The following is a 167,991-nucleotide window of genomic DNA, read 5'->3' as shown; positions in this document are numbered from 1 at the left end:
GAGCGTCGCGCTGGCCGGCTGGATCTGCGACATCCTCGACCACCTCGGCGACGCCGATGTCGAGGCCCAGGTCGCCAGGCAGGTGGCGGGCCTCTGCGCCGATTTCCCCGTGTACCGCTGATCCAGGAGCACGCGCATGCAACGTTATTCCGGCTTCGGCCTGTTCAAGCATTCCCTGAGCCACCACGAGAACTGGCAGCGCATGTGGCGCAACCCCACGCCCAAGCCGGTCTATGACGTGATCGTGGTCGGCGGCGGCGGCCATGGCCTGGCCACGGCCTACTACCTGGCCAAGGAATTCGGCGTGAAGAACGTCGCAGTGGTCGAGAAGGGCTGGCTGGGCGGCGGCAACACCGCGCGCAACACCACCATCGTCCGCTCCAACTACCTGTGGGACGAGTCGGCGCACCTCTACGAGCATGCGATGAAGCTCTGGGAGAACCTCTCCCAGGACCTCAACTACAACGTCATGTATTCCGCCCGTGGCGTCTACAACCTCTGCCACACCCTGCAGGACCTGCGCGACTCCGAGCGCCGCGTGAGCGCCAACCGCCTCAACGGCATCGATGGCGAGCTGCTGGACGCCAGGCAGGTGGCCGAGGAGATCCCCTACCTCGACTGCAGCAAGAACACCCGCTACCCGGTCCTGGGCTCCACCGTGCAGCGCCGTGGCGGCGTGGCCCGCCATGACGCCGTGGCCTGGGGCTATGCCCGCGCCGCCGACGCCCTGGGCGTCGACCTGCTGCAGAACACCGAAGTGATCGGCTTCCGCAAGCAGGACGGCGTGGTGATCGGCGTCGAGACCAACCGCGGCTTCATCGGCGCCAAGCGCGTCGGCGTGGTCACCGCCGGCAACTCCGGGCACATGGCCAAGCTCGCCGGCTTCCGACTGCCGCTGGAATCCCATCCGCTGCAGGCGCTGGTGTCCGAGCCGATCAAGCCGGTCATCCACAGCGTGATCATGTCCAACGCCGTGCATGGCTACATCAGCCAGTCCGACAAGGGCGACCTGGTCATCGGTGCCGGCATCGACGGCTACAACGGCTACGGCCAGCGCGGCTCCTACCCGACCATCGAGCACACCCTGCAGGCCATCGTCGAGATGTTCCCGGTGCTCTCGCGCGTGCGCATGAACCGCCAGTGGGGCGGCATCGTCGACACCACCCCCGACGCCTGCCCGATCATCGCCAAGACGCCGGTGAAGAACCTGTTCTTCAACTGCGGCTGGGGCACTGGCGGCTTCAAGGCCACCCCCGGTTCCGGCCACGTGTTCGCGGCGAGCCTGGCCAAGGGCGAGATGCACCCGCTGGCCAAGCCCTTCTCCATCGAACGTTTCCACAACGGCGCACTGATCGACGAGCACGGCGCCGCTGCCGTGGCTCACTAAGGAGACCCGCCATGCTGCACATCTTCTGCCCCCACTGTGGCGAGCTGCGCTCCGAAGAGGAATTCCACGCCAAGGGCCAGGCGCACATCCCGCGCCCGCTGGACCCCAACGCCTGCACCGACGAGCAGTGGGGCGACTACATCTTCTTCCGCGACAACCCGCGCGGCATCCACCACGAGCTGTGGGTGCACGCGGCCGGCTGCCGCAAGTACTTCAACGTCACCCGCCACACCGTGACCTACGAAATCCTCGAGACCTACAAGGTCGGTGAGCGCCCTGCCATCACCGAAGCCGGGCCCCAGGAGAAGAAAGCCGTGGACCAAGGAGTAACGGCATGAGCCAGCCCAACCGTCTTTCCAAGGGTGGCCGCATCGACCGCAGCCAGCCCCTGACCTTCACCTTCAACGGGCAGAGCTACCAGGGCTACGCCGGCGACAGCCTGGCCGCCGCGCTGCTGGCCAATGGCGTCGACATCGTCGGCCGCAGCTTCAAGTACTCCCGTCCGCGCGGCATCGTCGCCGCCGGTGCCGAAGAGCCCAACGCCATCCTGCAGATCGGCTCCACGCCCGCCACCCAGGTGCCCAATGTGCGCGCCACCCAGCAGGCGCTCTACGCCGGGCTGGTGGCCGGCAGCACCAACGGCTGGCCGAGCGTCAACACCGACCTGATGGGCATCCTCGGCAAGGTCGGCGGGCAGATGATGCCGCCCGGGTTCTACTACAAGACCTTCATGTACCCGCAGAACCTCTGGCTGACCTACGAGAAGTACATCCGCAAGGCCGCCGGCCTCGGTCGCGCGCCGACCGAGAACGACCCCGACATCTACGACCACATGAACCGCCACTGCGACGTGCTGGTGGTGGGTGCCGGCCCCGCCGGCCTGGCCGCCGCCCTGGCCGCTGGCCGCAGTGGTGCACGGGTGATCCTCGCCGACGAACAGGAAGAGTTCGGCGGCAGCCTGCTCGACACCCGCGAGACCCTCGACGGCAAGCCCGCCGCCGAATGGGTGGCGCAGGCCATCGCCGAACTCGAGACGCTGCCGGAAGTGACCCTGCTGCCGCGCGCCACGGTCAACGGCTACCACGACCACAACTTCCTCACCATCCACCAGCGCCTCACCGATCACCTCGGCGAGACCGCGCCCATGGGCCAGGCCCGCCATCGCGTGCACCGCGTCCGTGCCAAGCGCGTGGTGCTGGCCGCCGGTGCCCACGAGCGCCCGCTGGTGTATTCGAACAACGACGTGCCGGGCAACATGCTCGCCGGCGCCGTCTCCACCTACGTGCGCCGCTACGGCGTGGCGCCGGGCAAGGAGCTGGTGCTGTCCACCAACAACGACTACGCCTACCGCCTGGTGCTGGACTGGCTCGACGCCGGGCAGAAAGTGGTCGCCGTGGCCGATGCCCGCAGCAACCCCCGTGGCGCCTGGGTCGAAGAGGCCCGCGCCCGTGGCGTGCGCATCCTCACCGGCAGCGCCGTGATCGAGGCCCGTGGCAGCAAGCGCGTGACCGGTGCACGCATCTGCGCCATCGACGTCAAGGCGCACAAGGTCACCAGCCCCGGCGAGGTGGTCGACTGCGACCTGATCGCCAGCTCCGGCGGCTACAGCCCCGTGGTGCACCTGGCCTCCCACCTGGGCGGCAAGCCGACCTGGCGCGAGGACATCCTGGCCTTCGTGCCTGGCGAGGGCGGCTTCCAGAAGCGCATCTGCGCCGGTGCCGTGAACGGCGTGTTCGCCCTGGGCGACACCCTGGCCGACGGCTTCGAGGCGGGCGCCAAGGCGGCCGCCGAGGCCGGCTTCAAGGAAGTCACCGGCACCCTGCCGAAGGCCGAGAAGCGCCACGAGGAGGCCACCCTGGCGCTGTTCCAGGTGCCCCACGACAAGTCCACCGCGCGTGCGCCGAAGCAGTTCGTCGACCTGCAGAACGACGTCACTTCCGCCGGCATCGAGCTGGCGACCCGCGAGGGCTTCGAGTCGGTCGAGCACGTCAAGCGCTACACCGCGCTGGGCTTCGGCACCGACCAGGGCAAGCTGGGCAACATCAACGGCCTGGCCATCGCCGCCCGTTCGCTGGGCATCAGCATCCCGGAAATGGGCACCACCATGTTCCGCCCGAACTACACCCCCGTGGCCTTCGGCGCCGTCGCCGGCCGCCACTGCGGGCACCTGTTCGAGCCCAAGCGCTACACCGCCATGCAGCGCTGGCACCTGGCCAATGGCGCCGAGTTCGAGGACGTCGGCCAGTGGAAGCGCCCCTGGTACTTCCCCAGGAGTGGCGAGGACCTGCACGCCGCCGTGGCCCGCGAGTGCAAGGCCGTGCGCGAGAGCGTGGGCATCCTCGACGCGTCCACCCTGGGCAAGATCGACATCCAGGGCCCGGACGCCCGCGAGTTCCTCAACCGCGTCTACACCAACGCCTGGACCAAGCTGGACGTGGGCAAGGCCCGCTACGGCCTGATGTGCAAGGAAGACGGCATGGTGATGGACGACGGCGTGACCGCCTGCCTCGCCGACAACCACTTCCTGATGACCACCACCACCGGCGGTGCCGCGCGCATCTTCGAATGGCTGGAGATCTACCACCAGACCGAATGGCCGGAGCTCAAGGTGTACTTCACCTCGGTCACCGACCACTGGGCCACCATGACCCTGTCCGGCCCCAACAGCCGCAAGCTGCTGGCCGAGGTCACCGACATCGACCTGGACAAGGACGCCTTCCCCTTCATGAGCTGGAAGGAAGGCCTGGTCGGCGGCGTGCCGGCGCGGGTGTTCCGCATCTCCTTCACCGGCGAGCTGTCCTACGAGGTCAACGTCCAGGCCGACTACGCGGCCGGCGTCTGGGAAAAACTCATCGAGGCCGGCAAGAAGTACAACCTCACCCCCTACGGCACCGAGACCATGCACGTGCTGCGGGCCGAGAAGGGTTTCATCATCGTCGGCCAGGACACCGATGGCTCCGTCACGCCGGATGACCTCGACATGGGCTGGGCGGTCGGGCGCAACAAGAGCTTCTCCTGGATCGGCTGGCGCGGCATGAACCGCGAGGACTGCCTGCGCGAAGACCGCAAGCAGCTGGTGGGCCTCAAGCCCCTGGACCCGAACAAGGTGCTGCCGGAAGGCTCGCAGCTGGTGTTCGACCCGAAGCAGTCGATCCCCATGACCATGGTCGGCCACGTCACCTCCAGCTACATGAGCGCGGCGATGGGGTATTCCTTCGCCCTCGCGGTGGTGCGGGGCGGCCTCAAACGCATGGGCCAGAAGGTCTTCGCCCCGCTGGCGGACGGCAGCGTGATCGAGGCGGAGATCGTCAGCTCGGTGTTCTACGACCCGAAAGGGGAGCGCCAGAATGTGTAAGCAGCAGGCCGAGACCATGGAATTCGACGGTGCCGGCGTGCACCAGGCAGGTGAGAAATGAGCGCAGTGAACGTGTACAAGCAGCGTCCGGACGAACTGGCCGGCGAGTCGCCGCTGTTCCATGCCGGGCTCGACGAGCTGGCCGGCAAGGGCGCCCTGGGCAAGCCCGGCGGTGCCGGCGTCACCCTGCGCGAGAAGAAGCTGCTCGGGCACCTGGTGCTGCGTGGCGATGCCCGTGACCCGGCCTTCGCCGGTGGCGTGCACAAGGCCCTGGGCCTGGAGCTGCCCGTGGCGCTGACCCTGGTGGCCAGCGGCGAGACGTCCCTGCAATGGCTGTCGCCGGACGAGTGGCTGCTGATCCTCCCCCGTGGCGAGGAGTTCGCCGCCGAGCAGCGCCTGCGTGAAGCCCTGGCGGGGCTGCACCACGCGGTGATCAACGTCAGCGGCGGGCAGACCGTGCTCGAGCTGAGCGGACCCAAGGTGCGCGAGGTGCTGATGAAGTCCACGCCCTACGACGTGCACCCGAGCAACTTCCCGGTGGGCAAGGCGGTGGGCACCACCTTCGCCAAGTCGCAACTGGTGATCCGCCACACCGGCGAGGAAACCTGGGAACTGCTGATCCGCCGCAGCTTCTCGGACTACTTCTGGCTCTGGCTGCAGGACGCCAGCGCCGAGTACGGGCTGGCGATCAAGGCCTGAAGGCAGGGTGGACGAGGCCGTTCTCGTCCACCGCAGGACAGCGAAGGTGGATGGGTGAAGCGTCATCCACCCTACGCCCCGGATAGCGTGGATTACCGAGGTCCCGACATGAGCCGCACCCCCGATACCTGGATTCTCACCGCCCACTGCCCCAGCGTGCTGGGCACCGTGGACGCGGTGACGCGCTTCCTCTACGAGCAGCGTTGCTACGTCACCGAGCACCATTCCTTCGATGACCGTCTCTCCGCGCGCTTCTTCATCCGCATCGAGTTCCGCCAGCCCGACGGCTTCGAGGAGCAGGGCTTCCGCGCCGCCCTGGCCGAGCGCGTGGCGCCCTTCGACATGCAGGTCGAGCTGACCCCGCCGAGCTACCGCGCCAAGGTGGTGCTGATGGTCAGCAAGGCCGACCACTGCCTGAACGACCTGCTCTACCGCCAGCGCATCGGCCAGCTGGCCATGGACGTGGTGGCGGTGGTGTCCAACCACCCCGACCTGGAGCCTCTGGCGCGCTGGCACGACATCCCCTACCACCATTTCCCCCTCGACCCCAACGACAAGCCCGCCCAGGAGCGGCGCGTCCTGCAGGTGATCGAGGAAACCGGCGCCGAACTGGTGGTGCTCGCCCGCTACATGCAGGTGCTGTCCCCCGAGCTGTGCCGCCGCCTGGACGGCTGGGCGATCAACATCCACCACTCGCTGCTGCCCGGCTTCAAGGGCGCCAAGCCCTACCACCAGGCGTACCAAAAGGGCGTGAAACTGGTGGGGGCCACGGCCCACTACATCAACAACGACCTCGACGAGGGCCCGATCATCGCCCAGGGCGTGGAGCCGGTGGACCACGCCCACTACCCCGAGGACCTGATCGCCAAGGGCCGCGACATCGAGTGCCTGACCCTGGCCAAGGCCGTGGGCCTGCACATCGAGCGCCGGGTGTTCCTCAACGCCAACCGCACCGTGGTGCTCTGAACCAACAGACGTCGCCCGGGCTCCAGCCCGGGCGCGTGCCCGACCCCGGACTCGAGTCCGGGCTACAGCTTGCGGAAACCGCCCTGCCAAGGTTCATCGGCGGCTCCGGCAACAGACACAAGCTCCAGTACAAGGCCGCGTGGCCCAGGCCGCGCCTTTGTATCCACAACAACAAAGGAGATTCATGCATGTCTGGTAATCGTGGTGTCGTCTATCTCGGCGCAGGCAAGGTCGAGGTACAGAAGATCGACTATCCCAAGATGCAGGACCCGCGCGGTCGCAAGATCGAGCACGGGGTCATCCTGCGCGTGGTATCCACCAATATCTGCGGCTCGGACCAGCACATGGTGCGCGGCCGTACCACCGCCCAGGTCGGCCTGGTGCTCGGCCACGAGATCACCGGCGAGGTGATCGAGAAGGGCAGCGATGTCGAGAATCTGAAGATCGGCGACCTGGTCTCCGTGCCCTTCAACGTCGCCTGCGGCCGCTGCCGTTCCTGCAAGGAGATGCACACCGGCGTCTGCCTCACCGTCAACCCGGCCCGCGCCGGTGGCGCCTACGGCTACGTCGACATGGGCGACTGGACCGGTGGCCAGGCCGAGTACGTGCTGGTGCCCTATGCCGACTTCAACCTGCTGAAGCTGCCGGACCGCGATAAGGCCATGGAGAAGATCCGCGACCTGACCTGCCTCTCCGACATCCTGCCCACCGGCTACCACGGCGCGGTCACCGCCGGCGTCGGCCCGGGCTCCACCGTCTACGTCGCCGGTGCCGGCCCGGTCGGCCTCGCCGCTGCCGCGTCCGCGCGCCTGCTGGGGGCTGCGGTGGTCATAGTCGGTGACGTCAACCCGGTACGCCTGGCCCATGCCAAGGCCCAGGGCTTCGAGATCGCCGACCTGTCCAAGGACACCCCGCTGCACGAGCAGATCGCCGCCCTGCTGGGCGAGCCGGAAGTGGATTGCGCGGTGGACGCCGTGGGCTTCGAAGCACGAGGCCATGGCCATGCCGGCGCCCAGCACGAAGCGCCGGCCACGGTGCTCAACTCGCTGATGGGGGTGGTGCGCGTCGCCGGCAAGATCGGCATCCCTGGCCTCTACGTCACCGAGGACCCGGGCGCGGTGGATGCTGCCGCCAAGCTGGGCAGCCTGAGCATCCGCTTCGGCCTCGGCTGGGCCAAGTCGCACAGCTTCCACACCGGCCAGACCCCGGTGATGAAGTACAACCGCCAACTCATGCAGGCGATCATGTGGGACCGCATCAACATCGCCGAAGTGGTCGGCGTGCAGGTGATCAGCCTGGACGACGCGCCCCGTGGCTACGGCGAGTTCGACGCCGGCGTGCCGAAGAAATTCGTCATCGACCCGCACAAGCTGTTCAGCGCCGCCTGACCCACCCGCCAACCCCCGGTACCGCGCCTGCTACGTTGCGGTACCTGTTTTCGAGGAGCCCTTGGGCTCCTCTTTTTTATGGGGGAAGGCGGGGGGCACCTGGCCTCGCACCCGAAGGCCGGACGCAGGATGGGTAGAGCGAAGCGAAACCCATCACCTCGGAGCGATGGGTTTCGCGGGGCTCTACCCATCCTACGGACTGCTCCGTAGCCCGGGCTTCCTAGCTAGCGCACCAGGTGCAGGAACTGCAGGTGACGTTCGTACTGGTCGAGCATGTCGTTGATGATCTGTTCGCGGCTGTAGCCCACCAGGTCATAGTCCTGGCTGCCTTCGGCCAGGTGCACCTCGGCGCGGTAGTAGCGGCGGTTGCGCAGGTTGCGCGCGTCCAGCCCGGCGACGGCGAAGGAGGGCGTGAAGTAGCCACGCATCACCACCCGGTAGAGGAAGGGCGTTTCCTCGCCGTGGCCGACTTCCAGGCTGAGGCTGGCGTTGGCCGGGTCCAGCTCGGTCTCCACCCGCAGCGACTTCTCGCGGAACTGCTCGGCGACCGCCTCCATGGCCGGGCGCACCTGCTGCTCCATGAAGCGGTACACCTCGTCCCGCGAGGGGAAGTGCACGGCCTGGCTGAGACGCTGGCGCCACCCGCCCTTGCGCGGTCGCTGGTCCAGCGGCGCCAGGGAGTGCAGGCGCGCACGCTGGCGCTGGGACTCCAGGTAGAAGGCCTTGTGCAGGCCCCACATCATCAGCAGGAGGATCAGCGAGAAGGGCAGGGAGGTCAGCACCACCGCCGACTTCAGGGCGTCGATGCTGCCGGCGAACAACAGCCCGCTGGTGATCAGGGCGGTCATCGCGCCCCAGAACACCCGCAGCCACTTGGGCCCGTCCTCGCCTTCCTCGCCCCCGCGCGCGGAGAGGGTCGAGAGCACCACGGTGCCGGAATCGGCGGAGGTGACGAAGAACACGAAGCTGACGAACACCGTCACGGCGATCACCGCGCGGCTCCACGGGTAGGTTTCCAGCAGCTTGTAGATCACCATCGACGGGTCTTCGATGGCGCCGACGGCGAGCTCGGTCATGCCGTGGCCGAGCACCAGTTCCAGGGCGCTGTTGCCGAAGATCGACATCCACGCCAGGGTGAAGCCGAGGGGGATGAACAGCACGCCGAAGACGAACTCGCGGATGGTGCGCCCGCGCGAGATGCGCGCGATGAACAGCCCCACGAAGGGGGCCCAGGCGATCCACCAGGCCCAGTAGAACACCGTCCAGTCTCCCAGCCAGCCGGAGGGGCTGTTCCAGGCATAGAGGTCGAAGCTCTTGGCCGGCACGGCGCTGAGGTAGTCGCCGACGTTCTGCACCAGCATGTTCAGCAGGTGCTGGGTGGGCCCGGCGAAGAGCACGAACAGCAGCAGCGAGCAGGCCAGCAGCATGTTGACGTCGGACATCACCCGCACGCCCTTCTCCACGCCGCTCACCGCCACCAGCACCGCCGCGCCCATCATCAGGGCGATCAGCAGCACCTGGATCCACTGGTTGTGAGGGATGCCGAACAGGTAGTCGAGGCCGGCGTTCAGGTGCAGCACGCCGAAGCCCATGTCCGCGCCCAGGCCGAACACCGTGGCGATGATGCCGAAGGCGTCCACCGTGTAGCCGATGGGGCCGTTGATGCGCTTGCCGATCAGCGGGTAGAGCGCCGAGCGCAGCGCCAGCGGCAGGTTGTGGCGGTAGGCGAAATAGGCCAGGGCCATCGCCACCAGGGCGAACACGCCCCAGCCGTGCAGGCCCCAGTGCAGGAACAGCAACTGCATCGCCTGGCGCGCGGCCTCGGGCCCGCCGGCCTCGCCCTGCGGCGGTTGCAGCAGGTGGGTCAGCGGCTCGGAGACGCAGAAGAAGAACAGGGTGATGCTGATGCCGGCGGCGAACAGCATGCCGGCCCAGGACAGGTAGCTGAATTCCGGCTCGTCGTGGTCGGCGCCGAGCTTGATCTTGCCGTAGCCGGACAGCGCGGTGACGACCACGAACACCAGGTAAAGGGTCATGGCCAGCAGGTAGTACCAGCCCACGCTGTTGGCGGCCCAGGCCTGGGCCTGCAGCAACCAGGCGCCGGCCTGCTCGGTGAAGATCGCGACCACCAGGCCGAAGATCAGGACGAAGCCCGCCGATCCCAGCAGGACGGGCGTGTTCATGCGCAGCGGCAGGCTGCCGGGGGGATTGGGCACGCTCATGGTCGGGCGGCCCCGTGGCGGAAGGGGGAGGGGGTCGGCAAGAAATGCTCCTTTGACGCAGGTTCAGGCACGCGCCTGATGAGAAACGGAAGAGGGCGTCGAGGTTCCTTTTAAATTGATCGAGTGTTCAATATAAACACGGCCGGCCCCTTCGCGGCCAATCCCATGGCCGTCTAGCGCGCGGCTGCGCCGCCCCCTGAGCCAGTGCTCAAGGGGGCTGTGCCGTTTCGTCGGAAAATGCCGAGGGAGGGCGGCGGTGGCCGGTTCAGCCCTGCAGTTCACCGCGCAGCTGCTCGATGCGCGCGTCCTTCTCGGCCCAGAGGCGGGTCACCCAGTCCTGGATGTGCTGGCGGAATTGCGGGTCGTTCTCGTAGTCGCCCTGCCACAGCGAGGGATCGATGTCGCGGGTCTGGATGTCGACGATGACCCGTGGCACCTGGCCGGACACCAGGGCCCAGAAGCCGGGCACCTCCTTGCCGGGGTAGATCAGGGTGACGTCGAGCATGGCATCGAGCTGCTCGCCCAGGGCGGCGAGCACGAAGGCGACGCCGCCGGCCTTGGGCTTGAGCAGGTGGCGATAGGGCGAGGATTGCTGGGCCTGCTTGGCCGGGGTGAAGCGCGTGCCCTCGAGGTAGTTCACCACGGTCACCGGCAGGCGCTTGAACTTCTCGCAGGCGGCCTTGGTGATCTCCAGGTCCTTGCCCTTCATCTCCGGGTGCTTGTCGAGGAAGGCCTTGGAGTAGCGCTTCATGAAGGGGTAGTCCAGCGCCCAGAAGGCGAGGCCGATGAAGGGCACCCAGATCAGCTCCTTCTTGAGGAAGAACTTGAAGTAGGGCGTCTTGCGGTTGAAGGCCTGCACCAGCGCGGGGATGTCCACCCAGGACTGGTGGTTGGAGACCACCAGGTAGGAGGTGTCGCCGCGCAGGCCGTCGCCGCCACGGATGTCCCAGGCGGTGGGGGTGAGCAGGGCGAAGATGCGCTTGTCGTTCTCGGCCCAGGTCTCGGCGATCCACATCACCGCGCGGGAACAGGCGTCCTTGAGCGCCTGGCCCGGCAGCACGAGCTTCAGCAGGGCGATCAGCAGCATGGGGCCGATCAGCACCAGGGTGTTGATCAGGATGAGCAGGATGGTGGTGATACCGGTCAGCAGCGCCCGCATAGGTCCTCGGCTCCTTGGCCTGTGGGTGGCGCTGCCATGATACGCAGCGGGCCTCGCTTGCCAAGACGTGACGGGGTGCGAAAGTCCCGTTCGGGTGGCTGTCCTGGCAGCTGGCCATCAGGCATGATGGGGCCGCATTCGCGTATTTCCATCGAGTGGTCATCGTGCTCAAGAAGATCGCTGTGTCCGACCTGCGCCTGGGCATGTACGTCCAGGAATTATGCGGTTCATGGATGGACCACCCCTTCTGGAAGAGCAGCTTCCTGCTGAAATCCGAAAAGGACCTCGCCCGCATCCTCGACAGCGCCGTCACCGAGGTGTGGATAGACACGTCCAGGGGCCTGGACAGCGACGCGGGCTCCGCCAATGGCGGGAGCACCGCCGAACAGGTGCAGCAGGAAGCCCAGGCGCGCCTGCTGGAGGCCGCCAAGGCGCCACCTGTGGTGGTGAGCCCGGCGACCATGGAAGAGGAGCTGTCCCGCGCGGTGCAGCTCTGCGCCCGCTCCCGCGAGGCGGTGATGGAGATGTTCAAGGACGCCCGCCTCGGCCACGCCATCGAACTGGGCCACGCCGCCGAACTGGTGGAATCCATCACCACCTCGGTGCTGCGTCACCCCAACGCGTTGATCAGCCTGGCGCGGCTGAAGCGCTCCGACGAATACACCTACATGCACTCGGTCGCCGTCTGCGCGTTGATGATCGCCCTGGCGCGCCAGCTGCAGCTCAGCGAAGCCCTGGTACGCGAGGCGGGCCTGGCCGGCCTGCTCCACGACATCGGCAAGATGGCCGTGCCGCTGGACCTGCTGAACAAACCCGGCGCCCTCACCGACGCCGAGTTCGCCACGGTGCGCTACCACCCCGAAGCCGGCGCGCGCATGCTCATCGACAGCCGCCAGGTCAGTGCGCTGGTTCTGGATGTCTGCCTGCACCACCACGAGAAGTTCGACGGCAGCGGCTACCCCCATCGCCTGGGCGGCGAGCAGATCAGCCTGCTGGCGCGCATGGGGGCGGTGTGCGACGTGTACGACGCCATCACCTCCGACCGCCCCTACAAGAAGGGTTGGGCCCCGGCCGAGGCCTTGCACAAGATGGCCGAGTGGACCAAGGGGCACTTCGACCCCCAGGTGTTCCAGGCATTCGTCAAGACCGTCGGCATCTACCCCACAGGCTCCCTGGTGCGCCTGGAGAGCGGCCGCCTCGGCGTGGTGATCGACCAGAACGCCCGCTCACTGTTGCTGCCCCGGGTCAAGGTGTTCTTCTCCGCGCGCTCCAAGGTGCCGATCCCCCAGGAGATCATCGACCTTTCGGCCCTCGACGGCCGCGACCGTATCATCGGCCGCGAAGCCCCGGAAGACTGGGGCTTCCGCAATCTCGACGCCCTCTGGGGCGGCGAGCGCCTGCCGCCCGCCAAGGCGAAGTGACGCGAACGAATGGGCGGCCATCCAGTCCTACTCCCTGCACCCTGATTCGAGGACAACCCGTTGAAACGCTTCCTAGCCCTGCTGACCCTGGTCGCCCTGCCGGCCTTCGCCGCCGAGGACCCCGAGCTCTATGGCCGCTACGAATACATCCGCCTGCCGGAGATCGGCCAGACCCTCAAGGCCAAGATGGACACCGGTGCCCTGACCGCCTCGCTGTCGGCCAAGGACATCGAGCGCTTCGAGCGCGACGGCGAGGACTGGGTGCGCTTCCGCCTGGCCACCAAGGACGCCGACGACACCCTCTACGAGCACCGCCTGGCGCGCATCAGCAAGATCAAGACGCGCGCCGAGGAAGCCGGCGACGAAGAGGACGACGAAGGCGAGAAGGCCGACCCGACCAAGCGCCCGGTGATCGAGATGGAGATGTGCCTGGGCGACACCAAGCGCACCGTCGAGGTCAACCTCACCGACCGCAGCAGCTTCAACTACCCGCTGCTGATCGGCGCCAAGGCCCTGCGCGAGTTCCGCGCCGCGATCTACCCGGGGCGCAAGTTCACCGCCGGCAAGCCCCAGTGCTGAGCCGCGCCGGCTGAGGTGACGGCCTCGGCGGGATTGACGCCGCCCGAGGCCTGCGGCACCGTGCCGGCTATTTCCCCGCCTGCACGGACGCCATGCCCAACATCCTGATTGTCGAAGACGAAGCGGCCATCGCCGATACCCTGGTCTATGCCCTGCAGGCCGACGGTTTCGGCGTCACCTGGTCGAGCCTGGCCGGCGAGGCCCTGGAGCTGCTGGCGCGCGAGCCCTTCGACCTGGTCATCCTCGATGTCGGCCTGCCCGACATCAGCGGCTTCGAAGCCTGCAAGCGCCTGCGGCGTTTCTCCGAGGTGCCGGTGATCTTCCTCACCGCCCGCGACGCCGAGATCGACCGCGTGGTCGGCCTGGAGATCGGCGCCGACGACTACGTGGTCAAGCCCTTCAGCCCGCGTGAGGTGGCCGCCCGGGTGCGCGCCATCCTCAAGCGCACCGCCCCGCGCGAGGCCGCGCCCGCCCCGGTCGCGGCGCCTGCCGAAGGCCCCTTCGTGGTCGACGTCGAGCGCTTCCGCATCCACTACCTGGGCCAGCTCCTGAGCCTCACCCGCCACGAGTTCCGCCTGCTGCAGACGCTCCTGGCGCAGCCCGAGCGGGTGTTCAGCCGCGAGCAGCTGCTCGATTCGGTGGGCGTGGCCAGCGATGCCGGCTACGAGCGCAGCATCGACAGCCACATCAAGAGCCTGCGCGCCAAGCTGCGCCAGGTGAACGCCGAGGCCGAGCCGATCCAGACCCATCGCGGCCTCGGCTACAGCTACGACCCCAGCGCCTGACCGGAGCCCCGCCATGCCGCTCGGCGTCCGCATCTTCCTGGTGTACTTCCTCTTCGTCGGCCTGGCCGGCTACTTCGTGCTGAGCACGGTGATGGACGAGATCCGCCCCGGCGTGCGCCAGTCCACCGAAGAGACCCTGGTGGACACCGCCAACCTGCTGGCCGAGATCCTCCGCGACCCGGTGCGCGACGGCACCCTGGGCCAGAGCAACCTGCCCGAGCTGCTCAAGGCCTACGGCAAGCGCCAGCCCGGCGCCGAGATCTGGGGCGTGCGCAAGACCGAGGTGAACCACCGCATCTACGTCACCGACGCCAAAGGCCGCGTGCTGCTGGATTCCAGCGGCCTGGCCGTGGGCCAGGACTATTCCGGCTGGAACGACGTGCTGCTGACCCTGCGCGGCCAGTACGGCGCGCGCTCCACGCGCGAGGACCCGAGCGACCCGGACTCCTCGGTGATGTACGTGGCGGCGCCGATCCGCGACAACGGCCAGATCATAGGCGTGGTCTCGGTGGCCAAGCCCAACCGCTCGCTGCAGCCCTACATCTACCGCTCGCAGATGCGCCTGGCCTGGCTCGGTGCCGGGCTCATCGTCCTCGGCCTGCTGATCGGCGGGCTGCTGTCCTGGTGGCTCAGCGGCTCCCTGCGCCGCCTCACCCGTTACGCCCAGGCCGTCAGCGAGGGCCAGCGCGCCGAGCTGCCCACCCTGCGCGGCGGCGAGCTGGCACAACTGGCCCGGGCCGTCGAACGCATGCGCACCGAGCTGGAGGGCAAGGCCTATGTCGAGCGCTACGTGCACACCCTGACCCACGAGCTGAAGAGCCCCCTGGCGGCCATCCGCGGTGCGGCGGAACTGCTGGAGGGCGAGATGCCCCCGGCGCAGCGCCAGCGCTTCGTGGCCAATATCAGCGGCGAGAGCGCGCGCCTGCAGCAACTGATCGAACGCCTGCTGTACCTGGCCCAGGTCGAGCAGCGCCAGGGCCTGGAGGAGCGCGTACCGGTGCCCCTGGCACCGATGGTGGAAGACCTGCTGCAGGCCCAGGCGGCGCGCATCGAGGCCGCCGGGCTGCGCATCGAGAATGCGGTGAACATCGGCCTGGAGGCATCGGGCGAACGCTTCCTGCTGCGCCAGGCGCTGGCCAACCTGCTGGACAACGCCCTGGATTTCACTCCGGCGGGCGGCCTGATCCGCATCGCCGCGAGCCGCGACGGCCATGAGCTGGACCTGCGCCTGTACAACCAGGGCGAGGCCATTCCCGACTATGCCCTGCCGCGCCTCACCGAGCGCTTCTATTCCCTGCCGCGCCCCGGCAGCGGCCGCAAGAGCACCGGCCTGGGGCTCAACTTCGTCCAGGAAGTGGCGCAGCTGCACGGTGGCAGCCTGCAGGTCTGCAACCTCGACGGCGGCGTGGAAGTGCGGCTGCGCCTGCCGGCGGCCTGACTTCGCTCAGGCACCATTGTGGTGCGCCCGTTTCGGCGCGGTGTCCGGCGGGATGCGGGGTGGATGGCGCTCTTCCATCCACCGGCGGAGCCCTCCAGGCGCTTCGCCGGGGCGACTCCGCGTGATCCACCTCAGTGCGGAGGAATCACTCCGCCGTGGCCGGTGCGCTCTTGGCGTACTTCGCGGTCACACCCTTCCAGAACGCCGGGAAGCCTTCGCTGAAGCGGGCGAACGCGGCCTTCTCGGCGCGGCTCTTCGACTCGGTCACCGCGTCTTCGGTGGACCAGGTGCTGGAGCGCTGTTCTTCCTGGGCGGTGGCCTCGGTGGAGCCGTAGATGTAGCCGCTGCGCACATCCACCAGGATGCCGGCGACGGTGGCGGTGACATGCGCCTGGTGGTTGGGCAGGAAGCCCAGCGAAACGGCGGTCAGCGGACCCAGCGGGGTGCTGTCGACATAGAAGGTGGTGTCCACGGTGTAGACCAGCAGCAGGTCCGAACGCATGCGCGCGGCGGGCAGGCGCAGGTCCTTCAGGCTCTTCATGTCGCTGGGAACCAGCAGGCGGCTCAGGGGCGCGGTCTGGCTGATCAGCGGCTGTTCGGCGATGCGCGCCAGATCGGCGTCGGACTCGATGTCGCGGGTTTGCACCACCTCGAACCCGTCCCGATAGGTACTCGTGACACGGACGATGCTCAACTGCGCCGGGAAGGGGCTGGCAGGTTTCTTGCTGAACAGCTCTTCGATATCGGCGTCGTCGATGCCGGCCAGGGGAACGCCATGGCTGGGCGTGACATAGCTCTTGCTGGAGCAACCGCCGAGCATGAGCAGCGAGAGGGCGGTGAGGGCAAAGAGGGTCTTGCGGGGGAGCATGGGAACGTCCTTTTCCAAAGGGCCGGGAGGCCCGACTGGCGGCGATTCTGCCGCGTCTTGCGGGTGCCCACAATTGACTATTCTCAAACCGTCGCCGTGCATGGAACGCGGTGCACATAACAACGAGAAACCGGGAGCAGCCAATGAAGAGCGTCGCCGAAATACTGCGGGGCAAGCCCCACACGACCATCTACCGCGTCGACCCCACCACCACCGTGCTGGAGGCGGCCGAGCTGATGGCCGAGAAAGGCATCGGCGCGGTGCTGGTGATGGAGCGTGACGAGCTGGTGGGCATCGTCACCGAGCGCGACTACGTGCGCCGCGTGGCCGCCAAGGACCGTTCCTCCTACGGCACCGAAGTGCAGGAGATCATGACCTCCAACCTCTTCGTGGTCGGCCCGAAGGACAGCAACCAGTTCTGCATGCAGCTGATGACCGAGAAGAACCTGCGCCACCTGCCCGTGCTGGACGACGGCAAGGTGATCGGGCTGCTGTCCATCCGCGACCTGGTACGCGACATCACCGCCGAGCAGGAAAGCCTGATCCACCACCTGGAGGACTACATCCGCGGGTCGTGCTGATCGCTGGATGTGGACGCCGGCCCCTTGTGGGAGCGAATTCATTCGCGAATGGGCCTGTAGGGTGGATGACGCTTCACCCATCCACCGGGCGGTGTTCCGTCTCGCGCATTACGAATTATCGGGCACCTCGTAGGGTGGGCCGGGCGGCGTTCTGCGAATGAAGCGAAACCCATGGGGCAACGCCCGACTTCGCTGATGGGTTTCGCTTCGCTCTACCCATCCTGCGATCCCCGCATGAGCGATCCCCCCTCTCCACCCAATCCCCACACAAACTCCACATTCTCCCCATAACCCCACCTCGGGCATTCCCCAGACTTTCCCCATCGAGAACACATGAGGAGAGTCCGAGATGACCCGTACCCTGGGTTTCAAGCTGGGTGCCATCGCCCTGCTGATCCTGTTGCTGCTGATTCCGCTTCTGATGATCGACGGCCTGATCGACGAGCGTCAGCAGGCGCGCAACGGCGTGCTGGAGAACATCGCCCAGAGCTCCAGCTACAGCCAGCAGGTGACGGGGCCGATCCTGGTGGTGCCTTACCGCCGCGTGATCCGTGAGTGGAAGACCAACGAGAAGACCGGCCAGCGCTACCTCGACGAGAAAGAGGAACGCAGCCGCCTGTTCTTCCTGCCGGAGCGCCTGCGCCTGGCTGGCGAGGTGGACACCGAGCTGCGTGCCCGGGGCATCTACCAGGCGCGGTTGTACAAGAGCGATAGCCGCATCACCGGGCAGTTCCTGCTGCCGGCCAACTACGGCATCGGGGAAGGGCTGGCCGACTACCGCTTCGAGGCGCCCTTCCTGGCGGTGGGCATCAGCGACATACGTGGCATCAGCAATGCGCTGAAGCTGGAGCTCAACGGCCGCAGCTTCGACTTCCAGCCCGGCAGCGGCGACCCGGTCCTGCCCGGCGGCGTGCATGTGCCGCTGCCGAACCTGCAGGCGGGCGAAGTGCAGAACCTCGACTTCGGCTTCGACCTCAAGCTGCAGGGCACCGAGTCGCTGAGCATCACCCCGGTGGGGCGCGACAGCCAGGTGGAGCTGAAGTCCGGCTGGCCGCATCCGAGCTTCGTCGGCGAGTTCCTGCCCGCCGAGCGCGAGGTGCGTGACGACGGCTTCAGCGCCCGCTGGCAAACCAGCTTCTTCGCCACCGACATGGAAGCGGCCCTGGCCAACTGTGCCTACGCCGAGCGGTGCGAGGCCTTCAACAGCAAGGTGTTCGGCGTCAGCTTCGTCGACCCCGTGGACCAGTACCTGAAGACCGACCGCGCCATCAAGTACGCCCTGCTGTTCATCTGCCTGACCTTCGCCGGCTTCTTCCTCGTGGAAGTACTCAAGCGCCTGGCGGTGCACCCGGTGCAGTACGCCCTGGTGGGCCTGGCCCTGGCGTTCTTCTACCTGCTGCTGCTGTCGCTGTCCGAGCACCTGGAGTTCGCCCTGGCCTACTCGCTTTCCGCAGCGGCCTGCGTGCTGCTGGTGGGCTTCTACGTCAGCCACGTGCTGCACAGCTGGGCGCGTGGCGCAGGCTTCACCGCCGGGCTGGCGGCGCTCTACGGGATGCTCTACGGCCTGCTCAGCGCCGAGGACTACGCGCTGCTGATGGGCTCGCTGCTGGTGTTCGGCCTGCTGGCCTGCGTGATGGTGCTGACCCGCAAGCTCGACTGGTACGGCGTCGGTGCCGTCAAACCCGCCCAGGTCCAGGGCTGATAACCCCGGGCGCGGCCACCGCCGCGCCCTTCAGGAGGAAGAAACGATGCGTGCAATGGTGCAATTCACAGCCTGCTTCGCCCTTGGCCTGGTGGTCTCGGTACTGATACTCGGCGGCCTGATGTTCGCCGGCAATTTCGGCTTCATCGATCTCTGGCTGATCACCGGCAAGCCGGTGGCCAACCTGGCGCTGATGGTGCTGCCCGAGTCCTTCTGGCATGCGCTGACCGGCGTCATCGACCCGCGCAACAACCCCTCGGTGAACTCCTTCCTGCAGCTGTGCGTGGCGCTCTCCCAGGGCGCCCTGTTGCTGGCGGCCGGGTTCTTCCGCCTGTGGTACCGGCGCCGTGACGAAGAGGAGGACAGCCGTGATGCGCGGTGAACTGCATGAAGAGCGTGCCGCCAGCCGACGCCTGGCGGCCCGGATCGCCGAACTGTTTCCCGGCTACCGGGCGGAAAGGCAGGGCGTGGTGATCGGTTTCGAGCCCTGGCCGGGCCGCCAGGAGCCCACCGGGCAAGCGCGGCGCCAGGCCCGATGAAGGACGCATGCCAGGGACGGCGTGGCCTGGAGCGGTGCGAGGAAGCAGAAGGAGGAGAGAGGACGAGGGAATGTCAGTGTCTTGTAAATATTTCGATGCAAATGACTATAAAGATCAAATGAAAATAAATATCATCCGCAACCGATTCTTTTACTCTCCACCAGGATGCGGACCTGCCCCATGTCGACCCCTGCCAAACTGCCTGCCCTTTCACCCCTGGCCCTGAGCCTGGCCTCCCTGCTGCTGTCGCCGCTGGCCATGGCCGCCACCGAGCTGCCCGCCATCGAAGTCGACGGCAAGCGCAGCCAGGACTCGAGGGTGAAAGAGGTCTCCACCGCCACGCGCACCGCCACCCCGGTGCGCTACGTGCCCCAGGCGATCGACACGGTGCGCACCGAGGATGTGCTCAGCTACGGCACCCGCAACATCGCCCAGGCCCTCGCCGGCCTGCCCAACGTCAGCGACGCCAGTGACACCCGCTTCGACGGCCTGCGCATCCGCGGCTTCGACGCCAGCAACGACTTCTACCTCGACGGCATCCGCGACGACAGCCAGTACACCCGCGACCTGCACAACATCGAGCGCATCGAGGTGCTCAAGGGCCCCGCGGCGGTGCTCTACGGCCGGGGCAGCCAGGGTGGCCTGGTCAACCGCATCAGCAAGCAGCCCCAGGCCGGGCTGGCCTCCACCCTGGAAGCGCAGCTGGGCAGCCAGGACTTCCGCAGCCTCTATGCCGACCTCAGCACCGACCCCAGCGAGAACATCTCCCTGCGCCTGAACATGGGCGAGCAGGACGCCAACAGCTTCCGCAAGGGCGTCGACTCCAGCCGCCAGCTGTTCGCGCCATCCATGAGCTGGCAGCTCAGCCCCGATCTCAACTGGCTGGTGCAATACGAATACAGCCGCCACCGCCGCACCCCGGATCGCGGCATCCCCGGGCTCAATGGGCACCCGGCGGACGTCGGCCGCGACACCGTCTACAGCGACCTGCAGCGCGACTACATCGACGACAAGGCACAGTCCCTGCGCTCGCGCCTGACCTACGACATCAACGCCGACTGGCAACTGCGCCAGACCCTGGGCGTGTTCAAGCTCGACAGCGACTTCGACAACACCTACGTCACCAGCGTCAACGCCGCCGCCCGTACCGTGGGCCGCGCCCGCTGGCAGCAGGACCTGACCACCCGCAACATCTTCAGCAACCTGGAGCTGGAGGGGCTGTTCCACACTGCGGGCCTCGAGCACCGCCTGCTCACCGGCCTGGAGCTGGGCAACCAGCACCGCGACCCGAAGCTCTACACCAACGCCACCGGCGCCGCGAACGCCGCGCCCTCGCTGGACATCTTCAACCCCGACACCACCCGCCAGCAGACCGGGCGCATGGTCGCCAGCAGCGACGCCCAGCACCGCATCGACAGCCGCGCCCTGTACATCCAGGACCAGGTGACCCTGAACGAGCAGTGGCAGGTGCTGTTCGGCCTGCGCTACGACCACTTCGACGTGGACTCGCAGAACCGCCTCACCCGCCGCAGCGAGCAGCAGGTGGACGACAGCTTCAGCCCGCGCGTCGGCGTGGTCTGGACGCCCCTGCTCGACCACTCCTTCTACGCCTCCTACAGCAAGACCTACTCCCCGGTCGGCGGCGGCCTGATCGGCGTCACCGCCGGCGCGACCACCAACACCAACGACACCGGCCCTGAACACACCCGCCAGTACGAAGTGGGCGTGAAGAGCGACTGGCTGGAAGACAGCCTCAGCACCACCCTGGCCGTCTACGAGATCGAGCTGTACAACCGCCGCACCTCCGACCCGCTGAACCCGGGCAACTTCATCCTCTCCGGCCTGCAGCGCTCACGCGGCATCGAGCTGACCGCCAGCGGCCGCCTCTACAGCCACTGGTACCTGCGCGGCGGCATCGGCCTGCAGGACGCGGAGATCGTCAAGGACAACAACGGCCTGGAAGGCAAGCGCATCGGCGATGTGGCCGAACGCAACGGCAGCCTGTTCCTCAGCTGGAAGCCGGAGCAGGGCCTGTATGGCGAAACCGGCCTGACCCTGGTCGGCGACCGCTATGCCGACAACGCCAACACCGTCGCGCTACCGGGCTACGGCCGCTGGGACGCCATGCTCGGCTACCGCCTGGAGCAGTGGGACCTCAAGGCCGCGCTGACCAACATCGCCGACAAGACCTACTACGCCACCGCCACCAGCGCCGTGCAGATCATGCCCGGCGACCCGCGCACCCTGATGACCAGCGCGAGCTACCGGTTCTGATCGGGAAGACCCGTAGGGTGGCGTAGAGCGAAGCGAACCCCATCGATGCCCGGCACGGAGATGCCTGTGGTGCTAGGACCCCAGCATGGGTTTCGCGGTGCTCTACCCATCCTACGAGAGCGCCGAGGCAGGGAGGAGGCCGGGTACACGCACGGCCCGTAGGATGGCGTAGAGCGAAGCGAAATCCATCGAAGCCCGGCACGGAGATGCCTGTGGTGCTAGGACTGTTCAGCCGGGATACATGGGTTTCGCGGTGCTCTACCCATCCTACGGCGGCACTGCGTGCCGCTTGGCGAATGAATTCGCCCCTACAGGTTGGTTCGTGGGCTGCTCAATCCCTGATCATCACCAGCCGGTCGAGGCCCGATTCCGCGCCCCAGACTTCGCCGATGCGCCCGGAGAGCTGCAGCACCCGGGCGTTGGCCTGGTCGCTGGGGAAGGCCGTGAAGCGCTGGCTGAAGGGGTTGAAGCGGAGGATGGCATTGCTGGCGAAGTCGCTGATCCAGATGCGGTCCTGCTCGTCGACGAACATGGCGTGGGCATCGGCCTTGTCGCCGGGCAGGGCCCAGCTGTTCCAGGCGTTGGCCAGGGGGTCGTAGCGGCTGAGCTTGCCACTGCCGCTTTCGCTGACCCAGAGGGTGCCCTTCGAATCGCTCCAGATGCGTTGCGGGCCCTGCTGCGCCTCGGGCGAGGCGATCACCTCGGCGTGCCCGGAGGCGGCGTCGATGCGGGCGATGTGCTTGCCGTCGAGGCTGGCGTACCAGATCTCGCCATTGGGCGTGGTGGTGATGCCGTAGGGCCCGGCGCCACCGGGGGCGGGCCAGACCTTGATGTCGCCGTTCTTCGGGTCCAGGCGCCCGTAGAAGCCGTTCTGCCCGGTGAACCAGAGCATCCCGGCCCGATCGAAGGTGGCGCTGTTGAGGCCGGCGTTGGCGGCGTTGCCCGGCAGCGGGTAGTGCTTGGTGGCGAGACGGTCCGGGTCGACCTTCACCAGGGCATTGAGCCCGGCGTCGGTGACCCAGGCCGCGCCGTCCTGGCCGACCACCACGCCGCGCGGGCTGGAGCCGGCGCCGAGGGCGACCTGCAGGCTCTGCCCGGTCATGGGGTCGAGCAGCCCGAGCAGGCCGAGCTTCTGCGCGGTGTACCAGACACGGCCATCGGTGGCCGGCGCCACGTCGCGCGGGCCGCTGCCCGGCGGCAGGGGGAAGTACTTCACCTCGGCGGCGAGCGCTGTCGTGCTGAGCAGGGCGGCGAACAGGGCCGCTACGGCGATGCGGAGCATGGTGACCTCCAGATCTGGGACACAGACGTATGGACGCCGTCACGCTCCAAGGGTTCGCCGCGAATTTCCCCGGTGGCTCAGCGCCGCAGCAGCAAGGGACGGATGCCGAGGATGGCGGGGATGCCCAGGCCGACCCAGGCCAGGGCATCCCAGATGCCGTCGCCGAGCAGGGCGCCCACCAGGCCGGTGGCGGTCAGCGCGGCCAGCAGCGCGGGCACGGCGAAGATGCGCATCAGGTTCATGCCGTGGTCTCCCGCCGGCGCGCCGGGACGCGGCGGCGCACCCACCACAGGTAGAGCCCGCTGCCGAGCACGATGATGGTCAGCACGTCCAGGGTCGCCCACAGCAGTTGCATGGGCCGGCCGCCGTAGTCGCCGAAGTGCAGCGGCTGGGACATGGCCAGGGCGTCCATGTACCAGGGGCGCTCGCCGACGGCCGTCACCTCCAGGGTGCGCGCGTCGATCAGCACCGGCGTCCACAGGTGCGAGGTGAGGTGGCTGCTGCCTTTCATGAACACCGAGTAGTGGTGCTCGCTGGAGAAGCGCGTGCCGGGGAAGGCGATGAAGTCCGCCGCCATGCCCGGCGTCGCCTTCGCGGCGATCTCCAGCAGGCGCGTGGCCGGGGCGCGGTCGGTGAGTGGCGGGGCGTCGCGGTAGGGCTCGACCATGGCGGCCAGGCTCTCGTTGCGCCAGGCGGCGATCACCAGGTCGGCGCAGGCGCTGATCACCCCGGTGACGCCCACCACCAGGGCCCAGGTGAGGGTGACGATGCCGATCAGGTTGTGCAGGTCCAGCCAGCGGGTACGGGAGGAACGGTCGCGGCGCACGGTGCCGAACTCCAGGCGACGCATGAAGGGCGCGTAGAGCACCACGCCGGAGACGATCGCCACCACGAACAGCAGGCCCATGAAGGCCAGCAGCAGCTTGCCCGGCAGCCCGGCGAACAGGTCCACGTGCAGGCGCAGCAGGGTCATCATGAAGCCGCCGTTGGCCGAAGGCATGGCCACCGGCTCGCCGCTGCGGGCGTCGAGCATGAAGGTGTGGGAGGCGTTGGGCTCGGTGCCGGCGGTGGCAGCGGTGATGGCCACCACGCCGTTGGGCTCGTCGTCCTCCCAGCCCAGGTACTGCACCACCTCGCCGGAGCGGTGGGCCTCGGCGGCCTGCACCAGCTGCTGCAGGTCGAGGCGCGGCGCATCCGCCGGCATCTCGCGCAGCACCGGGGCGTCGCCCAGCAGGTGGTCGATCTCGTGGTGGAAGATCAGCGGCAGGCCGGTCAGCGCCAGGAGCAGCAGGAAGGCCGTCGAGATCAGGCTGGTCCAGGTGTGGACGAAGGACCAGCGGCGGAGGGTGGTGGTTTTCATGATCCGTCCGGAAGCCCGAGGCCACCCAGCGGGCGGCCTCGGTGGTGCGTGGTTTGCGGAGAAGGGGTCACCACCGGTAGGTGGCCCTGGCGACGACGCTGCGCTCGTCACCGTAGTAGCAGTAGTAGCCGTCGCAGGTGGAGAGGTAGTCCTTGTCCAGCAGGTTGGTGGCGTTGAGCGCCAGCGACGCGCCGTTCAGGCTGCTGTCCAGGCGCCCGAGGTCGTAGTGCACGGCGGCATCGAACACGGTGTAGGACTTGGCGAAGCCGAGCTCGCTGTTGGCCTGGTCGCCGAAGGTGTTGCCGGTGTAGCGGGCGCCGGCGGCGATCCCGAAGCCGTCGAACACGCCGCTGTGCCAGGTGTAGTCGGCCCACAGCGAGGCCTGGCGGTTAGGCATCAGTTGCAGGCGCTTGCCCTTGTACTCGCCGTCCTGCACTTCGGATTTCGCCTGGGTGTAGGAGGCGATCAGCTTCAGGCTGTCGGTGACGTTGCCCACGGCTTCCAGCTCCAGGCCCTTGACCTTCACTTCGCCGTCCTGGCTGGTGACCGGCGTGCCGTTGATGCGGTTGGTGACCGAGACGTTCTGCTGCGTCAGGTCGTAGACGGCGGCGCTCAGCAGGATGTCGCTGCCGGGCGGCTGGTACTTCACACCCAGTTCCCACTGCTTGCCTTCGGTGGGCTTGAACGAGTCGGTCGGCGAGGCGGTGGCGTTGCTGGTGGGCTGGAAGGACTCGGCGTACGACAGGTAAGGCGTGAAGCCGGAGTCGAACACGTAGCTGAGGGCGGCGTTGCCGCTGAAGGCCTTGTCGCGCTCGGTGTTGGTGGCGTCGCCCTGGTTGAGGAAGGTGGTGCCGGTGTGCACCCAGTCCTCGCGACCGCCGAGGGTCAGGCGCCATTGGTCGAGGGCCATCTGGTCCTGGACGTAGAGGCCGGTCTGGATGGTCTTCTGGTTGTAGTCGTAGAACGCCAGGGAGCGCGGCGGACGGACGATCGGCTGGCCATATACGGGGTTGTTGACGTTGATGTCCGGCGGGGCGTAGCCGTTGAAGGCGGTGCCGAAGACCGACATGTAGTCGGTCTCGATGCGCTGGTGATCAAGGCCGAGCAGCAGGGTGTGATCGATGCCGCCGGTGGCGAAGTCGGCCTGGAAATTGTTGTCCACCGCGAACTGGCTGATGTCCTCATCGGTGTTGGTGCTGTTGCGACCGACGTTGCCATTGGCGTCGACCACATAGCCGAAACCGGCGAGCGACGGGATGTAGCTGTTGACGGTCACGGTCTGGAACGACAGCTCGGACTTGGTGTAGCGCAGGTTCTGGCGGAACTGCCAGACGTCGTTGAAGCGATGCTCGAAGGCGTAGCCCAGCGCGTAGTAGGTGCGGTCGTAGAAGTCGTAGTCCGGATCGCCCAGGTTCTTGTGGTGGGAGATCTTGCCGAACGGCATGTCGATCTTGGTGCCCTGGATCGGCCGGAACTGGCTGGTGGTGCCGGTATCGTCGCGGGTGAACTGCGAGAGCAGGGTCAGCGTGGTGTCGGGGTCGATATTCCAGGTCAGGCTGGGGGCGAGGTTGTAGCGCTTGTTGTCGACGTGGTCGATCTGCGTGCCGCTGTCGCGCACCACACCGCTCAGGCCGTAGAGGAACTGGCCCTGGTCATCGATCTGGCCGGTGCTGGCGAAGTTGATCTGGCGATGGTTGTCGCTGCCGTACTGCACCTCGATCTCATGGCGGGTCTCGGCGCTCGGGCGACGGCTGACCATGTCCAGCAGGCCGCCGGGTGGGGTCTGGCCGTACACGGAGGAGGCCGGGCCACGCAGCAGGGCCAGGCGGTCCAGGTTCCAGGTTTCCGGCTTCGGGTTGGCGTACACGCCACGGGGCAGCGGCAGGCCGTCGAGGAAGTGGGTCGGCTCGAAGCCGCGTACGCGCATCCAGTCGTAGCGGGTGTCGCTGCCGAAGCTGCTGGAGACGATGCCCGGCATGTACTTCACCGCGTCGTCGAGGCTGTGGACGCTGCGGTCCTGCATCTGCTCGCGGGTGGCCACGGAGATCGAGCGCGGGGTCTCGGCCAGGGCGGTGTCGGTCTTGGTGCCGGCGGCGGTGCGCTGGGCCAGGTAGCCGGTGGCGCCGCCCCAGGCGCTTTCGCCGACGCTGGCGGCATCGATGTTGGTTGCCGGCAGGGCCATGCCCGTTGCAGCCACGGGCTCCAGGCTGAAGGTGCCCGCCGGGCTCCTGACCAGTTGCAGGCCGCTGCCGTTGAGGGCGGCAGCGAGCGCGGCGACCGGCGAATACTCGCCCTGCACCGGTTGTGCTGTCTTGCCGGCTGTCAGGCTCGGGTCGATGCTCAGGACGATGCCCGCTTCGCTGGCGATGCGGCTGAGGGTGCTGGCCAGGGGCGCGGCGGGCAGCTTGTACTGCTGGGTGTCGGCGCTGGCCTGGGCGGACAGGCTGCCCAGGAGGATCGCGGCGGCGAGCAGGCCGGGGCGGAAACCGGGGCGGAAGGCGAAGGTCATTGCGAACGGCTCCTGTTAGGAAATAAGTCTCAATGACCTGTTGCCGGATCAGGATGGAAAAGTGATAGGGGCACCGCGAAATTTTTTTGAACGTCTGCCGGATGCCGGTTCTCCCGGGCTCAAACCCGGGCTAGCTGGGGGCGCTGGATGAGGCGCTAATGGTTGGCGGGCACCACGCGGGTCCACCAGCTGGTATGGCGTTCGATACGCACGGGCAGGCTGGGGGGCAGGGCGTCTAGGGCGAGATCGCTGTCATTGAGGGGGAAGCTGCCGCTGATGCGCAGGTCGGCGACTTCCGGGGCGACGCCCAGGTAGCCGCTGCGGTACTCGCCCAGGCGTTCCAGCAGGTCGGCCAGGCGCGCGTTCTCCACCACCAGCATGCCGCGCACCCAGGCGTCGGCGCCGACCGGCGCGTTCTGGCTGGCGTCCAGGCGGGTGCTGCTCATCAGCACCTGCTGGCCTTCCTCGATGATGCGCTCTTCATCGGCCCGCGCCGGGTGGGCGGCGACGGCCGACTGCAGGACGATCAGGCGCGTGCCGTCCTTCTCGGCGCGCACCAGGAAGCGCGTGCCGAGGGCGCGCAGGTCGCCGTCCCCGGTGCCGACCACGAAGGGGCGCGGGTCACCGTGTGCGGTCTCGACGAGGATCTCTCCGCGGCGCAGGTGGATGCGGCGCTGGGCCGGGTCGAACTCGATGTCCAGGGCGCTGCGGCTGTTGAGGCGCACATGGCTGCGGTCGGGCAGCAGCAGGTCGCGTTGTTCGCCGCTGGCGGTGACTTCGTCGGCCAGCCAGTCGCTCAATGGGCGCTGCGGGTTGGCCAGGCCCAGGGCGAGGGCACCGACCAGGACCAGGCCGAGCAGGCTGGCGCTGCGGCGCATGCGGCGCGGGGAGCGCAGCAGGGCGCGGCGGGCCGGGGCATTGCCGGCGGCGACGAACTGCTGGTCCAGGCCGGCCAGTTGCGCCCAGGCGCGGGCGTGTTCTGCATTGGCGGCGTGCCAGTGGAGGAACTCCGCCTGCTCGCCCGCGCTGGCTTCACCGGAGCCCAGGCAGAGTTGCCAGTGGATGGCTTCGTCGAGGACCTGCGAGGAGACCGGGGCGCGATTCACGTCGGTTCACCGTAGAGGGCGATGTAGCACTGGCGCAGGCCCTGGGCGAGGTACTGGCGCACGCGAGGCACGGAAACGCCCAGGCGCTCGGCGATCTCGGCGTGGCCGAGGCCGTCGACGCGGTTGTGGAGGAAGGCGGCGCGCGCCTTGCTGGAGAGCGTGCCCAGTAGGCGGTCGATCTCGCGCAGGGATTCGAGGATCAGCGCCTGTTCCTCCAGGCCCGGCTGCACGGCTTCGGGGACCCGGGCCAGTTCCTCGAGGTAGGCCCGTTCCAGGGTGCTGCGGCGGAAATGGTCCACCAGCAGGCCACGGGCGATGGTGGTGAGCAGCGCGCGGGGTTCGCGCACCTGGTGCAGGTCGGCTTTGCCGAGGATGCGCACGAAGGCGTCCTGGCTGAGGTCTTCCGCCCGATGGGGGCAGCTCAGGCTGCGGCGCAGCCAGCCGAGCAGCCAGTCGCGATGGTCGCGATAGAGCGCGCCCGCCAGCTCATGGTTCGTGGTTTCCCCAAGCGACACTGCAACCTCCGCCGCGCGAAGCAGGCTGGTAGGAAATGGAGCGAGAATGATTCGCAATTATGCCGATGCTGGCACCCGGCCGCAATCGCAGGCCGTCGGCTGGCGACGACCGTTCGCGTGGCGCTGGCTCAGAGACCCGGTTGTTGCTGGCGACGCTGCCTGCGGGTGAGGGCGGCGGCGAGGGCGGCGGGGCTGTCGAGGCCCTGCTGGCGGGCGCGGCTGAAGAGGATCAGGGCCATCTCGGCGGTGGCCAGGGCATCGGCGCTGGCGTGGTGGCGTTGCTGAACCTGCAGGCCGAAGTGCTCGGCCCATGGGTCCAGCCCGCCGTTGCGGATGCCGGCGTCGGGGCACAGCAGCGGGGCCAGTTCGGCGACGTCGAGGAAGGGATGCTGCAGGCGATGGTCGAGGTCGCGCTTGAGGGCGCGGGTGAGCATGCGCTGGTCGAAGGGGGCGTGGAAGGCCAGCAGCGGGCTGTCGCCCAGGTATTCCATGAAGGCCAGCAGGGCTTCGGCGGGCTCCACGCCTCCGGCCGATTCGCTGGGGGCGATGCCGTGGATGAGCACGCTGGGGCTGACCCGTCCGGTTTCGCGGTGCAGGGTGGCCTCGAACTGGTGGCCGAGGTCGATGGCGCCGTTTTCGATGCTCACCGCGCCGATGGACAGCACCAGGTCGCGGCTCATGTTCAGCCCGCTGGTTTCCAGGTCGAGCACCACGAAGCGCTGTTCGCGCAGCGGCCGGTCATCCAGGCCGAGCGGGGCGGCCAGGGCGTCGCGGCGGCGTTGCTGGGCCTCGCTGAGCTGTGGGCGATGGCGGCGGGTGAGCCAGGCGAGGGCGTTCATAGCTGGTAGCGCAGCGCGAGGCTGGCCTGCAGGCGCTGGGCCTGGCGGAAGGATTCGCGGAGGATACGCCGGTCCAGGTGGTTGAGGCTGTCCGGGTCGAGGCGGTTGGTGAAGGGCAGCCCTTGCCGGGCCTGTTGCTGGTGCTGCTGCATGCGGGTCTGCTGGATGAAATGGTAGGCCTCCTCGAAGGCAGCGCCGTCCTGGGCGTCGATCACCTCATGTGCCACCAGTTGGCGCAGGCGTTCGAGGGTGTTGCAGGCGTCGACGCCGTGGGCGAGGGCCAGCAGGCGGGCGCCGTCGACGAAGGGGGTGAGGCCCTGGACCTTGAGGTCGAGGGTGTCCTTCTCGGCGCCCTTGCGGGCCACCACGAAGTCACGGAAGCGGCCCACGGGCGGGCGCTGGCGCAAGGCGTTCTCGGCCATCAGGCGTTGGAACAGACGGTTGTCGGCGACCTGCGCGAGCACCTGGCGGCGCAGTTGCTCGCAGCCCTCGCGATCGCCCCAGACGGTGCGCAGGTCGAAGTAGATGCTCGAGCCCAGCAGGCTCTCCGGCGTAGCCTCGCGGATGAAGCCGGCGAAGCGGCGACTCCATTCCTGGCGCGACAGGCACAACTCGGGGTTGCCGGCCATGATGCGTCCGCGGCACAGCTCGAAGCCGCATCGGGCCAGGTCCTGGTTGATGCGCTCGGCCAGCGGCAGCAGGCGCCCGCGGATGGCGGCGGCCTCGGCGGCGTCGCGGGCCTCGAAGAGGATGCCGTTGTCCTGGTCGGTGTGCAGCGTCTGCTCGCGGCGCCCTTCGCTGCCGAAGCACAGCCAGGTGAAGGGTACGCCCGGGTCGCCCTGTTCTTCGATGGCGAGCTCGATCACCCGGCACACGGTGTGGTCGTTGAGCAGGGTGATGATGTGGGTGATCTGCGTGGAGCTGGCGCCGTGGGCGAGCATGCTGTCCACCAGGCGCTGGATGTCGCTGCGCAGGGCGGCGAGGGTCTCGACTCGGCCGGCATGGCGGATGGTGCGGGCCAGGTGCACCAGGTCGACGCGCTGCAGGGAGAACAGGTCGCGCTCGGAGACCACGCCGCGCAGGCGACCGTCCTCCACCACGCAGACATGGGCGATGTGGCGCTCGGTCATGGCGATGGCGGCATCGAAGGCGCTGGCATCCGGCGGCAGGTGGAAGGGCTGCTGGGTCATCAGCCCGGCGATGCTCTGGCCGAGGTCGGCGCAGGCGTCGGCGATCACCCGACGCAGGTCGCGCAGGGTGAAGATGCCCTGGGGCCGCTGCTGCTCGTCGACGATGACGATGCTGCCCACCTGGTTCTCGTGCATCAGCCGCACGGCATCGCGCAGGGGCATGTGCGGCGGGCAGGCGATGGGCTGGCGCACGGCGAGATCGATGAGGCGGGTGTCGAGCGAGTACTGGGCACCGAGGGTTTCCACCGCGCGCAGCTGCACCTGCTGGTTGACCTGGTCGAGCAGGCTGCTGACGCCGCGCAGGGCGAAGTCGCGGAACGGGCCGGAGATGGCGAACAGGCGCACGAAGGCGGGCTTGGCAAGGAGCAGGCAGAAGGTGTCTTCGCCGGCCAGGTGCTCGGTGCGGGTGGCGCGCTCGCCGAGCAGGGCGGCGAGGGGGAAGCATTCGCCGCCGGCGATCTCGAAGGTGGTCTCGGTGCCGCGCTTGGCCGAATGCGGGCGTTCGCCGACCACACGGCCCTGCTTGACGATGTAGAAGTGTTCGACCGGCCCGTCGCTGGGCTTGATGATGGATTCCCCGCGCCCGTAGAAGCGCAGCAGGCAGTTTTCCACCAGGTAGGCCAGGTGGGCGCTTTCCATCTGGTTGAAGGGTGGGAATTTCTGCAGGAACTCCATGGTGCCATGGACGTTCTGCATCACCGCCTGCTTGCCCGCCTGGGCGAAGGCGTCCGTCGTGCTCATGCTCTGTTTTCCACGGCGCTCTTGTTGTGGGTGCATGGTCGATGGCCGGGACGGCGCTGCACATTGGACGTAAGTATAGAGCGAGCTCGAACCCATTCCCGGCGCGGGTTGTCGGGGTGAGTTCCGCCTGGGAGGAGGAATTGCCGCCGCCCCCATTGTGCTGGTCAATTTTTGCACCGTTCGGCGGCGAAACGGGAACTCTTATGATTTTCCGCTATCACACACGCGTGATGCCGCGCACTCTGACTTTGCGCGGAGCAGCGTGCCTGCAATGGCCGCTACGAGGTGGAGCCCATGAATTACGGTGACTTGCTGAGCCAAGAGGAGATGAAGGCCCTGGATGAACTGGTGCGCGTGCCGAACGCCCAGCCCAGTGTGCTGCTGGTGGACGATGATGAAGCTGCCCGCGACTCCCTGGCCGATCGCCTGACCGCTCACGGCATCAGTTGCATCACTGCAGAAAGCGGCGAGCAGGCCTTGGCTCTGCTGCTGGCGCGGCCCTCCATCGACCTGCTGGTGACCGAACTGCACATGCAGTGTGGCAGTGGCCTGGAGCTGGTCCGCCAGGTGCGCCAGTCGGCGCGGGCGAGCCTGCCGGTGATCATCACCTCGGGTGATGCGGACGTTCAGGACGCCATCGAGGCCATGCACATGAAGGTGGTGGATTTCCTTCTCAAACCCGTGGATATCACCCGCCTGGTTACGTTGGTGCGCAACGAGCTGGGTACGCCGCCGAGCAAGCCTCCGGTGAGGGCGAGGCAAGCAAAGGCCGAAGTCCTGACGCTGAAAAGCGCCTGAAGCCGCCGCAAGGCGGTTTTTTCTTTTCTCCATTTACCCATCGATCCGCTGGCTGGCCCGGCATTCGCCGGCCTGATACGGGCTGCCGGCTGCTTGTAGCCGATCGATTTGTGATCAGAATAGTTAGACCGGTCTATATAAAAGCCGGCCACTTTTTCAGGAGGAAGCGTCATGAACCACGATCCGCGTTTGCAGGAACGACTCGAAGCGGTGATCCGCGCTACCCCGTTCGCCGCGCTGATGGGGGCGCGCGTCAACGCCATTGGCGCGGGCGCTGTCGAGCTGGAGGTCGAGGTGAAGCCGGAGGTGATGCACCAGCATCATGGCTTCGTACATGGGGCGGTGGTCGGCTTCATGGCCGACAGCGCCTGCGCCTGGGCGGCGGCCTCGGTGGCGGGGGATGTGGTGACCTCGGAGTACACGCTCAACCTGCTGGCGCCGGCGGTGGGCGAGCGCCTGGTGGCCCGGGGGCGGGTGCTGAAGGCGTCGAGCCGGACGCTGGCGACCTTCGCCGAGGTCTTCGCGATCAAGAACGGCGAGGAGAAGCTGGTGGCGGTGGCCCTGGCCACGGTGGCCAAGGTCGGCGGCGAGGGGGCGCGCTGATGGAGAGCGAAGTGCCTGACGGCTACGGGCCGCTGTTTCGCGCCAGCCCATTCCTCGATCTGCTGGGCCCGCTGTATTGCCGTCGCGACGAGAGTGGCGGCCTGATGATCGCAGTACATATCGGGGAGCAGCACTGCAACCTGCGGGGCACGGCCCATGGTGGGCTGCTCTGCACCCTGGCGGATGTGGCGCTGGGCTATTCCACGGCCTTCTCCCAGGACCCGCCCCTGGCGATGGCGACGGTGAACCTGAGCCTGGATTTCTGCGGCGCCGCTCGGCTCGGGGACCTGGTGGAAGTCCGCACGACGATCCACAAGGTGGGCCAGCGCCTGGCATTCGCCAGTGCGGACCTGCGCTGCGGGGAACACGCCGTGGCCCGCGGCAGCGCCGTGTTTCATATTCCCTGAGGCTCGGGCATGCTTTGCGCGCGCCGGGGGACCGGCGCGCGTCACTGCCCTGGAGAGGTTCTCTTGCCGAAGAAATCCAACGCCGCCGATCGCGTCGTCCGCGCCACAGCTTCACTGCTGGCGAGCAAGGGCTATTTCGGAACGGCCCTGGGCGACATCATCGCCCGCTCGGAGACGCCCAAGGGCTCGCTCTACCACTACTTCCCCGATGGCAAGCCGGAGATCGTCGGCGCCGCCATCGATTTCGTCTCCACCGAAGTGCGTGCGCATCTCGAGCAGGCCGCGAACCGGGCGCCCCATGCGCGCAACGCGCTGCTGGGCTTCACCGCGACGCTGCGCGGTTGGCTGGAGGCCTCGGACTACGCCGAGTCCTGCCCGATCTTCGCCACCACCTTGAGCATCGACGATGAGCTCGATGGTGTTCACCGGCGCTGTGGCGCCGCGCTGGGCGGCTGGCATGGCGTTTTCGAACAGGCACTGCTCGCCGACGGGCTTGCCGCCGCAGTGGCCGAACGCCGTGCCTGGCTGCTGATCGCCGCGCTGGAAGGGGCGCTGGGCGTGGCCCGGGTGCAGCGCTCGCTGCGGCCGCTGGCGCTGATCGAGGCGGAACTGCTGCCGCTGCTGCCCTGATCGCTAGGCTTTCTTAAGGCATGAAAAAACCGCCCCGAGGGGCGGTTTTTTCATGGAGCGGGGCTTACAGGCCGTTCTTCGCCTTGAACTCGCGGCGACGACGGTGCAGGACCGGCTCGGTGTAGCCGTTGGGCTGCTTGGTGCCTTCGACCACCAGTTCGACGGCGGCCTGGAAGGCCACGTTGTCGTCGAAGTTGGGGGCCAGCGGGCGGTACAGCGGGTCGTTGGCGTTCTGGCGGTCGACCACCGGGGCCATGCGCTTGAGGCTGGCGAGGATCTGCTCCTCGGTCACCACCTTGTGGCGCAGCCAGTTGGCCAGCAGCTGGCTGGAGATGCGCAGGGTGGCACGGTCTTCCATCAGGCCGACGTCGTTGATGTCCGGCACCTTGGAGCAGCCGACGCCCTGGTCGATCCAGCGCACCACGTAGCCGAGGATGCCCTGGGCGTTGTTGTCCAGTTCGTTCTGGATCTCGTCGGCGCTCCAGTTGGTGTTCGGCGCCAGCGGGATGGTCAGGATGTCGTCCACCGAAGCCGGCGCGCGCTTGGCCAGCTCGGCCTGGCGGGCGAACACGTCGACCTTGTGGTAGTGCAGCGCGTGCAGGGTGGCGGCGGTCGGCGACGGAACCCAGGCGGTGTTGGCGCCGGCCAGCGGGTGGCCGATCTTCTGCTCGAGCATGCCGGCCATCAGGTCGGGCATGGCCCACATGCCCTTGCCGATCTGGGCGCGGCCCTGCAGGCCGGTGGCCAGGCCGATGTCGACGTTGTTGTTCTCGTAGGCGCCGATCCACTTCTCGCTCTTCATGGCGGCCTTGCGCACGACGGCGCCGGCTTCCATGGAGGTGTGGATTTCGTCACCGGTGCGGTCGAGGAAACCTGTGTTGATGAACACCACGCGCTCGCTGGCGGCCTTGATGCACGCCTTGAGGTTGATGGTGGTGCGGCGCTCCTCGTCCATGATGCCGACCTTGAGGGTGTTGCGCGGCATGCCGAGCACATCCTCTACGCGACCGAAGATCTCGGTGGTGAAGGCGACTTCTTCCGGGCCATGCATCTTCGGCTTGACGATGTAGACCGAGCCGGTGCGGGTGTTCTTGCGGCTGGTGTTGCCGTTGAGGTTGTGCAGGGCGATCAGGCTGGTGAACAGCGCGTCCTGGATGCCTTCCGGGATCTCGTTGCCGGCGGCGTCGAGGATGGCCGGGTTGGTCATCAGGTGACCGACGTTGCGCACGAACAGCAGGCTGCGGCCGTGCAGGGTCAGCTCGGAACCGTCGGGCCTGGTGTAGACGCGGTCGGGGTTCATGGTGCGGGTGAAGGTCTCGCCGCCCTTGGACACGCTCTCGGCCAGGTCGCCTTTCATCAGGCCCAGCCAGTTGCGGTAGACCACGGTCTTGTCGTCGGCATCGACGGCGGCGACGGAGTCCTCGCAGTCCATGATGGTGGTCAGGGCGGCTTCCATCAGCACGTCCTTGACGCCTGCGGCATCGGTCTTGCCGATGGGGCTGTTCGGGTCGATCTGGATCTCGAAGTGCAGGCCGTTGTGCTTGAGCAGCAGGGCTTGCGGGGCCGCGGCATCACCCTGGAAGGCGATGAACTGGGCGGTGTCCTTGAGGCCGGTCTCGGTGCCGTCCTTCAGGGTCACGGCGAAGGCGCCGTCCTTGATGGCGTAGGCGGTGGCGTCGACATGGGAGCCGTCGTGCAGCGGGGCGGCTTCGTCGAGGAAGGCGCGGGCGAAGGCGATGACCTTGTCACCGCGGACCTTGTTGTAGCCCTTGCCCTTCTCGGCGCCGTTCTCTTCGCTGATCACGTCGGTGCCGTAGAGCGCGTCGTACAGCGAGCCCCAGCGGGCGTTGGCGGCGTTCAGGGCGAAGCGGGCGTTCATCACCGGCACCACCAGCTGCGGGCCGGCCATGCGGGCGATCTCTTCGTCGACGTTGGCGGTGGTGGCCTGGAAGTCGGCCGGCTCGGGGAGCAGGTAGCCGATTTCCTGCAGGAAGGCCTTGTAGGCCACGGCATCGTGGGCCTGGCCGGCGCGGGCCTGGTGCCAGGCGTCGATCTGCGCCTGGAGTTCGTCGCGCTTGGCGAGCAGGGCTTTGTTCTTGGGCGCCAGGTCATTGATGACCGCTTCGGCGCCGGCCCAGAACTTCTCGGCGCTGATGCCGGTTCCGGGGATGGCTTCGTTGTTCACGAAGTCGAACAGGACTCTGGCGACCTGCAGGCCACCGACTTGAACGCGCTCAGTCATTGCTTGCCTCACTCTGCTCAATATCCGCTGCGGACCGTGCTCCAGTGCTTGTAGTCCGAGCCGCGGCATACTACATGAAGCCGTCGTAAAAATCATGGGCGTGCGTCGCTATGCGACCAGAAAACGCCTTGCAGTCACGGCGGGGGCAGAATGTTCTCAAGAAACAGGTGGATTGTTCCAGAAAAATCTTAAAAACGTACACGATTAATGAAAAATCGTGTCTGCGACCCAGTGCCGCAGCCTGGAAACGCATATTCCGGGACTACCTTCAGCTCTTTTCTATACTGCCCACACTACAAAAAATGGAGTTTCCCATGGCCGTGCATGCCGTAACCGCTGCCGATATCGATGAACTGGCCGAGCTCTTTTCCGGCTACCTGGATTTCTATGAAGTACCGCGGCCGCTGGGCGAGGTGCGCGATTTCCTCGGCGACCGCCTGGCGCGTGGCGACTCGGTGCTGTTCATCGCGCGTAGCCTGGAAGGCAGGGCGCAGGGCTTCGTGCAGCTCTATCCCTTCATCTCGTCCCTGGCCCTGGCGCCCGCCTGGCTGCTCAGCGACCTCTACGTCGCCCCGCATGCCCGCCGCCAGGGCGTGGGCGAAGACCTGATGAACGCCGCTCGCGCCCACGGCGAGGCCACCGGCGCCTGTGGCCTGCAGCTGGAGACGGCGAAGACCAACCTGGCCGGCCAGGCGCTCTACGAGCGCCTTGGCTATGTGCGCGACCAGGTGTACCTGACCTACTGGCTGAGCCTCGCCTGAGGCGGCCCACTGAAGAGAAGGAGTCGAGCGTGGACCATCTGGTATTGACGGTGATCGCCCCGGACCAGCCCGGGCTGGTGGAACGAGTCGCCCAGTGCATCGCCGCCCATGGCGGCAACTGGCTGGAAAGCCGCATGTCGCGCATGGCCGGGCAGTTCGCCGGCATCCTGCGGGTGGCGGTGCCGGCGGAGGGGTATGACGAGCTGGTGGAAGGGCTGCAAGGCCTGGCGGCCCATGGCATCCGCGTGATGCTGGCGGAGAGCGGCATCGAGCCGTCCTGCACCTGGAAGCCGATCCTCCTGGACCTGGTGGGCAACGACCGCCCCGGCATCGTCCGCGATATCACCCGCTTGCTCTCGGAGCAGGGGGTGAACGTGGAGAGCCTGGTCACCGAGGTGAAGCCGGCACCCATGAGCAGCGAGCCGCTGTTCCATGCCGAGGCGGTGCTGGCGGTGCCGCTGACCCTGTCCCTCGATGTGCTGCAGAAGCGGCTGGAGGCGCTCGCCGACGACCTGATGGTTGAGCTGGACCTGCAATCGCAGGCGTCGTGACGGCTATCCCCGGAAAACCTGGGCAAGCCTGTGGATAACCTGGGGAGCGCCGGCGCTGGAGCAGGGCCTGCGCGGCCCGGGGCGTTCTGGCTGAAAAACGAGCGGATTCAGCGGCTTGTGCACAAAGCACGGGGACGGAGCTGTGGATAAGCTCTGGAGCGTCGGCTGCAGGCCAGGCGTGGCGCTGCCTGCAGCCGATCGTACGTTTTCTGCTCAGCCGATGTTGCGGCGCAGGGTGATCCAGGCGTCGACGCTGTAGACCGCAAGGCCGGCCCAGATGAAGCAGAACGCCAGGAGCTTGCTCGGATCGAAGTGCTCGTCGAAGAGGAAGATCGCCTGCAGCATCACCAGGGTCGGCGCCAGGTACTGGAGGAAGCCCAGCGTGGTGTAGGGCAGGTGGCGGGCGGCGGCGTTGAAGCACACCAGCGGCACCAGGGTGATGGGGCCGGCGGCGATCAGCCAGAAGGCCTCGGAGGTGCCCCAGAAGGCCGCCTGGCTGGTCTGGGCCGCCGGGTGCAGGACCAGCCAGCCCAGCGCCAGGGGCAGCAGCAGCCAGGTTTCCACCACCAGGCCGGGCAGGGCGGCGACCGGTGCCTGCTTGCGGATCAGCCCATAGAAGCCGAAGGTCAGCGCCAGGGTCAGGGACACCCAGGGCAGGCTGCCCACCTGCCAGATCTGTTGTGCCACGCCGACCGCCGCCAGGGCCACCGCGATCCATTGCAGGCGGCGCAGGCGTTCGCCGAGCAGGAGCATGCCCAGCAACACGTTCACCAGCGGGTTGATGTAGTAGCCGAGGCTGGCTTCGAGCATGCGCCCGTTGTTCACCGCCCAGACATAGACCAGCCAGTTGGAGGCGATCAGTACGCCGCTGGCGGCGAGGATGCCGAAGCGCCTGGGGTTCTCGCGCAGTTCGCGCAGCCAGCCGGGGTGCTTCCAGACCAGCAGCAGGAGGGCGCCGAACAGGGCGGACCAGATGGCGCGATGGACGATGATCTCCAGCGCCGGGACGGCCTGGATGGCTTTGAAGTAGATGGGGAAGAGGCCCCAGATGATGTAGGCGGTCAGGCCGAGGATGTACCCGCGACGCGGGTTGGCGGTGGCCATGTAAGGTCCTTGCTTAGGTCGCTAACGAAAGGTCCGACATTCTAGAGGCCGCCCGGCCGACTTGTCTGTCTGCCCAGGATCTTCCCGCATGGCCCGGGCCATTCCGGCGTAAGGATTACGTTACGCCGGACTTCCTGGGCCCCTGCCGCATCGTCCGCGTGTCAGAACAGGCGCAGCGGCTCCTCGTCCATCGCCGCCAGTTGCTCGCGCAGGATCAGCACCTGGTCGCCCCAGTAACGCTCGCTGCCGAACCAGGGGAAGCTCATGGGGAAGGCGGGATCGTCCCAGCGCCGCGCCAGCCAGGCGCTGTAGTGCATCAGGCGCAGGGCGCGCAGGGCTTCGATCAGCGGCAGTTCGCGCGGGTCGAAGTCGTGGAACTCCTGGTAGCCGTCCACCAGTTCGGAGAGCTGCGTCAGGCGCTCGTGGCGCTCGCCGGCGAGCATCATCCACAGGTCCTGCACCGCCGGGCCCATGCGGCAGTCGTCGAGGTCGACCATGTGGAAGGTCTCGTCGCGGCACAGGAGGTTGCCGGGGTGGCAGTCGCCGTGCAGGCGGATGGCGGTGTAGCGCACTTCGCCGAAGCGCTGGTCGAGGCGCTTGAGCAGGTCGCGGGCCACCGACTCGTAGGCCGGGAGCAGGCTCCTGGGGATGAAGCCGCCCTCCAGCAGGGTGTGCAGCGAGTCATGGCCGAACGCCTGGACGGTCTGGGTTTCGCGGTGCTCGAAGGGGCGCACGGCACCGACCGCGTGCAGGCGGCCGAGCAACTGGCCGAGGCGGTAGAGCTGGTCCATGTTGCCGGGCTCGGGCGCGCGGCCGCCGCGGCGGGGGAACAGGGCGAAGCGGAAGCCGGCGTGTTCGAACAGGGTTTCGCCGTCGCGGGACAGGGGCGCGACCACCGGCACTTCGTGCTCGGCGAGCTCGGCGCTGAAGGCGTGCTCCTCGCGGATCGCGGCGTCGGTCCAGCGCTGCGGCCGGTAGAACTTGGCGATAAGCGGCTGTTCGTCTTCGATGCCGACCTGGTAGACGCGGTTCTCGTAGCTGTTGAGGGCCAGCACGCGGGCGTCGCTGAGGTAGCCCAGGCCCTCCACGGCGTCGAGCACGAGATCGGGCGTCAGTTCGGCGAAGGGATGGGACATGGGCGACTCCGGTGGTTGGGCGGCAAGTCTAGCGCCTATGGCACCGGCGGGGCGGTCTATCGTTCGGCGCTTCTCAGAGCGGGGTGCCGAGCAGCACCAGGCTGGGGGCGAACAGGGCGCGGGCCAGGCTGCCCGCTCGCAAGCCATCGGCTTCGAGCTGGGCGGGTTCGGCCAGGGCGCAGAGGGTCTGGCCGTTGGCCAGGGCGATGCGGACCTCGCTGGGGCCCTCGTCGTCGGGCAGGATCGCTTCGATGCGTCCTTCCAGGGCGTTCATCTGTGGATCGGGCTGCACGCCGAGGGGCTGCACGCTGAGCCAGCCGGCCTTCATCAGGGCGATCACGCCGCCGCCGGGGGTGAGTTCCAGCTTTTCGCTGCTGTCGTGGGTGATCTGCGCGCGCATGCGGGCGCCGCCAGGCAGCTCGACGTCCACCAGGTCGTTGCGGCCCTGGGCCTGCACGGCGACGACCTTGCCGCTGAGCTGGTTGCGGGCGCTGGTGCGCAGCATCAGGCGGCCCAGGCGTTCCAGGTCCTGCTCGCTCTCGGCGCTTTCCAGCAGGTGCGCCTGCAGGCTTTCCATGCGCTTGAACAGGGCCAGCAGGCGTTCGCCTTCGGCGGACAGGCGTGCGCCGCCACCGCCCTTGCCACCGACGCTGCGTTCGACCAGGGGCTTTTCCGAAAGGTTGTTGAGCTCGTCGATGGCGTCCCACGCAGCCTTGTAGCTGAGCCCGGCCGCCTTCGCCGCACGTGTGATCGAGCCCTGGACGGCGATCTGCTCCAGCAGGGCCATGCGCTGCGGGCGGCGGGTCAGTTGCTGGGTCAGGGGCGTGAGCTGGCTCATGGTCGATGGCTGTTGCTGGACATGGCGCAGCAGGCTGAGTGAGTCGGGGGCGCCCGTCAAGCTATGCCTCAGGGCGGCGTGCCGGGCTTGGGCGTGCGCGCCAGGCAATAGATGTCGACCCGCTCGGCTCCTGCGCGCTTGAGCAGGTGGGCGAGGTATTGCGCGGTGGTTCCGGTGGTCAGCACGTCATCCACCAGCGCCAGGCGCAGCCCCTGCGGGCTGGCGTGCGGGGCCAGCTGGAAGGCGCCGCGCAGGTTGCGCTTGCGGGTGGCGGCGTCCAGGCCCTGCTGGGCGGGCGTGTCCCGTTGGCGCAGCAGCCAATCGTCGTGCGTCGGCACCCGCAGGCGGCGACCGAGCCAGCCCGCCAGCATCTGCGCCTGATTGAAGCCGCGCTGGCGCTGGCGGCGGGTTGCCAGCGGCACGGCCAGCAGGGCGTCGGGACGCGGCTCGCCGGTGCTATGCGCGTGCTCGATGTGGCGCGCCAGGAGTTCCGCCAGCAAGCGGCCAAGGGGCCACTGGGCCTGGTGCTTGAAGCGGGTGATCAGGCTGTCCACCGGGAAGTCGTAGCGCCAGGGGATGCAGGCGGCATCGAAGGCGGGCGGGCGCTTCAGGCATTCGCCGCAGGTCAGGCCCCGGGCGGGCAGCGGCAGGGCGCAGACCCGGCAACGCCCGGCCAGCCAGGGCAGGTCCGCTTCGCAATCGGTGCAGATGGGCAGTTCGCAGCCTTGCGCCCGCGTGCCGCACAGTGCGCAGGTCGGGGCGGTTCGGACGAGGTGGCGCAGCAGGTGGGCGAGCCGGTCCATGGCGCCCCTCCCTGGGCGAGGTCAGTGGATCAGCCAGCTCATGACGATCAGGCCGAGGAAGATGAGGATCAGGCCGCTGATGATGCCTTTTCGCAGCAATGCGCGTATGCCGCCGAAGAGCAGGAGCAGGCCGAGAATGAGTACGACGAAGCTGAAGATCGAGGCATCCATCCCGATGGCCCGCGCCAGGCCCCGGAGGAAGTCGTCCATCGCTGCCCAGATGCCGCCGAGGACGGTTGAAAGCAGATCGACGATGAAGCGGATCACCTTGCCGATCGCCTCGCCCAGCCAACTGAAGAAACCGTCGTTACCCATGCTCGTTCCTTATGCGTCATGACCGTCTGGGTGTTTGATCCAGGCGGCGCCCAAGGGTTCTGTGTGGTTGAAAAATAACCAGATGTAAACCTGTGTCGAGTTTTTGGTTGACAGCGTCATACCCCAAAATCAAGATGCCCAACAGCCTGAATTCCCGCGCTCGCCGTCGGGATTTCCCCCTACAAGAGGCGCGATCCACGCGTCGAAGGAAGCTCCCCATGAGTGCAACCGTAGCCATCTCCACCCGCCACGATTGGTCCCTCGCCGAAGTGCGGGCACTGTTCGAGCAACCTTTCAACGACCTGCTGTTCCAGGCGCAGACCGTGCACCGCGCGCACTTCGACCCGAACCGCGTACAGGTCTCCACCCTGCTGTCGATCAAGACCGGCGCCTGCCCCGAAGACTGCAAGTACTGCCCCCAGTCCGGCCACTACAACACCGGCCTGGACAAGGAAAAGCTGATGGAGGTGCAGAAGGTCCTGCAGGCAGCCGCCGAGGCCAAGGCCATCGGCTCGACGCGCTTCTGCATGGGGGCGGCCTGGAAGCACCCCTCCGCCAAGGACATGCCCTACGTGCTGGAGATGGTGAAGGGCGTGAAGAAGCTCGGCCTCGAGACCTGCATGACCCTCGGTCGCCTGGACCAGGAGCAGACCCGCGCGCTGGCCGATGCCGGCCTGGACTACTACAACCACAACCTCGATACCTCGCCGGAGTTCTACGGCAACATCATCACCACCCGCACCTACGGCGAGCGCCTGCAGACCCTGGCTTACGTGCGTGAGGCGGGGATGAAGATCTGTTCGGGCGGCATCCTCGGCATGGGCGAGTCGGTGGACGACCGCGCGGGCCTGCTGATCCAGCTGGCCAACCTGCCTGAGCACCCGGAGTCGGTGCCGATCAACATGCTGGTCAAGGTCAAGGGCACGCCGCTGGCCGAGGAGAAGGACGTCGACCCGTTCGACTTCATCCGTACCCTGGCGGTGGCGCGGATCATGATGCCCAAGTCCCACGTGCGCCTCTCCGCCGGTCGCGAACAGATGAACGAGCAGATGCAGGCCCTGGCCTTCATGGCCGGCGCCAACTCGATCTTCTACGGCGAGAAACTGCTGACCACCGCCAACCCCCAGGCGGACAAGGACATGCAGCTCTTCGCCCGCCTTGGCATCAAGCCCGAGGAACGCGAGGAGCACGCCGACGAAGTGCACCAGGCCGCCATCGAGCAGGCCCTGGTGGAGCAGCGCGACTCCAAGCTGTTCTATAACGCTGCCGTTTGAAGGCAGCTCCAAGCCACAGGCTGCAAGCCACAAGCCGGGATGCGCTTCCGGCTTTCACTTGCAGCTTGCAGCTTGCAGCTTGCGGCTTGCCGCTTGGAACTGACGTTATGCCCTTCGATCTCGCTTCCCGCCTCGCCGAGCGCCGCGCCGCCGATCTCCATCGCCAGCGTCCCCTGCTGGAAAGCCCCCAGGGGCCGTATGTGGTGGTGGACGGCCGGGCGATGCTGGCCTTCTGTTCGAACGACTACCTGGGCCTGGCCAACCACCCCGAGGTGATCGCCGCGCTGCGTGCCGGTGCCGAGCGCTGGGGTGCTGGCGGCGGTGCCTCGCACCTGGTCATCGGGCACAGCGGGCCGCACCACGAGCTGGAGCTGGCCCTGGCCGAGTTCACCGGGCGCCCGCGTGCGCTGCTGTTCTCCACCGGCTACATGGCCAACCTGGGTGCCGTCACCGCGCTGGTGGGCAAGGGCGGCAGCGTGCTGGAGGACCGCCTCAACCACGCGTCCCTGCTCGACGCCGGCCTGCTGTCGGGTGCGCGCTTCTCGCGCTACCTGCACAACGATGTGGCCAGCCTCGCCACGCGCCTGGAGAAGGCCGAAGGCGACACGCTGGTCGTCACCGATGGGGTGTTCAGCATGGATGGCGATCTTGCCGACCTGCCCGCGCTCTGCGCCAAGGCGCGGGAGCAGGGCGCCTGGGTGATGGTCGACGACGCCCATGGCTTCGGCCCGTTGGGGGCCACCGGTGGCGGCATCGTCGAGCACTTCGGCCTCGGCCTGGAGGATGTGCCCGTGCTGGTCGGCACCCTGGGCAAGGCCTTCGGCACCGCCGGTGCCTTCGTCGCGGGCAGTGAAGAACTGATCGAGACGCTGATCCAGTTCGCCCGCCCCTACATCTACACCACCAGCCAGCCGCCCGCCGTGGCCTGCGCCACCCTCAAGAGCCTGGAGCTCCTGCAGAAGGAAAGTTGGCGCCGCGAGCACCTGAACAGGCTGATCCAGCGCTTCCGCGAGGGGGCCGCCGAGATCGGCCTGAGCCTGATGGACAGCCCTACGCCGATCCAGCCGATCCTGGTCGGCGACAGCGCCCGGGCCCTGCGTCTCGCCGCCCTGCTGCGCGAACGCGGCATCCTCGTCGGGGCCATCCGCCCGCCGACGGTGCCGGCCGGCAGCGCTCGCCTACGGGTGACCTTCAGCGCCTCCCACAGCGAGGCCCAGCTGGAACTGTTGCTCCAGGCGTTGTCCGAAAGCTGGAACATTCTGGCTAAGGAAGGAAGAACCGATGCGTGACCGACTGATCCTGCTGCCCGGCTGGGCGCTCGGCCCGGGTGCCCTGGAGCCCCTGCGCGATGCGCTGTCCGAGCGTGCGCCGCACCTGAACATCGAGATCGAGCCGCTGCCCGACCTCGCGCAGCCTGAGGCCTGGCTCGACGAGCTCGATGCGCGCCTGCCGAGCGATTGCTGGCTGGCGGGCTGGTCCCTCGGCGGGATGCTGGCGGCGCAGCTGGCGGCACGGCGCGATGGGGCCTGCTTCGGGCTGATCGGGCTCGCCAGCAACCTGAGTTTCCGTGCCCGCGAGGATTGGCCGAGCGCGATGCCCGGCGATGTCTTCGCCGCATTCCACGAGGCCTTCGGTCTCGACCCCGAGCTGACCCTGAAGCGCTTCCGCCTGCTGGTGAGCCAGGGCGCCAAGGACCCGCGCACCCTGGTGCGGCAGCTGCAGGTCACCCAGCCGTCCACCCCGGTGGAGGTGCTCGAAGCCGGCCTGCAATTGCTGGCCGGGCTGGACACCCGTGGCGCCCTGCGCGCCTACAGCGGCCCGCAGTTGCACCTGTTCGCCGGGCGCGATGCGCTGGTGCCGGCCGGCGCCTGCCAGGCGTTGCTGGACTGGCTGCCGGACGTCGAGGCGACGGTGATCCGCGAAGCCAGCCACGGGCTGCCGGTGGAGTGCCCGGACGCGGTCGCCGAGGCCATGCTGGCGTTCATGTTCGAAGGTGAAGATGTCTGAATCCGTCGTCGTCCCGTTGCCCAGCCTATCGGTGGAGGCACCGCCCCTGCCGGACAAGCGCCAGGTCGCGGCCTCCTTTTCCCGTGCGGCGGCCAGCTACGACAGCGTCGCCGAGCTGCAGCGTGTCGTCGGCAGTGCCCTGCTCGACAGCCTGCCCGACGGCTTCGTCCCCGAACGCTGGCTCGACCTGGGCTGCGGCACCGGGCATTTCTCGCGCGTGCTGGCGGAGCGCTTCCCCACGGCCGATGGCCTGGCGCTGGATATCGCCGAAGGCATGCTGCAACACGCCCGCCCACTGGGTGGGGCCAGCCACTTCGCCGCTGGCGACGCCGAGCGCCTGCCTCTCGTGGACGGTTGCCTGGACCTGGTGTTCAGCAGCCTGGCGGTGCAGTGGTGCGGTGATTTCGCGGCGGTACTGAGCGAGGCGCGGCGGGTGTTGCGGCCGAACGGCCTGCTGGTCTTCAGCAGCCTGTGCGTCGGCACTCTGCAGGAATTGCGCGACAGCTGGCAGGAGGTGGACGGCTTCGTACACGTCAACCGCTTCCGCGAGTTCAGCCGCTATCAGGCGCTGTGCGCGGGCAGTGGCCTGCGTCCGTTGTTGCTGGAGCGACGTCCTCGCGTGCTGCATTTCCCCGACCTGCGCAGCCTGACCCATGAGCTCAAGGCGCTGGGCGCGCACAACCTCAATCCCGGTCGCCCCGGTGGCCTGACCGGCAGGGCGCGCATGCTCGCCCTGATCGAGGCCTACGAGCGTCGGCGCGATGCCGGCGGCCTGCCCGTCACCTACCAGGTCGTCCACGGCCTCTTGCGCAAGGAGCCCTGAATGAGCGCGGCCTTCTTCATCGCCGGCACCGACACCGAGATCGGCAAGACCACGGTGGCCGCGGGCTTGCTGCACGCCGCCCGCCTGGCCGGGCTGTCCACGGCGGCGAGCAAGCCGGTGGCGTCCGGCTGTGTAAAGACCCCCGCCGGCCTGCGCAACGAGGACGCCCTGGCACTGCTGGGCGAGTGCTCGCTGCCGCTGGCCTATGAGGAGGTCAACCCGCTGGCCTTCGCGCCCGCCATCGCGCCGCACCTGGCTGCGCGCGAGGTCGGCGTCGAGCTGGACCTGGCCGCGCTGGAGGGCCCGGTGCGGCGGATCATCGACAAGGGGGCGGACTTCACCCTGGTCGAGGGCGCCGGTGGCTGGAGGGTGCCGCTGGCCGGTGGCGCGAGTCTCTCGGACCTGCCGATCGCCCTGGGCCTGCCGGTGATCCTGGTGGTGGGCGTGCGCCTCGGCTGCATCAACCATGCGGTGCTCAGTGCCGAGGCGATCCTGCGTGATGGCCTGCCGCTGGCCGGCTGGGTGGCGAACCTGGTGGACCCGGCGACCTCACGCCTGGAAGAGAACCTCGCCACCCTGGCGGAGCGGCTTCCGGCTCCGTGCCTGGGTCGCATCCCCCGCCTGGTGGCCCCGACGCCCGCAGCCGTCGCAGCCTGCCTGGACCTGGCCCCCCTGGCGCTATAAGCAGAACGGCGTCCATAGCCTTTTGTTTGTACGTTTTTTAGACGTTTTCTGCTTCAATTACGGCGTTGATCTCTTGTTTCGAGGTTGGTGATGGAAATCTCCGGTAGTGCCTTCAGCGCAGGATTGAGTGCTCTGCAATCGGGCCAGCGTCGTATCGACCAGGCCGGTGCGGATATTGCGGGCTCGTCCGTGCAGCGCAACCAGCAGGCCCCCAGCGCCCGAGTCCAGGAATTCAACGATGTCGACCAGGCGAGCAACCTGGTGGACCTCAACGTCGGCAAGTTCCAGGCGGAAGCCGGAGCCCAGGTGATCAAGACCGCTGACGATGTACTCGGAACCCTGATCGACACCCGCGCCTGACTGACGGCTCCCCGACTGCGATAGCGGCGGTGGCCTGGCGCGGGCAGGGAGGGCCCCATGCGGATCGGCAGTGCTGCATATCTCCCTTCGTCGGCGATGGCGCTCCAGCCCTCGCGCGGCGCGGTGAACGGCGCTGCATTCGAATCCTCTTCCTCCCTTCGTGATCCTGCCTCTTCCGGCGAACTGGCTTCGTCATCTGAAACTCGTGCTGCCGATGCGCGCGGCGCAGGTGCATCCTCCACGCGCCAGACCCGTCAGCAGGAACAGCAGGACCTGCAGGAAATCGCCGAGCTGGCCGCGCGGGACCGTGAAGTCCGCGCCCATGAGCAGGCCCATGCCTCGGTAGGTGCCGCCTACGCGGGCTCACCCAGCTACAGCTTCAAGCGCGGGCCGGACGGCCAGTCCTATGCCGTGGGCGGCGAGGTGGGGATCGACGTCAGCGCCGTTGCCGGCGACCCCGAGGCCACCTTGCGCAAGATGGAGGTGGTGCAGCGCGCGGCGCTGGCGCCGGCCGACCCCTCCGCACAGGACCGCCGCGTCGCCGCCGAGGCCGCCGCGCAGGCCGGCCAGGCGCTCGTCGAGCTCGCCCAGATGCGCCGCGAGGAAGCCGCCGAGGAAGCCGCTCGCAAGGCCGAGGCGCGTGCCGAAGCGGACGACGCCTCCGAATCGTCCCCACCAGGCGCCAGCCAGGACCTCGGGCTCTACCTTAAGGTCGCTCGCTCCGACGCGCCCGGGCCCCTGCTGGATATTCGCGCCTGAACCGCGACAGGCGGATGCTTGACAAGGGAATGGCGTAAACGTATGTTTCAAACACCTGTTTGATTGTCGGGCGGCCAGCGTGCAACCGACAGCGACTACCGTGATGTTGTAAGCGACCGATGTGCCGGTCACCTTAACTAGGAACCCACCGTAGAGGTTTACTGCTATGCCTGATTACAAGGCCCCCTTGCGTGATATCCGCTTCGTTCGTGACGAACTGCTCGGCTACGAAGCGCACTATCAGAGCCTGCCTGGCTGCCAGGACGCCACCCCGGACATGGTCGATGCCATTCTCGAGGAAGGTGCAAAGTTCTGTGAGCAGGTGATCGCTCCGCTGAACCGCGTGGGTGACACCGAGGGCTGCACCTGGAGCGAGTCCGGCGTGAAGACCCCGACCGGCTTCAAGGAAGCCTACAAGCAGTTCGTGGAAGGCGGCTGGCCGAGCCTGGCCCATGACGTCGACCACGGCGGCCAGGGCCTGCCCGAGTCGCTCGGCCTGGCCATCAGCGAAATGGTCGGCGAAGCCAACTGGTCCTGGGGCATGTACCCCGGCCTGTCCCACGGCGCGATGAACACCCTGTCCGCCCACGGCACCGAAGACCAGAAGCACACCTACCTGACCAAGCTGGTATCCGGCGAGTGGACCGGCACCATGTGCCTGACCGAACCGCACTGCGGTACCGACCTGGGCATGCTGCGCACCAAGGCCGAGCCCCAGGCCGATGGTTCCTACAAAGTCACCGGCACCAAGATCTTCATCTCCGCCGGTGAGCACGACATGGCCGACAACATCGTCCATATCGTCCTGGCCCGCCTGCCCGATGCACCGGCCGGCACCAAAGGCATCTCCCTGTTCATCGTGCCGAAGTTCCTGCCGACCGCCGAAGGCGGCGTGGGCGAGCGCAACGCCGTGGCCTGTGGCTCCATCGAACACAAGATGGGCATCCACGGCAACGCCACCTGCGTGATGAACTTCGACGGTGCCACCGGCTTCCTGATCGGCCCGGCGAACAAAGGCCTGAACTGCATGTTCACCTTCATGAACACCGCTCGCCTGGGTACCGCGCTGCAAGGCCTGGCCCATGCCGAGATCGGCTTCCAGGGTGGCCTGAAATACGCTCGCGAGCGTCTGCAGATGCGTGCCCTGACCGGCCCGAAAGCGCCCGAGAAGCCCGCTGACCCGATCATCGTCCACCCGGACGTGCGTCGCATGCTGCTGACCATGAAAGCCTTCGCCGAAGGCAACCGCGCGATGGTGTACTTCACCGCCAAGCAGGTCGACATCGTCAAGTACAGCCAGAACGAGGAAGAGAAGAAAGCCGCCGACGCGCTGCTGGCCTTCCTGACCCCGATCGCCAAGGCGTTCATGACCGAAGTCGGCTTCGAGTCGGCCAACCACGGCGTACAGATCTATGGCGGCCACGGCTTCATCGCCGAGTGGGGCATGGAGCAGAACGTCCGCGACAGCCGTATCTCCATGCTGTACGAAGGCACCACCGGCATCCAGGCGCTGGACCTGCTGGGTCGCAAGATCCTCATGACCCAGGGCGAAGCGCTGAAGGGCTTCACCAAGATCGTCCACAAGTTCTGCCAGGCCAACGAAGGCAACGAAGCCGTCAAGGAATTCGTCGAGCCCCTGGCCAAGCTGAACAAGGAGTGGGGCGACGTCACCATGAAGGTCGGCATGGCCGCGATGAAAGATCGCGAAGAAGTCGGTGCCGCCTCCGTGGACTACCTGATGTACTCCGGTTACGCCTGCCTGGCCTACTTCTGGGCCGACATGGCCCGCCTGGCTGCCGAGAAACTGGCTGCCGGCGAAGGCGATGCCGCCTTCTACAAGGCCAAGCTGCAGACCGCGCGCTTCTACTTCAAGCGCATCCTGCCGCGTACCCGTACCCACGTCGAAACCATGCTGTCCGGCGCCAACAACCTGATGGACCTGGCCGAAGAAGACTTCGCTCTCGGTTACTAAGGCTCAGCGCTGTACGAAGGAGCCCGCCGCAAGGCGGGCTTTTTCATTGGCGCGCGAATAGGCCGGGAAAGGCTCGCGAAAGCACGACGATAGCGGCGTTTCGTCGCCTGGACGGGTGCGTGGCCCTGGTAGAAATGCAATCATATGGCCAGCTCCCCATTCCCTTTCGACACCTGTCTGGATCAGCATCAGTGCGGTCTCTCTCGTCATTTCGCGTCAGCCATTTCGTCCCGCCCCTGGCCCTGATCCTGGCCGGCGGCGTGATGGGCGCGCTGCCGGGCATGACCGAGTTCTTCGTCTCGCTGTTCAACGTACTGCCCACGCTCCTGCTGCTGCTCGGTGGCTCCTTCTGCGCCGCCTATGGCCGCCTGCGCCAGCTGTTCCTGCTGCTGATCCTCTACCTCGCCTACTACCTGCTCGACACACAGGTCGACTACTACCAGGCCGAGCGCGTGGTGCGCGAGGATGCGGCGCTGGTATTCCACCTCTGCAGCCTGCTGCTGCCGCTGCTGTTCGGCCTGTTCGGGTGCTGGCAGGAGCGCACCCACCTGCTCCAGGACTTCGTCGCCCGGGGGGCGGTGATCCTCGCCGTGGTGTGCGTTGCCGTCGCCCTCGGCCGCAGCTACCCCGAGTCCCTGCTGCCGGTGCTTACCGCCGTGCACTGGCCGCTGCTGCACGGCAGCTGGATGAGCCTGATCCAGCTGTCCTACTTCGCCTTCGTCGGCGCGCTGATCGCCCTCGCGGTCACCTATGCCCGCCAGCCCCGCCCGCAACACGCCGCGCAGCTGCTGGCCCTGCTCGGCGTCTGGTGGATGCTGCCCAAGGTCTTCGTCCTGCCCCATGCGCTGCACGCCATGAGCAGCCTGGCGATGCTCGCGCTGACCGCCTCGGTGGCCCACGAGGCCTACCAGATGGCCTTCCGCGACGAGCTGACCGGGCTGCCCGGCCGCCGCGCCCTCAACGAACGCCTGCAGCGCCTCGGGCGCAACTACGTGCTGGCGATGACCGATGTCGATCACTTCAAGAAATTCAACGACACCTACGGCCACGATGTCGGCGACCAGGTGCTGCGCATGGTCGCCGCGCGCCTGAAGAAGGTCACCGGCGGTGGCAAGGCATACCGCTATGGCGGCGAGGAATTCACCATCGTCTTCGCCGGCAAGACCATGGAGGAATGCCAGCCGCACCTGGAGGCGGTGCGCGAGGCGATCGAGAACTACGCCATGCAACTGCGCGACAAGGACAGCCGCCCCAAGAACGACGAGCAGGGCCGCAGCAAGCGCAGCGGCGCCGCCGGGCAGAGCGTCTCGGTCACCATCAGCATCGGCGTCGCCGAACGCGATGCCGAGCAGCGCACCCCCGAGGAAGTCATCAAGGTGGCCGACCAGGCGCTCTACAGCGCCAAGAGCGCCGGGCGCAACCGCGTGTTCCTCCATGGGCAGAACCGCCGTGGCGCGGTGCGGGTGCGCAAGGCCGACGCCTAGCGCAGCGGGTTATGGCGCTGCATTCAGCGCCGGCAGCTTCGTTGTCCGGGGCCCGGGCGCGCAGTAGGGTCGGACGATTGGCGCCGACCCTGGCGCTCGCCCAAGGAGAACCCTGCCATGCCCGAGTACAAGGCCCCCCTGCGCGACATGCGCTTTTTGATCGACGAAGTCTTCGATTTCCCGGCGACCTACGCCGCCATCGGTGCCAGCGACGCCACCCCGGACATGGTCTCGGCGATCCTCGAGGAGGGCGCCAAGTTCTGCGAGCAGGTGCTCTCGCCCATCAACCGCTCCGGCGACGAGGAAGAGTGCCAGTGGAAGGATGGCGTGGTGACCACGCCCAAGGGCTTCAAGGAAGCCTTCGCCCAGTACGTCGAGGGTGGCTGGAACGGCCTGGCCGCCGACCCGGCCTACGGTGGCCAGGGCCTGCCCCATTCCCTCGGCCTGATCATCAGCGAGATGGTCGCCTCCAGTAACCAGTCCTGGGCGATGTACCCCGGCCTCACCCACGGCGCCATGTCGGCCATCCACGCCCATGGAACCGAGGAACAGAAGCAGACCTACCTGACCCGCATGACCGAAGGCCGCTGGACCGGCACCATGTGCCTCACCGAGCCCCACTGCGGCACCGACCTGGGCATTATCAAGACCCGCGCCGTGCCCCAGGCCGACGGCAGCTACGCGGTCAGCGGCACCAAGATCTTCATCTCCGCCGGCGAGCACGACATGAGCGAGAACATCGTCCACCTCGTCCTCGCCAAGCTGCCCGATGCGCCCGCCGGCACCAAGGGCATCTCCCTGTTCATCGTGCCCAAGTTCATGCCGGCCGCCGATGGCGCCGTCGGTGCGCGCAACGCCGTCTCCTGCGGGTCCATCGAACACAAGATGGGCATCAAGGCCTCCGCCACCTGCGTGATGAACTTCGACTCCGCCACCGGCTACCTGATCGGCGAGGCCAACAAGGGCCTCAATTGCATGTTCACCATGATGAACCACGCCCGCCTGGGCACCGGCATGCAGGGGCTCTGCCTCGGCGAAGCCAGCTACCAGGGCGCGGTGCGCTACGCCAACGACCGCCTGCAGATGCGCGCACTGACCGGGCCGAAAGCCCCGGAGAAGGCCGCCGACCCGATCATCGTGCACCCCGACGTGCGCCGCATGCTGCTGACCATGAAGGCGTTCAACGAAGGCAACCGCGCGCTCTCCTACTTCACCGCCCAGCTGCTCGACATCGCCCATGGCAGCCCGGATGCCGAGCAGCGCCAGGACGCCGACGACCTGCTGGCCTTCCTCACCCCCATCTGCAAGGCCTTCATGACCGAAACCGGGCTGGAAGCCACCAACCTCGGCATGCAGGTGTTCGGCGGCCACGGCTACATCCGCGAGTGGGGCATGGAGCAACTGGTGCGCGACTGCCGCATCGCCCCCATCTACGAAGGCACCAACGGCATCCAGGCCCTCGACCTGCTCGGCCGCAAGGTGCTCGGCAGCCAGGGCAAGCTGCTGCGCGGCTTCACCAAGCGCGTGCACAAGTTCTGCCAGGCCCAGGCCGAGCACCCGCAGTTCAAGGGGCAGGTCGCCGAACTGGCGAGCCTCAACCAGCAGTGGGGCGAACTGACCCAGAAAGTCGGCATGGCCGCCATGAAGAACCCGGACGAAGTGGGTGCCGCCTCCGTCGACTACCTCATGTACTCCGGCTACATCGTGCTCGCCTGGTTCTGGCTGCAGATGGCCGTGGTCGCCCAGGCCAAGCTCGATGCCGGCACCAGCGAAGCCGCCTACTACCAGACCAAGCTGGCCACCTTCGACTTCTACTTCAAGCGCCTGCTGCCGCGCACCACCGCCCATCAGGCGGGGGTCGAGGCCGGCAGCGACTGCCTGATGGCCCTGCCGGCCGAACAGTTCGCGCTCTGAGCGTCTAATCTCGGTGTATCCAGGGGCCCGCCACGTGCGGGCCCTTTTCATCGGGGTTGCGATTTGTGACCGTGCAATAACATATGGTCACGCAACGACCCTATGTGTCTCAAAAGTTGTTCGGGTACACTGCCGGCCTGTTCCGTGAAACCGGCCTTCCCGGCCACCTGTAGAGTTCCTGCGAGGTTTTGCACATGGCTGACTACAAAGCGCCCCTGCGCGATATGCGCTTCGTTCTCAATGAAGTTTTCGAGGTCGCCAAGCTCTGGGCTGAACTGCCCGCCCTGGCCGAGACCGTCGATGCGGAAACCGCCTCCGCGATCCTCGAAGAGGCTGGCAAGGTCACCGGCGGCGTCATCGCCCCGCTGAATCGTTCCGGCGACGAGGAAGGCTGCCAGTGGAACGACGGCGTGGTCAGCACCCCGGCCGGCTTCCCCGAGGCCTACAAGACCTACGCCGAAGGCGGCTGGGTCGGCGTCGGTGGCGATCCGGTCTTCGGCGGCATGGGCATGCCCAAGGCGATCTCCGCCCAGGTCGAGGAAATGGTCAACTCGGCCAACCTGTCCTTCGGCCTCTACCCCATGCTCACCGCCGGTGCCTGCCTGTCGATCAACGCGCACGCCAGCGAAGAGCTGAAGGAAAAGTACCTGCCGAACATGTACGCGGGCGTCTGGGCCGGCTCCATGTGCCTGACCGAACCCCACGCCGGCACCGACCTGGGCATCATCCGCACCAAGGCCGAACCCCAGGCCGACGGCAGCTACAAGCTCACCGGCACCAAGATCTTCATCACCGGTGGCGAGCACGACCTCACCGAGAACATCATCCACCTGGTCCTGGCCAAGCTGCCCGACGCGCCGGCCGGCCCGAAAGGCATCTCGCTGTTCCTGGTGCCCAAGTTCATGGTCAATGCCGACGGCTCCCTGGGTGAGAAGAACGCCCTGTCCTGCGGCTCCATCGAACACAAGATGGGCATCAAGGCCTCCGCCACCTGCGTCATGAACTTCGACGGCGCCACCGGCTGGATCGTCGACGCCCCGAACAAGGGCCTGGCCGCCATGTTCACCATGATGAACTACGAGCGCCTGGGCGTCGGCATCCAGGGCCTGGCCTCCGGCGAGCGTTCCTACCAGAGCGCCGTCGAATACGCCCGCGACCGCATCCAGAGCCGTGCCCCGACCGGCCCGGTCGCCAAGGACAAGGCCGCCGACCCGATCATCGTGCACCCCGATGTGCGTCGCATGCTGCTGACCATGAAGGCCGCCAACGAAGGTGGCCGTGCCTTCTCCACCTACGTCGCCATGCAGCTCGACACCGCCAAGTACAGCGAAGACCCCGTCGTGCGCAAGCGCGCCGAGGAAATGGTCGCCCTGCTGACCCCCGTGGCCAAGGCCTTCCTCACCGACCTCGGCCTGGAAACCACTGTCCACGGCCAGCAGATCTTCGGCGGCCACGGCTTCATCCGCGAGTGGGGCCAGGAGCAACTGGTGCGTGACGTGCGCATCACCCAGATCTACGAAGGCACCAACGGCATCCAGGCCCTGGACCTCGTCGGCCGCAAGGTCGTCGGCAGCGGTGGCGCGTTCTACAAGCACTTCTCCGACGAGATCAAGGCTTTCACCGGCAGCGCCTCCACCGACCTGGCCGAGTTCGTCCAGCCGCTGAACGCCGCCGTCGCCAACCTCGACGACCTGACCGCCTGGCTGCTGGAACGCGCCAAGTCCAACCCCAACGAGATCGGCGCCGCCTCGGTCGAGTACCTGCACGCCTTCGGCTACACCGCCTACGCCTACATGTGGGCACTGATGGCCAAGGCTGCACTGGGCAAGGAAGGCCAGGACGAGTTCTACGCCAGCAAGCTCGGCACCGCGCGCTTCTACTTCGCCCGCCTGCTGCCGCGCATCCACTCCCTGACCGCCTCCGTGAAAGCCGGCAGCGAGTCGCTGTACCTGCTGGACGCCGCCCAGTTCTAAGCGGCCCCCGCAAACGAAGAAGCCCCGCCGATGCGGGGCTTTTTCATTTGAGCGTGGGAAATCGCGTCTTCAGGACCCGGTCATGAGTCATCGGCTCTGTGACTGTGACGGTTCGAGCCGAGGGCTGGCAGGGTGAGCCCGTGCCGCAGGGTGTGTCGTGCGCACCGCCGCTCGGTGCTTGCGGCGGGTCCCAGGTGCGCGCAGCACACCCTACGTCCGGAGCGCGCGGCGGTTGCGGGCTCCGAGGTCTGGTTGCCCCTTCAATCCGGGATCAGCCTGTCCACCAGGCCCGGGTCATCGATGAAGCGGTTGCGGGTGCCCTGCAGCGCGGCGATCTGCTCGTTGCGGGCGCGTTCCTCGGCGTCCACCGGGTCCAGGCGGTGCCACTCCTTGAACATCTGCACCTGGCCGACGATGGGCAGGCCGTACTCGATGTGCATGTAGAAGATCGCCCGGGCCACGTTGCCCTTGGCGGCATCGCGGGGCTCGACCAGCTGGAAGCTGGTCTTGAGATCGCACTCGGCGCCGAACTTGCTCGGCACATCGCCGACCATACCGAACAGCGCATTGCGCCGCGCCAGTTCGACCCGCGCCAGCTCCGGGTAGAGGTTGTGCAGGTCGGCGAGCATGAAGGGATATTGCGCGTTGGCGCTCTTGCACTGGCTGTCGGTGACGCAGCGCAGCGCGCTCTTGATCTGCTTGATGGAATAGACCGGGCTGGCTGCCAGCAGTCCGCTCTCGCCGGTGAAGGCCTTGCCGCAATACAGCGTGGTACCGGCGCCCGCATAGAGCTGTGGCCAGAAGACCTGGCTCACGGCCGCCTTGTGATCGGGGAGCCTGTCCTGGCCGCCGGCAAGGGCGGTGGTGGCGATGATAGGGGTGAGGCAGCAAAGGGCAATCGCAACTACGCGCATGGTCATGACCCCAGTCGACCGCACCGAAAAGGCCGGCCATATCATTCTTGTAGGACAACCGAGTCTATCAAGCGACTATTCTGAAGACAAAGCCTACCGATCGCTTGCTTGGTTGCCGCATGGCCTCTGGAACGGGGCATTCCGCCGAAGTGGTGGCCTTTTGTGATCATGTCGTCAAACCGCTATTTTGTAAGATATTGCTTACATCTTCTGAAGGCGTTCGCTGCTTCCGCCTACATGGTTGCAGGACTAATCTTCACTCCATAGGGACGTAGCGCAGGAAGCGCACTGAAAAACAGGGACTACGCCGGATTTCCGCCAGGATGGTGGGTAGATCAGGGATGTCAGGGATACAAGTCTGCAAAAACCTCGCTTCGGCGGGGTTTTTCTTTTTCCGGGCCCGGCATCACGCGACGGGGGGCACCAGGTTCTCCAGCAGGGCCTGCAGCAGCTCCAGCGTCGCCTGCTGGCGCTGGGCATCGCGGAATACCAACCCCACCTTCAACGGCACGCGGGGCTCGCTCAAGGGCTTCCACAGCAGCGCCTGGTTGGCATGCAACTGTCGCGCGCGGCCGGGCAGCACCGTGGCCAGGCGCGTATGCGGCAGGCTGTCGAGGATGCCGGCCATGTGGTTCAGTTCCGCCTGCACCTGCGGGCGGCGGCCGATCAGCGCCAACTGCTCCTGCCAGATCTGCCGTACGCGGAACTCCTCGCCCAGCAGCAGCATCGGCAACTCCGCGGCCTGGGCCAGCGAGACCTTGCGGAACTCCTTCAGCGGGTGCTCCTCGGGAATCACCAGCTGCAACTCGTCCTCGTACAGCAACTGGCTGTGCAGCCCCGGCTGGCGCGGCGGCAGGAAGCCGATGCCGATATCCAGGTTGCCGGTCAGCAGGCGCCGCTCGATGTCCAGGCCCGACAGCTCGTAGATCTGCACCACCAGGTGCGGCTGGGCCTCGCGCAGGCGCTCCAGCAGCAGCGGCACCAGGCTCGCGTTGACCGTCTGCAGCACGCCGATGGCCAGGCTGCGGGGTGATTGCCCGCGGAAGTTGCGCAACGCCTCGCGCGCTCGCTCCATGCCGTCGAGCAGCGGCAGCGCATGGTTGTAGAGCGTGTGCGCGGCGAGGGTCGGCAGCAGGCGCTTGCCGGTGCGCTGGAACAGGCTCACGTCCAGCCCCTGTTCCAATTGGCGGATTTGCTGGGAAAGCGCCGGCTGGGAAATGCTCAGGCGCTCGGCGGCGCGGCCGACATGGCCTTCCTCGTAGAGCGCGACGAAATAGCGGAGCTGGCGGAAATCCATAAGTCTTTCTTATCGAAGAACCTGAAAAATCGAAATGTCATGCGCAGCGGCAAGGTCCTAGTCTAGCGGCCATAGAACCTGGTTCAAGCGCTGGAGCACGACATGCAGGGCCTGGAAGTAAAAGGTGTATTCATAGGCAAAGCCGAAGATATCGGCGGGGGACTCAGCAGCGCCATCGACAAGCGCCCGGTGGAACACCGGCTCTGGCTCTGGCCCCAGGGCCTGGGCAGCGACGAGCAGGGTGACCCGCGATTCCACGGCGGCCCCGAGCGCGCCCTGCACCACTACCCGGCGGAGCACTACCGCTACTGGCGCAAGCACTACCGCCACCTCGCCTGGAAGGCCCCGTCCTTCGGCGAGAACCTCTCCACCTACGGCCTCACCGAAGAGCAGGTGTGCATCGGCGACAGCTTCCGCTGGGGCGAAGCCATCATCCAGGTCAGCCAGCCGCGCTCGCCCTGCTACCGCCTGAGCCGTCGCTGGGGCATCGAGGAATTGCCGCGCCTGGTGCAGGACACCGGCCGCTGCGGCTGGTTCTACCGCGTGTTGCGACCCGGCTTCGTCAGCACCGTGGATCGCCTCTCGCTGCTGGAGCGCCCGTACCCCGAACTCAGCGTCGCCCGTGCCGTGCGTGCCTACTTCCACGAACCCCTGGAGCGCGAGGGCCTGCAACTGCTGCAGGCCTGCGAAGCCCTGAGCGGCCGCTGGCGCGACGGTGCGGCGCGGCGCCTTTCCAGCGGCCAGGTCGAGGACTGGAGTGCACGCCTGCACGGCCTGCCGCTGGAGGGCATGCGCGCATGAGCGACTACCAGATCAACCTGGAACGCCACGGCGTGCTGCTCGCCACCCTGGAGGTGAGCCAGGCGCGCTACGTGGAGGTGACCGCCCTGCTGCGCGAGCGTTTCCCTCTCGCCGAGGGCTTCGCCCTGCGCATCCGCCGGCGCCGCGAGCTGCGCCGCATCCTCGAACAGGGCCCGCAAGGCCTGCGCCTGCTGGGCATCGAATACCGTCATGAAGAGGTCCCCGACCATGCGTGACCCCCTCGCCGGCCTGCGCCTGATGCGCACCGTCGAACGCCCGCCCCAGGTCTTCGTGCGTGGCCAGGGCTCCTGGCTGTGGGACGCCGATGGCCGCGCCTACCTGGACTTCACCCAGGGCTGGGCGGTCAACAGCCTCGGCCACAGCCCCGGTGTGGTGGTCGAGGCGCTCAAGCGCCAGGCGGAGGCCCTGATCAACCCGGGCCCGGCCTTCTACAACCGCGGCATGCTCAAGCTCGCCTCGCGCCTGTGCCAGGCCAGTGGCAGCGACCAGGTCTACTTCCTCAACAGCGGCGCCGAAGCCAATGAAGGGGCGATCAAGCTCGCGCGCAAATGGGGCCAGCTGCATCGTGGCGGCGCCTACGGCATCGTCACCGCCGGCAACAGCTTCCACGGCCGCACCCTCGCCACCATGTCCGCTTCCGGCAAGCCGGCCTTCCAGGCCCTGTTCGAGCCCAAGGTGCCCGGTTTCACCAAGGTGCCGTTCAACGACCTCGACGCCCTGCGCGCCGCCGTCGACGACAGCGTCGTCGCGGTGATGCTGGAACCGGTGCAGGGCGAGGCCGGGGTCATCCCCGCCACCCTCGAATACCTGCAGGGCGCCGAGCGCCTGTGCCGCGAGCGCGGGGTGTTGCTGATCCTCGACGAGGTGCAGACCGGCATCGGCCGCTGCGGTGCCCTGCTGGCCGAGGACCTCTACGGCGTGCGCGCCGACATCATCACCCTCGGCAAGGGCCTGGGCGGCGGCGTACCCCTGGCTGCGCTGCTCGCCCGGGGCAACGCCTGCTGCTTCGAGCCGGGCGAGCAGGGCGGCACCTACCACGGCAACGCGCTGATGACCGCCGCCGGCCTCGCCGTGCTCAATACCGTGCTGGAGCCGGGCTTTCTCGAACAGGTGCGCGATGTCGCCCAGCATCTGCGCGAAGGCCTCGCCCGCGTGGCCCGCCGCCATGGCCACGGCCCCCTGCGCGGCCATGGCCTGCTGATCGGCATGCCGCTGATCGAGCAGCGCGCCGACGCGGTGGTCCGCGCCGCACTCGACGAAGGCTTGCTGATCAACGGCCTGGCCAGCGACTGCCTGCGCTTTTCTCCCGCGCTCACGGTCAGCCACGCCAACGTCGACGAGATGCTCAAGCGCCTCAACCGCGCCTTCGCCCTGGCCAAGGGCAAACACAGGGAGCCCGCCTGATATGCGCGTCGCCATCCTCCAGCACGTCCCCTTCGAGGGCATCGGTCGTATCGCCCAATGGCTCGACCTGCGCTCGGCCCAGGTGCGCGTGCACTACCTGCATGCAGGCTGCCCGCTGCCGGAGCTGGATGCCTTCGAGCTGCTGATCGTCATGGGCGGGCCGATGAGCGTCCACGACGAGGCCGTGGTGCCCTGGCTCGCCGGCGAGAAGGCGCTGATCCGCGCGGCCCTGGCCGCTGAAAAGCGCGTGCTGGGCATCTGCCTGGGCGCCCAGCTGCTGGCCGAGGCCCTCGGCGCGCAAGTCCGCACGGGGCAGGTCGAGATCGGCTGGTGGCCCATGGAGAAACACGCCCACGCCGAGCACTCGCCGCTGGGCCGCATGCTGCCGCAGCGCCTCATGGCCATGCACTGGCACGGCGAGACCTTCGACCTGCCGGCCGGCTCCATCCCGCTCTACGGTTCGGCGGCCTGCGCCAACCAGGGCTTCGTCTGGAAGGAACGCGCCATCGGCCTGCAATGCCACCTGGAAAGCACGCCCGAAAGCATCCACGAACTGCTCGAAGCCTGCCCCGACGACCTGGCGCTGATGGGGTCGGTGGAAAGCGCCGCCGCCATCCGCGACGGCTTCCCCCACTGCAGCGCCCTGGCGCCGACACTGTTCCGCCTGCTCGACTACCTCACCGGCCCGCACGCCGTGCTGACCTGACCCTGTCCCCTCGAGTCTCTTTCTCAACCGCCCGGCGGCCCTGCCCTTTGCCCCGGGCGGTCTTTCATTCCAGGCACCGGTGAACGAGGCGCGCTGTTTCAGTGGGCCCCCGCGTTCGCGAGGGTGACGAGGGGGCGGGGAGCTGTCGGCACGCCCTCAACTCCGAGCCGGCGTGGATCGCGGAAGGGCATCGCGAGCGGAGTGCGCTCCTGCGGGAAGCCTGCGGGTGCAGCCCGACATCCCGAGCGCCAGGCCGCGCGGATTCGACCGTGGCTTCCACGTCCCACCCCTCCCGTCATCCCCGCGAACGCGGGGAACCACTGAACCCGCTTCGCCAGCCGGGCCCGGGGCGGTCAGGGCCGGTAGAGTTCCGGCCTGCGGTCGTGCAGGTAGGTGATGGCGGCACGCGAGGTCTGCAGGGCTTCGTGGGCAAGGTCGGCCAGCAGCAGGGTCTCGTCGCGACCGGCGCGGGCGGTCTGTTCGCCGTCCGGGCCGTTGAGGCTGGAGAGGCCGCAATAGCGGATGGCCCCCTCGGCGCCGCAGTAGTTGGCATAGGCGAGGTAGCACTGGCTCTCGTAGGCGCGGGTGCGCACCAGCACGTCGCAGACGAAGTCGTACGGCACCATGTTGGCGGTGGGCACCAGCACCAGCTCGGCACCGGCCATGGCCAGGCGCCGTACGTTCTCGGGGAATTCCACGTCGTAGCAGATCAGCACGCCGAGCTTCCAGCCTTCCAGCTCGATGATCGGGCAGGGCGCCTCGCCAGGGCTGAACATGCCCCGGTCCAGCTCGCCGAACAGGTGGGTCTTGCGGTAGTTGCCCAGGCGCTCGCCACGCGCGTCGATCAGTTGCGCCGAGTTATACAGCGCCCCGTCTTCACCGCGTTCCGGGTAGCCGTAGAGGAGGGCGATGCCCTGTTCGCGGGCGGTGGCCGCCACCCGCTGGGCCCAGGGGCCGTCGCCGGGCTGGGCCAGGGACTGCGCCGCCTCGCGGCCGATGTTGTAGCCGCTCAGGTACATCTCCGGGCCCACCAGCAACCGTGCGCCGCGCCGCGCTGCCTCGGCCGCCTGGCGGTGCAGGCGCGCGAGGTTGGCCTCCGGGTCCAGCGGCAGGGGCGGGCACTGGTAGAGGGCGATGCGCATGGCGTCTCTCCTGGTCATTCCGGCAGGGCGATGGGGCCGAGCTCGGCGAACACATCGCCCGGGCCGGGGTTGTCGGCATGGGTGGCGCCGCCGTAGTGCCTCATGATCCCCCACACGGCGTTGAGCGAGGTCTGCACCGCGCCTTCCACCCAGGCCGGGGTCCAGGACACGTCGTCACCGGCGATGAACATGCCCTTGTGCTCGGCGGGCATGTCGTCCTGCATGAAGTGCGCGTACATGCGCTGGTTGTAGCGGTAGTGGCCCGGCAGCGCGCCCTTGAAGGCGCCGAGGAAGTGCGGGTCCGCCTCCCAGGAGACGGTGATCGGGTCGCCGATGATGTGGCTGGCGATGTCCACGTCCGGGTAGATCTTCTTCAGCGCGTCCAGCGCCAGCTTCACGCGCTTCTCGATGGGCTGCGGGAGCATCTTCAGCGCGTCGCTCATCCAGGAGTAGGAGAGGCAGATCACCCCCGGCTTGTCGTCGCCGTTGTCGAACAGGTAGGTACCTCGGGTGAGGCGGTCGGTGAGCGTCATGCTCATGGTGTCGCGGCCGGTGACCGGGTCCTTGTCCTTCCAGAAGGGCCGGTCGACCATCACGAAGGTCTTCGACGACTGCATGTAGCGGGTGCGGTCCAGGGCCATCCACATCTTCTGCGAGAACAGCGATTCCTCGCACTCGATCTGGGTGGTCAGCAGCCAGCTCTGGCAGGTGGTCAGCACCGCCGCGTAGTGGCGGGTGTCGCCCCAGGCGTCGGTCACCGCCAGTTGGCCGTCGGCGGCGCGGGCGATGCGCTTCACCCCCGGGCGCGGCGCGCCGTTGTGCAGCGACGCCAGGCTGGTGCCGGCCGGCCAGTGGGCCATGCGCTCGGGCACGTGGCGCCAGATGCCCAGCGGCACCTGCTGCACGCCGCCCACCACCAGGTGCTGGTGGTCGTCGCAGTTGGTCATCACCACGCGGAAGATCTCCAGCATGGAGTTGGGGAAGTCCGAGTCCCAGCCGCCGGTGCCGAAGCCCACCTGGCCGAACACCTCGCGGTGGTGGAACGACAGCTTGGCGAAGGCCTTGGAGGTGGCGACGAAGTCGTAGAAGGTGCGGTCGTCCCAGAGCGGCACCAGGCTGTTCCACAGCTCTTTCAGGCGCTTGGTGTCGCGGTCGCGGATGGCCTGCTGGATCTCGCTGAACTGCGCGCCGTCCTCCAGCGCGTCGGCCCAGGCATCGGCCACCTCGCGGAACAGCGCCGGCAGGTCGGCCATCTTCTCGGCGTAGTAGGTCTTGCCCTCCAGGTCGATCACCGTGCTGCCGGAGGCCGGCGTCAGCGGGTTGGGGAAGGGGCGGGTCTCGAGGCCCAGCTTGTCGACGTAGTGGTAGAAGGCCGTGGACGACACCGGGAAGCGCATGCCGCCCAGCTCCGCGATGATTCCTTCGGCGCCCTCGAACGCCTGCGAGCGCAGGCGCCCGCCCATCTTCGAGGCCTCGTACACCACCGGCTTGAGGCCCAGCTTCATCAGCTCGTAGGCCGCCACCAGCCCGGCGATGCCGGCGCCGACGATGGCCACTTCCTCGCCCTGGCGCTCGGCGGGAATGCTGCCCAGGCCAGAGGGGTGCCGGATCCAGTCATCGAAGGCGAAGGGGAAGTCGGGGCCGAAGATGGTGATCGGCTTCTTGCCGTCGGCGGGGTGGCGATTGGTGGTGTGCATGGCGACCTGAAGAATGAGAGGGCTGTCTGTGCAGCGTTGGCGTCATTCTAGGGAGGCTGTTTTTCGTCCATAAGACGTTTTGTGTCGTCAATACGTGAGTATTTATAGCAAATAGACGATGCGGAGATTCGATATGACGAAAACTTCGCGACGCGGCCCGGCCCTCTTGGGAATATTCATCGCAGTGTAGAGACATGTCCTCCAGCAAGTCAGGAGGACGGCCCGCCCGCGTTCGGATATCGATAAGCCATCATCCAGGCCTTGTCACTCGGGCTCTGGGAGATGCCTCATGCGTGCTTGGCTCCGTCGTACGTTCATCCTTTTCTGTTCGCTGCTCGGGGTCCTTCAGCAGCAGGCGTGGGGGTTCCCCGCCACCTGCACCCGGGCCGCCGAGGCGCCCCCGACCCTGGCGCCCCTGCCGGCGGAGCTGGTGGTGCCGCGCGACGCGCCGGAGGGGCTCGTGCTGTTCGATACCCAGCGCTGGATCCAGGGCGGCACGGCGGATGTCACCTGCGGCGGGTTCCTGCAGCACGGCGACCTCTGGCTGCGCCGGGGCTTCATCAGCGGAGCGGGCGTTCCGGGGCATCCGAACGTCTACCCCAGTGGCGTGCCGGGTATCGGCATCCGCGTGGCCTGGTCGCGGGACTCGAAGTCGCTGCCGGCGCAGATGAGCGGCGGCGAGTTCATGAACTCTCCGCGCAAGACGGATGCGCTGGCCTGGGGCCGCTATACCCCCGCGAGCAACTGGTGGATCCAGCTGATCAAGACCGGGCCGATCTCCAGCGGCACCTACAGCATCCCGAACGTGGAGGTGCACTACCACGACGAGCGCACCAACACCCTGCGATTCCCCTCGCTCGCCATCACCTTCCAGGCGCGGAGTTGCAGGCTGGTCGATGGCCGGGACCGAACCCGCGACCTGCACAAGACCTGGCTCAAGGACTTCTCCGGCGTCGGCAGCACCGCCTGGCCGCTCGATGTGAGCATCAACCTCGATTGCGATCCCGGCCTGAACATCGCCTACCGCATCGATGGGCTTACCCATGACGAATCGACGCTGAAGAACAGCACGGGCCTGATGATGGCTAAAGGTGTGGGGGTGCAACTGACGGATATGCAGCACGTTCCGCTGCACACCGGCCGCGAGTACCCCCTCGGGCACAGCGGGGTGGCTGGAAAGACGATGCAAATCCCGTTGATGGCCCGTTACCGGCAGGTGGAGGAGCGGATCGTGCCGGGCCATGTCATCACCGTGGCCACGGTGACCCTGTTCTACCGCTGACCGACCCTTCAGCTCGGGTCGGGTTGCAGCGGCTGGCCGCGGTCGATCTTGCAGCTGAGGATGATCGAGGTGGTGGTGCGCTCCACGCCCTCGACATTGCCGATCTCGTCCAGCAGCAGGTCCAGCCGCTCCGGCGACTCGGCGCGCAGCCAGGCCACGTAGTCGAACTCCCCGCTCACGGTGCACAGCAACTGGACCTCGGCCATGCCGGTCAGCCGGCGCAGCACGTCCTTGCCGCTGCGCGGCCTGACGGTGATGCCCACGTAGGCCTGCAGGCCGCCCTCCGCAACCCGCTGGCCTAGGCGCACGCCATAGCCGCTGATGACCCCGCTGCGCTCCAGGCGCGCCAGGCGCGAGTTCACCGTGGTACGCGCGATGCCCAGGCGGCGGGCGAGGGTGGCGACGCTTTCCCGGGCGTTGATCTGCAGGGCGGCGATCAGTTGGCGGTCGGTATCGTCGAGAAAGACGGGTGCATCTGGCATGGCGAGGCTTCGAGCGGGTCAGGGAGTGACAAGGCTACCCGAATGCACGTGGAAGTCACGGTGCGCCGGTGAAGCCGCAGGCGGAGCCTTGCCATCCGGCTGCCGAGGGCAATGGCCTACAGACAGGGGCGGAGTCCTTGGTGCTTTTTCCTACGCGTCGCCACTTTTGGTGCCGCTAGGATTTTCGCCCGTACTCTGTTTGGGCGTTTCCATGACCCCTCTCATCTGCAGCAGGCTGGCAGGCGCCCTGGCGCTCCTTGTCTCCGGACTGGCCTTCGGAGCCAGTTGCACCGGCTCGGGCCACAAGACCCACTTCCCGCTTCCGACCTCACTCTCCCTGCAGCGCGATGCCCCGGTGGGCTCGGTGCTCTTCGACACCAATGGCTGGGTCGGCACGGGGGAGGCCAGCGCGTCCTGCTATGGGCCGGGCACCATCTGGCACGACCATGGCTACTACGGAGGTGCCACCCGGACCGACCAGGCCGATGTCTATGAAACGGGTGTGCCCGGCGTCGGCATCAAGGTGGCCTGGCACAACAACGCCAACCGGCCGCCCGCCACCATGAATGGTGGGGCCTTCATGAGCTACCCGCGGACGGAGATGCAGATATCGTCGAACAAGTACGTCCCCGCCCAGCGCTGGTGGATCCAGCTGATCAAGACCGGGCCCATCGAGACGGGCACCTTCAACATCCCGCCGATCCGCGTCTACTACCACAACCTGCTGACCAACGAACTGACCTTCCCGTCCTCCCAACTGGTGTTCACCAAGAAGGGCTGCCGCCTGCGCACCCCCACCACCACCGTGCAGTTGCCCATCGCCAACCTGCACCATTTCGGCGGGGTCGGCAGCAGCGCCAGGCCGAAGGCCTTCAACCTCGAGCTCGACTGCGACCCCGATATCCGCATCTCCTATCGCGTGGACGGGTTGCAGGCCGCCGACTCGGTGCTCAAGAACAGCGCAGGCAGCGGCATGGCCAGGGGCGTGGGGGTGCAACTGCTCAAGGGCGCGGGCGGCGGGACGCCCCTGGTGCTGGGGGCCAAGGCCTACCACCTGAACATCGGCGCAGCCGGCGGCTCCAGCGTGATCCCCCTGATTGCGCGCTATTACCAGGTCGAGCCCACGGTCAGCCCCGGCGCGGTGATCACCACCGCCACCCTCACGCTGTTCTACGAATGACGCCCCTCAAGCCCCGAACAGCTGGCGCAGCGCGCTGGGGGAGAGCCCCGTCCAGCGCCTGAGCGAGCGGCGGAAGTTGGTGCTGTCGTGGAAGCGCAGGTACGCCGCCACCTCGTCGTTGCCGTAGCCCTTGATGCGATAGAGGTACAGCGCCACGTGCTTGCGCACCAGGTCACGCTGCTCCTGATAGTGCGTGCCGTGCTTGGCCAGCTTGCGCTTGAAGGTGGCCGGGCTCATGGCGAAGGCCTGGGCCGCGTCCTCCAGCACCGGCGCCTCGCGCACCCGCTCCAGCAACCAGCCGTAGAGCCGGTCCAGCAGGCTGGCGCGATGACCCAGCGCCTCCAGCTGGCGCGCACATTCCTGGCGTGCCACCCGGCCGGCGGTCTGCGACGCCTCCGGCAGCGCCCGGGTCAGCCAGGCGCGCGGCACCTGCATGGCGTCCACGTGCTGGTCGAAGCGCACCTCCTCCCCCAGGTGCACCCAGTACTGCTCGATGCAGCGCGGCTGGCCATGGGCGAAGTGGTAGCGCCACGGCAGCCGCTCCCCGCCCAGGCGCCGGCACAGCGCCGCCACCGCCGTCATGCTCGCCTCCAGCAGGAAGCGCCGGTGTTCCCCCGCCCCGCAGGCGTCCACCCAGTACAGCCAGGCGTCCTGCTCGTCCAGCAACAGCCGGGGCGCCAGCAACGGGGTCAGCAGCGCCCGCTGGCGGATCAACTGGCCCAGCGCATCCTGCAGGTGCTCGGCGTGCAGCAGGGTGTGGCTGGCGGCGCCGTAGTGGCCGGGCAAAAGCCGCTGGCCGAAGAGAAAGGCCGTGTCGTCGGCGGCCAGCAGGCGCCGGGCATTGCCGATCAGCCCGAGGAACTGCTGCGGGCTGACCAGCTGCCCGCCGGCGAGGATGTCTTCGTAGAACAAACCCGTCCCCCGCAGCAGGCGGTGGCTGTCGATCCCCCGCGAGAGCGCCAGGTCGATCAGCACCGCCGGCTGGCCGTGGGCCGGGATGAAGCGGCTGTCGCACTCGTACCAGTCACCCCTGATGGTCATCGCGCACCTCAGGCACTGTGGGCCAGGCGCGGCGAGCGCGCCTTCGCCAGGGCCAGGTTGAGCCGTTGCAGCAGCGCCTCGGGGCTCTCGTCCAGGGCCATCGCCACCGCCGTGCTGGCGCGCAGTTGCAGGCGCTCGCCGTGCTGGCGGGTGCGGTGGGCGAAGTGCGCCACCGCCTCGCCCAGCTCCGTGGCCAGCTGGTGCGCCTGGCGCTCGCCGGTGTTCGGCAGCAGCACCACGAAGCGGTCGCCGGCCAGGCGGCAGAGCAGGTCCTGGCGGCGCAGGTTGAGCAGCAGCAACTGTGTCAGGGCCAGCAGCAGGTGGTCGCCCTCGGCGTGGCCGAAGCGGTCGTTGACCTGACTGAAGTCATCGATGTCGAGGATCACCAGCGACAGCGGCTGGCCGTTCGCGGCGGCCTCGCCCAGGCCCAGCTCCAGCTGGCGGCGCAGGTAGTCGGCGTCGCCCAGCGGGGTGAGGGTGTCGAACTGGCGATGCTCGCGGAACAGCCGCTCGCGCTTCTCCATCTGCGCACTGATGGCCAGCTGCTCGCGGTGCCAGTGGTAGATGCCCAGGGTCAGCAGCACCAGGCCGATGGGCATCGGCACCGACTCCAGCCAGTGGTCCCAGTGCACCGTGTCGGGCATGCGGATGAATTCGTCGAGGCTGTCGATCCACCAGGAGAAGAACACCCCCGCCAGCCCCAGCACCAGCAGGTTGGTCACCCGCCCGGCGGGCCGGCTTTTCAACACCAGGCCGATCCACACCAGCGCCAGCAGCGCCGAGCCGCCCTCGCCGAGTATGTCCAGCCAGACCCACTCCGACGCCGCCTTCAGGTCGCCCACCGCCAGGTGCAGCAGCAACCCGGCATTGGCCGCCAGGAACAGCGCGGTGAGCTTGAGGCGGTGCAGCTTCAGCAGGGAGGTCATGGGCAGGTCCGCAGGGTTAGACCGGGCCAGCAGAGCAGATGATTGTGACGGCGAGGTTGCAGCGCCGGAGCGGGGTGGGAGGGTCGGATCGGCTCAGGGGACGTGGGGTGTTTTTCAGCATTTCGCGCTGCTTTTGGTAGGGGCGAATTCATTCGCCAGGCAGCCCGCAGGGCTGCTTCTGCGGGGCTGTAGGTAGCGGCGGACCTGCGCTCCGCTGGGCGAATGAATTCGCCCCTACAGGAGGCTCCGGCCTGGCTTGCATCGCCGTGCTCGGGTCCTATCAGCTCAAAACCCCGGGGCTACCCCCGCAAAACCCCGCCATTGCCGCCCGGTGCCGTTGTCCTGTCACAGAAGCTTCATCCGCGCTGCCTAGCGTCCGCTCCCACATTGCCGGGCCATTTGCCTGGCCTGGAACCAATCCTGGGGAGAGCATTCATGTACAAGCGCAGCACCGCCGCCCGGCTCGCGGGCTTCACCTTCAGCGCGCTGACCCTGGCCATGGCCGGCGTCGCGCTGGCCGCCGACGAGGGCGCCACCGGCGCCACCGAGCACGTCGAGGTGGTCGGCCAGGCCGTGAGCATCGACAAGGCCCTGAAGGAGCAGCGCGCCTCCGACAGCGTCGAGAGCGTGGTGCATGCCGATGGCGTCGCCCAGCTGCCGGACCAGAACGCCGCCGAAGCGGTGCAGCGCCTGCCCGGCGTCTCGGTGGAGCGCGACCAGGGCGAAGGCCGCTTCGTCAGCGTGCGCGGCCTGGGCCCGGACCTGAACAGCGTCACCATCAACGGCACCCTGGTGCCCGCCCCGGAAAGCGACCGCCGCGCCGTGGCCCTGGACGTGCTGCCCGCCGAGCTGGTGCAGTCGCTCACCGTGATCAAGACCCTCACCCCGGACATGGACGCCAACTCCCTCGGCGGCACCATCGACGTGGAGAGCCTCTCCGCCTTCGACCACGAGGGCCTGTTCTACACCGGCAGCACCGAGGGCAGCTACGACGAGAACACCGACCAGACCAGCCCCAAGTTCTCCGGCGCCATCAGCGACCGCTTCAGCCTGGGCGAGGGCATCGACAACTTCGGCGTGGCCGCGGCCCTGAGCTGGCAGGAACGCAAGTTCGGCTCCGACAACGTCGAGACCGGCGGCGCCTGGGACTTCGAGGACGGCGCCCGCCTGGAGGAGCTGGAGCAGCGCGACTACGCCATCACCCGCGAGCGTGCCGGCGGCGGCCTCAACTTCGACTACAAGCCCGACGACGTCTCCAGCTACTACCTGCGCACCCTCTACAGCCGCTTCAAGGACAGCGAGACGCGCAACGCCGCCGGCATCGAGTTCGACGACGCGCGCCTGCCGGGCGAGACCGGCGACGGCGAGGGCTACCGCGAGCTGAAGGACCGCGAGGAAACCCAGGAGATCCACTCCTACGTGTTCGGCGGCGAACGCATGATGGGCCTGTGGACCCTGAGCGGGCAGGCCGGCTACAGCCGCTCCAGCGAGGACAGCCCCGGCCACATCGCCGGTGCCACCTTCGAAGGCATCCGCGACTTCACCGGCACCGGCTTCGACGACAGCAAGAAGCCGCGCCTCAACGTCGAGAACGGCTTCTACGACCCGGCCAACTTCGCCCTCGACAAGATCGACTGGGAAAAGCAGAACACCGAGGACACCGAGAAGAACATCCGCCTCGACCTCGCCCGCGACTACGACCTCTCCGGCTACGCCGCCCAGGCCAAGTTCGGCGGCAAGCTCAGCCGCCGCGACAAGACCAACGACCTGGAAGCCTGGACCTACGAGGACCTGGACACCTTCTTCAGCGACGAGCAGCTCAACCTCGGCCGGTTCCAGAAGGGCACCGTGCACTACGCCCTCGACCGCTTCGGCCCCGGCATCAGCGCCAGCGCCATCAAGGGCCTGATCGGCCAGCTCGATGCCGCCGACTTCTACAACGAGGAAGAGTCGCGGGTGAACGACTTCGACATGAGCGAGGACATCAACGCCGCCTACCTCATGAACACCCTGGACGTGGACGACTGGCGCTTCATCGCCGGCCTGCGCTACGAGGGCACCGAGTTCGAGGCCAAGGGCACCGGCATCCGCGATGGCGCCTACGAAAGCATCGAGCGCAAGCGCGACTACCACCACTGGCTGCCCGGCCTGCACGCCCGCTACCAGCTGGACAAGGACACCCAGCTGCGCGCCGCCTGGACCAAGTCCGTGGTGCGCCCCACCTTCGGCCAGCTGGCCCCGGGCTTCGTCATCGACGGCGACGAGGCCAGCTTCGGCAACCCCGACCTGTCGCCGCTGGAGTCGAGCAACTTCGACCTGGGCATCGAGCACTACCTGGGCCGCGCCGGCGTGGTCTCCGCCTTCGTCTTCTACAAGGACATCGACAACTTCATCTACAACACCGACCTCGCCGGCACCGGCGCCTGGGCGACCTTCGACGAGGCCAACACCTACGCCAACGGCGACAACGCCAAGCTCTACGGCCTGGAACTGGCCTACTCGCAGAAATTCGACTGGCTGCCCGCGCCCTGGAACGGCCTACTGCTGGGCGCCAACGCCACCTTCAGCCGCTCCGACGCCAGCATCGAAGGCTTCGACGCCGCCAGCGGCCGCACCCTTGAGCGCGACATCGACCTGCCCAACCAGTCCGACACCGTCGGCAACCTGATGCTCGGCTGGGAGAACGACACACTCAGCCTGCGCCTCTCGGCCAACTACAAGTCCGACTACCTGTTCGAAGTGGCCCCGGTGGGCGACCGCCAGCACGACCTGCACGTGGATTCGCAGACCTTCGTCGACTTCAGCGCCCGCTACTTCCTGACGAAGGAGCTGCAGCTGTCCTTCGAGGCGCAGAACCTCACCGACGAGCACTACTACGTCTACACCGGGCGCCGCAGCTACAACGCCCAGTACGAGGAATACGGCCCCACCTACACGCTCGGCCTGACCTTCACCCACTTCTGATCGCCACGCCCTCCCCACCGGGGAGGGCGGCACCCCCGTATCGCCTGGAACCGCCCGATGACCGCTATCCGCCCCCGCACCGTCCTGCTGTTCGCCGCCCTGTTCGGCCTGGCCGCCTGCCAGCCGCGCCCGGCCGCCGAGTCCTCGTCTCCCCGGCTCGACCTCAGCCCATGGGGCGCCTCCGCCCTCAAGGCCGAAGACCTTCGCCCGCTGCCCGGCAGCGACGCCCGCCTGGCCGCCAGCGAGCGCGACGGCCTGCTCCTGCTCGACGGCGAAGGCCGCGAACGGGCGCGCCTGCCCGGCTCCTTCTCCGGCCTCGACCTGCGCAGCGCCGGGCCCCGGGGCGTGATCGTCGCCAGCCTCGACAACGCCACCCAGCAGGCCACCCTGGTGAGCCTGGACCCCGGCGCCCAGCGCTGGGGCGCCCCACTGCAGCTGCCGGCCCGCGACTACGCCGTCGCCGGGCTCTGCCTGTACCGCGACGACGCGCGCAACCTCTACCTGTTCCTGGTGGGCGAGGACGGCCACGGCGAGCAGTGGCTGGTGGGCGCCGGCCCGCGCCTGAATGCCGAGGCCCGACGCGTACGCGGCCTGGCCCTGCCACCGGCGGCCGAGTACTGCCAGGTGGACGACGCTGCCAACCGCCTGTTCGTCAACGAAGAGAACGTCGGCCTCTGGGCCTACCCGGCCCACCCGGAAGCCGACAGCGCCCGCATGCCGGTGGACCTGTTGGCCCCCTTCGGCGGCCTGGCGAAACGCGCCGGGGCCATGGCCGTGGTGCCCGGCGGCCTGCTGGCGCTGGACCCGTCCGCCGCCCGCCTGCACCTCTACCAGCAGCAGGGCGAGGCTTGGCAGGCCGTGGCCAGCCTGGCGCTGCCGGGCCTGGACGAGCCCGAGCGCATCGCCGTGGCCGCCAGCGCCCGGGGCACCGAGCTGCTGCTGCAGGACGACGCCAGCGGGCGCTTCCACCAGGGCCGGCTGGACTGGCAGGCGCAGCCCGTGGCCCTGCCGCCGGTGCTCCCCAGCGTCGCCGCCCTGCGCCAGAGCGAGCCGGTGGGGCGCCAGGGCGATGCGGCTGACGACCCGGCCATCTGGGTCAACCCGAACGATGCGGCCGCCAGCCGCGTGCTCGGCACCAACAAGAAGCAGGGCCTGCTGGTCTACGGCCTCGATGGCCAGTTGCTGCAGGAACTGCCGGTGGGCCGCCTGAACAACGTCGACGTGCGCCCCGGCTTCGCCCTCGGCGGCCAGCGGGTCGACCTGGCCGTGGCCAGCAACCGCGACCGCAACAGCCTCAGCCTGTTCGCCATCGACCGCGCCACGGGCGAGGTGAAGCCGGCCGGCGAGGTGCCCACCCCGCTCAAGGAGATCTACGGCATCTGCCTGTTTCAGCCGGCCTCCGGCGAGCTCTACGCCTTCGCCAACGGCAAGGACGGGCGCTTCCTGCAATACCGCCTGGACGGCGCCAGCGGCGCGGCGAGCGGGCAACTGGTGCGCGAGTTCCGCGTCGACAGCCAGCCCGAGGGCTGTGTCGCCGACGACCAGCGCCAGCGCCTGTTCATCGGCGAGGAGGACGTCGGCGTCTGGGCCCTGGACGCCCGCGCCGACGCCCCCGCCGACCTCGCCTCGGTGATGAAGGTGGGCGACGCGCTGCACGCCGACGTCGAGGGCCTGGGCCTCTACCAGAGCGAGGCCCGCGACTACCTGGTGATCTCCAGCCAGGGCAACGACAGCTACGTGGTGCTCGACGCCGAGCCGCCCTTCGCCCTGCGCGGCGCCTTCCGTGTCGGCCTCAACGCCGGGGCCGGCATCGACGGCGCCTCGGAGACCGACGGCCTGGAAGTCACCTCCGCCAACCTCGGCGGCCCCTGGAGCCAGGGCCTTCTGGTGGTGCAGGACGGCCGCAAGCGCATGCCCGAGCAGACCCAGAACTTCAAGTTCGTGCCCTGGGCCGAGGTGGCACGGACCCTGGGCCTGCACTGAAGCGCTGTCATCAATCCGTCACCACCGCGTAATCGAATAGGGCCAGCGGGCCCGGCAACACGAGGAACCGAACCATGCACGCAACACTGGAACAGATGACCGTCTGGGGCCTGATCAGCGACGCCAGCCTGCTGGTGAAAGGGGTGATGGCGATCCTGCTGCTCGCCTCCCTGTTCAGCTGGTACCTGATCGTCCAGCGCGGCGCCCTGCTGGCGCGCACCGAACGCCAGGCTCGTGCCTTCCTGGCGCGCCTGCGCGGCACCGCCGAGCTCGGCCAGCTGCAGCGCAAGGACGGCGAGCCGGACGAGGACGCCGCCCTGGAGCGCATCTTCCACGCCGGCTACCAGGCGTTCGCCCAGCTGCGCCGCGAGCCGGGCATCGCCCCGGACATGGTGGTGGACGGTGTCGAGCGCAGCCTCTATGTCGCCATCGCCGAAGAGGAGGAGCGCCTGGAGAAGGGCCTCACCTTCCTCGCCACCGTCGGCTCGGTCAGCCCCTACATCGGCCTGTTCGGCACCGTGTGGGGGATCATGAATTCCTTCATCGGCCTGTCCCAGGTGCAGCAGGCGACCCTCTCCACCGTGGCCCCGGGCATCGCCGAAGCGCTGATCGCCACCGCCATCGGCCTGTTCGCCGCCATCCCCGCGGTGATCGCCTACAACCGCTTCTCGGCCCGCGCCCAGGGCCTGGTGGCGCGCTACTACGCCTTCGGCAATGAGCTGCAGGGCCGCCTGCAACGCCGCCTTGTGGGCGCCAATCCCGTCGCCGCCGCGGCCTGAGGTGCAGCATGCTCGTCCGCCCCCAGCGCAAGCACGGCCCCAAGGCCGAAATGAACGTGGTGCCCTATATCGATGTGATGCTGGTGCTGCTGGTGATCTTCATGGTCACCGCGCCGATGCTCACCCAGGGCGTGAAGATCGAACTGCCCAAGGTAGCCAGCGAGGCGCTGCCCCGTGACAGCCAGCAGCGCATTCTCACCCTCTCGGTGCAGGCCGACGGCGGCTACTACTGGAACCTCGGCACCGAGCTGGACACCGAGAACCGGACCGACAGCGCCGTGGCCCTGGAGGAGATGACCGCCAAGGTGGGCGCGCTGATCGCCGAGCGCGGCGACACCCAGGTGTACATCCGCGCCGACCAGGACGCCGGCTACGGCAAGGTGGTGGCCGCCATGGCCGCGCTGCAGCAGGGCGGGGTGGCCAACCTCGGGCTGATCACCGAGGCGCCGCAATGAGCGTGATGGTCATGGGCGACACCCCGCTTTCCCGCCTGCGCCTGCCCGCTGCCGGATTCTGGCGCCACGCCTTCGCCGCCGGCTGCGCCCTGGCCCTGCACCTGGCTGCGCTGGTGCTGCTGATGGCCGGCTGGGCCCCCGAGCGCCCCGCCGAGCCCGTGCAGCGGGTGCTCACCACCCAGCTCATCAGCCTGCCCTCGCCGGTGCCCGAACCGGCCCCCGCGCCCCCGGCGCCGGTGCAGCCGGCCGTGGCCGAGCCCGCCCCGGTGGCGCCGCCCCCGGTGCCGCTCGAGCCGCCGAAGCCGCAGGTCGACCCACGCGTCGAGCAGCGCAAGCAGGAGCAGGCCGCCCTGGCGCGCAAGCGCGTGGAGGAGCAGAAGCGCCAGGAGCAGATACAGCGGGAAACCCAGCGCCGCGAGCAGCAGCGCCTGGAGGCCGAGCGCACCGCCGCCGAACAACAGCGTCAGCTCGACCTGGCCCGCCAGGCGGAACAGCAACGCCTGGCTGCCGAGCGCGCGCGCCAGGCCGCTGCCGAAGCCGCCGCCAACAGCCGCCAGTACCTGCCGATCGCCAAGGAGGCGCCGGACTACCCCCAGCGCGCCCTCGACAAGGGCATCCAGGGCGACTGCACGGTCGAGTACCGGGTCAACCCGCAAGGCCGCGTCGAGGACCCGCAGGTGGTGGGCGACTGTCACCCGCTGTTCATCCGCCCGTCACTGGCCGCGGCGCAGACTTTCCGCTACCAGCCGCGCCTGGAGAACGGCCAGCCCGTGGCCGTGCCCGGCGTGCGCAACACCTTCCACTACCGCATCGAACGCTGAGCGCGCAGCGCCGGCGCAGACCAGAAGAGAGACGTGATGAACCAGGATTTCGCAGCCTTCCATGCCGCACTCGCCGCCCACGACGACGAGGCCATCAACCCCAGCGGCAACCGCAGCCTGGACCAGATGGTCGATGCCGGCCGCCGCAACGTGCTCAAGGGCGGCCTTGCGATGGCGGCCCTGGGCTTCTTCGGCGGCGGCATCAGCGCCTGCCGAGCGGTGGCCGACGACGGGTTGCTGGGCTTCAAGGGCGTGCCCCAGCAGTTCGATGCGACGTTCGACCAGGTCATCGTCGCCGAGGGCTACAGCGCCCGGCCGTTCTTCTCCTGGGGCGATGCCGTACTCGCCGATGCTCCGGCCTTCAAGGGCGACGCCAGCGAAACCTGGGAGGACCAGCTCAAGCAGGCCGGCGACAACCATGACGGCATGCACTTCTTCCCCTTCCCGGAGGCGCCCAACGACCACGGCCTGCTGGTGGTCAACCACGAATACATCAACCCCACCCTGCACGCCGCCGGCATCGTCTACCTCGACGGCAAGCGCAAGGCGGAGGACGTGAAGAAGGAGCAGGCGGCCCACGGCGTCAGCGTCATCGAGGTGAAGAAGGACGGCAGCGGCCACTGGCAGCGGGTCGCCGGCTCGCGCTACAACCGCCGCATCTCCACCCTCACGCCTATGCAGCTCAGCGGCCCGCTGGCCGGCCACCCGCTGATGAAGACCGCCTCCGACCCCAGCGGGCGGGAGGTGATCGGCACCCTCAACAACTGCTCCATGGGCGTCACCCCCTGGGGCACCTACCTCGCCTGCGAGGAGAACTGGCACAACTACTTCATCAACCGCGACGCGGCCGACCATGCCCAGCGCGTGTCCCACAAGCGCTACGGCATCGCCAGGGAAGGGTTGAGCAAGAACTACGGCTGGGAGACCGCCGACCCCCGCTTCGACGCCACGCCCTACCGCGACCAGCCCCACGACGGCCACGTGCAGGAGCCGCATCGCTTCGGCTGGGTGGTGGAGATCGACCCCTTCGACCCCGGCAGCACGCCGAAGAAGCGCACCGCCGTCGGCCGCTTCTGCCGCGAGTGCTCCACCCTGTCCCTCGGCAAGGACGGGCGCATGGCCTACTACTACGGCGACGACACCAAGGGCGAGTACATCTACAAGTTCGTGCCCAGCGGCCGCTTCGACGCCGCCAACCCCAGGGCCGCCCGCGACCTGCTGGACGAGGGCACCCTCTACGTCGCCCGCTTCGACGACGACGGCAAGGGCCAGTGGCTGGCCCTGGTGCACGGGCAGAACGGCCTCACCGCCGAGAACGGCTTCCCCAGCCAGGCCGAGGTGCTGCTCAATGCCCGTGCCGCCGGCGACGTTCTCGGCGCCACGCCCATGGACCGCCCCGAGTGGGTGGCCGCGCACCCGGAGACCCGCGAGGTCTACGTCACCCTCACCAACAACGACGAGCGCGGCGCCAAGAAGCCGCTGAACGCCGCCAACCCGCGCCCGCACAACCTGCACGGGCAGATCCTGCGCTGGAACGAGGCGGGCGGCGACCCCACCGCCACCACCTTCGAATGGGAGATCTTCCTGCTCGCCGGCGAACCCAAGGGCGCCAAGGACGACAAGGGCCAGCCGGTGCCGGCCAGCCTCATCGGCACCATCAACGGCGACGCCTTCTCCTCGCCGGACGGCCTGGCCTTCGACCCCGCCGGCCGCCTGTGGATCGAGACCGACTTCGACGACATCGAGCCGGCCATGGCGCGCATCGGCTGCAACCAGCTGCTCTGCGCCGACCCCAGGACCCGCGAGGTGCGCCGCTTCCTGGTCGGCCCGCGCGGCTGCGAGCTGACCGGCATCACCTTCACCCCGGACGGCCGCAGCATGTGGGTCAACATCCAGCACCCCGGCATCAGCTACCCGGCCAGCGACGGCAAGAGCCGCCCGCGCTCCACCACCGTGCTGATCACCAAGAACGACGGCGGCGTGATCGGCAGCTAATTCCATGCCCAATGCCGGGCCCAACGATGCCGGGTTCGACTCCGCGCGTTGGGCCTCGTACCTCGGCCCAACCTACGGCTGTGCTCGACGCCGGCTTTCGTAGGAGCGAGCTCTGCTCGCGAAGCTTGGCTACGCCGGGGAGCGCTCCCTGTAGGTTGGCGCCGAGCGCAGCGAGGCCCAACGATGCCGTGCTCGACTCCACGTGTTGGGCCTCGTACCTCGGCCCAACCTACGGCTGTGCACGACGCCGGCTCTCGTAGGAGCGAGCTCTGCTCGCGAAGCTTGGCTACGCCGAGGGAGCGCTCCCTGTAGGTTGGCGCCGAGCGCAGCGAGGCCCAACGATGCCGTGTTCGACTCCGCGCGTTGGGCCTCGTACCTCGGCCCAACCTACGGCTGTGCACGACGCCGGCTCCCGTAGGAGCGAGCTCTGCTCGCGAAGCTCGGCTGGCCATCGGATGCGGCATTCCGTCGCCCCTTCAAGCGTTTCAGCGGCATGTCGCCAGGGGTTGCGAGGCGGCGCCTGACGACCAGCGGTATGGCCTGAAACCCGTACAAGGATTGATGCAGGGACGGTTGGCGCTGGTGGCGCCATGCCATACTTTTGGCACGTCGGCTTCCATGGGCGATCCCCTGAAAGCTGTTTACCTGAGGGTGCGGGAGGTGAGGTCAGGGATGGATAAGGTCCAGCTGTTGCTCAGCCACTACGCCGAGAGCCGTTACACGCGGCAGCTCAACAAAGGCTTTGGATGGCTGCGTTTCGAGCCCGAACTGGAGGCGGAATACCGTATCTCCAACTACCGGGCCTTTCGCAATACGCGTATCGGCGCCCTCTGCACGCTGCTGCTGGCGCTGCTGTTCTTCCTCGGTTTCGACGTCTTCTACGCCCTGCGCCACTACGAGGCGGCGCTGACCCCGGCGATCTTCGGCATGCGCCTGATCGCCCTGGCCGGAATCATGCTCTCGGCGATCATGGTGCTCTACGGCAACGATCGCTCGGCGGGCGTCTTCTGGGTGCCCTGTACCGTGTTCTTCATCGGCACCACGACGCTGGTCAGCAACATCCTCTACATGCAGGTGCTGGAGCAGGTGGGGATGCCCTTCAACCTCGACGGCATGATCCTGGTGCTGATCGCCATCTTCTTCCCCGTCGGCTACAGCTACTGGGGTTCGGTGGTCTGCGCGGTGATCACCTTCATCGCCATGCTGGTGGCGATTCCGATCTACCTGCCGGAGGGGTATCTCGACGACTTCATCGCCCTGTCCATCTACCCCCTGGTCGCCATGGTCTTCGCCGGCATGTCGCGCTACTTCCAGGAATCCGCCACGCGCCGCCAGTTCCTCACCCGCGCGGCGCTCAAGGAACTGGCCGACAGCGACAGCCTCACCGGGCTGTTCAACCGACGCATGTTCGAGATACTCCTCGAGCGCGCCCTGCTCGAAAGCCAGCGCGAGCGCCATTGCCTGGGGCTGATGCTGGTGGATGTGGACTACTTCAAGGCCTACAACGACCGCTATGGCCACCCGATGGGCGACGCCGCCCTGCAGGCGGTGGCGGAGACCCTGGGCGCGCTGCCCCGGCGCTCCCTGGACATCGCCGCCCGCCTGGGGGGTGAGGAGTTCGCCCTGGTGTTCTGCGACCTGGTGCCGGACTTCGCCACCCGCACCGCCGAACGCGTGCGCCAGCGTGTCGAGGCCCTGGGCATCCCCCACGAGGGCTCGCAGGTTTCCGGCGTGCTGACGGTGAGCATCGGCGTGGCCCTGAGCGAGCCGGGCGACACCCGCGCCAGCCTCTACAAGCGCGCGGACGAGGCGCTCTACCGCTCCAAGGGCGAGGGCCGCAACCGCGTGACGGTGGCGGACTGAGGCTCGGGCTGCGGGCCCCGTTCAGTGGGCCCCCGCGTTCGCGGGGAGCCACTGAAAGGACACCCCGACATTCCCTTCATGCTTCCTTCACCGCATTTTCACTCCCGGGCCCGCAACCTTGCCTCGCGCTGGGGCAGACCGGGTCCGTGCCTCGCGTTGGCGGCCGCCTGCGGTGCGCCTTCTCTTCGGGCGGACCCCGGGAGTCGCGATGAACAAGTTGCCCCAGATCACCCTGGCCTTCTGGATCATGAAGATCTGCGCCACCACGCTCGGCGAGACGGCCGGGGACCTGCTGTCGATGACGCTGGACGTCGGCTATGCGATCAGCTCGCTGATCCTCATCAGCGCGTTCTTCGCCACCCTGCTGACGCAGCTGGCGAGCAAGCGCTACAACCCGCTGGTGTACTGGGCGGTGATCCTTTCCACCAGCACCGCCGGCACCACCATGTCCGACTTCATGGACCGCACCCTGGGCCTGGGCTACGCCACCGGCTCGGCGATCCTGATAGGCATCCTGCTGTGCATCTTCGCGCTGTGGCGGGTCACCGAGGGTTCGCTGTCGGTGGACCGCATCCGCTCGCGGCGCGGCGAGCTGTTCTACTGGGGCGCGATCCTCTTCTCCAACACCCTGGGTACGGCGCTGGGCGACTACCTCGCCGATGATTCCGGGCTCGGCTTCGCCGGTGGCGCGCTGCTGATCGGCGGTGCACTGGCCATCGTGGTCGCCGCGCACTACCTGACGCGCCTTTCCACCGTGCTGCTGTTCTGGCTGGCCTTCGTGCTCACCCGGCCCTTCGGCGCGACCCTGGGCGACGTGCTGACCAAGAGCCACGAGAAGGGCGGGCTGGACTTCGGCACCGTCGGCTCGTCCCTGGTGCTGGGCGGCGTGCTGCTGATGCTGGTGGTGTACGCGACCTGGGTGCAGCGCCAGCGCGCCGCCTATGCGGAGCTGCCGCTGGCGCGTTCGCCTCAGCGGTAGGCCGAGGCGGAGAGGGCGCGGGCGAGGCTCATGTCGTCGGTGCCCGCCGTTGCGGGTTGCTGGTGCAGGGCCTGCAGCGCACGTTCCAGCTGCGCGCCACGGATGCGCCCGTCGCTGGCGACGAAGGCCGCCGCGTCGTCGCGGGCCAGCGCGTAGACGCCCGGCTCGCGCCGATCACGGCTGAGGTTGCTGGTGGTGGCGGGGGCGAAGGTGGTGGCCGCGCTGCTGCTGAGCAGCCAGGAGCCGGTGCCTTCGTCGGCCATGGCGGCTGCGGGCAGGGCCAGCAGCATCAGGCAGAGCGGGATGCGCATGGTTCGTCCTTGATCGCGGGGTTCAGGGCAGGCTCTTGAGGGCCGCGCAGCTGGCCTCGTAGCGCTGGCCGCAGGCGGCCTGGTAGAGGCGCCGGGCCTGGTCCGGGTCGTGTGGCACACCCTGTTCGCCCTTGAGGTAGAGGCTGCCGAGCACGTGCTGGGCCATCGGGTTGCCGGCGGCGGCGGACTGGTTGAGGTACTTCAGCATCGCCTGCTGGTTGGCGTAGGCCGGGTCGTTGCGCCCGGTGTAGAGGTAGGCGAGGCTCACCGCCGCCATGGCATGGCCCTTGTCGGCGGCACGCTTCCACCAGAACTCGGCCTGCTTGAGATCCGCCGGCTTGCCCACGAAGAAGTGGCTGCCGAGCTGGAACTGGCTTTCCAGGTCGCCACGCTCGGCGTTGCTGCGCAGCAGCTCCAGGGGCGTGGGCTGGTCCTGCACCTGGTTGGGCAGGCGCTGCGGCGGCGCCTCGGGCCTGGGCTGGTCATGGCTGCAGCCGGCCAGCAGCGCCAGGGCGCAGAGCGCCGCCAGGGATCGTGCTTTCATCCGTTCACTCCTGTGGCCGCGAGGTTTCGCGACTCGATGGTTCTTGGCGGCTTATCGGACAACAGCTTTCGCCCCGGGTGCAACGCCATCCTGTGAGCCGGTCGAGGTCATCGGCATCGAGTCGCTTGGCATCGTGAAATTCAGATGCTAGATTTTCATGAAATTCATCAATTAAAATTTCATGAGGCCTCGCATGTTCAAGCAATCCGCCCAGCATGTCGGCACCTGGTACGCCGCCAGCTACCCCGGCTCCATCCCCCTGCGCCCACGCCTGCAGGGCAGCCTGGACAGCGAGGTGCTGATCATCGGCGCCGGCTTCAGCGGCCTGCACACAGCTCTGCGCCTGGCCCTGGCCGGCAAGCGCGTGGTGCTGCTGGAGGCCAGCCGCGTGGCCTGGGCGGCGTCCGGGCGCAATGGTGGACAGGCGCTGCTGGGCTGGTCGTGCGACATGCCGCCGCTGGAAAAGGCCCTGGGGCAGGAGCGCACCCGCCGCCTGTGGGACAGCATGCGCTGGGCCGCAGGCGAGATGCGCGAGCTGCCGCAGCGCCACGGCTTCGATGTCGACTACCGCGTCGGCAGCCTGTGGACGGCGGTGCTGGAGCGTCGCGTCGAACTGCTGCGCGAGGCCCAGCGCGACGCCGAGCAGAAGTGGGGCTACGACGCCATGCGCCTGATCGAGCGCGACGAGCTGCCGGAATGGATCGACAGCCCGCGCTACAAGGCCGCGCTCTATGACCCGGAAGCCGCCCACCTCAACCCGCTGAAGCTGGCCCAGGGCCTGGCTGGCGCCATCGAGGCGGCCGGCGGACGCATCTTCGAGCAGAGCCAGGTGCTGGAATACCGCGAGACGCCGGCCGGCTACGTGGCGCGCACGCCCGAGGGCGAAGTGCGTGGCGACGTGCTGGTGCTGGCCTGCAACGCCTACGTCGACGGCCTCGATCGGCAACTGTCCTCGCGCCTGCTGCCGGTGGGCTCCTACCAGGTGGCCACCGCGCCGCTGGACCCGGACCTGGCGCGCTCGCTGCTGCCGAAGAACAGCTGCGTGATCGACAACCAGTTCGTCCCTGACTACTTCCGCCTCACCCCCGACCATCGCCTGCTCTTCGGCGGCGGCTGCACCTACCTGGGCGGCCTGCCCAAGGACGTGCCTGCCGCCACCCGGCCCTACCTGGAGCGCGTGTTCCCGCAGCTCAAGGGCGTGCAGATCGACTACGGCTGGGGCGGCCACATCGACGTCACCATGAAGCGCACCCCCGACATCGGCCGCCAGGGCCGGCGCTACTGGCTGCAGGGCTTCTCCGGCCACGGCATCCTGCCGACCCTGGCCGGCGCCCGCGCGGTGGCCGACGCCATCCTCGGCGACGAGCAACTGCTCGCGCTCTACCAGGGCCTGGACAACCCGCGCTTCCCCGGCGGCTCGCTGCTGGCCGCACCGCTGGAAGCCGCCGGCAAAGCCTGGTATCGCTTGCGCGACCTGGCCTGACGCCGGCACCGAAGGAGATCCGACATGGACATGCAAGACGAGATCGAAGGCCTCGCGATCCTCATCCGCGACCTGCGCAAGCACAAGAACCTGACCCTGGGCGAGCTGGCCGCGCGCATCGACCGCTCGGTGGGCTTCCTCTCCCAGGTGGAGCGCGGCCTGTCGCGCCCGACCGTGGCCGACCTCACCGCCATCAGCGAGGCGCTGGGCGTGCCCACCACCTATTTCTACAGCCTGAGCAAGCCCCGCGAGGTGCGCTGGGTGACCCGCCCCGGCGAGCGCCGCACGCTCTACTACGCCGGGGGCATCACCGATGTGCTCGCCTCGCCGAACATGTCGGCCGGCTTCTCCATGCTCGAAAGCCACCTCGAACCCGGCGCCACCAGTGGCGAGGGGCACCTGGACGACAGCTCCGAGCAGGGCGGCTTCGTGCTCGAAGGCGAACTCTGCATCTGGCTCGACGACGCCGAGGAACCGGTGGTGCTGCACCCCAACGACAGCTTCCAGCTGCCGGCCCATGCGCAGTTCCGCTACGCCAACCTTTCCGATAAACCAACGCGGGTCCTATGGGTATTCACCTGAAATCCGGCCAGAACCTGCTGCGCTCGGCCAGGCTGCGTTGAAACCAGGCTCGGACTGCTCATTTACGGCTCGTAAACTCCGCGTCCTCGCCTGATTTCGCCTTGCCTGTCCTTCGCTCGCGACGGTTCTGATCCGAATTTCCCCGCAACTCCCTGTGTGCGAAGGAAAAAACAATGAATACGCAACATCCCGACCTGCTCGCCGAAGTGCGTGCCTTCCGTGCCCGGTACCCGGAGGTCCGCTACGTGGACCTGATCTGCCTGGACATCCCCGGGCACTTCTATGGCAAGCGCTACCCGGTGGAGATGCTGGAGAAGGTCGCCGCCGGCGGCCCGCTGAAGCTGCCGCAGAACTGCGTGCTGCTGGGCACCCAGGGCGGGCTGTACCCCATCGGTGACTACTGCTTCGCCGACGGCGACCCGGACGCGCCACGGCGCCTGGTGCCGGGCACCCTCAAGCCGGTGTGCTGGGAGCGCCAGCCGCTGGGGCAGATGCTGATCACCTCCGACGGCACCGAGGCGCCCATCGAGTTCGAACCGCGCGAGGTGCTGGCCCGCGTGCTGCAACGCCTGGCCCGTCGCGGCATCCGCCCGGTGGTGGCCTTCGAGCTGGAGTTCTACCTGTTCGACCGCACGCTCAAGAACGGCCTGCCGCAATACCCTCGCGATGCCCTGTGCGACGACGAGGACGACCAGCCGAACATGCACATCGAGCGCCTGTCGCGCTTCTCCACCGTGCTCCACGAGATGGTCGAGGCCGCCAACCAGCAGGGCGTGGCGGCCAACGTCATCACCGCCGAGCTGGGCCCGGGGCAGTTCGAGATCAACTTCGGCCACTGCGACGACGGCCTCAAGGCCGCCGACTGGGCCGCCCTGTTCTGCCGCAGCACCCGGGGCGTGGCGCTGAAGCACGGCCACCGCGCCAGCTTCATGAGCAAGCCCTACCTGGACGCGCCGGGCAGCGGCATGCACGTGCACGTCAGCCTCTACGACGATGCGGGCAACAACCTGCTCGACGCCGACGGCCAGCGCCCCCTGCGCCACGCCGTGGCCGGCTGCCTGGAGCTGCTGCCGCACTGCATGCCGATCTTCGCCGCCAACCACAACGCCTTCCGCCGCTACGGCGCCATGGTCAACGCCGCCAGCCGCGCCAGCTGGGGCTTCGAAGACCGCGATGCGTGCATCCGCATCCCCGAGTCCGACGGCCGCAACCTGCGCATCGAACACCGCCTGGCCGGCGCCGACGCCAACCCCTACCTGGTGCTGGCGGCCATCCTCACCGGCATGGAGCACGGCCTCGACGCCGCGAAAGAGCCCATCCCCCCGCTCAACGAAGACCGCTCCAGCGGCATCGACTTCCCCACCGACATGCCCGCCGCCGTCGCCGCCATGCGCCAGAGCGCCCCAGTGAACGAAGGCCTGGGCAGCGAATTCGTGATGGTCTATTGCGAGAACAAGCGCCAGGAATACCTCGACTTCATCAACGAGGTCAGTGCGCGGGAATATCGGTGGTACATGTAGCGGCGGGGCCGCAGCGGCAAGTTGCAAGCTTCAAGCTGCAAGCCAGTGCATCGATGCCCGGGATGAACGAGGCCCGTAGGATGGTGTAGAGCGGAGCGAAACCCATGCGGACGGTGGTTCGGCATGACTCCGAAACGGTGGACCGGTGAAGCGTGGTCCACCCTACGCCACCCCGCCAGTGAGCTGACCGGGGCGTAGGGTGGATGGCGCTTTTTCCATCCACCAGCGGTGTTCCCGGGGGCACCGAGTCGGGCAGCGCTGCGCACTGCTTGGCGAATGAATTCGCCCCTACAAGGCGCCGAAGGCGGCCACCAGATCTTCGACGAACGCCTGCTGCGCTTCGCTGGGTTCGCGGCCGCGGTGGTGGGTGAGGCGGAATTCCACGTCGAAGCCCAGGCGCTCGGGGAGCAGGGCGCGGAGTAGCCCGCGTGCCTCCCAGGGCGCGGCGATGTGGCGGGGGAGGTAGCCGATGTGGGCGCCGGAGAGGATCAGCGCCAGGGTGCCTTCCACCTGCTCGGTCACCGCGCTGCTGGCGGCGGACTGGAAGGGCTCGGCCTCGCCGATGAAGCGGTAGGGGTGGAGCACCCGGTCGCATTGGCGCAGGTCGCTCTCGGTCACGCGCGTGCGGTCGAACAGCGGGTGCCCGGCGCCGCAGAACAGCAGCTGCTCCTCGACGAACAGCGGCCGGTGCGCCAGCGCCTGCTGGTTGCCGGAGAAGTAGCCGATGGCCAGGTGCAGCTGGTCCTGCAGCAGGCGCCGCTCCAGTTCGGCGGGCATGGCGCTGAGCAGCTCGATGCGCACCGCCTGGCGGCGCGAGCGGAAGCGCCGGATGGCATCGGCCAGGCGTTGCATCACGGCATCGTCGAGGGACTCGGAGAGGCCGATGCGCAGCTCGCCCAGGAGCATGTCGGCCATGCCCCGCGCCTCGCCCTTGAAGGTCTCGATGGCGCCGAACAGCCGCCGCGTGGCCGCCAGCACCTGCTCGCCCTTGGGGGTCAGGCGGAAGCCGGCCTTGCCGCGCTCGCACAGGCGGAAGCCCAGGCGCGTCTCCAGCTTGGCCATCTGCGTGCTGATGGTGGACTGGCCCACCCCCAGCGCGCCCTGGGCGGCGCTGAAGCCGCCGCTTTCGACCACGGTGACGAACAGCCTGAGCAGTTGCAGGTCCAGGTCCTGGAGTTGGGCGAGCATGGGAATCTCCAAACATCGATGGCGAGCGATGCCAAAGTAGAACACTTCATATTTATCCGAAGCAAAGCCCGGCGCAGGATCGCCCCATCACCGCTCCGGGAGCTTTCGCCATGCGCCTTTCCCTGTTGTTCGCCCTGCTCGCCGCCTGTGTCCTGCCCGCCCATGGGCAGGACCGGGAGCTGAACCTCTACAGCTGGTCCGCCTACATCCCGCCCCAGGCGCTGGAGCGCTTCAAGGCCGAGACCGGCATCCGGGTGAAGTACGACATCTTCGACAGCGCCGAGGCCCTCGACGCCAAGCTGATGACCGGCGGCAGCGGTTATGACGTGGTGTTCCCCGCCAGCAGCGGCCTGGCGCGGGCTATCAAGGCCAATGCGGTGCAGCCGGTGCAGCGCGAGCAACTGCACCACTACGCCAACCTCGACCCGCAGCTGCTGGCCAAGCTCGCCAGCGTCGACCCCGGCAACCGCTTCGGCGTGCCCTACACCTGGGGCACCATCGGCCTGGGGTTGAACCGCGACGCGGTGCAGAAACGCATCCCCGATGCGCCGCTGAACAGCCTCGACCTGCTGTTCAAGCCCGAGTACGCCAGCCGCCTGAAGGACTGCGGCATCGCCGTGATCGACTCGCCCCAGGAGGTCATCAGCGTGGCCCTGCACTACCTCGGCAAGGACCCGTACAGCACCGCCAAGGCCGACCTCGCGGCGGTCCATGAGCTGCTCACCGCGTTGCAGCCGAACCTGCGCTACGTCGGCGCCGGCAAGCACATCAACGACCTGGCCAAGGGCGAGATCTGCCTGGCGCTGACCTACAACGGCGACGCCGCCATCGCCGCCGAGCAGGCCCGCGAGGCGAAGATGCCCTTCGAGGTGGTCTACCGCATCCCTCGCGAGGGCACGCTGATCTGGTTCGACACCCTGGCCATCCCCGCCGACGCGCCGCACCCCCAGGCGGCCCATGCCTTCATCGACTGGATGCTGCGCCCCGAGGCCATCGCCGAGCTGACCAACAGCCAGTTCTTCGCCAACGCCAACCAGGCCGCCACGCCCTTGCTGGACCCGGCGGTGGCCAACGACCCGGACATCTACCCGGACCAGGCCGTGCGTGACCGCCTGTTCGGCGAGCAGGCGCTGACCCTCAAGGAGCAGCGCGAGCGCACCCGCATCTGGACGCGCTTCCGCACCCAGTATTGAACCCGCGCAGACGCACACCCCACCCCCGACGGAGCCCGATGACATGGAACACGCCTTCGACAACGACCAGGCCATCACCCGGCCGAGCCTGCTGGGCACGGCCGCCGAGGCCACCTACGCCGGCATCACCAGCTTCATGCGCCGGCGCTACAGCCGCGACCTCGCTGGCGTCGACCTGGTGGTGAGCGGGGTGCCCTTCGACACCGCCACCACCAACCGCCCCGGCAGCCGCTTCGGGCCCCGCGCCATCCGCGCCGCCTCGGTGCAGATGGCCTGGGCGCGGCATTTTCCCTGGGAGTTCGACCCCTTCGACCACCTGGCGGTGATCGACTACGGCGACTGCGCCTTCGACCACGGCACGCCGCAGCACACGCCGGAGGCGATCCAGGCCCACGCCGCGCACATCCTCGAGGCCGGCGCGGCGATGCTCACCCTGGGCGGCGATCACTTCATCAGCTACCCGCTGCTCAAGGCCCACGCGGCCAAGCACGGGCCGCTGTCGCTGATCCACTTCGATGCCCACAGCGACACCTGGCCGGACGAAGAGGGCCAGCGCATCGACCACGGGACGATGTTCTTCCACGCCGCCCGCGAGGGCCTGGTGGACCCGGCGCGCTCGGTGCAGATCGGCCTGCGCACCACCAACGACGACGTGATGGGCTTCCAGGTGCTGGACGCCCGCGAGGTGCACCGCCACACGCCGGAGCAGATCGCCGAGCGCATCCGCGCGCGGGTGGGGGACAACCCGGTGTACCTGACCTTCGACATCGACTGCCTCGACCCGGCCTTCGCCCCCGGCACCGGCACCCCCGTGTGCGGCGGTCTCTCCAGCCACCAGGCACTGGAAATCCTCCGCGGCCTGCGCGGCATCAACCTGGTGGGCATGGACGTGGTGGAAGTGGCACCGCCCTACGACAACGCCGAAGTCACCGCCCTGGCCGGCGCCACCCTGGCGATGGAGATGATCTGCCTGTATGCCGCGCGGCATAAGTTGGGGGAGCGGTAGACGCGGCTCTGTGGGAGATTCCATGTCAATTTGCCGTAGCGACGCGAGCTCAGATAGGGCTTCTGATTTCTCATCCTGGCAAAGGTGATCCTTGCCAGGGCGTAGGGTGGACCACGCTTCATCGGTCCACCATGTGGGCTCGCGACGAACGCCATTGGTGGATGGAAAAAGCGCCATCCACCCTACGCCCCGACTGGCGAAACGCCGGTCTGTGGGAGCGAATTCATTCGCGAACGAGGTGAAGCACGAGCATCGCGGCTGAAGCCGCTCCCACAGGGTGGGCTACGGGATGCACCTGAAAAAAGCCACGGGCCCAAGGGTGGGCCCGTGGTTTCACGCACAACCGTCGATCATGGCGCGCAGGCCCATGCGCGCCTCGCCGAACAGCCGCGCATCCATCAGCCGGGGTTGGTTGACGATGGGGCGGAAGTCCATGCGGGCAAGGATGTCGCGCTCGATGTCCACCCCCGGCGCGACCTCGATCAGCTCCAGGCCCTCGGTGGTGAGGCGGAACACGCAGCGCTCGGTCACGTAGAGCACCGGCTTGCCGGCTTCGGCGGCGAGGCGGCCGGCGAAGGTGCGGTGCTCCACCTCGCGGACGAACTTGCGCAGCTCGCCGTCCTGCACGATGCGCAGGGCGCCGTTCTCGATGCGGATGTCCTGCGGGCCGGCGCTGAAGGTGCCGACGAAGACCACCGCCTTGGCGTTCTGGCTGATGTTGATGAAGCCCCCGGCACCGGCCAGGCGCGTGCCGAACTTCGACACGTTGAGGTTGCCCGCCGCATCCGCCTGGGCCAGGCCGAGGAAGGCGAGGTCCAGGCCGCCGCCGTCGTAGAAGTCGAACTGGTAGGGCTGGTCGATCAGCGCGCTGTGGTTGCAGGCCGCGCCGAAGTCCAGGCCCGAGGCCGGCACGCCGCCGATCACGCCGGGCTCGGCGGTGAGGGTGAGCAGGTCGATCACCCCTTCTTCCGCCGCCACCGCCGCCACGCCCTCGGGCATGCCGATGCCCAGGTTCACCACCGCGCCGGGCTTGAGTTCCAGCGCGGCGCGGCGGGCGATGAGCTTGCGCAGGTCCAGCGGCATCGGCGGCAGGCTGCCTTCGGGCACCCGCACCTCGGCGGCGAAGGCCGGGTTGTAGGCGGTGGCGAAGGTCTGCTGGTGGTGCTCCGGCGCGGCCACCACCACGCAGTCGACGAGGATGCCGGGGATCTTCACCTGGCGCGGGTTGAGCGAGCCACGGGCGACCACCCGTTCCACCTGGGCGATCACCAGACCGCCGGAATTGCGCGCGGCCATGGCGATGGCCAGGCTCTCGATGGTCAGCGCCTCGCGCTCCATGGTCAGGTTGCCGTCCTCGTCGGCGCTGGTGGCGCGCACCACCCCGACGTGGATGGGGAAGGTCTTGTAGAAGAGGTAGTCCTCGCCGTCGAGGGGCATGCGGCGCACCAGCTCCTCGGTGGTGCGGGCGTTGAGCTTGCCGCCGCCGTGCTCGGGGTCGACGAAGGTGCCCAGGCCCACCCGCGACAGCTGCCCCGGCTTGCCGGCGGCGATGTCGCGGAACAGCTGGGAGATCACCCCCTGGGGCAGGTTGTAGGCCTCGATGCGGTTCTCCACCGCCAGCTTCTGCAACCCGGGCACCAGGCCCCAGTGGCCGCCGATGACGCGGCGCACCAGCCCTTCGTGGGCCAGGTGGTTGAGGCCCCGGCCCTTGCCGTCGCCCTGGCCGGCGGCGTAGACCAGCGTCAGGTCGCGCGGCGCCTGCTTGGCCTGGAAGCGCTGCTCCAGGGCAATGGCGATGGCCTCGGCGAAACCGATGCCGACGAAGCCGCCGGTGGCCAGGTGGGCGTTGTCGGGGATACGCGCCACCGCCTCGGCGGCGCTCATCACTTTGCTCATGTCGTACCTCGAGCGTGGAAAGGGGGGCTGCCGGGTTCTCCCGTGGGAGCGGCTTCAGCCGCGAAGGGCCGCGCAGCGGACCCGGGGCGCCCCTGCGGGCCGCATCGCGAATGAATTCGCTCCCACGGGCTACTCATCAGAAGCTGCCGAACAGGCTGCCAAGGGTGATCACCACCACCAGGGCGGCGAGGGGGAAGATCACCGTGTTCATGAAGATGAATTTGTAGGAATCGCGGTGGGTCAGCTTGCAGATGGCCAGCAGCGAGATCACCGCGCCGTTGTGGGGCAGGGTGTCCATGCAGCCGGAGGCCATGGCGGCGACCCGGTGCAGCAGCTCGGGGCTGATGCCGGCGGCGTTGGCCATCTCCAGGTACTGCGCGCCGAGGGTCTTGAGGGCGATGGACATGCCGCCCGAGGCCGAGCCGGTGATGCCGGCGAGGATGTTCACCGCCACCGCCTCGGACACTAGCGGGTTGCCCGGCACGCTCAGCACCAGGTCGCGGATCACCACGAAGCCGGCGAGGGAGGCGATCACCGTGCCGTAGCCCACCTCGGAGGCGGTGTTGAGGATCGGCAGCATGGAGCCGAAGGTGCCGTCGTTGAGGCTCTGCTTCAGGTCCGCCCAGCGCCGCCAGTGCAGGCCGATGAGCAGCAGCACCGCCGCGCCGAGGGCGACGATGATCGACCAGATGCCGATCACCGACTTGGCGTCCTGCAGGCCGCCGAATTCGGGCTTGGCCAGGTAGCTGGTGTCGAGGTTGGGCAGCACCTGCTTGGCCATCAGGAAGTTCAGCGCGATCACCAGCAGGATCGGCAGCAGCGCCAGCCAGAAGCCGGTCACCGGCAGGCCGCCCTGCTCGGTGGGGGCGTCCTTGTGGCTGCCGTAGCCTTCGCCGGCGGCCATCAGCGTGCGGGCCTGGGCGGCGAGCCACCAGCTGCCGAGGCCGAGCATGATCAGCCCGCCGATCAGCCCGAGGATGGGCGCGGCGAAGGCGTCGGTGCCGAAGAAGGGGCTGGGGATGGCGTTCTGGATCGCCGGGGTGCCGGGCAGGGCGGTCATGGTGAAGGTGAAGGCGCCCAGGGCGATGGCGCCGGGCAGCAGACGCTTGGGAATGCCCGCCTCGCGGAACAGCGCGGTGCCGATGGGGTACACGGCGAAGGCCACCACGAACAGCGACACGCCGCCGTAGGTCAGCAACCCGCAGGCCAGCACGATGGCGAGGATGGCCCGCTCGCGACCCAGCCGGGTGACGATGCCCTGGGCGATGGCGCGGGCCGAGCCGGAGTCGTCCATCAACTTGCCGAAGATGGCGCCGAGCAGGAACAGCGGGAAGAACTGGATCAGGTAGCCGCCCAGGGACTTCATGAACACCTGGGTGTAGGTGGGCAGCATCAACGCCGCATCACCGGCGAACAGCACCGCCAGCAGCGCCATCAGCGGCGCCAGGATCAGCACGTTGTAGCCGCGGTAGGCCAGGAACATCAGCAGTGCGAGGGACAGCAGGATTCCGAGGGTACCCATGGGATTTCCTTCTTGTTGTTGTTTTGAACCGCCGCAGCGGCCGGGCCTGGGTCGGCCCTTTGCCGGTATAGAGCGAAAGCTGTGCCAAGTGGGCTGAAAAGCCCCGGGGAAGGCGCTGGTACTGGGTTTGAGCCATTGGCGGGAAGGCGAGCGGAACGATTCAAGTGTCCATAAAAGTGGACAGTGTCCTGTTTATTGGACGCCTATTGCCAGAGATGTCCAAAAATATGGACATCCCCCAACCCGATCGCGATGCCCCGGGCTGTAGGGTGGATGGCGCTCTTTCCATCCACCAACGCGCTCGCCTCAAACACCGTAGCCGCAGGTAAATGCACGCCCTGCCCAGCGATCAACCCCGCACCGCGTGGATCGATGAAGCGCGATCCACCCAACGCCTGCCTGGGCGTTCCGTGGGGTGGATGCCACTTCTCCATCCCCCGACGTGCCGACCCGCAGTTTTGTAGGGTGGATGGCGCTTTTCCATCCACCAACGCGCACGCCCCCCAAACACCTTGGCCGCAGGTAAATGCGCGCCCTGCCCGCGATCGAGCCTGCACCGCGTGGATCGATGAAGCGCGATCCACCCTACGCCGGCATGGGCGTTCCGTGGGGTGGATGCCACGTCTCCATCCCCCGGCGTTCCGGTCCGTAGCCCGGGGAAACGCGCCCGCAGGCCCGGCTACAACCCGTGCGCCTGGAGCTTGTTGTAGAGGCTGGCGCGGGCGATGCCGAGGCGTTCGGCGGCCTGGGTGCGGTTGCCGTCGCAGGCGGCGAGGGCGGTGAGGATGGCCGCGCGTTCCGCCTCGGCGAGGCTGTCCGCCAGGGGGCGCACGGCGGGCGGGGCGGGCTCGGCGACCGCTGCGGGCGCGGGGGTGGGGGCGGCGGGTTGCGGGTCCACCAGCAGGGTGCGCAGGTCATGCGCCTCCAGCGGGCGGTTGCCGTCGCCCAGCAGCTGCGCCCGTTCCAGCAGGTTGCGCAGCTCGCGCACGTTGCCCGGCCAGGGCTGGGCGCAGAGCAGGTCGAGGGCGCCCTGCTGCAGTTCCAGCGGCGGCTGGCCGGAGCGGGTGGCGATGTCGTCGAGCAGGTAGTCCACCAGCGCCGGCAGGTCTTCCCGGCGCTCGCGCAGGGGCGGCACGCGCAGGGCGAGGACGTTGAGGCGGTAGTAGAGGTCTTCGCGGAATTCGCCGGCGGCCACCTTGGCCTCCAGGTCCACATGGGTGGCGGCGATCACGCGCACATTCAGGGTCTTCACCTGGTTGGAGCCCAGCGGCTCCACCTCCTGCTCCTGCAGCACCCGCAGCAGCTTGGCCTGCAGCGGCAGGGGCAGATCACCGATCTCGTCGAGGAACAGCGTGCCGCCGTCGGCCAGCTCGAACTTGCCGGCCCGCGCGCGGCGGTCGGCGCCGGTGAAGGCGCCCGGCGCGGTGCCGAACAGCTCCGCTTCAACCAGGGATTCCGGGATGGCCGCCACGTTCACCGCCACGAAGGGCCCGCTGGAGCGCAGCGACAGGTTGTGGATGCCCTGGGCGAGCAACTCCTTGCCGGTGCCGGTCTCGCCGCGCAGCAGCACGGTGGCGTCCAGCTGGGCGGCGCGGCGGGCCTGGCGCTTCACCTCGCTGGCGGCGGCGCTGGTGCCGATGAAGCCGGCGATGGTGTAGCGCGCACGGCGGGCGCGGGCCAGCTCGTGCTGGGCGGCGGCCAGCTGGGCCTGCAACTGGTTGTACTTGGCCATGACCGGCTGCAGGTGGCGCGCGCGGTCGAACAGCACGAAGCCGAGGGCGCCGACCAGGGTGCCGTCCTCGTCGCGCAGGGGGATGCGGGTGACCACGAAGTGCTCGTCGCCGAAGGCCATCAGGTCGAGCATGCTCGGCAGCCCGTTGCCCACCACCTCGCGCAGGCGGCTGGCCGGCAGCACCTCCTCCACCTCCTTGCCGAGCACGCTGCGCGGGTCGGCGATGCCGATCTTCTGCGCGTACTTGTCGTTGATCCAGACGATCCGCGCCTGGCGGTTCACCGCGATGGTGCCCTCGCACTGGGCGTTGAGGTGATCGAACAGCAGGGGCATCGCCACGGCGCGGAAACGCTCGGGCGAGACGCCGATGATCAGGCCGTGTTCGTCGAGGTCGTCGCGGGAGATGGCCATGGGCGGTCGGGTCCGGAGGGGCGGGAGCGACGGATTATGGGCGGGGTGCCGAAACATCGGCAAGGAACCCTTTGCGCTCGCCGGCAGTCGATCAGGAGGTAGACGAATTTCCCTACAAGGAGCTTTTGCATGGACCTGATCCGCATCCTCATCGCCATCATCCTGCCGCCGCTGGGCGTGTTCCTGCAGGTGGGTTTCGGCGGCGCCTTCTGGCTGAACATCCTCCTCACCCTGCTGGGCTACATCCCCGGCATCGTGCATGCGGTGTACATCATCGCCAAGCGCTAGCCGGCTGGTGAAAAACTGACTGCGTTGCCGCTGCTGCGCTTCTAGACACACTGCTCAAGGGAACGGGGACGCCATGCGTCCCCGAATCCGTTCTATTGCAGCGTGGCCCGTTCGCCGCCTTCGAACAGCTCCGCCACATCCTTCACCCGCACCCATTGGCGGCCCTGCCACTCCATGACGCTGAACTCCCTGCCCTGCCAGGTCACCCGGCGCTGGCGGGGCAGGTGCGGCGTGGCCTGGGAGCGCAGCGCGGGGATCACCTCGCCGGTGATCCACTGGCGCAAGCCACGGTGCTCGGGGTGATAGAAGTTGACCTTGAGTAGCTCGCAGACGGCGCTCTCGCTGATCAGCAACAGGGTTTCCACCGCGCCCTGGTGGTTCTCCACGCGCTCGTTGCGCCACTGGTCCGGGTCCAGCTTGCGGGTCAGCTTGTCGTCGATATGGCGGTTGGTGAGCGGGCCGAGGTCGCCGGCGACGACCCAGGCCTGGTCGTCGATGAGCAGCGCGCGCAATGCGCGGTGATGGCGGTGGAAGACGCTGGGAACGAAATAGTCGTGGGACATGATGAGACTCCTTCCTTGCAGGGGAGCCGCCACCTGATCCTTGGTGCTTGAGGGTGGCGGACCGTACGAGGTGTGGAATACCGGACGATAGGGCCGGTGGGCTAAAGCCCGCCTCGCACGGTCCGCCATAGACAGCCAGGGTTATCGAACGGAGTTTCCAATCGGTGACCCTGCTTATGGCGTAGGTGCTTCCTATCGTGTTCGGGATTCCACTCCCGGCCATGCCGAGGCATGACGGTGGGAGACGCTACAGAGCGCCTTTGTAGGACGGCAATGGCGATGGTGGGTAGGAAACTTCGGAGGATAGCTGCGGAGTGGAATTGCACCACTGCGGATGTTTTTATGGAAAAGCTGCTAGCCCAGTAGTACTAGCGCAGATATAGCTTAGGAAGTGATTATTTTGCGAGGGTGCCGTAGGGGGTATTAATTGGGTTGCTATTGATGTTTTTATCTGTGCGTAAATATATATATTAATAGTATGTGCGGGTTACGAATAAATATGGTTTATTCGTAACCCGCGTTGGCGGCTGGGCTTTTCGAGGGTTGAAGGAAATTCTCTTTTAGGTCGTTTGTTGAATTATTTCAGGGCGCCCTATTATTTTGCTAATTCTATAGACGATTGATTTTACAGGGCTTACGTCGCACCTCTGTGAAAACCTAATTTTTATACTTAGATTTGGTGCCTTGCTTTTTGTGATACTCTTCATTCGCAGTGTCAAAAGTGGTAACGAAAAATCCTTGGCTGATACGTATCTTTTCAAGAAGCAGTCATCGTTATCTATTGCTGCTAGTATCTCGGACTCTGTTTTAATTACGGAGTCCTCGCCGAATCGTTGTTTTAAATTTGTTAATATGTCTGTGCAGATATTTTTTACCTTTGCGTTATCGATATCGCCTTTCTCGTTCAAGCAGATGGCTTTATAGCTTCGGCTGACTGTGGCGATTCCCGACTGTAGTTTGTGGGCAATTGCGAAAACTATGAATAGCTCCCGCAGGGCCGGCTTTGAGTTGTTGAGCCAGGAACTATAGTCGAAGAGATCTTTAAGTCTTTGAATGTCTAGGTCGTGGTTTTCTTCATCCATTATGGAGGCTATGGCTTCCTCTTCAATTAGGAAGTTTTCAATGCAATATCTAGGTAGAGATATTACGTTAGGGGGCAGCTCTTCTTGTTCGCCGCATAGTAAATATAGGTCTCCGTCTATAATGTATACAGAGTCCCTATTTCTAGGGGACGAGATGCTCTTTTTGGCAGCCTCAATTACTACGTTTCTTGAACCTAAAGGATAAACTCGCTCCAGTGAGATGTTGCTTGACATCGCGCGCGAGAGGAGGTTGGCAAATATTTTTGAGTATCCAGGGGCGGTATCCTCTATGAATATGTCAAGGTCATTGCGGTCTTCAAAAAAAACAGATGTTGCATACTTTGCTGCGCTGCTTCTTGTTAGCATAGTCTATTGCCCGCTTATCCGACTTGTATGCAGTGATTGGTAAGGTAGCCAACTATTTCCGGGGAGTGTGTGGCAAAAATAAACTGGTTGTTTTTATTGCCGTCAAGAAGCGCGCCTATGAGCATTTCCTGCCATCTCATATGTAATGAGAGTTCAGGCTCATCGACAATAAATGTGCTTTTTTTGTTGAATCCAAAACGTGCGTGGGTCATTAAGATTAAAAGCTGCTTTTCGCCTGAGGATAGCAATGAAATATCTATCGGGTTACCTAGCTGAGAAATTCTGATCTTACCTAGTGGGTCAATATGCAGGTCCTTTCTGGAATGTTTTAAGAAGCGGTTCATAGAGTCTTCGAATTCTTTTATAGGGGCATAGAATTTTTCCGCTGTCTTTTTTTGCCTGTCAATTTCGGCAAGAATCTTTCGTATTCTTTGTACTTGGGCTAGATTCATAAGCCATTCGAGACTGAAGTGCTCTTCATTTCTATCTTTATATTTATTTAGTGCTTCTGATAGCTGGAGAAAAAATCTTTCGACTTGAGCTGTTACTTTTTCTGATCCGCTAAGTTTTTTTGCGAAATTCTCAATCTCTTGGCGGCGGATTTGAAATTCTTCTAATTCTTCTCTTGGGTTTATATCGTTTGGTTTTAGAGAGTCAAAGTCAAAGTCTATATATTCGAAAGTTGACTCGATTATTATGTTCAGAAGGCGATCAATGCTTCCGTCGCTAATTCTTCTATATTGTTTGTAGGCTCTTTCTACTAATCTTTGACAGTTCTCTAAACCGTCTAGGGTCTCTCTTTTGTTCCGAATTACTCCGCGATTTGTTGGCCTTATCGCCGTATCAAATGGGTGAGGTTCGTAATCATATCTCCCCATTCGTCTTTCAAGTCCCAGGAATAGCGGCCTGACTCCAGAAGTGAAATGCCCAAATATCTCGTTGCCTGATTTTATGAGTTGGAATCGTAGTGCCTCAAGGTGCTCTTCCATTTGAGGGTTGAATGTTTTGGTTTCGTCATCGATTAATGGCGATATATTGAAAATCAACTCTCTTCCATTCAGGGAGAACTGGAGTTGGTCAGATTTTCGTAGAATGTTTAGTGTGTATTCAGAGTTTTCAGTTTCAACTTCAATTTTTAAGCTGGAGAATTTCAGTGACAAAAGGGTGTATAGGTCTATTGATAGTGCTGCTTGCATTAGGCGTAGTGCACTTGTCTTCCCTGTTCCGTTGATTCCGACTAGAAAAGTTACGTCCTTGAAGAATTCAAAGTTAAAGTCATGGTGGCCGTGAACTTTTCTGGCGGAAAAGCTTTTAATGATCAAAATTTCGTCCTCTATTGTTTAACGCGATTTTGGACTGGCTACGTGTTGAGGCTTTGTACTGTCCGGCACTTCGGAAACCCCGAACAGCCCCAAAACTTCTGCCCCGCCTTCTGCCCCGACTTCACCGTTCTGATCACCAGCGCATTGCCGCATTTGGGGCACTGGCGTTCGGCGCTGGGGTCACTGCGGCGCTGAAGGTTCTGCACATGCTCGCGGTGCGTGGCGAGGGTAGGCGCGCGTCGGCCGGTTTGCAGGGCGCGGACCAGGGTGGCGACCTGTGCGTCGCTGAACACCGGCTGCTGGAATGACTTGATGTAGCGGATGAAGCCGATGCCCTGGGTGACGTTGGCGGGCATGGCGGTCTTGAAGGTGCTGCCGCCGACGAAGGTGATGACCGAATGCAGGTGCTCGGGGGCGATGCCGAGGGTGGCTTCCAGCGCCTTGAGGTGTTTGTAGTTCTGCCGCAGCGGGTTCTGGAATTTGTAGCTGTGCTTGTAGAGCTTCTGCGTCCACTGTGCCTGCTGTTCGCTGCCGAAGATCCAGCTGCTCATGTTCTTGGTCTCCAGCACGAAGATGCCGTAGCGGGAGAGGAAGACGTGGTCGATCTGGGTGGTGCCGTCGGGGGGTGGCGAGGGTGACGTTGTGCAGGCGCTGGTAGGTCTGCCTGTCCAGTTGCCAGTGGGCGAAGAGCCGGACGAGGCGTTCGCCGACATAGCCCTTGCCCAGGGGGGACTTGAGCAGGCCGAGCAGCAGCATGGCGGGAATCAGCCAGGCCATCGCGCTGAGGAGGGGCTGAAGCAGGGGGGTGATGTCCATGCGCTCTTCCTTGAGCCAAGCCATTCGGGTGAGTCCAGGAGGCTGTCGGGACGCGCGCCTGGAGTCCGGTTGAGGGCGGTTCGCTGGATAATGGCTAATTGCTGTTATCCGCTCAAGGGGGCACAGACCATTGGCTAATGGCCGGTGGGATTACCTCGGGTTGGATTGAGCCGGATCAGTTCAGGCGCCTGGCTTCGGGGCTGTCTCGGAGGGGATTTGATAGCGGGTGCTTCGCCCGCCCCCCGGCAGCCGCGCGAGACAGCCTTTTTCGACGAGGTCGCTCAGGTGGCGCGTGGCCGTGGCTTTGGACACCTTGGCTACGGCCTGGTACTGGGCGGCGCTGATGCCGTCTTCGAAGCCGCGTTCGCCGCCATCGAGCAGGCGGTTAAGCACCTTGATCTGCTCGGCAGACAAGGCTTGGCTGCGATGAACCTGCCAGAAGCGAGTCTTGACCAGTACTCGGTCGATACGAGCAAGGGCCTGCTCCAGGCTCTTGAGCAGTGTGGCGAGGAACCACTGCAGCCAGGGGGTGATGTCCAGGCCGCCTTTCTGGCTGGTTTCGAGGATGCGGTAATAGCCGGCGCGGTCGTCGAGGATGCTGGCCGACATGGCGTAGAAGCGGATGGCCTGCTGCTCGCCCTGGGCCAGTGCCATGTCGGTGAGGGCTCGGGTCAGCCGGCCGTTGCCGTCATCGAAGGGGTGCAGGGTGACGAACCAGAAGTGGGCGATGCCGGCGCGCAGCAAGGGGTCGAGCGCTGCATCGCTGCGGCTGTTCTCGAACCAGGCGAGGAAGTCTGCCAGCTGTTCCTCCAGCCCCTGGCGCGGGGGGGCTTGGAAATGCACGGTCGGGCGGTCGAGCCGACCGGAGACGACCTGCATGGGCGCATCGCCACGTAGCGCGCCAACCCTCAGTTGGGGAGTAGGCAGCTCGCCGTCGATGGGGAACAGCCAGCTGTGCCAGCGATACAGCCTCGGCAGATCGAGCGGGAGCTGGTGTGCGCGGGTGGCATCGAGCATCAGTTCCGCCAGGCCTTCGGAGCGGGCGCTGACGGGGCCGTCTTCGTTCATTCCCAGGCGGCGTGCCAGTGATGAGCGCACCGAGTCGACGTTCAGCGGCTCACCTTCGATGGCCGATGAAGTGAGGATGTTCTGCAGCAGGGTGTCCAGGCTGCTCTGTGCCTCGGTATCGCTACCGACAGCGCCGAGCATGCCGAGCAAGCGTCCTTGCGCCTGGGTGCAGGCGCGCAGCAGTGGGGCAAGGGTTTCTGTTTGCCAGGTGAAGCGTGGCCAGTCGGGTTGCTGCCAGATCCAGAAGGGGGTGTTCATGCGCTTTGCTCGGGTGTGAGCCGATTAGCGGGTCTATTCGGCTCATTGCGTGAGCTGATAATGCGGGCTATTCGGCTCGCTGTCGATTTCCGTCCTGCGCAATGGATGCCAGATGCGGCCGCGAAAAGCCGCGCGAGGCGCGGCTCTTCCGGGGTTCTTGCCGTGCACGGGCAGCGCTGTTACGCCTAGTAGGTGCTGGCCAGGCCTGCGGGAAGCCGGATGCCGCCGGCGTCGACCTGCAGCAGGTCGGCGGCCGGTTCCTCGGCGACCACCCTGTGTTTCTCGGCGGGGACCATCAGCGACCAGGCCACGTCGTAGCGGGGGCCCGGGTCACCCGAGGCGTCGGTGGCAGGTGGCGGGGTCACCGGGTCGATGGTGCCGACAGTGCCGCTCGCCTGGGCGATCTGGTAGCCGTAGACCGGCTTGCCGCCGTTCTCGGCGCTGATGATGCTCAGCGCGCTGGAGGTCACCGTCTTGCCGGTGCCGACTCCGGGGGTGTCGTAGTGGCCGGTGGTCGGTGTGTCGAACAGCACCGTGTCGCCATCGATGGCGCCGGTCACCGAGTAGTTGGCGGCGGCCAGGGCGGCGGCGGTGGTGCCGTCGTAGGGCTTGGTGACGTTGCCGACGAGTTGGGCCGTGAGGGCGGGCGCCAGGCTGTAGAGGAAGCCGTTGCCGCTGCCTGCCACGGAGGTGCTGCCGTAGCTGGCGTCGTACTGCTTGAAGTCGTAGGCCAGGCCGCCACGGGTGTCGCCGGTGGGGTTCGCCGACCAGACCAGCCAGCGCCCGTTGGGCGTGGACAGGGCGTTGGCGCCCAGGTTGTTGGTGAACGCCTGGCCGGCCAGTTCGATGGCGGTGCCGGTGGCCTGGGAGGTGATGCCGGCGTTCAGGGTCAGGCGGTTGCCGGCCAGCAGCTTCAGGGCACCGTCCACGGAGATGGTGCTGTTGACGGTGATGTCGTTGCTGGCCTGCAGGGTCAGGGTGCTGCCGGCGACGGCGGCCTTGGCGATGGCGCCGGGGCTGACGGCCTGGTTGCCGGCGCTGTTGTTCAGCGTGCTGGCGAGGTCGGCGCCGCGCTGCACCAGCCACAGGCTGCCGGCACCGCCCAGGCCGTCGACGGTGGCATTGGGTGAACGCACCAGGAAGTCGTTGCCGGCCAGCAGCTGGATGCCGCCGGAGCCCAGTTGGTCGCCGGCTTCCAGGCCCACCAGGGCGTTGCTGGCGGAGGCGTAGCCGGTCAGGCCGCCGCTGCCGCTGCCGATGACCACGGCGCCGATGCCGGGCGTGGAGCCGTCGCCGCTCCATCTGGAATAGGGCACCAGGTAGTCGTGGTTGGGCAGCACCTGGATGCCCCCTCGGGTCAGTTGGTCGCGAGCGGAGCCGTAGAAGGTATTGCTGGCGCTGGTCAGGCCGACGATGGGCGCATTGCTGTCGATGAAGGTGATGGAGCCGGCGCTGAGTACGCCACTCGGATTGGCGGCAGCAAAGCCATAGACCACGAAGCTGCCATTGCCCAGGTCGAGGACGCTGCCCTCGGCGCCCAGCCTTGCCCGCCGGTAGCCGCCGATCAGGGCGGTCGTGGTGTCGATGCCGCCGACGAAGCTGCCGTCATTGCTGCCGACCGCCACGTAGCCCTGGGTGTTGCCCCAGTAGCCGAAGTGGACGACGAATTTGCCGTTGCTCAGTAGCGTGATGCCCGGGCTCGAGGTGCCGGTCATCGCGTTGCTGCTGTCGAAGGTGCCGGTGCTGGCGGCGCTGCCGTTGCGCCAGGCCACGTTCCCGGACAAGTCATGCCATTGCGTGCTCCTGATCAGGTAGGTGCCGCCTGCCAGGGCCACGATGCCGCCATTGCCGACTTCGTCGTTGTCGAGGTCGCCCAGCATGGAGTTGGCTGCCGATACGGCGCCGACGGTACTGCCGTTGCCGTTGGCCCAGGTGACCGCGCCGACCCGGACAAGGCCGTTGGTCACGTCGTTCCAGTGCTGGCTGGTGATGACGTAGTGGCCGTTGGTGAGGGCGGTGGACGACAGGCCGACATGGTCATAGGCGGTACTGCCCACCAGGGAGTTGCCGGCATCGATGAGGCCGACCGTGCCGCCATTGCCGTTGCCCCAGGTGGAGGCGCCCACCTGCGGGTTGATGCCGTCGCTCCAGTTGGGGCTGTTGACCACGTAGTGACCGTTGGCGAGGGCGGTGGAAGACAGGCCCACATGGTCGTAGGCCGCGCTGCCCACCAGGGAGTTGGCGGCGCTGATGACGCCCGCCGTGCCGCCGTTGCCGTCGCCCCAGGTGGCGGCGCCCACTTCCGGATTGAGGCCATCGCTCCAGTAGGGGCTGTTGACCACGTAGTGGCCGTTGTTGAGCACGGTGATGCCGTAACTGCCGACCCGGTCGTTGGCGGTGCTGCCCACCAGGGAGTTGCCGGCACCGATGACGCCGGCCGTGGGGCCGGTGCCGCTCATCCAGGTGGCGGCGCCGGCGCTGCCGTTCCAGTACCCGCTGGTCACCACCACGTTGCCGTTGGCCAGCTCGGCATAGCTGGGCTTGTCGCCGTAGGGGTGGTTCGAGATGTAGCCCACCCGGTCCGCCGCGTAGCTGCCGATCAGGGAGTTGCTGGCATCCACCACGCCGGTGGTGGCGGTGGAACCGCTCATCCAGGTCACGGCGCCGGTATCGATCTGCGGGGTGAGGTGCCAGTGCTTGCTGAAGACCAGGACGTTGCCGTTGCCGAGGCTGACGATGCCGCTGTTGAGGTTGCTGTCGGTGCCGAGGAAGTCGTTGGTCTGGCTGCCGACCATGGAGTTGGTGGCGCCGATCACGCCCACCGTGGGGCCGGTACCGCTCATCCAGGTGACGGCCCCGGCATCGACGGCGGTGCCGTTGTCCCAGAGGCTGCTCCAGGTGATCGCATTGCCCTGCTGCAGTGCCAGCACGTTGGCGCCCACGCGGTCGCCGGTGCTGCTGCCGACCAGGGAGTTGGCGGCGCTCACCACGCCCGTCAGGGCCTGGTTGGCATAGCCGTAGGTGACGGCGCCGGCGCTGGCCGCACTGCCGTTGTGCCAGTCGGGGGTGCCGACGATGTAGTTGCCATTGGTGAGGGTGGTGATGTTCAGGCCCACCCGGTCGCCGGCGGTGCTGCCGGTGAGGGAGTTGGCGGCGGAGACGAATCCCGACAGCCCCGTGGTGCCGTTGAACCAGTTCACCGCGCCGACATCGGTCAGCGCGCCGTTGTCCCAGTCGGGGCTGGCCACCGCGACGTTGCTGCCGGCCAGCGCCGCGACGCCGCCGGAGCCGATGCTGTCGCCGGCGCTGTTGCCGTAGAGGGCGGAGATCAGCCCCCCGGTCTTGCCGTTGTAGAGGAAGGCCGCACCGGTGCTGATGTTGCCGAAGTAGGCGGTGGGGCTGCCGACGACGATGTTGCCGTTGGCCAGCTGCACGATGTTGCCGCTGCCATGCTGCGCCCCGGCCTGGGGGTTGGGGTCGGCCAGGTCGAGGTAGACCTGGTCGCTGATCGTGTCGGTGATGACCAGGTTGGTGGGGTCGAACAGCACCTCGCCGCCCTGCCCGGCGTTGACCTGCCCGCCGTAGTTGAGGGTGCCCTTGCTGGACACCTCGATGAAGCCGCGCTCGCCCGTGGCGGCCTGGCCGCGGAAATCGGTGCGCGTGTCGGACCAGACCACGATGTCGCCGTCCGCACCCTTGGCGCTGAGGCTGGTGTAGGCGTTGACGCTGGTGGTGCGGGCGTTGGCCACGTCGGGGTTCGCTCCGTGGGCGTCGCCGCCGATGCGGATGGCGCCGCCCTTCGCCGTGCCGTCGGCCTTCAGGGTGGCGGCTGCCAGGTTCACGGTCTGCCCGGTGACGGTGATGTCGCCGCCGCGCTGGCCGTTGGCGCTCAAGCTGCCGGAGATGAACGACGAGTCGCCGCCGTTGACGCGGATGGAGCCGCCCTGGGTCGAGCCGTTGGCGGTGATCTGGCCCTGGGTGGTCTGCAGGGCGCCGTGGGCGGCGTCCACCGTCACCACGCCGCCTTCGCCGTCGGCATGGATGGTGCCGGCCTGGATGATGCCCTGGCCGGCCAGGCTGATGCGGCCGCCGGTTGCGCCGCTGGCGTCCAGGGTGCCGGTATTGGCCAGCCTGTCGCCTTCCAGGCGGATGACGCCGTCGTGCTGGCTCACCGAGCCGGCCTCGACGATCCCTTCGTTGTTCACGACGGCGCTGAGCAGGCCCTCGGCTGCCTTGGCGGTGAGGATCACCTGGCCGCCGTCGGCCTGGATCAGCTGCTTGTTCTGGGCCAGAGCCTGGAGGGTGCCCTTGTCCACTTCCAGGCTGACGAGCTGGTCGCCGGCGAAGTCCAGGGTGACCTTGTCCCCTGCCGCCAGGGCAGCGCTGCCGAGCCTGGCCGTGAGCGTGCCCTCGTTGCTGACCTGGGCGCCGAGGAGGGCCACGTAGCCGCCGTTGGCGGTGATGCTGCCCTGGTTGGTGACGCGGCCGCCCTTGCCCGCGAAGGCGAAGTTGCCGGCGGCGAGGTCCTGGTCCGACAGGTCCAGGGTCGAGGCCACCAGGCCGCCGACGTTCACCTGTGCGCCCGGGGCGAAGAGGATGCCGTTGGGGTTGATCAGGAACACCTGGCCGTTGGCCTGCAGGGTGCCGTAGATGCTGGAGGGGTCGCTGCCCACCACGCGGTTGAGGGCGATGGCGCTGCTGTTGGGCTGGACGAAGCTGACCCTCTCACCCTGGGCGATGTTGAAGCTGTTCCAGTTGATCGCGAGGTTCTGCGACGACTGGGTGACCGTCATGCTGCCCTCGGCGCTGGCGATGCTGCCTTGCCCCAGGCTGACCTGGCCGTCCGTGGGCAAGGCGAGGGCGTGGCCGCTGGCGCCGGCGAGGAGGACGGCGAGCAGGGTGCGGGCGCGGGCCCGCTTGCCCTGGCCGGTGGCGTTCTCGGGTGCCGGCACGTAGGTGCCGTGGGCGGCGTTCCAGAGCAGTCGGTAGACGTGGTTCATGGGGTCGGCCTTGCGTGTCGTGGTCAGAAGTACTTGACGGTCTGCAGCCAGAGACGCGGGCTGCGGTCGTCATCGGAGGTCGGTTCGCTGCCCGTGCGCCAGGCGGCGAAGGCCTGCAGGTTGATGGACGCGGGCAGGGCCAGGTTCACCCCCAGCCCGGCGCCGGAGAGCGTGCGGCGGTTGTCGGCGGTGCCGGCCACGGGGCGATGGCTGATCCGTCCGCCGCCTGCGTCGTAGAAGCCGAAGAGCTGCCAGGCGGGGGCGGGGGCGTAGCGCAGTTCCAGGTTCGCCAGCCAGGCATCGTCGGCGGAGGCCTCGCCCTGGGGGTAGGCCCTTACGGCGTAGGCACCGCCGAGGCTGAGCTTTTCCGAGGAGTCGAGGTTCTTGGCGGCGCGTTGGCCGGAGGCGCGGACCTGGAGGCTGAGCCTGTCGGTGAGCCGTTGCAGGCGGGTGAGCTGGAAGGCGAGCTTGGCGTAGTGGCCTCGGGTGTCCAGCCCGCTGTCGTCGAGGGCGGCGCTGGCGGCGTCCAGCTCGAGGTTGCCGGCCACGATGCTCGCGCCGTACTGCATGGCGCCGCCGCCGAGCAGGCCGTCCTGGTGGCTGCCGCTCAGGCCCAGGCTCCAGACGTCCAGGGTCTTGTCGAGGGTGGTGTCGGTGGCGTCGACCTGATCCTCGAGCCGTTTGTGTTCGTAGCTCAGTTGGCCGTCGAGCCGGGCCTGGCGGCTGCGCAGCAGGGGCTGCAGGGCGTAGACCGAGCCGATGCTGGCCTTGCCGTGGGCGTCCAGCGATTCGAAGTCTTCGCCCAGTTCGTAGCGCATCTCCGACCACGCCACGCCGACCTGGGTGGCCTGGGGGCCTACCGGCAACTGGTAGGCCAGGCGGCCGTAGTTCATCCCGGAGCCGGAGCTCAGGCCGCGCAGGCTGAGGGTGTCGCCGAGGCCGGCGGGGCTGTTGATGGCGAGGTTGCCGCCGAGCCGTTCGCTGCCGGTGTAGCGGTTGTCGAAGTTGTCGGCTTCCAGGCTCCCGGCCAGGCGGGGGCCGGCCCCGAGCGAGACATCCAGGTCGGTGAGGCCGACGGAGGCGCCGGGCTTGAGGGTGGAGTGCACCTCGGCACCGGGCAGTTCATTGAGCAGCAGCAGGGATCGCTCCAGAGAGGCGGCCTGCACCGCGTCCCCCGGGTGCAGGTCGTCGAGCTGTCGCTGCGCGGTGGCGTCGCTGAGGAGGGAGCGGTTGTCCACATCGATCTTGCCGAGGCGGCCTTCGAGAACGGCGATGGTCAGCAGCCCGTCCTTGATGTCCTGGGCGGGCAGGTACGCCCGGGCCAGCAGATAGCCGTGGTCACGGAAATGGCGGGTGATGCGGTCGGCCAGGGCGTGCAGTTCGGCCAGGCTCAGTTCGCGGTCGGTGCTGTCGACGAGCAGCTCGAGCAGTTGCGCCTCGCTGAATTCGCGGGCTCCGGTGATCCGGAACGCCCTGACGTAGACCCTGGCGTCGCTGGGCAGCGACAGGGCCGGGCGGGCCGGTGCCGGCTCGGGCAGGACGCCGTCGGTGGCCGGCGGCAGGCTGAGGGGGGGCTTGATGTTTTCCAGGATCTGCCCGGCATCGGGGGCCTGGGCGGCCAGGGCCGTCTGTGCGAGAAACAGGGCGAATGCGACTGCTCTGCTGCATCCCTTGGGGTTCATGAATCTTCTGCCTCGCCTATGGCTTCGCTTGACCGGGAGGCATGATCCCATGGCCGCTGAGGGGGCATTTTGCCGGCAGCAGGGGAGACTTTGCCGGCAGACAATTTTTCCGTTCACGGCGTGGGAAGACGGGCCCGTTCTGGGCTCTAATACCCGCTCCAGCAGCCCCACAGACCCCACCGGCATGCGCATTTCCAGCAACCCGAAGATCCTGCTCATCGACGACTCGGTGGCCGACCTGCGCGTGCTGACGGAGTTTCTGTCGGCCCGGGGCCTGGACATCGCGGTGGCGTTCGACGGCAAGGACGGCTATCGCAAGGCCCAGTTGCTGCGCCCCGACCTGATCCTGCTGGATGTGCACATGCCCGGCAGCGACGGCTTCGCCACCTGCCGGTTGCTCAAGGCCAACCCTGAGACCAGTGCCATCCCGGTGATTTTCCTGACGGCGGCCAACCAGCCGCAGGAGCGCCTGACGGGCCTGACGCTGGGGGCTGTGGACTATATCGCCAAGCCGCTGATCGACGAGGCGGAGGTGGTGGCGCGGGTGCAGATTCACCTGGAGCTCGCGCGCCGCTTGCGCGCCGCCGCCCCTCCCGCCCCGGCCCCGGCAGCCGATACGCGCCCGGAAGCGGTGCTGGTGAAGGTGGCCACCGACCATCTGCGCCGGGACCTGCGCCAGCCGCCCTCGCCGGAAATGCTGGCGCGCCTGTGCGGCACCAATGAAACCCGCCTCAACGAGGCCTTCCACAGGATCGTCGGCATGCCCATCTACGGCTGGTTGCGCGAGGAGCGGCTCAGCCAGGCCCAGGGACTGCTGGCCCGCACCGAGACGCCCATCGGCGACATCGGTGATCACCTGGGCTACACCAATGCCGCCAGTTTCTCCAAGGCCGTGCGGGAGCGCTTCGGTTGCTCGCCGCGCGAGTTGCGCAGCCGCCTGCGGGATGAGGCCGGCCTTCGCGCACCGCAGCAGCAAGGCGCCGCGGACGATGCCTGCTGACCGCCGCCTGATGCGACTCTGGCAGGTGCTGTGCCTGTGCGGCCTCTGGGCGATGGCCGGCGGGGCCTGGGCCGAGGTGCTGGAGCTGCGTGACGATGGCGCCTTCCAGGTGGTGGACCGCTTCGACCTGCGCGTCGATCAGGACGGCAGCCTGGATATCGCCGCCGTCGCCGCTGTGCCTGAGCGCTTCGTCCAGGTCGCCGCGCGGACCCTGTCCCAGGGTTTCGATCCGCGGCCACGCTGGTTGCGCTTCAGCATCCGCAACCCGGGCACCACCCCTATCAGCCGCTGGCTGGAGATCGGCCATGCCCGGCTGGAGTCGGCACGGCTCTATACCTTGGAGGGCGACGGCCGCTGGCAGGCCCAGGCCAGCGGCCTGGTGGTGCCCATGGCGTTGCGTCCGCTGCCCGGCCCGACGGCGCTGTTCCCGCTCACCCTCGAGCCTGGCGAGGCACGCACGCTCTATGTGCGCGTGCAGTCGCGCTCGGCCCAGTACATGGGCATTCGCCTGTGGGAGCCCCAGGCCTATCGCGACAAGCAGCTGCGGTTCGAGAACCTGCGTTCGATGGCCCAGGGCGGCATCGTCCTGGCGGGCCTGCTGTCCCTGCTGATCTTCATCCAGCTGCGCGACATGCCTTATCTCTATTTCGGCCTGGAGATGCTGCTGATCAGTGGGTTCGAAGCGATCATCGGCGGGCTGGCCCAGCAGTACCTGTGGCCGGGCACCTGGCCGTTCCCGATCGTGCTGGTGCCTCTGCTGGGCGCCGCGGTCATGATCATGCACTGCCAGTTCGTGCGCACGTTCCTCGACCTCAGGCGGCGGGGGCGGGGTTGGGACCGTACGCTGCTCGGCGTGATCGGGGTGGTGATCGTGGCGGCGCTGGGGGCGAGCCTGCACGACTACATCTTCTGGCTGCAGGTGCTGACCCTCGCTTCGCTGGTGGCGCTGGCCGCCGGGATCATCACCTCCTACCTGGCCTGGCGGGGTGGCAATGCCTCTGCGGGGCTGACACTCATTTCCTTCGGGGCTTTCGGTGTCTCGGTGGTGATCCGCGAGGCGGGCCTGTACCTGGGGCTGGACCCTACCGGCCCGCTGTTGGCGAGCGCCTGGCCACTGGCGGTGCTGGTAATGGCGCCGTTGATCCTCATCGCCATCACCAATCGCACCCAGCAGTTGGCCGCCGCGCTGGCGGTGGAGCGCGAAGCCAATCGCGCCAAGACCACCTTCCTGGCCCACATGAGCCATGAGCTGCGTACGCCGCTCAATACCATCATCGGCTTCGCCCAGCTGCTGCAGCGGGGCTCGCGGCGCCTGGGCCCGGAGGAGGGCGCGCGGGCCATCGAAGGCAGCGGGCGCCATCTGCTGCACCTGATCGACGAGCTGCTGGATGCGGCTCGGGCGGAGATCGGCCAGCTGGAGGTGACGGCGGCGCCGCTGGCGTTCCGCCCTTGGCTGGCGGACATGGTGGAGGTCGCGCGGCTGCAGGCCGAGGCGGCTGGCAACGGCTTCTCACTGGAGGAGCACGGCTTGGTGCCCGAGTACCTGTCCATCGACAGCCGCCGCTTGCGCCAGGTGCTCGACAACCTGTTCAGCAACGCCAACCGGCATACCCGCGATGGCCGCATCGCCCTGCGTTACCGAGGGGAGAAGCAGGGCAGCCAGGTTCGGTTGTGCTTCGAGGTGGAAGACAGCGGCGGCGGTATCGACGGCGACGACCTGGCGAGGATCTTCGAGCCCTTCGTCCGGGGGCGGAACCAGCATGCAGAGGGTTCCCGCGCCGGGGTTGGCCTGGGGCTGGCTATCGCCCGGCAACTGGTGCGCTGCATGGGCGGCGAGCTGAGCGTGGCCAGCATTCCTGGCCAGGGCAGTGCGTTCCGCTTCCATGTGGTGGGCGAGTTGCTGACGGAGTTGCCGGCGGAGCCCGCTGCCGTGGACGTCGACGCTCCCCGGCCCCTGGGCGACCGGGTGGTGATGCTGGTGGAGGACGACCCGGACCTGCGCCTGCTGCTGGCCGAGCAGCTGGAGCGGCATCGGTTGCGGGTGGTCATCGCCGTGGATGGCCGCGATGCGGCTCTCCAGTGGCGCGACGACATCGCCCTGGTGATCACCGATCAGTTCATGGACGGCGGTGACGGCTGGTCGGTCCTGCGGATGGTGGCCGAGCGTTCCCCGGCGACGCCGGTGGTGCTGCTTTCCGCAGCCGCGCCGCTGGCGCCGGAGGGCTTCGCGTCGCACCTGAGCTTCGCGGCCTGCCTGAGAAAGCCGATCAGCGAAACCGAGCTGGCGGCGCTGTTGGTCAGGTTCCTGGGGTTGCAGGACCTGGCCTCGCCGGGCACCGAGCCGCCGGCATCCGATGTGGCGGCACGCCCGGATGCGGCGCGCCTGGCGATCCTGGCGAACCTGGTGGAAACCGGGCAGGTGACGCTTATCGAGAAGTGGGCCCATGACCTGGCGGCCGAGCAGCCGCTGTGCATCGGTTTTGCCGATGCCGTTCTCCAGGCCGCATTGACCCTGGATTTCCCTCGGCTGGCCGAGTTGGTGGGGCCGGCCGAGGGCTGAGCGAGCGGGTGCCTGTGCAGGCTGCTGGACCCGGGGACTCGTCCCGGATCAAGCTCCGGTGAAATGCAAAAAAGCCGCGCAATGCGCGGCTTTTTCATGGGGTTTTGGTGGTGGGCCCACACGGACTCGAACCGTGGACCAAAGGATTATGAGTCCTCTGCTCTAACCGACTGAGCTATAGGCCCCCAGAAGGCCGGCGGATTATACCGGCGCCTTTTCCTGAGCGCCAACGGGTTGACACGGATCGAGGAATTGCCGGGCGAAAACGTCGGCGGGCAGGGGGCGGCTGACGACGTAGCCCTGGATCTGTTCGCAGCCTTCGGCGGTGAGGAAGGCTTCCTGGGCGTGGGTTTCGACGCCTTCGGCGATGACGGTGAGTTGCATGCTGCGGCCCAGGGCGATGATGGCGCGGGCGATGGCGGCGTCTTCGAGGTCGTCGGGCAGGCCGCGGACGAAGGATTTGTCGATCTTGATGATGTCCAGCGGCAGGCGCTTGAGGTAGCTGAGGGAGGAGTAGCCGGTGCCGAAGTCGTCGATGGCCAGTTGCACGCCGAGCGCCTTGAGGGCGTGGAGCACGGCGAGGGCTTCTTCGGCCTGGCTCATGATGAAGCCTTCGGTGATTTCCAGTTGCAGGTGGCAGGGGACGACGCCTGTGTCCTGCAGCAGGCGGTCGATGCGCTCGACCAGTTGCGGCTGGCGCAGCTGGGCGCCGGCGAGGTTGACGGAGAGCGGGCCGAAGGGGGCGTGGCGGTCCTGCCATTCGCGCATCTGCCGGCAGGCTTCGGCGAGGACCCAGTCGCCCAGGGGAAGGATGAGGCCGTTCTCTTCGGCGAGGGGGATGAAGCGCTCGGGGGAGATTTCGCCGAACAGGGGGTGGTGCCAGCGGATCAGGGCTTCGGCGCCGATCAGGCGGCGGTTCTGCAGGCACAGCTTGGGTTGGTAGTAGAGGCTGAGTTCGCCGCGTTCGAGGGCGCGGCGCAGTTCGTTCTCCAGGGCCATGCGTTCGTTGGCCTGGAAGGTGAGGTCGCGGGTGTAGAACTCGATGCGGTTGCGGCCCTTGGATTTGGCGCGGTACATGGCGGCGTCGGCGTTCTTGACGACGGTGGCGACGTCGTTGCCGTGTTCGGGGTAGAGGCTGATGCCGATGCTGGCGCTGGTGAAGAATTCGTGGTCGTCGGCTTCGAAGGGGGCGCTGAAGCAGGCGAGCACTTTGCTGGCGACGTGTTCGGCGTCGGCGGCGTTGTGCAGGCCGGGCAGGAGGATGATGAATTCGTCGCCGCCGAGGCGGGCGACGGTGTCGATGTCGCGCAGCTGGTCCTTGAGGCGGGCGGCGATGCTTTTGAGCAGGAGGTCGCCGACCGGGTGGCCGAGGCTGTCGTTGATGTGTTTGAAGCGGTCGAGGTCGATGAACAGCACGGCGCCCTGCCGGGCGTCGGTGGTGGCGTCGAGCAGCGCGGCCTGGAGGCGGCTTTCGAAGAGGATGCGGTTGGGCAGCCCGGTGAGGGGGTCGTGGTGGGCCTGGTAGTCGAGGCGGGCCTGGGCGTGCTTGAGGGTGGAGATGTCGGCGAAGACGCCTACGAAGTGGGTGATCTGGTCGTCGCGGTTGCGCACGGCGCTGATGGTCAGCCACTCGGGATAGGGTTCGCCGTTTTTGCGGCGGTTCCAGATTTCGCCCTGCCAGTGGCCGTCGGCGGCGAGCTGGTGCCACATGGCGGCGTAGAAGGCGCTGTCGTGCTGGCCGGAGGCGAGCAGGCGCGGTGATTGGCCGAGGGCTTCGGCTTCGCTGTAGCCGGTGATTTCGGTGAAGGCGCGGTTGACGGCGGTGATGCGTTGTTCGGTGTCGGTGATCATCACGCCTTCGGCGGTGCTTTCGAAGACGGTGGCGGCCTGCAGGAGCTTTTCCTGCATGTGCTGGCGCTCGGTGATGTCGCGGGCGATGGTGAGGACGCAGGCTTCGCCGTTGATGGGGATGGGCTGGGCGGTGAGTTCGCAGAGGCGGATGCTGCCGCCCTTGGTGCGCACCGGGGCGGTGAAGTTGCGCAGGCTGCCCTGGTCGCGGATGGCGCGGACCATCTGCTGGCGGTCTTCGGGGTTGGCCCAGATGCCGAGTTCGAGGGTGGAGCGGTCGGCGGCTTCGCGGGCGGTGTAGCCGGTGATGCGGGTGAAGCCTTCGTTGGCTTCGATGAGCCTGCCGTCGGCCAGGCGGGTGATGAGCAGGCCGTCGGGGGAGGCGTGGAAGGCGCGGGCGAATTTCTCTTCGGAGATCTTCAGTTGCTGCTGGGTTTCCTTGACGAGGGTGATGTCGCGCACGACGACGATGAGGGCGGGGACGCCGTCGAGGTCGATGGGTTGCGCGGAGATGAGGCCGGTGAAGCTTTCGCCGCTCTGCCGGCGGAAGGTCATTTCCAGGTTGTGCAGGCTTTCGCTCTGCAGGCGCTGTAGGAGGCCGGGACCCATGTCGGGGGTGCCCCAGATGCCCAGTTCGGTGGCGGTGCGGCCGATGGCCTGGGCGGCGCTGACGCCGGTCTGTTGCTCGAAGGTGCGGTTGACGTCGAGCAGGCGGCCGTCCTGGCGGCGGGCGAGGGCGATGACGTCGGGGCAGTTGTGGAACACGGAGGCGAATTTCTGCTGGGAGAGGCGCAGGGCGTGTTCGGTGTCCTTGGCTTCGGTGATGTCGATCATCAGGCCGCGGATGATCTGGCTGTCGCCCTGGGGGTCGAGGGTGACGATGTCGCGGATCCACAGGACGCGGCCGTCGGCGGCGAGCATGCGGTAGTCGAAGCTGTGGTCGCGCCCGGCGGCGACTTCTTCGTTGCAGAAGTATTCGGCGCGCTGGGCGTCCTCGGGGTGGAGGGTGCGCTGCCAGAAGCCGGGTTCGAGCCAGTCCGCCAGGGGGTAGCCGAGCAGGCGTTCGGCGTGGGGGGAGACGTAGGTGAAGCGGTGTTCGTCGAGGCGCATTTCCCAGGCGATGGCGTTGAGGCTTTCGACCAGGCCGCGGTAGTGCTGCTCGCTGGTGCGCAGTTCGTCTTCGAGCAGGGCGCGGCGTGACATTTCGCCGCTGAGGCGGCGGTTGATGCGCAGGACGAAGACCAGGGCGAGGCCGATCAGCAGCAGGGCGGGGAGGCCGTAGGCGATGAGGGTGGTCCAGACCGGGCGACGGTCGATGACGCCGCCCACCCAGCGGTCCTGGATGGCTTCGACCTGGGCGGTGCTGATGTCGGCGAAGACTTTGTCGAGGATGCCGACCAGGGGGGTGTCGCCACGCGGCGTGGCCATGGCGAGCTGGTAGCGGTAGGGCGTCTCGCCGCTGATGTAGAGGCCTTCGAGCCTGAGCTGGCGCAGGCTCCAGACGCTGGAGGCGAGGTCGCCGACGAAGGCGTCGGCCTGGCCGGTGGCGAGCGCCTGGAGGCTGGCGGCGACGCTGGGCAGGGGCAGGAGGTTGAGGTCGGGATTGCCGCTGCGCAGCAGTTCGTGGGGGGCGTAGTCCTCGACCACGGCTATCTTGAGGCCGTAGAGCTCGCCGAGCGATTTGGGCTGCGGGCCGCCGTCGCGGGCGAGGATGACGATGGGGAAGTCGAGGTAGGGGCGGGTGAAGCTGAGGTATTGCTGGCGTTCGGGGGTGGACATGACGCCGGGCAGCAGGTCGAGCTGGCCATTGCGGGCCTGTTCCAGCACTTCACCCCAGTTGCGGGGCTCCACCGGTTCGAGGCGCACGCCCAGGCGTTCCTGGATCAGCTTGACGTAGTCAGCGGCGAGGCCCTGGTGGCGGCCCTGGCTGTCGCGGAATTCGAAGGGGGGCCAGGAGGCGTCGATGCCCATGCGCAGGACGGGGTGGTCCTGAAGCCATGCCTGTTCTTCCTGCGTGAGGGTGAACGCCCCGGACGGGGCCGCCCAGAACGCCAGACACAGCAGGAGAATGGCAGGCAGACGCGCCATGACGGTCTCGTTCCACGAAGTGATAGGCGGAAGTGTAGACGTGGCAGCTGGCGCTTTGGTAGCAGAAAGAAAAACCCCCGGACTGGCCGGGGGTTTGTTCGATCACTCGTCGAGGAAGGAGCGCAGATGCTCGCTTCGCGACGGGTGGCGCAGCTTGCGCAGCGCCTTGGCTTCGATCTGGCGGATCCGCTCGCGGGTCACATCGAACTGCTTGCCGACTTCCTCGAGGGTGTGGTCGGTGTTCATGTCGATGCCGAAGCGCATGCGCAGGACCTTGGCTTCACGGGCGGTGAGGCCGGCCAGTACTTCGCGGGTCGCTTCCTTGAGGCTTTCTACCGTGGCCACGTCGATCGGGGACTGCATGGTGCTGTCCTCGATGAAGTCGCCCAGGTGGGAGTCCTCGTCGTCGCCGATCGGGGTTTCCATGGAGATCGGCTCTTTGGCGATCTTCAATACCTTGCGGATCTTGTCCTCGGGCATTTCCATGCGCTCGCCAAGCTCTTCCGGGGTGGGCTCGCGGCCCATTTCCTGGAGCATCTGACGGGAGATGCGGTTGAGCTTGTTGATGGTCTCGATCATGTGCACCGGGATACGGATGGTGCGGGCCTGGTCGGCGATCGAGCGGGTGATCGCCTGGCGGATCCACCAGGTGGCGTAGGTCGAGAACTTGTAGCCGCGACGGTATTCGAACTTGTCCACCGCCTTCATCAGGCCGATGTTGCCTTCCTGGATCAGGTCGAGGAACTGCAGGCCGCGGTTGGTGTACTTCTTGGCGATGGAGATCACGAGACGCAGGTTGGCCTCGACCATCTCTTTCTTCGCTCGGCGGGCTTTCGCTTCGCCGATGGACATGCGGCGGTTGACGTCCTTGATCTCGGCGACCTTGAGGTCGACTTCCTTCTCGAGGTCGATCAGCTTCTGCTGGTTGCGCTTGACGTCGTCCACCAGCTTGCCGAGGGCTTCGGCGTACTTGGCCTTGCCCTTGGCGAGGCCTTCGACCCAGGTCAGGTCGACTTCGTTGCCCGGGAACAGGCGCAGGAAGTCGGCACGCGGCATGCGGGCATCACGCACGCAGAGCTGCATGATGGCGCGTTCCTGGGCACGGACGCGGTCGAGGGCGTCACGGACGCGGTCGACCAGGGCGTCGAACTGCTTCGGCACCAGCTTGATGGGCATGAAGAGTTCGGCCAGGCCTTGCAGCTCGTCGATCGCCTGCTTGCTGCTGCGGCCGTGCTTCTTCAGGGCCTTGCGGGCTTTCTCGAGCTGGTCGGATACGGCGGTGAAGCGACGCAGCGCTTCTTCCGGGTCCGGGCCGCCGTCACCTTCTTCCTCGGTGTCGTCGCCGTCGCCTTCCTCTTCTTCGTCCTCGTCCTTTTCCTTCGCGGCGCTGTCGTCCTTCAGGTCGACGGGCTCGACTTCTTCGGCCGGCAGGCTGCCGTCGTCAGGGTCGATGTAGCCGGCGAGGACGTCGGAGAGACGACCGCCTTCGGTGGTGACTCGGTGGTATTCGGCAAGGATGCTGTCGACGGTACCGGGGAAGTGGGCGATCGCGCTCATCACTTCGCGGATGCCTTCCTCGATGCGCTTGGCGATTTCGATCTCGCCTTCGCGGGTCAGCAGCTCCACGGTCCCCATTTCGCGCATGTACATGCGCACCGGGTCGGTGGTCCGGCCGATGTCGGTCTCGACCGCGGCGAGAGCGGCGGCGGCTTCTTCCGCGGCAGCTTCGTCGGTGTCGGCTTCGGCCAACAACAGGGCATCCGCATCCGGGGCACTCTCGAATACGTTGATCCCCATGTCGTTGATCATGCGGATGATGTCTTCCACCTGTTCCGGATCGGAAATATCCTCCGGCAGGTGGTCATTGACCTCCGCGTAAGTCAGGTAACCCTGCTCACGACCACGGGCGATCAACTCTTTGAGGCGAGACTGCTGTTGCGCTTTTCCGGACATAACACCCTATCCACTTAAGGTCTTGGCGGGCTAAAAACAAGCCGAGGATTATACCTGACCAGGTGCCTCACGCGCCAGTTGGGCTGGTGGAGGCTGGAGATGGACTGCGGCTGAGGAGGTCGCGCAGTTGGTCTTTTTCCTCTGCGCTGAGTTCGCTCTGCCTTGCTTTGCGTAGCAGTTGTTCGAGGCTGCGCTCACGTTGGCGGGCCGACAACCTAGTTATAGTGTCGAAAAACTGTTGTTCAAGGTTGTCGCTCGAAATCAACCATTCCTTTTCCGCCAGGGCCTGCAGCAGGCGGCCCTGTTCGGTGCCGTGCCAGCGGGCGATGAGCTGCAGCGAGCGCAGCTTGGGGTTCTTCTGCAGGGCTTCGAGCAGGGACACCATCAGGCGGGCGTACGTGTCGTCTTCTGCCGCGAAATGACTGGCATTTTCGACCTTCTGGGCAAGGTTCGGGTGATGCAGAAGAGTGCGCAGGGCGGTCAGCGTCGGTGACTCGACCTTGATCTCGGTACGCGGCGGGCGCTTGAAGTCGTCGCGCCCGCCCTTCCTGTCCCAGGGCTTGCCGCCTTTCTTCCAGTCGCCTTTCTTGCGCTCACCCTTCTGCCAGTCACCCTGTTGCCGGACGGGTGGTTCGAAGTAGTGCTCCTGGCTCGGCTCGCCGTAGCTTTCGTAGCCGGCGGGGGCGCCGTAGTGGTAGTCGTCGGGGTAGTGCGACGGCTCGCTGCTGGGGGGCGGTGCGTCGTGACTCAGTTGGCCGATCGCCTCACCGTTCAATCCGGTGATTTCCGACAGGCGCTGGCGCATGAGTGTACGCAGGTTGGCGCCGGGAACCTTGTCGATCAGCGGTGCCGCCAGGGTCACCAGGTGTGCCTTGCCTTCCAGGGAACTGGGGTCGGCTTCTTCCTTCAGTTGCTGGAAGAAATAGTCGGCAAGGGGCTGTGCGTGCTGGGTTATGCGGGCGCGGAAGGCGTCGGTGCCTTCGGCGCGCACCAGGCTGTCCGGGTCCTCGCCTTCGGGAAGGAACAGGAAGCGCGCGCGGCGACCGTCTTCCAGGCTCGGCAAGGTGGCTTCGAGTGCTCGCCAGGCAGCCTTGCGGCCGGCCTGGTCGCCGTCGAAGCAGAACAGGATGCTGGGCACGAGGCGGAACAGGCGCCTGACATGTTCCTCGCTGGTGGCGGTGCCCAGGGTGGCGACGGCATTGCGCAGGCCTTGCTGGGCGAGGGCGATGACGTCCATGTAGCCCTCGACGACCATGATTTCGTCGAGGTTGCGGTTGTTCTTGCGGGCCTCGTACAGGCCGTAGAGTTCCTGGCCCTTGTGGAAGACCGGTGTCTCGGGGGAGTTCAGGTACTTGGGCTTGTCGTCACCCAGTACCCGGCCGCCGAAGGCGATGATGCGGCCACGGTTGTCGCGGATGGGGAACATGACCCGGTCGCGGAAGCGGTCGTAGCGCTTGCCGCTCTCGGCGTTCTCGATCAGCAGGCCGGCGTCGATCATGGTCTTCTGCTGCAGGGCGTCGCCGGCCAGGTGCTTGAGCAGGTTGTCCCAGCCCGGCGGTGCGAAGCCCAGGCCGAAGTCGCGGGCGATCTCGCCGGACAGGCCGCGGCCCTTCAGGTAGTCCACTGCCGCCTTGCGCGTCGGGTGGCTTTTCAGGGCCTGGCGGTAGTAGTCCGAGGCGGCGCTGAGCAGGGTGTAGAGGGGGGAGTCCGTGGGTTGGCGCGGGCGGTTGCCGCGACCACTTTCTTCACGCGGGACGTCCATCCCGGCGCGCTTGGCGAGTTCCTCGACGGCCTGGGGGAAGTCCAGGTTGTCGTGGTCCATGACGAAGCCGAGGGCGTTGCCGCCGGCGCCGCAGCCGAAGCAGTAGTAGAACTGCTTGTCCGGGCTGACGCTGAAGGAGGGCGTCTTCTCGTTATGGAAGGGGCAGCGGGCGCTGTAGTTCTTGCCGGTCTTCTTCAGCTGGATGCGCGAACTCACCACTTCGACTATGTCGGTGCGGTTCAGCAGATCGTCGATGAAGCCTTGGGGGATCAGGCCGGCCATAGGGTGCTCAGGACTCGGGAAGGGTCAAAGCATAGGCCTCCATCACCCTTGGGTGATAGCGGCATTACCAGGGGCTGCAAATGCAAAAAACTCCGGCGTTCGCCAGGGCGAAGCGGAGTGTCGCGTGCGGTGCCTGAATGCACTCGCCCGGCCGGAGCCGGGCGATGCTGAAAGCGTGCGGCGAAGCCTGTTAACTCAGTACAGGCGCTCGCGGCGGCGCTGTTCGCGCTGCACTTTCTTGGCGTGACGCTTAACTGCAGCAGCAGCTTTGCGCTTGCGCTCGGCAGTGGGCTTCTCGTAGAACTCGCGGCTACGTACTTCAGCCAGTACACCGGCTTTTTCGCAGGAGCGCTTGAAGCGACGCAGGGCTACGTCGAAGGGTTCGTTCTCTTTAACTTTGACGGCTGGCATCCAGGTCGTACCTTCACTAATTACCGTGGGTGAACGTGCTCCTGGCTAGGGTTGCGGGAGAACGTCGGTTTTCAAGGGTTGCGGATGTTAACGCCTCGCGCCCCGGAATGCAAAGCCTTCAGTCGAAAACCGCTGGCCGGGGCGGAGGGCGGCGATTATGATGCGCGCCTTCTTTATTGGCTAGGCCTCGAAGGCTCGATCCCAATGCTAGTGCTGGGTCTGGAAACCTCTTGCGACGAGACCGGCGTCGCCCTCTACGACAGCGAACGCGGCCTGCTGGCCGATGCGCTGTTCAGTCAGATCGACCTGCACCGCGTCTATGGCGGTGTGGTGCCTGAGCTGGCATCCCGCGATCACGTCAAGCGCATGCTGCCGCTGCTGCGGGAGGTGCTGGACGGTGCCGGCTGCAAGCCGACGGATATCGATGGCATCGCCTATACCTCGGGGCCTGGCCTGGTCGGCGCTCTGCTGGTCGGCGCCTCCTGTGCGCAAGCCCTGGCGTTCGCCTGGGGCGTGCCCGCATTGGGCGTGCACCATATGGAGGGCCATCTGCTGGCGCCCATGCTGGAAGAGCAGCCACCGGAGTTCCCGTTCGTCGCCTTGCTGGTTTCCGGTGGCCATACGCAGCTGGTGCGCGTCGATGGCATCGGCCGCTACGCGCTGCTCGGTGAGTCGGTGGATGACGCCGCCGGCGAGGCCTTCGACAAGACCGCCAAGCTGATCGGCCTGGGCTATCCGGGTGGCCCCGAGATCGCCCGCCTTGCGGAGTCCGGCGTGGCGGGGCGCTTCACCTTCCCGCGCCCGATGACCGATCGCCCAGGCCTGGATTTCAGTTTCAGCGGCCTGAAGACCTTCGCCCTCAACACCTGGCAGCAGTGCCGCGATGCTGGGGACGACGGTGAGCAAACCCGCTGCGACATCGCTCTGGCGTTCCAGCAGGCGGTGGTCGAGACTCTCGTCATCAAGTGCCGCAGGGCCCTGAAGCAGACCGGCCTGAAGCGCCTGGTGATCGCCGGTGGTGTCAGCGCCAACCAGGCCCTGCGCCAGGCTTTGGAGGCGATGCTGGCCGAGCTCCAGGGCAACGTCTTCTACGCGCGTCCGCGCTTCTGCACCGACAACGGCGCGATGATCGCCTACGCCGGTTGCCAGCGCCTGAAGGCCGGGCAGCAGGAAGGCCCTGCGATCGCCGTGCAGGCTCGTTGGCCGATGGAAAACCTGCCGGCCATCTGAACCCCGTGCGGTTTCCTGAAGCCTCAGGCGTGTAGCTTGAGGCTGTCTTCAGTTTCAGAAATGTCGTTCGCGTCCGGCGAAAAGGTCGCGTAGATTGCCGCGGTGTCGCCAGACGATCAGGCAGCAGAGCACGGCCATCGGCAGCAATGCGCCTGGCTTCTGCCAGGCCAGCAGCGGCAGGGTCAGCGGTGTCGCGATCAAGGCCGCGAGCGAGCTGGTACGGGTGAGGGCGAACGTCAGCGCCCAGGCCGCAACCGCCAGCAGGGCGGCCGGGGGATAGAGCCCGAGCAGCATGCCGGCGGCAGTGGCGACGCCCTTGCCGCCACGGAAGCGGAAGTACAGCGGGTAGAGATGCCCGAGCACGGCGGCGAGGCCGATCCAGGCCTGTTTCTGGATGCCGAGCCCGATCAGGTAGGCGACCAGCACGGGCACGAGGCCTTTGAGCAGGTCGCCGAGCAGGGTGAGGATCGCGAGCTTCTTGCCCGCCACGCGCAGCATGTTGGTGGCGCCCGGGTTGCCTGAACCCAGTTCGCGCGGGTCGGCGGTGCCGAACACCCGGCTGAGCAGGATGGCGAAGGACAGCGAGCCGAGCAGGTAGGCGAGGATCGCCAGCAGCCAGAACATTGGTATCCATTCCAGGGCGAGGGAGCCCTGATTCTAACGGGGCAGAACTTACGTGGACACGGTTTTCATCGAGGGTCTTGAAGTCGATACCGTCATCGGTGCGTACGACTGGGAGCGGAGCATTCGCCAGTGCCTGCGCCTGGACCTGCAGATGGGCTGGGACAACCGCCCGGCCGCCGCAGGCGATGAACTGGCCCATGCGCTGGACTACGCCTCGGTGTCCCAGCGCATCCAGGCGTTCGCTGCCGAGTCCCAGTTCCAGTTGGTGGAGACCTTCGCCGAGCGGCTGGTCGCCCTGCTGATGGCTGAATTCCAGATTCCCTGGGTGCGCCTGAAGCTGCACAAGCCCGGCGCGGTTCCCGCTGCCAGCAGCGTTGGCGTGGAGATCGAACGCGGATGCCGCTGACTCCGGTTCTGCTGGGCCTGGGCAGCAACATCGGGCGCGAGGAACACCTGGCAGCCGGCCTCGACGCGCTGGCCGGTTTCCTCCAGGGCATCCAGTGCTCGCCGGTATTCGAAAGCCAGCCGGTGGGCATCAAGAGCGGCCCCTTCTACAACCTGGTGGTGGCCGCCGACTCCGACCTGCCGCTGATGGAGCTGGACCGCCGCCTCAAGTTCATCGAGGCCGACAACGGTCGCTACGCGCCAGACCGCAAGGGCCTGCCGCTGGACATCGATGTGCTGCTCTATGGCGATCTGGTCGGCAGCTTCGATGGCTTGGTGCTGCCCCGTGCCGAGGTGCTGAAGAATGCATTCGTGCTCTGGCCCTTGGCACTGGTGGTGCCCGACCGCCTGCACCCGGGTGAGGGACGCAGCTTCGCGGAGTTGTGGGCGACGGCACAGATCCAGCAACAGCTGTGGCCGGTGCCCTTCGCGTGGCGGGGGCGCCCGTTGACCCCCGACGATCTGCTTCAGGCCTTCCCCGCGCCTTCCTTGTAGGCCTTCAGTGCTTTCAGGCGCTCTAGCTTGAGCGCCTCGCCCAGTTCGGCACCCTTGTAGCCCTTCTCCAGCAGGGGCTGGACCGCGACTGCGCGTGCAGCCGAGGCGGCGCCCCGCAGGTAGTCGGCTTGAGGGTATTCGCGCTGCTCGAGGCCGTGACGGCCACGGGCGTCCATCTCGCAGGCCGCGATGAATTCTTCGAAGCGCTGGGGACGGCGGTAGACGTCGAAGCGCACCAGCAGCTCGGCCAGGGTCGATGCGCGGAGTTCCTGCGCGCGATGGGCGTGGGTATGGAACTCGCCCACCAGCATCGCCAGCTCCTGGCAGTCCCGGGGAACCTTGCAGCGTTCGTTTACCTGCTGGATCAGCTTCAGGCCGCGCTGTTCATGGGCGATGTGCCGGGGCCATTCCTCCTCCGGCGTCTCGCCCTTGCCCAGGTCATGCAGCAGGCAGGCCCAGCGCACGGCGAGGGGTTGCTCATGCTCGGCGCACTGTTGCAGGACGGCGAGCACGTGCAGGCCGGAATCCACTTCCGGGTGGTGCTGCTCGGGCTGGGGGACGCCGAACAGGGCGTCGAGCTCCGGCATCCAGGCCTTGAGCGCGCCACAGTCGCGCAGCACCTGGATGAATACGTCCGGGCGGGGCTCCATCAGGGCGCGGGAGATTTCCTTCCAGCTGCGTTCGGGTGTCAGGGCGTCCAGCTCGCCGGACTCGGCGATCTCACGCATCAGCGCCAGGGTTTCTTCGGCCACCGTGAAGCCCAGTGGCGCATAGCGTGCGGCGAAGCGGGCGACACGCAGTACGCGCAACGGGTCCTCGGCGAAGGCGGGGGAAACGTGGCGGAGGATGCGCCGCTCCAGGTCGCGCTGGCCGCCATAGGGGTCCACCAGCACGCCGTGTTCGTCTTCGGCGATGGCGTTGACGGTGAGGTCGCGGCGGATCAGGTCCTCTTCGAGGCTGACGTCCGGGCTGGCGAAGAAGGTGAAACCGCCATAGCCACGCCCGCTCTTGCGCTCGGTGCGCGCCAGTGCGTACTCCTCGCCACTTTGCGGATGAAGGAACACCGGGAAATCCGCGCCCACGGGCTTGAAGCCCTGCTCGAGCATTTCTTCAGCGGTCGCGCCGACGACGACCCAGTCCACTTCCGTGACCGGGTGCTGCAACAGCCGGTCACGAACCGCGCCGCCCACCTTGTATATCTGCATGCTCACCTCCGAGGGTGCGGAGGATAGCAGCCCGCTCGTTGGCTGCGATGGGGATTTGCCGGGTCAGTGCCTCCACGGCGCTTTCCAGCAACTCGGCGCTGTCCCAGGAGGGGCTCAGGCCCGTACTGGCGATGCCTTCCCAGAGCACCAGGCCGTCGAGGTCGGTGATGCGCAGGCGCAGGGTGCCGGTTTCGTCACGCAGGCGGTGGATGGCCTGGTAGGGGCCGAGCGGGTTGGGCGGTGCCTGGTCGACCTTGAACTCCAGAGGTGCGTCCTGCAGGGCCAGCCAGTAGTAGACGCGCAGCTCGGGGCTCTGGCTTTCGTGGTAGCCGCGCGCGGCAAGGCCCTGGCGAAGCAACGGGTCGAGGCGGATGTAGTGCTCGCGATAGGGCGCCGGGCTTTGCAAGGCCTGCTCCGGGGGAATCAGCTGGAAGCTGTGGCGGATGGCCAGGCCGCTGTCGGCCGGTCTGAGCACCTGGATGCTGGGGATGTGGGTGGAGCAGGTGGCCAGGACCAGGCACAGCAGCAGGACGAGGAACAGGCGCATCGACGCTCTCCATGGACGATGACCGCATGCTCGGGGTCGCCCGGCATGCGGTCAACCGATCAAATGGGCGGGATGACTAGGTCCAGTCGCGGGTATTCGCCGTCTTCGCTGCGCTCGCCCTTGGGAGGCACGTGGTGGGTGCCGGTGATCTGCTCGCCGTTCATGGTCTCCAGGTGGATGTCGAAGCCCCATAGACGGTGCAGGTGGCGCAGCACCTCTTCGGTGGATTCGCCGAGCGGCTTGCGATCGTGCTGTTGGTGGCGAAGGGTCAGGGAGCGGTCGCCGCGGCGGTCGACGTTCCAGATCTGCACGTTGGGCTCGCGGTTGCCGAGGTTGTACTGGGCGGCGAGCGTCTCGCGGATCTGCCGGTAGCCGGGTTCGTCATGGATGGCGGGTACCAGCAACTCGTCCTTCTGGTCGTCGTCGAGGATGCTGAACAGCTTGAAGTCACGGATCACCTTGGGTGAGAGGTACTGGAGGATGAAGCTCTCGTCCTTGAAGCTCTTCATGGCGAACTTGATGGTGGAGAGCCAGTCGCCGCCGGCGATATCGGGGAACCAGCGCTTGTCCTCCTCGGTGGGTTCTTCGCATATGCGGCGGATGTCGCGGTACATGGCGAAGCCCAGGGCATAGGGGTTTATGCCGCTGTAGTAGGGGCTGTCGAAGCCGGGCTGGAACACGACGCTGGTGTGGGACTGGAGGAACTCGAGCATGAAGCCCTCGGTAACCAGGCCTTCGTCGTAGAGGTCGTTCATCAGGGTGTAGTGCCAGAAGGTGGCCCAGCCTTCGTTCATGACCTGGGTCTGGCGTTGCGGATAGAAGTACTGGGCGATCTTGCGCACGATGCGCACGATCTCGCGCTGCCAGGGCTCCAGCAGTGGCGCGTGCTTCTCGATGAAGTAGAGGATGTTTTCCTGGGGTTCGGGCGGGAAGCGCCGGTTGTCCTTGTCGCCGCCCTTGCCGGCGCCCTTGGGGATGGTGCGCCAGAGGTCGTTGATCTGCTTCTGCAGGTGCTCCTCGCGCTCCTTCTGGCGGCGCCGTTCTTCTTCGGCGGAGATCGGGTAGGGGCGCTTGTAGCGGTCGACGCCGTAGTTCATCAGGGCATGGCAGGAGTCTAGCAGGTCTTCCACCGCGTCGATGCCGTGGCGCTCCTCGCACTGCATGATGTACTGCTTGGCGAACACCAGGTAGTCGATGATCGAGCTGGCATCGGTCCAGGTGCGGAACAGGTAGTTGCCCTTGAAGAAGCTGTTGTGGCCGTAGCAGGCGTGGGCGATCACCAGCGCCTGCATGGTGATGGTGTTCTCCTCCATCAGGTAGGCGATGCAGGGGTCTGAGTTGATCACGATCTCGTAGGCCAGGCCCATCTGTCCGCGGGAATAGCCTTTCTCCGTGGCCAGGAAGTGCTTGCCGTAGGACCAGTGGTGGTAGCCCAGCGGCATGCCCACGGACGCGTAGGCATCCATCATCTGCTCGGCGGTGATGACTTCGATCTGGTTGGGATAGGTGTCAAGCGCATAGCGCTCGGCCAGCCGGCCGATCTCGCGGTCGTAGGTGCGGATCAGGTCGAAGGTCCACTCGGACCCCGTGGAGATGGGCTGCCTCTTCTTTTCTGTGGCGGTCATGTCACGGCCCTCAGTTAACCAGTCGGCGCTGGAACAGTTCGCGGAACACCGGGTAGATGTCGCCAGCGGTGACGATCTGTTGCTGGGCGAAGGTGTCGGCGAAGGCGTCGCAGACCTGCTCGTACTCGAACCAGAGCGCCTGGTGCTCGCGTGGGGTGATCTCTACATAGGTGTAGTACTGCACGAAGGGCATGATCTGCTTGATCAGGATGTCCCGGCAGATGGGCGAGTCGTCGTTCCAGTTGTCGCCGTCCGAAGCCTGGGCTGCGTAGATGTTCCATTCGTTGACGGGGTAGCGCTCGGCCATGATCTCCTGCATCAGCTTGAGGGCGCTGGAGACGATGGTGCCGCCGGTCTCGCGGGAGTAGAAGAACTCCTCCTCGTCGACCTCGCGGGCGCTGGTGTGGTGGCGGATGAACACGACTTCGATCTTGTCGTAGTTCCGCTTGAGGAACAAGTACAGCAGGATGAAGAAGCGCTTGGCGATGTCCTTGGTCGCCTGGGTCATGGAGCCCGAGACGTCCATCAGGCAGAACATCACGGCCTTGGAGCTGGGGTTGGGCTGCTTGACCAGCAGGTTGTACTTGAGGTCGAAGGTGTCGAGGAACGGCACCCGCTCGATGCGTGCGCGCAGCTTGAGGATCTCGGCTTCCAGTTCCTGGATGTCGCCGAAGTTGTCCGGCTCCTCGCGCTTGAGGCGGGCAAGCTCTTCACGGGCGATGCGCAACTTGGCGCGGCTGGAGCCGGAAAGCGCGATACGCCGGGCGTGGGCCGAGCGCAGGGTACGGATGATGTTGATGCGCGAGGGGTTGCCCTCGTTGCTGATGCCGGCGCGTACGGTCTTGAAGGTGTCGCTGCCGGTGAGGTGGCGTTTCACCAGGTTGGGCAGTTCGAGGTCCTCGAACATGAAGTCGAGGAACTCCTCCTGGGTGATTTGGAAGACGAACTCGTCCATGCCTTCGCCGGAGTTGCTCGCCTTGCCGCTGCCACGCCCCGCGCCGCCGCCCTGGGGGCGCGGAATGCGTTCGCCGGTGGTGAATTCCTTATTGCCGGGATGGACGATGGTCTGGCGCCCGCCACGGCCATGGTGCAGCACCGGCTCGTCGATATCCCGGCCGGGGATGCTGATCTGCTCGCCATGCTCCATGTCGGTGATGGAGCGGCGGCTGACCGCTTCCTCCACCGCTTTCTTGATGTGGTCGCGGTACCGCCTGAGGAAGCGCTGGCGGTTAACCGTGCTCTTGTTCTTGCCATTCAGGCGTCGGTCGATCACGTAGCTCATGGATGCCCCTCCGGGGCAGCTTCAAGCCGCAAGCTGCAAGCTGCAAGTAGACGCGCAGAGCACCGGCCCCCGCCCCTACCTGCCGCTTGGAGCTCGTAGCTTGTGGCTGCTGTTACTGCGACTTGCGTACCCGCAGGTACCACTCGGACAGCAGGCGAACCTGTTTCTCGGTGTAGCCGCGCTCGACCATGCGTTTGACGAAATCGTTGTGCTTCTGCTGTTCGTCCTTGCTGCCCTTGGCGTTGAAGCTGATGACCGGCAGCAGGTCCTCGGTGTTGGAGAACATTTTCTTCTCGATCACCACCCGCAGCTTCTCGTAGCTGAGCCAGGTGGGGTTCTTGCCGTTGTTGTTGGCCCGGGCGCGCAGCACGAAGTTGACGATCTCGTTGCGGAAGTCCTTCGGGTTGCTGATGCCGGCCGGTTTCTCGATCTTCTCCAGCTCCTCGTTGAGGGCGACGCGGTTGAGGATTTCACCGGTCTCCGGATCGCGGTATTCCTGGTCCTGGATCCAGAAGTCGGCGTAGAGCACATAACGGTCGAAGATGTTTTGGCCGTACTCGCTGTACGACTCGAGGTAGGCGGTCTGGATTTCCTTGCCGATGAACTCGATGTAGCGCGGGGCGAGGTATTCCTTGATGTAGCGCAGGTAGCGCTCGCGCACTTCGGCGGGGAACTGTTCCTGCTCGATCTGCTGTTCGAGCACGTAGAGCAGGTGCACCGGGTTGGCGGCGACCTCATGCGGGTCGAAGTTGAACACCTTGGACAGGATCTTGAAGGCGAAGCGGGTCGACAGGCCGTTCATGCCTTCGTCGACGCCTGCGGCGTCGCGGTATTCCTGGATCGACTTGGCCTTGGGGTCGGTATCCTTGAGGTTCTCGCCGTCATAGACGCGCATCTTCGAGTAGATGTTGGAGTTCTCGGGTTCCTTCAGGCGTGACAGGGCGGAGAACTGGGCGAGCATCTTCAGGGTGTCGGGCGCGCAGTGGGCATGGGCCAGCGAGCTGTTGGCCAGCAGCTTGTCGTAGATCTTGATCTCGTCGGTGACGCGCAGGCAGTAGGGCACCTTGACGATGTAGATACGGTCGATGAACGCCTCGTTGTTCTTGTTGTTGCGGAAGCTGTGCCATTCCGACTCGTTGGAGTGGGCCAGCAGGATGCCCTGGAAGGGGATGGCCCCCAGCCCCTCGGTGCTGTTGTAGTTGCCTTCCTGGGTGGCGGTCAGCAACGGGTGCAGCACCTTGATCGGTGCCTTGAACATCTCGACGAATTCCATCAGGCCCTGGTTGGCCCGGCACAGTGCGCCCGAATAGCTGTAGGCGTCGGCGTCGTTCTGCGGGAATTCCTCCAGCTTGCGGATATCCACCTTGCCCACCAGGGCGGAGATGTCCTGGTTGTTCTCGTCACCGGGCTCGGTCTTGGCCACGGCGATCTGGTTGAGGATCGAGGGATAGAGCTTGACCACGCGGAACTGGCTGATGTCGCCGCCGAACTCGGCGAGGCGCTTGGTGGCCCAGGGCGACATGATGGTGGAGAGGTAGCGGCGGGGGATGCCGTAGTCCTCTTCGAGGATGGCGCCGTCCTCGGTGGCGTTGAACAGCCCGAGGGGCGATTCGAACACCGGCGAGCCCTTGATGGCGTAGAAGGGCACTTTCTCGATCAGCTGCTTGAGCTTCTCGGCCAGGGACGATTTGCCGCCGCCGACCGGGCCCAGGAGGTAGAGGATCTGTTTCTTCTCTTCCAGGCCCTGCGCCGCATGGCGGAAGAAGGCGACGATCTGGTCGATGCAGTCTTCCATGCCGTGGAAGTCGGCGAAGGCCGGGTAACGGCGTATCACCTTGTTGGAGAAGATCCGCGAAAGCCGCGAGTCGGCGGAGGTATCCAGCAGCTCCGGTTCACCGATGGCCATGAGCATGCGCTCGGCTGCGGTGGCATAGGCGCTGCGGTCCTGCTTGCACAGGTCGAGGTATTCCTGAAGGGAATACTCCTCCTGGCGGGTCGCCTCGAAGCGTTGTTGGAAGTGGCTGAAAATGCTCATTACGTCACCTCGCTGGATACTGGGAGCCGGCGGGGTCGGTCACGCGGGTGTGGGCAGTCAGCCGACGAGTCGGCCGATGAGAATCCCCCAGAACACCTAAATGGTCGCCGCCGATGGCCCGGAACCGGTGTGCCGGCTCTCCCCTGTTGGATGGCCTGACCTAAGAGTAGTTCGGAATCCGGCAGGTCAAGGATGACGGAAGGATAACAAGAGATTGCCGTTCGTCAGGTCGCGGCGCGAGACCAGTGATGGCGCGGGGTTGCGCCATCGAGAATTTTTTTACTCGACGCTGCCCTGGGCGACTTCATCGGGGTAGGTGGCGCGCCAGAGCTCGAAGCCGCCGTCCAGGCTGTAGACATCGGAGAAGCCCTGGCCCACAAGGTAGGCCGCAGCTCCCTGGCTGGAATTGCCGTGGTAGCAGGTGACGATCAATGGCTTGTCGAGGTCGGCCCTGGCGATGAAGTCGGCCAGGGAGTAGTTGTCCAGGTGCTGCGACCCGGCGATGTGGCCGTTGGCGTAGCTCTGCGGGTCACGGATGTCGACCACCTGTGCACCCTGTTCGCGCAGCGCCTGGGCGCGCTCCGGGGGTATACGCTGGAATTCGCTCATGCTTTGTTCTCCTCGCAACTGCAGCTGATGCGTTCGCCGCTGTCGACGTTCAGCAGGGTCATGGCCCCGCCCCAGACACAACCGGTGTCCAGGGCGTAGAGGCCGGGTTCGTCGCACTTGCCTTCCAGTGCCGCCCAGTGGCCGAAGATGATCTTCTGGCCGCGGGTCTTTCGTCCCGGGTGGCTGAACCAGGGGGCGTAGCCGGGCGGGGCGGTGTCGACGCCTTCCTTGCTCTTGAGGTCCAGGGTGCCATCGGCCGTGCAGAAGCGCATGCGGGTGAAATAGTTAGTGATGACACGCAGGCGGGCAACGCCTTGCAGGTCACTGTCCCATTTCGCCGGCTCGTTGCCGTACATCCCGTCCAGGAAGAGCGGCAGGCGCGCATCGTCCAGCAGGACTTCCTCCACCTCGGCGGCGCGTTTCAGTGCCTTGGCCAGGGTCCAGTTGGGCGGGATCCCGGCGTGGACCATGGCGATGTCGCGCTGCTCGTCGTAGTGCACCAGCTTCTGCCGCCGCAGCCAGTCGAGTAGGTCCGCCGCATCGGGGGCCTCGACGATCTCGCGCAGGGTGTCGGACTTCTTCAGGCGTTCGGTGTTGTGTGCCACTGCCAGCAGGTGCAGGTCGTGGTTGCCGAGCACGCAGGTCAGGCTGTCGCGCATGGCGTACAGGAAGCGCAAGGTCTCCAGGGACTGCGGGCCGCGATTGACCAGGTCGCCGACCAGCCACAGGCGGTCGCGGGCGGGGTCGAAGGCGACGCGTTCGAGCAGGCACTCGAGCGGGGTGAGGCAGCCCTGGAGGTCGCCGACTGCGTAAACCGTCATCGAGCTCTCCTGTCAGTGCAGCGCGCCAGGAACGGCCAGGCGGAAGGGGGCGATCTCGGCATCGAAGCGCTTGCCGTCCTCGGCGACCATCTGGTAGCTGCCCTGCATGGTGCCGACGCGGGTCGCCATCACGGTGCCGCTGCTGTAGACGTGGCTCGCGCCCGGTTCGATCAGCGGCTGCTGGCCGACCACGCCGGCACCGCGCACTTCCTGCACATGGCCGTCGCCATCGGTGATCACCCAGTGGCGCGATACCAGCTTGGCCGGTAACTCGCCTTCATTGCGAATGGTCACGGTGTAGGAGAAGGCGAAGCGGCTCTGTTCGGGCTGCGACTGCTCCGGGAGGAAGCGGGTGGTGACGCTGACGGCGACCAGGTAGCGGGAATCGGGCACGGGTCTGTTCTCTGGAACCGGAATGGAAGTCTAGGGCGTCATGCGCCCGTTGTCTGTTCGGCCAGCTTGTCGGCCAGGCGCACGAAGGCCGCCAGGTCCAGCTGTTCGGGACGCAGGCCGCCCTCTACGCCGGCCGCCTCGATGGCGTTACTGTCGAGCAGGCCCTTGAGGGTGTTACGCAGGGTCTTGCGGCGCTGATTGAAGGCTTCGCGCACCACGCGCTCCAGCAGGCGGTGGTCCTTGGCCGGATGCGGCAGCACGTCGTGGGGCACCAGGCGGACGATGGCCGAGTCCACCTTGGGCGGCGGATTGAAGGCGCCGGGGCCGACGTTGAACAGGTGCTCCACGCGGCAGTGGTACTGGACCATGATCGACAGGCGACCCCAGTCGCCACCGCCGGGCTCTGCGGCCAGGCGCTCGACCACCTCCTTCTGCAACATGAAATGCATGTCGCGTATCAGGTGGGCGTTATCCAGCAAGTGGAAGATCAGCGGGGTGGAGATGTTGTAGGGCAGGTTGCCCACCACGCGCAGGTTGTTGGGCGTGGCGTCGAGCTGGGCGAAGTCGAACTTGAGGGCATCGCCCTGGTTCAGGCGGAAGCGCGGCTCGGTACCGAACTTGCCCTGCAGGATGGGGATCAGGTCGAGGTCCAGCTCGATGACGTCGAGCTGTGCGCCACTGCCGAGCAGGCCCTCGGTGAGTGCGCCCTGGCCCGGGCCGATCTCCACGAGGTGTTCGCCTTCCTTCGCGTGGATGGCGCGCAGGATGCGGTGGATGACGCCGGCGTCATGCAGGAAGTTCTGGCCGAAGCGCTTGCGTGCGCGGTGTTGGTATTCGGACATTGCGGGCTCCAGGTGGAGCAGCTTGAAGCCGGTAGCTTGAAGCTGGAAGCGGGGAAAGGCGCGCAGTCTACAGCATTGCGCCGACCAGGCCGAAATGTGCTGATCGGCGCTTGCAGGCTCAGCTACGGCTGGCTGCCATCTCGTAGGCCGTCTCCAGTGCCACCTGCAGGCTGCCGCCGTCGATACGCCCGGTTCCGGCCAGGTCGAGGGCGGTGCCGTGGTCGACCGAGGTGCGGATGATCGGCAGGCCAAGGGTGACGTTCACCGCCGCGCCGAAGCCCTTGTACTTCAGCACCGGCAGGCCCTGGTCGTGATACATGGCCAGCACCGCATCGCAGTGCTCCAGGTGCTTCGGCGTGAACAGGGTGTCGGCCGGGAGCGGGCCGATCAGGTTCAGGCCCTCCTCGCGCAGGCGTTGCAGGCAGGGCTCGATGACTTCGACCTCCTCGCGTCCCAGGTGGCCGCCTTCCCCCGCATGGGGATTGAGGCCGCAGACCAGGATGCGGGGTGTGGGCAGGCCGAATTTCTCCACCAGGTCGGTGTGCAGGATGCGGGTGACCCGTTCCAGGCGCTCGGTCGTGATCGCGGCGGCAACGTCCTTGAGCGGCAGGTGGGTGGTCACCAGGGCGACGCGCAGGCCGCGGGTGGCGAGCATCATCACCACCTGCTGGGTTTGGGTCAGTTCGGCGAGGAACTCCGTGTGGCCGGAGAAGGCGATTCCGGCCTCGTTGATCACACCCTTGTGCACGGGCGCCGTGATCATTCCGGCGAAGTGGCCATCCAGGCAGCCCTTGCCTGCGCGGGTCAGGGTGTCGAGCACGTAGCTGGCATTGGCGCGATCGAGCACGCCGGGCTGGACGGGGGCTTGCAGCGGGGTGTCCCAGACATAGAGCGATCCCGCTTCTGCGGGGCTGTCGGGCCAGGCGTCGGGTGATACGGGGATGACGCCGATGTCGAGGCCGAGCTGGCTGGCGCGCTCTTGCAGCAGTGCCTGGCTGGCGATGGCGATCAGCGGGTAGGGCTGGCGTTCGCGGGACAGGAGCAGGCAGAGGTCCGGGCCGATGCCGGCGGGTTCACCAGGGGTGAGGGCGAAGCGGGGAAGGGGCATTGCGGGGCTCTCCGGCTGTGGCGCGTGGCGGCGATTGTACCGCCAGCGCGCCACCCTGCGTGGCAGGGTGCCGAAGAATCAGAGCTTGGTTTCGACGTACGCCTCGTCGCGGATCTGGCGCAGCCAGGCCTGCAGCTCTTCGTCGTACTTGCGGTTGCGCAGGACGTTTATCGCCTGCTGCTCGCGCATCTGGTCGGCGCTGTCGGTGGCGCGGCGACCGAGCACTTCCAGAACGTGCCAGCCGTAGGGGCTCTTGAACGGGCGGGACAGCTGGCCGGCCGGGGTCTTGGCCATGACTTCGCGGAACTCGGGCACCAGGGCGTTGGGGTCGATCCAGTTCAGGTCGCCACCGTTGAGCGCCGAACCCGGGTCCTCGGAGAAGTTCTTCGCCAGCTCGGCGAAGTCCTCGCCGGACTGGATGCGCTGGTAGAGGCGCTCGGCCAGGCGTTCGGTGTCGGCTTCGCTGCGGATCTCGCTAGGCTTGAGCAGGATGTGGCGCACATGCACCTCGTCACGCACTTGGGTGCTGCCACCGCGCTTTTCCAGGAGCTTGAGAATGATGAAGCCACCCGGCGTGCGCACCGGTTCGGTCACTTCACCCGGAGAGAGGGCGCTGACCATGCCATCGAAGGGGGGCGGCAACTGGGCGGCCTTGCGCCAGCCGATCTCGCCGCCTTCCAGGGCGGTTTCGCCGGCGGAGCGGGAGATCGCCAACTGGGCGAAGTCGGCGCCCTGTTGCAGTTGCTGGTAAAGATCCTTCGCCTGGCGGTCGGCGGCCTGGATGGTCTCGGGCGAGGAGCCGTCCGCGACCGGGATCAGGATATTGGCCAGGTGGAATTCCTCGGAGAGCTGCATCTTGCCCAGGTCGGAGGCGAGGAAATTCTGCACTTCCTGGTCGGTGACCTGGATGCGCTCGGCGACGCGGCGCTGGCGCACTCGGCTGATGACCATCTCGCGGCGGACCTGGTCGCGGGCGTCCTCATAGGAGAGACCGTCTTGAGCCAGGGCGCTGCGGAACTGATCGACGCTCATGCCGTTGCGCTGTGCGATGGCCTCGATGGCCTGGTTCAGCTCCTCATCGGTGATGCGGATGCCGGAGCGGTCGCCGATCTGCAGCTGGATGTTCTCGATGATCAGGCGCTCCAGCACCTGCTGGCCCAGCACGTGCTCGGGAGGCAGGGCAGACCCGCGCTTGGCGATGGTCTGCTGCACCTCGTGGATGCGCTGGTCGAGCTGGCTCTGCATGATCACGTCGTTGTCGACGATGGCCACGACGCGGTCGATCGACTGGACCTCGGCATGCACGGCGCTACCCAGGAACAGGGCGCCCAACAGCAGCGGGCGGAGACAATCAGAAAGCTTGGTCTTCACGTTCACGGTAACCTTGGATGCCATTGTCGAGGAAACTTTCAACCTTGTTGCCGATCACGCCGCCGAGGCCCTTGAACACGATCTGCAGGAAGACGCCGCGGTCGGCCTTTTCGTTGAGTTCGGGCGAAAGTGTGCTCTCGTCGTAGTCGACCCAGTAGCGGTTGATCAGACGCAGCTTCCAGCAGCAGCTGTCGTACTCGAAGCCACCGAAGGCTTCCAGGGTGCGGCTGCGGTTGTAGTCGTACTGCCAGCGGGCGATGGCGTTCCACTGCGGGACGATCGGCCAGATGACGGACGCGTCATGCTGCTCGATCTTGTAGTAGTCCTTGATCACGCGGCCGGTCACGTTGTCGACGTAGTCGCCGCCTTCCTGCCACTGGCCGGTGGTCTGGTTGTAGACCACGGCGTCGTTGCGGTAGCGGTAGCCGAAGTTGACCACCTTGTTGACGTCGTCTTCCGGCTGGTAGTGGAACATCATGCTGCCGGAGCGGGTGCGGCCGGCATCCGGGTCCCAGTTGAAGTCGGAGGACAGGCGCCAGTCGCGGTTGAAGCGGTACAGGTACTCCAGTGCGTAAGGCGAGACGCTGGCCTGGGCCGACTTGCGGTCGCGGTAGTCGATGCCGGGCAGCTGCACCTTGCGGTCTTCGAAGTAGAAGGCCTGGCCGATGCTGAAGCGCTGGCGCTCGAAGCCGTTGGGCTGGATCCAGCGATTGGTCAGGCCCAGGGACACCTGGTTGGCATCGCCCACGCGGTCACGGCCGGAGAAGCGGTTCTCGCGGAACAGCGAGGAATAGCTGAAGGCGCTTTCGCTGCTGTCGAAGACCGGGATGTTGTCCTGCTTCTCTTCGGGAACGTAGAGATAGAACAGGCGCGGTTCCAGGGTCTGCTTGTACTGGCTGCCGAACAGCTCGGTGTTGCGGTCGAAGTACAGGCCGCTGTCGAGGCTGAAGATCGGTACGCTGCGGTCTTCGCTGCTGTTGAACTCCTGGCCGGCCAGCAGGCTGTTCTTGCCCTGCTGGTCCAGGTCCAGGTCGTACTGGGTATAGAGGTACTTCACCGACGGCTTGAGGAAGCCGTAGCTCCAGTCCAGGGGCAGGCTGACGCCCGGCTCCACATGGACGCGGTTGCCGTTGGCGCGGGCCAGGCCCGGGATGCGGGTGTCGTACCAGGGGCTGGTCGCGCCATCCTCGTCGGTGAACAGGCCCTTGCGCAGGTTGCGCTCGAAGCGCACGAACTCGGTGGCGTAGGAAAACTTCAGGCCACCGGCGTCGACGGGCAGCACGCCGTCCAGGGTGATCTGGGGCAGGCGGTCGTACGGGGTGATCTCGGTGACCGTGGCCATTTCATAGGCATGGGCGTTGAGACGTGCGGTGTAGCTGTCGCCGCGCCAGGTGACGGCGCCCTGCTGGTTGACGTAGGTCGATTGCGCGATGCCCAGTTCGGTCTGCAGGTCCTGGAAGTAGTAGGGGTCGCTGATGTCGGTGTAGTCCACCTCGGTCATCAGGCGCTCGTCCAGTCCACCCTTGTGTTGCCAGTTGTAGAGCCAGCGCTTGTCCTTGTACTCGGACTGCAGCTTGCGCTCGTCTTCCTCGTCGTTCAGGTAGGCGCCGCCGAACTGGCCTTCGCTGCCCTTGGTCAGGTAGCGGAACTCGCCTTCCATCAGCAGGCCGCGCTTGGCCATGTAGCGCGGATAGAGGGTGGCGTCGTAGTTCGGCGCGAGGTTGAAGTAGTAGGGCGTCAGCAGGGAGAAACCGGTGTCGCTGCTGGTGCCGATGCTCGGCGGCAGGAAGCCGGACTGGCGGCGGTCATCGATGGGGAAATAGATGTACGGGGTATAGAACACCGGAATGTCCTTGACCCGCAGCGTCACGTTGGTCGCGGTGCCGAAGCCGGTGGCCGGGTTCAGCTTGATGTTGTTGCCCTTCAGGTGCCAGGCGTTGTCGCCCGGTTCGCATCGGGTGTAGGTGCCGTCCTTCAGGCGGATGATCGCGTCTTCCTGGCGCTTGGCGTACAGGGCGCTACCGCGCGTGTGGGACTTGTGCAGCACGTACTCGGCGTTGTCGATCTTCGCTTCGCCGTTGTCCAGTTGCAGTTCGGCCTTGTCGCCGACCACCAGGGCACCGTTGTCGCGCAGCTTGACGTTGCCGACCAGCTCGCCACGGTTCTCGGCCTGCAGCAGGTTCGCCTCGTCGGCCTCGACCTGCATGCTGCCCTGGCGCAGGACCACGTCGCCGGCCAGGGTCGCGACCTGCTTTTCCTGCTCGTAGCGCGAGGCCTTGGCGGAAACGTAGGTGGGCGAGTCTTCGGGCGGGGTCTTGTCGTTCATGCCCGGGCGGCGCGGCTCGACATAGGCGCCAGCGCAGTACGGACCGGTCTCGGCCAGTTGTGCGGCGGTCAGCTTGTCGCGCGGAACCCAGTCCAGATGGCTGAAGTCTGCACTACGGGAAGCGAGTGCCCTGCCGCCTGCCTCGGTGACCAGCGTGGTCTTGGCTTCGGCCGACTCGCCCTGGCCGGAAGCGGCGGTGGTGCCCGCTACGCCGACCCTGGAACTCACCGCGCTATCGCTGTGGACCGGGCGTGGAGGCAGGCTTTCCGCCGTTGCCTTGGGTGCGCAGGCCCAGCCGCCGGAGGCGGACGCCTGGCAGTCGAACTGCTCGGCGGCGACTACGAACTGGGTGGCTACAGGCTGCATTGCCAGCAGGCTGCCGGTCACCAGCAGAGGGAATTTTTTACGAAACGCGGGAGATTTTACTGCCATCTTGTTAGTCCGGGCTTCCTGCGCGCCATCGGCCCGCTGGGGCCGCACGCCTCTCGATGGGCTGAAAAAGATGCTGGATAATAAAGCATGACCCGCGCAACGGCTAGCGCCGTCGGAGACCCTTGTAATGCCCCATGAAGATGTACGCCTTCAACAACTTAGCGCCTGGCTGGACCAGCAACTGCCCCTTCTATTCCACACGGAAGGCTGGGGTGACGTGCCGCCGGCGGAGCTGCTGCCGGCCAGCAGCGACGCGAGTTTCCGCCGTTATTTCCGCTGGCAGGCACAGGGCCGCAGCCTGATCCTGATGGATGCCCCGCCGCCCCAGGAAGACTGCCGCCCCTTCGTCAAGGTCGCGGGCATGCTCGCCGAGGCCGGTGTCCATGTGCCGCGGATCCTCGCGGCGGACCTTGAGCAGGGCTTCCTGTTGCTCGATGACCTCGGGCGCCAGACCTACCTGGAAGTGATCGACGCCGAAAATGCCGATGCGCTGTTCGAGGATGCCTTCCAGGCACTGCTGGCCCTGCAGCAGCGCAGTCTCGACGCACCGATGCCCGCCTATGACGACGCGCTGCTACGCCGCGAGCTGCAGCTCTTCCCCGACTGGTATCTCACGCGTCACCTGGGTATCGAACTGGCCGGCGAGCAGCTGGCGGCCTGGGAGCGGACCTGCGATCTGCTGGTCGCCAGCGCGCTCGCCCAGCCCCGCGTGCTGGTGCACCGCGACTACATGCCGCGCAACCTGATGCTCAGCACGCCCAATCCCGGCGTGCTGGATTTCCAGGACGCGGTCTACGGCCCGGTCACCTACGACGTCACCAGCCTGTTCAAGGACGCCTTCCTCAGCTGGCCCGAGGTGCGCGTGCGCAACTGGCTGGAGCGCTACTGGAACCTGGCCCGCGAAGCGGGCGTCCCGGTACAGCCGCAGTTCGACGACTTCCTCCGTGCCAGCGACCTGATGGGCGTGCAGCGCCACCTCAAGGTCATCGGCATCTTCGCGCGCATCTGCCACCGCGACGGCAAGCCCAAGTACCTGGGCGATGTGCCGCGCTTCTTCTCCTATATAGAGGCGGTGCTCGCGCGTCGCCCCGAACTGGCCGACCTCAAGGCGCTGCTCGCCTCCCTGCCACAAGCCGAAACGGTGCCCGCATGAGGGCGATGATCCTCGCGGCGGGAAAGGGCGAGCGCATGCGCCCGCTGACGCTGCACACCCCCAAGCCCCTGGTTCGTGCCGGCGGCACCCCGCTGATCGAGTTCCATATCCGCGCCCTCGCCGCTGCGGGGTTCAGTGAGTTGGTGATCAACCATGCCTGGCTCGGCCAGCAGATCGAGGATCACCTGGGCAGCGGCGAGCGCTTCGGCGTCAGCATCCGTTATTCCCCCGAGGGCGAGCCGCTGGAAACCGGAGGGGGCATCCACCGCGCATTGCCGCTGCTGGGCGACGAGCCCTTCCTGGTGGTCAACGGCGACATCTGGACCGACTACGATTTCGGCGCCCTGCGCGATCACCCGTTGCAGGGCCTCGCCCACCTGGTGCTGGTGGATAACCCCAGCCATCATCCGGGCGGTGATTTCCGGCTGGCCGGGGGCATGGTCAGCGACGGCGTGCCTGGCGAGCCCGGGTTCACCTACAGCGGCATCGCCGTGCTCCATCCCGCGCTTTTCGACGGTTGCAGCGCCGGCGCCTTCAAGCTGGCGCCGTTGCTGCGCCGTGCAATGGGGGAGGGGCGTGTCAGCGGCGAGCATTTCGCCGGACGCTGGGTGGATGTCGGCACCCACGAGCGCCTGGCGGAAGTCGAGCGCCTGATCGAGGCGGGGCGCTGAGATGTTCTGGCCCGTCACGCTGCTTGGCGTCATCGCCGGCCTGTTCATCGCCAGCATTCCCGGTGCGCTGCTCGGCGGCCTGCTCGGCCAGGTGGTGGATCGGCGGCTGAAGCTGGATTCCTGGGCCAGCCTGCGCGATCGGCTACGGCGCAGTGGTGCCGTCGCACACGAGGACCTGCTGTTCCTCATGCTGGGCCGCCTGGCCAAGAGCGAGGGCCGGGTGCTGGAGCTGCATATCCAGCAGGCGCGTGCCGAGATGCGCCGCCTGGGGCTGGACGACGCCGGGCAGCGTCGTGCCATCGCCGCGTTCACCCGCGGCAAGGCCGAGCAGGTGGAGCTGCGTGGGCCCCTGCGAGGCTTGCGCTACCAGCGTGCGCAAGGCGAGGCGCTGTTGCGCAGTTGCTGGCAGATGGCGGCGGCGGATGGCCGGGTGGGGCAGCGCGAGCGCGAGCTGATCCTGCTCTGGGGCAAGTGGCTGGATTGGCCGGCGGACCAGGTGGAAGCGCTGTGCGCCGGCTTCGATGTGCCCGGCGGCGCGCCGGTGCGGCGTGGCAGTGCCTACCAGGATGCGTTGTCGCTTCTGGGCGTGAACGCCAACAGCGAGCCGGCGGCGATCAAGCGCGCCTACCGCCGCCTCATCAGCCAGAACCATCCGGACAAGCTGGCCGGTGCGGGGGCCAGCCCGCAGCGGGTGCGCGAGGCCACCGAGAAGACCCGCGAGCTGCACCACGCCTACAGCCTGATCCGCGAGCGTCACGGTTTCCGCTGAGTCAGATACCGGGCGACTGCGGGATGATGGGCGCCGGTGCGGCCGCCGGCGCCCGCTTGCCCGGAGCCTGCAGATGGGCGTCCAGCCAGCCGCGCACCCGCCGGAACAACTGCTCCTGGTCCGCGTCGCGATTGGGCAGGGACTTCAGGCCCACCTGCACATAGGCCGGGTGCTTGTCGCGCTTGCTCGCCTGCAGGCGCTTGAGGGCGGCGGCGCTGTCCAGCGGCTTGTCCTGGTAGAAGAAATCGCCGATCGCCTGCTTGAGCTTGGGCGCCGACTCTTCCAGTGGCGGGCCGTAGCCGGGGGGGACTTCGGCCTCCACCAGCACCAGGTTGTCGATGCCGCTGGAAGACGAATCGCTCAGCGCCTGCACCGCCCAGTAAGCGCCACTGCCGTGGCCCAGCAGGACGATGGTCTTCGGGCTCTGCTGGTTGACGAACACGATGGCCGCCTGGATGCGTTCCGCGATCCGCGTGGCCTGTGCCTTGCGCTCCTCCTCGGCGCTGAGAACGGGCCGGCCCGGGTCGGTGGAGGGCTCGGCGCTGCCCGCCTGCTCGGGCGTCGGGGGCGGGGTGGCCGGGTCGGCCTTCTCGGTTTTCGCGTCGCCGGCGGCGGGCGGCTCGGCCTGCTCGACCGGACGGGGCGGCGGCTCATTGCCCCTGGGGTCGGGCAGGGTCAGGCTGAGGCTGTGCCAGCCGATGTCCGGCAGTTTGCTGCGCAACGGGGCGATCGCCCGCGGCCAGTCGGCGCTCTCGCCATCGCCGGGCAGCAGGATAACCACGCCGCTGGGCTCGGCCACGTTGGCCGGTTTCCACAGGGCGAGGAAACTGTCTTCGCCGGCCTTCAGTTGCTGCTGTTCCTTCTCCGGCAGCTGGCGTTCGAGGGCGGTGGCGTCCTCCTGGCTGCGCTCCTCCAGGGGCGCGCGCTCCACCGGGGTTTGTGCAGGGGCGCTCCCGTCCTCGCCCGCGGCCGGCGGGTCTTCACCCCAGGCGACGGCCGGCAGCAACAGGGCGAGGCAAAGGGCGGCGAGTGTCGGGCGAGGGGCTCGGAGCATCTGAGGATTCCACGGGGTGGCCATAGGCAGGCAGCCTAATGGCTGGGCCGGTATTTGTCAGGCGCACCTTCGCCTCGGTGGGGCTGCTGGAGTAAGGTACGTCGGCTTCGTTCTCGGCAGCCTGGGCTGTGCGGTGTCTCCTGCATGATTCGTTCGTTGTGTCTCTTCCTTCTCGCCTGCTGCCTCGCCGCCTCCCTGGCCGCAGCCCCCGCGCCCGCCCCCGTCGCGCTGGACCCGGCCCTGCGCCAGTGGCTGGACCAGCACCCCCAGCTGCGCGCCGGTGTCGTCCTGCAGGCGCCCTACGCTCAGCTGGACCGGCGCCTGCAGCAGCTGTCCGGGGTCAACGTCGAGCTGCTCGACTGGGTCGCCACGGCGCTCGGCGTGCCCCTGGTCTGGCGCACCTTCGCCGACAACGCCGAGCTGGAGAACGCCCTGCGTACCGGCCAGATCGACCTCGCACCCGGCCTCAGCCAGACCCCCGCGGGCCTGCGCCTGTGGCTGTTTTCCGATCCCTACATGCGCGTGCCGCAACTGGTGGTGGGCGAGCGGGGCAACGGCGGCGCCGTGGATATCGAGAAGCTCGGCAGCGACGAGCCGGTCGCGGTGCGCTCGCCCAGCGCGGTGGCGGACTACCTGCGCGCCACCTATTCCGGCGTCCTGGTACAGCCGGTCGGCAGTGAGCGCCAGGCCTTGCGCGCGGTGCTGGAACAGCAGGTGAAGTACGCGGTGATCGACGAGGCGCAGCTCAGCCGGCTGTCGCGCGAACAGGAGTTCTCCGGCCTTGCGGTGGTCGGCGACATAGGCTTCCCCCAACTGCTGCGGGTCGCCACGCGGCGCGACTGGCCGCAGCTCTCCACGGCGGTGGACGCCGCCCTGCGCACCATCCCGCCGAAGGACCTGGACCAGCTCCACGAGCGCTGGCTGCAGCCGAAATACCCGCGCATCGGCGAGTCGCCCGGCTTCTGGCAGAACCTCGCCCTGCTCTTCGGCGTGCTGCTGCTCAGCGCGGCGGCGATCATCTACTGGCTGCGTCGCCAGCAGCGTGCGCTGGAGAAGCGCCTGCTCGAGGCGCGCCATGCCATCCAGCTGCGCGAGGCGGCGGAAGAGGCGCTGCGCCTGACCCAGTTCTCCATCGACCACAGCACCGTGGGCATCCTCTGGGTCAACTGGGACAGCCACGTGCGCTACGCCAACCGCGCGGTGGAACAGATGCTGGGCTACGCGGCCGGCGGTCTCACCGATCGCCCCCTGGCGCACATCCAGCCGCAGCTGGACATGGACCGCTGGCTCAGCCTCTGGCGCCGTGCGCGCAACCACGACGAGAGCGCCCAGGCGTTCGAGACCGCCTGCCGTCGCGCCGACGGCAGCGAGATGCCCGCCGATGTGTCGCTCAGCTTCCTGCGCTTCGGCACCTCGGAATACCTGGTGGTGTTCCTCACCGATGTCACCGAGCGGCGCCGTGCCCACGCCGCGCTGGAGGAGAGCGAGGCACGCCTCAAGGGCATCGCCTCCAACGTGCCGGGGCTGGTCTTCCGCCTCGAACGCCCGCGTGCCGGCGAAGATGCCGACTTCGCCTTCATCGGCGCCGGCAGCGAGGCCCTGGTGGGCTATGGCGCCCGTGAGCTGCTGGAGACCGGTCGCGGCATCCGCGGCCTGGTGCACCCGGACGATGGCGACGGCTACTGGGCCAGCCAGATGGCCGCCCTCGATGCCGACCGCGACTGGCACTGGCAGGGCCGCATCCTCACCCGCGACGGCCAGTTGCGCTGGGCCGACATCAAGGCCAGCGCGCGCCTCTTCGAGGACGGGCGGGCCACCTGGGACGGCGTGGTCTGGGACATCACCGACAACAAGCAGACCGAGCTCGAACTGGCCGCCTCCCGCGCCCAGCTGCGTGATCTCTCCGCGCACCTGGAAAGCGTGCGGGAAGAGGAGAAGGCACGTATCGCCCGCGAGGTGCACGACGAACTGGGTCAGGTGCTCACCGTGCTCAAGCTGGAGACCTCCATGTGCGAACTGGCCTACGGCGAGCTGGACCCCGGCCTCGGCGAGCGGCTGAACAGCATGAAGCGCCTGATCGCCCAGCTGTTCCAGCTGGTGCGCGACGTGGCCACGGCGCTGCGCCCACCGATCCTCGACGCCGGCATCGCCTCGGCCATCGAATGGCAGGCGCGGCGCTTCGAGGCGCGCAGCGGCATTCCCTGCCTGGTGCGGGTGCCGGACTCGCTGCCGCAACTGTCGGACGCCAAGGCCATCGGCCTGTTCCGCATCCTCCAGGAGGCGCTGACCAATGTGCTGCGCCACGCCCGGGCCCACAGCGTCGAGGTGGCGCTGGAGCGCGATGGCGACGACCTGCAATTGATCATCAGCGACGATGGCGCGGGCTTCGACCCGCAGGCCTGCCGCCCCGGGGCCTCGTTCGGCCTGGTGGGCATGCGCGAACGGGTGCTGATGCTGGGCGGCGCGCTGTCGATCGACAGCGCGCCGGGAGAGGGCACCACGCTGGTGGTGCGCATCGCTTTGGACAAGGAGAAGAACGCGTGATCCGAGTACTGGTGGCCGAAGACCACACCATCGTCCGCGAGGGCATCAAGCAGTTGATCGGCCTGGCCAAGGACCTCTGCGTGGTGGGCGAGGCGAGCAACGGCGAGCAGTTGCTCGAAACCCTGCGCCAGACGCCCTGCGAGGTGGTGCTGCTGGATATCTCCATGCCCGGCGTCAACGGCCTTGAAGCCATTCCGCGCATCCGTGCGCTGACCAGCCCGCCGGCGGTGCTGGTGCTGTCGATGCACGACGAGGTGCAGATGGCGGCGCGCGCACTGAAGATCGGCGCCGCCGGCTACGCCACCAAGGACAGCGACCCCGCCCTGTTGCTGACGGCGATCCGCAAGGTCGCCTCCGGCGGGCGCTACATCGACCCGGAGCTGGCCGATCGCATGGTCTTCGAGGTCGGCCTGACCGATTCGCGCCCGCCCCACGCGTTGCTTTCCGAACGTGAATTCTCGGTGTTCGAGCGCCTGGTGAAGGGCGAGGGTGTCAACGAGATCGCCCAGCACCTGGCCGTCAGCGGCAAGACGGTGAGCACCCACAAGGCGCGGCTGATGCAGAAGCTCGGCGCCCATTCGGTGGCCGACCTGGTCAAGTACGCGGTGGAGCACAAGCTGGTCTGAATACCTGATCGGGTCGCTGGGAATTGTAGGGCTCGCCCTACACGCGATCCTCCGACGGCCTTATAGCAATCTCTCATAGCGCCCGATTTGCGTGGCTTGCCGGCTTCTCTAGTCTCTGGGGACGGCATAAACAAAAATCAAAAAGGTGCGGTGATGGCCTCCATTCCGGCGAACGATGTACTGGTCAGCTTCCGTGGCGTGCAGAAGAGCTACGACGGCGAGTCGCTCATCGTCAAAGACCTCAACCTGGACATTCGCAAAGGCGAGTTCCTGACCCTGCTGGGCCCCTCCGGCTCCGGCAAGACCACCAGCCTGATGATGCTCGCCGGGTTCGAGACCCCGACCAATGGCGAGATCCTCCTGGCCGGGCGTTCCATCAACAACGTGCCGCCGCACAAGCGCGACATCGGCATGGTGTTCCAGAACTACGCCCTGTTCCCGCACATGACGGTGGCCGAGAACCTGGCCTTCCCGCTCACCGTGCGCGGCATGAACAAGACCGATATCAGCGAGCGCGTGAAGCGTGCGCTGTCCATGGTCCAGCTCGACAGCTTCCGCAACCGCTACCCGGCGCAGCTCTCCGGCGGCCAGCAGCAGCGCGTGGCCCTGGCCCGTGCCCTGGTGTTCGAGCCGCAGCTGGTGCTGATGGACGAGCCGCTGGGCGCGCTCGACAAGCAGCTGCGCGAGCACATGCAGATGGAGATCAAGCACATCCACCAGCGCCTGGGCGTGACGGTGGTGTACGTGACCCACGACCAGGGCGAAGCGCTGACCATGTCCGACCGCGTGGCCGTGTTCCACCAGGGCGAGATCCAGCAGATCGCCCCCCCGCGCGAGCTCTACGAGTCCCCCAGCAACACCTTCGTGGCCAACTTCATCGGCGAGAACAACCGGCTCAACGGCCAGTTGGTCAGCCGTGACGGCGAGCGCTGCGTGGTCAGCCTGGCCCGTGGCGAGAAGGTCGAGGCGCTGGCGGTCAACGTCGGCCAGCCGGGCGAGCCGGTGACCCTGTCGATCCGTCCCGAGCGGATACGCCTGAACGGCGGCAGCGAGAGCTGCGCGAACCGTTTCTCCGGCCGCGTCGAGGAGTTCGTCTACCTGGGCGACCACGTGCGCATCCGCATGGAGGTCTGTGGCAAGCCCGACTTCTTCGTCAAGCAACCCATTGCCGAGCTCGACCCCGCATTGGCGGTAGGCGACGTGGTGTCCCTCGGTTGGCAAGTGGAGCACGTGCGCGCACTGGACCCGCTGATAGCGGACTGACGACGCGGCGGCACCCCGGCATTACCCACCCAGCACTATGGAGAAAACAACAATGTCCAAATCCTTGAAGCTCACTGCCCTTGCGTTGGGGCTGGCATGCGCCGCACAGGCCATGGCAGCCGACCTGACCGTCGTTTCATTCGGCGGCGCGAACAAGAACGCCCAGGTGAAGGCGTTCTACGAACCCTTCCAGGCGTCCACCAGCAACAAGATCATCGCCGGCGAGTACAACGGCGAGATGGCCAAGGTGAAAGCCATGGTCGATACCGGCAGCGTTTCCTGGAACCTGGTGGAGGTCGAATCCCCCGAGCTGTCCCGCGGCTGCGACGAGGGCCTGTTCGAGGAGCTGGACCCGGCCCAGTTCGGCAAGGTCGAGGACTTCGTTCCCGGGGCCATCCAGCCCTGCGGCGTCGGCTTCTTCGTCTGGTCCACCGTGCTGGCCTACAACGCCGACAAGCTGAAGACCGCGCCCGCCAGCTGGGCCGATTTCTGGGACACCAGCAAGTTCCCGGGCAAGCGCGGCCTGCGCAAGGGCGCCAAGTACACCCTGGAATTCGCCCTGATGGCCGACGGCGTCGCGCCCAAGGACGTCTACACCGTGCTCGCCACCAAGGAAGGCCAGGACCGCGCATTCAAGAAGCTCGACCAGATCAAGCCGAGCATCCAGTGGTGGGAAGCCGGCGCCCAGCCGCCGCAGTTCCTCGCCTCGGGCGACGTGGTCATGAGCTCCGCCTACAACGGCCGCATCGCCGCCGTGCAGAAGGAGAGCAACCTGAAGGTGGTGTGGACCGGCGGCATCTATGACTTCGACGCCTGGGCCATCCCGAAAGGCGCCAAGGATCAGGAAGCCGCACTGAAGTTCATCGCCTTCTCGGTCAAGCCCGAGCAGCAGAAGATCTACTCCGAGAACATCGCCTACGGTCCGGCCAACAAGCAGGCGGTGCCGCTGCTGGACAAGGGCCTGCTCAAGGACATGCCGACCACGCCTGAGAACATCAAGGACCAGGTCGCCATGAACGTGACCTTCTGGGCCGACTACGGCGAGCAGCTGGAGCAACGCTTCAACTCCTGGGCCGCCAAGTAACCGGCCACCCAGCACATCCCCTCCTCCTCGCGGGGGAGGGGAGTACCCAGAGATCCACCGGAGTTCGCCATGGCCACCCTCGTCGCCGGCCCGACCCTCAAGCAACGCCTCGCGCGTGCCGAGCGGGTCAACCGCCTGAAGTCCCAGGCCCTGATCCTGCCGCTGCTGCTGTTCCTCCTGCTGACTTTCCTGGTCCCCATCGGCACCCTGCTCTACAAGAGCGTGAGCAACCCCGAGGTGGTCGGCGCGCTGCCGCGTACCGTCGAGGCGATCACCGCCTGGGACGGCAAGGCGCTGCCCGATGAGCCGGCCTACAAGGCCCTGGCCGAGGACCTCGCTGCCGCGCGCAAGAACCAGACCATCGGCGATCTTTCCAAGCGCCTGAACATGGAGCTGGCCGGCTACCGCAGCCTGATGGCCAAGACCGCCCGCGCCTTGCCGTTCAAGGAGACCCCCGCTTCCTACAAGGACGCGATGGAAGGCCTCGACGAGCGCTGGGGCGACCCGGCCTACTGGCAGGCGATCCGCCGCAACGCATCGAGCCTGACCCCCTATTACCTGCTGGCGGCCGTCGACCATCGCATCGACGACCTCGGCGAAGTCGCCCCGGCGACGCCGGACCAGGCCATCTACCTGGACATCTTCACCCGCACCTTCTGGATGGGCGCGGTGATCACCCTGATCTGCCTGGTGCTGGCCTACCCGCTGGCCTACCTGCTGGCCAACCTGCCGACGCGCAAGAGCAACCTGCTGATGATCCTGGTGCTGTTGCCGTTCTGGACCTCGATCCTGGTGCGCGTGGCGGCGTGGATCGTGCTGTTGCAATCCGGTGGCCTGATCAACGGCGCGCTGCTCAAGCTGGGCCTGATCGACCAGCCGCTGCAGCTGGTGTTCAACCGCACCGGCGTTTACGTGGCGATGGTGCACATCATGCTGCCGTTCATGATCCTGCCGATCTACAGCGTGATGAAGGGCATCTCGCCCACCTACATGCGTGCGGCGATCTCCCTCGGCTGCCACCCCTTCGCCAGCTTCTGGCGGGTGTACTTCCCGCAGACCGTGGCCGGTGTCGGCGCGGGCTGCCTGCTGGTGTTCATCCTGTCCATCGGCTACTACATCACCCCGGCGCTGCTGGGCAGCCCGAACGACCAGATGGTCAGCTACTTCGTCGCCTTCTTCACCAACACCACCATCAACTGGGGCATGGCCACGGCCCTGGGCGGCATGCTGCTGCTCGCCACCATGGTGCTCTACGTCGTCTACAGCTGGCTGGTGGGCGCCGGCCGCCTGCGCCTGGGTTGAGGAGATAAGAAATGCTGAGTCCCTACATGTCCCCGGTCGAGCGCCTGTGGTTCTACACCCTGCGCATCCTCTGCGGCCTGGTGCTGCTGTTCCTGATCCTGCCGGTGCTGGTGATCATCCCGCTGTCGTTCAACTCGGGCACCTTCCTGGTCTACCCGCTGCAAGGGTTCTCGCTGCGCTGGTACGCCGACTTCTTCAGCTCGGCCGAGTGGATGCGCGCGCTGACCAACAGCATCATCGTGGCGCCGGCCGCGACCTTGCTGGCGATGGTCTTCGGCACCCTGGCCTCCATCGGCCTGACCCGTGGCGAATTCCGCGGCAAGGCGCTGGTGATGAGCCTGCTGATCTCGCCGATGGTGGTGCCGGTGGTGATCATCGGCGTCGCCAGCTACCTGTTCTTCGCCCCGCTGGGCCTCGGCAACAGCTACCTGTCGCTGATCCTGGTGCATGCGGTGCTCGGCGTGCCCTTCGTCATCATCACCGTGTCGGCCACCCTGCAGGGCTTCAACCACAACCTGGTGCGCGCCGCCGCCAGCCTGGGCGCGCCGCCGCTGACCGCGTTCTTCCGCGTCACCCTGCCGCTGATCGCGCCGGGGGTGATCTCGGGGGCGCTGTTCGCCTTCGCCACCTCTTTCGATGAAGTGGTGGTGACGCTGTTCCTCGCCGGCCCCGAGCAGGCCACCCTGCCGAGGCAGATGTTCAGCGGCATCCGCGAGAACCTCAGCCCCACCATCGCGGCGGCGGCGACCCTGCTGATCGGTTTCTCCGTGGTGCTGTTGCTGGTGCTGGAATGGCTGCGCGGGCGCAGCGAGAAGCTGCGCACCTCGATGCCGGAATGACCGCCTGATGCGGTGCGAACGGGGAGTTCAGGCTCCCCGTTCGCATGTCGGCTGATCATCGCTGACGTATGACAAAGCCTTGGAAGCGGACTCAGGCTACAATCCGCGCCACCGTGATTCTGCTCCGAGGTCTGTCATGCAACCCTTCGCCATCGCACCGTCGATCCTTTCCGCCGATTTCGCCCGCCTGGGCGAGGAAGTCGACAACGTGCTCGCCGCTGGCGCCGATATCGTCCACTTCGACGTGATGGACAACCACTACGTGCCCAACCTGACCATCGGCCCGATGGTCTGCTCGGCACTGCGCAAGTACGGCGTCACCGCGCCCATCGACGTGCACCTGATGGTCTCCCCGGTGGATCGCATCATCGGCGACTTCATCGAGGCCGGCGCTACCTACATCACCTTCCACCCGGACGCTTCCCTGCACGTCGACCGCTCGCTGCAGCTGATCCGCGATGGCGGCTGCAAGGCCGGCCTGGTGTTCAACCCGGCGGCGGGCCTGGATGCGCTGAAGTACGTGATGGACAAGGTCGACATGATCCTGCTGATGAGCGTGAACCCCGGCTTCGGCGGGCAGAAGTTCATCCCCGGCACCCTCGACAAGCTGCGCGAGGCGCGCGCGCTGATCGACGCTTCCGGCCGCGACATCCGCCTGGAGATCGACGGCGGCGTCAACGTGAAGAACATCCGCGAGATCGCTGCTGCGGGCGCCGACACCTTCGTCGCCGGCTCGGCCATCTTCAACACGCCGGACTACGCCGAAGTCATCGCCGCCATGCGCGCCGAGCTGGCCCAGGCCTGATGAGCGCCCTGCAGCGGCTGTTCGACGGGCGCCTGCCGCGCCTGGTGATGTTCGACCTGGACGGCACCCTGGTGGACTCGGTCCCCGACCTCGCCGCCGCCATCGACCACATGCTCGTGACCCTCGGCCGACCGGCCGCGGGCATCGGGCGGGTGCGCGAATGGGTCGGCAACGGTGCCCGGGTTCTGGTGCGCCGCGCGCTGGCCGGCGGCCTCGATCATGCCGCCGTGCATGACGAGGATGCCGAGAAGGCGCTGGCGATCTTCATGGAGGCCTATGCCGACAGCCATTCACTGACGGTGGTCTACCCGGGCGTCGCCGAGACCCTCAAGTGGCTGAAGAAGAAGGGCGTCGAGCTGGCGCTGATCACCAACAAGCCGGAGCGCTTCGTCGCCCCCTTGCTGGACGAGATGAAGCTCGGGCGCTACTTCCCGCTGATCATCGCCGGCGACACCCTGCCCCAGCAGAAGCCGGACCCGGCGGCGCTGCTGCACGTGATGCACATGACCGGCACCAGCCGCAGCGAGTCGTTGTTCATCGGCGACTCGCGCAACGACGTGCTGGCGGCCAAGGCGGCCGGCGTGCAATGCGTGGCGCTGAGCTACGGCTACAACCACGGCCGGCCCATCAGCGAAGAGGAGCCGGCACTGGTGGTGGACGACCTGCGCGAGCTGCTGCCTGGCGGTTGCGCGGCACACGGCGCTGCGCTAATGTCGCCCGACTCCCCAGATCATCTGCCTCACAGAGATAGAAACGTGCTGGTTCCCTGCAAGCGTTGGCTCGAACGAGCCGGAATGAAGATCATCAAGGCCGCGGCCCGTTGGCGCTGGCGCGCCTGATTCGATTCTGGCCGGATACCTGCTCCGGCGCGCTCGCACACCGACGTTTTTCTCCAGGAGCCTCCGGGCTCCTCGCCCACGAGGCTGATCATGACCCGCGATGAATTCCTGCGTTTGGCCGCCCAAGGCTACAACCGCATCCCGCTCGCCTTCGAAACGCTGGCGGATTTCGACACCCCCCTTTCCCTCTACCTGAAGCTGGCCGACACGCCCTTCTCCTACCTGCTCGAATCGGTGCAGGGCGGCGAGAAGTGGGGCCGCTATTCGATCATCGGCCTGCAAAGCCGCACCGTGCTGCGCGCCCACGGCCACCAGGTCAGCGTCAGCGTCGATGGCGAGGTGGTGGAGCGTGAGGAGAGCGAGGACCCGCTGGGCTTCGTCGAGGCCTTCAAGGACCGCTACCAGGTGGCGCCCATCGCCGGGCTGCCGCGCTTCAACGGTGGGCTGGTGGGCTACTTCGGCTATGACTGCGTGCGTTATGTCGAGAAGCGCCTGGCCAACTGCCCGACCCCCGATCCGCTGGGCACCCCGGACATCCTGCTGATGGTCTCCGACGCGGTGGTGGTGTTCGACAACCTGGCGGGCAAGCTTCACGCCATCGTGCTGGTCGACCCGGCCGCGCCCGACGCCTTCGAACGTGGGCAGGCCGCGCTGGCCGAGCTGCGCGAGAAGCTGCGCCTGCCGATCACCCCGCGCCTGGGCGTGGACCCGGCGCTGCAGTTGACTGAGGACCTGCCCTACCGCTCCAGCTCGACCCGCGAGGACTACGAGCAGGCGGTGCGCGAGATCAAGGAATACATCCTAGCCGGCGACTGCATGCAGGTGGTGATCTCCCAGCGCATGACCATCGACTTCAAGGCTGCGCCCATCGACCTGTACCGGGCGCTGCGCTGCTTCAACCCGACGCCCTACATGTACTTCTTCAACTTCGGCGACTTCCACGTGGTGGGCAGCTCGCCGGAGGTGCTGGTGCGCGTCGAGGACGGCCTGGTCACCGTGCGCCCGATCGCCGGCACCCGGCCGCGTGGCGCCACCGAGGAGGCCGACCTGGCGCTGGAGGAGGACCTGCTCTCCGACGCCAAGGAGATCGCCGAGCACCTGATGCTCATCGATCTGGGACGCAACGACGTCGGCCGCGTGTCCTCCACCGGCTCGGTGAAGGTCACCGAGAAGATGGTGATCGAGCGCTATTCCAACGTGATGCACATCGTCTCCAACGTCACCGGGCAACTGAAGGAAGGCGTCTCGGCCATGGACGCGCTGCGCGCCATCCTGCCGGCCGGCACGCTCTCCGGGGCGCCGAAGATCCGCGCGATGGAAATCATCGACCAGCTCGAGCCGGTCAAGCGTGGCGTCTACGGCGGTGCCGTGGGCTACCTGGCCTGGAACGGCAACATGGACACCGCCATCGCGATCCGCACGGCGGTCATCAAGGACGGCCAACTGCACGTGCAGGCGGGCGCGGGGATCGTCGCCGACTCTGTTCCGGCACTGGAATGGGAAGAGACGCTGAACAAGCGCCGCGCCATGTTCCGTGCCGTGGCTCTCGCCGAACAGACCGCCAAGACCGACGCCTGAGGATCGCCCCATGTTGCTGATGATCGACAACTACGACTCTTTTACCTACAACGTGGTGCAGTACCTCGGTGAGCTGGGCGCGGACGTGCACGTGATCCGTAACGACGAGCTTTCCGTCGCCGAGATCGAGGCACTGAACCCCGAGCGCATCGTGGTCTCCCCCGGCCCCTGCACCCCCACCGAAGCGGGGGTCTCCCTCGAGGTGATCAAGCATTTCGCCGGCAAGCTGCCGATTCTTGGCGTATGCCTGGGCCACCAGAGCATCGGCCAGGCCTTCGGCGGTGATGTGGTGCGCGCGCGCCAGGCCATGCACGGCAAGACCAGCCCCGTGTTCCACGAGGACCAGGGCGTGTTCGAAGGGCTGAACAACCCGCTGACCGTGACCCGCTACCACTCGCTGATCGTGAAGCGCGAGACGCTTCCGGAGTGCCTGGAAATCACCGCCTGGACCCAGCACGCCGACGGCGCGGTGGACGAGATCATGGGCCTGCGCCACAAGACGCTGAACATCGAGGGTGTGCAATTCCATCCGGAATCCATACTCACCGAGCAAGGCCACGAGCTGTTGGCCAATTTCCTCAAGCAACAAGGCGGGGTGCGCTGAGATGGATATCAAGGAAGCCCTCAACCGCGTGGTCAACCAGCTGGACCTGACCACCGAGGAAATGCAGGACGTGATGCGCCTGATCATGACCGGGCAGTGCACCGACGCGCAGATCGGTGCCTTCCTCATGGGCATGCGCATGAAGAGCGAGACCATCGACGAGATCGTCGGGGCGGTCTCGGTGATGCGCGAGCTGGCCAGCCGCGTGGAGCTGGAATCGATGGCGCGGGTGGTCGACGTGGTCGGCACCGGTGGCGACGGCGCCAACATCTTCAACGTCTCCTCGGCCGCCAGCTTCGTGGTCGCCGCGGCAGGCGGCAAGGTCGCCAAGCACGGCAACCGCGCGGTGTCCGGCAAGACCGGCAGCGCCGACGTGCTGGAAGCGGCCGGCATCTACCTGGACCTGAAGCCCGAGCAGGTGGCGCGCTGCATCCAGCACGTCGGCGTCGGCTTCATGTTCGCCCAGGTCCATCACAAGGCGATGAAATACGCCGCCGGCCCGCGCCGCGAGCTGGGCCTGCGCACCCTGTTCAACATGCTCGGCCCGCTTACGAATCCGGCCGGTGTGAAGCACCAGGTGGTCGGAGTGTTCAGCCAGGCGCTGTGCCGCCCGCTGGCCGAGGTGCTCAAGCGCCTGGGCAGCGAGCACATCCTGGTGGTGCATTCGAAGGACGGCCTGGACGAGATCAGCCTCGCCGCGCCGACCCATGTCGCCGAGCTGAAGGACGGCGTGGTCACCGAGTACCAGGTGCAGCCCGAAGACTTCGGCATCAAGAGCCAGAGCCTGATTGGCCTCGCCGTGGACAGCCCGCAGCAGTCGCTGGAGCTGATCCGCGACGCGCTGGGGCGGCGCAAGACCGAGAATGGCCAGAAGGCCGCCGAGATGATCGTGCTCAACGCCGGTGCCGCGCTCTATGCGGCGGACCACGCGAGCACCTTCAAGGAAGGCGTGCAGCTCGCCCATGACGCCCTGCACACCGGCCTCGCCCGCGAGAAGCTGGACGAGCTGGCCTCCTTTACCGCGGTGTTCCGAGTGGAGAATGAAGCGTGAGCATCCCAACCGTTCTTGAAAAGATCCTGGCCCGCAAGGCCGAGGAAGTCGCCGAGCGCCGCCTGCGCGTGCCCTTCTCCGAGCTCGAGGCCCTGGCCCGCGCCGCCGATGCGCCCCGTGGCTTTGCCCGCGCCATGCTGGAGCAGGTCGCGCGCAAGCAGCCGGCGGTGATCGCCGAGATCAAGAAGGCGTCGCCGAGCAAAGGGGTGATTCGCGAGGATTTCGTCCCGGCGCAGATCGCCCGCAGCTACCAGGACGGCGGTGCGACCTGCCTATCGGTGCTGACCGACATCGATTTCTTCCAGGGCGGCGACGCCTACCTGCAGGAAGCCCGCGCCGCCTGTTCGCTGCCGGTGATCCGCAAGGATTTCCTCATCGACCCCTACCAGGTGGTCGAGGCACGGGCGCTGGGCGCCGACTGCGTGCTGCTGATCGTCTCGGCGCTTTCCGATGCGCAGATGGGCGAGCTGGCGAAGACCGCCAAGGACGTGGGGCTGGATGTACTGGTGGAGGTGCACGATGGCGATGAGCTGGAGCGTGCGCTGAATACGCTGGACACCCCGCTGGTGGGGATCAACAACCGTAACCTGCACACCTTCGAGGTCAGCCTGGAGGCCACCCTGGACCTGCTGCCGCGGATTCCGCGCGATCGTCTGGTGATCACCGAAAGCGGCATCCTCAATCGCGCCGACGTCGAGCTGATGGAGGTGAGCGAGGTGTTCGGCTTCCTCGTGGGCGAGGCGTTCATGCGGGCCGAGGAACCTGGCACCGAGTTGCGCCGTCTGTTCTTCCCCGAGCGTGGCGGGGTCAGCCGGGCGGTCGATCCTGACTGATGGAAGTGCACATGGAAAAGCCGGCGTCCTGCCGGCTTTTTCATGTGCGCGTCTCAGCGGGTACCGAATACCACCATGGTCTTGCCCTTGACGTGTACCAGGCCCTGTTCCTCCAGGCTCTTGAGTACGCGTCCGACCATCTCCCGCGAGCAGCCGACGATGCGACCGATTTCCTGGCGGGTGATCTTGATCTGCATGCCGTCCGGGTGAGTCATGGCGTCGGGCTGCTTGCAGAGGTCCAGCAGGGTACGAGCGACACGACCGGTGACGTCGAGGAATGCCAGGTCGCCGACCTTGCGCGTGGTGTTGCGCAGGCGATCCGCCATCTGGCTGCCCAGGGCGTAGAGGATCTCCGGGTCCTGCTGGGTCAGTTCACGGAACTTGGCGTAGCTGAGTTCAGCGACTTCGCATTCCGTCTTGGCCCGTACCCAGGCACTGCGTTCCTTCTCGGTTCCTTCCTTTTCGAACAACCCCATCTCGCCGAAGAAATCCCCGGAGTTGAGATAGGCGATGATCATTTCCCGGCCGTCGTCATCCTCGATGAGGATGGTGACCGAGCCCTTGATGATGAAGAAGAGCGTCTCGCAACGGTCACCCGCATAGATGATGGTGCTCTTTGCCGTGTAACGACGGCGGTGACAGTGCGCTAGCAGCTTGTCGAGGTTCTTGATTTTAGGTGTGAGGGTAATAGCTACCATGCCCGAGTCCCGAAATTTTGAAGGTAAGCCTTTGTCCAACAGGCACTTTCTTATTAGTTATCTGGCTAAGTGTGCCAGTTATCCGGCGTCAGCTTAACAGACGGACCGTGACCGGTGATCCGAAATTGAGACGCAGGTAACAACTGCCGGGGAACTAAACGACCAACGTATGTGACACGCGGCGCCTCCCAGGCGCTGTGATAAGCTGGCGACCCTTTTTTTCAGCCTGGAGTCTGGCGATGAAAGCGCGTATCCAGTGGGCGGGCGAAGCCCTCTTCCTCGGCGAGTCCGGCAGCGGCCATGCCGTGGTGATGGACGGTCCGCCGGAAAGCGGCGGTCGCAACCTCGGCGTGCGTCCGATGGAAATGCTGCTGATCGGCCTGGGCGGCTGCACCAACTTCGATGTGGTGAGCATCCTCAAGAAGTCCCGCCAGCCGGTGGAGAGCTGCGAAGCCTTCCTCAAGGCCGAGCGCGCCGACGAGGACCCCAAGGTGTTCACCCGGATCCACGTGCACTTCGTGGTCAAGGGCCGCGGCCTGAAGGAGGCGCAGGTCAAGCGCGCCGTCGAGCTTTCCGCCGAGAAATACTGCTCCGCCTCCATCATGCTCGGGCGCGCCGGCGTCGAGATCACCCACGATTACGAGATCGTCGAGCTCGGCTGATCGGCATACACCCGATCATCATATTCGGGGCGCAGACTCTGGCAGGTGACGCCCGTCGACTGCATAATGCGCCCCCTCGTTTTTCCGGGGCACTCCGCCCCAGAACCGATAACCACAATCGCCATCGCGAAGAGGTGTAAACCGTCCTACGCAGAAGTCACTGTGCGCTTCTGACGGGCATGCTCAACAACGCGGCAGGGCCGCAATGAACAGAGAGTTCCCAACGGTGAAAAGCAAACTCAAGCTCCACGGGTTCAACAACCTGACGAAGACCTTGAGCTTCAACATCTATGACATCTGCTATGCAGAGACCCCCGAGGACCAGCAGGCCTACGTCCAGTACATCGACGAAGAGTACGACGCCGAGCGCCTGACCCAGATCCTCACCGACGTGGTCGACATCATAGGTGCGAACATCCTCAACATCGCCCGCCAGGATTACGATCCCCAGGGCGCCAGCGTGACCATCCTCATTTCCGAGCAGCCGGTGACGCCCACCGACAGCCAGATCGAGGAATCCCCCGGCCCGCTGCCCGAGACCATCCTGGCCCATCTGGACAAGAGCCACATCACCGTTCACACCTACCCGGAAATCCATCCGGTGTCGGGGATCGCGACCTTCCGCGTGGACATCGACGTTTCCACCTGCGGTGTGATTTCGCCCCTGAAGGCGCTCAACTACCTGATCCACCAGTTCGACTCGGACATCGTCACCGTCGATTATCGCGTGCGTGGCTTCACCCGCGATGTGGAAGGCCGTAAGCACTTCATCGACCACGAGATCAACTCGATCCAGAACTACCTCTCCGACGATACCCAGGACGCGTACCAGATGACGGACGTGAACGTGTACCAGGAGAACCTGTTCCACACCAAGATGCTGTTGAAGAACTTCGACCTGGACAACTACCTGTTCGGCGACGCGACCTCCAACCTGACCGCTGAGCAGCGCAAGCAGGTCGAAGAGCGCGTCCGGCACGAGATGCTGGAAATCTTCTACGCGCGCAATATGCCGCGCTGAGGCGCGGGGGCTGCAAGCTCGAAGCCGCAAGCTACAAGTGGAAAGCACAAAGGGCGCCCAGGCGCCCTTTGTCGTTTTTGCAGTCTGTCGTTTTCTTGCAGCTTGAGGCTTGCGGCTTGCCGCTGCGTCAGACCCTGTAGGTGCTCTTGGTCATCAACTTGGAAAGCAGCGTCATGCCGAACTTCACCGGAGCGGGGAAGCGCAGGCCGCCGGCCTCCAGCGCGGTAGTGGCGTGGTGCTCTTCGTCCGTGCGCATCTGCTCGAGGATGGCGCGGGACTTGGCGTCCTCGGCGGGGATCTGCTGCAGGTGGTCGTCCAGGTGCTTGCAGACCTGGTCCTCGGTGGCGGCGACGAAGCCGAGGCTGACCTTGTCGCTGATCAGGCCGGCGACGGCGCCGACACCGAAGGACAGGCCGTAGAACAGCGGGTTGAGCACGCTGGGGCGGCCCCCCAGCTCGCGGATGCGTTGCTCGCACCAGGCCAGGTGGTCGATCTCCTCCTCGGCGGCGTGCTCCATGGCCTTGCGCACTTCCGGCAGCTTGGCGGTCAGTGACTGGCCCTGGTACAGAGCCTGGGCGCAGACTTCACCGGTGTGGTTGATACGCATCAGGCCGGTGACATGGCGGCTGTCCGCCTCGCTCATGGGCGCTTCGTCCTGCAGGTTCGCCGGGTTGGGGCGATAGGGCTGGCCCTTGAAGGGAAGCAGGGTCTTGAGGGCCGCATCGGCCTGGAGCAGGAAGCGGTCAACGGGGGAGTACTGGCGTTCGGTGGCCATGGGGCACCTCCGGTAGGCAAGAATGCCGGGCAGTTTAACCCATCGGGCCTGCCCGGGTTTGATCGGGATCACTGCAGCTCGCGCAGCACCCGGAAGCCCAGGGCGTAGTCGTCGCGCCCCGGCTGCTTGAGATCACGCAGGCTGGTTCGCAGGTAGGAAGGTCCGCTGTTCCAGGCGCCACCCCGCACCACGCGCGGGCTGCGGTCGAGCAGCGCCGCGGCCTGCGTCTCGCTGCCGTCGAAGGGGGCGACGAAGCGCGAGGCGGTCCATTCCCAGACGTTGCCGGCGGTGTCGTGCAGCCCGAAGGCGTTGGCCGGGTACTGGCCCACCTGCGCGGTCTTGCCGCGGATCGCATTGGGCGTGCCGCAGCCCCGGCAATGGGCGCGTGGTGCGCTCTCGCTGCTGTCCAGCTCGTCGCCCCACGCGTAATAGCCACGGCTACCGGCCCGCGCGGCGTATTCCCATTCCGCCTCGGTGGGCAGCCGATAGCGCTGGCCCGTGGCCTGGCTCAGCCAGTCGCAGTAGGCGCGGGCGTCGAACCAGCTCACGTGGATCACCGGGCGCTGCCCGGAAAGGCCCCAGCCTTCGTTGTCGGGCATCGGCTTGCCGGTGGCGCTCGCGTAGCGCTGCCAGTCGTCGAAGGTCAGCTCGACGCGACCGATGGCGAAGGGTTTCTCGATGACCACGCGATGGGGCGGGCGCTCGTTGTCGTTGCCGCGCCCGGTTGCATCGCCCATGAGGAATTCGCCCGCAGGGACCACCACCAGCTCGGGGCCCTGGGCGCCGTCCGGCAGTGCATCACGCAGGCGCTCGCCGGCCTGTTGGGCCAGGGCGGCGAGCGGTAGCAGCGAGAGGGCGAGGAGTAGCGTGCGGCGCATCAGCCCGGTGGCCAGTGCAGCTGGCGCTGACCGAGCACGTGCATGTGGATGTGGTAGACGGTCTGGCCGCCCAGCTCGTTGCAGTTCATCACCACGCGGAAGCCTTCTTCGCAGCCCTGTTCCTTCGCCAGGCGCTGGGCGGTGTGGACGATATGCCCGGTCAGCGCCTTGTCGTCCTCGGTGAGGTCGTTGAGGGTGGCGATGTGTTTTTTCGGGATCACCAGGAAGTGCACCGGGGCCTGGGGGGCGATGTCGTGGAAGGCGATCACGTGATCGTCTTCATAGAGCTTGCGCGCGGGGATGTCCCCAGCGACGATTTTGCAGAACAGACAGTCCACGGACATTCTCCGGCCTGTTATAAGAAGCCCCCGAGTTTAGCGGCGCGTGTTTATCCCGGCCAGCCTGCCTGGCCGCACAAGGAGCCTGTGTGAAGAACGACATCCACGATCTGGGGCTGGTGCTGGACTCCAAGGTCAAGCTCATCGTCATCGAGTCCTGGGACGAGCAGCGCGTGCTGGAGACCCTGACCACCCTGGCGGTCAAGCGCGGGCTCGGCCTGTTCACCTGGGCGGTGACCGAGGGCCTGCAGCGCCTCGGTTTCGGTGGCGAACCGGTAGGCGATGGCGCGAGCACCGATGCGGAAGCCGCGTTGCGCCTGATCAAGGCCGACCCGCAACCCAATCTCTACGTGATGTGCGACCTGCACCCCTTCTTCGACGACAACCCCAAGCTGGTGCGCCTGCTCAAGGAAGTCGCCATGGCCGAGGCCATTCACAAGCCGACCCTGGTGCTGGTCTCCCACGCGATGAAGCTGCCCGCCGAAGTGCAGCGCTACAGTGCGCGCTTCAGCCTGGCCCTGCCGAGCGAAGATGAGTTGCTGGCCATCGTCCGCGAAGAAGCCGCGCGCTGGAGCGAGCGCAACCGTGGCGCTCGCGTGCGCACCGACAACCGCACCCTGCAGCAGGTGGTGAAGAACCTGCGCGGGCTCAGCCATGGCGAGGCGCGTTCGCTGGCGCGCAACGTGATCTGCGATGACGGCGCCATCACCCAGGAAGACCTGCCGGAGCTGAACAAGACCAAGTTCCAGCTGCTCGACCTGGAAGGCGTGCTCAGCTTCGAATACGACACCGCGCGCTTCGCCGACGTCGGTGGGCTGGCCCACCTCAAGCGCTGGCTGGGCGAGCGTCAGAGCGCCTTCATGGAGGCCAAGCCGGCCAACATGCCCAAGGGCATGTTGTTGGTGGGCGTGCAGGGCGGCGGCAAGAGCCTGGCAGCCAAGGCGGTGGCCGGTCTCTGGGGGCTGCCGTTGCTGCGCCTGGACTTCGCCTGCCTGTACAACAAGTTCTTCGGCGAGACCGAGCGCAACCTGCGCGATGCCCTCAAGCTGGCCGAGCAGATGGCGCCCTGCGTGCTGTGGATGGATGAGCTGGAGAAGGGGCTGGCCAGCGGCGACCAGGACGGCGGCGTGAGCCAGCGCGTGCTGGGCACCCTGCTGACCTGGATGTCGGAGCGCAAGGCGCCGGTGTTCATGGTGGCCACCGCCAACGCCATACACCGCCTGCCGCCGGAGCTGGTGCGCAAGGGGCGCTTCGACGAGCTGTTCTTCGTGGACCTGCCCGGTGCCGAGGTGCGGGCCGAGATCTTCCGCATCCACCTGTCCCGCCGCGATATCGACCCCGCTCAGTTCGATCTGCCGGTCCTTGCGGCATCCAGCGACGGTTTTTCCGGCGCCGAGATCGAGCAGGCGGTGGTGGGGATGCTCTATGCCGCGCAGGCCGCCCAGGTCGGCGTGAGCCAGGCGCTGCTGCTGCAGCAGTTGCTGGGTACGGCGCCGCTGTCGGTGGTGATGGCCGAGGAGCAGGCCAAGTTGCGCGCCTGGGCGGACGGGCGTTGCGTGAAGGCCGACTGAAGCGGCCGGACCTGCAGAAAGGCGCCTCGCGGCGCCTTTTCTATTTGGGGAGGTAGGCCTTGTTGATGCGCCCGGCCAGGCGCCGGACCAGCCAGCGCGGCGACAGGCGCGGGCTCATCGCCAGCAGGCGGTTGCGCCAGCCGGGGATGATGATGGCGCGGTTCTTCTCCAGCGCCTTCACGGTGATCAGGGCGACTTCCTCGGCACTCATCATCAGCTTGCTGCCTTCGAGCTTCTCGCCGGCCATCCGTGCACCACGGAAGAATGCGGTGCGGGTCGGGCCGGGGCAGAGCACCGAGACGCCGACGCCATGGACCTTGAGCTCTTCGCGCAGCCCTTCGGAGAAGTGGAGCACGTAGGCCTTGCTGGCGTAGTAGTTGCTCATCCAGGCGCCAGGCTGGAAGCCGGCGACCGAGGCGACATTGAGGATCTGGCCGGTGCCACGGCTGGCCATGGCGCCGCCGATTTCATGGCAGAGACGGGCGAGGGCGAGGACGTTGAGCTCGATGAGCTCCTGTTCGCGGCTCCAGTCCTGTTCGACGTAGAGGCCGGACGTGCCGATGCCGGCGTTGTTCACCAGCAGGTCGATTTCCCGCTCGCCCTGGTTCAGCTCATGCAGCAGCCCGGAGAGTTGCAGGGGTTCGGAGAGGTCGCAGGTGCGGTAGAGCACTTCCACGCCGAAGCGCTGGGTCAGTTCGTAGGCGATGCTCTCCAGTGCGTCGCGTTGCCGGGCCACCAGGATCAGATGGCGGCCCCGGCGTGCCAGGGCTTCCGCCAGGGCGAGGCCGAGGCCGCTGGAGGCGCCGGTAATCAGGGCAAAACGAGGCATCGCGAATCTCCGTGTCGGGGCCGGGTTGGACAACGTCAGCCCCGGGAGGTTGCTCAGTTGGACTCGAACTCTTCCTGGTCGGCGGGTGCTTCCGCCTCAGCCGGGTCGGCGGACTCGGAGGGATCGACGTACTCGCCTTCCTCGGTGGGTTCCGCGTACTCGCCGTCGACCGGGGCTTCGTAGCTGCTCATCTCGGAGCGTTCCACGTAATCCTGGTAGGCCGGGATGCTGATGGCCGCGAGGATGCCGAAGACGACGGGGATGACCAGCCACATCCAGGCCAGGACCTTGACTGCGGTGGTGTTCGGCGGCGGCGGTGGGCCGAAGCGGTTGACGCCGGTAGTACCGGGGATGAACAGCAGCAGCAGGGGGAAGACGCTGCCGACGATGGGCACGAAGTTCAGCAGGTAGAGCCAGCCGGACCAGCCGATGTCGTGCAGGCGCTGGACGTTGATCTGCACGCTCACGACGATGGCGGCGATACCCAGCACGGCCGCGAGGAGGCCACCGACCACCGGGTGGATGGCGAAGCCGATGCCGGCGCCGACGCCGATCACCACCAGCAGCGCGACCATGAACACGAAGGACCAGGCCAGGTAGCGCACGCGGCCGATACGGCCGGTGATGCCGAATGGACGCAGCTCGCAGTACTGCGGCAACGCTTCGCCGACCTGCGCCTGCGGGGTGGCATAGGGCGAGGTCGCGGTGCCGGCCACGGCGGAGGCGGTTGCCGGTGCGCTTTCGGCCAGTTGGGCCTGACGCGCCAGGTACTTCTCGATGATGATGCCGCAGGCCTGGCATTCGACGGACTTGGCCTGCTCATGGCCGCATTTGGGGCAGGTCATGGTTCCGGTGTCCTGCTCGGCTTCGACGGCGGCCAGGGTCTCCGGGGTGGGATGGTCCTCGGTTTCCACCAGGCTGAAGCCGGCGGCGAGGTCCTGCTCCTTGCGCACCTGGGCACCGGCGCGCTGCAGGGCGGCCAGGTACTTGTCCGCCTCGACTTCCTCGAGGTCGCGCTTTAGCGCAACGGGGCGTCCACCGAACAGGCTGTCGATCTTGCTGGCATCGCTCTTGAAGAGCTTGGCCAGGTTCTCCTTCACGGTCTCCAATGCCACACCGGGCATCAGTTCTCCTTCGAAGACGATCTTGTAGCGGGCATCGGACATGCGGGCATCCTTGTCGGCGGCTGGTTAGGGATGGCACAGCGTAATGGTGGCGCACCCTGCGGCACAAGCGGCCTGCCGCACAAAAAGCGGAGCCGGTCAGGCGGCTGGTTGTGGCTTCCAGGTGCCGACCAGCTTGCCGTGGCGGAGCAGGCGCAGTTCGCCGAAGCGGTCGAACAAGCCTTCGCAGAGCAGGGGGCGCAGGAACACCCAGTCGTCCACGGCGAGTGCAGTGCCGGCGGAGCCGATCAGGCGCTCCTGGTTGGCGCTGCGCCCGTAGATGCCGTCATAGGCCAGACCCTCGGGCGAGACCGGCTGCGCCGGCCAGCGGCCGCCATACAGGTAGTAGGCGTTGTGCCGGTTGGGGTTCCAGGCTTCGAGCGCGCCCTGTGCCTGTTGCAGGTAGGGGAGGGTGCCGCTCTGCATCTTGAGCACCGGGGTGGCGATCCAGATCGCGCTCTGGTGGCTGGCCAGGAGGGGGGTATCGAACTCGAGGGGTTTGAGCAGGGCCGAGCCGATCGCGACTTCGTTCAGCGGCGTCTTGCCCTTGGCGTGCAAGGGGTAGGTGAGGCTGCCGGCGCCGTTGAGCAAGGGCTCCCGGGGCCAGATGGCGGGGAAGCCCCGTGCGGCCTCGATGAAGGTCGTGTAGCGCGCATTGGCGGCCTCGAACGCATCCTGGCTGCCGGTCCAGAAGGGAGCGTGGGCCACCTGGGCGTCATAGCCCATCAGGCCGCGCAGGTGCAGCAGCGGCTGGTTGCCTGCCAGCAATCGCAGGGTTTGCGCCAGGCTCGCGGCGTCCGGGTGGTCGCCGCGCTGCAGGCCGATGTCGATCTCCAGCGCGATGCTCATGGGTTTTTGCAGGGCCTGGGCCAGTTCGAGGTACTGGGCCAGGCGTTGCGGACTATCGACCAGCCAGGTGAGCTGGCGCGATGGGTCGAAGGGCTGGCCGTTGCCCAGCTGCTGGTAGAAAGCAAGCGCTGCCGCGACCGGTAGCGGCTTGCCCAGCAGCAGGTCGGCATCTGGGAAGGCTCGGGCCAGCTGGTTGATCTGGGGGGGGTGGAAGACCATGAAGCGGCGTGTATCCAGGCGCTTGGCGAGGTACTCGAGCAGCCCGTTGGAGGCCAGGGATTTGGCGACCAGGCGCACCGGCAGCGTGCCGAGGCGCTGGGCGAGCAGGTCGGCGTTGGCATCGAGCCGGTCCAGGTCGATGACCAGTTGCGGCACGCCACCGCCTTCCTGTTTCAACAGGTTCTGCAGGCTGGCGAAATAGGGCGCATGGGGACGGCCCTGGTCGCCGGGGCGCATGGCCCACAGCCCGAGCGCCCCGAGTGCACCCAGGCCGAGCAGGTGCCGACGCTTCATCCCGGCCAGCGCTGGCCGAGGCGGTTCGCCCGCTGGGTGGCGGCACGGTACTCGTGGTCGAGGCGTGTGATCAGCTCTTCCACCGTCGGCAGGTCGTCGATGTCGCCCACGCCCTGGCCGGCGGACCAGACGGTCTTCCAGGCCTTGGCCTCGTCGCTGATGGGCTTGAGCTTCTCGCCGTAGTTGATGTCGGCCTTGTCGGTCAGGCGCTTGAGGTCGTAGCCGGCGGCTTCGAGGCTCTGGCGCATGAAGCTGGCCGGGACGCCGGAGACGGCCGGGGTGTGGACGATGTCGGCGGCGCGGGCGTCGAGGATCATCTGCTTGTAGGGGCTGTCGGCGTTGCTCTGGCGGGTGGCGATGAAGCGGGTGCCGAGGTAGGCGAGATCGGCACCGAGCATCTGTGCGGCGAAGATCTCGTGGCCGTGGTTGAGGCAGCCGGCCAGGAGCAGCGTCTTGTCGAAGAACTGGCGGATTTCGGCGACCAGGGCGAAGGGGCTCCAGGTGCCGGCATGGCCACCGGCGCCGGCCGCCACGGCGATCAGTCCGTCGACGCCGGCTTGCGCGGCCTTCTCGGCATGACGGCGGGTGGTGACGTCATGGAACACCAGGCCGCCGTAGCTATGCACCGCATCGACCACCTCTTTCACCGCGCCCAGGCTGGTGATGACGATGGGGACCTTCTTCTCGACGCAGATGGCCAGGTCGGCCTGCAGGCGCGGGTTGCTGTGGTGGACGATGAGGTTGACCGCGAAGGGGGCGGCATCTGCCTGCAGACCCGCTTCGATCTCGTCGAGCCAGGCGCGGAAGCCCGCACTGTCGCGCTGGTTGAGCGCGGGAAAGCTGCCGACGATGCCCGCATTGCTGCAGGCCAGGACCAGCTCCGGGCCGGAGACCAGGAACATGGGCGCGGCGACGACGGGCATGCGCAGGCGTTGTTCGAGCAGGGCGGGCAGTGACATCGGGCGTTCCTCGTGTGGGGCAGTCGGGAGTCAGAAGGGTTTGATCACCACCAGGATGACGATGGCGAGCAGGAACAGGACCGGGACTTCGTTGAACCAGCGGTAGAACACGTGGCTGCGGCCGTTCTCGCCACGGGCGAAGCGCTTGAGCATGGCACCGCAGATGTGGTGGTAGCCGATCAGCAGGAACACCAGGGTGAGCTTGGCGTGCAACCAGCCCTGTTTGAGCCAGGCGGGATTGAGGTAGAGCATGCCGGCGCCGAGCAGCAGGGTGAGGATCATGGACGGCTGCATGATGCCGCGGTAGAGCTTGCGCTCCATGATGCAGAAGCGCTCGCGGCTGGGCGTGTCTTCGGCCGAGGCGTGGTAGACGAACAGGCGAGGCAGGTAGAAGAGGCCGGCGAACCAGCATACGACGGCGATGATGTGGAAGGCCTTGAGCCAGAGATAGAGCATCGGATGTTCCCTGATGTGAGGTGGGTCCGATAGTAGAGGCTCCGGCGGTCATGCGTCACCTCGGCGGTTGGCCCTTGGCCGATGCGGCTTTATCATCGGCGGCTTTCCGGTCTCAGGGTGCGGTCGATGTCCAAGCTAGCCATTCGCGATGGCGTTCTGTCTCCCCGATCGCCCTCTGCCGTGCTTCGCTGATGTCGCGCTGGGAGGTCCGAATCAGTGACCCGCGCCGTGAACGGCTGGTGCGCTGGTTGGTAGTGGTGCTGCTGCTGGCGCTGCCGGTCGCGTTCTTCGTGGGTGGCTGGTTGCGTGCCGAAGGCTTGGCGGATGCCGTGGCCGAACGAGACAGCCTGCGCGCTCAGCTGGATGAGCGCACCCGTGCGCTCGATCAGCTGCAGCAGCGCCAGGCGGTGCTGGAAAGCGGCGAGCGACTGGGCCACCAGGCCAATGAGCAGAGCCGCCAGAGCATCAAGATGATGGAAAAGCAGGTTTTCAAGCTGCAGCAGGAGCTGGCGTTCTACCGGGGCGTGTTGGCGCCGGACAGCCGCCGGGAGGGATTGCGCATCCGTGCCTTCGAATTGCACGGCACGGACCAGCCGCAGCGCTTCCGTTTCCGGCTGATGCTCAGCCGGGTCGGCAAGGATGACCAGCCGATCAAGGGCACGCTGCGGGTTCGGGTGATCGGTCGCCAGGATGGCAAGGAGGCGAGCCTGGAGTTGGCTGCACTCTCCAGCGAGATGGCGCAGCAGGGTGTCGTTTTTTCCTTCAAGCACTTCCAGGCGATTCCCGAGGCGGGACGTTTCGCCGAACTGGAGTTGCCCGAAGGTTTCAGTCCCCGTCAGGTAAAGGTGCGCGCGCAGGTGGACGGCCAGCAGAAACCGCTGGAGCGCACATTCGAGTGGATCGACGAGGAGTCATGACGATCATGTTCAACAAACAGAAACCCAAGGCCGATCTGCAGCGTTTCAGCGGCAAGACCAGCATCATCGCCATCGGCGCGGAACTGGAGGGCGATCTGCGCTTCCAGGGCGCTGTCCAGGTGGACGGTCGCCTCAAGGGCAATCTCAACGCCAGCGAAGGGCTGGTCAGGGTCAGCGTCGAAGGACTGGTGGAGGGGGAGATCCGCGCGCCCCACGTGATCATCGACGGCGAGGTGGTGGGCGATGTGTTCGCCGCCGAGCACCTGGAGCTGGGCGCCAAGGCACGAGTACGCGGCAATCTTTATTACGGGCTCATGGAGATGGCCATGGGGGCGCAGATAGAGGGGCGCCTCGGGCACATCAAGGAGGCACAGCGCCTGCTGGAGGCGCCGATCAGCCCGGAAAACACGGACGCTTAATAGTTGACCAGTTTTCTAGGGTAAGCGGATAATGCGTGGCCACAGCGCAGTAAGGCGGCGTCCAGCCGGGAGAGTTACAGCATGAGTGTCGAATCCTTCACCCCCACAGCCCTGATGTTTACGCATGGAGCGGCAAACAAGGTGAAGAACCTGATCGATGAGGAAGGCAATCCGCGGCTCAAGCTGCGTGTCTTCGTCACGGGCGGTGGCTGTTCGGGCTTCCAGTACGGCTTCACCTTCGATGAAGACGTGGCTGACGACGACACCATCGTCGAGCGCGACGGTGTGAGCCTGGTCGTCGATCCCATGAGCTTCCAGTACCTGGCCGGTGCGGAAGTGGACTATCAGGAAGGCCTCGAGGGTTCGCGCTTCGTGATCAAGAACCCGAATGCCACCACGACCTGCGGTTGCGGTTCGTCCTTCTCGATCTGATCGCTGTTCGCTGATGCAGAAACGCCGTGCTCATGCACGGCGTTTTCGTTTGTGCGGTTTGGTTCAGGCGGGATGGATGGCGCCGAGGATGCGCAAGCCCTTGGCCCCGGTCACGCTCGGGCGGTTGGCGGGGATGCCTTCGAGGCAGCAGTGGGCCAGCCAGGCGAAGGCCATGGCTTCGACCCAGTCCGCAGGCACGCCCCGGCTGTCGGTGGTGCTGACCTGGGTTCCGGGTAGCAGTTCGGCGAGGCGGCGCATCAGGGTGCCGTTGTGGGCACCGCCACCGCACACCAGCAGCTCGAGGGTTTCCGCCTGGGCGTTCTTGAGCGCATCCACCATGCTGCGGGCGCTGAGTTCGAGGAGGGTGGCTTGCACATCCTCGGGCTTGAGGGGCGGCAGCTTGGCGAGGTGTGCCTGGAGCCAGTTCAGGTTGAACAATTCACGACCGGTACTTTTCGGGCCGCGCGTGCTGAAGAAGTCGTCCTCCAGCAGTGTGTCCAGCAGCGACGGTTGTACTTGGCCGCTGGCCGCCCATGCTCCGTCACGATCGTAGCCTTGGCCGAGGTTGAGCTGGATCCAGGCATCCATCAGCACATTACCGGGACCGCAGTCGAAGCCGCGCACCGGTTGGTCGGGCTCGATGAGTGACAGGTTGCTGAATCCACCGATGTTGAGCACTGCGCGGTTGCCGCTGCGGTCGTCGAAGAGCGCTTCATGGAAGGCGGGCACCAGGGGGGCGCCTTGGCCGCCGGCGGCGACGTCGCGCCGGCGGAAGTCACCGACCACGGTGATGCCGGTAAGCTCGGCCAGCAGGGCGCAGTTGCCGATCTGGATGGTGAAGCCGCGCGCCGGTTCGTGGCGCACGGTCTGGCCGTGGCTGCCGATGGCGCGGATGTCGGTGGCTGCCAGGCCCTTTTCGCGAAGCAGGACGTCGATGCCTGAGGCGGCGAGTTCTACCCAGCGCCGCTCGGCCAGGGCTGCACGTGCGAGTTCGTCTTCGCCTGGCGCGCAGAGCGAGAGCAGCTCCTGGTGGAGCGAGTCGGGCATGGGGATGTAGTGTGAGGCGAGGAGGCGAGTGCGCTCTCCTTGGTCGATCAGGGCGATGTCCAGTCCGTCCAGGCTGGTTCCGGACATCACTCCGAGGTAGCGCGGCATCGGGTCAGCGCTTGTTCTGCGCGAGCATGGTGGCCTTTTCCTGGTCCATGCGTGCCATCAGCGGTTTGCTCATCTGCAGGAAGCGCTTCTTCTCGGCGCTGGCCAGCGGATCGGCCATGGGCAGCTTCACGCCAAGCGGGTCGACGTGCTGGCCGTTGACCTGGAACTCGTAATGCAGGTGGGGACCAGTGGAGAGCCCGGTGGTGCCGATGTAGCCGATGATCTGCCCTTGCTTGACGGTGCCGCCGGTCTTGATGCCCTTGGCGAAGCCCTGCATGTGGCCGTAGAGGGTCCGGTACTTGCCGCTGTGCTGGATGATCACCGCGTTGCCATAGCCACCACGACGACCGGCCAGGACGATCTTGCCGTCGCCGGTGGCCTTGATAGGCGTGCCGCGTGGGGCAGCGTAGTCGACACCTTTGTGGGCGCGGATCTTGTTGAGGATCGGGTGGCGGCGGCCGATGGAGAAGCGGGAGCTGATGCGGGCGAAATCCACCGGGGTCCGGATGAAGGCCTTGCGCATGCTGGTGCCGTCGTCGCGGAAGTAGCTGGCGATGCCCTGGCTGCTGGTGAAGCGAACGGCGCTGTAGGTCTTGCCACGGTTGGTGAAGCGCGCGGCGAGGATGTTGCCGGTGCCTACCTGCTTGCCGTTGACCGACTTCTCTTCGTAGATGACTTCGAATTCGTCCCCTTCTCGGATGTCGAGGGCGAAGTCGATGTCGTAGTCGAAGATGTTCGCCAGGTCCATGGTCAGGTTATGCGAGAGACCGGCGCGCTTGGCGGAGAGGAACAGCGAGCTGTCGATCACGCCGTGGGCATAGGCGGGGTGGATGTCCGGCTTGGCCAGGTCACGCTTGAAGTCGTAGCCCTTGTCGGTCTTGGACAGGGTCACGGTCTCGAGGTCGCTGAGCTTGGAATGCAGGCTCTGCAACTCGCCTTCGGGAGAGAGGCGGAACTCGAACGCCTGGCCGATCTTCAGGCGGCTAAGGTCCTTGGCATCCTTGCTGCTATTGAGCACGTCATGCAGAACGGTGGCGGACAGGCCGACCTTGCTGAACAGGGTCGACAAGGTGTCGCCGTTGCCAACGGTCACGGTGTGCAGGCCGGGCTCTTCGGGTGGTTCGCTGGATGCTAGATCGGTTGAGGCTTCGTCCTTGTCCGCGTCTTTGTCGGCGCTGTTCTGGTCGTCCGCAGGGCGCTCGATGGATGCGAATGGCGAGCTGCCCTCTTCTCCGTTGACGGTGTCTGGTCGGAGGTCGTCCTTCTCCTGAAGGAGGGCTTCGGAGCCGTTCTCCATTTCCAGATTGATGTAGGTCTTCTTCGCCTCGACTTCACGAGACGGGAACACCAGCAAAGCCAGGCTGAGCAGCGCAGCTACACCGCTTGCGGCCAGCAAATGGCTTTTCGGGTAGCGCGGCGCTTTAGGAACGATATGCGTCATGGCGAGTGGTGTTTTTAGAATGTGAACTAACTGCCTAAAATATAACCAAAATACGGCGTAGGCAACCTCAAGATCCTGCCTTCCGCCGGTTGGTACCGACCCGGGCGCAAAACTTGTAATTAGTCAGCGATCTTGTATGTTTGGTTCCCTTTTGGTTTGTCGAGCGGTTACGGGGCTTTCATGAAGTCGGTTGAAGAGCAGCTGGCGCTTATCAAGCGCGGCGCAGAAGAGGTTCTGGTCGAGTCCGAGCTGGTAGAAAAGCTCAAGCGGGGGCAGCCCCTGCGCATCAAGGCGGGGTTCGATCCGACCGCGCCCGATCTGCACCTTGGACATACCGTCCTTATTAATAAGCTGCGTCAGTTCCAGGAGTTGGGTCATCAGGTGATCTTCCTGATCGGTGACTTCACTGGAATGATCGGCGACCCCAGCGGCAAGAGCGCCACCCGCCCGCCGCTTACTCGCGAGCAGGTCCTGGACAACGCCGAGACTTACAAAACCCAAGTGTTCAAGATTCTCGATCCTGCGAAGACGGAAGTGGCGTTCAACTCCACCTGGATGGATCAGATGAGCCCGGCGGATTTCATTCGCCTTTCGTCCCAGTACACGGTGGCGCGGATGCTGGAGCGCGATGACTTCGACAAGCGCTACAGCAGCAATCAGCCGATCGCGATCCACGAGTTCCTCTATCCCTTGGTTCAGGGCTATGACTCTGTAGCGTTGCGTGCGGATGTCGAGCTGGGTGGTACCGATCAGAAGTTCAATCTGCTGATGGGGCGTGAGCTGCAGCGCGCCTACGGGCAGGAGTCCCAGTGCATCGTCACCATGCCGCTGCTCGAAGGCCTGGATGGTGTGAAGAAGATGTCCAAGTCTCTGGGTAACTACGTGGGTATCCAGGAAGCGCCGGGCGTAATGTATAGCAAGCTGGTGTCCATTCCCGATGCACTGATGTGGCGTTACTTCGAGCTGCTCAGCTTCCGCTCCATGGAAGAGATCGAGCAGTTCCGTCGCGATATCGAGCAGGGTGCGAACCCTCGCGACATCAAGATCAAACTGGCCGAAGAGATCGTGGCTCGCTTCCATGGGGAAGAGGCTGCGGCTTCTGCGCATCGTTCAGTTGGCAACCGTATGAAGGAAGGCGAGCTGCCTGAGGATCTTCCGGAAATCGAGTTGGTAGCAGAAGAGGACATGCCGATTGCATCCGTCCTTAATAAGGCGGGGTTGGTGAAGAACGCCGCTGTCGCTCGTGATCTGCTCGGCTCTGGTGGTGTTCGTGTAGATGGCGCGGTAGTCGATCGCGGCTTCATCTTCAAGCGTGGCGCCGTGCATGTTTGCCAGGCTGGTAAGAAGGCGTTTGCGCGTATCTCGTTGAAGGCTGAATGATTTTTTCATTTAAGTGTTGACGTGCCGTTTCGTATCCCTATAATGCGCACCACTTCCACAGCGGAATCCAGGAAAAACCTCTTGTAAATCAAAGGGTTAAGTAGTTGGAATGCGGTCAGGCCAAGGTTTGATTGATGCGGTGGAAGGGTGGTGTCAGGCTGGTTTAAGGCATCGCCAGTTTGTTCGGATGACTCCGAAAGAAACTGAAAAAGAGGTGTTGACAGCGAGTTTGAACGCTGTAGAATTCGCCTCCCGCTGATGTGAAGCGAAAGAATCACTGAGGCGCAAGTTGTTGAGTAGAAAGAAGAAATTCTTCGAA

The 167,991-nt window shown here is 66.8% G+C and carries 146 protein-coding genes, 1 tRNA gene and 1 pseudogene; 80 read left to right on the top strand and 68 right to left on the bottom strand.

Translation table 11 applies throughout. From position 1 onward, the window contains the following. From WFQ67_RS27075 to fdhA, 7 genes are all read left to right on the top strand, one after another. Nucleotides 1–121: hypothetical protein (locus WFQ67_RS27075; protein WP_337058699.1), on the top strand; the 121-nt coding region annotated here is incomplete at its 5' end. Nucleotides 122–136: 15 nt separating this feature from the next. Further along, complete coding sequence (locus WFQ67_RS27070) at nt 137–1,387, top strand: sarcosine oxidase subunit beta family protein (protein WP_173177467.1); 1,251 nt, start codon at nt 137–139, stop codon at nt 1,385–1,387. 11 nt (nt 1,388–1,398) lie between these two features. Beyond that, the gene (locus WFQ67_RS27065) at nt 1,399–1,725 is read left to right on the top strand and encodes a sarcosine oxidase subunit delta (RefSeq protein ID WP_213628069.1); all 327 of its coding nucleotides are present in this window, start codon (nt 1,399–1,401) and stop codon (nt 1,723–1,725) included. Next, the gene (locus WFQ67_RS27060; RefSeq protein WP_337058695.1) at nt 1,722–4,742 is read left to right on the top strand and encodes a sarcosine oxidase subunit alpha; all 3,021 of its coding nucleotides are present in this window, start codon (nt 1,722–1,724) and stop codon (nt 4,740–4,742) included. The genes WFQ67_RS27065 and WFQ67_RS27060 overlap by 4 nt, the downstream gene beginning before the upstream one ends. 57 nt (nt 4,743–4,799) lie before the next feature. Next, complete coding sequence (locus WFQ67_RS27055) at nt 4,800–5,441, top strand: sarcosine oxidase subunit gamma (RefSeq protein WP_173177473.1); 642 nt, start codon at nt 4,800–4,802, stop codon at nt 5,439–5,441. 108 nt (nt 5,442–5,549) lie between these two features. After that, nucleotides 5,550–6,407: a formyltetrahydrofolate deformylase gene (purU, locus tag WFQ67_RS27050; protein WP_213628073.1), complete on the top strand. Its 858-nt coding sequence runs from the start codon at nt 5,550–5,552 to the stop codon at nt 6,405–6,407. 188 nt (nt 6,408–6,595) lie between these two features. Further along, entirely contained in the window at nt 6,596–7,795 is a 1,200-nt protein-coding gene (gene fdhA / locus WFQ67_RS27045; protein WP_173177477.1) for a formaldehyde dehydrogenase, glutathione-independent, read from the top strand. Between the two features lie 224 nt (nt 7,796–8,019). Here fdhA and betT read toward each other — a convergent pair whose 3' ends face one another. Then, a complete protein-coding gene (betT, locus tag WFQ67_RS27040; protein WP_337058698.1) occupies nt 8,020–9,978 on the bottom strand; it encodes a choline transporter BetT in 1,959 nt (652 codons plus the stop codon). A gap of 304 nt (nt 9,979–10,282) precedes the next feature. Continuing rightward, complete coding sequence (locus WFQ67_RS27035; RefSeq protein ID WP_173177479.1) at nt 10,283–11,176, bottom strand: acyltransferase; 894 nt, start codon at nt 11,174–11,176, stop codon at nt 10,283–10,285. A gap of 164 nt (nt 11,177–11,340) precedes the next feature. On the opposite strand from WFQ67_RS27035, the gene WFQ67_RS27030 reads away from it, so the two are divergent. From WFQ67_RS27030 to creC, 4 genes are all read left to right on the top strand, one after another. After that, nucleotides 11,341–12,597 carry an HD-GYP domain-containing protein gene (locus tag WFQ67_RS27030; protein WP_213628075.1) on the top strand — a complete coding sequence of 419 codons (1,257 nt, stop codon included), beginning with the start codon at nt 11,341–11,343 and terminating at the stop codon, nt 12,595–12,597. A 60-nt stretch (nt 12,598–12,657) separates the two neighbouring features. Next, the gene (rloA2, locus tag WFQ67_RS27025; protein ID WP_213628076.1) at nt 12,658–13,176 is read left to right on the top strand and encodes a retropepsin-like aspartic peptidase RloA2; all 519 of its coding nucleotides are present in this window, start codon (nt 12,658–12,660) and stop codon (nt 13,174–13,176) included. A gap of 92 nt (nt 13,177–13,268) precedes the next feature. Further along, entirely contained in the window at nt 13,269–13,961 is a 693-nt protein-coding gene (creB, locus tag WFQ67_RS27020; protein ID WP_263152294.1) for a two-component system response regulator CreB, read from the top strand. A 13-nt stretch (nt 13,962–13,974) separates the two neighbouring features. Further along, entirely contained in the window at nt 13,975–15,399 is a 1,425-nt protein-coding gene (gene creC / locus WFQ67_RS27015) for a two-component system sensor histidine kinase CreC (RefSeq protein WP_337058693.1), read from the top strand. Nucleotides 15,400–15,544: 145 nt separating this feature from the next. Here the strand turns inward: creC and WFQ67_RS27010 are convergent, their stop codons facing one another. Next, complete coding sequence (locus tag WFQ67_RS27010; protein WP_213628082.1) at nt 15,545–16,267, bottom strand: hypothetical protein; 723 nt, start codon at nt 16,265–16,267, stop codon at nt 15,545–15,547. A 143-nt stretch (nt 16,268–16,410) separates the two neighbouring features. Between WFQ67_RS27010 and WFQ67_RS27005 the strand changes: the two genes are divergently transcribed. The 5 genes from WFQ67_RS27005 to WFQ67_RS26985 all read left to right on the top strand — a co-directional run bounded on the left by WFQ67_RS27005 (nt 16,411) and on the right by WFQ67_RS26985 (nt 21,363). Then, a complete protein-coding gene (locus tag WFQ67_RS27005) occupies nt 16,411–16,848 on the top strand; it encodes a CBS domain-containing protein (protein ID WP_021217056.1) in 438 nt (145 codons plus the stop codon). Between the two features lie 349 nt (nt 16,849–17,197). Next, nucleotides 17,198–18,550, top strand: a complete 1,353-nt coding sequence (gene creD, locus WFQ67_RS27000) for a cell envelope integrity protein CreD (RefSeq protein WP_213628091.1) — start codon at nt 17,198–17,200, stop codon at nt 18,548–18,550. A gap of 55 nt (nt 18,551–18,605) precedes the next feature. Then, nucleotides 18,606–18,932 (top strand): hypothetical protein, encoded by a 327-nt coding sequence (locus WFQ67_RS26995; protein WP_244862973.1) that lies wholly within the window; start codon nt 18,606–18,608, stop codon nt 18,930–18,932. Next, entirely contained in the window at nt 18,922–19,089 is a 168-nt protein-coding gene (locus WFQ67_RS26990) for a hypothetical protein (protein ID WP_173177495.1), read from the top strand. The genes WFQ67_RS26995 and WFQ67_RS26990 overlap by 11 nt, the downstream gene beginning before the upstream one ends. 198 nt (nt 19,090–19,287) lie before the next feature. Beyond that, entirely contained in the window at nt 19,288–21,363 is a 2,076-nt protein-coding gene (locus WFQ67_RS26985; RefSeq protein WP_337058697.1) for a TonB-dependent receptor, read from the top strand. Nucleotides 21,364–21,694: 331 nt separating this feature from the next. Here the strand turns inward: WFQ67_RS26985 and WFQ67_RS26980 are convergent, their stop codons facing one another. From WFQ67_RS26980 to WFQ67_RS26945, 8 genes are all read right to left on the bottom strand, one after another. Further along, nucleotides 21,695–22,645 carry a Vgb family protein gene (locus WFQ67_RS26980; RefSeq protein WP_213628095.1) on the bottom strand — a complete coding sequence of 317 codons (951 nt, stop codon included), beginning with the start codon at nt 22,643–22,645 and terminating at the stop codon, nt 21,695–21,697. A 77-nt stretch (nt 22,646–22,722) separates the two neighbouring features. Then, entirely contained in the window at nt 22,723–22,887 is a 165-nt protein-coding gene (locus WFQ67_RS26975; RefSeq protein ID WP_213628097.1) for a hypothetical protein, read from the bottom strand. Then, nucleotides 22,884–24,005 (bottom strand): PepSY-associated TM helix domain-containing protein, encoded by a 1,122-nt coding sequence (locus WFQ67_RS26970; RefSeq protein ID WP_213628099.1) that lies wholly within the window; start codon nt 24,003–24,005, stop codon nt 22,884–22,886. Before WFQ67_RS26970 ends, WFQ67_RS26975 begins: the two co-directional genes overlap by 4 nt. Nucleotides 24,006–24,072: 67 nt before the next feature. Next, complete coding sequence (locus WFQ67_RS26965) at nt 24,073–26,514, bottom strand: TonB-dependent siderophore receptor (RefSeq protein ID WP_213628101.1); 2,442 nt, start codon at nt 26,512–26,514, stop codon at nt 24,073–24,075. Between the two features lie 155 nt (nt 26,515–26,669). Continuing rightward, nucleotides 26,670–27,620, bottom strand: a complete 951-nt coding sequence (locus WFQ67_RS26960; protein WP_337058692.1) for a FecR family protein — start codon at nt 27,618–27,620, stop codon at nt 26,670–26,672. Then, nucleotides 27,617–28,135 (bottom strand): RNA polymerase sigma factor, encoded by a 519-nt coding sequence (locus WFQ67_RS26955; protein ID WP_337058691.1) that lies wholly within the window; start codon nt 28,133–28,135, stop codon nt 27,617–27,619. Before WFQ67_RS26955 ends, WFQ67_RS26960 begins: the two co-directional genes overlap by 4 nt. Nucleotides 28,136–28,263: 128 nt before the next feature. Next, entirely contained in the window at nt 28,264–28,974 is a 711-nt protein-coding gene (locus WFQ67_RS26950) for a 3'-5' exonuclease (protein WP_337058690.1), read from the bottom strand. Then, nucleotides 28,971–30,905 (bottom strand): putative nucleotidyltransferase substrate binding domain-containing protein, encoded by a 1,935-nt coding sequence (locus WFQ67_RS26945; protein ID WP_337058689.1) that lies wholly within the window; start codon nt 30,903–30,905, stop codon nt 28,971–28,973. The genes WFQ67_RS26950 and WFQ67_RS26945 overlap by 4 nt, the downstream gene beginning before the upstream one ends. A 294-nt stretch (nt 30,906–31,199) precedes the next feature. On the opposite strand from WFQ67_RS26945, the gene WFQ67_RS26940 reads away from it, so the two are divergent. From WFQ67_RS26940 to WFQ67_RS26925, 4 genes are all read left to right on the top strand, one after another. After that, on the top strand, nt 31,200–31,703 hold the full coding sequence (locus tag WFQ67_RS26940; protein WP_213628114.1) for a response regulator: 504 nt from the start codon (nt 31,200–31,202) through the stop codon (nt 31,701–31,703). Nucleotides 31,704–31,874: 171 nt separating this feature from the next. Further along, on the top strand, nt 31,875–32,306 hold the full coding sequence (locus WFQ67_RS26935; RefSeq protein ID WP_213628115.1) for a PaaI family thioesterase: 432 nt from the start codon (nt 31,875–31,877) through the stop codon (nt 32,304–32,306). Continuing rightward, nucleotides 32,306–32,713: a PaaI family thioesterase gene (locus WFQ67_RS26930; protein WP_337058688.1), complete on the top strand. Its 408-nt coding sequence runs from the start codon at nt 32,306–32,308 to the stop codon at nt 32,711–32,713. The genes WFQ67_RS26935 and WFQ67_RS26930 overlap by 1 nt, the downstream gene beginning before the upstream one ends. Nucleotides 32,714–32,776: 63 nt before the next feature. After that, a complete protein-coding gene (locus tag WFQ67_RS26925; protein ID WP_337058687.1) occupies nt 32,777–33,343 on the top strand; it encodes a TetR/AcrR family transcriptional regulator in 567 nt (188 codons plus the stop codon). A gap of 64 nt (nt 33,344–33,407) precedes the next feature. Here WFQ67_RS26925 and WFQ67_RS26920 read toward each other — a convergent pair whose 3' ends face one another. Further along, nucleotides 33,408–35,585 carry a malate synthase G gene (locus WFQ67_RS26920; RefSeq protein ID WP_213628118.1) on the bottom strand — a complete coding sequence of 726 codons (2,178 nt, stop codon included), beginning with the start codon at nt 35,583–35,585 and terminating at the stop codon, nt 33,408–33,410. A 314-nt stretch (nt 35,586–35,899) separates the two neighbouring features. Here WFQ67_RS26920 and WFQ67_RS26915 point away from each other — a divergent pair, with 314 nt between their 5' ends. Together WFQ67_RS26915 and WFQ67_RS26910 are read left to right on the top strand one after the other, a co-directional pair. Continuing rightward, complete coding sequence (locus WFQ67_RS26915) at nt 35,900–36,346, top strand: GNAT family N-acetyltransferase (RefSeq protein ID WP_263152314.1); 447 nt, start codon at nt 35,900–35,902, stop codon at nt 36,344–36,346. A gap of 29 nt (nt 36,347–36,375) precedes the next feature. Further along, nucleotides 36,376–36,897, top strand: a complete 522-nt coding sequence (locus WFQ67_RS26910) for a glycine cleavage system protein R (RefSeq protein ID WP_173177527.1) — start codon at nt 36,376–36,378, stop codon at nt 36,895–36,897. 213 nt (nt 36,898–37,110) lie between these two features. Here the strand turns inward: WFQ67_RS26910 and rarD are convergent, their stop codons facing one another. The 5 genes from rarD to WFQ67_RS26885 all read right to left on the bottom strand — a co-directional run bounded on the left by rarD (nt 37,111) and on the right by WFQ67_RS26885 (nt 41,093). Further along, entirely contained in the window at nt 37,111–38,001 is an 891-nt protein-coding gene (rarD, locus tag WFQ67_RS26905) for an EamA family transporter RarD (RefSeq protein ID WP_213628119.1), read from the bottom strand. A 161-nt stretch (nt 38,002–38,162) separates the two neighbouring features. Next, nucleotides 38,163–39,137, bottom strand: a complete 975-nt coding sequence (locus WFQ67_RS26900; RefSeq protein ID WP_173177537.1) for a serine/threonine protein kinase — start codon at nt 39,135–39,137, stop codon at nt 38,163–38,165. Nucleotides 39,138–39,210: 73 nt separating this feature from the next. Continuing rightward, nucleotides 39,211–39,975 (bottom strand): TOBE domain-containing protein, encoded by a 765-nt coding sequence (locus WFQ67_RS26895; RefSeq protein WP_213630391.1) that lies wholly within the window; start codon nt 39,973–39,975, stop codon nt 39,211–39,213. A 68-nt stretch (nt 39,976–40,043) separates the two neighbouring features. Then, nucleotides 40,044–40,778 (bottom strand): ComF family protein, encoded by a 735-nt coding sequence (locus WFQ67_RS26890; RefSeq protein ID WP_337058686.1) that lies wholly within the window; start codon nt 40,776–40,778, stop codon nt 40,044–40,046. Between the two features lie 21 nt (nt 40,779–40,799). Continuing rightward, nucleotides 40,800–41,093: a hypothetical protein gene (locus WFQ67_RS26885; protein WP_111259563.1), complete on the bottom strand. Its 294-nt coding sequence runs from the start codon at nt 41,091–41,093 to the stop codon at nt 40,800–40,802. A gap of 218 nt (nt 41,094–41,311) precedes the next feature. Between WFQ67_RS26885 and bioB the strand changes: the two genes are divergently transcribed. From bioB to WFQ67_RS26830, 11 genes are all read left to right on the top strand, one after another. Beyond that, nucleotides 41,312–42,367, top strand: coding sequence for a biotin synthase BioB (gene bioB / locus WFQ67_RS26880; RefSeq protein ID WP_173177541.1), 1,056 nt, complete (start codon nt 41,312–41,314; stop codon nt 42,365–42,367). Between the two features lie 107 nt (nt 42,368–42,474). Continuing rightward, a complete protein-coding gene (bioF, locus tag WFQ67_RS26875; RefSeq protein ID WP_337058685.1) occupies nt 42,475–43,656 on the top strand; it encodes an 8-amino-7-oxononanoate synthase in 1,182 nt (393 codons plus the stop codon). Continuing rightward, complete coding sequence (locus tag WFQ67_RS26870; RefSeq protein WP_285960201.1) at nt 43,649–44,374, top strand: alpha/beta fold hydrolase; 726 nt, start codon at nt 43,649–43,651, stop codon at nt 44,372–44,374. The genes bioF and WFQ67_RS26870 overlap by 8 nt, the downstream gene beginning before the upstream one ends. Further along, complete coding sequence (gene bioC / locus WFQ67_RS26865) at nt 44,367–45,197, top strand: malonyl-ACP O-methyltransferase BioC (RefSeq protein ID WP_213628123.1); 831 nt, start codon at nt 44,367–44,369, stop codon at nt 45,195–45,197. The genes WFQ67_RS26870 and bioC overlap by 8 nt, the downstream gene beginning before the upstream one ends. After that, nucleotides 45,198–45,881 carry a dethiobiotin synthase gene (gene bioD / locus WFQ67_RS26860; protein ID WP_337058684.1) on the top strand — a complete coding sequence of 228 codons (684 nt, stop codon included), beginning with the start codon at nt 45,198–45,200 and terminating at the stop codon, nt 45,879–45,881. Nucleotides 45,882–45,971: 90 nt separating this feature from the next. Next, nucleotides 45,972–46,241: a pyrroloquinoline quinone biosynthesis protein PqqE gene (locus WFQ67_RS26855; protein WP_111259557.1), complete on the top strand. Its 270-nt coding sequence runs from the start codon at nt 45,972–45,974 to the stop codon at nt 46,239–46,241. Between the two features lie 57 nt (nt 46,242–46,298). Continuing rightward, complete coding sequence (locus tag WFQ67_RS26850) at nt 46,299–47,000, top strand: putative metalloprotease CJM1_0395 family protein (RefSeq protein WP_337058683.1); 702 nt, start codon at nt 46,299–46,301, stop codon at nt 46,998–47,000. Nucleotides 47,001–47,166: 166 nt separating this feature from the next. Next, nucleotides 47,167–48,972, top strand: a complete 1,806-nt coding sequence (locus tag WFQ67_RS26845) for a phenylacyl-CoA dehydrogenase (protein ID WP_337058682.1) — start codon at nt 47,167–47,169, stop codon at nt 48,970–48,972. Nucleotides 48,973–49,163: 191 nt separating this feature from the next. Next, nucleotides 49,164–50,456 carry a GGDEF domain-containing protein gene (locus tag WFQ67_RS26840; RefSeq protein ID WP_337058681.1) on the top strand — a complete coding sequence of 431 codons (1,293 nt, stop codon included), beginning with the start codon at nt 49,164–49,166 and terminating at the stop codon, nt 50,454–50,456. Between the two features lie 117 nt (nt 50,457–50,573). Next, nucleotides 50,574–52,370, top strand: a complete 1,797-nt coding sequence (locus tag WFQ67_RS26835; protein WP_337058680.1) for an acyl-CoA dehydrogenase C-terminal domain-containing protein — start codon at nt 50,574–50,576, stop codon at nt 52,368–52,370. A 194-nt stretch (nt 52,371–52,564) separates the two neighbouring features. Continuing rightward, nucleotides 52,565–54,343 (top strand): acyl-CoA dehydrogenase C-terminal domain-containing protein, encoded by a 1,779-nt coding sequence (locus WFQ67_RS26830; protein WP_337058679.1) that lies wholly within the window; start codon nt 52,565–52,567, stop codon nt 54,341–54,343. Between the two features lie 260 nt (nt 54,344–54,603). Here WFQ67_RS26830 and WFQ67_RS26825 read toward each other — a convergent pair whose 3' ends face one another. Together WFQ67_RS26825 and WFQ67_RS26820 are read right to left on the bottom strand one after the other, a co-directional pair. Further along, nucleotides 54,604–55,257: an endonuclease I family protein gene (locus WFQ67_RS26825; protein ID WP_337058696.1), complete on the bottom strand. Its 654-nt coding sequence runs from the start codon at nt 55,255–55,257 to the stop codon at nt 54,604–54,606. Between the two features lie 406 nt (nt 55,258–55,663). Next, nucleotides 55,664–56,554, bottom strand: coding sequence for a LysR family transcriptional regulator (locus tag WFQ67_RS26820; protein WP_337058678.1), 891 nt, complete (start codon nt 56,552–56,554; stop codon nt 55,664–55,666). Nucleotides 56,555–56,656: 102 nt separating this feature from the next. On the opposite strand from WFQ67_RS26820, the gene WFQ67_RS26815 reads away from it, so the two are divergent. From WFQ67_RS26815 to WFQ67_RS26800, 4 genes are read left to right on the top strand one after another with little or no spacing between them, the layout of a single operon-like run. Then, entirely contained in the window at nt 56,657–57,355 is a 699-nt protein-coding gene (locus tag WFQ67_RS26815; RefSeq protein WP_337058677.1) for an MOSC domain-containing protein, read from the top strand. Further along, the gene (locus WFQ67_RS26810) at nt 57,352–57,591 is read left to right on the top strand and encodes a hypothetical protein (protein WP_337058676.1); all 240 of its coding nucleotides are present in this window, start codon (nt 57,352–57,354) and stop codon (nt 57,589–57,591) included. Before WFQ67_RS26815 ends, WFQ67_RS26810 begins: the two co-directional genes overlap by 4 nt. Continuing rightward, complete coding sequence (locus WFQ67_RS26805; protein WP_213628134.1) at nt 57,584–58,780, top strand: acetylornithine transaminase; 1,197 nt, start codon at nt 57,584–57,586, stop codon at nt 58,778–58,780. Before WFQ67_RS26810 ends, WFQ67_RS26805 begins: the two co-directional genes overlap by 8 nt. Nucleotide 58,781: 1 nt before the next feature. Continuing rightward, nucleotides 58,782–59,486 (top strand): type 1 glutamine amidotransferase, encoded by a 705-nt coding sequence (locus WFQ67_RS26800; RefSeq protein WP_213628136.1) that lies wholly within the window; start codon nt 58,782–58,784, stop codon nt 59,484–59,486. Between the two features lie 353 nt (nt 59,487–59,839). Here WFQ67_RS26800 and WFQ67_RS26795 read toward each other — a convergent pair whose 3' ends face one another. Then, complete coding sequence (locus WFQ67_RS26795; RefSeq protein WP_337058675.1) at nt 59,840–60,628, bottom strand: carbon-nitrogen hydrolase family protein; 789 nt, start codon at nt 60,626–60,628, stop codon at nt 59,840–59,842. 14 nt (nt 60,629–60,642) lie between these two features. Beyond that, complete coding sequence (locus WFQ67_RS26790) at nt 60,643–62,325, bottom strand: flavin monoamine oxidase family protein (RefSeq protein WP_337058674.1); 1,683 nt, start codon at nt 62,323–62,325, stop codon at nt 60,643–60,645. A gap of 289 nt (nt 62,326–62,614) precedes the next feature. Between WFQ67_RS26790 and WFQ67_RS26785 the strand changes: the two genes are divergently transcribed. Continuing rightward, a complete protein-coding gene (locus tag WFQ67_RS26785; protein ID WP_337058673.1) occupies nt 62,615–63,607 on the top strand; it encodes a fimbrial protein in 993 nt (330 codons plus the stop codon). Between the two features lie 8 nt (nt 63,608–63,615). On the opposite strand, the gene WFQ67_RS26780 is transcribed toward WFQ67_RS26785, so the two are convergent. Next, a complete protein-coding gene (locus WFQ67_RS26780) occupies nt 63,616–64,089 on the bottom strand; it encodes an Lrp/AsnC family transcriptional regulator (protein WP_213628145.1) in 474 nt (157 codons plus the stop codon). Between the two features lie 211 nt (nt 64,090–64,300). On the opposite strand from WFQ67_RS26780, the gene WFQ67_RS26775 reads away from it, so the two are divergent. Beyond that, nucleotides 64,301–65,269, top strand: a complete 969-nt coding sequence (locus tag WFQ67_RS26775; RefSeq protein WP_337058672.1) for a fimbrial protein — start codon at nt 64,301–64,303, stop codon at nt 65,267–65,269. 6 nt (nt 65,270–65,275) lie between these two features. On the opposite strand, the gene WFQ67_RS26770 is transcribed toward WFQ67_RS26775, so the two are convergent. Together WFQ67_RS26770 and WFQ67_RS26765 are read right to left on the bottom strand one after the other, a co-directional pair. After that, a complete protein-coding gene (locus WFQ67_RS26770) occupies nt 65,276–66,310 on the bottom strand; it encodes an AraC family transcriptional regulator (RefSeq protein WP_213628149.1) in 1,035 nt (344 codons plus the stop codon). 8 nt (nt 66,311–66,318) lie between these two features. Beyond that, nucleotides 66,319–67,236: a GGDEF domain-containing protein gene (locus tag WFQ67_RS26765; RefSeq protein WP_107329735.1), complete on the bottom strand. Its 918-nt coding sequence runs from the start codon at nt 67,234–67,236 to the stop codon at nt 66,319–66,321. Between the two features lie 435 nt (nt 67,237–67,671). Here WFQ67_RS26765 and WFQ67_RS26760 point away from each other — a divergent pair, with 435 nt between their 5' ends. The 8 genes from WFQ67_RS26760 to WFQ67_RS26725 all read left to right on the top strand — a co-directional run bounded on the left by WFQ67_RS26760 (nt 67,672) and on the right by WFQ67_RS26725 (nt 79,075). After that, complete coding sequence (locus WFQ67_RS26760) at nt 67,672–70,200, top strand: TonB-dependent receptor (protein WP_337058671.1); 2,529 nt, start codon at nt 67,672–67,674, stop codon at nt 70,198–70,200. Nucleotides 70,201–70,257: 57 nt separating this feature from the next. Then, the gene (locus WFQ67_RS26755; RefSeq protein ID WP_337058670.1) at nt 70,258–72,183 is read left to right on the top strand and encodes a phytase; all 1,926 of its coding nucleotides are present in this window, start codon (nt 70,258–70,260) and stop codon (nt 72,181–72,183) included. 74 nt (nt 72,184–72,257) lie between these two features. Next, entirely contained in the window at nt 72,258–72,962 is a 705-nt protein-coding gene (gene tolQ / locus WFQ67_RS26750) for a protein TolQ (protein ID WP_213628155.1), read from the top strand. A gap of 8 nt (nt 72,963–72,970) precedes the next feature. After that, a complete protein-coding gene (gene tolR, locus WFQ67_RS26745) occupies nt 72,971–73,417 on the top strand; it encodes a protein TolR (protein ID WP_044412031.1) in 447 nt (148 codons plus the stop codon). Further along, nucleotides 73,414–74,238, top strand: coding sequence for an energy transducer TonB (locus tag WFQ67_RS26740; protein WP_337058669.1), 825 nt, complete (start codon nt 73,414–73,416; stop codon nt 74,236–74,238). Before tolR ends, WFQ67_RS26740 begins: the two co-directional genes overlap by 4 nt. A gap of 36 nt (nt 74,239–74,274) precedes the next feature. Further along, entirely contained in the window at nt 74,275–76,233 is a 1,959-nt protein-coding gene (locus WFQ67_RS26735; protein WP_337058668.1) for a PhoX family protein, read from the top strand. 672 nt (nt 76,234–76,905) lie between these two features. Then, complete coding sequence (locus WFQ67_RS26730; RefSeq protein WP_213628160.1) at nt 76,906–78,096, top strand: GGDEF domain-containing protein; 1,191 nt, start codon at nt 76,906–76,908, stop codon at nt 78,094–78,096. A 208-nt stretch (nt 78,097–78,304) separates the two neighbouring features. Then, a complete protein-coding gene (locus WFQ67_RS26725) occupies nt 78,305–79,075 on the top strand; it encodes a COG4705 family protein (RefSeq protein ID WP_111259534.1) in 771 nt (256 codons plus the stop codon). Here WFQ67_RS26725 and WFQ67_RS26720 read toward each other — a convergent pair. Then, a complete protein-coding gene (locus WFQ67_RS26720) occupies nt 79,066–79,386 on the bottom strand; it encodes a DUF2388 domain-containing protein (RefSeq protein ID WP_337058667.1) in 321 nt (106 codons plus the stop codon). The two genes, WFQ67_RS26725 and WFQ67_RS26720, sit on opposite strands and share 10 nt — an antisense overlap. A 22-nt stretch (nt 79,387–79,408) precedes the next feature. Beyond that, a complete protein-coding gene (locus WFQ67_RS26715) occupies nt 79,409–79,930 on the bottom strand; it encodes a tetratricopeptide repeat protein (protein WP_337058666.1) in 522 nt (173 codons plus the stop codon). 193 nt (nt 79,931–80,123) lie between these two features. Here WFQ67_RS26715 and WFQ67_RS26710 point away from each other — a divergent pair, with 193 nt between their 5' ends. From WFQ67_RS26710 to WFQ67_RS26700, 3 genes are all read left to right on the top strand, one after another. Further along, entirely contained in the window at nt 80,124–81,413 is a 1,290-nt protein-coding gene (locus tag WFQ67_RS26710) for an NAD(P)/FAD-dependent oxidoreductase (protein ID WP_337058665.1), read from the top strand. Between the two features lie 24 nt (nt 81,414–81,437). Then, nucleotides 81,438–81,995, top strand: a complete 558-nt coding sequence (locus WFQ67_RS26705) for a helix-turn-helix domain-containing protein (protein WP_213628165.1) — start codon at nt 81,438–81,440, stop codon at nt 81,993–81,995. Nucleotides 81,996–82,168: 173 nt separating this feature from the next. Continuing rightward, nucleotides 82,169–83,515 carry a glutamine synthetase family protein gene (locus WFQ67_RS26700; RefSeq protein ID WP_337058664.1) on the top strand — a complete coding sequence of 449 codons (1,347 nt, stop codon included), beginning with the start codon at nt 82,169–82,171 and terminating at the stop codon, nt 83,513–83,515. Nucleotides 83,516–83,803: 288 nt separating this feature from the next. Here WFQ67_RS26700 and WFQ67_RS26695 read toward each other — a convergent pair whose 3' ends face one another. Further along, complete coding sequence (locus WFQ67_RS26695) at nt 83,804–84,703, bottom strand: LysR family transcriptional regulator (RefSeq protein WP_263152366.1); 900 nt, start codon at nt 84,701–84,703, stop codon at nt 83,804–83,806. Nucleotides 84,704–84,813: 110 nt separating this feature from the next. Here WFQ67_RS26695 and WFQ67_RS26690 point away from each other — a divergent pair, with 110 nt between their 5' ends. After that, complete coding sequence (locus WFQ67_RS26690) at nt 84,814–85,896, top strand: polyamine ABC transporter substrate-binding protein (protein ID WP_182851600.1); 1,083 nt, start codon at nt 84,814–84,816, stop codon at nt 85,894–85,896. A 43-nt stretch (nt 85,897–85,939) separates the two neighbouring features. Continuing rightward, entirely contained in the window at nt 85,940–86,902 is a 963-nt protein-coding gene (gene speB, locus WFQ67_RS26685; RefSeq protein WP_182851601.1) for an agmatinase, read from the top strand. 333 nt (nt 86,903–87,235) lie between these two features. On the opposite strand, the gene WFQ67_RS26680 is transcribed toward speB, so the two are convergent. From WFQ67_RS26680 to WFQ67_RS26670, 3 genes are all read right to left on the bottom strand, one after another. Beyond that, nucleotides 87,236–88,798, bottom strand: coding sequence for an acyl CoA:acetate/3-ketoacid CoA transferase (locus WFQ67_RS26680; RefSeq protein WP_337058663.1), 1,563 nt, complete (start codon nt 88,796–88,798; stop codon nt 87,236–87,238). A gap of 136 nt (nt 88,799–88,934) precedes the next feature. Next, on the bottom strand, nt 88,935–90,320 hold the full coding sequence (locus tag WFQ67_RS26675) for a GntP family permease (RefSeq protein ID WP_337058662.1): 1,386 nt from the start codon (nt 90,318–90,320) through the stop codon (nt 88,935–88,937). Nucleotides 90,321–90,999: 679 nt separating this feature from the next. Beyond that, on the bottom strand, nt 91,000–92,463 hold the full coding sequence (locus tag WFQ67_RS26670) for a sigma-54 interaction domain-containing protein (RefSeq protein ID WP_337058661.1): 1,464 nt from the start codon (nt 92,461–92,463) through the stop codon (nt 91,000–91,002). A 129-nt stretch (nt 92,464–92,592) separates the two neighbouring features. Between WFQ67_RS26670 and WFQ67_RS26665 the strand changes: the two genes are divergently transcribed. Beyond that, a complete protein-coding gene (locus WFQ67_RS26665) occupies nt 92,593–92,751 on the top strand; it encodes a YqaE/Pmp3 family membrane protein (protein ID WP_009615518.1) in 159 nt (52 codons plus the stop codon). A 92-nt stretch (nt 92,752–92,843) separates the two neighbouring features. Here the strand turns inward: WFQ67_RS26665 and WFQ67_RS26660 are convergent, their stop codons facing one another. From WFQ67_RS26660 to WFQ67_RS26630, 7 genes and pseudogenes are all read right to left on the bottom strand, one after another. Beyond that, nucleotides 92,844–93,314 carry a BRO-N domain-containing protein gene (locus WFQ67_RS26660; RefSeq protein ID WP_173177614.1) on the bottom strand — a complete coding sequence of 157 codons (471 nt, stop codon included), beginning with the start codon at nt 93,312–93,314 and terminating at the stop codon, nt 92,844–92,846. 560 nt (nt 93,315–93,874) lie between these two features. Continuing rightward, a complete protein-coding gene (locus WFQ67_RS26655) occupies nt 93,875–94,762 on the bottom strand; it encodes a DUF4435 domain-containing protein (protein ID WP_337058660.1) in 888 nt (295 codons plus the stop codon). 14 nt (nt 94,763–94,776) lie between these two features. Next, nucleotides 94,777–96,084 (bottom strand): AAA family ATPase, encoded by a 1,308-nt coding sequence (locus WFQ67_RS26650; protein WP_337058659.1) that lies wholly within the window; start codon nt 96,082–96,084, stop codon nt 94,777–94,779. Between the two features lie 38 nt (nt 96,085–96,122). Next, nucleotides 96,123–96,900: pseudogene (locus tag WFQ67_RS26645) on the bottom strand (NERD domain-containing protein). A 180-nt stretch (nt 96,901–97,080) separates the two neighbouring features. Beyond that, complete coding sequence (locus WFQ67_RS26640) at nt 97,081–98,226, bottom strand: Fic family protein (RefSeq protein WP_337058658.1); 1,146 nt, start codon at nt 98,224–98,226, stop codon at nt 97,081–97,083. 185 nt (nt 98,227–98,411) lie between these two features. Beyond that, the gene (locus tag WFQ67_RS26635; protein ID WP_337058657.1) at nt 98,412–103,226 is read right to left on the bottom strand and encodes a two-partner secretion domain-containing protein; all 4,815 of its coding nucleotides are present in this window, start codon (nt 103,224–103,226) and stop codon (nt 98,412–98,414) included. A gap of 23 nt (nt 103,227–103,249) precedes the next feature. Next, nucleotides 103,250–104,908 (bottom strand): ShlB/FhaC/HecB family hemolysin secretion/activation protein, encoded by a 1,659-nt coding sequence (locus tag WFQ67_RS26630; protein ID WP_337058656.1) that lies wholly within the window; start codon nt 104,906–104,908, stop codon nt 103,250–103,252. Between the two features lie 184 nt (nt 104,909–105,092). Between WFQ67_RS26630 and WFQ67_RS26625 the strand changes: the two genes are divergently transcribed. Together WFQ67_RS26625 and WFQ67_RS26620 are read left to right on the top strand one after the other, a co-directional pair. Continuing rightward, nucleotides 105,093–105,908: a response regulator transcription factor gene (locus tag WFQ67_RS26625; RefSeq protein WP_337058655.1), complete on the top strand. Its 816-nt coding sequence runs from the start codon at nt 105,093–105,095 to the stop codon at nt 105,906–105,908. Further along, entirely contained in the window at nt 105,898–108,468 is a 2,571-nt protein-coding gene (locus WFQ67_RS26620; RefSeq protein ID WP_337058654.1) for a hybrid sensor histidine kinase/response regulator, read from the top strand. The genes WFQ67_RS26625 and WFQ67_RS26620 overlap by 11 nt, the downstream gene beginning before the upstream one ends. Nucleotides 108,469–108,576: 108 nt before the next feature. On the opposite strand, the gene WFQ67_RS26615 is transcribed toward WFQ67_RS26620, so the two are convergent. The 5 genes from WFQ67_RS26615 to rpsU all read right to left on the bottom strand — a co-directional run bounded on the left by WFQ67_RS26615 (nt 108,577) and on the right by rpsU (nt 116,812). Then, nucleotides 108,577–108,653: transfer RNA gene (locus WFQ67_RS26615), tRNA-Ile, on the bottom strand. A 16-nt stretch (nt 108,654–108,669) separates the two neighbouring features. Further along, on the bottom strand, nt 108,670–112,404 hold the full coding sequence (locus WFQ67_RS26610) for an EAL domain-containing protein (RefSeq protein ID WP_337058653.1): 3,735 nt from the start codon (nt 112,402–112,404) through the stop codon (nt 108,670–108,672). A gap of 102 nt (nt 112,405–112,506) precedes the next feature. Continuing rightward, a complete protein-coding gene (rpoD, locus tag WFQ67_RS26605) occupies nt 112,507–114,357 on the bottom strand; it encodes an RNA polymerase sigma factor RpoD (RefSeq protein WP_111262271.1) in 1,851 nt (616 codons plus the stop codon). A gap of 67 nt (nt 114,358–114,424) precedes the next feature. Next, a complete protein-coding gene (dnaG, locus tag WFQ67_RS26600) occupies nt 114,425–116,401 on the bottom strand; it encodes a DNA primase (RefSeq protein WP_337058652.1) in 1,977 nt (658 codons plus the stop codon). 195 nt (nt 116,402–116,596) lie between these two features. Further along, nucleotides 116,597–116,812: a 30S ribosomal protein S21 gene (rpsU, locus tag WFQ67_RS26595; RefSeq protein ID WP_003085057.1), complete on the bottom strand. Its 216-nt coding sequence runs from the start codon at nt 116,810–116,812 to the stop codon at nt 116,597–116,599. A gap of 204 nt (nt 116,813–117,016) precedes the next feature. Here rpsU and tsaD point away from each other — a divergent pair, with 204 nt between their 5' ends. Then, nucleotides 117,017–118,042 (top strand): tRNA (adenosine(37)-N6)-threonylcarbamoyltransferase complex transferase subunit TsaD, encoded by a 1,026-nt coding sequence (gene tsaD / locus WFQ67_RS26590; protein WP_173177636.1) that lies wholly within the window; start codon nt 117,017–117,019, stop codon nt 118,040–118,042. A gap of 54 nt (nt 118,043–118,096) precedes the next feature. On the opposite strand, the gene plsY is transcribed toward tsaD, so the two are convergent. Then, nucleotides 118,097–118,666, bottom strand: a complete 570-nt coding sequence (gene plsY, locus WFQ67_RS26585; RefSeq protein WP_111262268.1) for a glycerol-3-phosphate 1-O-acyltransferase PlsY — start codon at nt 118,664–118,666, stop codon at nt 118,097–118,099. A 52-nt stretch (nt 118,667–118,718) separates the two neighbouring features. Between plsY and folB the strand changes: the two genes are divergently transcribed. Then, nucleotides 118,719–119,072, top strand: a complete 354-nt coding sequence (gene folB / locus WFQ67_RS26580; protein WP_213628177.1) for a dihydroneopterin aldolase — start codon at nt 118,719–118,721, stop codon at nt 119,070–119,072. Further along, on the top strand, nt 119,063–119,605 hold the full coding sequence (gene folK / locus WFQ67_RS26575) for a 2-amino-4-hydroxy-6-hydroxymethyldihydropteridine diphosphokinase (RefSeq protein WP_337058651.1): 543 nt from the start codon (nt 119,063–119,065) through the stop codon (nt 119,603–119,605). The genes folB and folK overlap by 10 nt, the downstream gene beginning before the upstream one ends. Here the strand turns inward: folK and WFQ67_RS26570 are convergent. The 12 genes from WFQ67_RS26570 to WFQ67_RS26515 form a co-directional block, all read right to left on the bottom strand. Then, nucleotides 119,578–120,810, bottom strand: coding sequence for a multifunctional CCA addition/repair protein (locus tag WFQ67_RS26570; protein ID WP_337058650.1), 1,233 nt, complete (start codon nt 120,808–120,810; stop codon nt 119,578–119,580). The two genes, folK and WFQ67_RS26570, sit on opposite strands and share 28 nt — an antisense overlap. Continuing rightward, the gene (locus WFQ67_RS26565) at nt 120,776–121,357 is read right to left on the bottom strand and encodes a hypothetical protein (RefSeq protein WP_337058649.1); all 582 of its coding nucleotides are present in this window, start codon (nt 121,355–121,357) and stop codon (nt 120,776–120,778) included. The genes WFQ67_RS26570 and WFQ67_RS26565 overlap by 35 nt, the downstream gene beginning before the upstream one ends. Before the next feature lie 59 nt (nt 121,358–121,416). After that, nucleotides 121,417–122,982, bottom strand: a complete 1,566-nt coding sequence (locus WFQ67_RS26560) for a SpoVR family protein (RefSeq protein ID WP_111262263.1) — start codon at nt 122,980–122,982, stop codon at nt 121,417–121,419. A gap of 10 nt (nt 122,983–122,992) precedes the next feature. Next, nucleotides 122,993–124,264 (bottom strand): YeaH/YhbH family protein, encoded by a 1,272-nt coding sequence (locus WFQ67_RS26555; protein WP_173177646.1) that lies wholly within the window; start codon nt 124,262–124,264, stop codon nt 122,993–122,995. A 112-nt stretch (nt 124,265–124,376) separates the two neighbouring features. Further along, nucleotides 124,377–126,299, bottom strand: a complete 1,923-nt coding sequence (locus tag WFQ67_RS26550; protein WP_111262261.1) for a PrkA family serine protein kinase — start codon at nt 126,297–126,299, stop codon at nt 124,377–124,379. A gap of 279 nt (nt 126,300–126,578) precedes the next feature. Next, a complete protein-coding gene (gene glpE, locus WFQ67_RS26545; protein ID WP_213628180.1) occupies nt 126,579–126,908 on the bottom strand; it encodes a thiosulfate sulfurtransferase GlpE in 330 nt (109 codons plus the stop codon). Then, complete coding sequence (locus tag WFQ67_RS26540; RefSeq protein WP_213628181.1) at nt 126,905–127,729, bottom strand: symmetrical bis(5'-nucleosyl)-tetraphosphatase; 825 nt, start codon at nt 127,727–127,729, stop codon at nt 126,905–126,907. Before WFQ67_RS26540 ends, glpE begins: the two co-directional genes overlap by 4 nt. Nucleotides 127,730–127,741: 12 nt before the next feature. Next, on the bottom strand, nt 127,742–128,122 hold the full coding sequence (gene apaG, locus WFQ67_RS26535; RefSeq protein ID WP_111262258.1) for a Co2+/Mg2+ efflux protein ApaG: 381 nt from the start codon (nt 128,120–128,122) through the stop codon (nt 127,742–127,744). 38 nt (nt 128,123–128,160) lie between these two features. After that, entirely contained in the window at nt 128,161–128,964 is an 804-nt protein-coding gene (rsmA, locus tag WFQ67_RS26530; RefSeq protein WP_337058648.1) for a 16S rRNA (adenine(1518)-N(6)/adenine(1519)-N(6))-dimethyltransferase RsmA, read from the bottom strand. A 118-nt stretch (nt 128,965–129,082) separates the two neighbouring features. Next, nucleotides 129,083–130,072 (bottom strand): 4-hydroxythreonine-4-phosphate dehydrogenase PdxA, encoded by a 990-nt coding sequence (pdxA, locus tag WFQ67_RS26525; protein WP_337058647.1) that lies wholly within the window; start codon nt 130,070–130,072, stop codon nt 129,083–129,085. Nucleotides 130,073–130,150: 78 nt separating this feature from the next. After that, on the bottom strand, nt 130,151–131,443 hold the full coding sequence (locus tag WFQ67_RS26520) for a peptidylprolyl isomerase (RefSeq protein WP_337058646.1): 1,293 nt from the start codon (nt 131,441–131,443) through the stop codon (nt 130,151–130,153). Beyond that, nucleotides 131,424–134,201 (bottom strand): LPS-assembly protein LptD, encoded by a 2,778-nt coding sequence (locus WFQ67_RS26515; RefSeq protein ID WP_337058645.1) that lies wholly within the window; start codon nt 134,199–134,201, stop codon nt 131,424–131,426. Before WFQ67_RS26515 ends, WFQ67_RS26520 begins: the two co-directional genes overlap by 20 nt. A gap of 127 nt (nt 134,202–134,328) precedes the next feature. On the opposite strand from WFQ67_RS26515, the gene WFQ67_RS26510 reads away from it, so the two are divergent. The 3 genes from WFQ67_RS26510 to WFQ67_RS26500 are packed head-to-tail and all read left to right on the top strand — an operon-like array spanning nt 134,329 to nt 136,794. After that, nucleotides 134,329–135,354 (top strand): aminoglycoside phosphotransferase family protein, encoded by a 1,026-nt coding sequence (locus WFQ67_RS26510; protein WP_337058644.1) that lies wholly within the window; start codon nt 134,329–134,331, stop codon nt 135,352–135,354. After that, complete coding sequence (gene murU, locus WFQ67_RS26505; protein ID WP_337058643.1) at nt 135,351–136,025, top strand: N-acetylmuramate alpha-1-phosphate uridylyltransferase MurU; 675 nt, start codon at nt 135,351–135,353, stop codon at nt 136,023–136,025. The genes WFQ67_RS26510 and murU overlap by 4 nt, the downstream gene beginning before the upstream one ends. Before the next feature lies 1 nt (nt 136,026). Continuing rightward, the gene (locus WFQ67_RS26500; RefSeq protein WP_213628187.1) at nt 136,027–136,794 is read left to right on the top strand and encodes a TerB family tellurite resistance protein; all 768 of its coding nucleotides are present in this window, start codon (nt 136,027–136,029) and stop codon (nt 136,792–136,794) included. 1 nt (nt 136,795) lies between these two features. On the opposite strand, the gene WFQ67_RS26495 is transcribed toward WFQ67_RS26500, so the two are convergent. Then, on the bottom strand, nt 136,796–137,848 hold the full coding sequence (locus tag WFQ67_RS26495; protein WP_337058642.1) for an alpha/beta hydrolase family protein: 1,053 nt from the start codon (nt 137,846–137,848) through the stop codon (nt 136,796–136,798). A gap of 144 nt (nt 137,849–137,992) precedes the next feature. Here WFQ67_RS26495 and WFQ67_RS26490 point away from each other — a divergent pair, with 144 nt between their 5' ends. The 12 genes from WFQ67_RS26490 (at nt 137,993) to trpC (ending at nt 151,216) form a co-directional block, all read left to right on the top strand. Continuing rightward, on the top strand, nt 137,993–140,392 hold the full coding sequence (locus tag WFQ67_RS26490) for a PAS domain-containing sensor histidine kinase (protein ID WP_337058641.1): 2,400 nt from the start codon (nt 137,993–137,995) through the stop codon (nt 140,390–140,392). Continuing rightward, the gene (locus tag WFQ67_RS26485; protein WP_173179812.1) at nt 140,389–141,018 is read left to right on the top strand and encodes a response regulator; all 630 of its coding nucleotides are present in this window, start codon (nt 140,389–140,391) and stop codon (nt 141,016–141,018) included. Before WFQ67_RS26490 ends, WFQ67_RS26485 begins: the two co-directional genes overlap by 4 nt. A gap of 153 nt (nt 141,019–141,171) precedes the next feature. Beyond that, complete coding sequence (locus tag WFQ67_RS26480) at nt 141,172–142,281, top strand: ABC transporter ATP-binding protein (protein ID WP_173179814.1); 1,110 nt, start codon at nt 141,172–141,174, stop codon at nt 142,279–142,281. A 52-nt stretch (nt 142,282–142,333) separates the two neighbouring features. Then, complete coding sequence (locus WFQ67_RS26475) at nt 142,334–143,365, top strand: ABC transporter substrate-binding protein (protein WP_337058640.1); 1,032 nt, start codon at nt 142,334–142,336, stop codon at nt 143,363–143,365. A 69-nt stretch (nt 143,366–143,434) separates the two neighbouring features. Continuing rightward, nucleotides 143,435–144,667, top strand: coding sequence for an ABC transporter permease (locus WFQ67_RS26470; RefSeq protein WP_213628191.1), 1,233 nt, complete (start codon nt 143,435–143,437; stop codon nt 144,665–144,667). An 11-nt stretch (nt 144,668–144,678) separates the two neighbouring features. After that, nucleotides 144,679–145,506 (top strand): ABC transporter permease, encoded by an 828-nt coding sequence (locus WFQ67_RS26465; RefSeq protein ID WP_337058639.1) that lies wholly within the window; start codon nt 144,679–144,681, stop codon nt 145,504–145,506. 136 nt (nt 145,507–145,642) lie between these two features. Next, nucleotides 145,643–146,311 carry a ribulose-phosphate 3-epimerase gene (rpe, locus tag WFQ67_RS26460; protein ID WP_173179818.1) on the top strand — a complete coding sequence of 223 codons (669 nt, stop codon included), beginning with the start codon at nt 145,643–145,645 and terminating at the stop codon, nt 146,309–146,311. Next, entirely contained in the window at nt 146,311–147,150 is an 840-nt protein-coding gene (locus tag WFQ67_RS26455; RefSeq protein ID WP_213628192.1) for a phosphoglycolate phosphatase, read from the top strand. Before rpe ends, WFQ67_RS26455 begins: the two co-directional genes overlap by 1 nt. Before the next feature lie 90 nt (nt 147,151–147,240). Then, nucleotides 147,241–148,728, top strand: coding sequence for an anthranilate synthase component I (gene trpE / locus WFQ67_RS26450; RefSeq protein WP_337058638.1), 1,488 nt, complete (start codon nt 147,241–147,243; stop codon nt 148,726–148,728). Between the two features lie 10 nt (nt 148,729–148,738). Continuing rightward, entirely contained in the window at nt 148,739–149,332 is a 594-nt protein-coding gene (locus tag WFQ67_RS26445) for an aminodeoxychorismate/anthranilate synthase component II (protein WP_173179824.1), read from the top strand. 1 nt (nt 149,333) lies between these two features. Beyond that, nucleotides 149,334–150,383, top strand: coding sequence for an anthranilate phosphoribosyltransferase (gene trpD, locus WFQ67_RS26440; RefSeq protein ID WP_213628194.1), 1,050 nt, complete (start codon nt 149,334–149,336; stop codon nt 150,381–150,383). Then, nucleotides 150,380–151,216 (top strand): indole-3-glycerol phosphate synthase TrpC, encoded by an 837-nt coding sequence (trpC, locus tag WFQ67_RS26435; RefSeq protein WP_173179828.1) that lies wholly within the window; start codon nt 150,380–150,382, stop codon nt 151,214–151,216. Before trpD ends, trpC begins: the two co-directional genes overlap by 4 nt. A 53-nt stretch (nt 151,217–151,269) precedes the next feature. Here trpC and crp read toward each other — a convergent pair whose 3' ends face one another. Further along, on the bottom strand, nt 151,270–151,914 hold the full coding sequence (gene crp, locus WFQ67_RS26430; RefSeq protein WP_021221613.1) for a cAMP-activated global transcriptional regulator CRP: 645 nt from the start codon (nt 151,912–151,914) through the stop codon (nt 151,270–151,272). A 239-nt stretch (nt 151,915–152,153) separates the two neighbouring features. Between crp and WFQ67_RS26425 the strand changes: the two genes are divergently transcribed. Together WFQ67_RS26425 and speD are read left to right on the top strand one after the other, a co-directional pair. Then, on the top strand, nt 152,154–152,576 hold the full coding sequence (locus tag WFQ67_RS26425) for an OsmC family protein (protein WP_337058637.1): 423 nt from the start codon (nt 152,154–152,156) through the stop codon (nt 152,574–152,576). A 226-nt stretch (nt 152,577–152,802) separates the two neighbouring features. Continuing rightward, a complete protein-coding gene (gene speD / locus WFQ67_RS26420) occupies nt 152,803–153,597 on the top strand; it encodes an adenosylmethionine decarboxylase (protein ID WP_111262235.1) in 795 nt (264 codons plus the stop codon). 127 nt (nt 153,598–153,724) lie between these two features. Here speD and coq7 read toward each other — a convergent pair whose 3' ends face one another. The 3 genes from coq7 to WFQ67_RS26405 all read right to left on the bottom strand — a co-directional run bounded on the left by coq7 (nt 153,725) and on the right by WFQ67_RS26405 (nt 155,588). Next, a complete protein-coding gene (gene coq7 / locus WFQ67_RS26415; protein WP_337058636.1) occupies nt 153,725–154,372 on the bottom strand; it encodes a 2-polyprenyl-3-methyl-6-methoxy-1,4-benzoquinone monooxygenase in 648 nt (215 codons plus the stop codon). A gap of 68 nt (nt 154,373–154,440) precedes the next feature. After that, nucleotides 154,441–155,250, bottom strand: a complete 810-nt coding sequence (locus tag WFQ67_RS26410; protein ID WP_337058635.1) for a formylglycine-generating enzyme family protein — start codon at nt 155,248–155,250, stop codon at nt 154,441–154,443. Then, the gene (locus tag WFQ67_RS26405; RefSeq protein WP_173179832.1) at nt 155,250–155,588 is read right to left on the bottom strand and encodes a histidine triad nucleotide-binding protein; all 339 of its coding nucleotides are present in this window, start codon (nt 155,586–155,588) and stop codon (nt 155,250–155,252) included. The genes WFQ67_RS26410 and WFQ67_RS26405 overlap by 1 nt, the downstream gene beginning before the upstream one ends. An 89-nt stretch (nt 155,589–155,677) precedes the next feature. Between WFQ67_RS26405 and WFQ67_RS26400 the strand changes: the two genes are divergently transcribed. Beyond that, nucleotides 155,678–157,159: an AAA family ATPase gene (locus WFQ67_RS26400; RefSeq protein WP_337058634.1), complete on the top strand. Its 1,482-nt coding sequence runs from the start codon at nt 155,678–155,680 to the stop codon at nt 157,157–157,159. Nucleotides 157,160–157,199: 40 nt separating this feature from the next. Here WFQ67_RS26400 and WFQ67_RS26395 read toward each other — a convergent pair whose 3' ends face one another. The 5 genes from WFQ67_RS26395 to hemJ all read right to left on the bottom strand — a co-directional run bounded on the left by WFQ67_RS26395 (nt 157,200) and on the right by hemJ (nt 161,928). After that, nucleotides 157,200–157,988: an SDR family NAD(P)-dependent oxidoreductase gene (locus tag WFQ67_RS26395; RefSeq protein ID WP_213628200.1), complete on the bottom strand. Its 789-nt coding sequence runs from the start codon at nt 157,986–157,988 to the stop codon at nt 157,200–157,202. A 53-nt stretch (nt 157,989–158,041) separates the two neighbouring features. Next, nucleotides 158,042–159,154: a DUF805 domain-containing protein gene (locus WFQ67_RS26390; protein WP_337058633.1), complete on the bottom strand. Its 1,113-nt coding sequence runs from the start codon at nt 159,152–159,154 to the stop codon at nt 158,042–158,044. A 96-nt stretch (nt 159,155–159,250) separates the two neighbouring features. Continuing rightward, nucleotides 159,251–160,513 (bottom strand): alanine racemase, encoded by a 1,263-nt coding sequence (locus tag WFQ67_RS26385; RefSeq protein WP_337058632.1) that lies wholly within the window; start codon nt 160,511–160,513, stop codon nt 159,251–159,253. Then, complete coding sequence (locus tag WFQ67_RS26380) at nt 160,510–161,472, bottom strand: NAD(P)H-dependent flavin oxidoreductase (RefSeq protein WP_213628203.1); 963 nt, start codon at nt 161,470–161,472, stop codon at nt 160,510–160,512. The genes WFQ67_RS26385 and WFQ67_RS26380 overlap by 4 nt, the downstream gene beginning before the upstream one ends. A gap of 30 nt (nt 161,473–161,502) precedes the next feature. Beyond that, on the bottom strand, nt 161,503–161,928 hold the full coding sequence (gene hemJ / locus WFQ67_RS26375) for a protoporphyrinogen oxidase HemJ (protein WP_213628204.1): 426 nt from the start codon (nt 161,926–161,928) through the stop codon (nt 161,503–161,505). 50 nt (nt 161,929–161,978) lie between these two features. Here hemJ and WFQ67_RS26370 point away from each other — a divergent pair, with 50 nt between their 5' ends. The 3 genes from WFQ67_RS26370 (at nt 161,979) to erpA (ending at nt 163,696) form a co-directional block, all read left to right on the top strand. Further along, nucleotides 161,979–162,845 carry a DUF6776 family protein gene (locus WFQ67_RS26370; RefSeq protein ID WP_337058631.1) on the top strand — a complete coding sequence of 289 codons (867 nt, stop codon included), beginning with the start codon at nt 161,979–161,981 and terminating at the stop codon, nt 162,843–162,845. A gap of 5 nt (nt 162,846–162,850) precedes the next feature. Then, nucleotides 162,851–163,264, top strand: a complete 414-nt coding sequence (locus WFQ67_RS26365) for a bactofilin family protein (RefSeq protein ID WP_173179845.1) — start codon at nt 162,851–162,853, stop codon at nt 163,262–163,264. A gap of 81 nt (nt 163,265–163,345) precedes the next feature. Continuing rightward, on the top strand, nt 163,346–163,696 hold the full coding sequence (erpA, locus tag WFQ67_RS26360) for an iron-sulfur cluster insertion protein ErpA (RefSeq protein WP_111262226.1): 351 nt from the start codon (nt 163,346–163,348) through the stop codon (nt 163,694–163,696). 63 nt (nt 163,697–163,759) lie between these two features. Here erpA and WFQ67_RS26355 read toward each other — a convergent pair whose 3' ends face one another. Together WFQ67_RS26355 and WFQ67_RS26350 are read right to left on the bottom strand one after the other, a co-directional pair. Further along, nucleotides 163,760–164,851 (bottom strand): anhydro-N-acetylmuramic acid kinase, encoded by a 1,092-nt coding sequence (locus WFQ67_RS26355; protein ID WP_337058630.1) that lies wholly within the window; start codon nt 164,849–164,851, stop codon nt 163,760–163,762. A 4-nt stretch (nt 164,852–164,855) separates the two neighbouring features. Further along, a complete protein-coding gene (locus WFQ67_RS26350; RefSeq protein ID WP_213628206.1) occupies nt 164,856–166,292 on the bottom strand; it encodes a peptidoglycan DD-metalloendopeptidase family protein in 1,437 nt (478 codons plus the stop codon). A 180-nt stretch (nt 166,293–166,472) separates the two neighbouring features. Between WFQ67_RS26350 and tyrS the strand changes: the two genes are divergently transcribed. Beyond that, a complete protein-coding gene (gene tyrS / locus WFQ67_RS26345) occupies nt 166,473–167,672 on the top strand; it encodes a tyrosine--tRNA ligase (RefSeq protein ID WP_337058629.1) in 1,200 nt (399 codons plus the stop codon). 5 nt (nt 167,673–167,677) lie between these two features. On the opposite strand, the gene WFQ67_RS26340 is transcribed toward tyrS, so the two are convergent. Continuing rightward, nucleotides 167,678–167,991 (bottom strand): hypothetical protein (locus WFQ67_RS26340; RefSeq protein WP_337058628.1); only part of this gene is annotated, 314 nt, incomplete at its 5' end.

Source organism: Pseudomonas sp. USHLN015 (assembly GCF_037153275.1).
Lineage (GTDB): Bacteria > Pseudomonadota > Gammaproteobacteria > Pseudomonadales > Pseudomonadaceae > Metapseudomonas > Metapseudomonas tohonis.
Note: the sequence above shows the minus strand (reverse complement) of the source record. Positions and strands in the feature narration are given on the sequence as shown.

Coding starts and splice junctions, on each gene's coding strand:
- rsmA (WP_337058648.1), bottom strand. CDS start 128,964: ATGTCCGAATACCAACACCGCGCACGCAAGCGCTTCGGCCAGAACTTC.
- crp (WP_021221613.1), bottom strand. CDS start 151,914: ATGGTAGCTATTACCCTCACACCTAAAATCAAGAACCTCGACAAGCTG.
- WFQ67_RS26480 (WP_173179814.1), top strand. CDS start 141,172: ATGGCCTCCATTCCGGCGAACGATGTACTGGTCAGCTTCCGTGGCGTG.
- betT (WP_337058698.1), bottom strand. CDS start 9,978: ATGAACACGCCCGTCCTGCTGGGATCGGCGGGCTTCGTCCTGATCTTC.
- WFQ67_RS26820 (WP_337058678.1), bottom strand. CDS start 56,554: ATGGATTTCCGCCAGCTCCGCTATTTCGTCGCGCTCTACGAGGAAGGC.
- rarD (WP_213628119.1), bottom strand. CDS start 38,001: ATGGCCACCGCCAACCCGCGTCGCGGGTACATCCTCGGCCTGACCGCC.
- WFQ67_RS26770 (WP_213628149.1), bottom strand. CDS start 66,310: ATGACCATCAGGGGTGACTGGTACGAGTGCGACAGCCGCTTCATCCCG.
- WFQ67_RS26470 (WP_213628191.1), top strand. CDS start 143,435: ATGGCCACCCTCGTCGCCGGCCCGACCCTCAAGCAACGCCTCGCGCGT.
- WFQ67_RS26715 (WP_337058666.1), bottom strand. CDS start 79,930: ATGAAAGCACGATCCCTGGCGGCGCTCTGCGCCCTGGCGCTGCTGGCC.
- WFQ67_RS26640 (WP_337058658.1), bottom strand. CDS start 98,226: ATGAACACCCCCTTCTGGATCTGGCAGCAACCCGACTGGCCACGCTTC.
- hemJ (WP_213628204.1), bottom strand. CDS start 161,928: ATGCTCTATCTCTGGCTCAAGGCCTTCCACATCATCGCCGTCGTATGC.
- coq7 (WP_337058636.1), bottom strand. CDS start 154,372: ATGGCCACCGAACGCCAGTACTCCCCCGTTGACCGCTTCCTGCTCCAG.
- WFQ67_RS26800 (WP_213628136.1), top strand. CDS start 58,782: ATGCGCGTCGCCATCCTCCAGCACGTCCCCTTCGAGGGCATCGGTCGT.
- WFQ67_RS26815 (WP_337058677.1), top strand. CDS start 56,657: ATGCAGGGCCTGGAAGTAAAAGGTGTATTCATAGGCAAAGCCGAAGAT.
- WFQ67_RS26655 (WP_337058660.1), bottom strand. CDS start 94,762: ATGCTAACAAGAAGCAGCGCAGCAAAGTATGCAACATCTGTTTTTTTT.
- tsaD (WP_173177636.1), top strand. CDS start 117,017: ATGCTAGTGCTGGGTCTGGAAACCTCTTGCGACGAGACCGGCGTCGCC.
- WFQ67_RS26695 (WP_263152366.1), bottom strand. CDS start 84,703: ATGCTCGCCCAACTCCAGGACCTGGACCTGCAACTGCTCAGGCTGTTC.
- WFQ67_RS26765 (WP_107329735.1), bottom strand. CDS start 67,236: ATGACCTCCCTGCTGAAGCTGCACCGCCTCAAGCTCACCGCGCTGTTC.
- WFQ67_RS26845 (WP_337058682.1), top strand. CDS start 47,167: ATGCCTGATTACAAGGCCCCCTTGCGTGATATCCGCTTCGTTCGTGAC.
- WFQ67_RS26540 (WP_213628181.1), bottom strand. CDS start 127,729: ATGACGGTTTACGCAGTCGGCGACCTCCAGGGCTGCCTCACCCCGCTC.
- WFQ67_RS26990 (WP_173177495.1), top strand. CDS start 18,922: ATGCGCGGTGAACTGCATGAAGAGCGTGCCGCCAGCCGACGCCTGGCG.
- WFQ67_RS27065 (WP_213628069.1), top strand. CDS start 1,399: ATGCTGCACATCTTCTGCCCCCACTGTGGCGAGCTGCGCTCCGAAGAG.
- WFQ67_RS26785 (WP_337058673.1), top strand. CDS start 62,615: ATGCGTGCTTGGCTCCGTCGTACGTTCATCCTTTTCTGTTCGCTGCTC.
- WFQ67_RS26350 (WP_213628206.1), bottom strand. CDS start 166,292: ATGACGCATATCGTTCCTAAAGCGCCGCGCTACCCGAAAAGCCATTTG.
- WFQ67_RS26355 (WP_337058630.1), bottom strand. CDS start 164,851: ATGCCGCGCTACCTCGGAGTGATGTCCGGAACCAGCCTGGACGGACTG.
- WFQ67_RS26900 (WP_173177537.1), bottom strand. CDS start 39,137: ATGTCCCATCCCTTCGCCGAACTGACGCCCGATCTCGTGCTCGACGCC.
- bioF (WP_337058685.1), top strand. CDS start 42,475: ATGCCCTTCGATCTCGCTTCCCGCCTCGCCGAGCGCCGCGCCGCCGAT.
- WFQ67_RS26555 (WP_173177646.1), bottom strand. CDS start 124,264: ATGAGCTACGTGATCGACCGACGCCTGAATGGCAAGAACAAGAGCACG.
- WFQ67_RS26975 (WP_213628097.1), bottom strand. CDS start 22,887: ATGAACCTGATGCGCATCTTCGCCGTGCCCGCGCTGCTGGCCGCGCTG.
- WFQ67_RS26995 (WP_244862973.1), top strand. CDS start 18,606: ATGGTGCAATTCACAGCCTGCTTCGCCCTTGGCCTGGTGGTCTCGGTA.
- WFQ67_RS26890 (WP_337058686.1), bottom strand. CDS start 40,778: ATGGACCGGCTCGCCCACCTGCTGCGCCACCTCGTCCGAACCGCCCCG.
- creC (WP_337058693.1), top strand. CDS start 13,975: ATGCCGCTCGGCGTCCGCATCTTCCTGGTGTACTTCCTCTTCGTCGGC.
- WFQ67_RS26550 (WP_111262261.1), bottom strand. CDS start 126,299: ATGAGCATTTTCAGCCACTTCCAACAACGCTTCGAGGCGACCCGCCAG.
- WFQ67_RS27070 (WP_173177467.1), top strand. CDS start 137: ATGCAACGTTATTCCGGCTTCGGCCTGTTCAAGCATTCCCTGAGCCAC.
- WFQ67_RS26395 (WP_213628200.1), bottom strand. CDS start 157,988: ATGCCTCGTTTTGCCCTGATTACCGGCGCCTCCAGCGGCCTCGGCCTC.
- WFQ67_RS26670 (WP_337058661.1), bottom strand. CDS start 92,463: ATGGCCATCTCCCGCGACGACCTCGACGAACACGGCCTGATCATCGGC.
- WFQ67_RS26935 (WP_213628115.1), top strand. CDS start 31,875: ATGAACCACGATCCGCGTTTGCAGGAACGACTCGAAGCGGTGATCCGC.
- WFQ67_RS26710 (WP_337058665.1), top strand. CDS start 80,124: ATGTTCAAGCAATCCGCCCAGCATGTCGGCACCTGGTACGCCGCCAGC.
- WFQ67_RS26930 (WP_337058688.1), top strand. CDS start 32,306: ATGGAGAGCGAAGTGCCTGACGGCTACGGGCCGCTGTTTCGCGCCAGC.
- creB (WP_263152294.1), top strand. CDS start 13,269: ATGCCCAACATCCTGATTGTCGAAGACGAAGCGGCCATCGCCGATACC.
- WFQ67_RS26950 (WP_337058690.1), bottom strand. CDS start 28,974: ATGAACGCCCTCGCCTGGCTCACCCGCCGCCATCGCCCACAGCTCAGC.
- WFQ67_RS26780 (WP_213628145.1), bottom strand. CDS start 64,089: ATGCCAGATGCACCCGTCTTTCTCGACGATACCGACCGCCAACTGATC.
- WFQ67_RS26790 (WP_337058674.1), bottom strand. CDS start 62,325: ATGCACACCACCAATCGCCACCCCGCCGACGGCAAGAAGCCGATCACC.
- WFQ67_RS26475 (WP_337058640.1), top strand. CDS start 142,334: ATGTCCAAATCCTTGAAGCTCACTGCCCTTGCGTTGGGGCTGGCATGC.
- WFQ67_RS26920 (WP_213628118.1), bottom strand. CDS start 35,585: ATGACTGAGCGCGTTCAAGTCGGTGGCCTGCAGGTCGCCAGAGTCCTG.
- WFQ67_RS26390 (WP_337058633.1), bottom strand. CDS start 159,154: ATGTCCGATGCCCGCTACAAGATCGTCTTCGAAGGAGAACTGATGCCC.
- WFQ67_RS26570 (WP_337058650.1), bottom strand. CDS start 120,810: ATGCAGATATACAAGGTGGGCGGCGCGGTTCGTGACCGGCTGTTGCAG.
- WFQ67_RS26385 (WP_337058632.1), bottom strand. CDS start 160,513: ATGAAGCGTCGGCACCTGCTCGGCCTGGGTGCACTCGGGGCGCTCGGG.
- WFQ67_RS26500 (WP_213628187.1), top strand. CDS start 136,027: ATGTTCTGGCCCGTCACGCTGCTTGGCGTCATCGCCGGCCTGTTCATC.
- WFQ67_RS26895 (WP_213630391.1), bottom strand. CDS start 39,975: ATGAGCCAGCTCACGCCCCTGACCCAGCAACTGACCCGCCGCCCGCAG.
- WFQ67_RS26720 (WP_337058667.1), bottom strand. CDS start 79,386: ATGCGCATCCCGCTCTGCCTGATGCTGCTGGCCCTGCCCGCAGCCGCC.
- glpE (WP_213628180.1), bottom strand. CDS start 126,908: ATGAGCGAATTCCAGCGTATACCCCCGGAGCGCGCCCAGGCGCTGCGC.
- murU (WP_337058643.1), top strand. CDS start 135,351: ATGAGGGCGATGATCCTCGCGGCGGGAAAGGGCGAGCGCATGCGCCCG.
- WFQ67_RS26510 (WP_337058644.1), top strand. CDS start 134,329: ATGCCCCATGAAGATGTACGCCTTCAACAACTTAGCGCCTGGCTGGAC.
- WFQ67_RS26660 (WP_173177614.1), bottom strand. CDS start 93,314: ATGTCCCACGACTATTTCGTTCCCAGCGTCTTCCACCGCCATCACCGC.
- rpe (WP_173179818.1), top strand. CDS start 145,643: ATGCAACCCTTCGCCATCGCACCGTCGATCCTTTCCGCCGATTTCGCC.
- WFQ67_RS26835 (WP_337058680.1), top strand. CDS start 50,574: ATGCCCGAGTACAAGGCCCCCCTGCGCGACATGCGCTTTTTGATCGAC.
- pdxA (WP_337058647.1), bottom strand. CDS start 130,072: ATGCCCCTTCCCCGCTTCGCCCTCACCCCTGGTGAACCCGCCGGCATC.
- folK (WP_337058651.1), top strand. CDS start 119,063: ATGCCGCTGACTCCGGTTCTGCTGGGCCTGGGCAGCAACATCGGGCGC.
- WFQ67_RS27010 (WP_213628082.1), bottom strand. CDS start 16,267: ATGCTCCCCCGCAAGACCCTCTTTGCCCTCACCGCCCTCTCGCTGCTC.
- WFQ67_RS26635 (WP_337058657.1), bottom strand. CDS start 103,226: ATGAACCACGTCTACCGACTGCTCTGGAACGCCGCCCACGGCACCTAC.
- WFQ67_RS26495 (WP_337058642.1), bottom strand. CDS start 137,848: ATGCTCCGAGCCCCTCGCCCGACACTCGCCGCCCTTTGCCTCGCCCTG.
- WFQ67_RS27005 (WP_021217056.1), top strand. CDS start 16,411: ATGAAGAGCGTCGCCGAAATACTGCGGGGCAAGCCCCACACGACCATC.
- WFQ67_RS26915 (WP_263152314.1), top strand. CDS start 35,900: ATGGCCGTGCATGCCGTAACCGCTGCCGATATCGATGAACTGGCCGAG.
- WFQ67_RS26980 (WP_213628095.1), bottom strand. CDS start 22,645: ATGCTCCGCATCGCCGTAGCGGCCCTGTTCGCCGCCCTGCTCAGCACG.
- WFQ67_RS26515 (WP_337058645.1), bottom strand. CDS start 134,201: ATGGCAGTAAAATCTCCCGCGTTTCGTAAAAAATTCCCTCTGCTGGTG.
- WFQ67_RS26965 (WP_213628101.1), bottom strand. CDS start 26,514: ATGACCTTCGCCTTCCGCCCCGGTTTCCGCCCCGGCCTGCTCGCCGCC.
- WFQ67_RS26380 (WP_213628203.1), bottom strand. CDS start 161,472: ATGTCACTGCCCGCCCTGCTCGAACAACGCCTGCGCATGCCCGTCGTC.
- bioB (WP_173177541.1), top strand. CDS start 41,312: ATGAGTGCAACCGTAGCCATCTCCACCCGCCACGATTGGTCCCTCGCC.
- erpA (WP_111262226.1), top strand. CDS start 163,346: ATGAGTGTCGAATCCTTCACCCCCACAGCCCTGATGTTTACGCATGGA.
- WFQ67_RS26565 (WP_337058649.1), bottom strand. CDS start 121,357: ATGCGCCTGTTCCTCGTCCTGCTGCTGTGCCTGGTCCTGGCCACCTGC.
- WFQ67_RS26805 (WP_213628134.1), top strand. CDS start 57,584: ATGCGTGACCCCCTCGCCGGCCTGCGCCTGATGCGCACCGTCGAACGC.
- tolR (WP_044412031.1), top strand. CDS start 72,971: ATGCTCGTCCGCCCCCAGCGCAAGCACGGCCCCAAGGCCGAAATGAAC.
- WFQ67_RS26705 (WP_213628165.1), top strand. CDS start 81,438: ATGGACATGCAAGACGAGATCGAAGGCCTCGCGATCCTCATCCGCGAC.
- WFQ67_RS26730 (WP_213628160.1), top strand. CDS start 76,906: ATGGATAAGGTCCAGCTGTTGCTCAGCCACTACGCCGAGAGCCGTTAC.
- WFQ67_RS27060 (WP_337058695.1), top strand. CDS start 1,722: ATGAGCCAGCCCAACCGTCTTTCCAAGGGTGGCCGCATCGACCGCAGC.
- WFQ67_RS26795 (WP_337058675.1), bottom strand. CDS start 60,628: ATGCGCATCGCCCTCTACCAGTGCCCGCCCCTGCCGCTGGACCCGGAG.
- trpE (WP_337058638.1), top strand. CDS start 147,241: ATGACCCGCGATGAATTCCTGCGTTTGGCCGCCCAAGGCTACAACCGC.
- WFQ67_RS26855 (WP_111259557.1), top strand. CDS start 45,972: ATGGAAATCTCCGGTAGTGCCTTCAGCGCAGGATTGAGTGCTCTGCAA.
- WFQ67_RS26610 (WP_337058653.1), bottom strand. CDS start 112,404: ATGGCGCGTCTGCCTGCCATTCTCCTGCTGTGTCTGGCGTTCTGGGCG.
- WFQ67_RS26825 (WP_337058696.1), bottom strand. CDS start 55,257: ATGCGCGTAGTTGCGATTGCCCTTTGCTGCCTCACCCCTATCATCGCC.
- WFQ67_RS26725 (WP_111259534.1), top strand. CDS start 78,305: ATGAACAAGTTGCCCCAGATCACCCTGGCCTTCTGGATCATGAAGATC.
- WFQ67_RS26490 (WP_337058641.1), top strand. CDS start 137,993: ATGATTCGTTCGTTGTGTCTCTTCCTTCTCGCCTGCTGCCTCGCCGCC.
- creD (WP_213628091.1), top strand. CDS start 17,198: ATGACCCGTACCCTGGGTTTCAAGCTGGGTGCCATCGCCCTGCTGATC.
- WFQ67_RS26680 (WP_337058663.1), bottom strand. CDS start 88,798: ATGAGCAAAGTGATGAGCGCCGCCGAGGCGGTGGCGCGTATCCCCGAC.
- WFQ67_RS26625 (WP_337058655.1), top strand. CDS start 105,093: ATGCGCATTTCCAGCAACCCGAAGATCCTGCTCATCGACGACTCGGTG.
- rpoD (WP_111262271.1), bottom strand. CDS start 114,357: ATGTCCGGAAAAGCGCAACAGCAGTCTCGCCTCAAAGAGTTGATCGCC.
- WFQ67_RS26620 (WP_337058654.1), top strand. CDS start 105,898: ATGCCTGCTGACCGCCGCCTGATGCGACTCTGGCAGGTGCTGTGCCTG.
- WFQ67_RS26885 (WP_111259563.1), bottom strand. CDS start 41,093: ATGGGTAACGACGGTTTCTTCAGTTGGCTGGGCGAGGCGATCGGCAAG.
- WFQ67_RS26665 (WP_009615518.1), top strand. CDS start 92,593: ATGGACCTGATCCGCATCCTCATCGCCATCATCCTGCCGCCGCTGGGC.
- plsY (WP_111262268.1), bottom strand. CDS start 118,666: ATGTTCTGGCTGCTGGCGATCCTCGCCTACCTGCTCGGCTCGCTGTCC.
- WFQ67_RS26560 (WP_111262263.1), bottom strand. CDS start 122,982: ATGACCGCCACAGAAAAGAAGAGGCAGCCCATCTCCACGGGGTCCGAG.
- WFQ67_RS26850 (WP_337058683.1), top strand. CDS start 46,299: ATGCGGATCGGCAGTGCTGCATATCTCCCTTCGTCGGCGATGGCGCTC.
- WFQ67_RS26755 (WP_337058670.1), top strand. CDS start 70,258: ATGACCGCTATCCGCCCCCGCACCGTCCTGCTGTTCGCCGCCCTGTTC.
- speB (WP_182851601.1), top strand. CDS start 85,940: ATGGAACACGCCTTCGACAACGACCAGGCCATCACCCGGCCGAGCCTG.
- WFQ67_RS26455 (WP_213628192.1), top strand. CDS start 146,311: ATGAGCGCCCTGCAGCGGCTGTTCGACGGGCGCCTGCCGCGCCTGGTG.
- WFQ67_RS26760 (WP_337058671.1), top strand. CDS start 67,672: ATGTACAAGCGCAGCACCGCCGCCCGGCTCGCGGGCTTCACCTTCAGC.
- purU (WP_213628073.1), top strand. CDS start 5,550: ATGAGCCGCACCCCCGATACCTGGATTCTCACCGCCCACTGCCCCAGC.
- WFQ67_RS26700 (WP_337058664.1), top strand. CDS start 82,169: ATGAATACGCAACATCCCGACCTGCTCGCCGAAGTGCGTGCCTTCCGT.
- WFQ67_RS26630 (WP_337058656.1), bottom strand. CDS start 104,908: ATGAACCCCAAGGGATGCAGCAGAGCAGTCGCATTCGCCCTGTTTCTC.
- fdhA (WP_173177477.1), top strand. CDS start 6,596: ATGTCTGGTAATCGTGGTGTCGTCTATCTCGGCGCAGGCAAGGTCGAG.
- WFQ67_RS26740 (WP_337058669.1), top strand. CDS start 73,414: ATGAGCGTGATGGTCATGGGCGACACCCCGCTTTCCCGCCTGCGCCTG.
- WFQ67_RS26465 (WP_337058639.1), top strand. CDS start 144,679: ATGCTGAGTCCCTACATGTCCCCGGTCGAGCGCCTGTGGTTCTACACC.
- WFQ67_RS26425 (WP_337058637.1), top strand. CDS start 152,154: ATGAAAGCGCGTATCCAGTGGGCGGGCGAAGCCCTCTTCCTCGGCGAG.
- WFQ67_RS26370 (WP_337058631.1), top strand. CDS start 161,979: ATGCGTCACCTCGGCGGTTGGCCCTTGGCCGATGCGGCTTTATCATCG.
- WFQ67_RS26735 (WP_337058668.1), top strand. CDS start 74,275: ATGAACCAGGATTTCGCAGCCTTCCATGCCGCACTCGCCGCCCACGAC.
- WFQ67_RS26970 (WP_213628099.1), bottom strand. CDS start 24,005: ATGAAAACCACCACCCTCCGCCGCTGGTCCTTCGTCCACACCTGGACC.
- WFQ67_RS26365 (WP_173179845.1), top strand. CDS start 162,851: ATGTTCAACAAACAGAAACCCAAGGCCGATCTGCAGCGTTTCAGCGGC.
- WFQ67_RS26830 (WP_337058679.1), top strand. CDS start 52,565: ATGGCTGACTACAAAGCGCCCCTGCGCGATATGCGCTTCGTTCTCAAT.
- WFQ67_RS27055 (WP_173177473.1), top strand. CDS start 4,800: ATGAGCGCAGTGAACGTGTACAAGCAGCGTCCGGACGAACTGGCCGGC.
- WFQ67_RS26945 (WP_337058689.1), bottom strand. CDS start 30,905: ATGAGCACGACGGACGCCTTCGCCCAGGCGGGCAAGCAGGCGGTGATG.
- bioD (WP_337058684.1), top strand. CDS start 45,198: ATGAGCGCGGCCTTCTTCATCGCCGGCACCGACACCGAGATCGGCAAG.
- dnaG (WP_337058652.1), bottom strand. CDS start 116,401: ATGGCCGGCCTGATCCCCCAAGGCTTCATCGACGATCTGCTGAACCGC.
- WFQ67_RS26870 (WP_285960201.1), top strand. CDS start 43,649: ATGCGTGACCGACTGATCCTGCTGCCCGGCTGGGCGCTCGGCCCGGGT.
- bioC (WP_213628123.1), top strand. CDS start 44,367: ATGTCTGAATCCGTCGTCGTCCCGTTGCCCAGCCTATCGGTGGAGGCA.
- tolQ (WP_213628155.1), top strand. CDS start 72,258: ATGCACGCAACACTGGAACAGATGACCGTCTGGGGCCTGATCAGCGAC.
- rpsU (WP_003085057.1), bottom strand. CDS start 116,812: ATGCCAGCCGTCAAAGTTAAAGAGAACGAACCCTTCGACGTAGCCCTG.
- WFQ67_RS27035 (WP_173177479.1), bottom strand. CDS start 11,176: ATGCGGGCGCTGCTGACCGGTATCACCACCATCCTGCTCATCCTGATC.
- trpD (WP_213628194.1), top strand. CDS start 149,334: ATGGATATCAAGGAAGCCCTCAACCGCGTGGTCAACCAGCTGGACCTG.
- WFQ67_RS26940 (WP_213628114.1), top strand. CDS start 31,200: ATGAATTACGGTGACTTGCTGAGCCAAGAGGAGATGAAGGCCCTGGAT.
- WFQ67_RS26775 (WP_337058672.1), top strand. CDS start 64,301: ATGACCCCTCTCATCTGCAGCAGGCTGGCAGGCGCCCTGGCGCTCCTT.
- tyrS (WP_337058629.1), top strand. CDS start 166,473: ATGAAGTCGGTTGAAGAGCAGCTGGCGCTTATCAAGCGCGGCGCAGAA.
- WFQ67_RS26410 (WP_337058635.1), bottom strand. CDS start 155,250: ATGCGCCGCACGCTACTCCTCGCCCTCTCGCTGCTACCGCTCGCCGCC.
- WFQ67_RS26445 (WP_173179824.1), top strand. CDS start 148,739: ATGTTGCTGATGATCGACAACTACGACTCTTTTACCTACAACGTGGTG.
- WFQ67_RS26810 (WP_337058676.1), top strand. CDS start 57,352: ATGAGCGACTACCAGATCAACCTGGAACGCCACGGCGTGCTGCTCGCC.
- WFQ67_RS26675 (WP_337058662.1), bottom strand. CDS start 90,320: ATGGGTACCCTCGGAATCCTGCTGTCCCTCGCACTGCTGATGTTCCTG.
- WFQ67_RS26690 (WP_182851600.1), top strand. CDS start 84,814: ATGCGCCTTTCCCTGTTGTTCGCCCTGCTCGCCGCCTGTGTCCTGCCC.